Origin of the sequence: Acinetobacter sp. CIP 102637, from assembly GCF_000368425.1 — a bacterium.
In the GTDB taxonomy this organism is placed as follows: Bacteria; Pseudomonadota; Gammaproteobacteria; order Pseudomonadales; family Moraxellaceae; genus Acinetobacter; species Acinetobacter parvus.
Genome location: NZ_KB849435.1, coordinates 1,948,912 through 2,131,043, shown reverse-complemented (window position 1 = coordinate 2,131,043; position 182,132 = coordinate 1,948,912). Strand labels below are relative to the sequence as shown.

The window sequence follows — 182,132 nt, the reverse complement described above, 5'->3', positions numbered from 1 at the left end:
TCAAATGAATTGACGGGGGCCCGCACAAGCGGTGGAGCATGTGGTTTAATTCGATGCAACGCGAAGAACCTTACCTGGCCTTGACATAGTAGAAACTTTCCAGAGATGGATTGGTGCCTTCGGGAATCTACATACAGGTGCTGCATGGCTGTCGTCAGATCGTGTCGTGAGATGTTGGGTTAAGTCCCGCAACGAGCGCAACCCTTTTCCTTACTTGCCAGCATTTCGGATGGGAACTTTAAGGATACTGCCAGTGACAAACTGGAGGAAGGCGGGGACGACGTCAAGTCATCATGGCCCTTACGGCCAGGGCTACACACGTGCTACAATGGTCGGTACAAAGGGTTGCTACCTAGCGATAGGATGCTAATCTCAAAAAGCCGATCGTAGTCCGGATTGGAGTCTGCAACTCGACTCCATGAAGTCGGAATCGCTAGTAATCGCGGATCAGAATGCCGCGGTGAATACGTTCCCGGGCCTTGTACACACCGCCCGTCACACCATGGGAGTTTGTTGCACCAGAAGTAGGTAGTCTAACCTTAGGGAGGACGCTTACCACGGTGTGGCCGATGACTGGGGTGAAGTCGTAACAAGGTAGCCGTAGGGGAACCTGCGGCTGGATCACCTCCTTAACGAAAGATTGACGATCGGTAAGAATCCACAACAAGTTGTTCTTCGAGATATATCGAATGAAAGATAGAAAAAGTATTGTTTCTCTTTTTTAATTTTAGAGATAAGTCGTGCACTACGCGCTGCGCTTGTCTTGCGAAATAAAAGAAGAGATCAACGATCTCTTCTTTTATTTCTCAGGGTCTGTAGCTCAGTTGGTTAGAGCACACGCTTGATAAGCGTGGGGTCACAAGTTCAAGTCTTGTCAGACCCACCACTACTGACGAAGTGATGAATAATCACAAGCTACTAGATGAGAAGATATATCGTTCATTATGATTGTAAGCTGGGGACTTAGCTTAGTTGGTAGAGCGCCTGCTTTGCACGCAGGAGGTCAGGAGTTCGACTCTCCTAGTCTCCACCAGAGCTTCGATCAGCAAAGCAACGCTTTGCCGAAGCGCAAGACAAGCAGCTATGCTGCGCGTAGTATCTGATCTAATATGGTAGTGAAAGATATTTTTAAATTATAGAACTTAATAAATAAGGTGAATCAAGAGATTGATTTAGATTTATTAACTTCTGTGATTTATCACAGTTTACTGCAAGCTGACGAGGCTGTAGTTAATCATTAACAGATTAGAAAATTGAGTCTGAAATAAATTGTTCACTCATTCAATAACAAAGCAAGAAGAATTAATTCTTTAAGCTGAGTTGTTAGAAATGAGAACTAGCAAAAACACTGAATCAAGCGTTTTGGTATATGAATTTAGATTGAAGCTGTATGGTGATTAAATTCACAGACAACAAACCAGTAGCAATTAAGTTTGCAACGATAACACTCACTTGTATGTGTTAACGACTGTTTGGGGTTGTATAGTCAAGTAATTAAGTGCATGTGGTGGATGCCTTGGCAGTCAGAGGCGAAGAAAGACGTGATAGCCTGCGAAAAGCTCCGGGGAGGCGGCAAATATCCTGTGATCCGGAGATATCTGAATGGGGGAACCCACTTACCATAAGGTAGGTATTGCAACATGAATACATAGTGTTGCAAGGCGAACGAGGGGAAGTGAAACATCTCAGTACCCTTAGGAAAAGAAATCAATTGAGATTCCCTTAGTAGCGGCGAGCGAACGGGGAGTAGCCCATTAAGTTATGTGTGTTTTAGTGGAACGCTCTGGGAAGTGCGAACGTAGAGGGTGATATTCCCGTACACGAAAGGGCACACACAATGATGACGAGTAGGGCGAGGCACGTGAAACCTTGTCTGAATATGGGGGGACCATCCTCCAAGGCTAAATACTCCTGACTGACCGATAGTGAACCAGTACCGTGAGGGAAAGGCGAAAAGAACCCCTGTGAGGGGAGTGAAATAGATCCTGAAACCGCATGCATACAAGCAGTGGGAGCCGACATGTTCGGTGACTGCGTACCTTTTGTATAATGGGTCAGCGACTTATATTCAGTAGCGAGGTTAACCGAATAGGGGAGCCGTAGAGAAATCGAGTCTTAATAGGGCGTTTAGTTGCTGGGTATAGACCCGAAACCAGGCGATCTATCCATGAGCAGGTTGAAGGTTGGGTAACACTAACTGGAGGACCGAACCCACTGTCGTTGAAAAGCCAGGGGATGACTTGTGGATAGGGGTGAAAGGCTAATCAAACTCGGTGATAGCTGGTTCTCCCCGAAAGCTATTTAGGTAGCGCCTCGGACGAATACCATTGGGGGTAGAGCACTGTTTCGGCTAGGGGGTCATCCCGACTTACCAAACCGATGCAAACTCCGAATACCAATGAGTACTATCCGGGAGACAGACTGCGGGTGCTAACGTCCGTAGTCAAGAGGAAAACAATCCAGACCGCCAGCTAAGGCCCCAAAATCATAGTTAAGTGGGAAACGATGTGGGAAGGCATAGACAGCTAGGAGGTTGGCTTAGAAGCAGCCACCCTTTAAAGAAAGCGTAATAGCTCACTAGTCGAGTCGGCCTGCGCGGAAGATGTAACGGGGCTAAAACTATGTGCCGAAGCTGCGGATGTAACTTTTAAGTTACGTGGTAGGGGAGCGTTCTGTAAGCCGATGAAGGTGGATTGAGAAGTCTGCTGGAGGTATCAGAAGTGCGAATGCTGACGTGAGTAACGACAATGCGAGTGAAAAACTCGCACGCTGAAAGACCAAGGGTTCCAGTCCAACGTTAATCGGGGCTGGGTGAGTCGACCCCTAAGGCGAGGCCGAGAGGCGTAGTCGATGGGAAATTGGTTAATATTCCAATACTTCTGTGTAATGCGATGAGAGGACGGAGAAGGTTAAGTCAGCCTGGCGTTGGTTGTCCAGGTGGAAGGTTGTAGGCATGCATCTTAGGCAAATCCGGGGTGCTCTATGCTGAGAGTCGATAGCAAGCTGTACTTGTACAGTGAAGTGGCTGATACCATGCTTCCAGGAAAAGTCTCTAAGCTTCAGTTACACAGGAATCGTACCCGAAACCGACACAGGTGGTCAGGTCGAGTAGACCAAAGCGCTTGAGAGAACTCTGCTGAAGGAACTAGGCAAAATGGTACCGTAACTTCGGGAGAAGGTACGCTGCTGACGGTGATGGGACTTGCTCCCTGAGCGGTTGGCAGCCGCAGAAACCAGGCCGCTGCAACTGTTTATTAAAAACATAGCACTCTGCAAACACGAAAGTGGACGTATAGGGTGTGATGCCTGCCCGGTGCTGGAAGGTTAATTGATGGGGTTAGCGTAAGCGAAGCTCTTGATCGAAGCCCCAGTAAACGGCGGCCGTAACTATAACGGTCCTAAGGTAGCGAAATTCCTTGTCGGGTAAGTTCCGACCTGCACGAATGGCATAATGATGGCGGCGCTGTCTCCAGCAGAGGCTCAGTGAAATCGAATTCGCCGTGAAGATGCGGTGTACCCGCGGCTAGACGGAAAGACCCCGTGAACCTTTACTGCAGCTTGACATTGAACTTTGACCTTACTTGTGTAGGATAGGTGGGAGGCTTTGAAGTTGGAACGCTAGTTCCAATGGAGCCGTCCTTGAAATACCACCCTGGTAATGTTGAGGTTCTAACTCTGCCCCGTAATCCGGGGCGAGGACCATGTCTGGTGGGTAGTTTGACTGGGGCGGTCTCCTCCTAAAGAGTAACGGAGGAGTACGAAGGTGCGCTCAGCGTGGTCGGAAATCACGCGTAGAGTATAAAGGCAAAAGCGCGCTTAACTGCGAGACCCACAAGTCGAGCAGGTACGAAAGTAGGTCTTAGTGATCCGGTGGTTCTGTATGGAAGGGCCATCGCTCAACGGATAAAAGGTACTCTGGGGATAACAGGCTGATACCGCCCAAGAGTTCATATCGACGGCGGTGTTTGGCACCTCGATGTCGGCTCATCTCATCCTGGGGCTGAAGCAGGTCCCAAGGGTATGGCTGTTCGCCATTTAAAGAGGTACGCGAGCTGGGTTTAGAACGTCGTGAGACAGTTCGGTCCCTATCTACCGTGGGCGCTGGAAATTTGAGAGGATCTGCTCCTAGTACGAGAGGACCAGAGTGGACGAACCTCTGGTGTACCGGTTGTCACGCCAGTGGCATCGCCGGGTAGCTATGTTCGGAAGGGATAACCGCTGAAAGCATCTAAGCGGGAAGCCTACCTCAAGATAAGATTTCCCCGAGGCTTTATACCTCCTAAAGAGCCGTTCGAGACCAGGACGTTGATAGGTTGGGTGTGGAAGCACGGTGACGTGTGAAGCTGACCAATACTAATTGCTCGTGAGGCTTGACTATACAACACCCAAACAGTTGTTGTATTCAAGATAAATTCAATACACAACTTGATTTAGTGTGAAAACTAGTTAAAATGCTGAACACAAAGTTAGACTCAATATCTAATCCGTTAATAACTCTTTGGTTCGTAAGTAAGGCAGACATGAAGTGAAAACACAACATGATCAATAAGACCCCAAAACACCACAACAGTTTGCTGGCGACAATAGCAAGAGTGAACCACCTGATCCCTTCCCGAACTCAGAAGTGAAACCTCTTCGCGCTGATGGTAGTGTGGCGTTTGCCATGTGAGAGTAAGTCATCGCCAGCTTTTAAATACTAAACCTCCCAACCAATGTTGGGAGGTTTTTTATTGCTAAACAAAGAAGATTCCAACAAAATTTAATATCACTCGTACTCAATAAAATTTAGAATAGAAAAATTTCTAGTCAAGAGTATTATAGTCAAATCATTATAAAACTAATACAATGGTGCAATGAGTTATTCAGAACATTTTAGACGTAAAATTTTAGCTAAGCTTGAGGAAGGTTATTCTATTCGAGCGGTAGCTGCACAATTTGAAATTAATAAAAATACCATTGTTGAAAGGAAGAAACGTATAGAGATTAAAAAAACTCGTGTACGTAAACCTTCTAAAATTAACGATGATGCTTTACGTGAAGATGTTGAAAAGTATCCTGATGCTTATCAATATGAACGTGCTGCACGTTTTAATTGTGGTGTTTCATCTATTGGTGCTGCATTAAAGCGCTTAAATATTACAGTTAAAAAAAGACGTTAAGCCATCCTAAAGCAGATACAAGGCTTAGGGATAAATTTATTCAGCAAGTGAATGAATTAGAAAAAAACCACCCGATTATTTATCTGGATGAAAGTGGTTTTAAGTCACATGATTATAGACCTCATGGCTATTCACGAAAAGGAGTACCCTGTTTAGGGCAATATAATTGGCAATTAAAGAATCAGACCAATGCCATTGGAGCAATCCATAAAGGGGATTTATTTTCAGTCGGTTTATTTGATTGCAAAATCAATTCAGATGTTTTTCATTTTTGGATTGAGCAATTCCTGATACCAGCATTACCTGAAAATAGTGTAGTGGTTATGGATAATGCAGCATTTCATAAAAGAGCAGATATTCAGGAATTATTGGAACAACAAGGGCATAAAATTCTTTGGCTTCCTGCATACAGCCCTGATTTAAATCCTATAGAACAGATGTGGGCATGGGTTAAACGTAAGCGTAAACAATGGTTGATCGACTCAGTCGATGAGTTATTTCGAGTTTTTTTCGAATCCTGTATGAATAATAAAGTAGTTTGACTATATTCCTTATTTATTGCAGGAATCATTTGTAAAAATACCTAAATCTTTAGTGGATGAATTGAGCTTGATAGTGAATAAAATGAAAAAGAGACAAGAGTCTGTAAGGCAAAAGATTATCGAGGATTCCGCCCATCAAAATGTTTCTGCAACCTATGCTCTGGAATTGCTCGCTGCCCAGCGTTGGCTGGAGCATTTGGTTGTACATTCTGAACGGGTTGCAATTTTGCTGGGTGATACTGATCAGGGCATTGTCCATGAGGAATTGGCTTAATGCAGAGATGTGGTTAAAAGCCAGAACAGGCAATAATACAAAAAGAGTCGTGAAGCCTAGACTTGAAAGTTTTGTTATAAATCAGCATCACAAATCGTTAAATATCAATTTTTGATGATAAGGTTAAACTGCGTATAATCTTTTTAAAGACGATAAGATATAAAGGATCATTCATGACAACCGACCAACAATTTCCAACACCTGCCAACCTTGGTATTGCGGTATATGCAAATAATGCCGAAGCCATTGGTAATACACCTTTAGTTCGTATCAATCGCTTGATTAAATCAGATGCTACAGTATTGGCAAAAGTTGAAAGCCGTAATCCTGCATTTTCAATAAAATGCCGTATTGGTGCAGCCATGATTGCAGATGCGGAAAAACGTGGTGTACTTAAAACTGGTATGCATATTGTTGAACCGACTAGCGGTAATACAGGTATTGCTCTGGCATTTGTGGCGGCGGCAAAAGGTTATCCCATTACCCTGACTATGCCTGCAAGTATGAGTCTGGAACGTCGTAAGGTGCTGAAAGCCTTGGGTGCGAACCTTGTACTGACTGAACCAGCCAAAGGCATGAAAGGTGCGGTGGATGAGGCGGTACGCTTAGCCACTGAAAACCCTGAACAATATTTCTTACCACAACAATTTGAAAATCCAGCCAATCCACAGATTCATACAGATACTACAGGTCCTGAAATCTGGAATGCCACAGGGGGTAATGTTGACATTTTAGTGGCGGGTGTGGGAACTGGCGGCACCATTACAGGGATTTCACGTTATTTTGAGCAAGTGCAGAATAAGCCATTGTATTCAGTGGCAGTTGAACCAGCTGAATCACCAATTATTACCCAAACTAAAAATGGTGAGAGCATTACACCTGCACCGCATAAAATTCAGGGGATTGGTGCCAACTTTATTCCTAAAAACCTGGATTTGGACCTGGTTGATGAAGTCCTGCCAGTGAACAGTGCGGATGCGATTGACTGGGCAAGAAAGTGTGCAACGCAAGAAGGAATTTTAGTGGGTATTTCAAGTGGTGCGGCATTGGCGGCAGCGGCCCAGATTGCTGAACGTCCAGAAAATGCAGGGAAAACCATTGTGGTGATTTTACCTGACAGTGGTGAGCGTTATCTATCTTCAGTGTTATTTGAGGGCTTGTTTGACGAGGCTTAATCAGTCGTTGAATATAAAAAAACCATGCCTTTAGCGCATGGTTTTTTTATTGTCCAATTTAAAGTGCTTTCTTTAAAGCCTTTTCATGTCGCTTCACCGATCTTGCATATTTCTTGCCTTTGTGTCGTGTCCAGAAACTGCGTTGATAACCTGTTGGTCCAACATTGTAATAGGCAACGGCTTTTGACCAGCTTCCCGCAGATTTATAGTAGGTCGCAAGGACCTGGGTGCCACAGTTAATATTGACACTTTCATCATAAAGATTGCCAGGACAGGCCTGACGCCAATGACTTGGAATGATTTGGGTCAGTCCCACCGCGCCCGTCGGTGAGCGTGCGGCACTGTTGTAGTTGGATTCCTGTCGAATAATCGCCGCAATTAAAAGTGGCGAAACATCGTAACGCTCTGAGCTTTGAATGATGATTGGCGATACGCGATTGGCGGTACTAGGTGAAACAGAATAAGCGGTTTGTAATCCTGATGAGAGTTGATTGGAACGATTGGCAAATGATCCGCTTAGACTGCTGCATGCAGACAGGGTGATAGCGCTCAGAACCAGCCCGATTCTTAAAAGCAGCAAGATGGGTTTTTCAAGAATGTATTGTTGAGTTGTTAGGATTTGCAAAGCAAACAACCAGAAAAATAAAATGATGAGTCATGGTATTAAGCCAAATTGAGGGAGTCAATAGCGATTATTTTATCGTTCTATGTCTATGCGAATTAAACACCAGGTCAATAAAAAAGCCCCGACATCCTGTCGAGGCTTTCTCATATTTGGTTTCTTACCGCCAACTCCTGTCAACGACCACGTCCTGTGCTTCTTGTTGTTCTGAATGAGACTTCCTGTCTCTCTATGATTTGTATATTAGGGGATAAACCTGCTATCAGCTATTCGCCAATCACCGCAACCTGTGTACGCTTTAACCTACAAAATACAGGATTATGGCCAGATAGTTACATTTTATCAGTGGGGGTTGAGGCATGCAGCAGTATGTCGCGCAGAAAATCATATGCAATGCCCAACGTTTCAGGTTTTTTTAAAGGTGGTCATTACAGGGAGTCTAAAAAAGACTAAAATCAAATCAGACCTGTAGAAAAAGCTGATTTATGTCGGACATTGTCAAAACCCATATTGAATATGGTTCAAAATCATTTACCGCGATTTTATGGTCATTGTTCTTTGCAGGGTTTGCCTCTTTCTCATCCCTGTACTGTGTGCAGCCGATGATGCCGATTTTTGCAAAGTTCTTTCAGGTCAGCCCGACACATAGTAGTTTTCCATTATCCTTTTCCACCATTGCCCTGGCCATTGGCCTGCTGTTTACAGGCTTTATTTCTGATCGTTTCGGGCGCAAACCGATTATGGTGTTTGCCTTGTTCCTTGTTTCGGTTTTATTGCTGGTCAGTGCGTATTTTCCAATCTGGGAAATTTTCTTAACAACTCGTATTTTTATAGGCTTGGCGGTGAGTGGTGTTGCCGCAGTTGCCATGACCTATATTGGAGAGGAGATTGCACAGAAAGATATTGGTTTGGCGATGGGGCTGTATATCTCAGGCACAGCGATTGGAGGGATGGGTGGACGTTTGATTGCAGGGGTATTGGTTGATTTTATCTCATGGCAATCAGCAACTTATATTATTGGTTTTATCAATCTTATCATTGCCTGTCTGTTCTATTTACTCTTACCCAAGTCCCAGCATTTTCAACCCTATCCTTTTCGATTTTCCCGTTTTAAGGCAGCGTTTGAACAAAACTTAAAAGACCGTAAATTACGCATCCTGTTTGCCGAGGGTTTTATCCTGATGGGATGTCTGGTCACGGTGTTTAATTATATTAGTTATCACCTGCTGGAAGCACCATTTCAATTATCACAAAGCTGGATTGGTTTAATCTCGATTGCCTATTTGGCAGGAATTTACAGTTCATCAAAAGCAGCACAGTGGAGTTTTAAATATGGTCGGGCCAAAGTTTTACCCCTCATGTTATTGATGATGATGGCTGGATTGTTGATTACCCTGATTCCAGCGCTTTGGGCCATTCTGTTGGGACTGATTATTTTTGCCTTTGCCTTTTTTGCAGCACATTCCACCGCCAGCAGTTGGGTATCTGTGCAGGCAATTCAGTATCGGGCGGTGGCTGCATCGCTGTATTTATTCTGCTATTACATCGGTTCCAGTTTGCTGGGAAGTAGTGGTGGCCTGATCTGGGAAAACTTTGGCTGGATTGGGATCAATCTCAGTGTGGTGTTGGTATTGGCTTTTGGCCTGATTTTATCGATTCGTCTAAAGGCTTTATAATAAAAATAACATGATGAAATGTGCAGAGATGGCAAGAAATGCAATTCCTGAGCAATATCGATTATTAAGAATGATTCAGTTGGTAACGAATGGTTATTACAGGCCTCATTGAGTACTCACTTGAAAATTTATAGATTGCGAGTGAATTTTAGGCAGATTAATTCTTATCCCTTTGTTTCTGTATGTTTTATAAACAAGGAAAATGAATCAAATTCATGTTAAAATGATCGGCTTTCATCTTTAGATGTCTCTCCTCCATCTGCTAGCCGAGATTCGCAAGCCATGTCTACTGCCTACACCATGCAGACCGCGCCAAAAGCGCTGTTTGATTACGACAAATATTGGGCGTCGTGTTTTGAACCCGCACCATTTTTGCCGATGTCACGAGAAGAAATGGACCTGCTCGGCTGGGATGCATGTGACTTTATTTTGGTTTGTGGTGATGCCTATATTGACCACCCATCCTTTGTGTCGGGTGTGATTGGGCGTGTGCTTGAGGCACAGGGCTTCCGTGTCGGGATTATTGCGCAGCCAGATTGGACCAATGTGGAAAGCTTCCGTGTGCTGGGCAAGCCCACCATTGCGTGGGGGGTAACGGCTGGGAACATGGATTCAATGATCAACCGTTATACGGCAGATCGTAAAATCCGTTCGGATGATGCCTATTCTCCAAACAATGAAGCAAATAAACGCCCTGATCGTGCGGCAACCGTGTATTGCCAGCGTTGTCGTGAGGCATTTCCAGATGTGCCTGTATTGCTGGGAGGGATTGAGGGCAGTCTACGTCGTATCGCACACTATGATTATTGGTCAGACAAGGTTCGTCGTTCCATTTTGATGGATTCAAAGGCTGACCTGTTGATGTATGGTAATGGTGAGCGTGCCATTATCGAGGTGATGCATCGCTTGGCCAAAGGTGAAAAAGTGCATGACATTACCGATGTTCGTGGTACAGCATTTATTATTAATAAGCACAATAAAGCTTCCAAGGCAAAATTCGTTGAAATTGCCAGTAACGATGTCGATACCATTGGACGTGTCGATCCCATCATCAATCCCTATGTGATGACAGAAGACATTGATGGTTGCGAGGTTGAGAAAGAAAAAGGCAATTCCTTAGCCCAATATCAAAATTTCCAGAAAGAAATTGTGGCAAATCCAATTGTACGTGAGGGCGATCAGTTAGACCCTGATACCCAGATTGTGCAACTGAGAGCTGCACCATCCAAGGCAATTAAGCATAAACTGCCACCACGTGAACTGGCGGTGATTCGTTTGCCCTCATTTGAAGAGGTGGCGAATGACCATGTGCTGTATGCCCATGCCAACCGTATTTTGCATCTTGAAACCAATCCAGGCAATGCGCGTGCCCTTGTTCAACGCCACGGTGAACGTGATGTCTGGATTAATCCACCGCCTATTCCACTGACCACAGAGGAAATGGATTACGTGTTTGACTTGCCGTATGCACGTTTACCACACCCTGCCTATGGGGATGCACGTTTCCCTGCATTTGACATGATCAAGTTCTCTGTCAACATCATGCGTGGCTGTTTTGGTGGCTGTACATTCTGTTCGATTACGGAGCATGAGGGGCGGATTATCCAGAACCGTTCGGAAGACTCGATTTTACGTGAAATTGAAAAGATCCGTGATACTGCACCGAATTTTACAGGCATTATTTCAGACTTGGGTGGTCCAACCGCCAATATGTACCGTCTGCACTGCAATGATCCTGAAATTGAGAAGAACTGTCGTAAGCCATCCTGTGTCTACCCAGGCGTATGCCAGAACCTGCACACCGATCATGCACCACTGGTTCAGCTTTACCGTAAGGCACGTGAAATCAAGGGTGTGAAGAAGATTCTGATTGGTTCAGGCCTGCGTTATGACCTTGCGGTACTCAATCCTGAATATGTCAAGGAACTGGTACAGCACCATGTCGGTGGTTACCTGAAGATTGCGCCTGAGCATACCGAACAGGGGCCACTCTCCAAGATGATGAAACCTGGAATTGGTACCTATGACCGCTTTAAGCAAATGTTTGAGCGTTTTAGTAAGGAAGCGGGTAAGGAACAGTATTTAATCCCATACTTTATTGCTGCACATCCAGGTACAACCGACTACGACATGATGAATCTGGCGGTCTGGTTGAAGAAGAACGGTTTCCGTGCCGATCAGGTACAGACGTTCTATCCATCGCCGATGGCTACTGCCACCACCATGTATTATTCTGGCAAGAATCCACTGTCCAAGGTGGCACGTCATACTGAAAATGTGGATATTGTTAAGGGTGAGAAACGTCGCCGTTTGCATAAGGCATTCCTGCGTTACCATGATCCAAACAACTGGCCTCTATTGCGTGAAGCCTTAAAGGAAATGGGACGTTCGGATTTGATTGGAAATTCCAAACAGCACCTGATTCCGACCTACCAGCCACAGGGAACCGCTGAGGGGGAATATAAGTCTGCTCGCAAGAAGAACTCCACTTTGGCGGGAGATTCCGCAAAACGTACAGGACAGCCGCAATCAGGCCAGAAACGTCCACAAAAAGGGCAGATTCTGACCCAGCATACGGGCTTGCCGCCGCGTGAAACAGGTGAGAAACGACCTTTTTCGGCAAAACCAAAACCGAAGTCCAAGGCCCATCGTTAAGTTGAGTTTGGGAAAGCCTGAGTCTTTCATGCTTTCCTTTTGATACACAAATGAGAGGGTAGTCACAAATGATTGGTAAAACTACAATTTATAGAAACATATACTGACAATATCGAGTTGAATATTCCCCGCAGGATGATTATAAATAAAGGTGAAGGACACTTTTACGACTTTGGTCGGCTGTTCAAACACGATTAAAAAATTTAAGTTTGTACTGCGAAAATGACTTTACTATCGCTCGCTGTTGATTAAAAAGTATTGATTAAAAAAATTGGCATCAAAGCCAAAATGATTATAAAAAATCTAAAGGGATTGGTTAGAAATGTATTATTTCATAACAATAGTTGGACTACTGTTTATTACAGTATTTGCAGTTCGAAGTTTGCACCAAAATCGGCGTCAGGACAGCCCACTGAAACGACGTGGTATCCTGAATATTTCTGAACAGATTACCCTGATGCGTTTAAAGGCGGTTTTGCCACGGCATACCGTATTGGCGCATGTGTCTTTTGATGCCTTGCTCACCACAAAGTTTGCCCATACCCGCCGTAAGTATCAGGGGCTAGTTGCCGATTTTGTGGTGCTGGACCAGCAGCATCAGGTGCTTGCCATCATTGAGATCGCAGACCAGTCGTATGTCAATCGCCTGCAACAAAAACATTATCAGGACAGTCTGCTGGAACTGGCTGGATACCGTGTATTGCGTTACAGCGCGATTCCAACTGAACAGGAATTACGGAAAGACCTGATTCCTGACCTGTTCGCGCCTGCTACACCAAGAACCGCTACACCAGTGACCATGCCACAGGCGGCGGAGCGCGCGATAAAATACAACGTTCTGGCGGTGAAATCGTCCTAGTCTGGACGCACTGCCGTGACGGTCATTTCCACCAGAACATCAGGCGCATAGAGCTTGGATTCCACACAGGTACGTGCTGGGGGATGCCCCTCAGCAATCCACGCATCCCAAACGGCATTCATGGCCCCATAATCTTTTTCAATGTCTTTCAGGAAAATAAACACAGATAAAATATGGGTTTTGTCTGTGCCTGCCTCAGACAGTAAACGGTCAATGTTGTCTAAGGTTTGCTGGGTCTGTGCGCCAATATTCAGGCTGGTGTCATCTGCCAGTTGTCCAGCCAGATGAACCTGATTTCCTGAAATTGCAACTTCGCAATAGCGTGAGGTGACATGAAGTCGTTGCACAGACATAATGATGATCTAATTAAAAAAAACATAGGCTGATTGTACTGCATGCCCTCTAGCCACAGTGTAATTTTGTATAAATCAGCCAGCAAAGCTTTCCATGCGAACCAGCCTGCGTTGCTGGAAAAATAAAATGCAGTGTTGCTGCGGGCAAATGATCATATTGCCAAGATTCAGCAACTGAATTTTTGCCTCTCTTAGTCGAGTCAGGCAGAAGTCTCGCGCATTCAAGATATTCTAATTGTATGGATACAGTTTAGTTGAACACAGTAGGGAGAAAAGTGCAATCCTGAAAATTTTATGGGTGGGGAAATTGAGAAAGGACACCAGAAGTGCCCTGTAATATTCGGATTTGATCGTCACGCCAACCACAGGAGCAGATGCTAAAAGTGAGGATTTCTTTAGCATCAGCAAATCACATGGATAATGTGATTGCGCTGCCTAGAGTACTGAAAAGCGCATAAAAAGCAAACATAAATTTAAACAAAAACCATGCTTTTGAGTAAAAAAACGCCACTACCACAAGCAAAGCTGGGGTTCCTGCTGGGCGTGCTGTAATTGATACAAGCCCACGCCAACCAGCCGAAACTGTAAACTGGGTTCAATATGCATTTCATTCAGCAATTGCAACACCACCTGCCACAGGTCCTGCTGCGATTGCAGGGGCTGTTTAAAGCTTTTACTGTGCTGTAAAACCTGAAAATTCTTTAACTTCAACTTGACGTTGACACCACGGGCCGTCAACTGCTTCTTATTCAGGCTACGCCAGACCTGTTCTGTCAATGGCTGCCATGTATGGCTGCATTGATCAAGGGTGTAGTCAGCATCAAAGGTGATCTCTTTTGATATTTGTTGGCGTTCCCGTTCAGCCTTGACAGGGCGTTGGTCAATGCCTTGGGCATATAGATAGAGCTGTTTGCCATATTTGCCAAAATGGTGAATCAGCACCTTTTCCTCAATTTGTTGCAGTTGACCCAAGGTATGCAGATTGAGTTGATGCAGCTTGTGCTGGGTCACCTTGCCAACACCGTGAATTTTACTGACGGGCAAATCCTGAATGAAGCTGAGTACCTGTGAGGGCTTGATCACAAACAGGCCATTAGGCTTGTTCCAGTCGGATGCGATTTTTGCCAGAAACTTATTCGGGGCAACGCCTGCAGAAGCGGTCAGTCCAGTGACTGCCAGAATATCGGCACGGATTTGTGTTGCAACCTCAGTGGCACTGGGGATGTTTTTTAGGTTTTCGGTGACATCCAGATAGGCCTCATCCAGTGACAGCGGTTCAATCAGTGGGGTATATTGCTGAAAAATCTGGTGGATTTGTGCAGAGACCTCACGGTATTTCTCAAAGTTGGGTTCAAGTACAATCACCTGTGGGCAAAGTTTTCGCGCCTGTCCCATCGACATGGCGGAACGCAGGCCAAAGACACGGGCAGGGTAGGATGCGGCGGCGACCACGCCACGGGTATGATGAAAGGCCACCACCACAGGCAGGTCCTTGAGTTCGGGACGTTCCCTTAACTCAACTGAGGCATAGAAGGCATCCATGTCGATATGGATGATCTTGCGTAGCTCATTTGCCATCCTGAATGCCTTGCTCTTTTAAAAAGACTCGCCACTGTTTGGGAGAGTCGACATAAACATTTAAATCGACTGGTTTATCAATGCCATCAATTTTGCCATTCTGGGTATGTTGCCAAAACAGCCATTGCCGTCCATCTTTCAGCTTGGGCTGTTCCTGATAATCACGTACCCAAAGCGGCGTATGGACAAAGCTGCCCATCAGTACAATATGGTAAAAGCTCTTGGAGATATAAAAAATGGGCTGCTTGCCGTAGTGCTGCTGTAGCTGGTCATGCATGACCTGAATTTCCCTGAGTAACTGCTCCTTGGTAAAGGTGTTGATACAGTTGCTGTCATATTCAAGGTCAATCACAGGCGGCAGGGCATCCGCTTTGTTGGGTACGGTGGCGATAAAGTTTTCCGCCTGCACCTTGCCATCCCGACATAAACGATAGAAGTGGTAGGCACCAACATGCAGGCCCTGTTCGCGTGCCTTAAGCCAGTTTTCCTGAAAGTTTCGGTCCTTAAAATCACCACCCTCGGTGGCTTTTAGATAGACAAACTGGTACTGCACTGGAGAGATCTTTTTCCAGTTAATCTCACCCTGATGGTGCGAAACATCAAAGCCACGAATGGCGTAGTCCTGCGCAGAGGCTTTCTGCTGATGGAACAGGCCGAAATAGCTCACCACACCAAGCATGACAGCCAAGCCAACACTGGCATAGGTTGGATAATATCGGGAAAGTGGATGTTTCGCAGGTTTCTTTGCCATGTTGTCAGCTATATTTTTTTCACGCATTTAGTCTGCCATTTCTTTTGGAATTTGCCAAAATACCAGTGCGGTGACCAGGTTGATACAACCCAGTGTGATTAATGTGGCATGGAACGCAGTGGTGAGGGAAGCGGTTGAGAAATGCTGACCAAACACATTAATCAAGGTTCCTGCCAACGCCACCCCAATACTCATGGATAGCATCATGATCATGGAAAGGAAACTGTTGCCACTGCTGGCATCCTGTTGCGGCAGGTCTTTCAGGGTTAGGGTGTTCATCCCGACAAATTGCAGCGAATTTAGTGTACCAAAGATAAACAGGTGCAGCACTTTAAGCCATAGTGGGGTTGCTGCTGTCATTAGGGCGAAACTGGCGATACATAATCCAACCAGAACGGTATTGGTCAGTAGAAAACGGCGGTAGCCAACACGCTGGATCAAAGGGCGGATAATTGGCTTAGAAAATAATGAGCCCAATACCAGTGGAATCATCATTAAACCTGTGAAGAACGGTTCAAAACCAAAAGCCACCTGTAGCATCAGCGGTAAAATAAAGGGAATGGCGTTACTGCCCAGACGTGCAAAGAAGTTGCCTAAAACCCCAATCGAAAAGATTTTGTAGCGAAACAGGCGGCCATGAAACAACGCGTTTTGATGGCTATGCGCATGATAGGCATAGCCAATGGTGGCAATAGTTCCTATCACCAGCAGGCTAATGCTGACAAGGCGGGAATATTGGGGTGCCGCAATATTTTCAATACCCAACGACAGGCCGACCATCGCGATCATCAACAGAATGAAACCACTTAAATCAAAGGGTTTTACCGTGGGTTCGGTCTGGTTCGGCATGACTTTCAGGGTCATGATCATGCCAAGTACGCCCATCGGCAGGTTGATCAGGAAAATCCAGTGCCATGTCGCCACTTCAACTAGCCATCCTCCTAAAGTTGGACCCATCAATGGGCCAATCAACCCAGCCAGACTCATTAAACTCATGGCGGAAAGGAACTGCGAGCGTGGAATAATCTTCAGCAATGCCAAACGCCCCACGGGCATCAGCAATGCGCCACCAACGCCTTGTATTACCCGAAAAAACAGCAGTTGATTCAGGTTCTGCGATAACCCACAGCCCATTGAGGCAAGGCTAAAAATCATCATTGAGGCAAGGTAGACATTGCGAATCCCAAAGCGGTCGGCCAGCCAGCCACTCAATGGAATGCAGGCCGCCACAGACAGCACGTAGGCCACGATCACCCCATGCATCTGCAAGGGGTTTTCATTGAGCTGGGCCGCCATACCTGGAATTGCGGTGTTGACAATGGTGGTGTCCAGCGCCTGCATAAAGAAGCCAATGGAAACCAGTAACACCAGCAGTCGAAATTCAGGCTGTACCGCTTGATGGGTGGTTGTGGACATGCAATATCATGAATAAAGGTTTTAGCTTAGTTTAAGGCAACCCTGATGAAAATAAAGGCTTAAATTGTCAAGGAGCTGTCATGAAATTGACATGAGACTGTCATCCAGCTTGAATCTCAAGGCATTAGCTTAGCCGTACAAAAGAAATGTATGGGAGTTGATGATGAAATTTAAGATTTCAGTTTTATTGACGGCACTGTTGTCGATGGGGATGGTTGGCTGTGAAGATGATCAGGACATCTTGCCGAAAGAAGAAGTGCAGCCAAAACCAGAAGTGGTTGAGCCGAAGCCTGAACCTAAGCCAGAGGTTGAAGCAACGCCAGAGCGTATTCAACTCAGCTTGCTGGGGCGTTATGAGGCGGGTGCGTTTGGTGTCAGTGCTGCGGAAATTCCAGCCTATGATCCTGCAACGAAACGTGCGTTTATTGTCAATGCCAAAGCAGGCGCATTAGATGTCCTTGATTTATCCAATCCAGCTCAGCCTGTGTTGCTCAAATCGCTGACTGTAACGGATATTGCTGCGGGTGCAACCGTGAATAGTGTCAGTATTCGTCAGGGGATTATTGCGATTGCCATTGAAGCGGGCAAGAAAACCGATACAGGTTTTGTGGCTTTTTATCAGGCAAGTGATTTAAGCCGTTTAAGCTATGTGCCTGTGGGGGCATTGCCTGATATGTTGACCTTTAGCCCAGATGGTCAAACGGTATTGGTTGCCAATGAGGGTGAGCCGTCAGACGATTACCAAATTGACCCAGAGGGTTCAATCAGTGTGATTAATGTCAGTGACATTCATAAACCAAGCGTGAAAACGGCAGATTTTAAGGCATTTAATAGCCAAACAGCAGCATTGCTTGCCAAGGGTGTGCGTATTTATGGGCCGAACGCCAGCGTTGCCCAAGATTTAGAGCCTGAATATATTGCGGTTTCCAGTGATGGCAAAACCGCCTGGGCAAGCCTACAGGAAAATAATGCGATTGCGGTGATTGATATTGCCACAGCAACCGTGACTTCAATTGAGGCATTCGGACTGAAAGATCATGGTTTAACGGATAGCTCATTTAAATCCATGCTGGATAGCAGCAAAAATTCAAGTAATGCCTTGGATGTGAGCGATTTTGATGGCAAGAAAACCGTACAGGATATTCTGATCAAGGCATGGTCGGGCCTGAAAGGCATGTATCAGCCAGATAGTATTGCTGCATATACCGCAGCGGATAATAAAACCTATTTGATTTCTGCCAATGAGGGCGATTCACGTGCATGGGGTGAGACGACCGTAGAATATTTTGGCCTGACCAAACCAAAAGATTTTGAGAAAAATAAATTAAAACGTTGTGATAACGACAACAGCAAAGGCTTTGTTGAAGAATGGCGTGTGAAGCATCTTGTGCATAAAGATGGTTTTGACCGCCGTTGTGCCGATGATCTACCCGCGCATTTACGTGACCTCGCCGCAGGTGCGCATTTGAACCCAACAGTGTTTGGCTATTGTGGTGCGACCAAGGGCGATGCAGGCGATTGCCGTGATGATAAACAGTTGGGGCGTTTAAAAGTGACATGGACACAAGGTTATCAAACTGAAAATGGTAAACCTGTGTACTACTCCAAAGCAGGCGATAAAATCGGGGTCAATGGTAATCCACTCACTGACTATTTGATGTATGACGCGTTATATGTATTGGGTGGCCGTTCATTCTCGATTTGGGACACGCAGAATCAGGTTAAGATTGCCTATGATTCAGGCGACTTTATTGAACAGTACCTGAATAGTGATCAGTGTAAGTTGGGTAAGGCGCGTAATATTCCATGTAAAAACTGGTTTAACAGCAACCATGAAAAAGGCAATACACTGGGTGGGCGTAGCAGTAACAAAGGCCCAGAACCAGAAGGTCTGACCATTGGTAAAATTGGCAATAAACAATTCCTGTTCTTGGGTCTTGAGCGTATGGGTGGGGTGATGGTCTTTGATGTGAGCCAGCCAAAACAACCGATTTTTCAGGACTATTTAAACACCCGTGAAATCTGGGATGAAGCAGATCCATCAAAGAACTTGTCTGCACATGGCGATCTAGGCCCAGAGGGATTGATCTTTATTGCCGCCAAGGATTCACCAAATGGCAAACCAATGTTGATCGTTGGTAATGAAGTCAGTGGTTCAACCGCGATCTATCAGGTCAATACACAGTAAAAAATAAAGCGGATCAGATGATCCGCTTTTTTATGTTCTTTTTAAACCCTGATATGTTCAGGACTATTCAGATTTTTGATGACATTGGAAATCTGCTCAGGATTTTCACAAATAATCAGTTTGGCACGATGCTGGGGCGGTAAAAAGCCCTCATCAACGGCATGGTCAAGCTGGGCAATCAGCGCATCATAAAAACGGTTGACGTTATAGATAATCATGGGTTTTTGGTGCTGGTTGAGCTGTCCCCAGGTGGCGATTTCCAGAATCTCCTCGAACGTTCCCAATCCGCCTGGCAGGGCGATAAAGGCACTGGCACGTTCCGCCATCAGGGCTTTGCGTTCATGCATGCTTTTGACGATATGCAGTTCGGTCAACTGGCTGTGCGCAATTTCATAGTCCAGCATAAATTCGGGAATCACCCCCACCACTTCACCGCCATGCTCAAGCACGGTGTCGGCAACCTGACCCATCAGGCCAATGCTGGCCCCGCCATAGACGATTCCGAAACCCTGAGTGGCAATATGCTGGGCCAGTTCAATGGCTGTGTCACGGTAAATGGGTTTGTTGCCTGTACGGGAACCGCAATATAAGGCAATCAGGGATTGGGTAGTTTTGATGGGAGATGTTTCGTTGTTTTCAGTCATTTTTACAATACTATTCATTCAGTTTATTTTTACCTTATCATTTTCACTGTCGTTGTCTAGGTTAAATGACTTTTATGACAATTTGATGCACACTTTCCATACAAGCTTCTCTGTAAACTTTAGAAAAAAATTACCAAGATCATGCTTATAAAAATGATGAATTTCACCGCAATCTTGCCTATACTGAAAATCCTTTTATTAATCTATGTACCTCTATGAGTAGTGGTTGTTGTCGCTCCGCTTTGTTCTTTTTTCCTATAAAAAATGTTTTGGCTACCTGTGCCGACCTTTTAGATTTTAAATTTCATCATAACACTGCCAATTTTGCAGAGGAGTCAGCTCAATGATTCTGGAATGGATGTCCGACCCCTCTGCATGGGTTGGTCTGGCGACATTGGTTGTACTTGAAATTGTACTGGGTATTGATAACCTGGTGTTTATCGCCATTTTGGCAGAGAAACTACCACCTCACCAACGTAACGCCGCACGTAGAATTGGTTTAGTGCTCGCTTTGCTAATGCGTCTGGTGCTGCTCGCATCTATTGCATGGGTAGTGACCCTAACCGAACCACTATTTCATATATTTGACCATGCTTTCTCAGGTCGAGACCTCATCCTGTTGTTCGGTGGTGTGTTCCTGTTGTTCAAGGGAACCATGGAACTGCATGAACGGATTGAGGGCAAGCAGGCATTAAAAGAAGAAAACCCTGTCCATGCCGCGTTCTGGATGGTGGTGGTTCAGATCGTGGTGCTGGATGCCGTGTTCTCACTCGACAGCGTGATTACTGCCGTGGGGATGGTGAAAGAGCTTTCCATCATGATGATCGCAGTGACCATTGCGATTGGTATCATGCTGCTGGCGTCACGCCCGTTGATGGATTTCGTCAATAAGCATCCAACCGTGGTGATCCTGTGTCTTGGCTTCCTGATGATGATTGGTTTCTCGCTGGTGGTTGAGGGCTTTGGCTTCCATATTCCGAAAGGCTACCTCTATGCAGCGATTGGTTTTTCTGTACTGGTCGAAATGGTCAACCAAACCATGCGCCGCAATCAGGAGAAACTGGTCACCACCACAGATTTACGCTACCGCACCGCATCGGCTGTTTTGCGTATGCTGGGCAGTAAAGGCAATGGTGGTGAAGGGCAGAACAACGAGTCTGAAGATGTGTTGGCGACACAGGCCTACGCCAAGGAAGTGTTTGATGAGGACAATGGCGTGTATCACAGCGTACTGGTACAGGGCGTATTGGGGCTGTCTGAGCGTCCTGTAAAATCAGTGATGACACCACGTCCTGAGCTGGAATGGCTTGACCTTGCGGCTGACCCAGCCGAATTGAAAGAACGTTTGATGGCAATGACCCATTCACGCCTGATCATTGCACGGGGTGAGCTGGATAATATTGAGGGTGTGGTACTGACCCATAAAATTCTCAATGAATACATTGAAACAGGAACGATTGATTTCAGTAAACATCTGCGTGAACCTGTGATTGTGCATGAAAATGCGCAGGTGTTGATGGTGATGGAGCAACTGCGTCAGGCACCCTTGCAAATGGCAATCGTACTGAATGAATATGGTTCGATTGAGGGCATTGCCACACCAATTGACGTACTGGAAGCAATTGCGGGTGAATTTCCTGATGAGGACGAACTTGAAGCGGCGGCGGAAAGTCTTGAAGATGGTTCCATGATATTGGAGGGTTCAACTGATATTCGCCATGTTTCATTGCTGCTGGGTAAAGATCTGGTGGATGAAAGTGAGGAATACTCAACCCTGTCTGGTTATCTCCTGTTCCATTTGGGCCGTTTACCTGAAAATGGTGAGACGGTTGAAGCAGATGGCTACCGCTTTGAAGTGGTGACCATGGATGGGCACAAAATTGAAAAAGTGCGCATCAGCGCGGAAGAGAAACAAGCAGAGAATTAATTAAGTTCCATCTCAATAGCCTTTGAGTTTGATCTTGTTGTACAAGATTTTCTCAGGGCTATTTTTATTTGAGGGTTGAAAATGACCTCCTTAGAACACTGTCCATGTGGGCAGGGGCAATATGCGGTGTGCTGCCAGCCCTTGCATTTGAAACAGAAAACGGCCCAAACGGCTGAACAATTGATGCGTTCACGCTACAGCGCCTTTGCCTTGCAGCAGATTGACTACATTCTGGAAACCACGGCGTTGGGACAGCAGGATTTTTTAGACCGCGCCGCAATTGCGAATTGGAGCAAGGCGAATCAGTGGCTGAAACTGGAAGTGGTACAACACCAGCCTAAACTGGATAAAAGCCATGCCTTGGTAGAATTCAAGGCCCATTATCACGATGGAAAACAGCAACACATTCATCATGAAATTTCACATTTTGTGTTGCATCAGCAACACTGGTATTTTCTTGATCCAACGCTGGATATGCAGATCACCATGAAACAACCCTGTATCTGTGGCTCGGGGAAAAAATTTAAGCAATGCTGTGCGCAATTCCTCTAAGTTTGACTTAAAATAGCGCACACTTTTATGCCTGATTTAAGGATGTAGGCAGATGTTGCTCACCGTGATTTATATAATTGCCATCACTGCGGAAGCCATGACAGGTGCACTGTCGGCAGGGCGACGCAGTATGGACTGGTTCGGTGTGGTGCTGATTGCCTGTGTCACTGCACTGGGTGGTGGCTCCGTGCGTGATGTGTTGCTGGGACATTATCCTTTAACCTGGGTCAAGCATCCTGAATATCTGGTTTTGACCTGCTGCGCGGCATTTGTCACCATCATTATTGCCAAGTGGATGAAGCATTTACGTAGTGTATTCTTATTACTCGATGCCATGGGCTTAATTGGCTTCACCATCATTGGCTGTCAAATTGCCTTGTCGATGGGGCATGGTTTTGTGGTTTCCGCCGTGGCTGGGGTCTTAACAGGGGTATCGGGGGGTATTTTGCGCGATATCTTGTGTAATGATGTGCCACTAGTGTTCCGTCGTGAGCTGTATGCCAGTATTTCCTTTGTTGCCGTGATTTGTTATTGGGTCTGTCTAGAGGTTGGACTACCACATGACCTTACCGTAATTTTTACCTTGGTGTTTGGTTTCACCTTGCGCGTGATTGCAATTTATTTTGGTCTGGAAATGCCAAAATTTATTTATAAGGAAGATGATGCTGAGTCTGCATCTTCAACGGATGAGCATTGACAAGACACCACTTGACGCATAAACAACAACAAAGACTTGTCACAATGCTTTCTCCGCATATGAGCTGCGGTTATAGCAGCGCAAGGGCATTTACGATAACATTAAGTAAATTTTTTATATGACTTGCTGATATGACCAGCCTTGCACATCATGCAACAGAAAACCGCTCCGTAGCCGAATTCACAGAACAAGCTTACCTCAACTATGCCATGTACGTGATTATGGATCGTGCATTGCCCCATATCAGTGATGGCCTGAAACCCGTACAGCGCCGTATTGTCTATGCGATGAGTGAACTGGGTCTGAAATCAACAGGCAAGCCAAAGAAGTCCGCACGTACCGTAGGTGATGTACTGGGTAAATATCATCCACATGGTGACTCTGCCTGCTATGAGGCGATGGTATTGATGGCCCAGCCATTCAGCTATCGCTATCCGCTAATTGAGGGGCAGGGCAACTGGGGTTCACCTGATGATCCAAAATCCTTTGCGGCAATGCGTTATACCGAAGCCAAACTTTCTGCCTACAGTGAACTGTTGCTGAGCGAGTTGGGACAGGGCACTAGTGAATGGCAGGACAACTTTGATGGTTCGATGAAAGAACCAATCACTTTACCCGCCCGTATTCCAAATATTCTACTCAATGGTACGACGGGCATTGCGGTGGGTATGGCAACCGATATTCCACCACATAATTTGCGTGAAGTGGTCAAGGGAACGATTGCCCTGATTCGTAACCCTGAAACCACTGATGAAAAACTGGCGGAATATATTCCTGCACCAGATTTGCCGACCAAAGCTGAAATCATTACCCCGCCTGAAGAGTTGTTAAAGATTCAAACCACAGGGCGTGGTAGCTATCGTGCGCGTGCAGTGTATACGGTCGAAAAAAATGAAATCGTGATTACGGAGCTTCCATATCAGGTTTCAGGCTCTAAAGTTGTGACTCAAATTGCTGACCAGATGATTGCGAAGAAGTTACCTCTGGTCGCAGATATTCGTGATGAGTCGGATCATCGAAATCCAACGCGATTAGTCATTGTATTGCGTTCCAACCGTGTCGATGCTGAAACGGTGATGAGCCATTTATTTGCCACCACTGATCTGGAATCCAGCTATCGCGTCAACCTGAACATGATTGGGGCAGATGGCCGTCCGCAAGTCAAATCCATTCGCCGAATCTTGTTGGAATGGATTGAGATTCGTAAGCAAACTGTGACTCGCCGTTTGCAGTACCATTTAAATAAAATCGAAAAACGTTTGCATATCCTGGCAGGTCTTTTAATTGCCTATCTTGATATTGATACCGTGATTCGCATCATCCGTGAGGAAGACCAGCCCAAACCTGTGTTGATGCAGCATTTCGGTATTGACGATATTCAGGCCGAAGCCATTCTGGAACTCAAGCTTCGTCATTTGGCCAAGCTTGAAGAAATGGAAATCCGCCGTGAGCAGGAGGAGTTGGAAGCAAAAGCAGCCATTATCCGTGAACAACTGGCAAATCCAGAATCATTGAAAAGCCTGATTATCAATGAACTGAAAGAAGATGCGAAAAAATTTGGTGATGACCGACGTTCGCCAATCGTTGCGCGTGCGGATGCCGTCCAGATTAAGGAACAGGATTTAATGCCTGCCGAAACCGTGACGGTGGTGTTGTCCGAGGCTGGGTGGGTACGTGCCGCCAAAGGTGCGGAAGTTGATGCGGCCAACCTGAATTATCGTGCAGGTGACCAATACTTGAGCCATGCAGTCGGTAAAACCAATCAACGGGTGTATTTCCTCGATGAGACAGGGCGTAGCTATTCCTTGCCAATCAGCAGTTTGCCATCCGCACGTGGTTTGGGTGAGCCCTTAAGTTCCAAGCTTGCACCTGCAAGCGGCGTATCCTTTATTCAGGTCTTTATTGCAGATGATAACAGTGAGCTACTTGCCGTCAGTTCAAATGGCTATGGCTTTAAAACCCAGGCCGCACAACTGGATACCAATGCCAAGGCAGGTAAGGCGTTCTTGACGGTTGCAGACAAGGCAACGGCCTTGCCCCTACTTCCAGTTCAGCAGGCCACACATGCCGCCATCCTGAGTTCATCAGGCCGTTTACTCATCATTGACTTGGCCGAACTGCCTGTCCTGAACAAAGGAAAAGGTAACAAGTTGATACAACTTGAGGAAAAAGAGCAGATTTTATCCATGACAACCCTGACGTTAGATGAAATAATCCAAGTCGCTGCAGGACAACAGCACTTAAAACTGAAAGGGGATGATCTCCAAAAATATATAGGAAAAAGAGCAACAAAGGGGCAACTTTTACCACGAGGATATCAAAAAGCAAATAGACTCCTCATTCAGAGATAAGGCTAGTATTCTGTGATATAAATACGTTATATATGACAATGTATTCATATTGTTTGAATAGATTGACGCGGCAATTCACAAAGTTAAAAAAATGTTTTGTCATGGAAGTAACATTGTTACTATTTTTAAGGATTACCACTCGGAGATAATGGCATTATGGAAAAGATTTGGTTTGCTGAATACAAAAAGACAGGAATTCCAGAAACAGTTGCACTGCCTGCTGAAAACACCTCACTTGTTGATATTTTTGAACGCAATTTCCAAAAATTTGGTTCACGTGATGCCTTTATCTTTATGGATAAAGTTTTAACGTATAATGAATTAGAAGTCGCCAGCCGTAAATTTGCCACCTACCTGCAAAGTCTGGGCTTGAAAAAAGGATCGCGTGTTGCGGTGATGATGCCGAACGTATTCCAGTATCCAGTGGTGGCATTGGGTGTGTTCCGTGCAGGTCTGGTCCTTGTGAACGTGAACCCACTCTATACAGCGCGTGAGCTTGACCATCAGTTAAATGACTCAGGTGCTGAAGCACTGGTGATCATTGAAAACTTTGCCAGCGTATATCAAAGCATTATTGGCAAAACACCTGTGAAGCATGTGATTGTTGCCTCTGTGGGGGATATGTTGGGGACGCTTAAAGGCACCATCGTAAACTTCGTTTTACGCAAGGTCCGCAAGCAAATTCCAGCATGGAATATCCCTGGTCATGTGAAGTTCAACACTGCATTGAACAAAGTGAGCCCAAGCAACTACAAGCGTCCAAGCCTGACTTTAAGCGATACGGCTGTACTTCAATATACGGGCGGTACCACAGGTGTTTCTAAAGGTGCTGAGTTAACACACCGTAACTTGGTTTCTAACCTATTACAATGTGATGGTATTTTCTCAAGTAAATTTGGCACAGGTGACGGTTCTAAAGATGATCGTATTGTCTGTGCATTGCCGCTTTACCATATCTTTGCATTCATGGTGTGCGCGCTTTACGGTATGTATAAAGGTCAAGCCAATATCCTGATTCCAAACCCACGTGACCTACCAGCAGTCGTTGGCGAGTTGCGTAAATACCAGCCTTCATTCTTCCCAGCAGTGAACACATTGTTCAATGCCTTGGTGAATAACGAAGAATTCAAGCAGCTTGACCATAGCAAATTGAAGATGGCAATGGGTGGTGGTATGGCGGTATTGCCATCGACTGCTGAAGCGTGGAAAAAAGTGACGGGTACCATTATCATTGAAGGTTATGGCTTGTCTGAAACTTCACCAGTTGCGACAGCAAACCCACCAGCAACCACAGAGTTCAGTGGCACAATTGGTATTCCATTGCCGTTGACTGAAGTGGTATTGCTTGATGATGATGGTAATGAAGTTGCTCAGGGTGAACAGGGTGAAATTTCGATTCGTGGTCCTCAAGTCATGAAAGGCTACTGGAACCGTCCTGATGAAACTGAAAAAGTCATGACGAAAGATGGCTTCTTCCGTACTGGCGATATCGGTGTCATGGACACACGCGGTTACTTCAAGATCGTAGACCGTAAGAAAGACATGATCCTGGTATCTGGCTTCAACGTTTACCCAAGTGAAATTGAAGAAGTGATTGCAAAACATCCGAAAGTATTGGAAGTGGCTGCAATTGGTGTTCCAGATGAAAAATCAGGCGAAGTGCCGAAGTTGTTCATTGTGAAGAAAGATCCATCTTTAACCACTGAAGAAGTGCTTGCTTATGCAAAACAAAACCTAACTGGCTACAAGTGCCCGCGTTATGTTGAGTTTATGGAAGAACTACCTAAATCAAACGTTGGTAAAATCCTGCGTAAAGATTTACGTAAACCAGCTTAAGCTGTGCTGTAAAAAACGCCGCAATTGCGGCGTTTTTTTATTTATGATTAGATTTCATTAACCAGCGATCAATATAAGGACGGCCAATTCCCACAATTCCTACAAATACCAGCATGGTGGCAAGCTGAAAACGCAAGCGGCTCGGGTCGATTCCATTAAAGCTAAAATAATTGTCCGCAAAGACATACAGTACAATCACCACTAGCCAGTGCCAAAGAGTGAAACGCTGAATCCCCACCGCATAAAAGGCAATGGTCAGCACCACAAAAGTTCCCAATGTAGACTGCCAGTTTAAGTTGGCACAAATCACGCTCAGCAGAAACGCCATAATAGGCAGAACCACTTTCAGCACGCGATCAACCAAAAGCTGATGCTGCCGTTGTTTGGCAAGGACATCAAACATTTCTTTTTGATTTTGAGGTTGCATAACTTGACCTTAAAACAGTATGAAAAAACAGAACTTTTACACAAAGAAAATATTTAAAGGAAACACTTGGCGAACAAGCACAAATGAAAATTCAATAGATTATGAGTTATGATAGCATGATCAGCAGAACTTCAAATGATGGATGTGAGCATGCAAGGTATTAGCGGCATTATATTGATGATTATCATCGCATGTTTGTTGCCGTATGTTTTTACCCTGATTGCAAAAGCAAAAGGTGGCTTCCAAGCAAAGGATAATCAGAATCCGCGTGAATTTTTGGCGAAAACGACAGGTCTAGCCGCCAGAGCCAATGCAGTACAACAGAATAGTTTTGAAAGTCTACCGTTATTTATCGCTGCAATTTTAATGGCCGAATATATGGTTGTGCCTGAGAAATTTATTCTGAGCTTAGGCTGGGCATATATCGTATTTCGCATTATTTATGGCATCTGTTATTTAGCGAACCTAGCCACTTTACGTTCGATTATTTGGTTTTTTTCAATATTTTGTCCAATTTTATTGTTTGTGATTACGATTAAAGTGACCTAAATTGATGTTGAGTATAAAATTCTTTAACGCTCAGCATATCTAGCATCATTTTTATGGTATTCACGCTATAATCTGTCGGATTTACATCTAAGTTCACAAGATAAAAGAGTGTTGATATGAGTTATAGCAATATTCCTGCGGGTAAAGACGCACCAAATGACATCTATGTCATCATTGAAATTCCTGCAAACGCAGCGCCAATCAAATACGAAATCGATAAAGATTCTGATGCGTTGTTTGTAGACCGTTTCATGGGTACAGCAATGTTCTACCCAGCTAACTATGGTTATGTACCAAATACATTATCTGAAGATGGCGATCCATTAGACGTACTTGTTGTAACTCCACATCCTGTTGCTGCGGGTTCTGTGATTCGTTGCCGTCCAGTGGGCAAACTAAACATGGAAGATGATGGTGGTATCGATGCGAAACTCATCGCTGTGCCACATGAAAAATTATCTCCATTGTATAAAGATGTTCAGGAATATACCGATCTTCCTCCGCTGTTGATCAGCCAAGTTGAGCATTTCTTTGCTCACTATAAAGATTTAGAGCCAGGTAAATGGGTAAAAATCAGTGGTTGGGAAAATGCTGATGTTGCAAAAGCTGAAGTATTGAAAGCCATCGAAGCTGCTAAAAAATAATTTTAAAAGATAAAGTCTGATTTTATCACCCTAAAATCAGGCTCATAAAAAACCGCCATTCAATTGAATGGCGGTTTTTTTATGAGTTGATCTAAATTGAATTAGAACAGTTTCACAGGAATATCAAGGAACAGGCGCCATTCATTGGTTGAGCCAATGACATTGCTGACATATTGACCAGAAACATTATTATAGGTATCACTTGAACGTAAGTAAGAATAGCGAACACGTAGGCTTGCATCTTTCAATGCACCTGTTTGAACTGTATATTTGACTTGGTTAAACAACTCATGTTCTTCGGCTTGGTCTATGATTTTTGAGCGATCTGTTATTTTAGCGATATCAATATCCCAGCCATAAACAAATGCAGTTGTCCAGTTTAGACCAGGTAAACCGTGATTTTTAAAGTTATAGTTATATTGTAGCCCGACAGATTTTTCATCATTACCATTAAAGTCACCTAAATAGGAATTAGGCACATAGATACTTTGTAAACCATCAGCATTATAGCCATAGTCATACCCAGTATTACCTGTGTTATCTTGATAAGAAAGCATGACGTTATGTACATCTTTGCCATAGCCCACTGAAACAGCCCAAATCGAGTTTTTACGGTTTGCTAGATCATCTGTGGTATGTGAATCAGTGAGCGCATCTTTATCCCATTTTGTATGATAACCCATGGCATCAAGTGTTAAGGTACTCTTGTCTTTTAAGCTTTGGGTAAAGTTTACATTGGCATAATGACGTTCTAATTTATCTTGAACATCTAAGCCATAATACGATGAATTGAGTTGATCATTAAATTTATATTTAGCACCCCAAACTACTGCACGATCAAGCCCTTGACCTGTCACATCTTTATCGGTACTAATTTGGTTTGACATTTGGTTTTTTGTGAACTTACCTGCAACCACATTTAGATTTGGAATTTCATTACTTTCAACGAAAACACCTGTGTAATACTCAGGTACTAAACGGGCTTGATTACTTGCCATGACAGGAAGTGTTGATACCTGTGTACCATAAGTCACGGTTGTGTTGGAAAGACGTGCTTTCACATTGGCACCACCACGAGCCCAATGATCATAAGCAAATCCACGATCATCTACAGGAATCATTTGATTACCCGTATTATTATTCGGACCAAGCTTAAAAGATGCATCACCTACTACGCCAACACCAAAGCCAATAATACCCTTTGTAAAACCTGATTGAAGATCAAAAATGGCAGTTTGCGCTGTTGAGCTTGTATCATTTGTTAAACCGTCTTTTTTATCACGATTTAAAAAGCCTGTGCGGAACAATACTGAACCATTTGCATCCTCAACAAAACCTTTTGCTTCGCTTTGTTCGCTTGCGTATGTTGAGGAGATCAATGCGGCATTAATCAAAACCGCCAATATAAGTTTCTGTGCCTTTGGCATGCTAAGCCTCGTAAATAACAAATTTGGGGAGAGAAACTGAAATTTTGACCAATTGTATAAGTTATGCGTAAAAAAGATAGATTTTTATTAAAATAATTTAATTAATTTTAAATAAAATAGTTATAGAATATTGTGATTTATTTTTTATTAAAACTAATGATTTTTTGAATTTAATACCTTGATTTTTATTAACTTTAAATTTATTTGTTGACTGTTTTTTTGATGGATTTTTTCTGGCCTGTTTTTAATAAAACACGTGATTATTTTATGTATTTTTTCTTTTAATTTAATTATTTATTTACTACTTGGTTGAAAATAGCTCATTTGGCTAGTAAAAAATACCAGCCCGATGAATGGTATTGGTGCTTAACTCTATCTGGGTCGATTGCATCTGGCGCATTTTTGCATTTTTATTGAACATTTTATCTGGAGAGGGGCTGAAATATGAATTTCAATCATTCCAGCGGTTTTCATGGGTTAAAAAAAGCATTGTTTTTGTGCGAAAAATAGTATGGTTTTATTTATATGCCTTTAAATGGTTCAAATTTCAGCCGAAATCCTGCATCAAGCTTATAAATAGGGAAAGTGAAAATGCTTTTTAGTTCTTTAATAATAGAAATATATGATTTTATTGGCTTTTATTGAGTCGGCATAACCTTTGCAAGATACATTTTGATGCAATTTAAAACATAAATCAGTCAAATATCCATCATGGGGAGATCAAATGATGAAACTTGCATATAAAGCAGTGGCGTTAAGTGTTATGGCGATGGCTTCAACTTTGGCAATGGCTGAAGAATCGAATGCGCTGTCTCAGGCAGGTGTAAGCTTTGCAGGAACCGCTGCCTTAACTTCAGATTACCGTTATCGTGGTGTGACCCAAACTCAAAATGACCCTGCGGTGCAAGTTGGTTTTGCATTAACGCATGAATCAGGCCTTTATGCGGGTGTCTGGGGTTCCAATGTAAATTTTGGTGGTGCTGATCCACATCTTGAGCTAGACCCATATGTTGGTTATGCAACTGAACTGCCATTTGCAGGCAAACCCACTTTGGATGTTGGCCTATGGTATTACGGTTACCCAAGCGCATCAGATATCAACTGGCTTGAGCTTTACGCAAAACTTGGATTCAAGGATGTATTGACCTCTGGTGACAGCTTGTTGGGTGCAGTCAACTATACCAATGACTTTGCTGGTCTGGACGAAAATGGCTGGTATTTAAACGCCACTTATAATGTGCCGTTTGCCGCTGGCTTTGGTGGTGTGGCAAGCGTTGGCTATACCAAGGTGGATAACTACGACTTTAGCGACAGTGGCAGTGAAGATGACACCTATGTTGACTGGAAAGTGGGCCTCACCTATAACGTGAAGTCTGTTTCTGGCTTGACTGCTGAATTGGCTGCGATTGGCACCAATATTGATGCCAATGCCCAACCATACAAACGCGGTACAGAAACGGGTGCGGTGTTTACCTTAACCAAGGCATTCTAATGTGGCTAGGGATGTGTTGAACTTTCATTTATAAAGGTTTGCCAGATCCTCTAGCGAAGAAAACAGCCAGCACATATGCTGGCTGTTTTTTTATATCCGAAATTCGCCTAATGTGAGTGATCCATTCAGTATAGGGAAAAGCATCCCTGCACTTTTAGGGCGCACAGGAACGCTAAAAAAAGCGCCGTTTTCATGCGCCAACATTCTCCATGAGCGCACACTATTACCGCACCATATCGGTAAATTCTGAGTAAATATTAAAATTTATCAGGAAAGGTACTCATAATTAATTTTTATATCTAATTGTTATTTAAAATAAAAATATATTATTGTACAAAATTTTTTCTAAAAGCCCTGCATTCCATAAAAACTGGCACAGCATTTGCTGATTACACAGTGATGCAATTCAAAACATGAATCAGTTGAACATCTATAATATGGGGGAGATCAATATGATGAAATTTGCATGCAAGGCTATTGCTTTAAGTGTTATGGCTGTAACGTCAACTTTTGCTTTGGCTGAGGATAGTAAGCTTCCATTCTCAGGTGAAGTCACAGGTAATATTAGTGCTGTATCCAGCTATAATTTACGTGGCATTACCAATGCACCTGAAAATAGTGGTCCAGCTGTACAGGGTGGGCTGGACTATGGCTACAATGGCTTCTATCTAGGTTATTGGTTTTCAACCCTGGATTATTCATATGCCTGCCTAAACCCAGCAGGTTGTACTGCGACAGATGAGAGAAATTCATTTGAAAATGATTTTTATGCAGGCTATAAAGGAAAAATCACAGATGACCTGGGTTATCAGGTTGGTGGAACAATTTATTATTACTATCCTGGCTGGGAATCAACAGGATATGAAACTTTCCTGGGTCTAAGCTATAAAGAACTCACCGTAACGGCTCAAACGCTACTCAACAACGTGACTTTCGGTAATAAGGGTGACACCTATTTCCTTGCGACTTATGCACCTGCATTGCCTGCTGGTTTTACAGGTAAGGCACAGCTTGGTGCGTATTATTATGGTGATGATGACGAGTTCACTGCAAAAACAGAAAATACCTTTGCTTTCCGTCATGCAACGCTTGGTTTGTCTCATGCTTTAGGTACAACGGGCGCAAACTGGAGTCTGGATTACATTTTGGGTGGCTATGACCGTACTGAAATCAAACAAAAGAACAAGGTTGTGTTGGGACTGGCTTACGCTTTCTAATAACAATAAAAATCAAAGCGACCTCTAAGGTCGCTTTTTTTATGGCCTGATTTAGGCTGAATTACCCCGATAAGACAGTGCTTCAGTCAAGTGCGAGCTTGAGATGATTTCACTTTCTGCCAAATCCGCAATGGTTCGTGCCACACGTAACACCCGATGGTAGGCACGGGCTGAAAGATTTAGGCGCTGTTGGGCCATCTCAATGATTTTGCTTGAGCTGTCATCCAGACAGGCATATTGCTCCAGCAAAGTAGGTGAAAGTGCCTGATTTAAACATTGCTGCCGCTGAATTTGCTGTTGATAGGCTTTCATCACCCGCTGACGCACCGTTTCAGAGTTTTCACTCGGTGTCCGTTCCTGTAATTCATTTGCCTGCAAAGGCGGCACATCAATATGCAGGTCAATACGATCCAGCAATGGGCCAGAAATACGGTTTTGATAGCGCTGGATACTTTCAGGTGAACACTGGCAGCGACTGTCCTGATTAAATGCATAACCACAGGGACAGGGATTCATCGCGGCAATAAACTGGAAATTTGCTGGAAAGGTCATTTGCCTTGCAGCGCGAGAAATGACAATTTCTTTGGATTCAAGTGGCTGGCGTAAAACCTCAAGGACTTTTCGGTCAAACTCAGGCAGTTCATCCAAAAATAACACACCTAAATGGGCCAGGGTAATTTCACCTGGTTTGGGTTGTGAACCACCGCCTACCAATGCAATTGCCGAAGCAGTATGGTGTGGTGCGCGAAACGGCCTTTGCCCGAAAGTGTGCTGAGCATTTGCAACTGAGTAGATGCTGGCAACCTCTAAATTTTCCTGTGCATTTAATGGCGGTAAAATAGAGGGCAAACGCGAGGCGAGCAAGGTTTTACCTGTGCCTGGCGGCCCCTTAAATAATAATGAGTGTCCACCTGCCGCAGCAATTTCCAGCGCACGGCGGGGGCGTAACTGTCCTTTGACATCGGCGAGGTCAAATGGATAACGTGAGGATGCCGCCATTGATTTTTGTGGTGCAGCTTTTAGTAGCGAATTGCCCAGAAAATGTGCACACACCTGCTGTAAATGACTGGCTGCATACACTTCAAATTCAGGTAGTTGGCTGGCTTCATCGAGATTGGCTGTTGGCAGTAACAAGCGATGTTGTGCCTGCTGGCAAGCCATGGCAATGGTCAATGTTCCTGAAACAGGGCGTAAATGCCCATCCAGGGCAAGTTCACCAATAAACTCAAAACCATCGGTACAGTTTTCGGGTAACTGTCCAGAGGCGATCAGAATACCCAGTGCAATCGGCAAGTCTAAACGGGAACCATCCTTGGGCAGGTCTGCGGGTGCCAGATTAATGGTTAAACGCTTGGTTGGAAAAAGAAAACCACTGTTGATAATCGCAGAGCGCACACGATCCTTGCTTTCGCGGACTGCGGCTTCAGGCAACCCCACAATGGTTAGGGAGGGTAGGCCTGAGCTGATATGGACTTCCACTTCGATCTGGGGGGCATGTAGCCCCAGTAAGCCTCTCGTATAAATTTTGGCAAAAGACATTTTGTTATTGTTCCATCATGGTGCTTTATTTTTAGTCATTGTTCAGTATTGGTTGCACTGAGTTGGTGCTTATTTTTTGTTCTGCACCATTTCTTCAAGTGTTTTCATTTGCTGTTGTAACTCTCTCAGGCGCTGGTTGGCCAAATTCAGTGCTGTTCGCTGACGATCCAGCTCCTGTTTTGAAACCAGGTCCAGTTTTTCGATGCTTTCATTCAGGAGGGCGCGTAAATTTTTTTCTAAATCTTTTTTCGGCTGGTCAACTTGCTGCAAAATGGCTTGTAAAAGTGTCTCAATCATAAAGTGCTCAATCGGTTATGGGTATTTGTTGCCCAGTGTATCACTGCTCACCGCATTCCCATAGCCTTGTGCATCATAGCTGGATGATTGACTGATAAATTTAGCTAAATAGTCGCAATTGAAACTTATTTTCGATTGGGTATCTACATCTTCAAGGCTAAATAGGTTATAAAGAAAGCTTGTGTCCAGTATTTAAAAACCCCCAACCTTTAAATATTGGCATGAAAATTGAATATAAAACCTTACTGGTGAAAATAAGCCGAAGGAAAACAAACATGAAGCTTGTAACTGCAATTGTAAAACCATTCAAATTGGATGACGTGCGTGAAGCACTTTCTGATATTGGTGTTCAAGGGATTACCGTAACTGAAGTCAAAGGTTTCGGGCGTCAAAAAGGTCACACAGAACTGTACCGTGGTGCAGAGTATGTGGTTGATTTCCTACCAAAAGTAAAGATTGAAATTGCGATTAGCGATGAAATGGTTGATGCGGTGATCGAATCAATTACCCGTGTCGCAAGCACAGGAAAAATCGGTGACGGAAAAATCTTTGTCACCAATCTAGAACAAGTCATCCGTATTCGTACTGGTGAAACAGGGCCAGATGCTGTCTAAATTGGCATAAAGTTTGCTGAGTTAGAAATAAGAGAAATAGCTCACAAAATAAGGTTGGGGGACACGAATGAAAAAAATGCTTATGGCGCTCAGTCTATCTGGCGCACTCTTAGGTGGTTCGGCTGTTGTTTGGGCAGAAGAAGCTGCTTCAACACCAGCAACAGAACAAACTGTAGCAGTATCTGATACCGTCGCTGAAACAGTAACGACTGTTGTTGCTGAAACTACCGCTCCTGCAGAGGCTGCTCCAGCACCTGAAGAGACACCAACAGTGGATACAGGTGACACGGCTTGGATTCTGGTTTCAACAGCGTTGGTTCTGTTAATGACCATTCCAGGTCTGGCTTTGTTCTACGGTGGTATGGTACGTAAGAAAAACGTACTCAGTACCATGATGTTCAGCCTTTCTGCGGCAATTTTGGTCAGCTTGATTTGGGTGATTGCGGGTTACTCACTTGCGTTCTCTGGTACTGGCGCATACTTTGGCGACTTGTCGAAAGCCTTTCTGAATGGTGTTGCATTCGATGCCTTGAGTGGAACTATTCCTGAAAGCCTGTTTGTTATTTTCCAAATGACCTTTGCCATTATTACTGTTGCGATTATTAGCGGCTCAATTGCAGACCGTATGAAATATTCAGCATTCATGGCATTCATCGCAATCTGGGTCATCCTTGTCTACGCTCCAATTACTCACTGGGTTTGGGCTGCAGACGGCTGGTTATTCAAAGCAGGTGCTTTAGACTTTGCTGGTGGTACTGTTGTACATATCAACGCGGGTGTTGCTGGTCTAGTTGCTGCATACATGTTAGGTAAACGTACAGGTCTTGGTCGTGAATCTATGGCGCCACATAACCTTACTTTAACTGTAATTGGCGCGAGCTTGATTTGGGTAGGTTGGTTCGGTTTCAATGGTGGTAGCGCATTAGGTGCGGGTGCTCGTGCAAGTATGGCAATCTTGGTAACTCAAGTTGCTGCTGCCGCTGCTGCATTCTCTTGGTTACTTGTAGAACGTCTAATCCGTGGTAAAGCTTCTGTTCTTGGTGGTGCATCAGGTGCGGTTGCTGGTTTGGTTGTGATTACACCTGCTGCTGGTTTCGTCGGTGTCGGTGGTGCATTGATCATGGGTCTGATCGGTGGCGTAGTATGTTTCTGGGGTATTACTGCACTGAAACGCTTACTTAAAGCTGATGATGCTTTGGATGCATTCGGTTTACACGCTGTTGGTGGTATCGTGGGTGCAGTACTTACAGGTATCTTCTACAGTGACGAAATCATTAAAGCTGCTGGTGTTGTACTTGCTCCGACATTCGCTGGCCAACTTTGGGTTCAAATTGAAGGTGTATTAGCAACAATCGTATATAGTGGTGTTGTGACTTTCATTATCCTTAAAGTGATTGATCTGGTGATTGGTATCCGTGTCAGCGCTGATGACGAACGTATGGGTCTTGACCTTAGCCAACATGGCGAACGTATCGAATAATTGATCTTTCGAATATCGATAAAAAAACAGCCCATCAGGGCTGTTTTTTTTATGTCTTTGCCCTTGAACTTCCCTTTATGCAGTGATTAAAACCTTGCTCTGCTTTTGCCCAGGTTCAGCAATTGCCGAAACTTTGCTACACTTAAGCAAAGTGATAAATAACTGCGCCACTATGCATTGTCCATTTTGTAACGCTGCTGATAGTAAAGTGATTGACTCTCGTCTGGCCGCTGAAGGCTGCCAGATTCGCCGTCGCCGTGAGTGTGTTGTTTGCGGTGAGCGTTTTACCACCTTTGAGAGTTATGAAGTGGTGATGCCGCGTGTGATTAAATCAGATGGAAAAAGTGAACCCTTTGATGAGGAAAAACTCCGCCGCTCATTGATGCATGCGCTGCAAAAGCGTCCTGTGACCCAGGAACAAATTGAAACGGTGCTCAGTGATATTCAGTCGCAGATTCGTCGTCTCGGTGAACGTGATGTCAAATCTAGAACCATTGGCGAAATTGTCATGCAGGCTTTGTTTGCATTGGATCATGTGGCGTATGTTCGTTTCGCTTCTGTATATCAGGATTTCCAAGATGTAGAAGCATTTCGTCGTCAAATCGAGCAAATGCAACAACGTGAAAACGAAGCTTAAGTTAGGGAAATCATGTCGGAATTAAAGTCAGATCAATATTGGATGCAACGTGCCATTGAGTTGGCTCGGCTTGGACAATATTCAACAAAACCAAATCCGAATGTGGGCTGTGTCCTTGTCAAGAACGATCAACTGATTGGAGAGGGTTTCCATCCTAAGGCGGGGCAGCCGCATGCGGAAGTTTTTGCATTGCGTCAGGCAGGTGGCAATGCCAAAGACGCAACCGCTTATGTGACCCTGGAACCTTGTGCGCATTACGGCAGAACACCTCCCTGTGCCGAAACCTTGGTGAAAGCACAGGTCAGGAAAGTGGTGGTTGCCTGTTCAGACCCAAATCCACTGGTGGCAGGGAAAGGTGTGCAAATCCTGCGTGATGCGGGGATTGAGGTTGCAATAGGTGTTTGTGAAGCGCTTGCAAAAACACTCAACTCTGGTTTTTTAAAGGCTATGTCCACAGGCCTGCCTTATGTACGTTTAAAAATTGCATCCAGTCTGGATGGACGTACCGCGATGGCGTCGGGTGAATCGAAATGGATTACAGGCCCGGCCGCGCGGCAGGATGTACAGCATTGGCGTGCAGTTTCTGGTGCAGTGATTACGGGCATTCAAACAGTACTGGCAGATGACTGCGAACTTAATGTGCGTTCCTTGGACAATATTGATATTGAGACCGTGGTACAACCCAAACGTATCGTGTTAGACCGTCAGGGACAGTTGCCACTTGTTGCCAAGATATTACAAAATCCTGAAACAGTGATGGTGATGACTCCATTTCGTCAGGAACTTGCCGATTTAGGCGTGATACAATTGTCACCACAACCTTTAAATCAATTATTGCAGGCCTTGGCTCAACAATACCAAATTTATGATGTATTGGTTGAGGCTGGCGCAACGTTGTCCACCGCCTTTTTACAGCAGGGTTTGGTTGATGAAATGATCAGTTATGTTGCACCCACCTTACTTGGTCAATCTGCCCGTGCAATGTTCAATGCTGAATTTAGCCAGATGGCAGAGCAACTGCGGTTTGAGTTGGTCGATATCACCCAACTTGGGCAAGACATTCGCCTGAGATTGCTCCCTATCCAAGAGATGATATGAATCCAGAACCATCGGTTTATCACAAACGTCGGCACGCGGCACGTACCACTGACGAATATCTTTTTCATCAGCTCGTTCCCTATCTCGGTAATAAGCGTCGTCTATTGCACCTTATTTTGGAGGCGCTTGAGATTACGGGAACACTGAATAGCAAGAAAAAGAACCCACCGATTTTTGCTGATTTCTTTGCGGGGAGTGGTGTGGTCTCGCGTTTGGCGCGCCAGAATGGCTATCGTGTGATCGCCAATGACTGGGAACCCTATAGCCATGCCTTGAACCATGCCATTTTGGCCTGTGTTGATGCGCCTGCTTTTAAGGAACTGGGTGGCTATCAAAAGGCCATTGATTATCTCAACCGCTTGCCCGAGGTTAAGGGCTGGGTCACGCACAACCTCTGTCCGCGCAATGATGATATCTATGATCCAGCACGTGACCGTTTGTTCTTTAAACGCCGTAATGGCATGCGGATTGATGCGATTCGTCAGCAAATCGCAACCTGGCAGGCACAGGGTGCAATCAATGATGTGGAAATGAGTGCATTACTAGCACCATTGCTGTATTCGGCAAGCTTTGTCAGCAATACCAGTGGCGTATTCAAAAGCTTCCATCAGGGCTGGGGGGGTAAGACGCAAACAGCACTGGAACGGATTGAATCCTTACTGTGGCTGACCCCAAGCCGTTTCTGTGAGATTGGCGATACGAAGCGTCCTGCGGCTGAAATGTGGTGTGTGGATGCCCAACATCTGGCCAATCAAATGAGTGGCTTTGAAGTGGATGTAGCGTATCTCGACCCACCCTATAATCAGCACGCCTATAGCAGTAATTACCATGTGCTCAATGCACTGACTTTATGGGATCAGGTTGATCTGCCACCACCTGATACCAAAGGCTTTAAGAGTGGAATTGACCGTGCCTGGCGTAAACAGCGTCCGAGTCAATATAACTCATCCAAATATGCCAGAGAGGCGTATGAGAAGTTATTGGAAACCATTAATGCCCGCTATATTTTGACCAGTTATTCGACTGATGGAAATATTGAACCGAAAGACCTGCTGACCGCCAATTTAAAACGCGGCAAGGTCACATTGCTGACTCAGGATGTTCCTCGCTATCGGGTCAGTAAACAACGTCAGTCTGAACGGGCACGGGTACTTGAATTTATCGTGATTACCGATACCCATGCCAAGTCTGGTCCACCATTGCGACAGCTTTTAGGACAGTTGTATCACTTTGCTGAATTGGGTGGGGTGGATACTACAGGCAATAGTACCCAATTGGCCTTGTGGTAAAAGAGGCGTTAGGAGAGATTTTATGTTTACAGGCATTATTGAAAGTTTAGGTAAGGTTGAGAGCCTGCAAAGTGTAGGCGGTGATGTTCGTCTACGTATTCAAACTGATTTGGATATGTCTGATGTACATTTGGGGGACTCAATTGCCACCAATGGAATTTGCCTGACGGTCATTGATTGGGGCGAAAACTGGTATGCGGCGGATGTTTCGCGTGAGAGTTTAAACCGTACCACACTAGGCCAATGGAAAGTTGGCCAGGCGGTGAATGTTGAAAAGGCGATGCTGCCGACCACACGTTTTGGGGGGCATATTGTCAGTGGGCATGTCGATGGTTTGGGTGAAATTACTCTGGTACGTCAGGATGCACGTTCTTTGTATTTTGAGGTCACCGCGCCTACTGAGTTGGCAAAATACCTGGCAGAAAAAGGTTCTGTGACGGTAGATGGCATTAGCCTGACCATTAACCATTTACGTGGCAATATTCTGAGTTTGAATCTCATCCCTCATACTGCTGAGCGTACCAATATTGGCACATGGCAAGTTGGTACAAAAGTTAATTTAGAGGTTGATGTGCTGGCACGCTATATCGAGCGCTTATTGTTGGGTGATAAGGCCGCAGAGCAAAAAACCGAATCGAATATCAGTATGGCGTTTTTAGCGGAAAATGGTTTTCTAAAATAGAATGGCAAACATAAAAAAGCCTAGTTTGATGAACTGGGCTTTTTTATCATTTCTCGTCTGAGAACTGACTGTTTTTCAATATGTAGTCAATTTCGTCCTGAGCCAGTGCATGAAGCTTGGCACGGAATACAGTTACTGCCTGTTCAATCAAACTTTCCGCTTCCAGTTCCAGTCGAACACGGACACTTTCCAGCTCAGACAGAATTTGCTGATCTTCAATCACAACGCGCTGACCTTGGGCGTAATCAACGCTTGGCTGTTCAGGATTGACCTGATAACGTTCAGTGTGTTGTGCAATTTCCTGATTGATATGGCGACGCAACACAATCAGGCTTTCAGTTTGCTGTTCAAACTGCTGTTCTTCATCTGCCTGTAGCTGTGCTGCATAAGCCGCCTCGGCAGCACGTTTTTCCGCCAAAGCCTTTTCCAAAGCCTGCTGTTTGCGGATACGTGCCTGTTCGATCAATTCTGCCTTTAAGTCGGCATAGGCCTGATCGATGCGTTGTTGGGAACGCTGCTGCGCTTTCTCTTCGTGTTGCTTCCATGTTTGAATCAGGGTTTGCGGTAGCAATAGATCACAGATACGTGCCAAATCTTCCTGATAAGTCTGGCGGACTGTTTCAGGTGCATTTAACCAGCGTTTTTTAAAATCCTGACCTACATTTAATGCCACGCGACACTCCTCAAAATGATGCTTTTTGTTGCAGACTTATAATTTAAATGTTCGAGGTTCGATACCCAAACGACGATACATTTTAAACTTTTCCCGACCAGCCTGTTTCGCGGTTTCATTATTTTCAATAATTTCGATAATGTGGCGAAAATCCTGAGTTTGTTCAAGTGCATGATTGTTAAAATTAAACACGATCCAATCATTGGATGGTGGCAATTGTTCTGAAATGCAGACGGAACTATGCGGTTGATGAATACCATGCGGTATAAAACTCTGGGGATCAAAAGTCCAAAGCTGTTCATCTAGTTCGGTTTGTAATTCTGGATCAGCACAATACCACCAGATATGGGGATGCTGATTCAGGATTTTTCGACATAAACGGCAAGCACTTTCGACTTGCCGTTCGGTACTATTTTCAAACAGATAAAAACTGATTTGTGCCATGTGTTAGTTGTTCGTTGCAATACGATTGGCTAAAAATTGCATCAGTAGGGGGACTGGTCGGCCTGTTGCACCTTTGGCGGCACCTGACAACCATGCTGTACCCGCCACATCCAGATGTGCCCAGCGATAGTCACGGGTAAAACGTTCAAGGAAACAAGCCGCCGTAATGGCACCGCCATGAGGGCCACCAATATTGGCGATATCGGCAAAAGGAGAGTCCAGCAACTCCTGATATTCTTCCATCACTGGCATACGCCATACACGATCCAGTGACTGCTCGCCTGCCTGTTGTAAATCCTGGGCAAGTTCATCATCTGGTGTGAATAAACCACTGACCACTTTACCCAGCGCCACCACACATGCACCTGTCAGCGTCGCAATGTCAATCACAAGGGCAGGGTTGAAACGTTTGATATAGGTCAGTGTGTCACAAAGTACAAGGCGGCCTTCGGCATCAGTATTCAGAATTTCAACGGTTTGACCGCTCATGGTGGTCACGATGTCACCTGGACGGGTGGCATGCCCTGATGGCATGTTTTCAGCCGCAGCAACCGCACCGACCACATGAATTGGGAGTCGGGCTTCGCATAATGCGCGGATTGTACCCAGTACCGAGGCCGCACCACACATATCAAACTTCATTTCATCCATACCCAAGCCTGGTTTGAGTGAAATGCCGCCTGTATCAAAAGTCACGCCCTTACCGACCAGTACCACAGGTGCCTGATCTACCTGGGTATTGTATTCCAACGTGATCACGCGCCCTGGACGTTCTGAGCCTTTGCTGACGGCAAGGAAAGCATACATGCCCAGGTCAGCCATTTGCTGCTCATCCAGTACCGTGACTTTGAGTAGGTCTGGATATTGTGCGGCAAGGGCAAGGGCCTGATCAGCAAGATATTCTGGGAAGCAAAGATTCGGCGGGCAGTTGCCTAAATCACGCGCATAGTTTTGACCTGACTGAACTGCATGAATCAGGTTGAGTTGGGCATCATTCAGTGGGCTTTCGCTTGCAACCAGATCAATGCTTTCCAACACAAATTCATTCTTCTTGGATTTAAATGCATCATAGCCATAAGCTGCCTGTGTCAGGTTCAAGGCAAACAATCCATGTAAATCAGTTGGTAACGCCGAAATGTCTAGCGTGATGTGCTTAAATTTATTTTGTGATGATTTGATAATGGATTGTGCGAGTTTTGCTAATTTAATGGCTTTTAATTCTGCACTTTTCCCAAGACCCAGTAGCTGGGCGTTTGGCTGTACCGCGATATTGGCAATTAACGGCAGGCTTTCATTAAAACCCGCCTTAAACTGAGTGGCATTGAGAATGTCATCTAGCTGGTTGATTTGATAAGCATTTAAATTCTGTTGTAATTGTTCTGAATCAACCAATATCCACAAAGATTCACTTGATGTTTGTGCTGGAAATGCTGTTTGCAGTGTAAATTTCATTGTCTGTTTCGAACCTAATGGACAAAAAAGAAAGATAAGTCCATTAAACACTTTCGGATATGAGGTTGCAATCGGCAACAAGCGATAGGTTTTATATTTTTAACATTCGGGTAAACTACAGTTTCCCCTCGACTGACTCTATCTGGAAGCATTACCTTGATTATTCGGCGTTACCTCGTCAAACAAGTGGTGTCCACCTCGCTGGTGGTGACTGCCTTGCTCACCTTAATCATTATGGGCGGTCAGTTGATCAAGATTTTTGGACGTGCTGCACAGGGTCGTCTGGACGGTGATGTTCTGCTGAGCATCATTGCCTATCGCTTGCCTGAGTTTTTAACGTTGATCCTGCCATTGGGCTTTTTTATTGGCCTGATGCTGGTGTTTGGTCGTCTGTATGTCGATCATGAAATGGCGGTGTTGAATGGCAGTGGCGTGAGCCGCAACCAGTTGGCAAGACTCTTATTGCCAATGACCCTGGTATTTTTGATTGTTCAGTCTATCTTGATGTTTTGGGGCGCATCTTCGGGAATACGCGCCTATGAAAGCCTGATGCAGACTCAGGCTGTGCGTGCGGGCTTTGATCTGGTTCGACCAAAGGAGTTTATCTCTTCTGGGCCGTATACCATTTATGCAGGTTCGCTTTCGGAAGACCGTAAGAATTTAAAGGATATTTTTTATTACCAAAAGTCGGATCGGGAAGATAAGCCTGATGTGATGATTCTGGCGAAAGAAGCCACCCGTGTGGAAATGGCCAATGATACCGCCAATGTGGTTGATCTGGTTCAGGGTCGCCGTTACGAAATCTATCCAAATCAGCCTCGATATACTCAAGCCGAGTTTCAGTCCTATCGTTTACGTCTGGAAAATGATAAGGATGTCAAATTTGAAAGTGATGATGTGGAAGCATTGCCGATGAGCAAGCTATGGCAAAAGCGCGATGATTCCGTGGTGCGGAGTGAGCTGGGCTGGCGGATTTTTGGTCCATTGGTCATGGTGATTGCCCTGATGCTGACCGTGGCCTTGTCTGAAGTCAGTCCACGGCAGGGACGTTATTACCGTCTGATTCCCGCCATTTTCATCTTTGCCAGCCTGATTGTGTTGATGATCGCGATTAAAACGCGGATTAGTAAGGAACAGCTAGATATCTGGGCCTATCCAGTGGTGTTGTTGGTATATGCAGGTGCTGCGGCAATTTTTGCCCGTAAACAGAAGCTGGCACCCAAAATCAAGAAAAGTATGCAGCGAGTGGGGTTGTGATGTTAGCACGTCGAATAGTCGCCAGACATGTCACCAAAACCACGGTTCTCGCCATGCTAGGAACCACACTGGTACTGTCTTTTCTACAGGTGTTGTTTACCTATCTGGGTGAGCTGGGTTCACTTAAGCCCGATTACAACGCATGGCAGGCGTTCCTGTTTGTGATGTGGGGTGCGCCGCGCTATCTCTATGAAATCCTGCCTGTTGCGGCATTGATTGGTTCGGTTTTAGGGCTGGGGGCATTGGCATCCAATAGTGAGCTGATTGTGATGCGTTCAGTGGGCATCAGCCTATGGCGCATTGTGGGTTGGGTAATGCGTTCAGCTTTATTGCTGATCATCCTGTCGTTTGCCTTGAGTGAATGGGTGATCCCATATACCAATGAAAAGGCGCAGAGCATTAAAAAACAGCGTAGTGTCGCATCCTTGGGTGAGGTAAAGGGCTATTGGTCACGTGAGGGGCAGCGCTTTATCTATATTGACTATGCCAATGCCCAGGGACAACTTCGTGATATTAATGTCATTGATTTTGATCAAAACTATCGTTTGCAGTCTTTTGTCAGTGCCGAACAAGGGCAGTTTGTCAAAGATGGGCAGTGGACTTTAAAAGAGTCGCATCAGGTCGATTTACTGGCTCAGGGTAATGCGATCAAGACTGATCATGAGCAACAGCCACTGGGACTGGCATTACAACCTAAATATGTACATATGGTTACGCTGGACCCAGAGGATTTATCGCCAAGCCAACTGATCAGTTTTATGCGCTACCTGAAAGAATATAGTCAGGTGCCAAAAACCTATGAATTGGCATTCTGGCAAAAAGTTGCTTCACCCTTTGCCCTGATTACGCTGGTATTGATCGCCTGTTCCTTTATTTTTGGTCCATTGCGTCAGCAATCGATGGGTTTCCGTCTCGTAATTGCATTATTTACAGGACTGGGCTTTTTCTATTTACAGGATTTTTTGGGCTATGCCAGTCTGGTGTATGCGCCTTCCCCAGCGTGGTTTGTCTTGCTGCCAATCCTGTTGATGTTTGTGGCAGGAAGTTATTTGCTCTATCGCGCACGCTAGAAGTCTGAATGGTTTGAATTGATAATCATTATTGATTAAAGCGTCTGCAAGATCATGGAGAAATTCATCAAATTTCGGTAAACTATGCCGATCAAATGATAGACAAACAGAGAGTCCATTATGACGGATGCAAATGCTGGCAAAATTCCTCACGTTCTGGTCATTATGGATGGCGTGGGACATCGTGAAGCGCTTGAGGACAACGCTTATCTGGCGGCAAAAACGCCAAACCTCAGCGCCATGAAAGCCAGGCATCCCAATAGTTTAATTTCTGGCTCTGGTGAGGATGTGGGCTTGCCTGATGGACAGATGGGCAACTCAGAAGTGGGGCATATGAATCTGGGTGCAGGTCGTGTGCTGTATCAGGATTTTACCCGTATTACCAAGGACATTCGTACTGGTGATTTCTTTGAGCATGAAGTGCTGGTGGATGCGGTGGAAAAAGCCAAGGCAGCCCATGGTGCGGTGCATGTGATGGGGTTGTTGTCAGAGGGTGGTGTACACTCGCATGAAGACCATATCGTTGCCATGTGTGAGCTTGCGCTAAAACGTGGTGCAACAGTATATCTACATGCATTCCTCGATGGTCGTGATACACCACCACGCAGTGCCAAGCCATCGCTGCAAAAACTGGATGCCATGTTTGCCCAATACCCAAATCAGGGGCGTATTGTCTCAATGATTGGCCGCTATTTTGCAATGGACCGTGACAATCGCTGGAACCGTGTTGAAGAAGCCTATCGCTTGATGACCGAGGGTGAGGCAATCCGTGTTGCCACTTCTGCGCTTGATGGCTTGGAACAGGCCTATGCGGCGAATGAGAACGATGAATTTGTTCGAGCAACCCGTATTGGTGAAACCGTCAAGGTACAGGATGGTGACAGCATTGTATTTATGAATTTCCGTGCTGACCGTGCCCGTGAAATCACCCGTGCCTTTGTTGAAAAGGATTTCGCAGGCTTTGAACGTAAAGTTGTTCCGCATTTGTCAAAGTTTGTGATGCTGACCCGTTATCAGGCCAGCATTGATGCGCCTGTTGCCTATATGCCTGAAGAACTTAAAAATTCCATTGGTGAATACCTGTCTGGTTTAGGCAAAACCCAGTTGCGTATTGCTGAAACTGAAAAATATGCCCACGTCACGTTCTTCTTTAGTGGTGGTCGTGAAGATGAATATACAGGTGAAAAGCGTATCCTGATTCCATCACCAAACGTGGCAACCTATGACCTGAAACCTGAAATGAGTGCCATAGAAGTCACTGATGAACTGGTGAATGCCATTAATTCAGGTGAGTTTGACCTGTTGGTGGTGAACTATGCCAACGGTGACATGGTCGGGCATACGGGTGTGTTTGACGCTGCGGTAAAAGCGGTTGAGACAGTGGACACTTGTTTGGGACGTGTCTATGAGGCTGTCATGGCAAACAAAGGGCATATGTTAATTACCGCCGATCATGGTAATGTAGAGCAAATGCAGGACTACGACAGTGGACAGGTTCATACCCAGCACACTACTGAACTGGTTCCATTTATCTATGTTGGGCCAACGCAGGCAACCATTGCTGAGGGTGGGGTTTTGGCAGATGTCGCGCCAACACTGCTTCATTTGATGCAGATTCCTGTACCGCCAGAAATGCAGGGTAAAAATTTAATTACTTTAGAATAAATTTCCCTTAGCTCCTCTTTTTAAAAGAAGAGCTTGTTTAGAAAGGTGAACAAATGACCCAGCACAACAACATTTACAGGGCTTTATATGCAGGGTTGTTGATGTGTTGGGGGCATATCCTATATGCAGCACCAAGCCCACATCCATCGGGCTGGGTGGATGAGACTGCATCGCATAGCACCGCCGAAGTGCCAATTGAGTCAATTCAACAGTTTGTACAAATCTATGGCATTGTACGGGACAACTATGTTGACAAGAAATCTGATGATGCCCTGTTCCAGCAGGCCATTAAGGGATTGGTCAGTGGTCTGGATCGCTATTCCCGTTATCTGTCTGCTGAGGAATATCGCCAGCTGATTCAATATACCGAGGGTGATTTAGCTTCTGTTGATTTTAATTTAAATTATGACAGCTTTACCCGCTTATGGCAGATTCATGACCTAAAAACAGGGTCGGATTCCAATAAGCTGGGATTGCGTAATGGGCAAACCATCCTGAAAATTGACAATCAGGAATTAAAGAGCCTGAATCAAGATCAAGTGCAGGGTTTACTTTATGGATCGATTGGCAGCACCCTGCAAATACAACCTGAAAACAGCAATAGCACGATAATTCTGGTTCGGAATAAAAAAGTTGAAACCGATATTGAACCTGTTTTATTACATAATCAGGTACTGGTACTCAAAATTCGGGTATTCCAGCAAGATACGGCCAATGAAATCAAACGACTGATTGAGGAATACAGTTCAACCAAGTTAAAGGCGGTTGTGCTAGATTTACGCAATAATCCAGGTGGACTGCTTTCCGCTGCGGTTGAATCCGCAGACTTATTTTTGAATCAGGGACTCATTGTCACCACAAAAAGCCGTTCTGAGGGCGATCAGCAGTTTCAGGCATTGCCCTCCAATGAGTTTCAGAATATTAAACTGGGGATTTTGATCAACCGCCGTTCCGCATCGGCGGCTGAAGTGTTTACCGCAGCCCTGAAAGAACATAAACGGGCATGGGTGATTGGGGAGAACAGTTATGGTAAAGGTGTGGTACAAAAACTGTTTCCACTTCCAAGTGGCGCAGCCCTGCAAATGACGGTATCGCATTATTACACCCCAAATGGCCACATGATTGAGGGACAAGGGATTCAGCCAAACCAGACCTATCCCTTGCTGCCAGAAATGAAAGAGGACAGTTATTTAGACCATGTCACTGAACTGGTGCTGAAAAGTAAGCTTTAACATAATAAAGCCCCTTTTAAAGGGGCTTTATTTTTAGATTAGCGTATTACTCATCATCTTCAGTATCGAGTCCAAATTTTTTCAAACGATAGCGTAAAGAGCGGAACGTCATGCCCAGTTTCTTGGCCGCCAGAGTACGGTTCCAGTGCGTGAGATTGAGAGCATTGAGCAGGATTTCTTTCTCAATATTTTCTAGATAACGTTCCAGTCCTTCAGGCGGAAGTTTTTTAGAACTCATTGCAGGGCTAGCGCTTGGATGAGCCTGCTCATGCTCTTCCTGCGTTGCAAAGGGCATGGTGACAGGAGTCGCAATTGAGCCGCGTAATGGGGCTGTTTGCAAGTGTGCAAGATCGATATTTTCGTCATCACTGAGGGTGATGGCGCGTTCAATGATATTGCGTAACTCACGCACATTGCCTGGGAAATATTGTTGTAACAGGAATTGTTCTGCACGAGAGGACAGGGTTTTTGCAGGGAGTTCCCATTCCTGGCTAATTTTCTGGATAAAGTGATTCGCCAGCAGGAGAATGTCCTGGCCACGCTCACGCAAAGGTGGCAGCACGATATCCATGACGTGAATACGGAAAAATAAGTCCTGACGGAAGCGACCCTGTTGAACCAGAAGTTCAAGATCCTGATGGCTGGCACTGATCACACGGAAATCAACATCAATTTCCTGGTCTGAGCCGACAGGGCGGATCTTCTTCTCCTGCACGGCACGTAATAATTTGACCTGCATATTGAGTGGTAGCTCTGCGATCTCATCCAGAAACAGGCTGCCACCGTGTGCTGACAAAATTAAGCCCTGTTTGTCCTGTGCTGCACCTGTAAAACTGCCTTTCTTATGTCCGAACAGTTCACTTTCCATTAATTCGGTTGGAATGGCACCACAGTTAATTGCAATAAAAGGCCCTTCACTACGGTTACTTAGACGATGAACCAGATTGGCAACGACTTCCTTACCTGTTCCAGACTCGCCCGTGATAAATACAGGTGCCTGAGAACGGGCAATTTTCTTGAGTGCGATACGTAATTGTTGAATTGGTGCCGATCGCCCAATCAGTAATTTATTTTCTAAAGCTGTTTCAGCCGCTTCCTGTTCAGGTTGCGGGCGATTTAACGCTTTTTGAATCAACTGGTCTAAATGTGTTTGATTGACAGGCTTACTGACAAAATCAAATGCACCCGCTTTCAATGCCGCAATGGCAATATCCATATTGCCATAGGCAGTTAGTACCGCAATCGGTGTATTGGGATAGTTCTGTGTTACGTGTTTGACTAAATCGAGACCATTACCATCTGGAAGGTTCAAGTCTGTTAAACAAGCATCATACTGAAATTCAGTAAAAAACTTTTTTGCTTGCTCTACACGATAGGCGAGATGGGTTTTAATCCCCATTCGTGCAAGCGTCATTTGCATGAGGAGACATAAGTCTTCTTCATCGTCTACCAGCAAGACGAGTGGTTGTTTAGCTGCCATTTCCCCGAAAACCTAATCTAAATCAATGGATTTTTGAGCATTCAATCCTGAAACATGCTCCTTGTTGTCGCTCAACATAGGTGAGCTTTGCATGATTTGCCTCACAAAAGCTATGAGATAGGTACAATCCTAAACCAGTTCCTTTAATTTCGGTACTAAAAAATGGCTTGAATAGCTGAGATATATCGCGTTTTGCCACCCCTGTACCAAAATCAATGACATCAATGCAGATTCGCCCCTCTTTTAAATGCACCTGCACCTCAATATGTTCCGCATCTGCGGCATTATGTCTCAATGCATTGCGAATCAGGTTGATCATGACCTGCCTTAACTGTTTTTCATCAAACAGGATACTGGCTCGTTCAGGAAGATTGAGCTGAATCTGTTGTTTTACATCAGCCAAATCTTCATTGAGTAGGCTACCAAAAAAATCAGTCAGGTGAATGACCTGCGCCTCTGTGGGCTTGTTGCGTGCCATTTCCAGCGTATCCTGAATGATGCTGTCAATCCGCTTGGCCTGTTTGCCAATCATGCGTGAAAGCATGTCCTGTTGATGGGCATCACTTTCCTTGAGCAGTTCATTGGCCTGTACAATTGCAGCCAGAGGGTTGCGAATTTCGTGAGCGATACTGGCGGAGAGCTGTCCTAAGGCCGCCAGTTTCAATTGCTGGACTTGCTGGTTAAGTTTCTGTGCATCTTTTAAAATCAATAAAATCAGGAATTGTTCAGGAACGACGAGGTGCTTAACCTTTATATTGACGGTATAAGGGCTTTGTTGGGATTCAAAACTAAACTCCTCACCATCTTTCAGGTCACTGAGCCTGATCAGTTCGAATAGGTCGGGCTGCCATTTGATCAGTGGAGTCTTTTCAGCGGAAACTGGAAAGTGAACACCCAGTAGGGTATTGGCGGCGGGATTGCTGAGTACAATATGGCTGCTTTCATCCAGCACCAGATAACCATCCTCGATCTGTTCAAGAATATAGCGGTTAATGTTCTGGAGTTGATGGATCTCGATAGATTGGTGGAAAGTTAAGGTTTCCAGAATTTTAAAGCGTTGCACTGCAATACGGCCAATCGCATGCACCACAAAAAATAGAAAGGCAAGGAGAGCGCTATTGCCGAGATGATTTAAATTATTGTAGTCAAAAAAGTTGCCAAGAAAACGCTGGTAAACCACCATAATTACCGCGAACAGCGTGACGATTAAGGATAACTGGGCATTAAGCAGAATGGCGGATGAAAAAATAATAATAACGTAGAGCAGGCTAAGCTGGAGGTTTGGCCCACCTGCTGAAAATGTAATTAGGCTCAGGCAAATCACGTCAACAATAAAGACAAAGATCAGTTGCTTGGTGATTTGCAGTGGAATCAGTTTCAGTAAAAAGAGCTGAAAAATATTGACGCAGGTATAACACAGCAGTGTATAAAAATAGAGAAAGGGGTATTGATAGTTGTTGCCCAGTTGTTCTGCGGTAAGCACATAAATCAGGATCAGGCTGACTGAAATAATCAGGCGATAACCACTATACCAAATCCCTAGTCGATAGATAGTCTGTGATACAGAGGAGGCAATTTGTCCCAACATAGGCGATGACTAATGATTAAGGTTTAATGAGTCCATATCGAATCGCAAGGTGGGTGAGTTTGACATCGCTATCAATTCCCAGTTTTTCAAAAATACGATAACGATAGGTGTTTACGGTTTTTACACTAACGAATAATTTATCTGCAATTTCCTGGGCACTGATACAGTTGACCACCATCATTGCCACCTGCATTTCACGTTCAGAAAGAGCATCAAATGGAGATTGTTGGGTGTCGGAAAGATAGGAACTGGCGAGTTGTTCGGCTATGTCGGCACTGAAATATTTACCGCCCTGCATCACCTTGTTAATGGCACGCACCATTTCTGTAATCGGCGCACCTTTGGTGATATAACCCTTTGCCCCAGCCTTAAGTAACAGGGATGGATAAGGTTCTTCTGCAAGGCCACTCACCGCAATTACTTTGGTGTCAGGTGCGGTCTGTAATAGCCGACGTGTGGTTTCAACCCCACCAATCCCAGGCATGTTTACATCCAACAGCACCACCTGCGGATGTTTTTGCCGAACTAGGGCAATGGCTTCTTCTCCAGACTCAGCCTGCCCAACAACATCAACATCTGGATGGTCTTCCAGCATACGGCAAATGCCTGTGCGTACGAGCTCATGATCATCAACAACAAGAACAGTGATCAAGAAGACCTCCTTTTTTTCAGAAAAACTGGTTTTTTTGTTACATAAAGCAAAATTAGCTTGCATTGAAACGACAAAATTAGCAATCCTATTCTCCGTTTCTAGCGAATAGTTGTACACAATTGTGTCTATAAAAGCTTTACCCGATTTGTTCAAATGTAAGGCATAATGATAGTAAGCGCAAATGTGCAGCGTCCTGAGTTGAGTATTGTGTCGTGAAAAATTCTAAAAAATCTGTCATGCATGTGTTGGGCATGTCTATCTTGTTGGCGTGGAGTTCAACAAGCTTTGCCGAGCTGGTGGTCAATAACAGTCCAGTTGCTTCGGGTACAAATGGTTCTGCGTCGTTAAACTGGTCTGCGAATGATGCCAGCCAGTTAATGGAGGAAGATGAACCTTTAGAGATTAGTCCGCAAGGCTCGACCTCTGTGACGACAACTTTGCGCAGTGGTGGTTCTGCAACCATTACATCGTCGAGTAGCCCTAAAAATACTGTACAAATTCGCGACACTTTTAGCAACAGCATCAATTATAGTAGCCAGCCTTCAGTCAATGCCCGCGCTGCGCTGGTGATGGATGCGCAAACGGGTGAAGTGCTGTACAGCAAAAACAGCAACATGTCTGTGCCAATTGCGTCAATTACCAAACTGATGACAGCCGTTGTGACTGCTGACGCACGTTTAAATATGTCTGAAGAAATTACATTGCAATCCATTGATTTTGCGGGTGCAGGTGGCAAAAACTCCAGTTCAACCCTGCGTGTTGGCGACACAATGAACCGTGCAGAAGCATTGTTGTTTGCCTTGATGAAGTCTGAAAATCCTGCGGCAGCCGCTTTGGCTCGTACCTATCCAGGTGGCCGTCCTGCCTTTATTGCAGCCATGAATGCCAAAGCAAAGCAATTGGGTATGAGCTCTACCCGTTATGCTGAATCAACGGGTCTGGACCCTCATAATATTTCATCAGCACGTGATCTAGGCATTCTAGTCAGTGCAGCTTCACAATATGGCTTGATTCGTCAGTTCTCTACCACGCCAGCCTATGACTTCAATCTAGGCTATCGTGTGTTGAAGTCAAACAATACCAATGCCTTGGTGCGTAATGGTGGCTGGAACATTAACCTGTCAAAAACAGGTTATATCAATGAGGCAGGGCGTTGTGTGGTGATGCACACCACAGTAAATTCGCGTCCAGCGGTTGTGGTATTGCTTGGTGCATCCAGTTCACAGGCACGTACCAATGATGCAACCAATCTATTGAATTGGGTTGCGACACTGCCAAAACGTATTTAATACTGCGTAGATCAGTTTTTAAAATAAAAACTCTTCATCAAGAAGAGTTTTTTTATGCCAAAATGAAGCGACATAATTTGTCTTGTATCAACGCATGATACTGGTTTTTAAAATAAAAATCAGTTAATGTTAAATCATAACACTGGCTTTACAGTGCTTAAGTTTTACATCAGAAAAAACAAACAATTGAGTGATAAATAAATTAGGGGAACAACATGGGCAGCTATGTGATTCGTGAGAAATACTTTGGTTATAACGATGAAACTTTCTACGTAGCTGGCAATCGTATTGCTAATGTTTTTGATAATAAACAACAGGCTGAATTAGCTTATAAAAAACTTGAGATAGATGGAGCGCGTGATTTTGCATTATATGAAGTTGAATCCCTTTTTGATGCTGATGAAGCATTATTGCAGCAATTAGATGATTTCGTATATTCACGTTGTGGTGAACATATCTGCGAAGCAGGGGATATCTCTGACGATGTATTACCAGTAAGTTTAAGTGACGATGATACCTTTGAATTTATTCAGCTTGCTGGAATGCAAAAATTCCAATTGGTTGAATTCGAAAATCAAGTCAAATTTTATGGTTTATGGTCTGTAAAAAAACAACGATGGGTTGAGGAACATGATGAATGCTTTGCGGGTTTAATATATTCAGAAAATTTAGATGCTTTTAAATCTAAAGTTGAGCATATTTTTGCTGATTATGATTATTCAGCAATTGAACTAAAAGGTAGCTTAGAAGAACTTTCAGCGCAACCGATTTTATTGCAGGCAATGATTAGTGCACAATCTGGTTTAAGTTATGATGAAGCAAAACAAACTCTTGTCATTGATGCTTGGCAAGATGAAGCATTGTATGCTGTGAATTCGCTATTGAAGCAGCCTTTGTTTGAAATTAAAGAAATTGGCCTAGAAGAAATTCAAACGATTGAAAAAGAATTGGCCAAGCAGTATAGCTATGATGAAGATGACTGGGGAGACGAAGAAGAGGGTGAAGACTTTGATGCCGAAGCCCTTGTTGAAGAACTCATTCAAGAGTTGGCAGAAGAACTGGACTTAAGTGATGAGCAGCGGGCTGAACTGTTTAAGGAAATGAAAAAAGAATCTTAACGCCTGAAGATTAAAAAAAACCTGCCGTAGCAGGTTTTTTGATCTATCAATGATAGCTTACATATTTGAAAGAATTGAATCTTTCACTTGGGCCATGGTGGCATCGATGGACAACATGACTGCATCAGCACATTGCTTGATTGCAGTATCAGGATCTTTCAAACCGTTACCTGTCACAGTACATACGATCACAGAACCCTCAGCAATTTTACCCGCCTTGATGTCACGGATTGCGCCACCGATAGAGGCAGCAGAAGCAGGCTCCACAAACACACCTTCATACATTGAAAGCAGGCGTTGCGCTTCAAGAATTTCAGCATCCTGTAACTCATCAAACCAGCCTTTAGAATCACGTACCACCGCTTTGGCATGGTTCCAGCTTTGCGGATTACCAATACGAATCGCTGTTGCAACAGTTTCTGGATTCTCTACAGGCGCGCCACGTAAGAATGGCGCAGCACCAGCAGCTTGATAACCGACCATGGTCGGTAAACCTTCTGGTTTAGGGCCAGTAAATTGATCAGTTGATGCATCATAGATCACTTGTTCAAACTGGTCAGCAGGCTGGTTTGCAACTGCTTCTGTATAACCCATCCAGTGTGCAGTAATATTCCCTGCATTACCGACGGGCAAGCAGTGATAGTCAGGTGCACGACCTAAAGCTTCCACGATTTCATAGGCAATGGTTTTTTGACCTTGCAAACGATACGGGTTGATTGAATTTACAATGGTGACAGGTGCCTGATCAGCCACTTCTTTAACCAGACGCATACCATCATCGAAGTTACCACGAATTTGCATGGTGATCGCGCCATACATCATCGCCTGTGCCATTTTACCCATGGCAATCTTGCCTTCTGGAATGAGGACAAATGCCTTGATGCCTGCACGGGCCGCATAAGCTGCCGCCGCTGCTGAAGTATTACCTGTAGAGGCACAGATAATCGCTTTAGAGCCTTCCTCAACTGCCTTGGTCACCGCCATAGTCATACCACGGTCTTTAAATGAACCTGTTGGGTTCAGACCTTCGTATTTGACATAGATTTCAACATTTTTGCCAATAATACGTGGAATGTTCTCTAGTTTGATTAGTGGAGTATTACCTTCACCCAAAGAGATTGCACGTGTAGTTGCAGACACAGGTAAACGGTCACGATAACGGTCTACAAGACCAGTATAACGATTGGCATTCGACATGATGGTGTTCCAATATGAGGTAGAGCGGGGAGAGGGAAGTCATTTTCCCTCAACCTGATTAACTATCGAGCGATTCTAAACGAATTCTGATGATTTCGCCATGAATTGTAGGTAATGCCTGAATTTGTGCAAGCGCTTCATCCATCTTGGACTCAAGCACTGGATCAGTCAAAATCACAATTGGAATTAAATCCTTTAAGCGTGATTGCTGCATAATGGCATCAATACTGATCCCCGCACGGCTGAGAATGGTGGTGACATCGGCCAATACACCCGTCTGGTCTTCGGCATTGAGGCGAATGTAGTATCCAGTGGTCATTTCCTCACGGCTGAGGATTGGCACATTGGTGAGTGCTTCAAATGCCAGTTGAGGAATCGTTCCTGCCCCATCTTCGGTATAGGAAATATCACGCACAATATCAATCACATCGGCGACCACCGCAGAAGCGGTTGGACCTGCACCTGCGCCAGCACCGTAATACAACGTAGGACCAACTGCATGAGCTTGCACAAGAACGGCATTCTTAACACCATTGACATTGGCAATCAGTTCTTCGGATGGGATCAATGTTGGATGGACGCGTAACTCAATTCCATTGGCTGCACGGCGTGCAATACCCAAATGCTTGATGCGGAAACCAAGATCTTCTGCATATTTCACATCTTGTGCGGTAATCTTGCTGATGCCTTCGGTGTAGACTTTGTCAAACTGTAGCGGAATACCAAAAGCACAAGAGGCTAAAATGGTGAGTTTATGGGCCGCATCAATGCCTTCAACATCAAAGGTTGGGTCAGCTTCGGCATAGCCCAGTTCCTGAGCTTCTTTTAACACATCTTCAAAGGCACGGCCTTTTTCACGCATTTCTGTCAGGATAAAGTTGCCTGTACCATTGATGATCCCTGCCAGCCATTGAATATGGTTTGCTGCAAGGCCTTCACGGATCACCTTGATAATTGGAATACCGCCAGCAACCGCCGCTTCATAGGCGATCTGCACGGCATTGTCTTCTGCCGCCTTAAACAGTTCATTGCCATGTTCAGCAAGCAAAGCCTTGTTTGCGGTAACCACCTGCTTGCCATGTTTAATGGCTTCCATGATGACTTCATAGGCAGGATGAATGCCACCCATGACCTCAACCACGACATCTACATCAGGTTGACGTACGATGTGCATCAGGTCATCATTTTGTTGAATACCCTCAAGATTTAAGTCTGGACGTGGACGGCGTGTACCCACATGGGTAATTTGAATTTCTCGACCAGTACGGCGTTTAATTTCAGCAGCATTTTCTTGTAATAATTTAAGGGCTCCACCACCAACAGTACCAAGACCGAGTATCGCCAGACGAACTGGTTTCACGTCACACTCCATTTTATTCAATCGTTTTAATGAAGCTTGATCATAGCTAAAAAACTGCGTAGACACTAGGGCTAAGATCACTTTAATCTGTCGCCCAATTCGTTCTGGTGTATATGGAGGGGGAATGTTTTATTTTTCAAGTCGCTTGATGATCTCGTCAGGGGTCATATAACCACCCAGATATTCACCCTCAACATTGTAAATTGCTGGGGTGCCATTTACGCCCATGTTGAGACCCAGTTGATATTGGTCACGTACTGGGTTTTTACATTCTCCAGCGAGGACAGGTAAACCCTGAACGGCTTGATCAAAGGCGGCCTTACGGTCTTCACTACACCAGATCGCGGTCATGGTTGGCATAAACTGCTCACCACGAGGCCATGCGATGTAACGCACTTCAATGCCTTTAGCGGTAATTTCAGCCAGATGTTCATGCAGTTTGTGGCAGTAAGGACAGCTTGAATCGGTAAACACATAAATCACATGTTTGGCTTTACCGCCCTGCGCTGGATAAACAATCAGGTCTTCTGTTTTAAGGGCGGCCAAGTGTTTTTTATTCTCTGTTGACTGCAATGCCTCACTGACATTATGCAACTGTTTGTCGCCTAAACGAATTACATCACCCTGAATAATATACTGCCCGTCAGCCGTGGCATAAACTGAACCCATCCCTTCCAGACTCACCCAGTATAAGTTGGGCACTTCGGTTTTTTTCACCGCCAAAATTTTGGCATTGATATTGGCGGTTTTAAAATGCTTTTCCAGCGTTGAAACCAGACGCTGCTGGGTATTGCGTTCATTTAAGGTTGATGCTTCACCAGTTGCAGGCGCACTCGCTGTCAGGGCATCTTGTTTTTGTGCTGAGTTTTCTTTTGAGCAAGCACTTACCAATAATGTCGATGCTAATGTACATGCAAGTACAAGCTTGGAACGGTTAAACAACATAAGGAACCTTTTTTGTTCATATTCATATATTCAGGGGCTTAGCATAACAAAAAAATGCCATGACTTCGTTAAATCTTGCTGATGCATTGTGAACAAAATCAAGTTTTATCCCAATCTTGGACAAGTGGTGGTTTTATCCCCGTGGATGGTATTTACCATGCAACTCCTGCATACGGTGTTGAGCAACATGGGTATAAATCTGGGTGGTGGAGAGGTCACTATGCCCAAGCAGCATTTGCACCACACGTAGATCCGCGCCGTGATTGAGAAGATGGGTGGCAAAGGCATGGCGCAGGGTATGCGGTGATAACTCCGCCTGAATATTGGCCTGTAGCGCATAGCGTTTAATCGCGTACCAAAAGTTCTGGCGGCTCATGATGCCACCGTGCTGGGTGAGAAATAGATAATCGGTACTGCTCTTGTAGAGTTGAGGGCGTGATTCAAGCAGATATTTTTCAATCCAGTCACAGGCATATTGTCCGAGTGGAACAAGACGCTCTTTATTGCCCTTGCCTGTGATGCGTAAAAAGCCCTGCTTTAAATTGATCAGTTCCATGCGTAAATTGAGCAACTCAGAGACACGTAAGCCGCAGGCATACAGCACTTCCAGCATGGCACGGTCACGTAGGCCTAGGGCGGTGTTAGTGTCAGGCGCATTGATCAGCGACTCAACATCCTGTTCTGATAAATCCTTTGGCAATGCTCGACCAATTTTAGGGGATTGATGGGTGGCAACAGGGTTGTCATCCCTCAGTTTTTGTTCCCTTAAAAACTTATAGAACTGTCTCAGTGCCGATAGGCAACGCGCAATTGAACGGGGACTTTTACCAGACTTGGTCAGCGCAATCAGCACATCGGCAATGTCAGCACTCGACCATTGCGGTAATGAAACCGATGTGTGTAATTCGCTGCACTGAATCAGGTCGGAGAGATAGGCATTACGGGTATGGGGGCTAACGGTTTGCGCCACCAGATAATCACGAAAACCCTGTAAAAAACTCAAATGTTCAGGAATGGTGACCGCAGTGGGAATACGAGGTTTTTTATTTAACATAACAGCCAGTGTCCTTGATTCATCTGCACTGTAAAAGAAAAATTTTGTGTTGTCGATCTGTCAAAAAAGGAAATGCCATTGATATTGTTTTTGGTAATTATTCTCATTTGCCTGTATACTTGCAATAAAAGAGTCAAGGGTTAGAAGCGGTGCGATTGTCAGCATTAAAAGTCAAGCAAACGGCGATAATCACCAAGGTGAATCGCCTGGTCGATGAGACTGGACAGCCAGATCTTGTAGCAGTGCGTTTAGAGAGTTTGGGCTTTGTGCCAGGCACTCAGGTGCAGGTAATTACCAAAGGTGTGTTTGGTGGCGATCCGATTCTAATCCAGATTGGCTTTACTCGTTTCGCATTACGCAAAACTGAGGCTGAAAAAATTGAAATTCAACTTGAAGGAGCACCTGCATGAGTGATGCGTTACGTGTTGCCCTCGTGGGGAATCCAAACTGTGGTAAAACCTCTTTATTCAACCACCTGACAGGAACCCGCCAAAAGGTTGCCAATTATGCAGGGGTAACGGTAGAGCGTAAGGTCGGGCATTTCCAGTTGCCGTCAGGTCGGAGTGTTCGTGTCCTGGATTTGCCAGGAACCTATAGCTTAGAGGCCACCAGTCCAGATGAGGAAATCACCCGTGATGTCTGTCAGGGCAAGATCGCGGAAGAGGGGCAGCAGGATGCCTTTTTATGCGTGGTGGACGCAACCAACTTAAAATTGCATTTAGGCTTGGTGCTGGAAATCATTGAGCTGGGCCGCCCAATACTGGTGGTGTTGAACATGATGGATGAGGCACGTCGCCGTGGCATCCAGATCAATACCCAGAAACTGTCAGAACGTTTGGGCGTACCCGTGGTCGAGACTGTAGCAGTCCGTAACACAGGCATTGAAAACCTGTTGCACGCACTGGACCAGGAGAAATACACGGTTCCACAAACAGAGCTCAGTGGTTTGAAAGGTGGACACCATCAGAAAATTGAAACGATTTTCAGGGATGTGGTGAATTTCGTTGATCAGGAAGATAAGCGCACCGATTTTCTGGATAAGATTTTCCTGCATCCAGTGCTGGGCTTGATTAGTTTGGCTGTGATGATGTTTATTGTCTTTCAGGCGGTCTTTGCCTGGGCTGCACCATTCATGGATGGGATTGAAAGCCTGTTTGGCTGGCTTGGAGAAACCTTGGGACAACACATTTCCCAGCCATTGCTGCAAAGTCTGGTTGTGGATGGCATTATTGCAGGGGCTGGTGGTGTGGTGGTGTTCCTGCCACAAATCCTGATCTTGTTCTTCTTTATTCTGGTGCTGGAAGAATCAGGTTACTTGCCACGGGCAGCGTTCCTGTTAGATAAGTTGATGTTCAAGGCTGGTCTGAGTGGGCGCGCCTTTATTCCATTGCTTTCAAGTTTTGCCTGTGCCGTGCCTGGAATTATGGCAACCCGTAGTATCAGTGATCCACGTGATCGTTTTACCACGATTATGGTGGCGCCGCTGATGACCTGCTCAGCACGGTTACCTGTATATGCCTTGCTGATTGCGGCCTTTATTCCAGCGCAAACCGTGTGGGGCATTTTTAACCTGCAAGGTCTGGTGTTGTTTGGCCTGTATATGTCAGGGATTTTTAGCGCGCTTTGTGTTTCCATCGTGATGAAATTCCTGCAAAAGGACAAATCACAACATGCGTTGTTGCTTGAGTTGCCAAGTTACCGTATTCCAGACCTGAAAAGTGTCGGGATTGGACTGCTGGACCGCGCCAAAATTTTCTTAAAACGTGTCGGTGGCATTATCTTTGCGCTGTCGATTTTGCTTTGGTTCCTGTGTACTTTTCCGCAGGCACCAGAGGGTGCAACCCAACCTGCAATTGACTACAGCTTTGCAGGGATGCTGGGGCATGTGATCCAGCCTATTTTTGCCCCGATTGGCTTTAACTGGCAAATCTGTATCGCCTTGATCCCAGCGATGGCGGCCCGTGAAGTGGTGGTGGCTGCACTGGGTACCGTCTATGCACTGTCGGGTGCAGACGATGATGCGGTGGCACAAGGCTTGGCACACTTGATCAGTGCTGATGGTACAGGCTGGTCGCTGGCAACAGGTTTGTCTTTGCTGGTGTGGTTTATCTATGCGCCGCATTGTCTGGCAACACTGGCAACGGTACGTCGTGAAACGGGTTCATGGAAGCATGTGGCGGCGATGACTGCTTATTTGTTTGGATTGGCCTACTTAATGTCGTTTTTTACCTACCAGATTGCATCACGCATTTGGGGGTAGCAAATACCACCTGACCTCCTTTTAACAAAAGGAGGGAATCATTGGAGAGATGCTTATGTTTGAGTACTTGATTGTTGCTGTATTGGTGCTGTGGAGTGCTGTGGTGGTATTTAAGAAAGTATTTCCTCAAACAGCAAATGCAGCATTTCTGGCTTTATCCAACCTGTGCCAGCGTTTAGGCTGGCAGCGTTTGGCAACGTGGTTAAAACCTAAAATGGTGGTGGGTTGTGCTGGTGGCTGTGGCTGTTCCAGCGATGATAGTGCCACAGCTAAAAGTAAAGAACCCATCCAGACAGTAAAATGGCGTTAGCAATATAAGGGTTGCCCATATTTAAGGGTATGGGCGATTTTTTACTTTTACGCACTGACACAAAAAAGCCTGAATAAAACCAAAACTGAAAAAGCATTTAAAACAGTAAAGTGCTAACATTTTTGCCATTCTGTGAACTGCAAAAATGGAACGAAAATGTTAATACAACGTGGTGGATTAAAAGTCGTGGCGGGCCTGGGGGTTTCAGGTGTGTCGGCGGTTAACTTTTTACATGAACAAGGCTACCAGGTTGCAGTTACGGATTCTCGGAAAACTCCCCCTGGGCATGACCAGATTCCCGCTGGAGTGAAAACCAGCTTTGGCAAACTCGATTCAGAACTTTTACAACAAGCAGAAGAAATTATCCTAAGTCCAGGCCTTGCGCCACAGCTACCTGAAATCCAGCAGGCGATTGAGCAGGGTATTGCTGTTGTGGGCGATATCCAGCTGTTACGTCGCGCAACAGAAGTTCCAATTATTGCAATTACAGGCTCAAATGCAAAAAGCACCGTGACCACATTGGTTGGCTTGATGGCGCAGGATGCAGGCAAAAAAGTGGCTGTGGGTGGCAACCTTGGCCGTCCTGCACTGGATTTACTGAAAGATCAACCTGAGCTGATTGTGCTGGAACTGTCCAGCTTTCAGCTTGAAACAACTTCCCACCTGAATGCGGAAGTGGCTGTGGTGTTGAACATGAGTGAAGATCATTTGGATCGTCATGGCAATATGTTGGGATACCACAAGGCCAAGCACCGTATTTTTCAGGGCGTGAAAAAAGTAGTCTATAACCGTGATGACAACCTAAGCCGTCCACTGGTTCCAGATGTCACGCCGATGCAAAGTTTTGGTCTTAATGCGCCTGACCTGAATCAGTATGGCGTGTTGCGAGATGCAGATGGTACCATGTGGTTGGCGCGTGGACGTGAACGGTTACTTAAAACTTCTGAAATGTACATTCAGGGGATGCACAACGTTGCCAATGCACTGGCCTGCCTGGCATTGGGTGAGGCGGTTGGCTTGCCAATGCAATCCATGCTTGACACCCTAAAAACCTTTAAGGGGCTGGAACATCGCTGTGAATACGTCAAAACTGTTGATGGGGTACGCTACTATAACGATTCCAAGGGAACGAATGTTGGCGCAACACTGGCGGCAATTGATGGTTTAGGGGCTGCGATTGAGGTCAAGAAAGGCAAGCTGGCACTGATTCTCGGGGGGCAGGGCAAGGGACAGGACTTTAAGCCATTACGTGATGCCATCCACAAATATGTCAAGAGTGTGATTCTGATTGGTGAAGATGCGGCAGTGATTGAACAGGCCATTCAGGGAACCACCATCATCCAGCATGCCAATAGCCTAAAGCATGCGGTGGATTTGGCCCAACAGGCGACCCATGCAAAGGATGTGGTTTTACTCTCGCCAGCATGCGCCAGCTTTGATATGTTTAAGAGCTACAATGATCGTGGACATCAATTCGTGGCCTGTGTAAATGCCTTGAATGAAAATAAAAACTAGGGATTAGAGTTATGGCTGATTTAGCCCAAAACGCTATACAAAAGACTGTACAGAAGATTTCACAGCTGCTGAATCGTTTGCCCAAGTTTCCAGCAGAAATGACAGCACGCAATATCCTGATTTTCTCTGTGATTTCCCTGCTGTGCTTCGGTTCGGTGATGGTGGCGTCAGCCTCGATGCCGTATGCGGAATATATTCATGAAAACCCATTCTACTTCCTGATTCGTCATGGTATCTCGATTGTGGTTGCGGCGGTGGTGGCATTTTTAACCTATCGGGTCTCCCTCAATCTATGGTTTAAAAATGCATTCCCGTTATGGTTGATTACCATCGTCTTGCTGCTCGCCGTACTGGTTGTGGGTTCCGAAGTGAATGGGGCACACCGCTGGATTAAGGTGGGTGGCTTTACCTTGCAGCCTACAGAGATTGCCAAGATCGTGATGGCAATTTTTACCGCTGACTATGTGGTTCGCCGTGCCAAAGAGGTGCGAACGCACTGGAAAGGTTTGCTGCGCCTGAGTGGTGTCATGGCCCTAACCGTTGGCTTCATTGTGGCTGAGCCTGACTTGGGGGCCACCGTCGTGATTGTTTTGATGATGGTGGGTGTATTTTTTCTGGCAGGTGCGCCAGCAACACAGTTCCTGATTATGCTGGGGGCAATTGTTGCGGGTGTGACGGCCCTGATCCTGTTTGAGCCTTTCCGCTTTCAGCGCCTGATTTCATTTACCAATCCCTGGGCTGATCCATTGGGCGTTGGCTACCAGCTTTCCAATGCATTGATGGCATTTGGACGTGGTGAATGGTTTGGCACGGGATTGGGACACAGTGTCCAAAAGCTGTCCTATCTTCCAGAAGCACATACTGACTTTATGTTGGCAGTTCTAGGTGAGGAGTTTGGTTTTGTTGGCGTGACCATTGTGATGACGCTGTCATTTACCATGCTGGCATGCTGTATTCGTATTGGCCACCGTGCATTGCAACACAACTACCTGCGTGCAGGCTATTTGGCCTATGGCATCAGCATTATTTTCCTGCTACAGATTCTGGTGAATGCAGGCATGAATATGGGCTTGATGCCAACCAAGGGTTTAACACTGCCATTCATTAGTTATGGTGGTACATCGTTGATGATGTGTGCAGCCATGATCAGTTTGATTTTGAAAATTGATGCATCAACGCAAGAGTTAAATCCTGTGAAAGAAGAATCAAACTTCTAGTTAATCAAGCTTGAAAGTTTTAGAGAAGCCCTTTGCTATGCATAGGGCTTTTTTATTGCCTATAGGTATATTCCAGCCAAATGAATGCCTTTTGGAATTAAAGCAATATTCCATTGTTGCACCGCTTGTTTGAGCATAATTCGGGGCTGGTCAAGTTCAATATCAGGCTGACCTAGCGCTAAAATCGCCTGCTGTAGCAGTTCTGGAGCTTTAGAAGTGCCTAATGCCTGCGCCATATTCTGCTTTGACAGTTTTTGTCCCTGATCATTCATGGCAAGCGGGAGGTGCATATAACTCAAAGTCGGATAGTTTAGCAGCGAACCGAGCCAGATTTGGCGGGTGGTATTATCCAGTAAATCTGCACCACGAACCACATGGGTAATCCCCTGTAAATAATCATCGACCACGACAGCCAATTGGTAGCTGATAATGCCATCTCGGCGTTTTAGGACAAAATCGCCGAGATCATGTTGCAAGTTTGAGCATTGTTGGCCTTGTAAACGATCATCAAAACAAATGAGCTGATCAGCGACCTTAAGACGAATCGCCTGCTGGCTGAAATCAAGACGGAGGTCACGACAAGTACCTGTATAGATATGATTAGAGCCCAGCATTTTACGTGTGCATTGGCAGGCATAAACCGCCTGGAGTTGTTTAAGCTGTTCAAGCACCTGTTCATAAAGCTCTAAACGATCTTTTTGAAAAATGATTTCGGCATCAGGTTCAAACTGAAATGCATCAATACAGGAGAGAATGTGGGCTTCACTATGGGGATAAATGCGTGCAATGTCGGTATCTTCAATGCGAACCAGCCATTTGCCATGATTGGCTTTGGCATCACAATAGCTTGCGACTGCGGTAAGCAGGGACCCAAAGTGCAGTGGACCTGTCGGGGAGGGTGCAAAACGTCCGATGTAAGACATGGGGAAAGTCTCACGAATCTAAGTAAACATTGACTTCGTGAAGTCCCCCTCCCTTTAAGGGAGGGGCTAGGGGAGGGTTTATCCGTTGTTTTGCTTTTCTTTGATTTCTGCCAAAGTTTTGCAATCGATACAGAGCGTTGCCGTTGGACGTGCTTCCAGACGGCGTAGGCCAATCTCGATACCACAGGTTTCACAGAAACCATAATCTTCGTTCTGGATCGCCTCAATCGACTGTTCGATTTTACGAATCAGCTTACGCTCACGGTCACGGGTGCGTAACTCAATCGCAAACTCTTCTTCCTGTGTTGCTCGGTCATTGACATCAGGCAATGCAGTTGATTCATCCTGCATGGTGTTCAGGGTGCGGTCAACTTCAGACATTAACTCAGCTTTCCATGCATTCAAAATCTGGCGGAAATGCTCAAGCTGCCTTTCAGACATATATTCTTCGTTTTTCTTTGGCTGATAAGGTGCGATGCCAAACAGACTTGCGGTGGTTCCACCTTCCGCAGACTTGGGTTTGGTTTTACGCACACGTTTTACAGGCGCTTTTTGATCGTCAATCACTTCTGTCTGTTCGTCCAGGACTTGATTTTGGTTGTCATTCGCCATATAGGGCATTCCTCATCATACACGTACTATCTATACGCAAAAAATATGGTGATATGCAAGTGTTTTTATATAAACCGAAGATGGTTTTCCCCATCAGGGGTCGTCATCATATAGAGTTTTTAGACAAGATGGTAGTCATTCCTGTCTAGATTTCGTGAGAAATCGTGGATGTGATTTGTAATCAACAGTCGCTAATCATATCCCAAAACTTCTGAGCTGTTCATACGCTGGGAAGTCGGAAGCCGATAGACCTGTGTTTCCAGTTCTCCATTGGCCTTAAGGCAGATATAACGGTAACCAGGATGTTCCTCATCCAGGGCGAATTTATCACTTTTAGGCTTGAATTGAATACAGGTTGATGGGGTTGATAAAAATTGAATATCTTGCCATCCGTTAATAGAGTCTTGATGGACATGACCACAGATGATGGCTTTGATATTTGAAAAAGGTCGAATCGTTTCGAGTAAATCAGATGAGTTCTTTAGTTTATGTTGATCAATCCAAGCAGATTCCATCGCAAAAGGATGGTGATGGCAGGCAATAAGCACATAGCGGTCTTTTAACTGTTGTAATAGTCTGGTCAACTGTGCCAGCTGACCATCCGCGATTTTTCCATCAATACGCTGTGGCTGTGCACTGTTCAGTAAAATAATGCACCATTTGCCAAGTTCAACAACCGTTACCTGTGTCTGGTCGCTTTCATGGAAAGGAAAATGGACAACATCATCATGATTGCCTGGGGTATGGAAGAAAGGAATGCCCAGACTCTGCATATGTTGCAGATAGCGATTGTAGGTCACTGGTGTCGGGTTCTGAGCCAGATCACCTGTATGCACAATCAGGTCAATATGGGGGTGCTGTTGGCGCATCAAGTCGATTACTGCATGAAAGCTTTGCTCGGGATGCATCCCGACAAACTCCAGATGCGGATACTCCAGTAAATGGGTATCAGTAATCTGTATCATCACAAAATCTTTTTGCGATAACGCTGAGACCTGGAAAGTCACCGTCTGTAGTCCCCCAGATTCTTATCGTTGTTGTAAGTGTTGAGCCAGCCACTGCAATGCCATAATCACAGGTGCATTTCTCAAACGTCCATTCTTAAGTAAAGTGCCTAGTTCTGAATAGTCAAATAAATGAAGCTGGATGTTCTCCCCTTCATCTGGCATCCCAAAGATGCCCCCCATTTTTGGTAATTCTACTTCTGCCGCATACAAGTGAAAAAATTCCGAGCATGCCCCCGCAGAAGGGTAAAAACTAAATAAATGCTGGAGCTGTTGAACCTCACAACCCGATTCTTCCAGGCTTTCCCGACGGATACAGTCTTCTGGTGCTTCGTCTCCATCAAGCACACCAGCAATGACTTCAAGTTGCCATGCTGACTCGGAGTCATTTAATGCACCGACCCGAAACTGCTCAATGAGTGCAAAGCGTTGTTGTTGGTCATTATAAAGCAAGACACCAGCGGCTTCTGGGCGATGGATCAGCTCACGCTGAATCACGGGTGAGTAATCTGGCTGATTAAACAATCGGTGTCGAAAGCTCACTTTCTCAACTTGAATGAATCCTCGGAATAAAAACTCTCGAGATTCTATCGTAACGTCGGATGCTGAATAGCTGGCGTGGTCAAGAATATTCATCTTCAATCAGGATGAGATTGTACATATCTCATCCTAACCGAGAATGATTCATGGGCAAATCTTTTTTTAGGCGATTTACAGCTTGTGGTACAATTTTTGACCATGTTCCTGATAAGCGGTTTTCATGGCACTGAGACCTGCTTCAATATCTTTTTCCACATCATTTGACTGATTGGCATTGTGCTGGTTTTGAGCATAATCTCGCACATTCTGAGTAATCTTCATGGAGCAGAATTTTGGTCCGCACATGGAGCAGAAATGCGCTGATTTATGCGCTTCTTTTGGCAAGGTTTCGTCATGCATGCTGCGTGCCGTATCTGGGTCCAGACTCAGGTTAAACTGGTCATCCCAACGGAACTCAAAACGTGCCTTGGACAGTGCGTTGTCACGTACCTGTGCACCTGGATGGCCCTTTGCCAGGTCCGCTGCATGCGCCGCAATCTTGTAGGTGATAATCCCATCCTTGACATCTTTTTTATTCGGTAGACCTAAATGCTCTTTTGGTGTGACATAACAGAGCATGGCAGTACCATACCAGCCAATCATCGCGGCACCAATCGCCGAGGTGATATGGTCATAACCTGGAGCAATGTCAGTTGTTAATGGCCCCAGTGTATAGAATGGCGCTTCCTTACATACTTCCAGTTGCAGGTCCATATTCTCCTTGATCATATGCATTGGCACATGACCAGGTCCCTCAATCATCACCTGTACATCATGTTCCCAGGCGCGATGTGTCAGTTCACCTAAAGTTTTGAGTTCGCTGAACTGCGCTTCGTCATTGGCATCCTGCACACAGCCTGGACGTAGACCATCACCTAAGCTAAATGAAACGTCATAGGCTTTCATGATTTCACAGATTTCATCGAAATGCGTATACAAGAAGTTTTCTTGATGATGCGCAAGACACCATTGCGCCATAATTGAGCCACCACGCGACACGATGCCTGTCAGACGATTGGCGGTCATAGGCACGTAGCGTAATAACACACCTGCGTGAATGGTGAAATAATCGACACCTTGTTCAGCTTGCTCAATCAAAGTGTCTTTAAAGATTTCCCAAGTGAGATCTTCCGCGACACCATCTACTTTTTCTAAAGCTTGATAAATAGGCACGGTACCAATTGGTACAGGAGAGTTACGGATAATCCATTCTCTGGTTTCATGAATATTCTTACCCGTCGATAAGTCCATGATAGTGTCGGCGCCCCAACGTGTTGCCCATGTCATTTTAGCAACTTCTTCATCAATCGATGAACCGAGTGCCGAGTTCCCAATATTGGCATTAATTTTTACTAAAAAGTTGCGACCAATGATCATTGGTTCAATTTCAGGATGATTAATGTTGGCAGGAATAATCGCACGACCTGCGGCAACTTCTTGACGGACAAACTCAGGGGTGATTTCTCTTAAATTCTGAGCACCAAAGTTTTGTCCTGCATGCTGACGCATGTCTACGCCTTGTCCTTGGCGCTGATTCTCACGAATTGCAATATATTCCATTTCAGGTGTAATAATACCTTGTTTGGCATAGTGCATTTGGGTAACGTTTTTACCTGCCTTAGCTCGACGAGGATTTTGAATGTGAGCAAAACGAATGTCAGCAGTACGAATATCTTTTAAGCGAGCTTGACCAAAATCAGAACTTAAACTTGAGAGTACATCGGTGTCATCACGTTCTTCAATCCAAGTTTGGCGGACAGAAGGTAGACCTTGATTTAAATCAATTTTTACATCAGGATCGGTATAAACACCTGATGTGTCATAAACCATAATAGGTGGATTGTATTCACCACCTAGACCTGTCGGTGTTTCTGTCAAGCTAATTTCGCGAAATGGAACTTGGATATCTGGGCGAGAGCCTGTTACATAGACTTTTTTTGATGCGGGTAAAATACGGGTTAAATCTTTCGCATCTTGCTCATGTTGAGCGGAAATATCAGCAGAGGGAAGATTCGTTAATTGGTTCATGGCATGATCCTTATGTATTACATTAACGAATCAAGCACGAGCAAAAACGATAGCGAATTTATCTCTTTGATAAATAAAGGCGAGGCTTTTGTTGGGCTTGATTCCTACGCAGGTGTTAACCTGATCAGGTTCAACGGTACTTGTCTTTAAATCTTGTGATTAAGATAATCTCAGCAGTTAATTAACTGCGCTCCGTCAAGCTAGGTATTTAGACTAACAGATTTTTAGATTTTTGTTTTATCAATTCACACCAATCGACTTTTGACTCAGCTGTGTTATTGTCATAAAAGTTTCATCATTGCTGTGTTTTAATCACCCATCATTTTCCATGTGTCGAGTGGAGGCATACTGTGAGTCCAAGTAATCCTGTGTTAAATCACCATATTTCTTCACAATTTAATGAAGACTTACAAGCTGTGCATACCAAATTTATGACCATGGGTGGGCTGGTTGAACAACAGGTTGCCAATGCAATCCACGCCTTGCTGGATACCGATGCAAACTTGGCGATGGATGTTCAGTTTAAGGACAATGTCGTAAATCAATATGAACGCGATATTGATGAGGGTCTCACCCTGATTTTGGCGCGCCGTCATCCCGCAGCGATTGACCTGCGTATGGTGATTGCGATGAGCAAAGCAAATACAGATTTAGAGCGGATTGGTGATGAAGCTTCAAAAATTGCACGTATTGCCCAAAATTTGTGTGAAGAGGGCGAGTCGCCGCGTGGTTATATAGAAACCCGTCATATTGGTAACCAAGTGCGTGTGATGATTCATGATGCGCTGGATGCCTTTGCCCGTCTGGATGTGGATCAGGCCTTAAAGGTGGTGATGGCGGATGTGGATATTGATCGTGAATACCAGTCGGCAACGCGTACCCTGATGACCTATATGATTGAAGATCCGCGTCATATTTCCCGTGTCATCAATGTGATGTGGGTGCTGCGTTCATTAGAACGGATTGGTGACCACGCGCGCAACATTTCCGAGCAGGTGATTTATATGGCTAAGGGAATGGATGTGCGCCACACCAGCATTGAAGAAATTGAACAGAAAGTAAATCAAAAATAATTTCAGGAATTAATATTGACCACTGAATCTGAATGATCAGTGGTTTTTTATTGGAAAAAATCCAGATAAAAAAATCCCAGACTTCGGGGGAAAAGTCTGGGAGAGAAATATCATGCGTTCTGAGATATCAATATATCTCTTTATCTTTCTTAGACTCACTGTAATTATATTCCCCTCAAGTGTCATGTAGACAACTGTGTATACTATGTAAGGCTTTATTACTTATGTAAATGTCACGTAAAAAGAGAGCTATATTTAGCTCTCTTTTATTCAGTGGTGTTAGCTGAAATGATTTACTTTTGTTCCGTCCAACCTTCTGCTTTTTCAACACTTTCGTCATTGTTGAAGAACTTCTCCCGTTGCTCTTCAAGAAACTTCTTCGCATCGGGTTCGAATACATTGAGGCGTTTTTCGTTAATAAGCGTGGTTTGGTGTTTTAACCATTCTTGCCAAGCCTGTTTTGAAACCGTCTCAAAGAATTCTTGACCTTTTGCACCTGGGAATGGTGCAAAGTCTAAACCGTCAAGCTCTTGTTTATATTTGCGGCAAAATACTTGTCTAGTCATGATTTATCCTTAAGCGTACAACTGTTCTAGGCGAGTGTGTGCACGAGTAATAGCTGCTTCAACTTGTTTTGGTGATGTCCCCCCGATATGATCACGTGCATTCACAGAAGCTTCTAAAGTTAAGGCTTTATCAAACACATCTGCTTCGATCAAATCAGAGAATTGTTGTAGCTGTTCCAGTGTTAATTCAGATAAATCTTTTTCTTCAGCCACACCAAGCGCAACTGCTTTACCTACAATTTCGTGTGCATCACGGAAAGCCACACCTCTCTTCACAAGGTAATCAGCAAGGTCAGTTGCTGTAGAGAAACCACGAAGTGCTGCTTCACGCATAATTTCAATGTTTGGAACCAGTGCAGGCACCATGTCTGCAAAGGCCATTAAGCAACCACGAACCGTATCAATTGCATCAAACAAAGGCTCTTTATCTTCTTGGTTGTCTTTGTTATATGCCAAAGGTTGACCTTTCATTAAAGTCAATAAGCTGATTAAATCACCAAACACGCGACCTGATTTACCACGAACAAGTTCAGGTACATCTGGATTTTTCTTCTGCGGCATAATTGAAGAGCCTGTGCAGAAACGATCTGGGATGTTCACGAATTTAAATTGTGCCGAAGTCCATAAAATCAGTTCTTCAGACATACGTGATAAATGCATCATGATCAATGATGCAGCAGCGTTAAATTCAATGGCAAAGTCACGATCGGAAACAGCATCGAGCGAGTTTTCTGAAACTGCTTCAAAACCCAGTAGTTCGGCTGTGTATGCGCGATCAATTGGGTAGGTTGTTCCTGCCAAGGCTGCGGAACCGAGTGGCATGCGATTAACACGCTTGCGGCAATCTTGAAGGCGTTCAGTATCGCGAACCAACATCTCAAACCAAGCCAATAGGTGATGACCAAAAGTCACGGGCTGAGCTGTTTGTAAATGAGTAAAACCAGGCATAATCGTATGCGTATTTTGACTTGCTAAACTCAGTAGGCCTTTTTGTAAGCGTAGTAATAAACCTAAAATGTCATCAATTTCATCGCGCAAATATAAACGGATGTCAGTTGCAACCTGGTCATTACGGCTACGACCAGTATGTAATTTTTTACCTGTGATGCCGATACGTTGAGTCAAGCGAGACTCAATGTTCATGTGTACATCTTCTAAATCAATACGCCATTCGAAATTACCCGCTTCGATTTCAGCTTTGATTGTATTCAAACCTTGGATAATATCATCACGTTCAGCCTCAGTCAGTACACCAACTTTAGCAAGCATGGTTGCATGTGCAATCGAACCTGCAATATCTTGTTTATAAAAACGTTGGTCAAATTGAACAGATGCGGTAAATTCTGCAACAAATGCATCTGTTGCTTCAGAGAAGCGACCGCCCCACATTCCAGAGGTTTGATTAGGGCTTGCTGAAGAAGAGGATTGAGAAGATGTGGTCATGGCAGCTCAGTAAAATAAAAAAGAGTATAGCAAATCCAAACGCAGTTGCCGAAACTCGACGCAACAAGTTATCGCAAATGCGTCATGACAATGTACAGGATCAGACATCAGCTTCCTATTTTTTTACGAAAATTGGGCAATGGCAACACTTATTGGAATTAATTGTTGCTAGTAATGTGCTGGCGATGGTGTTGGCACTGGCAGAGGCACGTTCATGGCAGGCATTGGAAACCGCCCGTGTTTTGCAATATATGTGCTTTATTAACTGGGTGATTCTGTCCTTTTCTGCACTGGTTGATTATTTTCAGGAGTTTTTTGCCAAATTTAGTCAGAAAATGGCATTAATTTTAGGCTTTATTTTGCTTCAACTGGTTGTTTTGTTTACCACTTGTGCGGTAAATATAATCCAGTACTGGGCTTCACATTCAACAGACTTTTCAGAACAGGTTTTATTTCAGGGTGTGGGCCTGCATTTAAGCTACGGCATATTGCTGGGCGCGTTTTGCATGCGTTACCTATATATGCGTGAACAATGGCTCAAACAGCAATACAGTGAGTTGAATGCACGCATTCAGGCAATGCAGGCCCGTATTCATCCACACTTTTTATTTAACAGTTTAAACAGTGTAGTGAGCCTGATTGCGATAGACCCCGATCGCGCTGAAAATATGCTGATCAGTTTGTCCCGTTTGTTCAGGGCAAGCTTTCAGGAGCTTAAACTGGTGAGTCTGGGGGAAGAGATTGATCTGTGCCAGCAGTATTTAAGTATCGAAAAAATGCGTTTAGGAGAGCGTTTAAAGGTAGAATGGAATATACAGGCAACGTCTTTGGAATTAAAACGAGTCACGATTCCATTATTAACATTGCAACCTTTGCTAGAGAATAGTATTTTTCATGGGGTAGAAAAAGTTTTACAGCCCTCAACCATTAGTGTATTGGTTGAAATATTGCAAAATCAAGTCAGTATAGTCATTACTAACCCTTATTCTCACGATACAATAAAATCGAGAAAAGGGAATGGAATTGCGATAGAAAATGTAAAACAGCGCCTGAAAGCCTATTATGGACAAACGGTCAAGTTTCAGGTTTATGGGGGAGTATCGTTATATACCACGGTGGTAAGTTATCACTATCGAGTAAAATAATAAGTTAACCATAAAAACGACGGATGAAGTTAACGGTGACAAGGAGGAGAGGATGAAAGTTCTGATTGCTGATGATGAACCTCTCGCGGTAGAGCGTTTGTCACGTTTAGTGACCCAGATGGGGCATGAAGTGATTGCGACGGCGTATCATGGGCAGGATGTGTTAAACCATATTGAAAATGATTCGCCCGATGTTGTTCTATTAGATATTCAAATGCCTGGAATGAATGGATTGGAGTGTGCTGAACAGATCAGTCATCTTAGCCCTCGTCCAGCTATTATTTTTTGTACAGCATATGATCAACACGCATTGGAAGCGTTTAAGTTTCAAGCACAGGGATATTTGCTCAAGCCTATTGCACAACAAGATTTACAACAGGTGTTTAATAGTCTGACGCAACTTACACAAGCACAAATGACTGGTTTACAACAACAAGACGATATGTACGATACTAAAACTCAACGTCATCAAATTGCTGCGAAAACTTATCGCGGGGTCGAACTTATTCCAATAGAGAATATTTACTATTTTCTAGCAGATCAGAAATATGTCACAGTACGCCATAAAAATGGCAGTGTATTAATTGATGAAACTTTAAAAGAGCTAGAATCTGAGTTTTCAGATCGTTTCATTCGAATTCATCGTAATGCTTTAGTTTCTCTTGATTATTTAGAAGGTTTGGAACTGATTGCTGCTGGTCAGTATCAGGTTAGATTACGTGAGCTGGATGAACGCCTGTCGGTGAGTCGCCGTCATTTACCAAGCTTAAGAGAATGCATGCATCAATTATAAAATATTGAACTTAAGTCAGATGAAAAATCAGTTTTTGCTTGCAATTTTAGGTGAGCAAGTTAAGTTTGAAACAATTGTTTTGATCCATGCTTAACTTGAATTTATGAAAACCTTGAAAATTGCGACTCGACAAAGCCCTCTTGCACTTTGGCAGGCCGAGCATATTCGCTCCCGTTTAAATGCGCTTTATCCCGATTTAACGGTTGAGTTGGTTAAGTTTGTGACGCAGGGTGATAAAATTCTAGATACACCGTTGGCAAAAATTGGTGGTAAAGGATTATTCGTTAAAGAACTGGAAGCTGCATTGCTGGATGGGCGTGCTGATTTGGCGGTCCATTCAATGAAAGATGTGCCGATGCACTTACCAGAAGGTTTAACACTTGCTGTGACTTGTGAGCGAGAAGATCCACTTGATGCCTTTGTTTCGAATCATTACCAAAGTTTTGATGAGTTACCTCAAGGCGCCAAAGTAGGTACATCTAGTTTGCGTCGCAAATGCCAGATTTTACAAATACGCCCTGATTTAGAGATTATTGACTTACGTGGGAATGTGGGTACACGTTTATCAAAACTTGATGATGGTTTATATGATGCCATTATTTTAGCTAGTGCAGGTCTAAAGCGTTTAGGTTTAGCGGATCGAATTCGTCATTGTTTAGCGCCTGTTTTGAGTTTACCTGCTGTTGGTCAGGGTGCATTGGGCTTAGAGTGTCGTGCAGATGATGTGGAATTATTAAAAATCATTCAACCATTACAGCATGAAGAAACCTCAATTTGTGTGCGTGCAGAACGTGCGTTTAATGCCTATCTAGAAGGTGGCTGTCAAGTTCCAATCGCAGGGTATGCAACTTTAGCCAATGATCAGCTCAGCATAGAAGGTCGTGTGGGAAGTGTGGACGGTAAAACCTTGCTCAAACAACGGTTGATTGGAACTTCAGAAGATGCTGAACAATTAGGTGAACAACTTGCACAATGCTTATTGGAGCAAGGCGCAGGTGAGTTGTTAAAAGCGTTATATTGATGCTGTTCATTAATACCCGCCCTTCAGACCGTGCCTCCAGCCTCACCCAGGCATTGACTGAGGCAGGCTATCAGATTGAAAGCCTACCCTTGCTGGAATTGGTGGCGGAATCTTTTTCTGAAGCATTGCAGCAACTTTACCAACAGCTTGAACAGGTGCAGGTGATTGTTGTGGTTAGTCCAACCGCTGTTGAGATCGGGATGCGTTATCTGCAACAGGCAGGTATCACTTTGGAACGGTTGGCGCATATTCAGTGGATTGCGGTTGGAAAAACCACCGCACAGGCATTAGCAAAGTTTAATATTAAAAGTGATGCACCTGAGATTGAAAACTCTGAGGGCATGCTGCAACTGCCGATTTTAAGGCAGCATCCCCATTTAAGTCGGATTGCGTTTTGGCGTGGTCAAGGTGGGCGACAGTTTATGATGCAGCAACTGCAACAGCGGGGTATCAGTATTCTGAATTTTGTGCTGTATCATCGACAGTGTCCTGAAATAAGCTTGAAGCGTTTTCCCGATATCTTATCAAGAATTCAACGCGATCAACCGACGATGGTGTTGATCAGCAGCGAGGCAAGCTGGAATTACTGGCAACAGCTTTGCGGCCAGGACCTTATTCAAGCACAATGGGTTTATCTGGTATTGGGTGAGCGTTTGGTGAAGATAATGGAAAATGCAGCAACGCAGGCAGGTGGGGCATTTAACATTATTCCGCTTGAAAATTTGTCTGCATCAGGGATGATTCAACGCATAAATGACTGGCAAGGAAATCTATGAGAAAAATTGTATATTTAATATTAGCACTGGGTTTGGTGTGGTTGGCCAAGCTTAGTTATGATGTTGCACAATATTCTCAAACGATTCCCCAGCTTCAACAGCAGCTTGATCAAACACAACAGCGCTATGCACTGCTGAATGACCAGTTTGTTGCTGTACAGCGTCAGGCCCAGAATAACCGTGTTGTGGAACCTGCTGAAAACATGGTGACGATGCCAGCGACAATGACAGGCGTCGCGCCTATTATTCTGATTAAGCAACACTTGCAGTTGATTCAGTTTGCAGTGGAACAGCAGCAGTTTATCTATGCACTTGAGCATTTAAATCAGTTACAGCAACAGATCGTTCAATATGCGGTTGCTCCTGCATTGCAACAAAGTTTAATGAAAGCAATTGAACAGGATCGGCTAGCTATTCAGCAGTTTGTACTGGCACAAACACAACAACAGCAGCAACTGAATCATCTACTGCAACAACTGGATCAAAAAATACAGCAAGAAATCTCCAATCCCAACATTACGCTGCAAAAGACTGCAACTGGTTCATGGTGGCAATTGTTCAGGCTGGAAAGGGTTGAACAGCCCGCTACGGATTTAATGAACCGTCATGTGCTGCTCAAGGAGGCGCAGTTACGATTATTGCTGGCATCCCAGGCCTTAAATCAGGGGCAAACTTCTGAATACCGAAAGTCAGTTCAGGAAGTCATACAGTTACTGGTGAAACTACCTGACCAAAATAGCCAACAGATCAGGTCCCGACTGGAGAAAGTATTGAATTTACCTGCTGTGCCAACGCCAAAACTGACAACACTTGGTTTGTTGGGGTAGCGAATGATGAAACAGCTTGTATTGATTTATCTACTTGTCGGTCTATTAATCTTTGCCCTGCTTGCCGTATTGAACTATGGCTATGGCGCGGGTTATGTCTATATCTACTGGCGCGATTGGCAATTCCAGAGCAGCGTTTGGGGTCTTATTCTGCTGTTTATTTTGGTGAGTCTGTTTGCACAGTTATTATGGATATTTGCTCGGCGTTATTTAGCACGTGAGCAACGAAAAAAAGAAACAGTTTTACATTTTAGAGACCTGCATCCCTATGAACAACTCGGCATTGTTTGGTTGCTGGATGCTGCCAAGGACCAGCAGGTATTTATAGAACGTGTTTTTACACAATCAGGCTTGCTGAATAATATTGTGGATGCGCAGTTTGATTATCGAAATGGAGATTATGAAACTGCGTTGCAGCATCTGGAAAAATCGGCGCCTATGGCTTTTGAACTGGCTGAGTTACAGCGTATTGATATTTTTCTGGCGCAGCAGCAAACTGAAAAGGCGTTGACCCATTTGGAATTTCTTGCCCAGCACCAGCTTTCTCCCTGGTTAAGTGAAATTGAAACAGCATATCAGCAATGTATCACGATTTTATGGGGCAAGCTGGCATTACAAAAACCGTGGTTATTTTTACGTACCACGCAGCAGGGTTTACTTGATGCTGAACATCGTGATTTATGGTTGCAGCAGTTACTTATTCAGTTTGACCAGGCTTCAGTCGATGATTTAATTGCCTTGCAGCGACGTTATTTGGCACTGCAAAGCGAGATTCAGGCGCGACCATACAGTAGTAAAGTCCTGTGGCTGAAATTAATGGCACGACTGCCAGAAATGAGCCTGCAACACGAAGATTTAGCCTTACATTTATTGCAGGAACATTTTGACCCAGAGGTGTTTTATCTTTGGTTCCAGCAGCAGTTATTAAAGCAGATTCCAGATTATGCTTATGTGGAACAGCGTATAATCCAGCTTGAGCAGCGTTATACCAGTGTACCCATGTTGACGTTCGCCAAGTGGCATATTTATGTGGCGACACAGCGCCAGCAAGAGGCGGAACAGCTCTTAAGCCTATATCCAGATAACATTTTAATGAGCTACCTGCGCATTAAAACCGTGCTTGGCGATAATCCTGATTTAATCAGGCAGTTAAATTTAATTTTTGAAAATGATGTTAATTTTCTTAACTTTAAAATATGAGTGGAAATATGCAAGAACTGTCTATCTATCCTGTTGTTCACGAGCAAACTGTGGCTTGGGGAGATATGGATGCTTTTGGCCATGTCAATAATGTGCAGTATTACCGATATATTGAAAGTGCGCGAATTGCGTACTTAATGGTATTAAATATATTTGAAAATGATATATTGACTGTGGTGGCTTCCAGCCAGTGTAAATATTTAAGACCAGTATTCTATCCCGATGTATTGTATATTGGGGCACGTATTGAAGAACTGAGAAACAGTGCATTTCGTATGCATTATATGTTATGGAGTCAGGCACAAAACCAGGTTGTTGCAACGGGTGAAGCTGTGTTGGTATGTGTGGATAAACAAACTTCACAGAAAGTGAATATCCCAGAGTTGATTAGGAACAGGATCATTCAGCTTGAAGCCAGTGTAGGACACAATCTAGCTGCTGGTGAATAGTAAAGACAATTATGTCTATTTTACGGAATTAAAATAGACATTTATTGCATCAAATTCTTGCATATTTCTGATCATGACTTGTGTGAAGAGAGGCAGTATTTTATTTCTCAAATAAGAAAAAATGAGTCAAAATTAAGAAAAAATTAATATTCTTTTTGATAGATCTTACAGTCTGCTTATTTGGATTAATTTCATTTGATTGAGCAAAGCTGTCCATATTTTATTTAATTATAAATAAAAAGCTCATTTTATGGATTGATTTGATTAAGTAGACTATTCTGATATTGATTATTTAATCACTTATAAATTAATATAGTTTTGAATTTTAAAATTCATTTTTTATTTTTGAGTGATATATTTCCTTTTTTAGATTTGGAGCATTTCGAATGAAACCTGATATTAGTAAATTATCTGTTGAAGAATTAAAACGCTTACAAGTAGAAGCTGAGGCTTTAATTGTAAGTAAAAAAGATCAAGCAATTGAAGATGCTTATGATCAGATTGTTGCGATTGCGGATGGTCTGGGCTTTAGCATTGAAGAACTATTGGAACTTGGCGAGCAAAAACGTAAAAAAACAACGCGTAAAGCCGTAGAACCACGTTACCGTAATAAAAATAATCCTGAAGATACTTGGACTGGACGTGGTAAGCAGCCACGCTGGTTGGTTGCTGAGTTAGAGAAAGGTGCAAAACTTGAAGATTTCTTAATCTAATCGAGTTTTAAAAGTCATGATTTTGTCATACGATGACTTTACCCTGTTTCAAAAGCCAGGCTGAAAAAGCTTGGTTTTTTTATATCAGAGAATTGGCGATGTTGAAAAAGTATGCATAATGTCATTCGGAGAGCAAGTTTCTCAAAATGGACGGTCTGTTGCATGTTGGTAAGGATGGAATGAAGAAAAAAACCAAACAATGGAAATGGTGGATTTTCGCCATATTTGCATTTTTAATTTTTATTATTTTACAAATTCCAGCAACATGGTTAATTGCGAAATTTTCAAAAGATAATCAAATATTACATAATGTCAGCGGCAATATCTGGCAGGGACAGGCAGATTGGCAGCAAGGCCAGCTGCGCGGTTCCGTGCACTGGAAAACACGTCCTTTAGACCTGTTGCTCATGCGTTTGGGTGCCAACCTCGATATTCATAGTGGCAATACCCAGTTCAATGGTGTGTTTGGCTATGGTTTTGGCCAGAAAATCATGGTCAGGGACTTACAGGGAACAATTTCGCCTGAGACGCTGAAATATTTTGCAAATTGGCAATGGCCCCAAAATGCGATTCAGCTCAAGGATGTGCAGTTAAACTATCAGAAAGAAAAAGGTTTTGGTTCGGCAAAAGGCCAGTTGCATTGGGGTGGCGGTGAATTGAGCTATACCTTTGGCCAGCGTCAGGATCGTATGAATGTACCATCCCTGATCGCTGAATTAAAGGATGAAAACGGGCAACTACAGATAGATGTCCGTGACCAGCGCAGCCAGAAAATGGCAAATCTTAGCTTAGATCCGAGTTTCATGTTGGATGTACAGTTGACACAACGTATGCTGTTGAATATTCCATCATATCAAGGTAAGGCTGGACTGGACACCTATGTGATCAGTTCCCGTCAGCCATTGTTGCAGGGTGGTTTTTAATGAATGCATTGACGCAGAGAATGCGGCAACTACGCTGGCAAAAGCTGGATAAACTCAGTGCACTGGTTCTGGGATTGCTGATTTTATGGCTATGCTGGAAGCTGGCCTCATTGTTCTGGTGGGTGGTTGCGCCCCCACAGCCGATGCAGTTTGATCGGGTTGAGCTGGGTTCACAGCAGGCAAGGGTGCCAAACATCAGTTCATTTGCACTGTTTAATGAACCTGCTGCAACAACGGCACAGGACAATGTGAATTTGGAACTACAGGGTGTGTTGCTGGGGTACCCAAGTTATTTATCTTCCGCGGTGATCAAGCTGAATGATACCGCCGAGCGTTATCGTGTGGGGGAAACAATCGGTTCAACTTCATATCAACTGGCGGAAGTGTACTGGGATCATGTCATTTTAAGGCAGGGCAATGGTGCAACCCGTGAAGTCAAGTTCAAGGGGCTTGATAAGGGGCTTTATCAGCCAATTGCACCATTATCTACGAATAATAACAGCAACAGTGTGCCACCTCAGACACCACCAGCACAGAATACTGCACAATCTGCTCTAGGTCAGGCTATTCAGCAAATGCAGGATAACCGTGAGCAATATCTGAAAAATATGGGTGTCGCTGGCGGAGCGGATGGTTATGAAATATCGGATCGGACCCCCAGTGCCTTAAAAAACACCTTGGGTTTACGCTCGGGTGATCGTATCCTATCGGTCAACGGTCAGACCATTGGACCAGGACTCAGCGAAGTACAATTACTAGAGCAGGTACGTCGTGAGGGGCATGCCAAAATAGAAATAAAACGTGGTGATCAAGTGATGACCATACAACAGAGTTTTTAGAACCCCCTATAATTCCCCCTTGTCAAAGGGGAATACAAAAGGGTTTACAAGTTAGGAACAAGTGCAAGTTATGGCTTTCTTGAATCATCAACGTCCACTTTGGGCACTACTTGCTGCCGCGCCTTTGGTTGCGACCATCAGTACCAATGTGCAAGCACAAACATGGAAGATCAACCTACGTGATGCAGACTTAACTGCATTCATTAATGAAGTTGCTGATATTACAGGCAAGAATTTTGCAGTTGACCCTCGTGTGCGTGGCAATGTGACGGTTATCTCCAATAAGGCGCTCAATAAAGATGAGGTGTATGACCTGTTTTTGGGAGTGTTGAATGTCAATGGCGTGGTGGCGTTACCCTCTGGAAATACGGTAAAACTCGTTCCCGACAGTAATGCGAAAAACTCGGGTATTCCTTATGATGCACGTAACCGTGCAGGTGGCGACCAGATTGTCACCCGTGTCATCTGGCTGGAAAATACCAATCCGAATGACCTGATTCCTGCACTACGTCCACTGATGCCACAGTTTGCACATTTGGCAGCGGTTGCTGGCACCAATGCATTAATTGTTTCAGACCGCGCGACCAATATTTACCAACTGCAAAACATTATTCGCAATCTGGATGGTACAGGCCAGAATGATATTGAAGCCATTACACTGCAATCGAGCCAGGCCGAAGAAATTATTGGTTTGCTGGAAACCATGAGCGCCACTGGAGCATCCAAGGACTTTATTGGTTCGCGTGTACGGGTCATTGCTGATAATCGAACCAACCGAATCCTGATCAAGGGTGATCCTGATTCACGTAAGCGTTTGCGCCATACCATTGAAATGCTGGATGTGCCCTCGGCAGACCGTTTGGGTGGCTTAAAGGTATTCCGTTTAAAATATGCCAGTGCAAAAAATCTGGCTGAGATCCTGCAAGGATTGGTGACGGGACAGTCTGTTTCCTCATCATCTGGCTCAAATAATGCGAATAAATCCAGTTCGACAACTAACTTAACTTCTGGTAGTCAGGGTCAGAGTGGGAGTTCTCCTGCTGGTGTCAACTCATCCATTAGCCTGAACAGTGGTTTTAATAACAGCCAGAATAATGCTGGCATCACCAGTTTTAATGGCAATGGTGTCAGTATTATTGCCGATGGCACTCAAAATGCCCTGGTGGTGAAGGCTGACCCACAACTGATGCGTGAAATTGAAGCGGCAATTCAACAGTTGGATATTCGCCGTCAGCAAGTGTTGATTGAGGCCGCGATTATTGAGGTGTCAGGAAATGATGCAGATCAATTGGGGATTCAATGGGCACTGGGTGATTTAAGCAGTGGTGTTGGTCTGATGAGTTTTAGTAATGTCGGGGCAAGTCTCGCATCAATTGCCGCAGGTTATGCCAGTGCTGGGGCAAGTGGCGCAGCCGCAGCCATTGCTGGAGATGCCAGCAAAGGCAATGGCGCTACATTCGGGGTAGGTAATTTTGAGAATTCACGCAAAGCTTATGGTGCGTTGATACAAGCCTTGAAAACCAATACCAAATCTAATTTCTTGTCCACTCCTTCGATTGTGACGATGGACAATGAAGAAGCCTATATCGTTGTTGGTCAGAACGTTCCGTTTGTGACAGGTTCAGTATCGACAGGAACTTCGGGTACGGTAAACCCTTATACCACTGTTGAGCGCAAGGACGTTGGTGTCACCTTAAAGGTGGTTCCGCATATTGGTGAAAACGGTACAGTTCGCCTTGAGGTTGAACAGGAAGTTTCGGACGTTCAGAACAATAAGGGCCAGGCAACCGACCTTGTCACCAATAAACGTGCCATTAAAACGGCTGTGCTTGCTGAACATGGTCAAACTGTGGTGCTGGGTGGTTTGATTGCGGACAATACTGCATTGTCACGTCAAGGTGTTCCTGGACTGAGTGATATTCCTTATCTGGGGCGTTTATTCCAGGCCAACAGTAGAAGCAATGAAAAACGCAACCTGCTGGTGTTTATCCATCCAACCATTGTAGGCGATGCCGATGATGTACGCCGTTTATCGCAGCAACGCTATAACCAGCTTTACAGCCTACAGCTTGCAATGGACAACAATGGCAACTTTGCAAAATTGCCAGAAAATGTGGGGGATATTTACCAGCAACAAGCTGTGTTGAATAGCTCACCCTATCAAAAAGTTCCAACAGCGATACAAAGCAAGACAGTTGTGGTGACCACACCTGTTGCCGTTGATGCGCCACCTGTGCAGAGGCAAAGCATACAGCTTCCCGCTAAGGCGACTGAACGGAGCAGGAATACGGTGACAACAACGACTATTCGCCCTACGTATTCACAGTAGATGCACAGAAGCGCTTGTGTCAAAATGTTATTATTGCAAGAAAATATGATAAGGATAGGCATCTATGACTTGGAAACTGCAAGCCATTACAGGTGAATTTACGGGGCAGGAAATTAGTGTCGAACGTGACATGCTGGTGGGGCGGCATCAGGACGCTGAAATTTTGTTGCAGTCCACTGATATTTCACGAAAACATGCTGCATTACTGTTTAGAGATGACCATATTTGGGTAAAAGATTTAAAGTCTACAAATGGAACATTTGTGAATGGTGAGCGTGTTGAGCAGGAACAGGAGATAGAATTGCATGATGGGGATATGCTCCAGTTTGCCAGTTTTATGTTTATGATTCTTGCTCCTGAGCGTTATAAGGCTCATTTACCTGAAATTGACGTTGAGCCAGTAACGACAGTACCGCATGATCAGGGAATGCCAAGCATTGCCGAGCGTGCCGCTGAAACACGTATTACACGTGATGGCATGCCACAACAGGTTTCCATCCCAAAACCTGCACCAATACCAGAAAATGTGCAAGTTGAGGCGGTTGCTGAGCCAAAGCCTATGCCTATGCAAGAGCCACTCTCCCGTGTGGCTCAGGAAAAAGAGCAGCAGAAAAATGCTTCAGTTGGCCTGATTTCCATTATTATTTTAGTGATTTTGGCGGTGATTGCCTGGCTGTTCTTTAAATAATCAGTCTAAGCTTCTACAATCAAAGGCATGCTAGAAAGCATGCCTTTTTATTTCTGAGTAAATTCAATGTCTGTTGCACAGTTACAAAGTCGTCATCTTATTTTGTTTGATCTGGATGGAACACTGGTTGATTCCGCAGCCGATTTATATCGGGCCATGAACCTGAGTCTGGAAAAACTACAATTTCCTCTGGTGACAGAGGAACAAGTGCGTGCATGGGTGGGTAAGGGCGCGGCAAAACTATGTGAGACCGTACTTGAACATATATTTGGGCAGGTGAATACTGAGCAGCAAACGCAATTGCTGGATACGTTTGTGGACATTTATGCTCAGGAGTTGTGTGTCAATACTCAGGTCTACACAGGTATCTTGCCTTTTCTGGACTATTGCCAGAGCCATAACATGGTGATGGCATGTGTCACCAATAAACCTGAACATTTGGCAAAAGGGATATTACAGATTCTTAAACTTGATCATTACTTTAAATTGGTCATTGGCGGTGATACCTTGCCTGAGCGCAAACCCCATCCATTGCCATTACTGCATTGTATGCAGCTGTGTCAGGTATCCGCGGCGGAAACCCTGATGATTGGGGACTCAAGTAATGATGTGGAAGCTGCAAGACGTGCAGGTATAGATTGTATTGTGGTCAGCTATGGCTATAATCATGGAGAAAATATCCATGACTGCCAGCCACAACAGGTGGTGGACAGTCTGGAAGAGTTAGTTGAGGAAGATCTGGTGAGGAGAAAGGCATGAAAGCTGTTATGGTTTTTCGATGGCGGGCTTGAAGCAGCATTAAACGAAAACGCACAAAAATCGAAACTATAGAGAAAATTCATGACCACCCTCGTACAATTTGAGCAACTCAAGGCCGCTGGCTATAACACCATTCCCGTATACCGTCAGCGACTGGCAGATACAGAAACACCACTCTCAGTTTTCGCACGTTTTAAAGAGCAAAAGCAGGCCTACTTATTTGAATCAGTGGAAGGCGGGGAGAACTGGGCGCGTTATTCAATGATCGGCTTGGGCGAGTCAACTGTCTTTTCATGCAATGCGGGTATCCTTACGGTTCAGCAGGCGGATGGTTCCGTATCCCAGCAAGACTGTAGCGATCCATTCCAGTATATTCGCGACTTCCAAAGCCAGTTCAAGGTTCCCACCCAAAAAGAATTGCCTGATCTACCTAGCTTTACAGGTGGACTGGTTGGATATTTGGGCTATGACGCTGTTCGTTATATCGAACCAAAACTAAAAAATGTTCCAGCAGCTGACCCTGTCACCTTGCCTGACTTGTGGTTGATGCTGTCCCAAACCGTGATTGTGTTTGACAACCTGAAAGATACGCTGTTCCTGATTCATCATGCCGATGCAAACCAGGCAGATGCCTATGTACAGGCACAAGCCAGGCTGGACCAGCTGGAGCAACTGCTTGCAGTCCCTGTTAGCCTACAGGCCAAGCCGCATACACCACCGCATTTTGAATCCATCACAGGTAAGGCGAGGTTTCTTGAGACCATTGAAAAGGTCAAGGAATATATCCGCGCTGGTGATGTGATGCAGGTGGTGCCTGGACAGCGGATGGTGTCTGATTTTGATGGTGAGGCCTTGCAGGTTTACCGTGCATTGCGTCACCTCAACCCATCACCCTACCTGTTTTTGGTGCAAGGGCAAACCCTGACAGACCAGAAACCTTTTCATATTGTGGGTTCTTCGCCAGAGATTTTATCCCGTCTGGAAAATGGCATTGCAACTGTACGGCCTTTGGCGGGTACGCGACCACGGGGCAAGACCAAGGAGGAAGACCTGGCGTTGGAGCAGGACTTGCTGGCAGATGAAAAGGAGATTGCTGAGCATTTAATGCTGATTGATCTTGGGCGTAATGATGTGGGGCGTATCTCCAAAATTGGCAAGGTGCAGGTGACTGATCAAATGGTGATCGAACGCTATTCGCACGTCATGCATATTGTTTCCAATGTGCAGGGAGAAGTGCGTGATGATGTGGATGCATTGGATGTTTTTAAGGCAACTTTTCCAGCGGGCACACTTTCAGGCGCACCAAAAATCCGTGCAATGGAGATCATTGACGAAGTTGAGCCTGTAAAACGTGGCGTATTTGGTGGGGCAGTCGGTTATCTGGGCTGGCATGGGGAGATGGATATGTCGATTGCAATCCGTACCTGTGTCATCCGTGATCAAAAGGTCTATGTGCAGGCGGGGGCAGGACTGGTGGCGGACTCAAATCCTGAGTCTGAGTGGAATGAAACCCAGATAAAAGCTCGCGCAGTGATCAAGGCGGTTGAATTATCGTCAAACGGATTGATTTTATGAGTTTTTCGCAGTTTTTCTAAAAAAACTGCTTGCATCATGTGTGAGTTTTGCTAAACTGCACACCGTTCCGATATGAAACGTATCAAACGTTAAGATAAAGCCGGCATAGCTCAGTTGGTAGAGCAACTGACTTGTAATCAGTAGGTCCACAGTTCGAATCCGTGTGCCGGCACCATCTTAAAGTTGATAGGTTGAATAAAGGATGGCACTGCAAGTAAGTGCGATATGGTGGGATTCCCGAGCGGCCAAAGGGGGCAGACTGTAACTCTGCTACGAAAGTTTCGAAGGTTCGAATCCTTCTCCCACCACCATTCGACTTCGATATAAGTGGTCAGTACCAACATGCGGGAGTAACTCAGTTGGTAGAGTGGCAGCCTTCCAAGCTGCATGTCGCGAGTTCGATCCTCGTCTCCCGCTCCATCGAAGAGATCGCTCTTATAGCTCAGTGGTAGAGCACTCCCTTGGTAAGGGAGAGGTCTCGAGTTCAAATCTCGATAAGAGCTCCAGATATACAGCTTAGTAGAAAATATCTACAAAATTTAAAGAAGCAGGCTATTATAGTCTGCTTTTCAAGTATTAGGTGTCTAGTTTTTTAGGCGAATGTCGATAAAGAAAGTTTTTCAGGGTTGTTTTTCTCTAAACTGGTGTCGACGTAAACGAGGAAGATCATCATGGCTAAAGCCAAGTTTGAACGTAATAAACCACACGTAAACGTGGGTACAATTGGTCACGTTGACCATGGTAAAACAACTTTAACTGCTGCGATTGCAACTATCTGTGCAAAAACTTACGGCGGTGAAGCGAAAGATTACTCACAAATCGACTCAGCTCCTGAAGAAAAAGCACGTGGTATTACCATTAATACATCACACGTAGAATACGATTCTCCAATCCGTCACTACGCTCACGTAGACTGCCCAGGCCACGCCGATTATGTTAAAAACATGATCACTGGTGCTGCTCAGATGGACGGCGCGATCCTTGTATGTGCTGCGACTGATGGTCCAATGCCACAAACTCGTGAACACATCCTGCTTTCTCGTCAGGTAGGTGTACCTTACATCATCGTATTCTTAAACAAGTGTGACCTTGTTGATGATGAAGAATTACTTGAATTAGTAGAAATGGAAGTTCGTGAACTTCTTTCTACTTATGACTTCCCAGGTGATGACACTCCAATCATCCGTGGTTCAGCGCTTCAAGCATTGAACGGCAATGATGGCGAATATGGTGAGAAATCAGTTCTTGCACTTGTAGAAGCGCTTGACTCTTACATTCCAGAACCAGAGCGTGCAATCGATAAACCATTCTTGATGCCAATCGAAGACGTGTTCTCAATTTCTGGTCGTGGCACAGTGGTAACAGGTCGTGTTGAAGCTGGTATCGTTAAAGTTGGTGAATCTGTTGAAATCGTTGGTATCCGTGATACTCAAACGACTACAGTTACTGGCGTTGAAATGTTCCGTAAACTTCTTGACGAAGGTCGTGCGGGCGAGAACTGTGGTGTTCTTCTCCGTGGTACCAAGCGTGAAGACGTACAACGTGGTCAGGTACTTGCTAAGCCAGGTACAATCAAGCCGCACACTAAATTCGATGCAGAAGTATACGTACTTTCTAAAGAAGAAGGTGGTCGTCATACTCCATTCCTTAACGGTTACCGTCCACAGTTCTACTTCCGTACAACTGACGTAACTGGCGCGATCAAACTACAAGATGGCGTAGAAATGGTAATGCCTGGTGACAACGTAGAAATGTCAGTAGAGTTAATCCACCCGATCGCAATGGACCCAGGTCTACGTTTTGCAATCCGTGAAGGTGGTCGTACTGTAGGTGCTGGTGTTGTTGCTAAAGTAACTGCATAAGCTCCATACTGTGTTAGACTCAAATCGAAAGCTTCGGCTTTCGATTTGCTTAATAGGTCAGTAGTTCAATTGGTAGAGCGTCGGTCTCCAAAACCGAATGTTGGGGGTTCGAGTCCCTCCTGGCCTGCCACTTTTTTTAAATAAAAAAGCTTGATTCTGGCTAAGTTGTCATATAATAAGTCGCGAATTGAACGACGAGTAAAAAAATGTCGAATGATAAATCGCGTGACGCATTAAGCGACGCGCCAATCCCTCAAAGAAATAATGCAGAAGTTGTAAGTTCAGGTTCGCCATTGGATGCTGTGCTGTGGTTGGTTGCTATTGCTTTGCTAATCGGTTCTGCATTGGTAAATCAGCATTTACCTGCCTATTGGGCGCCTGCAAATGATATTTGGGTGCGCGTTGGGGTAATTTTGGCTTGTATCGTTGTCGCTTTAGGTTTATTATACGCCACCCATCAAGGTAAAGGCTTTGTGCGCTTGTTGCAAGATGCACGAATTGAACTGCGTCGAGTGACTTGGCCGACGAAACAAGAGACGATCACCACTTCGTGGCAGGTGCTCTTGGTAGTAATTATTGCATCTCTAGTGTTGTGGTGCTTTGATTATGGGTTAGGTTGGTTTATTAAGTTAATTATCGGGTAAGAGCGCCATGAAACGTTGGTATATTATTCATGCCTATTCAGGTTTTGAAAAACAAGTGATGCGTTCGCTTAATGAACGTATTCAACGTAGCACGGTAGCTGACAGCTTTGGTGAAGTCCTAGTTCCTACTGAAGAAGTAGTTGAAATGAAGGACGGTAAGAAACGTAAATCTGAACGTAAATTCTTTCCAGGCTATGTGTTAGTCGAAATGGAAATGAATGATGATACTTGGCACATTGTAAAAGAATGTCCAAAGGTTCTTGGTTTTATCGGCGGTACGCCAGAAAAACCAGCACCAATTTCTCAACGTGAAGCTGATGCGATTCTTGCTCGTGTACGTAATACTGGTGAAGCACCGCGTCCTAAGACGATGTTTGAACCAGGTGAAGAATTACTCGTTATTGATGGTCCGTTCACTGACTTTAAAGGAGTCGTGGAGGAAGTTCAGTACGAAAAGTCGCGTTTAACGTTGACGATTAATGTATTTAATCGACCAACTCAGGTTGAACTCGAGTTTCGACAAGTCGAAAAAACGATTTAATTTGAGTTGGTTGGTAAGCGCCCGATTTGATCGGGCATTGTTGTTCTAACACTTTGGTGTTGTTTAATTTTTTGGGGAGCCTGACGGCGTCTGTACCCAGAGGTAATTTTCAATGGCTAAGAAGATTGACGGCTATATCAAGCTGCAAGTTCCAGCTGGTAAAGCAAATCCATCTCCACCAATTGGTCCTGCTTTAGGTCAACGTGGTGTAAACATCATGGCATTCTGTAAAGAATTCAATGCTGCTACACAAAAACTTGAAGTTGGCTTGCCAATTCCTGTCGTGATCACTGTGTACAACGATAAATCGTTCACATTCATCATGAAAACTCCACCTGCATCTATTCTTCTTAAGAAAGCTGCTGGTATTCAAAAGGGTTCTTCTGTACCGAACAAAACTAAAGTTGGTAAGTTGACTCGTGCTCAATTGGAAGAAATTGCGACTACTAAAGAACCAGATTTAACTGGTGCTGATTTAGACGCTCGTGTGCGTACCATTGCTGGTTCTGCACGTTCTATGGGCTTGGAAGTGGAGCTATAAGACATGGCAAAGTTAACTAAACGTCAAAAAGCCATTGCTGCTGCTGTAGAGGCAAACAAAGTTTATACTTTGGAAGAAGCGGTACAAGTTCTTAACAGCCTTCCAGCTGCGAAGTTCAAAGAATCATTAGACATCTCTGTAAACCTTGGTGTTGATCCACGTAAATCTGATCAGGTTGTTCGTGGTGCGACGACTTTACCTGCAGGTACAGGTAAAACTGTACGTGTAGCAGTATTTGCTCAGGGTGCTGCTGCTGAAGCTGCAAAAGAAGCTGGTGCAGATGTTGTTGGATTTGATGACCTTGCTGAAAGCATTCAAGGTGGAAATCTTGATTTCGACGTAGTTATTGCTGCTCCTGATGCAATGCGCGTTGTTGGTAAGTTAGGTACAATTCTTGGTCCGCGTGGCTTAATGCCAAACCCTAAAGTGGGTACAGTGACTCCAGATGTTGCTAATGCAGTTAAAAATGCTAAATCTGGTCAGGCACGTTACCGTGTAGACAAGGGTGGTATCATCCACGCTGCAATCGGTCAACTTGGCTTTAGCGAAGAAGCTGTACGTCAAAACGTTGAAACTTTAATTGCAGATTTAAAACGTTTAAAACCTGCAACTTCTAAAGGTGTATACGTTAAGAAGATCACCTTGAGCTCGACTATGGGGCCAGGTCTTACTGTTGACGTAAACAACGTTTCTAAGTAATTAGACAGAATTTTAAAGCCTTAGATTTTTTCATCGGAAAAATCTAAGCAAACTTTGAATTGGTAAATGAATGTTTATCAGCGTCAAAGACCTCAGGCGAGGCAGGTTTTAGGATTTGCTTCTTAAAATACCAGTCTGAGTAGACGCGGTGGTGTGATTTGTTGCTCCTCCGCGTGTAAGTCGAAAGACTTACGAATTGGGAGTGTACCTGTGTAGGTACATAAATCACCGTTAGGAGGTTTTACAATGGCTCTTCTTATCGAAGACAAAAAACAGATCGTTGCTGAAGTAACTGAAGTTGCTTCTACAGCGTTCGCTGCCGTTGTTGCTGACTACCAGGGTTTAACGGTTGAGCAATTAACTGCTCTTCGTGTTGAAGCTCGTAAACTAGGTGTTGCTACACGTGTTGTACGTAATACTTTAGCTAAACGTGCTCTTCAAGATACGCAATTCTCTATCTTGAATGACAATCTGGTTGGTCCAACAATCTTAGCATTCTCAACTTCTGAAGACGATATGGGTGCAGCTGCACGCTTGTTCGAAGAATTTGCTAAAACTAACAAAGCATTTGAATTAAAAGCTGCTGCATTTGACGGCAAACTTTATCAAGGTGAAGAAGTTAGTATTATTGCAAACCTTCCGAACCACGAAAAAGCGCTTACTATGCTTGCCTCTGTTCTTCAAGCTCCTATTTCGAAATTGGGTCGTTTACTTACAGCGCTCCAAGAGAAAAACGAGTCAGAAGCTGCTTAAGCTTAAATCTACTTTCACACCATTCAATATCCATTTGGAGTTATTCTCATGGCTTTAACAAACGAACAAATCTTAGACGCAGTTGCTGAATTAAAAGTTATCGAACTTGTTGACTTAATCAAAGCATTTGAAGAGCGTTTTAACGTATCTGCTGCTGCTGTAGCTGTAGCTGCTGGTCCAGCAGCTGCTGCTGTTGAAGAGCAAACTGAATTCAACGTTGAGTTGACTTCTTTCGGTGCTAACAAAGTTGCTGTAATTAAAGCAGTTCGTGAAGCTACTGGCCTTGGTCTTAAAGAAGCTAAAGATCTTGTTGAAGGCGCTCCTGCAGTTCTTAAAGAAGGCGTTTCTAAAGAAGAAGGCGAAGAACTTAAGAAGAAGCTTGAAGAAGCTGGTGCTACAGTTACACTTAAGTAATGCTGTAGGGAGTCGATTTTTTCAAAATCGGCTCCAAAAAATGGCTGATGGCTCTTGGGTCATCAGCCTTTTTGCGTTACAATAATCGGCTCGTTTTTTGATAGTTTTACGTTCATTGTGCGTATTATTTAAACAAAATTTATGAAATCAAACGCTTACCAATATTTTTTTGCTTATAAAAATATTGTTAAGCGTTTTAATACCACTAAAATTGCAGCATTTGTAAACAGTGGTGGCCATATCGGCCTGCGTAATTCTTTCTAGACCCGTTCTGCAGGCGGGTTTAGTTTACTTTCCGAGGACTCCAGATGGCATACTCATATACCGAAAAGAAACGGATCCGTAAGAATTTTGGTAAATTGCCCCACGTAATGGAAGCACCGTACTTACTGTCGATTCAGGTCGATTCGTACCGTACATTCTTACAAGGCGGTAAAACTCCAAAAAATCGCGAAGATATCGGTCTCCAAGCCGCATTTCGTTCAGTTTTTCCTATTGAAAGTTATTCTGGCAATGCTGCTTTAGAATTTGTTGAGTATAGTCTTGGTAAGCCTGAGTTTGACGTACGTGAATGTATTTTACGTGGTTCAACTTATGCAGCACCAATGCGCGTAAAAATTCGTTTGATCATTAAAGATCGTGAAACGAAATCAATTAAAGACGTGCGTGAACAAGAAGTTTACATGGGTGAAATGCCACTCATGACCGATAACGGTACTTTCGTTATCAACGGTACTGAGCGTGTCATCGTATCTCAATTACACCGTTCACCAGGTGTATTCTTTGACCATGACAAGGGTAAAACCCACTCAAGTGGTAAAGTGTTGTATTCAGCACGTATTATTCCTTACCGTGGTTCATGGTTAGATTTTGAATTTGATGCTAAAGATTTAGTATTCGTACGTATTGACCGTCGTCGTAAGTTACTGGCAACGGTGATTCTACGTGCCTTGAATTACAGCAATGAACAAATCTTGAATTTGTTCTATGAAAAAGTACCTGTATATCTTGATATGGGTAGCTATCAAATTGATCTTGTTCCAGATCGCTTACGTGGTGAAATGGCACAATTTGATATCTTAGACAATGATGGTAAAGCGATCGTTGAACAAGGTAAACGTATTAACGCACGTCACGTACGTCAAATGGAAGCTGCGAACTTAGCCAAGCTTTCTGTACCTGATGAATATTTATATGAGCGTATTACAGCTGAAGATATCACACTGAAAAGTGGTGATGTGATTCCTGCGAATACCGTTCTTAGCCATGACATCATGGTGAAGATCGCTGAAAATGGTGTGAAGCAGTTTAACATCCTATTCACGAATGATATTGATCGTGGTTCGTTTGTTGCGGATACATTACGTGCAGATACAACAACAGGTCGTGAAGAAGCACTTGTTGAAATCTATAAAGTCATGCGTCCAGGCGAGCCGCCGACGAAAGAAGCTGCTGAAAACCTATTCAATAATTTGTTCTTCTCTTCTGAGCGTTATGACCTTTCTCCAGTGGGTCGTATGAAGTTCAACCGTCGTTTGGGTCGTCCTTACGAAGTGGGTACAGATCAGAAGTCACGTGAAGTTGAAGGTATTCTGTCACACGACGATATTATTGATGTATTACGTACATTAGTAGAAATCCGTAACGGTAAAGGTGAAGTCGACGATATCGATCACTTAGGTAACCGTCGTGTACGTTCTGTGGGTGAAATGACAGAAAACCAATTCCGTGTTGGTCTAGTCCGTGTTGAACGTGCTGTGAAAGAGCGTTTAAGCCAAGCAGAAACCGATAACTTGTCTCCGCAAGATTTAATTAACGCCAAACCAGTTGCTGCTGCGATCAAAGAATTCTTTGGTTCAAGCCAATTGTCTCAGTTCATGGACCAAAACAATCCATTGTCTGAGATTACGCACAAACGTCGTGTATCTGCGCTTGGTCCTGGTGGTTTGACACGTGAACGTGCAGGCTTTGAAGTACGTGACGTACATCAAACTCACTATGGTCGTGTTTGTCCAATTGAAACACCTGAAGGTCCAAACATTGGTTTGATCAACTCGCTTTCTGTCTATGCTAAAGCGAATGACTTCGGTTTCTTGGAAACACCATACCGTAAAGTTGTTGATGGTCGTGTGACTGATGAAGTTGAATACTTATCTGCAATTGAAGAAGTAGGCACTGTCATTGCACAAGCCGACTCAGCAGTGGATAAAGATGGCAACTTGACTGAAGAAATGGTTTCTGTCCGTCATCAAGGTGAATTTGTGCGTATGTCGCCTGAGCGCGTCACACATATGGATGTTTCTGCACAGCAGGTTGTTTCTGTTGCAGCATCATTGATTCCATTCCTTGAACACGATGATGCGAACCGTGCCTTGATGGGTTCGAACATGCAACGTCAGGCTGTTCCTACATTGCGTGCTGACAAGCCGCTTGTTGGTACAGGTATGGAAGCAAACGTCGCACGTGACTCAGGTGTGTGTGTAATCGCCAACCGCGGTGGTGCGATTGAATATGTTGATGCATCTCGTATCGTGATTCGTGTCAACGAAGATGAAATGATTGCGGGTGAAGCAGGTGTAGATATCTATAACCTGATCAAATATACACGATCAAACCAAAATACCTGTATTAACCAGAATGTCATCGTGAACCTGGGCGACAAAGTTGCTCGTGGTGATATTTTGGCTGACGGTCCATCGACTGACATGGGTGAACTTGCGCTGGGTCAAAACATGCGCGTCGCGTTCATGACATGGAACGGTTATAACTATGAAGACTCGATCTTACTTTCTGAGCGTGTGCTTCAAGAAGATCGTTTAACGTCGATTCACATTCAGGAATTGTCATGTGTCGCACGTGATACTAAGTTGGGCTCGGAAGAAATTACCGCTGATATTCCAAACGTTGGCGAAGCAGCTTTATCTAAGTTGGATGAGTCAGGTATTGTGTATATCGGTGCGGAAGTGACTGCGGGTGACATCCTTGTTGGTAAAGTCACGCCTAAAGGTGAAACTCAGTTAACACCTGAAGAAAAATTACTTCGTGCAATCTTTGGTGAAAAAGCGGCTGACGTAAAAGACTCGTCTTTACGTGTTCCATCGGGTACTAAAGGTACAGTGATTGACGTTCAAGTCTTCACACGTGATGGTTTGGAAAAAGATGAACGTGCGCAGGCAATTGAGAAAGCTCAGCTTGATGCATACCGTAAAGACTTGAAAGAAGAATACAAAATCTTCGAAGAAGCAGCACGTGAACGTATTGTTCGTTTGTTGAAAGGTCAAGAATCTAATGGTGGTGGTTCAACCAAACGCGGTGATAAACTTTCTGCAGAGGTATTGTCTGGTTTAGAGTTGGTTGATTTACTTGAAATCCAGCCAAATGATGAAGCAATTGCTGAGCGTTTAACTCAAATTCAAGTGTTCTTGAAAGAGAAGAGTTACGAGATTGACGAGAAGTTTGCTGAGAAGAAGCGTAAACTTTCTACAGGTGATGAATTAACAACTGGCGTATTGAAAGTTGTTAAGGTTTACCTGGCAGTTAAACGTCGTATCCAGCCTGGTGATAAGATGGCGGGTCGTCACGGTAACAAGGGTGTTGTATCAAACATCTTGCCAGTTGAAGACATGCCACATGATGCGAATGGTGTGCCAGTCGACATCGTATTGAACCCACTTGGTGTACCGTCACGTATGAACGTGGGTCAGATTCTTGAGACTCACTTGGGTATGGCGGCGAAAGGTCTTGGCGATAAGATCGAAAAAATGTTGAAAGAACAACGTACAGTGATTGAACTGCGTGAATTCTTAGACAAGATTTATAACAAGGTTGGTGGTGAGCAGGAAGAGCTTGATAGCTTGACTGACGCAGAAATCTTGGCGCTTTCAGGTAACTTACGTGCTGGTGTTCCATTAGCGACTCCTGTATTTGATGGTGCTGAAGAAAGCCAGATCAAAGACTTACTTGAATTGGCAGACATTTCTCGTACAGGTCAAACAGTATTGTTTGATGGTCGTACAGGTGAACAGTTTGACCGTCCTGTAACTGTAGGTTACATGTACATGCTGAAACTGAACCACTTGGTTGATGACAAGATGCATGCGCGTTCAACAGGTTCTTACTCACTTGTAACTCAACAACCGCTTGGTGGTAAAGCACAATTCGGTGGTCAGCGTTTCGGTGAGATGGAAGTATGGGCACTTGAAGCATACGGTGCAGCATATACGCTCCAAGAAATGCTTACTGTGAAGTCGGATGACGTCGAAGGCCGTACACGCATCTATAAGAATATTGTAGATGGGAACCATTATATGGATCCAGGTATGCCTGAATCGTTCAACGTATTGACCAAAGAGATCCGTTCTTTAGGTATCAACATTGAACTGAAAAATGGTGACTAAATCCCCCTCGTTCCCCCTTTAAAAAAAGGGGGGAAGTTCCCCTCTTTGAAAAGAGGGGCTAGGCGGAGATTCCATAATTTCAGTCAAAACAATATTTGTGACCCAGTCGGAAGAGCGTAGCTCCCCGACACACGGAGAAAAAAATTGAAAGACTTGCTCGATATCATGCGTAAGAAAACGGATTCAGAAGGTCATACACCTGTTGAATTTGACCGTATCCGTATTGGTCTTGCGTCACCAGAGATGATTAAGTCATGGTCTCACGGTGAAGTTAAAAAGCCTGAAACCATTAACTACCGTACTTTTAAACCTGAACGTGATGGTTTGTTCTGTGCCAAAATTTTTGGTCCAGTCAAAGATTATGAATGCTTGTGTGGTAAATACAAGCGTATGAAATATAAAGGCGTCATTTGTGAAAAATGTGGCGTTGAAGTAACGACTGCTAAAGTTCGTCGTGAGCGTATGGGTCATATTGACCTTGCTTCTCCAGTTGCACATATCTGGTTCTTGAAATCATTACCAAGCCGTATTGGTTTACTTCTTGATATGACATTACGCGATATCGAGCGCGTATTGTATTTCGAATCTTATGTTGTTACTGATCCAGGTATGACTCCGTTTGAAAAGTATCAACTTTTGACGGATGAAGAATACTACAATGCACTTGAAGAGCACGGTGATGAATTCACAGCGAAAATGGGTGCAGAAGCTATTCAAGATTTGTTGAAAGACATCGATCTTGAGGCTGAAATTGCTCGTTTACGTGAAGAGATTCCACAAACGACTTCAGAGACGAAACTTAAAAAAGCGTCTAAACGTTTGAAGTTGATGGAAGCATTCAAAGAGTCAAACAACAAGCCTGAATGGATGGTGATGAACGTACTTCCAGTACTTCCACCAGACTTACGTCCGCTTGTACCACTTGAAGGTGGTCGTTTTGCGACTTCAGACTTGAACGACCTTTACCGTCGTGTGATCAACCGTAATAACCGTTTGAAGCGTCTTCTTGACCTTGCAGCACCAGATATTATCGTACGTAATGAAAAACGTATGTTACAAGAGTCTGTTGATGCGTTGCTTGATAACGGTCGTCGTGGTCGTGCGATTACAGGTTCGAACAAACGTCCATTGAAATCTTTGGCTGATATGATCAAAGGTAAACAAGGTCGTTTCCGTCAAAACTTACTTGGTAAACGTGTTGACTATTCAGGCCGTTCGGTCATTACCGTAGGTCCTACTTTACGTCTGCACCAATGTGGTCTTCCGAAGAAGATGGCACTTGAACTGTTCAAGCCATTTATTTTCGCGAAACTACAAGCTTCTGGTCAAGCAACAACCATTAAAGCTGCGAAGAAAATGGTTGAGCGTGAAACTCCAGAAGTTTGGGATGTTCTGGCATCTGTAATTCGTCAACATCCAGTGATGTTGAACCGTGCGCCAACACTTCACCGTCTAGGTCTTCAAGCATTTGAACCTATTCTGATTGAAGGTAAGGCAATCCGTCTTCACCCACTCGTTTGTGCAGCGTTTAACGCCGACTTCGATGGTGACCAAATGGCGGTACACGTTCCATTGACATTGGAAGCGCAGCTTGAAGCTCGTGCATTGATGATGTCAACCAACAACATCCTGTCACCTGCAAATGGTGAGCCGATCATTGTACCTTCTCAGGACGTGGTCTTGGGTCTTTACTACATCACCCGTGATGCGGTAAATGCCAAGGGTGAGGGCATGGTGTTTGCCGATACTCACGAAGTTAACCGTGCATTAGCAACGGGTAAAGTTGCGATCCATGCACGTGTAAAAGTACGTGTACATCAAACCGTGATTGATGAAAATGGTCAGCGTGAACAGCAAACCATTATTGTTGATACCACACCGGGTCGTTGCTTATTGTGGGAAGTGGTTCCACAAGGTTTGAGTTTTGACATGATCAACCTTGAGATGACCAAGAAAAACATCTCAAAGCTCATCAACTCTTGCTACCGTAAATTGGGTTTGAAAGATACTGTTATCTTCGCTGACCAGTTGATGTATCTGGGCTTCCGTCAAGCGACGCGTTCAGGTGTGTCCGTCGGTATGGAAGACATGTTGATTCCACCAAACAAAGAAGCGATTATTGCTAAATCTGAAACTGAAGTTCGCGAAATTGAACAACAGTTTGAGCAAGGTTTCGTAACTGCGGGTGAGCGTTATAACAAAGTAGTCGATATTTGGGCACGTACCAACGACCAAGTTGCGAAAGCGATGATGGATAACTTGTCTTATACCCTTGTGAAAAACAAACAAGGTGAAGATGAGAAACAGAAATCATTCAACTCGATTTATATGATGTCTGACTCGGGTGCCCGTGGTAGTGCGGCGCAGATCCGTCAGCTTGCTGGTATGCGTGGTTTGATGGCGAAGCCAGATGGCTCGATCATTGAGACTCCGATTAAAGCGAACTTCCGTGAAGGTTTAACAGTACTCCAGTACTTTATTTCAACACACGGTGCACGTAAAGGTTTGGCCGATACTGCATTGAAAACTGCGAACTCGGGTTACCTGACCCGTCGTCTTGTAGACGTGGCACAAGATTTGGTTATTACTGAATCTGACTGTGGTACAGCTGGCGGCTTGGTGATGACACCATTCATTCAGGGTGGTGATGTCATCGAGCCATTACGTGACCGCGTATTGGGTCGTGTAACTGCTGAAGACGTACGTCGTGCATCTGATGATGAAGTTGTATTACCTCGTGGTACGTTAATTGACGAGAAAATCGCAGCTCAGCTTGAAGAAGCTGGTGTCGATGAAGTTAAAGTTCGTTCAGTTATTGCGTGTGAATCTACATTCGGCGTATGTGCGCGTTGTTATGGTCGTGACCTCGCACGTGGTCATTTGGTGAACCCAGGTGAATCTGTTGGTGTAATGGCTGCACAGTCAATTGGTGAGCCAGGTACACAGTTAACCATGCGTACGTTCCACGTGGGTGGTGCTGCGAGCCGAACTTCTGCTGCGAACAGTGTTCAAGTGCGTAACAAAGGTACTGTACGTTTCCACAACGTGAAAACTGTACAACATGCCAAAGGTCACTTGGTATCGGTTTCTCGTTCAGGTGAAATTGGTATTGCGGATGACTTGGGACGTGAGCGTGAGCGTTACAAACTTCCTTATGGTGCAAGCATCTTGTTGAAAGATGGTGAAGCTGTAGAAGCTGGCGGTATCGTAGCGACTTGGGATCCGCATACACATCCATTGGTAACAGAAGTTGCTGGTAAAGCACGTTTTAGCCAGATCGCTGATGGTGTAACTGCAACCTCTAAGACGGACGATGCAACAGGTATGACCACTGTTGAAATCTTGCCTGTAACAGCACGTCCTGCTTCTGGTAAAGATTTACGTCCTGCAATCGTGTTGGATACAACCGATGGCGGCGAACAGTTCTACTTCCTGCCACAAAATACAATTGTAACTGTCCGTGATGGCGAAACGATTGGTGTGGGTGACGTTATTGGTCGTGTACCACAGGAATCTTCTCGTACCCGTGATATTACAGGTGGTCTGCCACGCGTAGCTGACTTGTTCGAAGCACGTAAACCGAAAGAGCATGCGATTCTGGCAGAAGTGTCTGGTATCGTGAGCTTTGGTAAAGAGACCAAAGGTAAGAACCGTTTAGTGATTACACCAGATGATGGCTCGGAAATTTATGAAGAGCTGATTCCGAAATGGCGTACCATGAACGTGTTTGAAGGCGAGCATGTCAACCGTGGTGAAACGGTGTCTGATGGCCCACAAAACCCACATGACATCTTACGTTTGAAAGGTGAAGTGGCATTAACCAACTATATCGTGAACGAAGTTCAAGACGTTTACCGTCTGCAAGGTGTAAAAATCAACGATAAGCACATTGAAGTTGTTGTACGTCAAATGTTGCGTAAAGTTGATATCACTGATGGCGGTGATACAAGTTTCATTAAGGGCGAGCAAGTGGATTACATCCGCGTTGTTCAAGAGAACCAAGCTGTCTTGGCTCAGAACAAGTTCCCTGCGAAGTTTGAACGTCAATTGATGGGTATCACCAAAGCATCGCTTTCTACTGACTCATTCATTTCTGCTGCATCGTTCCAGGAAACAACACGCGTGTTAACTGAAGCTGCTGTAACAGGTAAAGAAGATGATTTACGTGGCTTGAAAGAAAACGTTGTTGTGGGTCGCTTGATCCCAGCGGGTACGGGTCTTGCGTACCACTTAGAGCGTCGTCGTCAAGAGGCTGAAGCTGCGGAGTTTGAACTTCATAACGATTTCAGTGAAGTTGACCAGGCATTTAGTCAAGCGCTGAACTCAGACCAGTTCTAAGTTCCAGCAAATCAAAAAAGGCACCTTACGGTGCCTTTTTTGTGGAAAAACAAGCAAATGTTACAAAAACACATTACAGCATCAGCACTTGATTACTTAATCAAGGTAAATGCTTCATGAAAGCAGTCTATGCTACGTTAAATTGAGAGAGGAGAAATTCTAATGAAAAAAATGATGATGATTGTGAGTGTTGGCCTAATGTCAACCACATTGTTTGTGGGTTGCCAAAATGTAAGTCCAGAAAATAAGCGTATTGGTTCGGCTGCCATTGGGGGTGGTGCAGGTGGTGCTGTCGGAAAAGGTTTAGGCGGTAATATTGGTGCGGGACTGGGCGCTGCGATTGGTGCGGGTGTTGCTGCCAATGCAAAAGGTGCGAATAGTAAAAACACCAGAAACAGTGCGATTGGTGCTGGTGTGGGTGCGGCTCTGGGTGGTGCGGTCCTGGGTGGAGAAGCTGGTGCTGCGGTAGGTGGAGCACTGGGCGGTAGTGCTGGCGCAGCTTATGGTGAGAAAAAAGGCAAATACTAAATACTAGAATTTAGAAGTACGCCAAGTATTGTTTAAAAATTAGGAAGAAGCCCTTGTCTAGGATAAGGGCTTCTTTTCGTCATTTAAAGCGTCAATTTAGTGATATAAAAATGGAAAGTCTTTACAAAACATTAATCGATTCGGACATTCTAATAAGGCGGATTCAAGCGGCAAGTGCAACAGTATAAAAACCAGCCATAACTTCACTCGGTGTATACCAACCTAGGGTTTTTCTAGGACGATGGTTGAGTGCAAATTCTATCTGCTCTATTTGTTCCTTTGACACGTCATCAAACGATGATGATTTTGGCAGATATTGACGGATTAAACCATTCGTATTTTCATTTCTAGCTCGCTGAATAGACTTGTAAGGATCAGCAAAATACGTCTCTATGCCAGCATCAGTAATTCTTTTGTGTTCGGAAAATTCTTTGCCATTATCAAATGTCACACTATAAGCATGGCTCATTTGTAAACGATCTAGTGCACAAGTAATCGTTTGAGAGGATGCTCTCGTTGGCCCTAAATGAACAATATGTACATACAGGCTCTTTCGATCAACGAGAGTCAATAAAGCACCTTTATGATGTTTACCAATCACCGTGTCACCTTCGAAATCTCCTAAACGTTGTCGTTGATCAATGACCTGGTCTCGGCAGTGAATACTTGTTTTATCAATGATTTGACCCCTACGATCCGTGTTTTTGTAACCGCGTTTTCGATATTTCTTCTGATGCCTTAAGTGTAGATGAAGTTTACCACCTTTTGATTTATCTTGATAAATGTACTGGTAAATCCACTCATGTGAAGGTACATCCAGCCAACCGCGTTGTGTTAAAGCACCTGAAATTTGTTCGGGTGACCAGTCCAAACCAATCAAATAATCAATATAAGCGAAGGCAAATGCTGTCATTGATGATGAAGGACGGTACCGTCTTTGACTTGCAAATTTAGCTGCCTGTTGAGCTCTATATCCACGTTGCCCAGTATTTCTTTTTAATTCACGGTAGATGGTTGATCGTGAACGTCCTAACTCCCGAGCAAGGGTAGCGATTGAACTTTTACTTTTCAAAGTAGCATAAATTTCGTATCTTTCATCTTGAGAAAGTTGGGTGTATTTCTTCATTGTGTGCTTTCCAATTGCGAGTTGAAAAAGTCTAATGATTCTATGAATACACCTAACTTTTTCAACTAATTACAAATGTGTTGCACTTGGGATTTGAATCTGCGTAACACAATCAGATCAAATTCCCCATAAAAGAAGATTATGCTTTTTATTAGAACCAACAGGAGTGAGTATCGTCATGAAAAAAACAATGGGTTTAGTTTCTACTTTGATGTTATCGGCGGTGATGTTTACAGGCTGCCAGAATATGAGTGCGTCTGACCAGCGTATTGGTGCGGCGGCACTGGGTGGTGCTGTTGGTGGTGGTGTAGGTAACCATGTCGGTGGTAGTCTTGGTGCAGGTGTCGGTGCGGCAGCGGGCGCAGGTGTCGGTGCAAACGCCAAGGGTGGCAGCAGCAACTCAACCACAAGTAGTGCAATTGGCGCAGGTATTGGTTCTGTGATTGGTAAATCAATCTTTGGTGGTGATTCTGGGGCTGCGATTGGTGGCGCAATCGGTGGTGGTGCTGGTGCAGCCATTCAGGAGAAGAAAAGATAATTTCTCAGATTCAAAAATGCCTGCAAAACCTTGCAGGCATTTTTATATGCGTAAAATTAAGCACTGGCTTTGGGCTTTTTCAGACGGATATACAGAACCTTTTCAACCTCTGCAATTCGTGTTCCTGCATCATCCACAATATTCAATGTATAGTTTCGAAACACAGGTTTATGATTTTCAGCCAGTTGCTTAATTTCCGCAATTTCAGTGGCACTGAGCTGTATATCGGCATAGACGGTGCTGCGACCTGGTGACAGGAAATTAATCGAGGCACTTTTATCCCACACAATGTATTTATGGCCTAAATGGTGCATCAGGATCAGCATATAAAATGGGTCAACCATTGAGTATAAACTTCCACCAAAATGTGTCCCAACAATGTTACGGTTTTTTCGGGTGAGCGGCATTTTGACACGGATGTGGTAATTGTCCATATCAATGGTTTCAATTGTGATTCCTGCACCACGGTAAGGGGAGTAGTGGTTGATCATAAATTTAGAAACCACAGGAATGGTTCGAATTTTTTTGAAAATGTCTTTCATGGTCAATTTTTTTTCTTGCAACTCTATTCATACTCCATAAGTATCATTTTTATCGTATCGGTGGCAATGGCTTTTCTATGACCATGCCGACTGAAAAAAAATGGGAAAGAATTATGCAAGTACAAGTAAAAACCGTCACCACTTCTGATCAGCAAACACTTTGTGTCAAGACATGGGGTGATGAGAAAAAGACACCATTGGTGCTGGTACATGGCTATCCAGACAATCAGGAAGTATGGGAACCGATTATTGAGAAGTTGGTAAATGACTATTTTGTCGTGACCTACGATGTTCGTGGTGCGGGGTTGTCTTCCATTCCTAAACGTATCAAGCATTATCGTTTACCACGTTTGTCACTGGATTTGCAGGAAGTGGTTGGTCAGGTTCTGCCAAACCGTAATTTTCATATGGCAGCGCATGACTGGGGTTCTATACAGTCGTGGGAATCGGCAACTGAGCCAAAACTAAAGGGTCGCTTATTGTCCTATACTACCATTTCGGGACCTTGCCTGGATCACGCCTCTCTGTATCTACGTGAGAAATTTAAGTCCGCTCCAAGCAATGTCTTGAAGATGCTGACTAAATCATGGTACATCGGCGCATTCCATTTACCATTGCTTGCGCCAACAGTTTGGACATTCTTTAGTCCAGAGAAATGGGGCAAGATTTTAAGTGGTCTGGAGAAAAAACAGGATCTACCATTGAATGCCAATATTGTGGCGGATGGTAAATATGGAATCAATCTGTACCGTGCCAACTTTATTCCATCCTTGACCCAGCCACGCCAGCGTTATGCACAGTGTCCTGTGCAGGCAATTGTATTGAAGCGGGATGCTTTCGTAAGCCCTGAATACATTACGGAATCCATGCCAAAATGGGTTGAGGAATTTGAATATGTTGAGCTGGATGCGAATCACTGGGCGGTACTGAGCCAGCCAGAAAAAATTGCCGATTATATTCGCCAATTTATCGTGAAAAATGCATAAATAAAAATCAACTGACGGCAATCGCGGAATTTAAACTCTGGTAGAATGGCGCCCTCGTTTCATTTAGTTCAAAGTTATGTTCGCGATTATTGCAGCGGTTGCTGTTATGTTCGGCCTTTCCCTGGGGCGGGTTCCAGTTGTTTTTGCACTTGTAATTGGAGCTTTAACGGGAGGTTTGTTGGCAGGTTTGGGGGTGCAGGGTACGTTAGATGCATTTAATAATGGTCTAGGCGGCGGTGCCCAGATTGCACTTGCTTATGGGGTGCTCGGTGCTTTCGCTTTGGCGCTTGCCCGTTCTGGCTTACCTGATTTACTTGCCTATAAATTGGTTAAAAGTCTAAAAAATGATGCAGATATTGGTACCCAGAAGAAAGTGAAATTTCTCATTTTTCTTACAGTTGGTGCGGCTGCGGTGGCATCGCAAAATGTCATTCCAGTACACATTGCGTTCATTCCTGTCCTGATACCACCATTATTGATTGTTTTCAACCATCTACGCCTGGATCGTAGAGCGATTGCGTGTGTGCTGACGTTCGGTTTGGTCGCAACGTACATGTTTTTGCCAATGGGGTTTGGTGCGATCTTCCTGAATGATATTTTGGCGCACAACATTAACCATTTTGGTCAAAGCTACGGCTTTCATATCAGCAATGATCAAATTCCGCGAGCAATGCTGATCCCTGTATCAGGAATGTTCCTGGGGATGTTAACAGCGGTTTTTATCAGCTACCGTAAGCCGCGAGATTATGAGGACAAGGCCTTGCATAATGTTGCACGTAGTATCGTGGGTGAAATGACCCAGGAGCAGCAAGCACCCCAGATTGCAAAGTTCACGTTATTCATGGCTGCATTTGCCATTCTTGCAACGATTGTCGTACAGCTCTATTCAGATTCAATGATTGTCGCGGGCTTGGTCGGTGTGGCAATCCTGAGTTGTGCTGGAATCTTTAAATGGAAAGAAGCCGATGATGTGATTGTGACAGGTATGCGTATGATGGCACTGGTTGGTTTTACCATGATTGCTGCACAAGGTTTTGCTGCGGTCATTGAAGCAACCAATCAGGTTCCTGAGCTTGTGAAAGCAACAGCAGGCTGGATTGGGGATAGTAAGGCCCTGGCTGCCTTTGTCATGCTCTTGGTTGGTCTTTTGATCACACTTGGTATCGGTTCTTCATTTTCTACCGTACCGATCCTGGCCATCATGTATGTGCCATTATGTTTGCAGTTTGGTTTTAGTCCGATGGCAACGATCGCAATTATTGGGACTGCCGCCGCACTGGGTGATGCGGGTTCTCCAGCCTCGGATTCAACACTTGGACCAACATCAGGCCTGAATATCGATGGTCAGCATGATCATATGTGGGATAGTGTTGTACCGACTTTCCTACATTTCAATATCCCACTGCTTATCTTTGGCTGGATTGCTGCAATGGTTTTATAAAAAATTAAAAACAATGTTTAGGCTCTATTTATAGAGCCTTTTTTATTGATGGAGGCCAAATTAAAAGCTGAACAGCAAATCTGCCAGAATATTGGACTGAATGATGTTGATGTAAAACTGGCAACCATCTATCAGATTATCCTGCTGCATTGCCAATGGGCGGGCGGGATGCAGAAAAGGACAAGCAGTTCCAGTGGTTAAAGCAGCGTAACTCCTATGGGGCCAATACACCATGCCTGAAACGTGCCTATGCACAGCAACAGTTGCAGCTTGACCAGTTGTTGCAGGATCGCGTAGTTGAGTCATGGGCCATTTTAATGGCGTGCGCGTATAAAAAATTTAGTCATAAGCATTGAAAAATCATAGAAATACTCCATTCATAAATCATTCTAAATTTAAGCCTCACAAATAAGGAGTGATTTATGAGTGAACAAGCCTCAAAAAATTATAGTTTCCAAGCTGAAGTTGCTCAGTTATTACATTTGGTGACGCATTCCCTCTATTCCAATCCTGAAATTTTCCTGCGTGAATTGATTTCCAATGCATCGGATGCCTGCGATAAGCTGCGTTTTGAGGGGATCAACCATCCTGAATATTATGAAAATGATCCAGACCTGCATGTTCGTGTCATTCTGGATAAAGACAACAAGACCTTGACCATTTCAGATAATGGTATTGGTTTAAGCCAGCAGGAAGCGATTGACAACCTTGGTACCATTGCAAAATCAGGCACCAAGGACTTTATGTCCAAACTGACAGGTGACCAGAAAGCCGATGCACAACTGATTGGCCAGTTTGGTGTGGGTTTCTATTCAGGCTTTATTGTTGCCGATAAAATCACGGTGGAGTCCCGTCGTGCGGGGCTGGATGCGGCCGAGGGTGTGCGCTGGATCAGTGGCGGTACAGGTGAGTTCGAAGTTCAACAAATTGATAAGGCGAGCCGTGGTACAGACATCATTCTGCATTTACGTGATGATGCGCTGGAATATCTTGAGTCGTGGAAAGTCAAACAGATCATCAATAAGTATTCAGATCACATCAGCTTGCCAATCGAAATGCAAAAAGAAATCTGGCAAGAAGAGGAAGTCGCTGAAGGTGAAGAGCCTAAAGGCGGTCAGATGGTGAAGACGGATGAATGGGAAGCGATTAACTCTGCTAGCGCATTATGGACACGTAATAAGAGTGAAATCACTGATGAGCAATACATTGAGTTTTATAAAAACCTGAGCCACGATTTCGCAGAGCCTTTAGCATGGGCGCATAACCGTGTCGAAGGTAGCACTGAATATACTCAGTTGCTGTATATCCCAAGTCAGGCGAAGCAGGACTTGTTCACGCGTGAGGCGAAAGCGGGCATCAAGCTTTATGTTAAACGTGTGTTTATCATGGATGAGGCGGACAACCTGATTCCAAACTATTTACGTTTCGTTCAGGGCGTGGTGGACAGTGCCGATTTACCGCTGAATGTCAGCCGTGAATTGTTACAAGAAAGCCGTGATGTCAAAACCATTCGTGAGGGCAATGCTCGCCGTGTTCTAACCTTATTGGATAGCTTGGCAAAATCGGAAGATGAGAAAGATCAGGAAAAATTCAAGACCTTCTACACTGAATTTGGTTCAGTGTTAAAAGAAGGTTTGGGTGAAGATATGGCTAACCGTGAGCGTATCTTAAAGCTGTTACGTTATGCGACATCTAGCAATGATGAAATCTCAACCTCTTTGGCTGACTATAAAGCCCGCATGAAAGAAGGGCAGAAAGCGATTTACTATGTGACTGCTGATAACCTTACAGCCGCGAAAAACTCACCACAACTTGAAGTATTCAAGAAGAAAGGCATTGAAGTATTGCTCATGGCAGATCGTGTTGATGAGTGGGCAATGAATTTTGTCTTTGAGTTCGATGGTACGCCATTGCAGAACGTGTCTAAAGGTGCTGTTGATCTTGGTGACTTACAGGATGCCGAAGAGAAAAAGGCGCTTGAGCAAGCGGCTGAACAATTTAAACCTGTGGTGGAGCGTTTAAGCAGCTCATTGAAAGACAAAACCAAAGAAGTGCGAGTAACGACACGTTTGGTGGATTCACCAGCATGTTTGGTCACCAGTGAGGGCGAGCTTTCTCCGCAATTGATTCGCATGTTGAAACAGGCAGGTCAGGCTGTTCCTGAAAGCAAGCCAACACTGGAAATTAACCCTGAACATCCATTGGTAAGAAAACTAGAAAACTCAGCACAGTTTGATGACCTTGCCAACGTGATTTTTGATCAGGCGGTGATTGCCGAGGGCGGCTTGCCAGAAGACCCTGCGGCTTATGTCAAACGCATCAATAGCCTGTTGTTGAAGTAGCCCCTTAAATAATAAAAACCTCTGATCCGTCAGAGGTTTTTTGTCTCTATGGATAACATTGAAGTTATCCACAATTATGCTGGTGTTTTCATCAGAACAATGTTTCAAAGCGAATAAAAGTACTGACATAATGGCTACGGTCTTCGCGGTGGTCATTGAAGTAGTTCAGGCCGCCCTGTACATAGAACCATTCACGCCATAGCGGTTGACGCCATGAAACAAAAGGCCCCCAGCTATTGAGGCGCAGGTTGTTGTCATTGTAATAACCCCCAGTATAAATGCCATAGTTGAAATTATTGTGGGCAAAAAATTGATGCTGGCGGAATGTCCTGTTTTCCCAGGTCAGGTCATCATCCTGTTCATCGGCATAGATCAGGCTAAACTGGTTGGATAAAAAAGGCTGGTTAGGACGTGCATGGACCAGCTCCAGATTGGTGCGCAGGTAGTTTTCACTGTCACTGCCATAACGATAAATCTGTTCGGCGTTGAAATGGAAGTCATTGCGTAGAGTCCAGTTTTTCTCAGCTCTTAAACGTAGATAGACATCATCGCCTGAACGGATACCAATATCGGCATCGGTCTCAAAAGGCAGTCGCTTGGAGAAATTTGAAAAACGTAGCGCAATAGAGCCGTTGTTATCTCGTGCCTGTTTGGAATCTAGCCTTTTGCTGGTGTCCTGATTCGGTTGATTGTTGATATTGGCAATATTGTTGTCAAACTCATCGTCCAGCGTATCATCACCGAAGACCAGACTCAGGCGTTTCTCCAGAGTTGGGAGCTTGATCTTCCCTCGAATACGGGGTTTCACCTCGTAATTGTCATATTCATTCCAGTAATTATCGAGCATAAAGCGGATGGTGGCGGAAGCAGGCTTTTCTGGATCTATCTCCCCAAACCAGTCATCAATCTTAACTGAGGTGCGGTCAGTCCATTCGCGGATAGTGCGCTGTTTGCGATCAATCCATGTTCTGTCTTCCGTTTCCACCGTTGGCGGCACAATCGGCTGATTGGACTGTTCAGGAAAAACAGTTGGGGTCGCATCCACCCATTTTGGAATATAGTCCAGAAAATTTTCAGATGTCGCTACTTCTGTCTGGGAAGACTGAGTTTGAGGCTGCGGTGGATTCTGTGGCTCAGTGTTTGAAGCCGCATAGACCATGCTGGCTGAACCTAAAGAGCACGCCATAAAGCTATAAAATAGAGGTCGTGACACTGTTTTTGGGAAAATCATCATAATGCAGGGTTATATATTGTTCTTACCCCCATTCTTGATGATTTACTGAATAAAATCAAGTGATAGACACAAAAAGTAGTCATATCAACAAAGCTTGTTGACACTTGGTTGGAGGATATTTCAGAGGTAGATAGTGAACAGGTCAATCAGTGGAAAATAAGGGCTTGCAATAAAAGTCCATCATCTCCAGCCACAACTGGAATGTTGTAGGAAAAAATGATGGACTAAGGGGTAAAATTTAGGATGGTTTTAAGATGATTCTGAGGCCGCACTGCTTTCCAGTGCCTGATAAAGGTCATGTACAGAAATGGGTTGTGGCAGGCGGCTAATCACCTGACGGATCAGTTGCCAGGTATATCCCTCGGCACGGTCCAGCAATAGGTATGGATAGGCCTGGTCTTCACTGGATAGCCTAACGCGTTCCGAACCGTGAATGATGCGGATTTTCTGGCGTTCCCTTAACAGGATAACAGGGGTTAGGAACGTTGCCGCAGTTTCCTCGAATGGAATGAATTTCTGAGTATTGATAAATGATACAGGGATATAAGGATATACCCGCTGGTCGCGCTGCCAGACCAGAGTACCATTCATGACACATTCATTAAACAGGGTTTCATGCTGGTGGTAATGCTGCTTGAAATTTGTCCAGCTGGTCTGGTGGATGGAGCTGGTTGTGGTGTGACGCTGGTCGGTATAGGCCTGTAGGATGGTGGTCGCATATTCAATGTTGTGTGTACCCACGAGCACCACATAATGCGAGAACTGGCCTTGTGCATACAACTGCTCTGCAATAAAAACCTGTGCAGATTCCCAGATCGGCTGTACATCATTTTCTGCCTTGAGATAGAGCCAGTCGATTTTAATGTTCTGGTCAATGTCATTGTGCAGATCAACACGGTAAAGCGAAGGGAATGTACGTGCGTCTACACGTTCCAGACGACAGAGCAAACCATCCAGATTAAAGTCTTTCAGTGCAATTGGCTTGGCCTTGTTCAGGTTTGCTGCGGGGCGTACATTCTGTTTAAAACCAGATTTGGCGCGTGTGGCGGTCGCCGTGGATGCAACAGGTTGTATTTTTTCCTGAATAAGTGCTTCCAGTTGAATCTGAAAGTTCGCTGTTTCCTCTCTCATTATAGATAGCGCATCCTTATGAGCTGCCTGACCTGAAAGGCCATCTGCCGAATTCTGTTGCATGGGTTCCAGAACAGGGATGAGGTGGTCAAGCTCATCATCTGTTTTTACATAGTCGCTGGCATGGCGCTGTAGCCATTTTAACGCATCCTGAGATGAGTTCATCCACGGGCTTTTAAGGAAAGACAGGGCAGGGCGAATCACCCACACTTGCCAGTACTGTGCCTGACGTAAGGCGGCCCAGCCCATGTCCCCAGAAGCAAACAGGGCATTTTCAACGCGCCCCATAAAGTTAAAGGTGCCACGATAGGTCATGGTGTAGCCATAATCTGCGAGTTCTTCTGCGGAAAAATCTTCATTCTGGATAAATTGTTTAAACGGGATCAACTGGTTCTGAAAGGCAGGGTCATCACAAGATGCACAAATGTCTTTAATACGTTGTTTTGATTTTGCAATTTCAAAAAGCGAAGTTTTATTGTCATTGAGCCTATCAATGAGAGTTTTGAGCTCATCAACCAAAAGAGCTTTCTCTAATACGTCCATCAATAGTTTCCTTAGAGATAGGCTTGAGCCTGTTTTAAATAGTGAAGCAGTACAATATTGACAGCAATCCCTAACAGTCTGTATTCAGTTGTAGTCGTTGAAGTATGCTGTTTCGCCCACGTTACAAGCTGTTCAATGCATATTTGTTCTGGTGGGGTCCGACCTTTAATGAGGGCTTGTAACGCTTGCATTTCCATAACAAAAGAATGTCACTTTATGACGATTATAGAAGAAAACAATGCAAAATCCATAGCCTATGAGTTAGTAAAAAATCTCATTTAGCTATTCCAAATAGAGAAATTGTTCATGGTTTAGCTTTGAAAATAAAAACATTTTAAAAATATGCATCGGTTAATTAGATCATAAAACTAAATTTTATCTGTAAATTTATGGCTGAGTTGTGACTAGCCGCACATATCTGCTGGTGAAAAGCCGAGCAAACAGGACCGCTGAAAAAATGACTGAATGATGACCCTGGATAAAAGGTGGTTTTCGATGATAAAAGTTTGATATAAAAAGGAATTATACAGGTCTGTATATGAGTGGGTAAGCTTCGGACTGATGTTGAAGCTTACCCAATGACCAGCATTATTGAGGCTTGATTTCGCAACTTTCATCATTACATTGCGCAGCAGCATCCTGCTCAATTTCTGTTATTGCTGACTGGGCCTGTTGCAGCGCCTGCAAGAAAATCTCACGTGGCTGTGCACCAGAAAGTGTGAGTTTCTGGTCAAACACGAAAAACGGTACCCCTGTGATATTGAGCTGTTCGCGGGCAATTTTTTCATCGTGACGAACGAAATCGGTCAGTTCATCTGAATCAAGCACATACTCGACTTCGGCATTGTCCAAACCAATCCGTGAGGCAATTTCCTCAACCACCTCACGCTCACCAATCGCCAGGCCCTCAGTCATGTAGGCATGGAAAAAGGCCTCTTCCGCCTCATTGCCCAGACCCTTGCTCTGTGCCAGATGGATGATGCGGTGGGCATTGAAGCTGTTGCCTGAGTTGGCTTTCTGCCATTGAAAATCAATGCCTTCAGTAGCCGCCATTGCAGCTACATGACGTTGCATCTCCTCCATTTCGGCATGGCTTCGACCATATTTCCTGGCTAGGCGCTCAGTATTGGAGCCCTCATGTTTTGCAGGCGCGTTTAGGTCAAGTTCATAACTGTGCCAATGCACCTCCAGTTCAATACCTGCCTCTGCCGCCATATGCTCAAGACGTTTTTTACCGATATAACAAAAAGGGCAGACCACATCTGACCAAATATCTACGCGCATAGCATATCTCTACAATTTCAGTTGATTTGATAATAGGGGCGTAAGTACGAAATTTAAAGCGATGAAAATGTAATGCTCCGTTACGAGAAATGAAATAAAAATCAATTAACAGTCTATGTTTGATTGATTAAACTTAAATTCATAACATAAAAAATATAAATATACTTGGAGGCTGTATGCGCCGTTTTTTATTATTTTTAACTGTAGTCGTGATTTGTTTGGGTACATTCTTTTTCTATCAGTATCGCGTAAAGCAAAATGCAGCCAATACCGAACAAATGTTTGAAATTGTTATGGCTGAAAAAATGCGCGAACTCTATGATCAAGCGCAGGATTGGAGCAAGCCTATACAACTCAACGTGCATGATGATCGTTTATCTGGTGATTATAAGTTGATGTCCGAATTTCTACTTAGTTATTGGATGCAAAATGTTGAGGCAAGAAACGCTTATTTAAGGCAACTTAAAGCAGCAAATTGGGATACTTTTTTAGATGTCGAACGTTTAGATCAAGACCGTCAAAAAGGTTATCGTGAGACTGAAAAAATGCTTCATGATGTTCGAAAAATCTCGACTGAATACGGAATAAACAGACAGAAAATACAGGCAGATTCACTTGAACAAGCAAAAAATCTTGCCATTCATAATGAAATGAGAAAATCCTTACAAGAAAAATTGCAAAATAACCTGAAAACAGACAAGGAGCATGACATTTTTCCGATTGAACAACAAGTTATTGAGAAAGCACAAGCGATGTTTGATATGTTAAAAACTTACCCTTGGCAAAGAGAAGATAACAAGATTCTTTTTAAGGAAACAGCACAAGTCAAAAAATTTAATGCACTTTATCAAGATGTGCTCAGCTTAAATCAGAAGATGGATAAAATTAAGCAAAACAATGTTGAAGTATTAGATCAAGAATTATAATTTCGTGATGCAATGGTGCCTTGTATACATCATTGCATGACTGAGTGCGAGCTTAAGCTTAATCAAAGATCTTTTCTGCGGCTTGGAAAGGTAGACTCACCACATCAATCGCCACTGCAAATGGCAGCAGAACCAGTTTTTCGAAAGGATTCATGCCAGGTTTGGATGTGTAGCTTTGCTCTTTCTGGGTATAAATAGTGACCTGATAAGGCTTGCTCAAGGCTTTTAATGAGGTCAGGTTATTGGCAGCAGGATAGACCACACCTGCCAGCTTAATATCGAAGCAAAAGCGTTGTGCTCTCATTCGTTCGTCACTGGAGGAAGAACATTCCTTGGCGCCATTTTCAATAAAAAACTCCAGATCTTTTTTGCTTAAATCCTCTTTAAGCTTTACATAGGAAAGTGGCAAGGTGCCCGAAAAATTTCCATCGTTCTTTTCAGAATAGAAAGTTAGGTCGCGTGTGATCTGAATATTTTTAGGGTCAAGCTTGCCAATCAAGCTCACAAACTGGGAGCCACCCTGTGTGAGGATATAGCTATTCTTTTGTCCTGCAATGACGATGCTGTCTCTGGGTAAATTTGCGGCTGCCTGTGCAGGCTGTCCGAAAGCAACCACATTGTCTTCAACCAAAGTGACTCTGGTGGTTCGATTATAGGTTTTACCATCTTTGGTGATGAGGGTTTTGGTAGCACAGCCAGTTAAAAATGTGGCAATGATTGCTGTACCAAGTGTTGCCTTGACCAGGGGTGAAAACATCCATTTACTCCTAATATTTTGAATTCTAAATTAAAATAATGATTGATATTGATATAATCCTGAAAGAACGATAATAAAAAATCTTTGTATAAGCGAGGGTTTTATCAACCAAATATGACCATATTTACAAAGATTAAACATAATCAGTCTCAAACATGGATTTTATCTTTGGTTCAAATTTTGAATCATGGTGACCGTTTATCTGAGCCATACTGAATCGAACAGCACTTTGTTGTAGCCTATTCATAGATGCTTTTATTTAACTCACTGTTTTCTTATGGATGAGAGATATTTGGAGCAAGCGATGAACTTTCTAAAACGATCTGTCTTTCTTTCCCTATTTGCTTTTATGGCATTACCAACCGTGCAGGCAGAAGAGGTGACTACATTGCCAACGATTCGCGTGATGGCTGAATCTGAGTTGCGTGAAGAAGTGGGACCTGTTCCATTTCAGGAAGATATGAAAGTGCGTCAGGCTTTGCAACACCGCATATATAAGACCCATAGTGATATGCAGAATGAACCAATAAAAGAAAGCACAGTTACAGTCGATTATCAGCCGAAAGTAGACGATCCTGATCCATCGCAGATTCCATTGACATTGCAACCCTATAATATTTTTGCTGTGGCGGCGGGTTTTCAGTCATCAGACCCAACCAATGGGCTTTTTAAAATGTTGCAACCTTTTAATATTACTCGTGATAATGTCGATGGCATTCGTGATGGAACAATAAAAATTAATTTTGATGAGGTTCTGAGATTACAGCAGCAGATTCGGGATGAGTTAAAAAGTCAAAATCAATTTTTTATGCGCTAAAGATTTTGAATTGTTGTTGGGAAAACCCCCACATATATAATGCGGGGGTAGCCTTTTATTGTTTTAGATAACGTTCAAAAATCCTAGAGAAATCATAATTTTCTATTTGTTTTCTGCGCTCTGTAAACTTGTTTTCAACCTGGATTGTGGTTTGTGAAATAATATCTGGCAAGTTTAGCAAAACCTGTTCTGATAATTCACGTAAGGAAAACATATTATTTACAGCTTGCTGAGTGATGACTAGCGAATTCATTTGGCGTTCAATTTCTTTGCATGCTTCGCTGATACTGAACAAGGCTTTATATAGATCGCGTACTTTATCAATTTGTGATTTTTCAATATCAATTGAATAACTTGTGCCGCCTAAATTAAACTTGAGTTCCACATCCCGATCCACAGTTCCCGCAGTTTCCAGCAGTACTCGACTGATTTGATTGTGTTTATAGGGATAACGATAAAGGGTACGTTTTTTACTGACAGCACTGGTTCCATCTAAATGTATAAAGGCAGTATTGGTAAAGCAATACTCATCCGTTTTTGCTTTGATCAAGAAGAAAATCTTTTCATTGTCTTCATGGAAAATATAGTCATCAATATCGGTCTTATCATAATCTTTAGGTTCAATAATTTTACCGATATCGCTTGTTCCCATGAGATCGGCTGCCATATTTTTAAACATTGTTAGAACCTTATCGTTTATTAGAATTAGGATCATAATTGGCGAAGTATTGTTCTGTCTAGAGTGAACATTTGTGTTTTAAGAATTCAATACAGCCTTGAAATGAGTTTCTAGTATAAAAAATCCCCGCTTAGCACGGGGATTTTCTTTTTATCTCAGTGTTGATTACACACGTTCGATAATAGTCGCGATACCTTGACCAAGACCGATACACATCGTCGCAAGACCGATTTGAGTATCTTGTTGTTCCATCACGTTTAACAATGTTGTTGTGATACGTGCACCTGAACAGCCCAATGGGTGACCCAATGCAATCGCACCACCATTCAAGTTGATGATGTCTTGTTTGTCATAGACGCCTAAGCCTTTCATGACTGATAAGCCTTGAGCAGCAAATGCTTCGTTTAATTCGATAGTTTGGATATCCGCCATCGTTAAACCAGCACGTTTAAGCGCTTTTTGAGTTGCTGGTACTGGACCGTAACCCATGATCGCAGCATCACATCCTGCAATAGCCATAGAACGAATCACAGCACGTGGTTTTAAACCAAGTGACTGCGCACGTTCAGCAGACATCAACAACATTGCAGATGCGCCGTCAGAAAGCGCAGAAGAAGTCGCAGCGGTTACTGTACCTGCTTTACTTGGGTCGAACACTGGACGCAATGCCGCAAATGCTTCAAGGTTGGCATCTGGACGAATGACTTCGTCGACATCACATAAGATTTTGAAGCCATTTTGATCGTGACCTTCAACACCCACGATTTCGTTTTTGAAACGACCTTCTTGTGTTGCAGCCCATGCACGACGGTGAGATTCAACACCGAACGCATCTTGTTCTTCACGAGAGATACCGTTCATACGACCCAACATTTCAGCAGTTAAGCCCATCATGTTAGATGCTTTCGCATAGTGTTTAGATGCTTCAGGGTTCAGGTCGATGCCGTGCATCATACCGACGTGACCCATATGCTCTACACCACCGATGATGAAGATGTCACCTTGATTGGTTGCAATCTGTGCAGCAGCCGTGTGGATTGCTTGCATAGAAGAACCACACAAACGGTTAACCGTTTGACCGCCAGCAGTCTTTGGAATATCAGCCAATAAACCAATATTACGAGCAATGTTCATACCTTGCTCTAAAGTTTGGTTTACACAACCCCAAATGATGTCTTCAACTTCGTTGGTATCAAATTGGTTACGAGCAACAAGTGCACGTACGAGTTCAGCAGATAAACTGTCGGCACGTACATTGCGGAACATGCCGTTACGTGATTTGCCCATGGCAGAACGAACGCCATCGACAATCACAACGTCACGTGGATTTAAAGTAGCCATTCACGTCGCTCCTTAACCGTAGAATTTTTTGTTGTTAGCAGCCATGTCACGCAACATTTGTGGCGCTTCATAAGCCTTACCTAAGTGTGCATATTTGTCGCAAAGGGCAACGTATTCAGCAACACCTGTTTGGTCGATATAACGGCATGGACCACCACGGAATGGAGGGAAACCTACACCCATGATCATCGCCATATCTGCTTCAGAAGCAGTTGCAACAATGTTGTCTTCTAAGCAACGAACCGTTTCGTTACAGAAAGCAAGCATCATACGGTCAATGATTTCTTGTGGATCAAATTCACGCTTTTCGCCAGTCACGAAAGGCGCAATGATTTCGTAAGCTGTTGGATCAACAGTTTTCGCTTTCTTACCTTTCTTATCTAACACGTATTTGTAGAAACCAATGTCATTCTTCTGACCAAGACGTTTTGCTTCATACATCGCTTGGATCGAACCTTTGTAGTCAGGCTTCATACGGTCTGGGAAACCTTCCGCCATGACTTCTGCACCATGAACACCTGTATCGATACCGACAACGTCGATCAAGTATGCAGGACCCATAGGCCAGCCAAACTTCGCCATTACATTATCCACTTGCTGGAAGTCAGCACCGTCTTTTACAAGAAGGTCGAATGCACCAAAGTAAGGGAACAATACACGGTTAACCAAGAAACCTGGGCAGTCGTTCACTACGATTGGTGTTTTACCCATTTTCTGAGCAAGAACAACAGTTGTTGCGATGGCTTCATCAGAAGTTTTTTCACCACGAATAACTTCAACCAATGGCATCATGTGTACTGGGTTGAAGAAGTGCATACCAACGAAGTTTTCAGGACGTTGTAATGCTTTCGCAAGGCGTGTAATCGAGATTGTAGATGTGTTAGATGCAATGATCGTGTTTTCACGAACATGTTTTTCTGTATCTGCAAGTACGATTTCTTTAACTTTAGGGTTTTCAGTTACCGCTTCAATCACGATGTCCACTTCTTTAAACTCATCGTAACTTAAAGTAGGACGGATGCGAGCAAGGGTTTCGCCCATTTGTGCAGGTTTCATTTTGTTGCGTTCAACTTGCTTTGTTAGCAAGCCATTCGCTTCTTTCATACCTAATGCAAGTTGTGGGTTCCCAATATCTTTCATGATGATTGGAGTGCCTTTGCTTGCCGCTTGGTAAGCAATACCACCACCCATGATACCCGCACCTAATACAGCTGCTTGGTTGACAGGATGAGCACCTTTTTCATATTTTTTCGCAGTTTTCTTTACCACTTGGTCATTGATGAATAGACCAATCAGTGCGCCTGCTTGAGGTGTTACCGCAGCTTTGGCAAAGCCTTCAGCTTCAGCTTTTAAAGCACCATCACGGCCTAGGCTTGCGCCTGCTTGTAATGAATCAAGTAATAGTTTTGGCGCAGGATATTGTGCAGGATTTGCTTTTGCAAGAACCGCACCCTTCGCGCTATTGAATGCCATCATTTGTTCTAAGGCATTCAACTTTACTGGGTCTAATTTTTCTTGGCGTTTCGCTTTCCAGTTTAAACGACCTGAAATGGCTTGTTTTACCAAGTCAATTGCTGCTTCTTGTAGTTTGTCAGCAGCAACAACTGCATCGACCGCACCATCTTTCAGTGCAGCAGCTGGTTTTTTCGGGTTCGCCATTGCCATCCACTCAACAGCATTGTCGATACCAATTAAACGGCTTAAACGTACACTACCACCAAAACCAGGATAGATACCGAGTTTGATTTCTGGTAAGCCAACCTGTGCCTGCTCTGACATGACACGATAGTCACATACCAGACACATTTCAAAACCGCCACCCAATGCTGTGCCGTTGATTGCAGCAACTTTAGGGATGTCTAAATCTTCAAAGCTGTTGAAGATTTCATGGACAGGCATAAGCCAATCAACAATTGCTTGTTCACCAGCAGCGAAGTTGTCGCCAAATTCAGTGATGTCTGCACCCACGATAAATGTTGATTTACCAGAGGTAACAACTAAGCCTTTAATGTCGTTATTGGCTTTAACTGCAGCAATCGCTGCCTGGAAGTCTTCGATGGTTGCACGGTTAAATTTATTAACCGACTCACCTTGTAGGTCAAAGCGGAATTCTGCAATTCCGTCCGCAAGCATTTGGACGGTAATGGCATTGCCAGCGTGGATCATGCCTGATCTCCTTGTTGTGGAGGATTCTAAGTTGATGTCATAAAGCTTATGCGCCTGAAAGGGCGCAAAAATGCTTCGCTAATCTTGCGATAACTATATCCAAAAAGAACATAACAAGTTGTATCAAGCCGTGACGCGAGGGTCATCAATTTGTTGTAACTCATCGATTGTGTGAATCAGCTAGGCCATAAAAATGGGATAACAGTGTATTCCACTTTCTTCAAAGATGGGTTTGGATAGAGGATAAATATCGTTTTTGTTCGATTTAAGTAAGGAAAATTGGTGTTTAAGTACTTAAATTTGGTAAAATAGTCGGCTTATTTTTTATGTGCGATTTGGAAAGTTTGCGATCAAATTGGCATTGGGTTTTCATTTGGGCAGGTAGAGTAAGTTATGATTAAGTGGATCATATTAGCGATATTTATCATTTCTGCGCTTTATATTCAGCGCCGTGGTAAAGTGAAACATTCGTTTTATCGTCAGTTTTTTGACCATTCAACCATTCTCGCACCCATTAATTTTTTAATGTACCTCTTGTGCAGAGTGCCAAACCAGCCGTATATCGATACCCAGTATTTTAAGGATTTAAAGATTCTTGATGAACACTGGGAAATGATTCGTGATGAGGCCAAGGCTTTATATGACAAAGGTGGGATTAAAGCTTCAAGTAGTTATGATGACTTGGGTTTTAATTCTTTCTTTAAAACAGGCTGGAAACGTTTTTACCTGAAATGGTATGACTCGGCACATCCATCTGCTGCTGAACTCTGCCCGAAAACAACCGCTTTATTAAAGACATTACCTAGCATTAAGGCGGCAATGTTTACTGAGTTGGCACCAGATAGCCGTTTAGTTCGCCATCGTGATCCTTATGCGGGTTCATTGCGTTACCATTTAGGTTTGATTACACCAAATGATGATCGCTGTTTTATTGATGTTGATGGGGAGCGTTATTCATGGCGTGATGGTGAAAGTGTGGTGTTCGATGAAACCTATATTCACTATGCGGAAAATACCACTGACCAGAATCGTATTATCTTTTTCGCTGATGTGGAACGTCCATTAAAAACCCGTTTTATGCAAAAGTTTAACCACTGGTTTGGAAAAAGTGTCATGACCGCAGCCAGCTCACCAAATGAAGCAGGTGATCAAACAGGTAGCTTAAACAAGGCCTTTGGCTATATTTATCAAATCCGTATCAAGGCCAAAGCGTTAAAGGCTAAAAACCGACAGCTTTATTATTTCCTGAAATGGTTCATCATGTTGGCACTGTTTTTCCTGATCTTTATTCGACCTTATGTGTTTTAATCCAGAATAAGATAAACGCCCGAAAGGGCATTTTTTATAACAATGATATTTATGGAAAGATTGACCCAAAGAAAGCTTTGTTGCACCAACCCATCTCTAAGGCTTATTCCACAATATAATTTTCAAATGAATAAGCCTACACCTAAAATTTATCGTACAACAAATGAACTAGCCTGCGATTTCTTTAATGGGTCTGCATTTAAGAGTGTGGATAAGCTGCTGAATAAGGCTTTCTAATTGGATACTTGCCAGCGGTGTTGGAAAGATGGATTTCAGTTGACCAGACTTGAAATTCATCTACTCAGGCTACATCATCAAAACATTACTAATGATGAAGTCTGCTGTGAATCCAAACGCGCGTGAACACATTGAAAAAATCCTGACTCATATGACTCAATTACCTGGTGTTTATAAAATGCTCGGCAAAGATGGAGAGTTACTGTATGTCGGGAAAGCAAAAAACTTAAAGAATCGTGTATCCAGCTATTTTGTTAAAACCATTGAACATCCCAAAACACAGGCATTGGTTGCCCGTATCTATGATATTGAGACATTGGTTGTCCGTTCTGAAACTGAAGCGCTACTGCTTGAACAAAATCTGATTAAATTACATCGTCCGCCATACAATATTATGCTGCGCGATGATAAATCCTATGTCTATATCTTCGTCTCGGCAGACAAGCCCTATCCCCGCATTGCCAGTGGGCGTGGCAAGGGCAAGCATCAGGTCGGCAAGTTTTTTGGGCCTTATCCCAGTGCTTATAGCGCTAGAGATACGCTACTTGTATTACAAAAATTATTTAATGTGCGCCAATGTGAAAATAGTTATTTTTCACAACGTAAACGTCCTTGTTTACAGTATCAGATTAAACGTTGTACAGCGCCTTGTGTCGGTCTGATTAGCCCTCAGGACTATAAGGAAGATGTGGATAATTCGATCCGTTTTCTACAGGGTGATACCAGGGAGCTGAATCAGGAACTGATTGGGAAAATGGAACAGGCCGCCGAAGCATTGGAATTTGAAAAAGCGGTGTTCTATCGGGACCGTTTGGCCTTGCTACGTGAGGTTCAGGCACAGCAGGCGGTATTTAAGATCAAGGGTGAGGCCGATATTTTGGCGATTGCCCATCAGGCAGGCGTAACCTGCGTCCAGATCATGTATGTGCGGAATGGGCGTATGCTGGGCGGAAAAAGTTATTTTCCTGATATGTTGGGAGATGACCTGGGCCAGATGCTTACTGATTTTATGGCCAACTTCTATTTTCAGGTGGCGGATGAGGTGCCAACTGAGTTGATTGTGAATGTCGATGTACCTGACCGAATACAGCTTGAAGAGGCCTTGCAGCAAACCTTTAATAAAAAGGTGCAGATTAAGTATAAAGTGCGTAAAACGCGGGCAGAATGGCAAGAGCTGGCACAAATGAATGTGCAGCATGCGATTAAAGGCAAGCTGAGTAATCATTTGGAATTGAACGAGCGTTTTCATCAACTTGAACAAGTGGTTGGTCGTCCCATTGACCGAATTGAATGCTTTGATATCAGTCATACTATGGGTGAAGCACCGATTGCTTCTTGTGTGGTGTTTGATCAGGGCGGTGCGAGAAAGCGCGATTATCGCCAGTTTGCGATTCAGGATATTACGGGCGGGGATGATTATGCGGCGATGCGTCAGGCACTGATCCGTCGCTATAAAAAGAATATGTTGCCTGATCTGCTCCTGATTGATGGCGGTAAGGGGCAACTGCATATGGCCATGGAGGTGATGCTGGAACTCCAGCTCGATGCCTTTATGATCGGCGTGTCCAAGGGTGAGGGGCGTAAACCGGGATTAGAAACGCTGCATTTTACCGATGGCACCAAGATTCAGCTAGCAGAAGACCATAAGGCACTTCACCTGATCCAGCAGGTTCGAGATGAAGCGCATCGTTTCGCCATTACCAAACATCGAGCTAAGCGTGATAAACGCCGTAGTAGTTCAGTTTTGGAAGCTATTCCTGGGCTAGGGCCAAAACGCCGTCGTGATCTACTCACTCATTTTGGTGGTATACAAGGTGTTTTAAAAGCCTCGGAAAAAGAGTTGATGCTGGTGCCAGGCCTGGGTGAAGTCATGGCGAGAACGATTTATAAAATCTTGCATGAATAACTTGACCGATTGGCTCAAACTTTCAATGACTGATGGGTCAATGATCATTCACAAACAGGTAAAAACATTTAAAGATAGGATGGTTTGACGATTAAGGAAAGATAATGTCATTGCTTCCGCTGTATCAACAGGTTGAACATCAAGAGTGGATTGACATTCCCTCAGGATGGTTACAAGGTCGCACCGTATTTGGCGGTTTAGTTGCAGGATTATTAATCCAAAAGGCACAGAGTGTGGTTCATGATACAACAAAGCAGTTATTGAGTTGTAATGTGACCTTTGTTGGTCCTGTGCAAGAAGGGCAGGCTAAACTCACGGCGGAAGTGTTGCGAGAGGGTAAATCGGTTACAACCTTAGAAGTGCGGTTATGGCAAGCAGATAATGTACAAAGTATATTAATAGCAAGTTTTGGTTCGCAGCGTGAATCTCGGATTCATGTGCAAAATCTACCGCAAGTTCCTGATTATCCACTGCCAGCACAGTTGGAAAAAACAGCTTATATTGAAGGCTTAATGCCACAATGTTTTCAACAGTTTGAACTATGTTGGGCTGAAGGGTATTATCCAATGGCTGGCAGCAAAGTGCCTGACTTTGGTGGATGGTGTCGTTTTATTCCTCAGTTGCATCCAAATCGCGAAATGAAACTAGCCGATCTATTTGGATTGATGGATGTGTGGCCACCGGGTGTGTTGCCCATGTTTAAAACCCCTGCACCTGCAAGCTCATTAACTTGGCAAATTACCTATTTGCAGCCGATTGCTCATCAAGTACAGGATTGGTTCAAATACAAAGTAGTGACTGAATATGCTGAACATGGTTATTCAACCGAGTATGCTTATCTTTGGGATGATGAAAATCGACTGATTGCGATACTTCGACAAACAGTTGCCGTTTTTGCCTAGTCGACACTGCCGTGCATTTCGTATAAAGTTGCTTACACATGGATACAATCTCGGCACATCCTTTGTGCGACATGCATATTTGATGCGAACAACATGGCGGTGTTTATGAGCACAGGGCGAATCCTGAACATTCCTAATATTTTAACTTTGGCGCGTATCGCCCTCATTCCTGTATTTTTGGCAATTGCCTATTGGCCGCCTGCCATTGGAATTGCTGAGCATCATGGGGGAATGATGCGACATCTGATATTGACCGCAATCTTTGTTCTTGCGGCAGTGACAGATTGGTTCGATGGGTATTTAGCTCGAACTTTGAATCAGACTTCTGCTTTCGGGCGTTTCCTAGATCCTGTTGCTGATAAGCTGATGGTTGCGGCGGCATTGATTGTACTGGTGCAATGGCAACCGACCATTTCAATGGCTTTTGCGGCGATTGTGATTATTTCCCGTGAAATTACTGTTTCAGCATTGCGTGAATGGATGGCTGAATTGGGTGCACGTACTAGCGTTGCAGTTTCTACGGTAGGAAAGTACAAAACAGCATTTCAAATGATTGCGATCAGTGTGTTTCTGCTCAACTGGAAACCACTGGAAATGTGGGCCTATGCCTTGCTTTATGCGGCGGTGATTTTGACGTTGTGGTCGATGTTTATTTATATGAAAGCAGCATGGCCCTATCTGAAACAACCGTAACTATTTTTCTGTATTGCCATATAAATTATAGTCAAACTACTTTATTATTCATACAGGATTCGAAAAAAACTCGAAATAATTCATAGACTGAGTTGTATTGTTTTTATAATGATTTGACTATAGCTCTAATTTATTGGCGAATGTGAATCCAACCTTTAGCTGGGTACGTTTGGCCCAGCGTGTGCCTGTTAAAATTATGCTGGATGAGCAACCACAGAATCCGTTGGCCTTTGTTTCAGGGCGAACAGCAACGGTTAGAATTATTGAGAAATGATCAAGGCGTAATCCCAGCAGGATCACGATACCAGCTTTGAATTAGCAGCGCAGCGGCAAAACTATCTGCTGACAAACGTTTAGCCTGCCCCTTGTTCTGGTAAAACTCAAGTTCTTCCCTTGCCTCGCGGGTGGTCAGGCGTTCATCTACCATCCATGTTTCAATATTGGTCTGATGGCGTAAACGCCGTGCAAACTTACGCGCACGTGCTGACAGTTCAGATTCACTATCATCCATATTCAATGGTAAGCCAACCAGAAACAGGTTGGGTTGCCATTCCCTGACCAGTTTTAACAACTGATTCCAGTCAGGAATACCATCTTTCATGGCAAATAATGGCAGGGGAGTGGCACTTTCAATGGTGGATTGACCAATTGCCATCCCCATTTTCTGGGTGCCAAAATCAAAAGCCATGATGGATTGGGACGCTTGCATATCAGGCATGACCAATTTCAGACGCAAACCAGGTACGGTCTACCCCAATTTTTTTATAGGCAGCATCCCAGCGATCGTTATAAGGCAGGTTGAAAATCAGGTCCATGTCAGATTCACAGATCAGCCAGTCACCCCGTGCAATTTCTTCCTCAAGCTGGTGTTTGCCCCAGCTCGCATAGCCTAATGCAATCTGGTAACGCCCCACACCCTCGTTATGCGCAATCGCGTCCAGAATATCTTTGCTGGTGGTGATACAGACATTCTCGCCGACCGCAATTGACGAGTGCCAGGTTGGTTGGCCCGTATGCAGCACAAAACCAGCTTCAGGACGTAAAGGGCCGCCCTGCAAAACCGCATGTGGCTGTACGTTGTCTGCATCGATCTCCAAATCGTTGAGGAGTTCCCTGATCTGTAGGTTTGATGGGCGATTAATCACGATGCCCTGAGCACCATCCTCATCATGACGAGCAACATAAATGACTGTGTTTGCAAAGAAGTCATCTGCCATGTCTGGTGGAGCGATAAGACAACGGTGAGTTAAATATTGTTTCGTCACCTAGGCGGTTCTCCATCAAAACAAGTCCCACTTTAAAAAGGGGGATTTAGGGGGATTAAATAATAGGTTGTTTTTATCAACATACAAGAGTTGATCGGATTTCGCCAATCATTTTCTGATATTTTGTAGTAGAACCTAGGCTGACTGGAATTTGAGCTGGCGTAACTGTCTGGCGTGCTGCAAGGTGGTTTCGCTAATTTCAACACCACCAGACATGCGGGCAAGCTCCAGAATACGCTGTTCTTCATCCAGTTCAATGATGGTGCTGCTGGCTGGATCAGTTTGTTGTTTCTTCACCAGTAAATGCTGGTCGGACTGTGCCGCAACCTGAGCCTGATGGGTGATACAAAGTAATTGTACATGCTGCGCCAAGTCAGCCAACAAACGCCCCACCACTTCAGCTGTGCCGCCACTGATCCCCACATCGATTTCGTCAAATACCAACACCTCAGATTCGGTTTTTTCAGCATTCATGACCTGCATCACCAGCGCGATACGTGACAGTTCACCGCCTGATGCAACACGGGCCAGCGGTTGTGGTGGAATACCCTTGTTGGCCGTGAATAAGAGTTGAATAAAGCTTAGACCCTCGGCATTGGCTGCTTCCAGGGGTTCAAACTTAAACTCAAAATATGCTTCTGGTAATGCCAGTGGTTTGACTTGCTCAGTCAACTGTTTTGCCAATGGAATGGCAGCTTTACGACGGATTTCATCCAGATGCTGTGCCTGTTGCATAAACTCCTGATAGGAAACTTCAACCTGTTCCGCCAGAGTTTCAGGATCTTCCAGTTGATGCAGTTGCTCTAGCTCTTGTTGCCAGATTTCATATTCCTGTTTCAGCAGTTCAGGCTGGGTACGGTATTTACGTGCAAGGCGGTGAAAAACTTCCAGTGTTGCATTGAGCTGTTCCATGCGCTCAGGATCAAAGCTTTGACGGTCAATAAACTGACGTAGGCTGGAGGTGGCGTCATCAATCTCACTTTGTGCATTTAACAGTGAATTGTAGATACTGGAAAGCTGTTCACTGCGACCCGCATGCGACTCTAAACGACGAATAATGGAAGCGATTTCCTGCGTGATGTTTTGCTCAGCTTCATCCAGCACATTCAGGCTATAAGCACAGTCCTGCATAATGTGTTCATGGTGACTAAGACGGTCAAATTCCTGTTCAATCTCTCGATAATCGGTTTGAATCACATCTTCCAGTTCTTCTATTTGTGATTCCAGAGTTTGTATTCTTTGAATTCGGGTGGTCTGTGCATCTAAGGCGGCTTGATGTTGTCGGATATTTGTTTGCCATGTCGCATAGGCTTCACGTACTGCATCAGCAGGAGTGGCAAAGTTGCTATAACGGTCGAGCCAGTGTTTTGGATAGGGCGGTTCAAGTAACTGCTGCTGGCTATGCTGGCTATAGAGCTGGACCAACAAACGCCCAATTTCTTTCAGTTCAGCCAAGCTACCTGGACGACCATTAATCCACGCCTTGCTGCGTCCAGTGGCAAAAATCACACGTCTTAAATGAATTTCACCTGAATCATCATCCAGTTCATGCTCAGCCAGCCATTTAGCCTCTACACTATCGGGTTTATAGCTAAAGACAGCGGTCACATCGGCCTTATCCGCCCCATAGCGTACATAATTGGTGTCGGTACGTTCCCCCAGACATGCGGAGAGTGCATCTAACAATAATGATTTGCCGGCGCCAGTTTCACCAGTCAGCACATTGAAACCCTGTTCAATGTCCAGCGCCAGATGGTCGGCAAGTGCAAAATTAATTAAAGTTAAATGGGTGAGCATAAATGCATCCAATGCACAGAATATTTTGCTTAAAGATAAAGAAGTTTTATCCTAGCGACAAGAGTGAATTACGCTTGGCAATATTAAAAAAATAAAATCAACAGGGACTAAATATGGGAATAAAAATTGCTAGTTTTGCATAAGGAAATGGATTGATTAGTTGCGATGGCACAATTAAACTACGTCCAGCATAATCTAATATAAATGCGGCATTATTTGGAGAGTACGCATGAGTTCAGTGCAGTTTGATCATGTAACGGTCATCAAAAAATCGAATGTGTATTTTGGTGGGGCATGTATCAGTCATACAGTACAGTTTGAAGACGGTACAAAAAAGACTTTAGGTGTGATTCTACCCACTGAGCAGCCTTTAACCTTTGCGACCCATGTGCCAGAGCGTATGGAGATCATTTCGGGTGAATGTCGGGTTAAAATCGCCGACAGCACTGAAAGTGAGTTGTTCCGTGCGGGGCAGTCTTTCTATGTGCCAGGCAATAGCAAGTTTGACATTGAGACGGATGAAGTCCTTGATTACGTTTGCCATTTAGAAGGCTAACCTATTCGCGTCTAAATCGGGTACACTAGATTTAATGGAAATCCTGTAAAAGTCATTTTGCAGGATTTTTATTTTTATGAAATCTCCTTTTATATTCCGCTTTCTTAAAGAGGTCGTTCATGGCAAAACCTGAATATTATTATGGCGTTCATTCAGTGGAGTCATTGCTGGAGCTGGAGCCTGAACGAGTTTTGACCTTATTCACCCTGAAAGGGCGTGATGATCAGCGTCTACAAAAGATTTTGCAGTTGGCTGAACCTTTTGGGATTAGTGTACAGAAAGCCAGCCGAGACAGTCTCGAAAAACTGGCAGGTCTGCCATTTCACCAAGGTGTAGTTGCTGCAGTTCGACCACATCCAACTTTAAATGAAAAAGATTTGGATCAGTTAATGCAGCAATCACCTGATGCTTTATTGTTGGCATTGGATCAAGTCACTGATCCGCATAATCTAGGGGCTTGTATTCGTACTGCTGCTGCAATGGGGGTGCAAGCCGTGATTGTACCGCGTGACCGTTCAGCAAGCTTAACCCCGACAGCACGTAAGGTTGCCGCAGGTGGGGCGGAAAAAGTTAAGTTTATTCAAGTGACTAACTTAGCTCGAACATTGGCGCATCTCAAAGAAACAACACATATGCGTGTTATTGGCACAATGCTAGATGAAAAAGCATTGCCAATTCAGCAATGTGATTTTAACGGTCCAGTGGTGATTGTGATGGGGGCGGAAGATACAGGATTAAGGCCTATAACCCAGTCGCAATGTGACCAAACCGTTTATATCCCGATGTCTGGTGATTTACAAAGTTTAAACGTCAGTGTGGCGACAGGGATGGCACTTTATGAGGCATGCCGACAGCGTAATGCTGTATAATTCACACAATTATCGTCAATGTAATTAAAAATGACTGCTCGCACGCAAGGCTATCTGTTCGTTTGTATCACCATGTGCATCTGGGGCGGTTTTACCATTCTCTCCCGTTTAAATCTGCACTGGCATGTCAGTGCCTGGGACTTGGTGGCAATGCGTTTTGCGATTGCTTTTATCATTCTCATGCCTGTGCTGGTGTATAAAAAAGATTTAGCTTTCTTATGGCATCCACGTCCAGTCATTTTAGCCTTAACTGGCGGGCTGGCCTACTGTCTAACGGTTTATACTGCTTTTTTACATGCACCAGCAGCGCATGCCGCAATTTTTCTCAATGGTTGTATTCCACTGTGTACTGCCGTAGCTGCTTATTTATTGTTTAAACAGCCTTTTGATAAACATACCTGGCTCAGTCTCAGCATTATGTTGAGTGCTCTGGCATTGATGAGCTACCTGATGTTGCATGAGCAGGCTTCTGCTTTTGGCCTTGGCGATATTCTCTTTTTTCTGAGTGCGGTTTGGTGGGGCATCTTCACTGTATTGTTAAAACAATGGAAATTATCAGCCTGGCATTCGATGGCAAGTGTGGCCATTTGGTCAGCACTGATTTATTTACCGATCTATATCCTGTTTATTCCTAAACATTTTCAGGAAGCAGAGCCTGTCCATTTGCTGGTACAGGGTGTATTTCATGGTGTTTTGGTGGTGATTATTGCAACCCTGACCTATGTTGCCGCAATTGAACGTTTGGGTGCATTTAAAACGGGAAGCATTGTGACCTTGGCGCCATTTATTGCTGCTATCATTGCTGTACCTCTGTTAAATGAACCTTTGAGTCCAGCGATTATGTGTGGATTAGTGGGTATGGGTATTGGCGCTTTACAACCATGGCGCTGGTTCCGTAAAGATGCATTAACGGCCCAGTTGTCTCAACAGAAACAGGATTAGCCGATCTGCTCAGCCCGCTGTAAATAATTTAGGTGCAATGGTTTGAGTTGTTTGTGCAGATGTTCAAGTAGTCCATCGTTGAGTACAACATCATTGGCGAGCTGTTGTTTTTGAGTACGGGGCATTTGAGCTGCAATAATCTTTCGTATTTGTTCTTCAGTTTGCCCATCACGCTGGCTGGCACGTTGTAACTGGGTTTGTTCATCTGCATCAATCAACAGAGTGTGTTGAACCAGTTCATGCTGGTTGGTTTCAAAGAGCAGGGGTGAAACCAGAATCACGTAAGGGCTTTCTGTCTGCTGTAACTGCTGGATAATGGATTGGCGAATAGCAGGGTGGGTGATTTGTTCTAAACTGTGACGAGCCTCTGGGAACTGAAAAATATGTTCACGTAATGCGCGGCGGTCTAGATGACCATCTTCCAGTAACACCCAGTCGCCAAATAGCTGTTGAATTTTCTGTAACGTTGGCTGGCCTGGTTCAACAATTTCCCTCGCAACAACATCAGCATCAATGACGCGAATACCTTGGGATTCAAACCATTGCGTGGCGGCTGACTTACCACTGCCAATCCCGCCTGTAATGCCCAAGATAAAGCGCATATTAACCACCTAAATAGACTTTCATAATTTGATCACCCCATAAAAATGCGATCCAGCCTGCAATGGCGATATAGGGACCAAAGGCAAAGGGCTGATTTTCACCACGTATTTTCATGAGAATAATACCAATAATGGCACCCACGACTGAGGAAAGCAGCACAACAAGCGGAAGCATCATAGGCCCCATCCAGGCACCCAGGGCAGCAAGCAACTTAAAGTCACCATATCCCATACCTTCTTTACCAGTCACCAATTTAAAAAGATAGTAAACGACCCATAGACAGAGGAAACCAATCAAATAACCCCAAATCGCTGACGTGGCAGTTGTATAAATTGCAAAACTGTTAATTCCCAAACCTAGTGCTGCCAAAGGAAGCGTAAAACGGTCTGGTAACAATTGCGTATCGAAATCAATAAAAGTGAGTGTGATCAATGCCCATGTGAGGACTAAACCAAAGAGCATCTGAATGGTTGCACCAAATACTGCTACAACGATTAATGAACAAACCATGGTGAGAAGTTCAATTAATGGATAGCGAATACTAATTGGATTCTGGCAAGAACCACATTTGCCACGAAGAATGATCCAACTGATGATCGGTATATTCTGATACCAGCGAATAGGGGATTTACATTGAGGACAGGTTGAGGCAGGTTGGCTTAATGTTAACTTACTTTGATCAATAAGTGGTTGCTCTGGATGAAGCAGCATTTGGCATTCCTGATGCCATTCTTGCTCCATCATTTTTGGCGTACGAAAAATGACAACGTTGAGAAAACTACCAATACATAGACTCAAAAGCCCAACTGCTAGGTACAGTGCAGTTGGGTTCTCGATAAAATAAGAGAGTGATTGTTGCATTAGACCACAGAACCCATTTGGAAGATTGGCAGATACATGGCAATGACAAGACCACCAACAAGTACGCCTAAAATAGCCATAATCAATGGTTCCATCATTGAGGTTAAGCCATCGACCGCATTATCCACTTCATTTTCATAGTGGGTCGCCACTTTGTCTAGCATACTATCCAAGGCCCCTGACTCTTCACCAATCGCGACCATTTGAATCGCCATAGATGGGAAGCGATTGGACACCCGCATCGCAAATTGTAATTGCTGGCCTGTGGCGACATCTTCACGGATTTTCATCACTGCTTCTTCATAGATCACATTATTGGTTGCACCAGCAGTTGATTCAAGTGCATCTATAAGAGGGACACCAGCCGCAAATGTGGTTGCCAAAGTTCGACTATAGCGGGCAATAATGGCTTTATATACTAAATCACCAAAAATAGGTGCCTTGAGTGCCATTTTATCTAAAAGGTCACGAAACTTCTTGCTACGTTTCTTTGCCTCAAGAAAAGCGGTAATAATTGCGCCAATCACGATGATAAGAATAAACCAGTATTCCTGCATCCACTTGGACATATTCACGACCATTTGGGTAAAAGCAGGCAGGTCTGCACCAAAGGAACTAAACAGATCCTGGAAAACAGGAACCACTTTGACCATTAGAATAATGGTTACGACCACTGCAACCACAATGACTGTGGCTGGATATTTCATGGCTTTTTTAATTTTTTGTTTAAGCAGTTCACTTTTTTCTTTATATATCGCTACACGATCCAGCATGGTTTCAAGGGCACCTGATTGTTCACCAGATTCAACTAAGGAACAAAAGAGGTTGTCAAAATACTGAGGATATTTTTTCAGGGCGCCTGCAAAAGTATTCCCCCCTTCTACTTCACCCTTAATCCCCAACACTACTTCGCGCATGGCAGGATTTTCCAGGCCTTCGGCAACGATTTCAAAACCTTGCACTAATGGCACACCAGCTTTCATCATAGTCGCTAATTGGCGGGTAAAGATGGTGATATCTAGTGTGGTGACTTTCTTTTTCATTAATCCTTCGAGAATGTTTTTACGTTTTTCCCGAATATTCTTGATGGTCACGCCTTGTTTTCGTAAAGTGACTTTAGCTAAAGCCATGTTACGAGCTGGTAATTCCCCTTTAATTTTTGCCCCTTTACGGTCTACTCCGTCATAAGCAAAAGTAGGCATCATTTGCGCTTTTTTAGCTGCCATGATTGTAATCCTTTTTATTGATTTTATTCACTGGTGACTCGGTTGACTTCCTGTAGGGATGTAATCCCCTGTATCACTTTTTTCAAACCCGAACGTCGTAAATTGTTGAATCCCGCTTTTTCCGAGGCCGCCGCAATTTCTAGGGCATTACCATCTTCCATAATGATTCTGGATATTTCTGGCGTTACTTTCATGACTTCATAAATACCGACACGGCCCTTGTAGCCTTCCCTGCATTCACTACAGCCTACAGGTTGAAATATCTGTAAATCTGGATTGGCCAAGTCTTGTTCAGTAAAACCTAGCTCTAAAAGACTTTGTTTAGGTACATCTACGGGTGCTTTACATTGTGAACATAAGCGACGTGCCAAGCGTTGCGCGATAACAAGATTAACTGATGTTGCGATATTAAACGAAGGTACACCCATGTTGCGTAAACGGGTTAAAGTTTCTGGCGCACTGTTGGTATGCAGTGTTGACATCACCATGTGGCCTGTTTGCGCTGCTTTAATTGCGATTTCGGCTGTTTCTAAATCACGAATCTCACCGACCATAATTACATCAGGGTCTTGACGTAAGAAAGCCTTTAATGCAGCAGAGAAAGTCAATCCTGTCTTTGGATTCACGTTGACCTGATTAATGCCTTCCAAGTTAATTTCCACAGGGTCTTCTGCTGTTGAAATATTGGTATCTTCAGTGTTTAGAATATTTAGACCAGTATATAGCGATACAGTTTTACCAGAACCTGTTGGACCTGTAATCAGTAGCATTCCTTGAGGCTTTTCAAGTGCTTCCATGAATAATGCTTTCTGGTTATCTTCATAGCCTAATGCTTCAATGCCGAGCATAGCACTTGATGGATCCAAAATACGAAGTACTAATTTTTCCCCAAATAGCGTGGGTAAAGAGTTGACACGGAAATCAATCGCTTTGGTTTTTGACAATTTAAGTTTAATACGACCATCTTGAGGCATTCTTTTTTCAGAGATATCCATTTGGGACATCACTTTTAAACGAGAAGCCAAGCGCGTTGCCATTTGTAAAGGTGGGGTAGCAATCTGGCGTAATACACCATCCACGCGGTATCGTACTCGATACATTTTTTCATACGGTTCAAAATGTAAGTCTGATGCACCCATCCGAATCGCATCAATCAATAATTTATTGATATATTTTACAATCGGAGACTCCTCTCCTTGGGCAGGTTCATCATCATCTTTAGGTGTGTCTGTCACGACATCCACATCTAGGTCAAAATCTTCACTATCACCGAAATCAAAGCTACCACTGTCACCAAACTGTTGTTCAATCAGTTTCTCAAGCTTGTTATGTTCAACAATAATCGGTTCAATATTAAGTTTGGTGTTAAAGCGAATGGCATCTAATGAATCAATATTGGTTGGATTGCTCGTAGCAACATACAAAATTTGTCCACGTTGTATTAACGGAACAACACGATGTTTTTGTATCAGCTTGTTGTCTGTTAAATCTTTGGGTAATAAGGCTGTATCATATACAGCAAGGTCAAAAAGAGGCTCATCGAATTCATGAGAAATACTTTCTGCAATGGTAAGTGGAGAAAGACGATGTTGTTCGATCAAATGAGCCACAATATCCTGTTGGGCCTTTTTTGCCGCATCAATGGCATTCTGCATGTTTGATGCAGACAAATGCCCCTCTTCGACTAAACGCCGAATGAACCCTGAAAATTTTGGAGACGTATGTAATCCTGACATCTGTCCGCCTTGTGACAATAAATGTTTATAATAGCTATCTTACAAAATTATACTTTTGTTGCGTAAAAATACTACTGGAGAAAGTGTCGTTTTTGACTTGATTCATATCTAAAACGTTGAACTGATCGAATTTTTTACAAATTAATTTTCTAAAACCAAGATAATTACCTAAAAATGGAAATAATAAAATCCGTCAGGAAATGACCTACTTTCAAATAAATAGAATGCTATTCCCTTATAACATTAATTTTTACAAACAACTGTACAGTGGTTATCAGGTTAAACCAGATAAAAAAACTGAATTTTATAAAAATCCGTGTAAAATATGCAGCATTTTTTACAAATTAGCAGTAGACCAAAGTATGTCGAGTCCGACCATTACCCCTTGGGTTGTTGGCAATTGGAAAATGAATCCAATGCATGCTGACGCTCTTCAATTAATAGAAGAATTTAAACGGCTATTACAACAGGACAATATTTTGCCTGAGCAATGCCATATTGGTATGGCACCGATTGCAATTGCGCTTACAAGTATTCAGGCACAGCTCAAGGATGCGGTTCGGACAATTTACACGGTGGCTCAGGATGTATCGCGTGTAGCGGGAACGGGTGCGTATACAGGTGAAGTGAGTGCAGAATTGCTCAAGGATAGCCAAATTGATTTTGTTTTGGTTGGCCATTCCGAGCGTCGTGAATTATTTGGTGATGGTGTCGAAACACTTCAGTCAAAATTGTATAATGCGTTGAATGCTGGTCTCAATGTGATTTACTGTGTGGGTGAAAGCCTTGAGCAGCGTGAGCAGGGACTGGCTGAGCAAGTGGTATTGCAACAAATCTGTGATATCGCCTCAGTGGTGAAGCCTGAACAGTGGCAAAATATTGTGGTTGCTTATGAGCCGATCTGGGCGATTGGTACGGGAAAAACTGCGTCACCAGCAGATGCCCAAACCATGCATGCAAAAATCCGTGAGGGGCTAAAGCAAATTACACCTGTAGGTGCGCAAATGGCGATCTTGTATGGTGGCAGTGTTAAGCCTGAAAATGCGGCTGAATTGGCGGCATGTCCAGATATTAATGGTGCCTTGGTGGGTGGTGCATCACTCAACGCACAATCTTTTTACCAAATTGCAAAAGCATTTGCACAAAATAAGTAACGGGGAATAGAAATGTATAGTTTTATACTCGTTGTACATATCATTTTAGCAATCTTGATTATTGCATTGGTTTTGGTACAACAAGGTAAGGGTGCGGAAGCAGGCGCGTCATTCGGTGGCGGTGGTGCGGCAACAGTATTTGGTGCATCTGGGGCGGGAAATTTCCTGACCCGTTTAACTGCGATCTTTACTGCATTGTTTTTCGTCACTAGTTTAACCCTGGCGGTTTTTGCGAAAAAACAGACCATAGATGCTTATAGTTTAAAAACTGTGCAAAGTTCAACGTCTGTTCCTACAACATCGCCTGAAACTTCATCAAATGCACCGAAAACGACAGAATAAGTCGAATTAATCCTTTCCTTTTGGGATTTAAAGGAATAGAATGCGTCCCAGAAAGCTGCGGTGGTGGTGGAATTGGTAGACACGCTACCTTGAGGTGGTAGTGCTTTCGGGCGTGGGGGTTCAAGTCCCCCCTTCCGCACCAAGCTTAATAACCAGTAAGTTTGGTGTTGCAGTGATTGTTGATGCGGGATGGAGCAGTCTGGTAGCTCGTCGGGCTCATAACCCGAAGGTCGTTGGTTCAAATCCAGCTCCCGCTACCATTTGATTAAGGTGCAACTTAATCAGGCAAATGTAAAGAAAACTTCAATTGACTTTTTTTTATATTTGTATATACTTTTTGCACGTTGATGCGGGATGGAGCAGTCTGGTAGCTCGTCGGGCTCATAACCCGAAGGTCGTTGGTTCAAATCCAGCTCCCGCTACCAAGTTTCTTAAAGGAGGCTCACAGTAAGGTGGGCCTTTTTGCACAGTGGGCAATGCTTTTCTGTGTAAAATAGGGGCGATTTACGCCCTTTTTTATTGGTTGTTTGGCTGTCGTGTAGTGTCGATATGAGTCGTATGGCGTGATCAAGAACATCATGCTTCACTATACGGGATTGATTGGCTCGCATGAGAGCAACGAGAGTAAATGAAATTATCAAATAAATCTCAAGCATTATATGATCTTATCGCACCAGCTGTGGCTGCCTGTGGTGTAGATTTATGGGGGATTGAGTTCCTGCCACAAGGTAAACGTTCTTTATTACGCATTTTTATTGATAAACCGATTGATGAGAGTGCTGAACCTGTCCTGAATGAAGAGGGTGAGGTTGAACAAGGGCGTGGCATTGGTGTTGAAGACTGTGTTCGCGTGACGCAACAGGTTGGTGCAATGCTTGATGTTCATGATCCAATTTCAGGTGAGTATGCCCTGGAAGTATCCTCACCAGGTTGGGACCGTCCATTCTTTCAGTTGTCACAAATGTCTGGGTATATTGGGCACCAGGTCGCTTTACGACTCATTGCTGCCGTTGAGAACCGTCGTAAATTTCAGGCAAAACTGCTTTCCGTTGATCTGGAAAATGAAATGATCCAGGTTGAAGTGGATGCTAGGCATATGCTTGAAATCGATAGTAATAATATTGATAAAGCAAACTTAATCTATCAAGACTAATATTAACTTAATTGTATAAGAAATCGGTAGGTGACTTATGGGCCGTGAAATTCTTACCGTTGTAGAAACGGTTAGTAATGAAAAAGGTGTTAGTCGTGAAGCAATCTTCCAAGCCCTAGAGCAAGCGCTGGTTGCGGCAACGAAGAAAAAGTTTTACGACGGCACACATTCGGAAGAAGCTCAGCTTCGAGTTGAGATTGATCGTAAAACAGGCGATTACCGCACGTTCCGTCAATGGACTGTCGTTGCGGATGAAGATCATGAAATGCCTGCATGTCAGGATGCCATCTCTGATGTAGACCCATCGAAGTGGTCAATTGGCGATGTGCGTGAGCTGGAAGTTGAATCGATTGAATTCGGTCGTATTGCAGCGCAAATTGCCAAGCAGGTGATTGTGCAAAAGATTCGTGAGGCAGAGCGTGCATTGGTTGCAGATGCTTATGAGTCGAAAGTGGGCGAGCTGATTTATGGTGAAGTGAAAAAGCAAACCAAAGATGGCTTTATCATTGACCTTGGTGACAATGCTGAAGCGTATTTGGCACGTGAAGAAACCATTCATAAAGAGATTTTACGTCCTAAACAACGTATTAATGCCATTTTGTATAGCGTCAACCGTGAAGGTCGTGGTGCGCAATTATTATTGTCACGTGCACGTCCTGAAATGCTGATTGCCCTGATGAAGAAAGAAATTCCAGAAATTTCTGAAGAAATCATTGAAATTAAGGCGGCAGCGCGTCAGCCAGGTGTTCGTGCTAAAATTGCAGTGAAAACCAATGACCATCGTATTGACCCTGTGGGTGCTTGTATTGGGATGCGTGGTACACGTATCCAGGCGGTACAGCAGGAGTTGAATGGTGAGCGTATTGATGTTGTGGTGTGGTCTGATGACCCAGCGCAATATATCGCAAGCGCATTGGAACCAGCTGATGTATCTGGAATCGTCCTTGATGAAGATGCACACAGTGCGGATATCATTTTCGCCACCAATGACCAGTTGGCGCGTGCCATTGGTTCGCAGGGGCAAAATGTTCGTTTGGCATCGGAATTAACGGGTTATAAACTCGACATGATGCTGGAAGAAGAGTATCGTGCTCGTCAGCAAAATGAGGCACAGCAATATCTGGATATGTTTATGTCCCGTCTCGATATTGAAGAAGATTTGGCTATGGCTTTGGTCGAAATGGGCTTCACTGCTCTGGAAGAAATTGCCTATGTGCCAGCTGAGACATTTGATGAAATCGAGCTTGAGGCTGATTTGGTCGAATTGCTGCAAAGCCGTGCAAAAGAGGCTGCTTTAACCGATGCGTTAAAACAGCAGGAAAATATTCAAGAGCCAAGTGCGGAACTTCTCGGTATGGATGGTATGACCACCGAGATTGCCTATGCATTGGCGGCGCGTGGTGTGGTTACGATTGATGACTTGGCGGACCAAGCGACTGATGATATTTCAGATATCGAAGGCTTGGGCCATGACAAAGCAGGTCAATTAATCATGAAAGCACGTGAATCATGGTTTAACTAGGAGATAATAGATGACGGACAAGTCGATTCAAGAGTTAGCGCTCAGCGTAGAACGTCCTGTAGAGAAACTCCTGGAACAGGTTCGCGATGCAGGTCTACCACAGCGTAAAGCAGATGACATTATTACCACTGAACAGCAGGATACTTTGGTTAATCACCTGAAAAAAGTACATGGTCAGGGCGGTGGTAACACAGGAAAAATTGCGTTGAAACGTACAACAACCCATACAGCCAAAGTCACCAGTACTTCGGGTAAAGCAAAAAGTATCAATGTTGAGGTGCGTAAAAAGCAGGTTTTTGCCAAGCCAAATCCAGAGCAGATCGCTGCGGAAGCCAAAGCACGTGCTGAAGCTGAGGCGAAAGCCCGTGCTGAGCAAAAAGGGCGTGAAGAAGCAGATAGCAAAGCTCGTATTCATGGTGAACAAAAAACCAATGCGACTTTGGAAGCCATGCGTGCAGCACATACTTCTGAAAGTGCTTCACAAGCTCCTGCAAAAACCGCAGTTGTGGTGAAAAAACGGGGTAGTGACAAGGTGATTAAAGCACCTGTTGTTAAGCCAACAGAAACACCTGAACAGAAAAAAGCCCGTGAAGCAGAAGCAGCCAAGTTAAAGGCGACTGAGGAAGCTGTACGTCGTAAAGCTGCGGAAGAGGCGCAGAAGCGTACGCTGGAGCAAATGCGCCAGATGGCTTCGAAATATTCAAATGATGATGCAACCACAACCATTCGTGTGATTGATGATTCACCTTTAGCCGCTGGACTTGTTGGTCAGGCGTATGAAGATTCTTTCAATAAGGAAGACCGTGAAATCAAGCGTGGCGGTGCAACTGCAAATCCACGTGCAAGCAAGAAAGGTGGCCGTGGTGGTGATGCCCAGGCAGAGCAGAGCTTTAGCAAGAGCCATCATAAGCGTGGCTTGAAAACCAGCCAGTCAAACAAACATGGTTTTGAAAAGCCTGTTAAGAAACAGATTTATGATGTAGAGATTGGTGAGAAGATCATCGTTGCCGATCTTGCACAAAAAATGGCGGTTAAGGTTCGTGAAGTCATCAAGACCCTGATGAAGATGGGTGAGCTTGTGACTCAGAACCAGGCCATTGAACAGGATACAGCAGTTCTTGTGGTTGAGGAACTAGGGCATAACCCTGTTCTTGTTTCTGATACGCAGGCAGAAGATAACTTGCTGGTTGCGGCTGAAGAGGCGCGTGGTGAGCAAACTACTCGTCCACCAGTGGTAACGATCATGGGTCACGTTGACCATGGTAAAACATCGTTACTGGACCGTATCCGTCGCTCTAAGGTGGCAGCGGGTGAAGCGGGTGGTATTACCCAGCATATCGGTGCATATCACGTTGAAACTGAGAAAGGCATTATTACTTTCCTCGACACACCAGGACACGCGGCGTTTACATCAATGCGTGCACGTGGTGCAAAAGCGACTGATATCGTGGTTCTCGTGGTTGCGGCTGATGATGGTGTGATGCCACAAACTGCTGAAGCAATTGACCATGCGCGTGCAGCAGGTACACCGATTATTGTTGCCATCAACAAGATGGATAAAGAATCAGCGGATCCAGATCGTGTATTAAATGAATTGACCACTAAAGGTATTGTGCCTGAGGAGTGGGGCGGTGATGTTCCGATTGCAAAAGTTTCGGCACACTCTGGTGCGGGAATTGATGAACTACTTGACTTGATCTTGATTCAGTCTGAACTGATGGAGCTTAAAGCTTCAGCAGAAGGTGCAGCACAAGGTGTGGTGATTGAAGCGCGTGTTGACAAAGGTCGCGGTGCAGTAACGTCAATTCTTGTACAAAATGGTACCTTGAATATTGGTGATCTGGTTCTTGCTGGTTCCTCTTATGGTCGTGTACGTGCGATGGTTGATGAAAACGGTAAGCGTATTACGTCAGCAGGCCCTTCGATTCCAGTTGAAATCTTAGGTTTACCTGATGCACCAATGGCGGGCGATGAAGTACTTGTCGTGAATGACGAGAAGAAAGCGCGTGAAGTTGCTGATGCTCGTTCAGACCGTGAACGTCATAAGCGTTTAGAGCGTGCAAGTGCAATGCGTCTTGAAAACATCATGGCGTCTATGGGTAAAAAAGATGTTCCTTATGTGAATGTTGTACTCAAAACTGATGTGCGCGGTACTTTAGAAGCATTACATGTTGCACTTGATGAACTTTCTACTGATGAAGTGAAAGTCCGTATCATTGGTTCAGGTGTTGGTGCAATCACTGAGTCAGATGTAACGCTAGCTGAATCTTCAGAAGCAGTGTTGTTAGGTTTCAACGTGCGTGCAGACAATACGGCCCGTCAAAAATCTGATCAGGATGGCATCGATATTCGTTATTACAGCGTGATCTATCATTTAATTGATGATGTAAAAGCTGCAATGAGTGGTAAGCTTGCACCTGAACACCGTGAAACAATTCTGGGTGTTGCAGAAGTACGTGAAGTGTTCCATTCAAGTAAGTTTGGTGCAGCAGCTGGCTGTATGGTGCTTGAAGGTGTATTGCACCGTAATAAACCGATTCGCGTATTACGTGATGACGTGGTGGTATTCCAAGGTGAACTTGAATCTCTTCGTCGTTATAAAGAAGTGGTTGAAGAAGTTCGTGCTGGTATGGAATGTGGACTTGCAGTCAAAGGCTATAAAGACATCAAAGTTAAAGACAAGATCGAAGTCTATGATGTTCAATTGATTAAACGGAGTCTTTAATGGCGGGTAGCCAACGCTTAAAGCGCATGGCGGATTCAGTACAACGTGAGTTGTCTGAGCTGATCCGTCAAGAGCTTAAAGATCCTCGCTTAGGTGGTCTAGTGACCATCTCTGCGGTGAAAGTCAGTGCAGACATGGGTTATGCTGAAGTTTATGTCACTGTGATGGGACGTGAACTTGGTGATGAGCAAAGTGAAGTCGCAAATAAAGAAACTTTAGATGTATTGAATAAGGCTTCTGGTTTTTTGCGTCATGAGTTGAGCCGTCGTATCAAGACACGTATTACGCCAAGATTGCGTTTCCATTACGATAAAACCAATGCCTATGGTAACTATATGTTTGGTCTGATTGCTGAAGCTGTGAAAGATCTGCCTCAACAAGGGCAAGACGATAAAGAATAAGTTCTAAAAGAAAGCCACCTTCGGGTGGCTTTCTTTATGGATGAATAATGTTATTAAAAAAGACCAACTATAGTTGGTCTTTCTTTTCTGTATTACGATGGTAACGTTGCCATGGTAGCGGACGATTTAAAGCTTCTGGAACATCACCACTGGTTGAACGCAAACGTAAATGAATTGCGGCTTGTGCCATTAAATTTGCAGATACTGGAGCAGTAATAAAGGCAAATAAAGTAATCAATAATTCAGCAAAACCGAAACGACCTTGAGTCGCTCCAAATATCATAGCTGCAATTAAAAAACTTCCTAAGCCTAGCGTACTTGATTTAGTCGGTGCATGCAGACGCATAAATAAGTCGGGTAAGCGAATCATTCCGATGGAACCTACGAGCATGAAAAATGCACCAAAGATCAAAAAGAACGAAATGATAATCTCAAAAATTATTTGCATAACCACTCTCCTTAATCAATCACATGTCCAGTGGTGAAGTAACGGGCAAGTGCGGCTGTGGATACAAAGCCAAGCATTGCAACCAATAGGGCACCCTCAAACATATTGTTGCTGACCCAGTAAATACCCAGCACCACAACCAAACAGGTGGCATTGAGGAACAGTGTATCCAATGCGAGCAGACGGTCAATCACAGACGGGCCAATAATCAGGCGGATGAGGCAAAGGAACATGGAGAGGGTAATGGCAATTAGACCAATACCCAGCGCATACGGTAAAATCGTCATTTACTTGCTCCCTTGTTCAGCTTTACATCAAAGATTTCAATCAAAGGCATTTCATAGCGCTTTTTAATATCCTGAATATCCAGCTCGGTATCATCTGTGCTGAGTGCGTGAACGAGGATATCCCCCCGTTCCTGATCAATCCCTGCTGAAACAGTTCCAGGAGTAGTGGTAATGATCATCGCCAGCAAGGTGTTGATCTGTTCATGTTCCGTTTCCAGTGGCACGCGATACCATTTGGGATGCAACTGATCCAGTGGACCCAGCACCAGTTTGGCAACACGAAAATTTGAAACAATGATATCCCACAGTACCACAAACACCAGCCTGATCGCAGGTAGCCAGTGAATGTGAGGGGTTCTGGCAATAAAGGGACGTACCAGACGGGGAATCACAATCGCCAGTAACAGCGCCATTAAAATGTCAGTCGCGTTCACACTGTGCGATAGCATCAGCCAGCTCAGAAACACCAGAAATGACACAAAGGGATGGGGGAACCAACGGTCGAGCAAGCTTATTTTTTGCATGTCAGTGTTCCTCCATTGGCTTTAACTGGGTTGAATTTGGAATTGTCGGCATATCCAGTGTTTGTTCAGCAATCTGGCGCTGCTTGTATTCCGAGATATGCTCACCCTGTAGGGTTGCTTTGGAAATAACATCGGGAATCAGCACGGCATTGTGGTCTTCAACTTCGCCGCCATATTTAGTTTCAGGCAGATAGGCTGGATCATAAGGCTGTACGCTGATCACACGACCCTGTGCATCTGTTTTTAAAATGGCCTGATTGTAGAGCGCATGGTTCTGGATTTGCTGTGCGGTGGATACTGTATAGTTGTAGATCGGAGCCGCAAACACAACGTAGCCCATCAGTCCCGCCAGAATGATATAGATGGCTTTATCATTACGATTTGGAGCAGATTCGGGCAAAGCCTGATATGCCGTGTAGGCAGCCTCATTCGGGTTCATCTCGGGAGGGCTAGCACGCCAGAACAGAATAAACCCCACCCGAGTGAATGCCAAAATACTGAGTAGGCTAACGATCAGGATAATAGCAATAATCCAACCCTGATAGGCAGTTTCAGCGGTGGCCTGTAAAATAAAGACCTTCCCCAGAAAGCCGCTAAATGGCGGTAAACCTGCCATCATCATCGCAATCAGGAAATAGGTCAGTGCCGCCGCCTTCTCATTCTTGATTTTGGGTGCAACTTTCAGGTGATCCTTGAACGTGCCCCGTTGAGCGGTGATCCAGCCACAGAACAAATAAAATGCCGCTGCAATCAACGTGCTATGCACCAGGTAATACAAGGCTGCTGACCATGCCTGCGTGTTGAACATGGCAATCGCGATCAGCAATGTACCCACAGATGACAGTACCATAAAGCCCACAAAACGACGTAGCCGTTCTGCAGCAATTGCACCAATCACCCCATAAATGGAAGTGATTAAGCCAATCAGCAATAGGGTATTCTTAAAAATGCTTTGTGCCATAGCATCGTCAAACACGGTACCATTAACACGTAAAATCGCATAAATCCCAACCTTGGTCATAATGGTAAATAGGGCGGCAACAGGTGTGCTGGCAACCGCATAGGTCTTTGGCAGCCAGAATCCGACAGGCAGCATTGCGGCCTTGATGCCAAACACTACAAACAGCAGTAAGCCACCTGCAATTGCCAGCTTGTGCTGGTCATCGTCCAGTGTAGGCAGGATACGACCCACATCTGCCATATTTAGGCTGCCAACACTGCCATAAATCATGCCCAGACCAATCAGGAACAGGGCGGATGCCAGTAGGTTGATGGTGACGTAATGGATACCCAACTGGAATCTTTGACGACCCTGACCATGTAGTAACAGTACATAGGAGGCCATTAACAGGATTTCAAAGAATACAAACAGGTTAAACAGGTCACCTGTCAGGAATGCGCCACAGACTCCCATGAGCAGGAAGTGGAACATGGTATGGAAATAGCGTCCGCGGGTGTCCCAGTTGTCGCTGGCATACCAGATTACGGGAATGGCCAGTGCATAGGTCAGCACCAGCATAAAGGCCGATAAGCGATCCAGTACCAGTACAATACCAAACGGGGCAGACCATTCGCTGAGCTGGTAAACACTAATCTGTCCTGTACTGGCAATCATCAGGTAACTGATGGCGGTCAGCAGACCGAGAATTGCTGAAATCAGGCTGATGCTACGCCGCCAGGGTTGTCGCCAGTCCTGTTTTAATGAACCTGCCCCAGGGTTACCCAGTAGCAACAGCATAAAGCTGGTCAATGCTGGAATCAGGATACTGATGATTGGAGTGTGAGTCTGCCAGAAAGTATTCAAATCAAACATTATGGCTCATCCTCACGTGGGTCATAGGTCAGGGTCGGCTCTTCCTTGGAGTCGACATGATCATTTCCCGATTCATAACGGCTGCGCAGTGCCAGTTGCACAACAAAGGCGGTGGTGGCAAATCCAATCACGATTGCAGTCAAAACCAGTGCCTGTGGCAATGGGTCGGTGACCTTGGTGGTTTCCGTCAAAATGGCGGGAGCATTGACCTGTAAACGTCCCATCGCAAATAGGAACAGGTTCACGGCATAGCCGATCATGGCAAGGCCAAGCACCACGGGAAAGGTTCTGGCACGCAGGATGAGGTAAATCCCTGTGGCGGTGAGTAGACCAATTGCCGAAGCCAATAAAAATTCAAGGCTGATCATTTATTCGTCTCCATTGGGAATAGGGCCAGACATGCTGGAGTGACGTGAGTCTCCCAGTACCGAGATCAATAACATGGTCGCCCCGACGACTGTGATATATACCCCCAGATCAAAGGATGCGGCGGAGGCAAGATGCATTTTGCCCAGTAAGGGGGGTTCCACATAAATGTGCGCGCTGGTCAGGAATGGACGTGACCAGAACCATGCCGCAATACCTGTCAATCCTGCAATGGTCAATCCTGAACCAATCCAGATTTCATAGAGACGACCAGACCGAGCTCCAATCATACGTTCAGCCTGTTCCTGACCCAACACAATATATTGAATGATCAGTGCCATCGCGGTAATCAGTCCCGCGATAAAACCACCACCTGGATAGTTGTGTCCACGCATGAAAATATAGGTGCTGACCACCAGCGCAAGTGGCAGTACCCATGATGCGGTGATACGTAACATCAATGGGGATGGATTGAAGCGGTAGGTCAGGCCCTGGGTCATGGTGGTGCCATGCGCACGCATACCATCCATCAAACAGAGTGCACCAATGGCAGCAATGCCTAAAACGATAATTTCACCGAAAGTATCGAAACCACGGAAATCCACAAGGATGACGTTGACCACATTCGAGCCGCCACCCAGAGGAATCGACTGTTGCATAAAGAACCATGAAATTGAATTATGGTCACGGGTCAGGATCATCCATGTAATCCAGCCAATTCCCAAACCACCTGCAATGGCCAGACTGGCATCGCGCCAGCGCCGTGAACGACTGGATTCATAAGGGGTGAGCTGTGGCAACAGTGACAAACTCATCAGCAATAAAACCGTGGTGACCACATCAACCGTGATTTGGGTCAGGGCAAGGTCTGGCGCTGACAGGGTAATGAATACCATGGTGACCACCAGACCCACTGCCCCACTAATCAACACGGCCTTGATGCGTTCATGGTGAAACCAGAGCATCATCCAGCAGCCAGAGAACAGAGTGAGCCACAGTACAATTGCCACCCACGGTGCATGGGTCAGTTCGCGTGTACCTGTGGTTAAGCCTTGGTTGAACAGTGGCAAGCCAACCATGAAAATGCTAAACAGCACAATCCAGAGCAGGTAGCTTTGCAAGGAGCCATTTTCAGTCGCCTGCTTAATCTTGCGGCTGTTGAGCAACAAATGTTTGAGGAATAAATCAAATAAAATTCGGCCCTGAAAGCGTCCAAACGAGGGATCAAGGTCGATTTTACGCAGTCGCCCCTGTTTGGCTAGGGCAAAATAGAACAGCGTTCCACCAACCAGTGCAATCAGGCTCATGACTAAAGGAGCATTAAAACCATGCCAGATGGCAAGATGGACACCTTCAAAATTTGGCTGCATCAGGCTGGCTCTGGTGACACTGTTGACCAGCGTGCCCGCAAGCAGGGCAGGGAAAATACCCACCAGAATACATAAAGTCGCAAGGATAATTGCAGGCAGTCGCATACCAAGTGCTGGTTCATGGGCATTCTTGTTTGGAACGTTTTTACCTACCACACCATCAAAAAACACGCCATGTACCAAACGAATCGAATAGCTGACCGCAAAGATTCCCGCCAAGGTTGCCACAATGGCCGAGATCACCATCACTGGGCCTGACAGGTTTGCCAGCAATTCGGTAAAGAACATCTCCTTGGAAATAAAGCCATTGGTCAGTGGCACGCCCGCCATGGAGGCGGCGGTGATCATGGTCAAGGTTCCCGTAAATGGAAGCAGTGCCCAAATCCCACTAAGCTTGCGTAAATCCCGTGTACCTGTTTCGTGGTCGATAATCCCTGCAATCATAAAGAGTGCCGCCTTAAAGGTGGCATGGTTGATGATGTGGAAAATGGCCGCCGCAACCGCAAGCGGGGAGCCAATCCCAAGCAGACACACAATCAGGCCCAAATGGCTGATGGTGGAGTAAGCCAATAAGCCTTTTAAATCTTCTTTAAAAATGGCAAAACCTGCTGCCATACACAGCGTAAACAGACCAACAAAGGTGACAATGTTGTGGTACATCGCGGCACCAATAAAAATTGGGGCTAAACGTGCCAGCAGGAAAATTCCCGCTTTTACCATCGTTGCAGAGTGCAGATAGGCTGAAACTGGGGTGGGTGCAGCCATTGCATTGGGTAGCCAAAAGTGGAATGGGAATTGCGCACTTTTGGTAAATGCACCCAGCAAAATCAGTAATAGAGTGGGTACAAACAGTTGATGCTGTTGGATGGTATCTTTCATCAGCACCAGTTGATCAATTTCATACGTTCCCGTAATCTGGCCAAGCAGCACAAAGCCCCCCAGCATGGCAAGGCCGCCCATACCTGTAAGGGTCAGGGCCATGCGCGCACCACGCTGTGCGGCATCGTACTGGCTCCAATAACCGACCAACAGGAAAGAGGAGATACTGGTCAGCTCCCAAAACACCAATAGAATGATCAGGTTGTTCGAAAGCGAGATGCCCAGCATGGCTGCCATAAACAGCATCAGCAACAAATACAGTTTACTCAGTGAGTTTTTGGGACTGAGGTAGAAATAGGCATAAATATAAATGAGCGTACCGATACCGCTAATCAGCAGGCCGAACAATAAACCGAGCGCATCCAGACGAAAACTCAGGTTGATGCCCAGTTGTGGCAGCCAATCCCAGCTTTGCAGCAGAGTATTGCCCTGAAGAACCGTTTCTGCCTGGATCAGAAGTAAAATAAAACAACTCAGGCTGATGCCAATTGCCCCAAGTGCCGTCACGCCCCGTGAAATACGTTGCAGTTGTGAGACAAGGGTGGTGCCGAGTATGAGCGGTAATAAGATAATAATCGGTAGCACACTGGTATCCATATTGATGATTTAGGTCGGGAGACCTAAGGATGAACTTTCTTTCAGGATTCACAGGCACTCAAGGAGAATACCAAAACTTCAAATCCAGAAACCCAATCAAGTGAACAGGGGCAGTCACAAGTTGTATTGCACAACTTGAAAATAAAAAATGAGATTTATTTTACTATAAAATATCAATAAAAATCTGATGTTATTACATGAAGTTACATATCATGTTGATGGATTATTTTCAATACTGCATTGAACCGTATTTCAAAGTGGGCTTTGTTGTGGTGTGTCATCAATCTTGAGCAAATTCAATAAATCAGACTTTTCCTGTGGATTCAGTGCCTGTATCTGGTGGAATAATGCATCCATTTTGGTTAATGTCGGTTCAGAGGGCAGGAGTGGTAGGGTTTGGGTCTCACTCTCTGGTTCAGGCTGCACCAAATCCTGATATAAGGCGGAAAGCTGCTGTTGTGATGCCTCCAGCTGAATTGGGTAAATACCGTGCTGATCCAGTTTTAGGCACTGATAATGCAGCGCATGTTCAAGCAACTCATCACGGTTGCCTGTCACAATGATTTGCAGGCGGGGAAATGCCTCATGCAAGCGCTCAAGAATTTCGGCACATGCATTTTGGTCCAACTGCATATCCACGTGGTCAATCAGCAGGATGCCCTCGCCCTCCAGACATGGATTAAAGCTATGTTGATTGAGCAGGCATAATCGGCGGCTAATATCACCCACCAGCGCAATCCAGGTTTTTTCTGATGCAGACAGTTGCTGAAATGGCATCACCCGATCTTCATAACGCACCATCAGTTGCAGCTTGGGAACATACTGAATGTAAAGGTCTTGCAGCTTGGGAAAAACGGTATTCAGGCTGGTTTTCAGGGCATGCAGGTTGGGTGCCGAGAGCTGTTTGGGGTGCTTGACCAGTTCCAGTTGCAATTCTTGTAATATTTCGGACTGATTCTGCTGGTTAAAATCGTTACCCATCAGGCGTCTGACAATATGGGCCGAGTGCGCATTCTCGACATCGCTGATTTCCCGCAACCATTCAAAAAAACGTGCAAAGGTGGTGTAGGGAATGGGTGTTAAATCATAGGCTGAAATGTCCTGCAAGGTGCCTGGCACATTTTTACTCTGTAGATTCACTTCGTGTACAAAACGTTCCGCAGGATAGTAGGCAATCATTGGCAAACCCAGCAAGGGGTCCTGTTGATTCATCTTTTGGTATAGGGTCACCATCTGGTCAAGCTGCTGGCTTTCAACCTGGCTAATTCCCACCCCCTGACTATTAAAGGTTTTGTAGAGTTTCCAGCTACAGCGTTGTGTGTCGGCTGCCTGTGCAGCGCTACTTTCAGTCAAGCCATGATTGAGTTCCTCACTCATGTGTACCTGAATCTGGATTTTGGCCTGTAGCCGAGTCAGCATAATGTCCTGATCCGCAATCACAACACCCGCAGTACGAATATCCTTATAGCGTGCCGAAAACCAGGTCAGAGCCTGATAGATATTTTTTAGAATGGTGGTTTTACCTGTGGACTGGTCACCCAGAATCAGGGTAATCGGATATTGTTCAGGTTGAAACTCAATGTTTAAGTCCCGAAACCTGCCAACATGCTTAAATAGAACCGATTCAAGTTGCATAAGTTCACCTCAGTCACGAGCGCTTTAACCTACGGACTGGCGAAGACTTGAGGGAGCGCTTTGTTTTAGCTTTAATTGTTGTATCAGGTCATAAAGATGATGGATATTTAAACTTACTTTAGCACGCGTACAGGCGACGTAAAGTAGTCTTAATTCCTCATCTGTAATTTTATGTTCCAGTCCGTTAATCTTGAACTGGTAATCATCTTCAATATGCACCCGATTCCATTCCAGCCCCTTGGCCTTATGCGCGGTTGAGATCACATAGTCTGCCTGTTCAATCGGGGTAATTTTCGCCAATGCCTTTTTCAATGGTTCAGTACCATGTTCATCCACCAGCTTGACCAAAGGCTTGATGTCACTGCCATCATTGGTTTCACAATACTCATGCACATCATGCCATGAATTAAACCACGCCAGTTCAGGCACATCGGTAATTCGTTTGCCCTGTTTCAGTAAACTGGCGGCATCGACAAAGCGACTGAGTTTTTGATGGTCGGCTTGCAGGCTGACCTTATCACCATGCAGCAAGCCTGAAAGCAGTAATTCCATTGCACGCGCATTGGTACGACACAAAATTGCATCACGCATTTTGGTATGGGGTTTATTCACCACACTCGATTTAACATTTGGATTGCCCAATAACGGAACAGTTTCGTTTAATGCACCAAGCAGACTATTGGCAACATCAGCAATCGCATCACCAAAACGGAATGAAGTCGTTAAGCGACTTTCATGCAATGGCATTTGCTGCATAGCATTGACCGCGCCACGCCAAGCATAGATTTGCTGATGTGCATCACCGACATAAATCACTTGTGTGCTTTTTTGACGTAGTAAAATACCCAACATGAGTGGATCAGCATCTTGTGCTTCATCAAACAAAACATAATCTGTTGGAATATTAGGTTCTGATAATGCCCAAAGTTTGAGGTAAATATCGTGACCAATCCCTGCCTGATGGTTTTGATCAATTGACTCTAACCAACGGCGTTCAACTGCTGGATATAAGTGCTGTTGTAACGATTCAATATCATCTTGATGCAACCAGCTTGGTGCTTGAATATGGCGAGGGGCAGGGTATTGTGAGCTAGTCGAGCAGAAATAGCTGACCGCATTGGCAACCAAACTCGCCAAGCGGCTTGGCATCAACACATATTTTTCATAACGTCCACCCATTAAACGCCTTAGGGTAATCGGTTCCAGCCGATATTCTTTCGCGATAAAGCTTGGGCTGAGACGGGGCAGGCGTAATTTATCAGTCACGCCACGCGGTACGCTGCGGAAAGCAAGCGAGTGAAAGGTACGGCAGTTCACATTGCCATGAAACTTGTTTTGCGCTTCAGATGCGATGGCCTTGTTAAATGCCAAATACATACCACGCCGTTCGGGCATGGCGTCACTGATCATTTGCAACGTCGTGGTTTTACCTGTGCCAGCATAGGCAATCACTTTAAAGGACTGCCCTAAACGGGCATTGTCTATGGCAACTGCCTGCTCATAGGTGGCTTTGGGTTTTTCGATACTCGACACAGGAATGGGTTACGCCTCTTTGCTGCGGTTGGCTTTTTCAACCAAACCAGAAAGACCTTGGCGACGCGCGAGTTCATCAAGGACTTCTTGTGGATCAAGGTCAAAGTAACCAAGCATGACGATACTGTGGAACCATAAATCTGCAACTTCATAAATCAGATCATGCTTATTTTCTAAAGAGGCATGTGCTGCATAATCTTTGGCTGCAATAATGCTTTCGATGCTTTCTTCGCCGACTTTTTCTAAAATTTTATTGATGCCTTTTTTGTATAGGCTGGCAACATAAGAACTATCTGCTTCAGCTTTTTTGCGTTCTTGCATCAAACGACCTAAGTGACTGAGTACGTCGACTTGTTCAGCCTGACCATGATCGTGTGCTTCGACTTTCGCAGATGCGCCGTAAATTGCAGTCGGATCTTTCAGTTGAGCATCAACAATTTCCCAACCTTGAGGGGTGAGTTTGCGATAGAAGCAAGACTCACGACCTGTATGGCAAGCAATACCACCATGCTGTTCAATTTGCAGAATAATTACATCAGCATCGCAATCCAAACGAATTTCATGCACTGTTTGGAAATGCCCTGATTCTTCGCCTTTGTGCCACAATTTTTGACGTGAACGTGAGTAATACACGACTTGATTTTTTTCAGCCGTCAGTTGTAATGCTTCACGATTCATCCATGCAACCATTAACACTCGACCAGTTTGATGATGTTGTGCAATGGCAGGAACAAGACCATTGGAATCAAATTTAACTTCATCTAACCAGTTTGACATGCGTGAAATCCGTTGTGGGCAAAGCAGCTAGTTTAGCGTTTGTGGCTAGGGTTGGCTATGCTTGTTGGGTAAAAAATGCTTTAGGGGCTGGATTGGATATAAGTACTCATGAGTTTTTTTGTTTTCTATTTCGAGAAAGGGTATTGCAGTGCCTTTCGGTTTTTCACCAAAGCTGATGACCTCAAAATTCAATGCGGAGTGATAAAATTGGCAGGTGGTTTTAATATCAGCAACTGTCAGAACTAAGTGATCTAAATGGCTAATTTTCATAATTCAGCTCTTTTTGAGGTTATTCATATTCAGGCAAAGACTCACTTTTTCTACTGAACGTATTATCGCGTTCAGTATATTGTGCGACTTGTTGATAGCTCATTTGTTCGAACATACCCGTTTTTAAGCCTGAAATGGTCATCGCCATTTCTTTACGGAAATAGGGAATTTGATACATCCACGGAAAAGTAAGATCACGTATGCTACCCGCCCACCAATGATCGGATTGATATAGAGGTGTCAGTAAACGACTGAGGAATTGATAGAACTGGGTCGAAGAACGACGCTGTTGGTGATAGTTTTGCCACAACACTGCCCAGTCAATCTGCTGATTTTTCCTGGCACGCTGCAAGGACTGTGAAAAGGCCCATGCATCCAACAAAGCCATATTGGCCCCTTGCCCGAGTTGAGGGCTCATGGCATGGGCAGCATCACCGATCACCCCAATTCGCGCTTGTCCAAACTGGGACATCACCACATCACGGTATTGGGCTGACAACCACTGAGATTGATTTTGTTGATCAGCCAAAAGCTGTTTCAACCATTCAGCCACATCAGGCCAGCGATCTGAAACCTGCTTTAACCATTGCCGCTTTGCCGATTCATCCTTTAAAAATGATTGCAGTTGTGCGGTGGGCAAACTCCAGAAGATGCTGGAAAGTCGCTGTTGTGGTGCAGAGGGGATTGTACCTGTCGGTAAAATCCCCATCATGATCTTGGAACGATCATAAAATTGATGCAGGATTTCAGAGTCCAATACAGGACATTCAGGCACAATACTCCATGCAGCACCCCATGGATAAGCCTGATCAACCTTAACCCAGTCTTTGGGGCGAAGTTGGCTTCGTGCGCCATTGGCAATCAGGACAGCATCAAAACAGGCATCAAATTTCTGTTGTTGATAAGACCCGATGAGTCGAACCTCATGGGTACTTTCCTGAATCTGATCAACGCCATGTCCCATTTTCCAGTTGATCTGGCTGGAATATTCAGCCAACTTTTGCATCAGCACATGACATAAGGTGGCGCGATGTATGCCTAAACCGTAAAGATGATTTCCAGCCTGATGGTAATGGCTATTGACCAACAGACGCTGATCGGCAAGTTTTCCCTCCAGCCCTGTAACTTTTGCTCCAAGTTTTAAGGCTGCATCAAGTACACCAAGATGTTCAAAGACTGCCAGGCCAGCAGGTTGTAATAATAAGCCTGCACCCACAGGCGCGAGCTCATCCACCTGTTCAAAAATGGTGACCAGATGACCCTGACGGGCCAGTAAAATGGCAGTGGCGAGTCCTGCTGTACCCGCCCCAATAATCGCAAAATGGGGTGTTTTCATTGTTTGTTCTTATGCAGTCGTTATTGGGTTGTTTTTAAAGAGAATGCGACTTAATCCTATACCACTTCCCAACGTTTGATAATAGCTGGCAAATCAATTTCGAGGTGGAAGAACAATAACTAGTTTGACCAATAAAGATTAAAGTCGGGATGCGTTAAGAATTTTACCTATTTAAATCTAAAAGATAACAGTTGGATTCAAGTAAAGTAATCCGAAAATTTCTTTGTACACGACAAAAAAAGATAACTCATTGAAATAATGGCATAATACTTGTTTTCTGACGACGAATATGATGACACATTTCAATGAGTTACATCTCATCTTAAACAAATATCTAAAGTGGAACAAGTCACATGTAAAATGTTTTACACTGATTATGATTGCATTAATTGTAAAACAGACATGTAATCTTTCTTCTGCATCTAAAGCCTTACCCATCAAGTGCTTACCACAATCATTTTATCGACGTATACAACGCTTCTTTGCAGGTCAGTATTTCGATTATCGTCAAATTTCTCAGTTAATTTTCAATATATTTTTATTCGATAAAGTCCAATTAACTTTGGATAGAACCAACTGGAAATGGGGGAAACGAGATATCAATATCTTGATGTTAGCCATCGTCTATCGTGGAATAGCCATACCTATAGTTTGGACATTGCTCAATAAACGGGGAAATTCAGATACAAAAGAGCGTATTGCTTTGATTCAACGCTTTATCTCCATTTTTGGTAAAGACCGTATTGTGAATGTGTTCGCAGACAGAGAATTTATCGGTGAGAAATGGTTTACATGGTTAATTGAAAATGACATTAACTTTTGTATACGTGTTAAAAAAACTTCATTGTGACCAATCACTTAGCCAAGAATCATAAAATTAGTGATTTATTTCGTCATCTTCAAGTTGGTCAAACTGAATGTCGTAAACGACGTATTTGGGTTGGTCGAGTGAAACTGTATATTAGTGCGCTACGATTAGAAGATGGAGAACTTTTACTTGTTGTTTCTCCTATGTTTAATGCTTCTGCTATTCGTGATTATGCATTACGCTGGGAAATCGAAACGTTATTTAGTTGTCTCAAAGGACGTGGATTCAATCTTGAAAATACTCGTTTAACAGACCCTAGACGAGTCAAGAAATTGATAGCAGTGCTAGCTATCGGTTTCTGTTGGTGCTATTTAACAGGTGAATGGCAACATGATCGAAAAAAAGCGATAAAAATAAAGAAGCATGGACGACTTTCAGTAAGTTTATTTCGCTACGGTTTGGACTATGTTCAAATGGCTATTCTACGTTTGATTGGTTTTGGAAAAAAAGAAGAATTTAAGAAAGTGCTAGCAATTTTAAGAAAGAAAAAGCCTGATAGGACAAGGATCCTATGAAATTTGTCGTGTACAGAGCGAAAATTTATAAGATTTTAATTTGTTAAATCAGAAAGGATGCCTTGCTAAAATTCTATGTGCCGCCTAATTACAATGAGTTTGAAAACATCGTTGCAACGTAGGTGGATCGTGGTTGAGTGAATAAATAAAAAGGGCAAATGTCATATACATTCGCCCTTTTCAAAAAGAATGACATGGATGTCGTGATTAGAAGAATCCAGCTGGTTTGGTTGAGTAGCTCACTAAAAGATTCTTGGTTTGTTGATAATGGTCTAACATCATGCGATGGTTTTCACGACCAATGCCTGACTTCTTATAGCCACCGAATGCCGCATGTGCAGGATAAATATGATAGCAGTTGGTCCATACACGGCCTGCTTCCACCGCACGGCCCGCACGATATGAGGTATGTGCGGAACGAGCCCATACGCCCGCACCCAGGCCATAGATGGTGTCGTTTGCGATTTTAATGGCTTCATCAAAGTCTTTAAATGTCGTTACTGAAAGCACAGGACCAAAAATTTCCTCCTGGAAAATTTGCATGCTGTTATGACCTTTAAACACCGTTGGTTCGATATAGAAACCTTCACCAACCTCTTGTCTGGCGCTACCACCTGTAAGAAGTTCAGCACCTTCTTCACGACCTGTACTGATGCAGCGTAAAATTTTCTCTTGCTGTTCTAGAGAAGCTTGAGCACCAATCATGGTTTCAGTATCTAAAGGATGGCCAACCTTGATTCGCTTGACACGCTCAATGGCTTTTTCTAGAAATGCGTCTGCGATGCTTTCCTGAACCAAGGCACGAGAGGGACAAGTACAAATCTCGCCTTGATTGAGTGCGAACATTGCAAAGCCTTCAAGTGCTTTATCAAGAAAATCATCTTCTTTATCCATAATATCTTCAAAGAAAATATTCGGAGATTTACCACCCAGTTCGAGTGTCACTGGAATAATGTTTTCTGTCGCATATTGCATAATCAACTGTCCAACCTGGGTTGAACCTGTAAATGCAATTTTAGCGATACGTGGATTGGTTGCCAGTGGCCGACCCACTTCAGCACCATAGCCATTCACAACGTTTAACACACCAGCAGGTAGAATATCTTGGATTAACTCTAAAACGAGTAGAATGCTTGCAGGTGTTTGTTCTGCTGGTTTTAATACGACACAGTTTCCTGCCGCAAGCGCAGGAGCAAGTTTCCATGCCGCCATCAAAATTGGGAAATTCCACGGAATGATCTGACCCACGACACCCAATGGTTCATGGAAGTGATAGGCAATGGTGTCGTCATCAATTTCTGAAATGCCGCCTTCCTGTGCACGGATACAACCTGCAAAATAACGGAAATGATCAATTGCCAGTGGAATGTCAGCTGCCAATGTTTCACGAACTGGCTTGCCATTATCCCAAGTTTCCGCAACCGCAAGCATTTCAAGGTTTGCTTCCATGCGATCAGCAATTTTGAGCAAGATATTTGAACGCACTGTTGGAGAACTTTTATTCCATTCAGCCTTTGCTTTATGGGCTGCATCAAGTGCAAGTTCAATGTCTTCAACCGAGGAACGCGGTATTTTTGTAAATACTTTGCCATCGACAGGTGAAACGTTGTCGAAGTATTCTCCTCTTACAGGAGCTACCCATTGGCCACCAATAAAGTTTTCATACTGTGCTTTAAACTGGACTTTGGAATCTGGTTGATTCGGATCGATGTAACGCATATATATATTCCTTTGCTTATAATTGATCTTAAGCGTCTACAGCTTTGGTATAAGGTACTTTTGTACGCTATTTGACTAGCATATAAGGGTGAAGGTTGGAGAAAGGTTGGAAAGCATGCTCAAGTGTGAGGGATACACAAATGTTTACAAAACAAGAGCTGATACGGCAAAGACAGTCTATTGATCAGTTAAAGCATCAAAATAGCCTGTCTCCCCAAAGCGCTGAGAAGTTAGAGCAGAGTATTGCGAGTTCTTGGCAGCGATCAGTGCTGTCTTCAATTCCAAAGGAGCGTTTGGCAGCACCTTTGCTCAACCACAATAAAAAACATAAAACCAGTCTGGATAAGGCCTTAAATGCCTGTTCCAGTGAACTGGGCCATATTGCCGCACAATCCTCGATGGTGATCGCTGTCGGTGATGTGGGAAGTACCATTATATGGACTGCTTCAAGTGCACAAATGCAAAGTGCCGCTGAAAAGGTACATTTCATTGCAGGTGGGCAGTGGGCAGAGGAGGTGGTTGGAACCAATGCTTTGGCCCTGTCATTAAAAACCCAACAATCCAGCTGTGTATTTTCCAATGAACACTATATGGAGTCCATCCATGACTGGGTTTGTTATGCAGCCCCAATTATCGACCCTTATTCCAAACAGGTACTGGGTGTGGTCGATTTATCAACCACCTGGAAAAAACACAATAGTCTAGGGGTTCTGGCAGCAGAGCGTTGTGCCTCCATCATTCAAACCGCACTTATTGATCAGCAAAGGCAACATTTGTATATTCGGGCTTTTTCAACCCCGCAAATCTTCTTTAATGGTAAATCGTTGGTTCTTACACCACGTCAAATTGAAATTTTAGCAATTTTGGTGCTGTGTCCAAATGGTTTAAATCTAGAAAAATTACACCAGGCCCTATATGGTGAGCGTAAGGTCAGCATTGGCACATTGAAAGCTGAAATGTCACAACTCAGGGATATTCTGGGAGGGATGCTGGGTTCAAGGCCCTATCGTTTATTGGCGGATGTGGAGGCTGATTTTCTTTTGGCGGAACAGGCGCTTGATTCTGGTTATGTAGCTTCTGCGCTACAGTTATACAAGGGGGTGTTTTTGGCCAAGACAGAAAGCCCTTTTTTATGTGCATGGCGGGATTGCCTGGAATCGCGTTTAAGTGACGCGATTTTTAAGACCACAGAAACGGATCTTTTACTGAAGCATGTTGCTCATTTCCCAGAGGCAATAGATGCGGTTGAACGCCTGATGGAGTTATTGCCCTCAGAGCATTCGGCGCATTTATCACTGCATAAGTTTAGAGATGTGTACTAGAGCTTGCGTGTGGCATTTCATAAAAAGCTGCTGTTGACGTGCAAAGTGAGGCCATATTTTATTTTTGGTTTAATGATTAAAGAAATCAAATGTATATCAGGATATTAGTTCAGTGCTTATGAACTGAGATCAAGAATTTATAATAAAAAAAGTGGGAATATCACCAGTTGGCTATTCCCACAAAAAAGTAAGCTGGTTCTCGGAGGCTTTGACTTACTTTTAACAGAAAGGTCAGAGTGCTGCCTTGAAGATCTCCACAACCTGGGCGTGAGTCGCCTTACGCGGATTGGTCAGCATGCATGCATCCTTTTGGGCATTTTCAGCCATGATTGCAAGATCCTCAGTTTTTACGCCAAGTTCATTCAGGCCAGATGGGATTCCAATTGAGGATGATAATTCCCGAATGGCATCAATGGCCGCGAATGCAGCTTCAGTTTCAGTAAAGCCGTCAGTATTTACACCCATCAATTCTGCAATTTTTGCATAACGATCCTGACAGGCAATTAAGTTGAATTCACAGACATGAGGTAGCAGTACCGCATTGCATACACCATGCGGCAGGTTATAGAACCCACCTAATTGATGCGCCATCGCATGGACATAACCAAGAGATGCGTTGTTAAACGCCATACCCGCCAAATACTGTGCATAACTCATCGCGTCACGTGCCTCAATATTTTCGCCATTGGCGACAGCGGGGCGTAACCACTGGCTAATCATGGTAATGGCCTTTTCTGCACATGCATCGGTAATTGGATTTGCTGCTGTGGAAACATAGGCTTCTACCGCATGCGTTAAAGCGTCCATGCCAGTTGCGGCGGTCAAGCCAGCAGGTTTGGCCACCATGAGTTTAGGATCGTCAATTGCAATCAGTGGGGTACAGCGCCAATCGACGATTGCCATTTTTACATGGGTGTCGGTGTTGGTAATGATACAGAAACGGGTCATTTCAGATGCTGTTCCCGCCGTTGTATTGATTGCAATCAACGGTGTCATGGGAACAGTGCTTTTATCAATGCCTTCATAATCACGGATATGTCCACCGCCAGCTGTTACCAGGCCGATTCCTTTGGCGCAGTCATGGGAGGAACCACCGCCTAAAGAAACGATGAAATCGCAGCCATTGTCATTATAGGCCTGTACGCCATGATGTACATTGATATCTGTTGGATTGGGTTCTGCCCCAGCAAAGATATGACTGTCTACGCCAGCATCTTTTAAATATTCTGCAATGGTATTGGCTACACCAAATTTAAATAAGCCTTCGTCCGTTACAATCAAGGCTTTTTTAGCGCCGAGATTTTGAGCTTTCGTTCCAATTTCTTTGGCACAGCCAGGGCCAAAAAGTGACACGCAAGGGATGTAAAAACCGTTTGTTTGATCTGCAATATTCTTAAAAGCCATGGAGTGATTCCTTCTTCCATAATCCATTGTTTGTTATTCAGTGATCTCATCACTGTAGGTCTAGTATGGGAGGGTTAAATTTTTTTCCCACCTACCAAAAACCTACCAATAAATAAATGGGGTAGCATTGGAAACAGGAGAAGTGGTTCTGATATCCAACACAACAGGGGGGAGGGTTTTCTTGGAAATAGTTTAAAACCACAGTTGATGGCATAATATTTTAATTAAATCAAATTCTTAATTTGGTTTTTACGAGCTGGATGGAAGAGTTAAAATGAGGCGTTCAGCAGGAAATGGTTTTACTCAATTGAAAGGGTTTGGAATATTAATCATTTATACGAAGATTTAAAACGGAAGTATATAAGTCCTTTCACTTGAATCTTTATATTTATTAACTGGCCGTGATGAGGAGCCAGTCGCACCCCATCATACTTGAAGCTAAAAAGTCCCTTGTTTATAGGCGGGTGTGGCTTATTTCATAATACGCCACAGCGCCAACAAGCTACTCAATACAATTAAGACAATTGAGACAAACCACGGCGTAATAATGGCAATGGTCAGCAAAATCAGCATGGTGCTGCCAAACATCCAGCTACGACGTTGCTGCTGCTGCATTTGCAAACGCATCTGCTGAATTTCTTTCAGCTGTTTATCATGCCAGGCTGACTGGTTTTTCAAGCCATTGAGGCTGTCAATCAACAGGCTAGGCAAGTCCTGTGCGCCCAATAATAAATCAGGAATTTGCTGACCAATTTCCTTGAAATTTTTCACTGGATTCATATTGGCCTTGACCCATTCAGTGAGAATCGGTTTTGCCAGTTTCCAGATGTCCAGTTGTGGGTAAAGGTCAGTGCCCAGACCTTCAACATGGACCAGCGTTTTTAAAAGCAACATGAGTTGTGGTGGAATTTCCAGATGGAAACGCCGTGCAATATCCATCACCTGAATCAGGATGCCTGCAAAATCCAGTTGATCCATCGGCTTGGACACCATAGGGCCAACGGTACGACGCATTTCACGTGCCAGTGCATCCTGATCGGTTCCTGGTGGAATCCAGCCAGCCTGATGCACAATCTGAATCAACTGCATAAAGTTGCTATTCATCACCGCCAGCAGCATCCGAGCAACCGTCATCTGGTCAGACTTGGACAGCTCACCCATAATGGCACAGTCCAGTGCAATAAAGCGTGGATTGCTTGGGTTAATGGTTTCAACAAAGACATTGCCAGGGTGCATGTCCGCATGGAAAAAGTTGTCTCGAAATACCTGGGTAAAGAAGATGGTTAAACCTTTTTCAGCCAGGTCTGCACGATCCATACCCAAACGATCAAAGGTCGCGATATCTGAAATAGGCACACCCGTGATGCGTTCAGCCACCATCACGTCTTTACTGTCCATATAGACTTCAGGTACATACATCATGCTGGAGCCTGTAAAGTAATGACGCATTCGGCGAGTATTGTCCGCTTCTAGACTCAGGTCAAGCTCATTTAAAATGATCTGACGGTAGTCCTGAATAATCTCGGACAGGTGCAGGGCACGGGCAGCTTCCAGACGGTTTTCCAGCCAATTCCCCAGCCATGCCAGAATTTCAAAGTCCCGAAGAATCTGGTTGTGAATATCAGGACGGGTGACTTTCACCACCACCTCACGGCCATCATGCAATGCGGCGGTATGCACTTGCGCAATCGAGGCGGCGGCAAGTGGCTGTTCATCAAAACGGGCAAACAATGTGCCAACATCGGCCTTGAGAGATTCCTGAATCCGCTGTTTGGCCAACTGGGTGTCATAGGGCTTTACACGGTCTTGTAACAGCACCAGTTGCGATAAGAGTTCTGGTGGAATCAGGTCGCGACGGGTAGAGAGGAGTTGACCCAGCTTAATTGCCAAAGGCCCCATCTCTTCCAGTGCTTCCTTGAGTTTAAGCGGATTCTTTTTTTCACGGCGTGACCAAGCCGCAGGATGCATTTTAATCACACCCAAGGCATGTTGGGCTTTTACAGGTAATTCTTCCGCAGGAAATAAAGTGTCAAGGCGATAATGTGCTGCAATACGCCAGAGTTCGAGTAACCGTCTAACATGCGGAATCATATAAAATCTTACCTAGTTTTGTGTGGGGTTCAATAATTCCTCCCCTTTTTGAGGGGAGGTTAGGAGGGGTTTCAATTGGGCCTGTAATTGCTGAAATCTGGCTTCCAGACGGTCTACTTCCTGATTGAGCTGGCGGGTCTCCCGATTCAGGTCATCCATTTGCCAGCGTGGGGCAAATAAGCCGCTATCTTCTTTTAGGGCATCTTCAACAAAGAACAGATGGCTTTGCAATGAGCGTTTGAGCTGCTTCGGTGCAAGCTGAATCTTACCCAGTTCATGCGCCAGCTGAGGACCAATCCACGGAGAGAGATGTGCGGCAAGGTCAGGTTCTGCCTGCTGTATGATACGCTGGATATCCTGCAATAAATGATAGTCACCTTGCAGTGGAATATTGCCAATCTGGTCCATATCACTGAGCAGGAGTTTGACTAATTCGACCACATTGGCGACATGCAGGGTGGCTGTGGCATCTGTAATTTTATTTTGGACATCGTAGGGACGCTGTTCAAATATTGATGGGGTTGGACTGTGTCCAGTCACGGTAGGTTCCAGACGAACTTTATTTTCATCAAAAAAAACATCAACTGAGAGTTGTGGGCTATCAATCACAATACGTAATAATTGCCCTTGCAGTTGATTGAGTTGAATACGTGTTATCGCATCCAAATCAATCACATGATGAATGATACGTTCGACTGCACCGAGTGCTAAAATCGACCACATATCTTAAGCCTTAAAGTTTGAATCCGCGGTGAACTGCAACAATACCACCAGTGAGGTTATGGTAGTCACAGCTTTGGAAGCCTGCATTTTCCATCATACCTTTGAGGGTACGTTGGTCTGGATGCATACGAATAGATTCTGCAAGATATTTATAACTTTCAGAATCATTTGCAACCAGTTTACCCATGATTGGCAGGGCCGTGAATGAGTAAAGATCGTAGAGCTTTGAAAATGGCTCAAACACAGGTTTGGAAAATTCGAGGATCAGTAAGCGGCCACCTGGCTTAAGTACACGGTACATGGCTGCAAGTGCTGCATCCTTATCGGTCACGTTACGTAAACCAAAACTGATGGTGACGAGGTCAAAACTATTGTCTGCAAATGGCTCTAGCGTTTCTGCATTGGCAAGCACAAAATCAACGTTAGTACAGCCTGCATCAAGCAGACGATCACGACCTACATTTAACATAGATTCGTTAATATCTGACAGTACGACATGACCTTGTGGACCGACTTCACGGCTAAATACTTTTGCTAAGTCACCTGTACCACCAGCAATATCCAGTACATGCTGTCCACGACGCACGCCTGACATGTTAATGGCAAAACGTTTCCAAATACGATGGATACCGAATGACATCAGGTCATTCATGATGTCGTATTTGCTGGCGACGGAATGGAACACTTCCGCCACTTTCTGTGCTTTTTCATCGCTGCTGACAGTTTGATAGCCAAAATGGGTGGTTGCGCCAACATTACCTGTATTGGCACCACGCGGCAGGTTGTATTTCGGTACGGAACCTGTTGGTGCTGAGGTCAAATCCTGTTGTAAAGATTGCTGTTGACCTTGTGGCGCTCCCTGCGGAAGCGGTGTGCTGAGGAAAGGACTGACTTTGTCTGAACCTGGGTTTTGCTCAACTTCTGGGGTGGGCTGTTGGTTTTCGTTAGACATTGTTTTCTCCTAAACTTTCGCTCTAGCGGCACGAATCAGCATGCATCATGACAGATTTTGTATTTTTTTACAGGGTCTAGCATATCATTGTTATGAATAATATACAGAAAGTCACTTTCCAAAAAGTGTTTTAATTTTTTATGTGAAGATGAAAAAAATCCCTCTTGGTAGAGGGATTGGAATAGTCCAGCATTTAACTGCGGAAAGGATCTGGATGCCCTGAATGGACTTTCTCAATGATCTCGCGTTCTTTTGCGGTAAATGTTTTGATAAACGTTGCAGCAGACTTCATAGGCTTCATTGCAGCAAAACCTTCTTGGATAAAATCGTACATAGGTTCAAATTGATATTTGGTTGCAATGCCTTTACACATTTTAAAAGCCGCATACATCATCGTAGAGCGCATATACTTATCTAATGTGAGACCAAGCTCGTCAAGTAATTGTAATTGTTCATAACGTACATCGCCTTGATCGAGTTTGACTAAGGTCTGGCGCATGATTTCATCAGTTAGTGGTGTTTCCAAAGGATAATCTTTGAGTAGTTGTTCTGCGACTTGTTCATCGAGTTGAGTGGCAAGTACAGCAAGACTGACCGATTTTGTTCCTGTTTTAATTGCATTTTCAGGGAGTAAGCTCTCTGCTTTATGTGCATATTTCAACAGGCGTTCGATTTGCTGTGCAATTGCCTCAAAATCAGGACCGCCATACAAACGATTGAGAAAATACTGTGCCATCAGTTGATTTTCAGGCAGAGCAAAAAATTCTTTATGGGTTTCTGCGATGCGTGCTTTCATCCACGCTTGTACTTCATGCAGACGTTGCTTAAGTGCTGTATTTTGGTGGTAATTCAGAGTTTGGTATTGTAATAAAAGATGATCAAATGCAGCGAGTTTTGACATATTCGAACTCAAATAAAATAAAACCAGAAAATCATAGGGCGCATCATAACTGAGAACCATGACAGCATAAACCCTAAATGTCCAACAATCGGTCACTATGTTGATACACGGATTGAGTTCTACAGAAACTGTACAAGGGTTTTGCATGCAGTGAAATAGATTTCATTATACTTATTCTTAATAATGAGCCATTTAGAGCCGAATATGAGTATACAACAACCAAAATTTGAATTACGTGATGAAGATGCGTTGTCTTTAGATTTGATTGAAGCACAATATGCCTTAAAAGATAGCCAAGATAAAAAAAATGCAAAAAGTGTTCTGATTTTAGTAAGTGGGATTGAATTAGCAGGGAAAGGTGAGGCGGTCAAGCAGTTACGTGAGTGGCTTGATCCACGTTACCTGAAAGTCAAGGCGGATGCCCCAAAGCTATTGACAAATAACCAGACATTTTGGCAATCCTATACACGCTTCATTCCTGCCGAAGGTCAGATCGTGGTGATGTTTGGCAACTGGTACAGTGACTTGCTGGCAACGGCAATGCATGTGTCCAAGCCATTAAATGAGGCGTTGTTTGATGGCTATGTTGAGCAAATGCGTGCGTTTGAACATGATTTGCAACATAACCATGTGCATGTGGTTAAGGTCTGGTTCGACCTGTCATGGAAGTCTTTACAAAAACGCTTAGACCAAATTGATGCGTCCGAACAACATTGGCATAAATTACATGGTTTAGATTGGCGCAATAAAAAACAATACGATACCTTGCAGAACCTCAGCCACAGGTTCACCGATGACTGGTTTATCATTAATGGCGAGGATGAAAAGTACCGCGACCAGTGCTTTGCACAATATGTTTTGCAAACGCTTCAGGAACTTCCTGACCATCAAACTAAAGTCACGGAAAAATGGCAACAAGCACAGATTCCCACAGCACTATTAGAACCTTCAAAACAAAGCTTAGATAAAGATGACTACAAAGAAAAATTGAACAAATTAACCAAAAAAGTAGCTGATGCATTACGTTACAACGAACGAAAAGTGATTGTTGCTTTTGAAGGTATGGATGCTGCAGGTAAAGGGGGAGCGATAAAAAGAATTGTTAAAAAATTAGATCCACGTGAATATGAAATCCATAGTATTGCTGCACCTGAACGTTATGAATTACGTCGCCCTTATTTATGGAGGTTTTGGACACGATTGAATGATGGCGGCAAGATCACGATTTTTGATCGGACCTGGTATGGGCGTGTGCTGGTGGAACGTGTTGAGGGTTTTGCCTCAGTGGTTGAATGGCAACGTGCCTATGATGAGATTAACCGTTTTGAACAGAACCTTGTGGATAGCCAGACGGTGATTGTCAAAATCTGGCTGGCGATTAGCAAGGACGAACAGGCCGTCCGTTTCAAGGAGCGTGAACAAACCCCACATAAGCGCTTTAAGATTACCGAGGAGGATTGGCGTAACCGTGATAAATGGGATGACTACCTTGAAGCCGCTGCGGATATGTTTGAGCGTACCTCCACCGACTATGCGCCATGGCATGTGATTGCGACGGATGATAAAAATACGGCACGGATTGAGGTGTTAAAAGCCATATTGAAACAATTAAAAGCGGATGAATAAGATGCTGCTGATGGGTAGGCAATGATGTGGAAGAGCCTGTTTAAGATATTTTTCATTTTAATACTTGCTTTGTTATTGAGCTTTATATTCTTTATCGGCTTTTATCTGTATATGATTTATGGTGTTCATCCCTCTGATGAGGGCAAGACAAGTATTTCATGTATATGGGAAAATGGAGAATTAACAGCAGAAAGAATAACCATTATTCAAGGCAAAAGAGTGATGACACAAGCTCAGGCTGAAGATTGTGCCGATTTAACACACTCGATGAAATGACTGAATCACTGATAGTCGGCTGATCAGTCATGTTCATGTTTTAAGCTACAATCGTACTACGGCTTTTTTGCTGAATCCGTTTTGCAAGTGTGTAGCAGTCCTGAATATGTGCCTCGGTGATTTTACGCATCATAAAATAGCCAAGGCTGGCGGCCACCAGTTGCCCACCCAGAGGAATGAATTTAGTCACCTGTTTGGTGGCAATCTTGGTGAAAAAACCATTAAATGTTTTTTTCATTGCGGTACGTGCCACCACAAAACCTGACAACTCGAAGCCACGTTTACGCAGTTCATCCCAGTGAACTTTCTTGGTCTCTGGGTCATAAACGCTAATATGTTCAGGTGCTAGGCCAAAACGTGCATTAATATCAGGAATGATCTGCGTGAGCATGCCTAAATCAACCACCACATCGAAAAATGGAATGGGGACAATGGCCGCGCCAGCAGAGCAGTAGGCGGTCTTCTTGGTACGCGCCAGACATTCATCACGGATTTGTTCCAGATTTAAGCCTGGGTCAATTGAATCAGGAATTTTTTCAATTTTCATAAAGTTATACCTAAAGTCTATCTCTTGGTCGTATATTCAAGCGCATTAAATGGTGAATTTCAAAAATTTTTTATTTCATGCTGTGTTTAACGTGACATAGTTCCACAAGCTTGTATAGTGATGATTATCTACTTATTTTTATGTATCAAAATAGTCGTTTATTGATGAGGTTGTATTAACGGATGGGTATTCATGTTATTCAGAGTCAACGCCTTGATGTGTTATTGCAAGGTGTGATGGCATCCATTACCCAACCCAGTGCCTCCCCGTTTCAGGTGTTTAAAACCCAGCATTTTATTGTGCCGAGTCCTGCCCAGGAGCAGTGGCTGACCCAGAAAATTGCTGAACAGCAGGGTATGACGGCCAACTATCAATTCCATCAAAGAATTCGTGGTTTCCAGTGGTATGCCTATCAACAAGTGTTGGAGAATAAAGAACAAGTCCGTAAGGCCAATATTCCGCGTTTGATTTTAAAGTGGCGTATTCATCAAGCTTTACAGCCTTTTATTCAACCCGAACAGAATACTGTTGTGAATGAGCACCCTTTATATTCAATTGTGCAACGGATTTACGACAGCGCCGATCAACTGCAACAAGGCACTGAAAAACAACTAAAAAAACAAAGTATGCTGTATTGGGTGGCGGAGCAAGTTTCGCAGCTGTTTAATAACTACATGATTTATCGCGGTCATTGTCAACGGGGATGTACGGGCGTTTGCCGCTGTGCAAGCAACTGGCTGGCGGCATGGGGGCAAGATCATCCGCTGGATATTGAACGGCTAATCTCGCAAACTGACCAGCAGGTGTCTGCATTTAGCCTCAACCAAACCCAGCAACTAGAAGCTTGGCAGCGCTGGCTATGGCAAAACTATTTTCATGCCGACTTTGTGGAGATGCAAAGTATTGATGCCGATTTCTGGCAGGTTCTGGACAATCCACAGACCCGCCAGCGTGCATTGTCACAGCTTCCAAATCAGGTGATTGTGTTTACCCTGCTGGACTTGCCACCCAGCCAACTGCAATTTTTACGCCGTCTGGGGCAGTATTTGGATGTGTTGATCCTGCACTACAACCCCTCGCAGGAATATTGGGCGGACAGTGTCGATCCACTGTGGAAACAGCGTTATGATTTGGGTGTTAAGGAGCGTTTTATTGCCAAAAATCCTAATGCGACTGATGCGGAAATCCAGAACTTTTTTGAGCAATTTAATTTAGAATTTAATGCCTTAAGTCGTGAATCACGACATCCTTTATTAACTCGTTTAGGCAAACAGGCACGTGATCATTTCTCTTTATTGTCACAACTTGCAGGAGGGGAAGAAGGAATTTGGGAAGATCTCTTTGTTAATTATTTTCCAGAAACCTTACTGGGTAAAGTCCAGTCCGATATTTTTTATCTGGCAGAACCTCAGGCAGGGCAATATGAGCTTGCATCGAATGATGAGTCGATTCAGTTGCATGTCTGCCATTCCAGTTTGCGTCAGCTTGAGGTACTCAAGGAGCAGTTGACCCATTGGTTATCGCAGCCAGATTCCGTTGCTCGCCGTCCTAGTGATGTGCTGGTGCTTGCACCCAATCTGGCTGAGCTTGAGCCTTTGATTCGTAGTGTATTCCCTGCTGTTCCCAATGAGCATGAAGTGTTTCTGCCCGTCAAGATTGCAGGCGTGGCTTCACTGGATGCCCTGAATGCATGGCGTGCGGTGCTGGGGCGTTTGCAGCTTACACAGGGACGCTTTGCCCATGATGATTTTGCCGACTGGCTCAATCTGTCTGCAACACAGCAGCGTTATGGTCTGGACTATACTCAGGCGCAACGGATGCTGGCCTTGTTAAGTGACGCAGGCTTTAAGCGTGGTCTGGATGCTGAACATTTAAAACAGAGCCTGAGTGCCGATGATCAGGATTATCGCTATAGCTTTAAATTTGCGCTGGATCGTCTGGCACTGGGAATTGCCGTGCCAGCGCATGTGCTGGTACAGGATATACTGAGCTATGCACAGGTGCAGCCAGATGATTTTGAACTGGTCGGGATATTGATCCAGATTTATCAGGATTTATCTATCCGCCGTAACTGGCTAACTGCCCATGAACTGGGGCAGCAGTCACCTGTTGAGGACTGGCTGAAAAAGCTCAAGGATGATATTCAGGAGTTTGAGCAAGCCGATATTGTTGCCCTAAAGGCCGTGCGTGAGATTGTGCAAAAGCAGGAGCGTATGCTGACTTTGGCGAGTTATTATGATGATGCTGAAACCCATTTGCGCCAGATTACACTGCCATTGCCGTATATCATTGAGGAAATTCAACGGACGCTGGAAAGCCAGTCGGCACAGGTTGAGCCAACAGGGCAAATCACCTTTAGCCAGATTGGACAGATTCGCCCGATTCCTTATCGTCTGATTGTGCTGCTTAATCTGGATACAGGCAAGTTTCCCAATCGGGATGCCCATATTCCCTTTGACTTAATGGATGCATTACGTCAGCAATTGGGAGATCGTTCTCGTCTGGAAGATGATCAGGGGGCCTTTCTGGATGCGGTGCTTTTGGCTGAGGAGCAATTGTGGCTGTTTTATAATGGTTTTGATGTCAATGATGGGGAAGTGCGTGAACCCTCCAGTATTTTGCAGGCCTTTCGCGATCATTTGGCGTTGATTGTAAAACCGACTAGCAGTGAAGATAGGCCTCCTTTATCAGAAGCGGATTTAGCTGGATTGGAGGCATTACAAATCCCACCACAGCTTTATCCGCTGTATCATTTACATCGACTACAGCCATTTGATCCACTCGGCTTTGTTTCGGATCGACCTGTGCGCTTCCAAGATCAATGGTTTAAGGTCGCTTCACAGATTCAGCAGGTCAAAGGGGAGCGGCAGGCATGGGTGAATACCCTTTATCCTGTTGAACATGATGAGATGCTGATTCTAAATAGCCAGCAATGGATTCAGGATGTGGCGTTCCCAGCACGTTTGTATTTAAAAACCCTAGGCGTGGAAAATTTAACGGCAACCGAACTGGTGGATCAAACTGAACCGTTATTGCTGGATGGTTTGGGGAAATATGCTATTCGCCATTTTCTACAGCAGCAGGATGAGCAGACCTCGGCTGGCATCTTGCAGGATCAACTCCCTGTTGGAAAGGTACAGCACAGTGCATGGCAGCAAAGCCGCTTAGAGCAACAGCGCTTGCTTGAACGTTTACAGCAGTATGCGGCAGCCCCGACACTCACCACACAACGGGTCTGGCGTATCTCAAAACAACTACAAATGGTCTGTTTCACGCCAAAACTGAACGTTCAGGACTGGGTTAGTCTGGAAGCGTCAAGTGCGCGCGCCAAACGTTTTGTTAAGGTCTGGCTGGAATATTTGTTGTGGTTGGCTGTGCTGAACGATGACTCCGCTACAGAAAAACGCCGTATCGTAGTGTTTAGTGACCAGACCGTGATTTGTGAAGGATTGGGTTCCGAGCAGGCAAAACATTATTTAAAGCATTGGTTGCAACTATGGCAAGAGGCGCAGCAACAGCCTGTGGTGTTACCCGCAGCCTTGATCTTAAAGCCAATCGAGAAAGGCAAGTCCCACCAATGGGTTGAGCAGGAGTCTCGATGGGTTCTGGGTGAAGACAGTCAAAAACAGGTTTTAAAAGATTGGAATGATACAGGTGATTTTTCTGGTTTTGATATGACTCAAAATGAAGCGTGTAAATTGCATCGTGACTGGCAGTTCCTTTTGCAGGAACAGGATGCAACCGCATTGTTACAATATGCCTGTGATCATTATTCCCATGCCTTATACCAGCCTATTTTTGAATTTTTACGTGTGGAGTAAGACATGAACTCAAAATATCCAGTGTCTTATCAACCCATTCGGGATATTCAGTTTGAAGGTTTACATTTAATTGAAGCCTCGGCTGGAACAGGCAAAACCTATACCTTATCCAGTTTGATGGTGCGGATTTTTCTGGAAAAATACCTACCGAATCAGGTCATTGCCACCACGTTTACCCGTGCTGCCGCCGCCGAGCTAAAAAGCCGTATCCGTTTGCGTCTGGTGGAGATTCAGCAGTATCTGGAACCGTTACGCAGCGTACTGGAAACTGATATTCACATGCAGGCGGAGCAGGAAACTGATCCACTGAAACAGCATGTGTTAAAAACCTTTGCTCCACGTATCGCCTATGCCTGTGAACGGCTAAAACTTGTAATTGACCAACTGGACGAGCTGTTTGTCGGGACACTGGACAGCTTTAGCCAGAAGCTGTTGCGCGAGTTTGCCTTTGAAAGTGGCAAGATTGAACGTGCCCAAATCACTGAGGATGCCAAGAGCTATACCCGCCAACTGATTCATGATGTGTTACGGGAATGGATTCAGTCGCAGCCACAACAGGTGATTGATTTTTTATATATGAGTCAGCAACTAAAGAGTGTAGATCAGTATATTAAAGTGGTTGAAGAAAGTTTGAATTTTAGTTCAGCACATTTGAAACAAGTAGATTTGCCTGTGTTTAGCACCGTTGAGTTTGAATCATGCTTGCATCAGTTCGCAGCAACTTCATCACAATACTTACAAGAGTTACAGGATTATTATCTACTCGAGGGTGCATATTATAAGTTTATTAATAAAAATGCTTTTGCAAAAGATCGTTTTCATTTCATTTTTCAAACAGGCTTAGTTCGGCTGGCTCAGCAAATTCAAGAGCAGGGCATAGATATCTATTTTGATCAAAACGCGTTCAAAGACGTCGATGTTTTATTTTTAGATTCTAAAGGACGAGCTCGAAGCAGTATTTTTAATAAATGTGATCAAAGTATTCAGGACTGTTTTTACCAGCATCCTTTGATTCAGTTATTAAAAGATATTTGGGAGATGAAACTTAAAATTCAAAATGATTTAGATCAATTCAATACCTATTTACAGTTTCATCTTTGTCACCAAGTCAAAAAGCGTTTGCCTCAAGTGTTGCAGCAAAAAGGTGAAACCACCTTTGCCCAGCAGATCAAAACCCTGTCAGATGCCCTAAAGGGCGAGCAGGGACAACATTTTGCGGTATTTGTACAGTCACGCTATCCATTGATTCTGGTGGATGAGTTTCAGGACACCAACCAAGATCAGGATGATATGCTGGCCAGTATCTGGCGGCATCCACAGCGCTACCAAAAGGGCTGCATGATTATGGTCGGTGACCGTAAACAGGCGATTTATGGCTTTCGTGGCGGCGACATGCTGACATTCCTGAATGCCTATCAGGATATTATAGCGAAGCAGGGGCGTGAATATAAACTGATCCACAACCACCGTTCGGTGAAAGAACTGGTTGAAGTGGTGGATGTATTGTTTCAACGGCAAATGGATTTTGGCGAGCAGGTGATCTATGACCCGATTCAGGCTGGTTCGCGTCCACATCCTGCCCTGATTGACAATGAACAGGCCAATCCCGCGCCGTTGCGCTGGTTGCAACTGCAAGAGGGCAATGAGCAAGCTACTCAAGTCGCATGGAAAATTCAAAGCTTATTGAATCAGGCACATTTACAGCAGCTATGCCTGGATGGTGAGGTACGCCAAGCCATTTGTGAAGATGATATTGCCGTGCTTTCGCGTAGCCACCGACAACTGGACGAGGTGCAGTATGCACTGGAACACTTGGGAATCCGTGTCAATCGGCCCTCAAAGCGCAGTGTGTTTGATTCAAAGATTGCTCAGGATATAGGTGCTTTACTCACGGCCTTGCTGCATCCCTATGATGAGGCCAAGTTAAAGCGTGCCTTGCTGAGTCGACTGTTTGGATTTGATTTAAGTCGCTTATTGGCACTGGAACAAAGTCCAGAGGGCTTGAGCCATTATATTCAGCAATTCGATGACATCCGTGAAATGTGGCTGAATCAGGGATTTCTGGTGGCATGGCAACGTTGTCTGAATCAGTTTGGTATCTGGCAGCAACTGGTTGCAACGCAAAGTAAAGACAATGAACGGGCAGTGGTCAATCTGCGCCATCTCACTGATATTCTGAGTCAGCATAGTGAGCATGTGCAGGGGGCACAAAACCTCTATCACTGGTATTTAAAGCAACTCAATTCTCCAAGTGACCGTGAATGGGAACTGGAACATAAGCTTTCCAGTGAAGCTGGGGTGCAGTTGATGACCATCCACCAGTCAAAAGGTCTGGAATTTAAAATCGTCTTTTTGCTTGGAGCAAATAAAGCAGCACCAGACTCAAAAAAAGAGGCTTTAAATTTCTCAACCACAGAAATCCAGCTGCCAGAAACAGGACAAACTAGAACACAGCGTGTGGTGGCGATTGCGGATAAAAACTTTCTACAACAGAATGAGCTGGATCAGCACCAGCAACGGGCGCAGGCTGAGCAGAACCGTTTGTGGTATGTGGCGTTGACTCGTGCCAGTCATCGGGTCTATGCGGTGTTTGAACCTGAAAAGGGTGATAAGAACAAACTGTCAGGATTGGCATTCTGGAAGAATCAGGGTGAAGCATTCCAGCATCCACATTGTCTGGATGAAGCACTGGTTCTGGAGCGGCCGCAAGCATTGCACCGCCAGCAGCAGACCCAACAAACAATTCCACTTTCCGCACAGCCTTTACCTATGCAGCGTTTTTATGCACGGGGTAAAACCAGCTTCAGTTATCTGGCACAGCATTTAAGACACAAGGCCAGTCATGCGGATCGTCTGGCCAATATTGAGCAGAACTTCGATCAGGCTGAAGATGAGCTAAATATTATGCTGACAGCATCTGTGCCTGCCTCCGAACCCATTGCGTGGATTAAACAACACTTTCCGAGAGGAACGCTGGCTGGAAATTTCCTGCATGAGATTTTTGAACAGATTGATTTTCAGCGACCTGAAACATGGGTGGAGGAAATCCGCCGCCGTTTTAAAAATAGCTATCAAGGCTTATGGTTTGACTTGCTGGATCAATACCAGAATCATTTTCCAGCACAGGAAAACTCAGAGCAGCAACTATACCAATGGATTGCGACATGGCTGGGTGAGGTGTTGGCCACGCCACTGAACGACGGCTTCCAGTTAAAACAATTGCTGGCAGGACAATATCTATCGGAATGTCCATTTTATCTGGCCTTGTCGGATCGTGTGCTGGCCATGCAACGCGTACAGCAATTGTTTACAGAGTATGGTATTAGCATGCCTGAATTGCTGGAGGCGAAATCTGCCCGCTACCTGAATGGTTCAATTGACTTGGTCTATTTCGATGGTCAGCGTTACCATATCGCCGATTATAAAAGTAACTATCTGGGTGTTGAACAGGCAGATTACCAGCCCAGCCAGATTGCGGACAGCATGTCGCTGTCGAGCTATTGGTTACAGGCGGCCTTGTATCTGGTGGCACTGCACCGCTACCTAAGCGTGAAACTGCAACATTACCAGATTGAGCAGCATCTGGGTGGGGCATCCTATCTGTATTTGCGTGGCCTAAATGGACAGGCGCAGCAGGGCTATCTGTACTGGAAACCTGATGATGAATTTATCTTGCGTCTGGATGCCATCCTCGGGTATTTCTCTGAGGATAAAATGGGCAAACCAATGTAGATAAAAGTGATGAATTTAGATTAAACAACAGTTTATCATGTGGATAAATATGTTTATAACCTTGTGGATAAGCGTGTGGGTAAGTTTGAGGATAACTCTGTGGACAAACAAGTAAATGATCCGTCAGCAACGGCAGGCTGGCTTGAGATGTGGAGTAACTACCTCACACAGGCACCATTTTCCCAATCGGCTCAGGCAGATGGTGCAGCGCAAATCTTACAGCGACTGATTGAGGCCAGTTTGCGTGGCGACAGTTGTATTGAGGCAAATCCTGCACAACTTGAAGCACTGGGCGATCTGGTGGTTTGCAGCGAGGTTGCAGCCACTCAGGTTGCCCCATGCGTTCACGATCAGCAGGGCTTGGCATTATACCGATATTGGCAACTGGAACAACGCCTGGCTGATCAGATTTGTCGATTAAAGCGACAAACGATTCAGTTGGTCGATACTGTACCTTATCAGCACTTGCTCAGCGATGAACATCAGCAGGCCGCCCTTAAAATGGTGATGCAGCAATGGCTGAGTATCATTACAGGGGGGCCAGGAACAGGCAAAACCTATACGCTGGCGCGTATTATTGCAGCCCTCAACCAGACCATTCCAGATATTCGTATTGCTATGGCAGCACCTACGGGCAAAGCCGCTCAACGCATGCAGGAAGCATTGCAGAACTCTTTTAATGATCCAAAATTATTGGAATCAGGTTTAATTACAGATGAGTTGCGTAATCAAACCACGCAAACCTTGCACCGTTTACTGGGTATGGGCAATCGGCAGATCCCACGTTTTCACCAAAAGCAGCCTTTGCCCTATGATGTGATTGTGGTGGATGAAGCCTCCATGCTGGACTTGAATCTGGCAACCCTGTTATTCGAGGCGGTCCCTGAAAACTGCCGCATTATTTTACTGGGTGATGCCAATCAGCTGGCTTCGGTGGATGTGGGTTCTGTACTGGCCGACTTGCAGCAGGTCCAGGGCTTGGTTGAAAACCGTGTCCAGTTGCAAAAAAGCCGCCGTTTTGCAGGTGAGGCAAAAATTGGACAGTTGGCAAGATTTATTCAGGCCCAGCAGCAGCCAACACAATATCCTCAGGTACTGACCAGACTGGAACAGGAGATTGCTGCACCTACCAGCTTGCAACCCATTGTATTATCCAAAGAGATGTCAGATTTTATTCAACTGGAATATTTGCCCAAGTATGGTGAGTTCGAAATTGAACCCTATCAACAAAAGCTGATGTATGGGTTTCAGGGCTATGTTGAGGCACTGCAACACTATGTGCAGGCGGATGAACCAGAACCGCATATCCAGCAGGTGATACAGGCATTTGATGATTACCGAATCTTAACCGCCGTTCGACATGGTCAACTGGGATTGCAGCAACTGAACCGTTATGCTGAACAATGGCTCAACCAGCAGCTTAAACAGATTGCAGTGGGCGACTGGTATGTGGGCCGCCCCGTGATGATGACCTACAACGACTATCAGCTTGGAATTTCCAATGGAGACATTGGCATTTGTTTTAAACATAGAAGCCAATCTCAGCAATTTGAGGTGTATTTTCCAAGTCTGGATAAATGGATTGCTGCACATCGCCTGCCTCGGAACATGCAAACCGCATTTGCGCTCACCATTCACAAGTCACAGGGCTCTGAATTTACCCATACTGCGATTGTTCTGGATGCTCCCGCAGAGAAGTTACTGAGTCAGGAACTGATTTATACCGCAGTGACGCGCGCCAAAAAAGTGGTCAGTATTCTGGCCGATTCAGGCACCTTGCAACAGGCGCTTACAATTCGAACAGTTCGCCGTAGTGGTTTAGTGCAAAAGATCAATTTAGAAGGATTGTGAAATTATTCTTTAAAATTCACTGTTCTGTAAGTAAAAGCTTACAAAGATTCGAGATATTGTCGCTAGAGCAAGCCGAATGTTTTTGAGATTATGGAAACACAACGAATCTGGCACGGAAAGCTAGATAAATCGCAAAACGATAATAAGAAAGTCTGAAAGACAGCGAACTTACAGTGAGGTAAGTGATAAAAGAGGAAACTTACAGCCGCTAAGCCTTGTAGTTTTGGGAGAGACTACAGGGCTTTTTTATTTTTATCTATATTGAATGAATAAAATCATGATAAATCTTGGTTTTATTTTAACCAATGTTGTTTAAACCCTACTTGTTCAATCATTGCGTCAGATCGGTTGCACGTCTTGTATATCGTCATTTATTAGTGAAAAATAACGGCAACATCTAAGAGCTAAGATATTGTTGTTTGACAATTTTTCTGGAATATTCAGTTAAATGTTATACAGAACCGTACGTTTTTACTTACAAAGAGATGAGAAAAATCCTATTTTTCTCCATCATTTCTTTTGGCAGAATAGTAAGTATAGAGGGAAGTTGATGTAACCAAGTGGAAACAAAAAAAGCATAATATTGTGGAGAACGTTCAGAGGGTCTGAATGAAAAATAACAAGCAATAAAAATAAATCAAAACCAGAATAATAAAAACTACGCGCAAAGGCTCAGGTGAAAATCTGGGCTTTTTTGTGCGTAGCTGTTCTTCAACTGATTAAACCAGATCATTTTCACTACGGTCAGTGGCAAATAATGAGCGGCGCTGGTTTTTCGGGATTTTTGGACAGTTAGTTGAGATTTGGTACAACATTTTTGTCAGCGCAGGCAAGTGGGTACCGACTACAGATTTTCCTGTGGTGAGTAATGACACACTGATATCACGCTCTGGATCGGCCCAGCATAAAATATTCGAGAAGCCAATATGTCCAAAAGCCTGTCCTGTCATTGGCCCAAACAGACCGACAGGGTTGCTGCCCAGCATTGGGCCAAGTGCATAACGCATTGGCGCAAGTAAACTACGGTCGATACTGACGCCCGAGGTCGGCAAGGTCGAACGGAAAACGGTTTTGGCACTCATGATCTGTTTGCCCTGATATTCACCACCACTGAGCAACATTTCAAAAAAACGTCCTGACTGCTCTGCACTGGTGTAGATGTTGCCAGCAGGGCAGATGGTATCCATGAAACGTGTGTCATTGGTAATGTCCACAGCGGTTTGTAGCCCAGCACCCAGCACATGCTTTAAATAACGATCCGTACCTAAACCTGGATGCATGCCAGTGGCGTAGTTCATTGCCACATCTGCGCGGTACTCTGGTTTTAGGCCATAGTTGAAATAATCCAGACCCATTGGCTTTTCAATATGTTCAGCCAGATATTCACGCACGCTTTGTCCTGTGACACGCTTGATCACCTCACCCAGAATATAGCCTGCGGTCACGGCATGATAGGCAAGATGCGTACCTGATGGTGAAACTGGCTTGGCCGCGCACAGGCGTTTTAGAATCTCTTTCTCATCAAACAGCAATTCAGGGGTGATCTCACCGTCGATCCGTGGAATTCCACCGCGATGTGATAACATATGGAACAGGGTCGCACGCCGTTTGCCATTGACCCCATATTCAGGAATGTAATAGCTGATTGGATCCAGCAGGTTCAAGTCACCACGCTCATCCAGCATGTGTACCAGCATGGCCGTGACCATTTTAGAGGCTGAGAACAGGCAAACGGGAGTGTCTGGTGTGCCGATCTTGGCATCAGCACCCAGACCATCGGGAGTGTTGCCCTGAGCGTAGCCAATGCTACGGTTCAGCAGGATTTGTCCCTGACGGCGTAGACATAGGGTAATTAAAGGATAGTTCCCCGTTTTATAAAGACATTCAATGCTATCCCAAATTTTTTGAATCTGCTTTTCTGTCATGCCACCCAATTCAGCCGCAACTTCATCTTTGGATCGAATGACTTGATTGAGGTCATCTGGCACATAACAGGTATTGGTGGATAAGATTTTCACGATTCCCTCGCTAATTTTTCGTTTTCTTTCATTTCTGTTATAAACTGAAAACAGAATTGATAAATAGTTTGCCTGTTTTTCTGACAATTGTCATTGTCCCAATGATGAAATAAAAACATTTTTGCAATATAGCCATAGATCACTTAAAATAGGCGAATTGCTGTAGTGATGCACGGCAATCAGTTGCTTGCAACTGATCATTATCATTTTATTTTTTAAGCATCTCGGAGAAATCGAATGGCTTTAACTAACGCAGATCGCGCAGAGATCATCGCTAAATTTGCTCGTGCTGAAAACGACACAGGTTCACCAGAAGTACAGGTTGCTTTGTTGACTGCTCAAATCAATGATTTGCAAGGTCACTTTAAAGAGCACAAACATGACCACCACAGCCGTCGTGGTTTGATTCGTATGGTAAACCAGCGTCGTAAACTACTTGACTATTTAAATGGTAAAGATCACGGTCGTTATGTTGCTTTGATCGGCGCATTAGGTTTACGTCGTTAATTCGATTTGGCTTTATTTTCGGTATTTCGCATGTTGCAATGCCTTAACGCTGAAAACAAAGTTTCGCCTGATTTAAGTTAGGCGATTTTTAGAAGGGGCGCATGTTCGCTCCTTCTTTGTGTTTAAATTTATTTAAAAATTTTGATCTGGTGCGATGGCTTCTAAGCTTTGTCATTTATCCACACGCCAGTTGTGGTCTGAATGCCAAACCTTAGGGGTCTCACTAGAATAACTTTTTAAAAGACATCAGGAAAATATAATACATGTCAATGTTTAATATCGTTCGTAAAGAATTCCAATTTGGTCAACACCAAGTTGTTTTAGAAACGGGTCGTGTTGCACGTCAAGCAAATTCAGTTTTAATCACAATGGGTGGTGTCACTGTGCTTGTTGCGGTGGTTGCACAGCCAAAAGCAAAAGCGGGTCAAGACTTTTTCCCGTTAACTGTGAATTATCAAGAAAAACAATATGCGGCGGGTCGTATCCCTGGTGGTTATGGCAAGCGTGAAGGCCGTGCTTCTGAAGCAGAGACTCTAATTTCTCGTTTGATTGACCGTCCAATTCGTCCATTGTTCCCAGAAGGTTATTTCAACGAAATCCAAGTCACAGCAACAGTTGTGTCTTCTGACAAAACCATGGATGCTGATATTGCTGCAATGTTGGGTACATCTGCTGCATTGTCGATTGCAGGCACACCTTTCCGTGGTCCAATTGGTGGCGCACGTGTTGGTTTGATCAATGGTGAATATGTTCTTAACCCAACGTTAGAACAACTTGCACAATCTGATCTTGATCTTGTGGTTGCAGGTACAGAGTCAGCAGTGTTAATGGTTGAATCTGAAGCGAAAGAACTTTCAGAAGACCAAATGTTAGGCGCAGTACTTTTCGGTCATGACGAAATGCAAATTGCTGTACAAGCAATCAAAGAATTTGCTGCAGCTGTTGGTGCGAAAGAATCAGAGTGGGTTGCTCCAACTAAAAATGAAGCGCTTCTTGAGCAATTAAAAGCAGCTTTCGAAGCGAAAATCTCTGAAGCATATACCATTGCGGTTAAACAAGATCGTTATGCAGCACTTGATGCACTATATGCAGAAGCTGTAGCTCAGTTCGTTCCAGAAAATGACGAAACTGGTATTGCTGATGAAGTCAACGAATTATTTGAAGACCTTAAATACCGTACAGTACGTGACAACATCTTGTCTGGCAAGCCACGTATTGATGGTCGTGATACAAAAACTGTTCGTGCTATCGACGTTCAGGTTGGCGTGCTGGGCCGTGCCCATGGTTCAGCATTGTTTACCCGTGGCGAAACTCAGGCACTTGTGACTGCAACTCTGGGTAACACACGTGATGCGTTGATGGTTGATACCTTGGCTGGTACCAAAACTGACAACTTCATGTTGCATTATAACTTTCCTGCATACTCTGTAGGTGAAACAGGTCGTGAATCTGGTCCTAAACGCCGTGAAATCGGTCATGGCCGTTTGGCGCGTCGTGGTGTACAGGCGGTACTTCCTCCAGTTGACCGTTTCCCGTATGTGTTACGTGTGGTTTCAGACATTACTGAATCAAATGGTTCATCTTCTATGGCGTCTGTATGTGGTGCTTCGCTTGCACTGATGGATGCGGGTGTTCCGCTTAAAGCACCAGTTGCGGGTATCGCAATGGGCTTAGTGAAAGAAGGTGAGCGTTTTGCAGTACTTTCAGACATCTTAGGTGACGAAGACCATCTGGGTGATATGGACTTTAAAGTAGCAGGTTCTGCAAACGGTATTACTGCGCTTCAAATGGACATCAAGATCGAAGGTATTACTGAAGAGATCATGGAAGTTGCATTAAACCAAGCTTTTGCTGGTCGTATGCATATCCTGAATGAAATGAATAAAGTCATTTCACGTGCTCGCGCAGAAATCAGTGCGAATGCACCGACTTTCGAGGTGATTAACATCAATCCAGACAAGATTCGTGATGTCATTGGTAAAGGTGGTGCTACCATTCGTGCCATTACAGAAGAGACTAAAGCTGCGATTGATATCGAAGACAATGGTACAGTTCGTGTATTTGGTGAAACGAAAGCTGCTGCTCGTGCTGCGATTGCAAAAATTCAGGCACTGACTGCTGAAGTTGAGCCAGGTACAATCTATACAGGTAAAGTGATTCGTATCGTTGAATTTGGTGCATTCGTGAATATCTTGCCAGGTACGGACGGTTTGCTTCACATTTCGCAAATTTCAAATGAACGTATTGCCAACGTGACTGACGTGTTAAAAGAAGGTCAGGAACTTAAGGTTCAGGTTGCCGATGTTGATAACCGTGGTCGTATCAAGTTGACCATGAAAGACATCGAACAAGCGTAATCGCTGCAATCGACTGACAAAAAGCTCGCCTTGTGTGGGCTTTTTTATGGCATGATATTCTTGGGATTTAGATGAATATCATGGTTATGCAGCTTTATTATTTTTATCGTCATAACAGTGAAAATACGATTTTTATTAGCGTGGACCAACAAACAGAACATACGCTTGAGTTTTTATGGGTTGATAGTTTGAGACAGGATTTGGTCAACCATACAGAATCCTGGCAGAAGAATGTCTATGAACACACAGGACTGGTTCTGAATGAGTTTCATCTGCGCGACCTACTCAATATTGAACATCCGTGTGCTTTCGACAGTGTTGAGGAATATGACCTGCTGGTGTTCCGCAAACTGATTAGCCCAGACGACCAGATTTATGAAAGTGACAGTCCACTGGAATCCCATGAAAGTGTTTTTGGCCTGGCCACCACACCAGTGAGTTTTATCCTCACGCCGAATGTCCTGGTCAGTTTAAGGGAGCAGGGCAATAAGGCGATGGAAAGCTATATTCAACGTATCCAGACCATTATGGGGCGGGCGATTGAGGAACAAAATAAACCCCGTAAATTACCAAGTACACCTGCTGATTTATCACTTCGTTTATTAAACAGTATGATTGATGGCTACCTCAATCTGCGCACCCCATTAACACGACGTGTTGAATACTGGCAGCAACAGTTATTGCAAGGAAATCGTCGATTTAAACAATGGCATCAGTTGTTTCATGAAGATATGGCATTTCAGCAGATTGAAAACCTGTGTGAGGAACAGATTGAAACCTTGCAAGAGTTTCGGGATGAGCTTGTAGATAATTATCATCATGTGGTCAGTGAACATAAACACAAAACCCAGGACATTCTTCTGGTTCGGCTGAATGACTTGATGAGCCATGTGGAGCGTGTGCAAAAGCATACCTTACGCTTGAGAAACGCCATTCAATCAGCCATTGATTTACACTTTTCGGCTATTGCGAATCAGACCAATGAAAATATGCGGATTTTGGCGATCATCACCGCCGTATTCGCACCCCTGACCTTGCTGACGGGAATTTATGGAATGAACTTTGAGTTTATTCCAGGATTAAAGTCCCCTGTCGGGTTCTGGATCATGCTGGCGGTGATGTTATTAAGCACAGTGCTGTTGCTGTATTATTTCTATCAGCAGCATCTGGTGGGGCGGGGTGAGCGTAGTGTGATTGACCTGCTGGCGCAGCAGCATAAACAACGCAACTTGAACCTGCTCTGGTTTCTGGACTATGAACCGATTAAACAAACCCTCAAAGAGGTTGAGAAAATGACTAAACTAAAATAAAGCGTTTAGTCATATATAAAGATGTTGCCTTAATGAAAATGTTTTAACTGCTTGCGGAGTTGCTGCACTTCATCAATCAGGTCCAGCATCACCGCAACCGCAGATAGACTGGCATCAAAGTCACGCTGTAAACGGTAGGCACGACGGGCGCGGGCAACATCTTCACCAATGAACTGGTGGCTTTGTGGATCAACTTGAATCTGCAAAATATCGTAGTCGATCAGCTTGAGTACCCAGTCGGTGCTTTGACCACAGACTTCGGCAAAGTGTTCGAGATCAAGTGCCAATTGTTCATCAAT

Annotated in this window: 151 protein-coding genes, 10 tRNA genes, 3 rRNA genes, 4 pseudogenes and 1 riboswitch (1 of these 169 running past the window's edge); of the genes and pseudogenes, 104 read left to right on the top strand and 64 right to left on the bottom strand. The window is 44.3% G+C overall.

Annotated features, from left to right (window positions below; translation table 11 throughout):
* The 9 genes from F967_RS13235 to cysK form a co-directional block, all read left to right on the top strand.
* Positions 1–632: ribosomal RNA gene (locus F967_RS13235) — 16S ribosomal RNA — on the top strand; the annotation flags it as partial.
* A gap of 177 nt (positions 633–809) precedes the next feature.
* A tRNA-Ile gene (locus tag F967_RS13230) sits at positions 810–886 on the top strand.
* 71 nt (positions 887–957) lie between these two features.
* Positions 958–1,033: transfer RNA gene (locus F967_RS13225), tRNA-Ala, on the top strand.
* A 451-nt stretch (positions 1,034–1,484) separates the two neighbouring features.
* Positions 1,485–4,378 (top strand): 23S ribosomal RNA (locus F967_RS13220).
* Positions 4,379–4,573: 195 nt separating this feature from the next.
* Positions 4,574–4,688, top strand: a 5S ribosomal RNA gene (gene rrf, locus F967_RS13215).
* 165 nt (positions 4,689–4,853) lie between these two features.
* Positions 4,854–5,159, top strand: coding sequence for an IS630 transposase-related protein (locus F967_RS13210; protein WP_004777610.1), 306 nt, complete (start codon positions 4,854–4,856; stop codon positions 5,157–5,159).
* A 47-nt stretch (positions 5,160–5,206) separates the two neighbouring features.
* Positions 5,207–5,701 (top strand): IS630 family transposase, encoded by a 495-nt coding sequence (locus F967_RS13205; RefSeq protein ID WP_004777742.1) that lies wholly within the window; start codon positions 5,207–5,209, stop codon positions 5,699–5,701.
* An 82-nt stretch (positions 5,702–5,783) separates the two neighbouring features.
* Positions 5,784–5,975 carry a hypothetical protein gene (locus tag F967_RS13200; protein WP_004777744.1) on the top strand — a complete coding sequence of 64 codons (192 nt, stop codon included), beginning with the start codon at positions 5,784–5,786 and terminating at the stop codon, positions 5,973–5,975.
* Between the two features lie 173 nt (positions 5,976–6,148).
* A complete protein-coding gene (gene cysK, locus F967_RS13195) occupies positions 6,149–7,150 on the top strand; it encodes a cysteine synthase A (RefSeq protein WP_004762428.1) in 1,002 nt (333 codons plus the stop codon).
* Between the two features lie 58 nt (positions 7,151–7,208).
* Here cysK and F967_RS13190 read toward each other — a convergent pair whose 3' ends face one another.
* The gene (locus tag F967_RS13190; protein WP_004762427.1) at positions 7,209–7,775 is read right to left on the bottom strand and encodes a lytic transglycosylase domain-containing protein; all 567 of its coding nucleotides are present in this window, start codon (positions 7,773–7,775) and stop codon (positions 7,209–7,211) included.
* Positions 7,776–8,104: 329 nt separating this feature from the next.
* Here F967_RS13190 and F967_RS14000 point away from each other — a divergent pair.
* The 4 genes and pseudogenes from F967_RS14000 to F967_RS13175 form a co-directional block, all read left to right on the top strand.
* Positions 8,105–8,244, top strand: a pseudogene (locus tag F967_RS14000) (MerR family transcriptional regulator); the annotation flags it as partial.
* Between the two features lie 13 nt (positions 8,245–8,257).
* A complete protein-coding gene (locus tag F967_RS13185; protein WP_004800409.1) occupies positions 8,258–9,448 on the top strand; it encodes an MFS transporter in 1,191 nt (396 codons plus the stop codon).
* Positions 9,449–9,730: 282 nt separating this feature from the next.
* Positions 9,731–12,103 (top strand): YgiQ family radical SAM protein, encoded by a 2,373-nt coding sequence (locus tag F967_RS13180; RefSeq protein WP_004800407.1) that lies wholly within the window; start codon positions 9,731–9,733, stop codon positions 12,101–12,103.
* Between the two features lie 322 nt (positions 12,104–12,425).
* A complete protein-coding gene (locus F967_RS13175) occupies positions 12,426–12,962 on the top strand; it encodes a DUF2726 domain-containing protein (RefSeq protein WP_004800405.1) in 537 nt (178 codons plus the stop codon).
* Here the strand turns inward: F967_RS13175 and F967_RS13170 are convergent.
* From F967_RS13170 to mdtD, 4 genes are all read right to left on the bottom strand, one after another.
* Positions 12,959–13,315: a RidA family protein gene (locus tag F967_RS13170; RefSeq protein WP_004800403.1), complete on the bottom strand. Its 357-nt coding sequence runs from the start codon at positions 13,313–13,315 to the stop codon at positions 12,959–12,961. The genes F967_RS13175 and F967_RS13170 overlap by 4 nt on opposite strands.
* A 510-nt stretch (positions 13,316–13,825) precedes the next feature.
* Entirely contained in the window at positions 13,826–14,893 is a 1,068-nt protein-coding gene (gene dinB, locus F967_RS13165) for a DNA polymerase IV (protein ID WP_004800401.1), read from the bottom strand.
* Positions 14,883–15,644 (bottom strand): glycoside hydrolase family 25 protein, encoded by a 762-nt coding sequence (locus F967_RS13160; protein WP_034431292.1) that lies wholly within the window; start codon positions 15,642–15,644, stop codon positions 14,883–14,885. Before F967_RS13160 ends, dinB begins: the two co-directional genes overlap by 11 nt.
* 27 nt (positions 15,645–15,671) lie before the next feature.
* Positions 15,672–17,060 carry a multidrug transporter subunit MdtD gene (gene mdtD, locus F967_RS13155; RefSeq protein WP_004800397.1) on the bottom strand — a complete coding sequence of 463 codons (1,389 nt, stop codon included), beginning with the start codon at positions 17,058–17,060 and terminating at the stop codon, positions 15,672–15,674.
* A 163-nt stretch (positions 17,061–17,223) separates the two neighbouring features.
* Here mdtD and F967_RS13150 point away from each other — a divergent pair, with 163 nt between their 5' ends.
* Positions 17,224–19,248, top strand: a complete 2,025-nt coding sequence (locus F967_RS13150) for a choice-of-anchor I family protein (protein WP_004800395.1) — start codon at positions 17,224–17,226, stop codon at positions 19,246–19,248.
* 41 nt (positions 19,249–19,289) lie between these two features.
* On the opposite strand, the gene F967_RS13145 is transcribed toward F967_RS13150, so the two are convergent.
* Entirely contained in the window at positions 19,290–19,910 is a 621-nt protein-coding gene (locus F967_RS13145; RefSeq protein ID WP_004674232.1) for an LOG family protein, read from the bottom strand.
* A gap of 325 nt (positions 19,911–20,235) precedes the next feature.
* On the opposite strand from F967_RS13145, the gene F967_RS13140 reads away from it, so the two are divergent.
* The 5 genes from F967_RS13140 to F967_RS13120 all read left to right on the top strand — a co-directional run bounded on the left by F967_RS13140 (position 20,236) and on the right by F967_RS13120 (position 27,255).
* On the top strand, positions 20,236–21,819 hold the full coding sequence (locus F967_RS13140) for a TerC family protein (protein ID WP_004800393.1): 1,584 nt from the start codon (positions 20,236–20,238) through the stop codon (positions 21,817–21,819).
* 81 nt (positions 21,820–21,900) lie between these two features.
* Positions 21,901–22,371, top strand: a complete 471-nt coding sequence (locus tag F967_RS13135) for a YchJ family protein (protein WP_004800391.1) — start codon at positions 21,901–21,903, stop codon at positions 22,369–22,371.
* Between the two features lie 52 nt (positions 22,372–22,423).
* A complete protein-coding gene (locus F967_RS13130) occupies positions 22,424–23,068 on the top strand; it encodes a trimeric intracellular cation channel family protein (RefSeq protein WP_004680789.1) in 645 nt (214 codons plus the stop codon).
* Positions 23,069–23,199: 131 nt separating this feature from the next.
* The gene (gene parC / locus F967_RS13125) at positions 23,200–25,419 is read left to right on the top strand and encodes a DNA topoisomerase IV subunit A (RefSeq protein WP_004800389.1); all 2,220 of its coding nucleotides are present in this window, start codon (positions 23,200–23,202) and stop codon (positions 25,417–25,419) included.
* 156 nt (positions 25,420–25,575) lie between these two features.
* Positions 25,576–27,255, top strand: a complete 1,680-nt coding sequence (locus F967_RS13120; protein ID WP_004800387.1) for a long-chain-fatty-acid--CoA ligase — start codon at positions 25,576–25,578, stop codon at positions 27,253–27,255.
* A gap of 37 nt (positions 27,256–27,292) precedes the next feature.
* Here F967_RS13120 and F967_RS13115 read toward each other — a convergent pair whose 3' ends face one another.
* Positions 27,293–27,682 carry a hypothetical protein gene (locus tag F967_RS13115; protein ID WP_004800383.1) on the bottom strand — a complete coding sequence of 130 codons (390 nt, stop codon included), beginning with the start codon at positions 27,680–27,682 and terminating at the stop codon, positions 27,293–27,295.
* A 150-nt stretch (positions 27,683–27,832) separates the two neighbouring features.
* Between F967_RS13115 and F967_RS13110 the strand changes: the two genes are divergently transcribed.
* Both F967_RS13110 and ppa read left to right on the top strand, forming a co-directional pair.
* Positions 27,833–28,231 carry an MAPEG family protein gene (locus tag F967_RS13110; RefSeq protein WP_004763672.1) on the top strand — a complete coding sequence of 133 codons (399 nt, stop codon included), beginning with the start codon at positions 27,833–27,835 and terminating at the stop codon, positions 28,229–28,231.
* Between the two features lie 116 nt (positions 28,232–28,347).
* Complete coding sequence (ppa, locus tag F967_RS13105) at positions 28,348–28,875, top strand: inorganic diphosphatase (protein WP_004800381.1); 528 nt, start codon at positions 28,348–28,350, stop codon at positions 28,873–28,875.
* A gap of 101 nt (positions 28,876–28,976) precedes the next feature.
* Here the strand turns inward: ppa and F967_RS13100 are convergent, their stop codons facing one another.
* Positions 28,977–30,302, bottom strand: a complete 1,326-nt coding sequence (locus tag F967_RS13100) for an OprD family outer membrane porin (protein WP_004763673.1) — start codon at positions 30,300–30,302, stop codon at positions 28,977–28,979.
* Positions 30,303–31,026: 724 nt separating this feature from the next.
* On the opposite strand from F967_RS13100, the gene F967_RS13090 reads away from it, so the two are divergent.
* Both F967_RS13090 and F967_RS13085 read left to right on the top strand, forming a co-directional pair.
* Entirely contained in the window at positions 31,027–31,794 is a 768-nt protein-coding gene (locus tag F967_RS13090) for a TorF family putative porin (RefSeq protein ID WP_004800379.1), read from the top strand.
* Positions 31,795–32,246: 452 nt separating this feature from the next.
* Positions 32,247–33,011, top strand: a complete 765-nt coding sequence (locus F967_RS13085) for a TorF family putative porin (RefSeq protein WP_004800377.1) — start codon at positions 32,247–32,249, stop codon at positions 33,009–33,011.
* A 51-nt stretch (positions 33,012–33,062) separates the two neighbouring features.
* Here F967_RS13085 and F967_RS13080 read toward each other — a convergent pair whose 3' ends face one another.
* Positions 33,063–34,550 (bottom strand): YifB family Mg chelatase-like AAA ATPase, encoded by a 1,488-nt coding sequence (locus F967_RS13080; protein ID WP_004800374.1) that lies wholly within the window; start codon positions 34,548–34,550, stop codon positions 33,063–33,065.
* Between the two features lie 69 nt (positions 34,551–34,619).
* On the bottom strand, positions 34,620–34,847 hold the full coding sequence (locus F967_RS13075; RefSeq protein WP_004762393.1) for an accessory factor UbiK family protein: 228 nt from the start codon (positions 34,845–34,847) through the stop codon (positions 34,620–34,622).
* A 275-nt stretch (positions 34,848–35,122) separates the two neighbouring features.
* On the opposite strand from F967_RS13075, the gene glnK reads away from it, so the two are divergent.
* The 6 genes from glnK to F967_RS13045 all read left to right on the top strand — a co-directional run bounded on the left by glnK (position 35,123) and on the right by F967_RS13045 (position 40,647).
* Entirely contained in the window at positions 35,123–35,461 is a 339-nt protein-coding gene (glnK, locus tag F967_RS13070; protein ID WP_000780326.1) for a P-II family nitrogen regulator, read from the top strand.
* 67 nt (positions 35,462–35,528) lie between these two features.
* A complete protein-coding gene (locus tag F967_RS13065; protein WP_004800372.1) occupies positions 35,529–36,941 on the top strand; it encodes an ammonium transporter in 1,413 nt (470 codons plus the stop codon).
* 172 nt (positions 36,942–37,113) lie between these two features.
* Entirely contained in the window at positions 37,114–37,578 is a 465-nt protein-coding gene (nrdR, locus tag F967_RS13060) for a transcriptional regulator NrdR (RefSeq protein ID WP_004674250.1), read from the top strand.
* A gap of 12 nt (positions 37,579–37,590) precedes the next feature.
* Entirely contained in the window at positions 37,591–38,676 is a 1,086-nt protein-coding gene (ribD, locus tag F967_RS13055; protein ID WP_004674252.1) for a bifunctional diaminohydroxyphosphoribosylaminopyrimidine deaminase/5-amino-6-(5-phosphoribosylamino)uracil reductase RibD, read from the top strand.
* On the top strand, positions 38,673–39,965 hold the full coding sequence (locus F967_RS13050; protein WP_004800370.1) for a DNA adenine methylase: 1,293 nt from the start codon (positions 38,673–38,675) through the stop codon (positions 39,963–39,965). Before ribD ends, F967_RS13050 begins: the two co-directional genes overlap by 4 nt.
* Positions 39,966–39,987: 22 nt before the next feature.
* A complete protein-coding gene (locus tag F967_RS13045; protein ID WP_004674256.1) occupies positions 39,988–40,647 on the top strand; it encodes a riboflavin synthase in 660 nt (219 codons plus the stop codon).
* Between the two features lie 46 nt (positions 40,648–40,693).
* Here the strand turns inward: F967_RS13045 and F967_RS13040 are convergent, their stop codons facing one another.
* Genes F967_RS13040 through F967_RS13030 form a run of 3 tightly spaced genes read right to left on the bottom strand, consistent with a single transcriptional unit; the run spans position 40,694 to position 43,216 of the window.
* Positions 40,694–41,320: a cell division protein BlhA gene (locus F967_RS13040; RefSeq protein ID WP_004800368.1), complete on the bottom strand. Its 627-nt coding sequence runs from the start codon at positions 41,318–41,320 to the stop codon at positions 40,694–40,696.
* A 36-nt stretch (positions 41,321–41,356) separates the two neighbouring features.
* Entirely contained in the window at positions 41,357–41,764 is a 408-nt protein-coding gene (locus F967_RS13035; protein ID WP_004674261.1) for a DNA polymerase III subunit chi, read from the bottom strand.
* Positions 41,765–41,767: 3 nt separating this feature from the next.
* Positions 41,768–43,216 carry a leucyl aminopeptidase gene (locus F967_RS13030; RefSeq protein ID WP_004800366.1) on the bottom strand — a complete coding sequence of 483 codons (1,449 nt, stop codon included), beginning with the start codon at positions 43,214–43,216 and terminating at the stop codon, positions 41,768–41,770.
* 156 nt (positions 43,217–43,372) lie between these two features.
* Here F967_RS13030 and lptF point away from each other — a divergent pair, with 156 nt between their 5' ends.
* The 4 genes from lptF (at position 43,373) to F967_RS13010 (ending at position 48,440) form a co-directional block, all read left to right on the top strand.
* Positions 43,373–44,473 (top strand): LPS export ABC transporter permease LptF, encoded by a 1,101-nt coding sequence (gene lptF / locus F967_RS13025; protein WP_004800364.1) that lies wholly within the window; start codon positions 43,373–43,375, stop codon positions 44,471–44,473.
* Positions 44,473–45,543, top strand: a complete 1,071-nt coding sequence (lptG, locus tag F967_RS13020) for an LPS export ABC transporter permease LptG (RefSeq protein ID WP_004800362.1) — start codon at positions 44,473–44,475, stop codon at positions 45,541–45,543. The genes lptF and lptG overlap by 1 nt, the downstream gene beginning before the upstream one ends.
* 120 nt (positions 45,544–45,663) lie before the next feature.
* Positions 45,664–47,208: a 2,3-bisphosphoglycerate-independent phosphoglycerate mutase gene (gene gpmI, locus F967_RS13015; RefSeq protein WP_004800360.1), complete on the top strand. Its 1,545-nt coding sequence runs from the start codon at positions 45,664–45,666 to the stop codon at positions 47,206–47,208.
* Positions 47,209–47,261: 53 nt separating this feature from the next.
* Entirely contained in the window at positions 47,262–48,440 is a 1,179-nt protein-coding gene (locus F967_RS13010) for a S41 family peptidase (protein ID WP_004800358.1), read from the top strand.
* A 46-nt stretch (positions 48,441–48,486) separates the two neighbouring features.
* On the opposite strand, the gene F967_RS13005 is transcribed toward F967_RS13010, so the two are convergent.
* The 3 genes from F967_RS13005 to F967_RS12995 are packed head-to-tail and all read right to left on the bottom strand — an operon-like array spanning position 48,487 to position 52,160.
* Entirely contained in the window at positions 48,487–49,920 is a 1,434-nt protein-coding gene (locus tag F967_RS13005) for a sigma-54-dependent transcriptional regulator (RefSeq protein ID WP_004800356.1), read from the bottom strand.
* 22 nt (positions 49,921–49,942) lie between these two features.
* On the bottom strand, positions 49,943–51,508 hold the full coding sequence (locus F967_RS13000) for a sensor histidine kinase (RefSeq protein WP_004800354.1): 1,566 nt from the start codon (positions 51,506–51,508) through the stop codon (positions 49,943–49,945).
* Between the two features lie 16 nt (positions 51,509–51,524).
* Positions 51,525–52,160, bottom strand: coding sequence for a response regulator transcription factor GacA (locus F967_RS12995; protein WP_034431290.1), 636 nt, complete (start codon positions 52,158–52,160; stop codon positions 51,525–51,527).
* A gap of 212 nt (positions 52,161–52,372) precedes the next feature.
* Between F967_RS12995 and pbpG the strand changes: the two genes are divergently transcribed.
* Positions 52,373–53,449: a D-alanyl-D-alanine endopeptidase PBP7/8 gene (gene pbpG, locus F967_RS12990; RefSeq protein WP_155756414.1), complete on the top strand. Its 1,077-nt coding sequence runs from the start codon at positions 52,373–52,375 to the stop codon at positions 53,447–53,449.
* Positions 53,450–53,664: 215 nt separating this feature from the next.
* Positions 53,665–54,567, top strand: a complete 903-nt coding sequence (locus F967_RS12985; RefSeq protein ID WP_004800350.1) for a hypothetical protein — start codon at positions 53,665–53,667, stop codon at positions 54,565–54,567.
* Positions 54,568–54,624: 57 nt separating this feature from the next.
* Here the strand turns inward: F967_RS12985 and thrC are convergent, their stop codons facing one another.
* The 4 genes from thrC to xerD form a co-directional block, all read right to left on the bottom strand.
* Positions 54,625–55,764: a threonine synthase gene (thrC, locus tag F967_RS12980; protein ID WP_004674289.1), complete on the bottom strand. Its 1,140-nt coding sequence runs from the start codon at positions 55,762–55,764 to the stop codon at positions 54,625–54,627.
* Between the two features lie 58 nt (positions 55,765–55,822).
* Positions 55,823–57,124: a homoserine dehydrogenase gene (locus F967_RS12975; protein ID WP_004762367.1), complete on the bottom strand. Its 1,302-nt coding sequence runs from the start codon at positions 57,122–57,124 to the stop codon at positions 55,823–55,825.
* Between the two features lie 129 nt (positions 57,125–57,253).
* A complete protein-coding gene (locus tag F967_RS12970) occupies positions 57,254–58,069 on the bottom strand; it encodes a DsbC family protein (RefSeq protein ID WP_004680763.1) in 816 nt (271 codons plus the stop codon).
* A 133-nt stretch (positions 58,070–58,202) separates the two neighbouring features.
* Positions 58,203–59,123 carry a site-specific tyrosine recombinase XerD gene (gene xerD, locus F967_RS12965; RefSeq protein ID WP_004800347.1) on the bottom strand — a complete coding sequence of 307 codons (921 nt, stop codon included), beginning with the start codon at positions 59,121–59,123 and terminating at the stop codon, positions 58,203–58,205.
* 149 nt (positions 59,124–59,272) lie between these two features.
* On the opposite strand from xerD, the gene F967_RS12960 reads away from it, so the two are divergent.
* From F967_RS12960 to ftsW, 5 genes are all read left to right on the top strand, one after another.
* Positions 59,273–59,533, top strand: a complete 261-nt coding sequence (locus F967_RS12960) for a FeoA family protein (RefSeq protein WP_004674296.1) — start codon at positions 59,273–59,275, stop codon at positions 59,531–59,533.
* Positions 59,530–61,383, top strand: coding sequence for a ferrous iron transporter B (gene feoB / locus F967_RS12955; protein WP_004800344.1), 1,854 nt, complete (start codon positions 59,530–59,532; stop codon positions 61,381–61,383). Before F967_RS12960 ends, feoB begins: the two co-directional genes overlap by 4 nt.
* A 55-nt stretch (positions 61,384–61,438) precedes the next feature.
* Positions 61,439–61,693 carry a DUF6587 family protein gene (locus F967_RS12950; protein WP_004800341.1) on the top strand — a complete coding sequence of 85 codons (255 nt, stop codon included), beginning with the start codon at positions 61,439–61,441 and terminating at the stop codon, positions 61,691–61,693.
* Between the two features lie 156 nt (positions 61,694–61,849).
* Entirely contained in the window at positions 61,850–63,208 is a 1,359-nt protein-coding gene (murD, locus tag F967_RS12945) for a UDP-N-acetylmuramoyl-L-alanine--D-glutamate ligase (RefSeq protein ID WP_004800339.1), read from the top strand.
* 11 nt (positions 63,209–63,219) lie between these two features.
* Positions 63,220–64,425, top strand: a complete 1,206-nt coding sequence (ftsW, locus tag F967_RS12940; protein WP_004800337.1) for a putative lipid II flippase FtsW — start codon at positions 63,220–63,222, stop codon at positions 64,423–64,425.
* Between the two features lie 59 nt (positions 64,426–64,484).
* Here the strand turns inward: ftsW and gluQRS are convergent, their stop codons facing one another.
* From gluQRS to thiC, 5 genes are all read right to left on the bottom strand, one after another.
* Positions 64,485–65,348, bottom strand: coding sequence for a tRNA glutamyl-Q(34) synthetase GluQRS (gene gluQRS / locus F967_RS12935; RefSeq protein ID WP_004800336.1), 864 nt, complete (start codon positions 65,346–65,348; stop codon positions 64,485–64,487).
* 78 nt (positions 65,349–65,426) lie between these two features.
* Positions 65,427–65,960: an RNA polymerase-binding protein DksA gene (gene dksA / locus F967_RS12930; RefSeq protein ID WP_004680758.1), complete on the bottom strand. Its 534-nt coding sequence runs from the start codon at positions 65,958–65,960 to the stop codon at positions 65,427–65,429.
* 191 nt (positions 65,961–66,151) lie between these two features.
* Positions 66,152–66,967, bottom strand: a complete 816-nt coding sequence (gene cpdA, locus F967_RS12925; protein ID WP_004680757.1) for a 3',5'-cyclic-AMP phosphodiesterase — start codon at positions 66,965–66,967, stop codon at positions 66,152–66,154.
* 21 nt (positions 66,968–66,988) lie between these two features.
* Positions 66,989–67,600, bottom strand: coding sequence for an NUDIX domain-containing protein (locus F967_RS12920; protein WP_004680756.1), 612 nt, complete (start codon positions 67,598–67,600; stop codon positions 66,989–66,991).
* A 75-nt stretch (positions 67,601–67,675) separates the two neighbouring features.
* Entirely contained in the window at positions 67,676–69,571 is a 1,896-nt protein-coding gene (thiC, locus tag F967_RS12915; protein ID WP_004800331.1) for a phosphomethylpyrimidine synthase ThiC, read from the bottom strand.
* Between the two features lie 84 nt (positions 69,572–69,655).
* A riboswitch (TPP riboswitch) is annotated at positions 69,656–69,776 on the bottom strand.
* Between the two features lie 145 nt (positions 69,777–69,921).
* On the opposite strand from thiC, the gene phoU reads away from it, so the two are divergent.
* The gene (gene phoU / locus F967_RS12910; RefSeq protein WP_004800329.1) at positions 69,922–70,644 is read left to right on the top strand and encodes a phosphate signaling complex protein PhoU; all 723 of its coding nucleotides are present in this window, start codon (positions 69,922–69,924) and stop codon (positions 70,642–70,644) included.
* Between the two features lie 293 nt (positions 70,645–70,937).
* Here the strand turns inward: phoU and F967_RS12905 are convergent, their stop codons facing one another.
* Together F967_RS12905 and argH are read right to left on the bottom strand one after the other, a co-directional pair.
* On the bottom strand, positions 70,938–71,210 hold the full coding sequence (locus tag F967_RS12905; protein ID WP_004659388.1) for an oxidative damage protection protein: 273 nt from the start codon (positions 71,208–71,210) through the stop codon (positions 70,938–70,940).
* Positions 71,211–71,219: 9 nt separating this feature from the next.
* A complete protein-coding gene (gene argH, locus F967_RS12900) occupies positions 71,220–72,653 on the bottom strand; it encodes an argininosuccinate lyase (protein ID WP_034431167.1) in 1,434 nt (477 codons plus the stop codon).
* Here argH and F967_RS12895 point away from each other — a divergent pair.
* The 29 genes from F967_RS12895 (at position 72,644) to F967_RS12755 (ending at position 101,407) form a co-directional block, all read left to right on the top strand.
* Positions 72,644–73,798, top strand: a complete 1,155-nt coding sequence (locus tag F967_RS12895; protein ID WP_004762343.1) for a sensor histidine kinase — start codon at positions 72,644–72,646, stop codon at positions 73,796–73,798. The two genes, argH and F967_RS12895, sit on opposite strands and share 10 nt — an antisense overlap.
* Before the next feature lie 52 nt (positions 73,799–73,850).
* Positions 73,851–74,591 carry a LytR/AlgR family response regulator transcription factor gene (locus tag F967_RS12890; RefSeq protein ID WP_004800323.1) on the top strand — a complete coding sequence of 247 codons (741 nt, stop codon included), beginning with the start codon at positions 73,851–73,853 and terminating at the stop codon, positions 74,589–74,591.
* A gap of 103 nt (positions 74,592–74,694) precedes the next feature.
* On the top strand, positions 74,695–75,612 hold the full coding sequence (gene hemC, locus F967_RS12885; protein WP_004800321.1) for a hydroxymethylbilane synthase: 918 nt from the start codon (positions 74,695–74,697) through the stop codon (positions 75,610–75,612).
* Complete coding sequence (locus tag F967_RS12880) at positions 75,612–76,388, top strand: uroporphyrinogen-III synthase (RefSeq protein WP_004800319.1); 777 nt, start codon at positions 75,612–75,614, stop codon at positions 76,386–76,388. Before hemC ends, F967_RS12880 begins: the two co-directional genes overlap by 1 nt.
* On the top strand, positions 76,385–77,215 hold the full coding sequence (locus F967_RS12875; RefSeq protein WP_004800317.1) for a hypothetical protein: 831 nt from the start codon (positions 76,385–76,387) through the stop codon (positions 77,213–77,215). Before F967_RS12880 ends, F967_RS12875 begins: the two co-directional genes overlap by 4 nt.
* A 6-nt stretch (positions 77,216–77,221) precedes the next feature.
* On the top strand, positions 77,222–78,415 hold the full coding sequence (locus tag F967_RS12870; RefSeq protein WP_010589460.1) for a membrane protein: 1,194 nt from the start codon (positions 77,222–77,224) through the stop codon (positions 78,413–78,415).
* A gap of 8 nt (positions 78,416–78,423) precedes the next feature.
* Positions 78,424–78,864 (top strand): acyl-CoA thioesterase, encoded by a 441-nt coding sequence (locus F967_RS12865; protein WP_004762331.1) that lies wholly within the window; start codon positions 78,424–78,426, stop codon positions 78,862–78,864.
* A 386-nt stretch (positions 78,865–79,250) separates the two neighbouring features.
* Positions 79,251–79,577, top strand: coding sequence for an H-NS histone family protein (locus F967_RS12860; RefSeq protein WP_004680745.1), 327 nt, complete (start codon positions 79,251–79,253; stop codon positions 79,575–79,577).
* A 179-nt stretch (positions 79,578–79,756) separates the two neighbouring features.
* Positions 79,757–80,500, top strand: a complete 744-nt coding sequence (gene gspN / locus F967_RS12855; protein WP_034431288.1) for a type II secretion system protein N — start codon at positions 79,757–79,759, stop codon at positions 80,498–80,500.
* Entirely contained in the window at positions 80,500–81,339 is an 840-nt protein-coding gene (locus F967_RS12850) for a type II secretion system protein N (RefSeq protein ID WP_004800314.1), read from the top strand. The genes gspN and F967_RS12850 overlap by 1 nt, the downstream gene beginning before the upstream one ends.
* A gap of 70 nt (positions 81,340–81,409) precedes the next feature.
* A complete protein-coding gene (gspD, locus tag F967_RS12845) occupies positions 81,410–83,668 on the top strand; it encodes a type II secretion system secretin GspD (RefSeq protein WP_004800312.1) in 2,259 nt (752 codons plus the stop codon).
* 64 nt (positions 83,669–83,732) lie between these two features.
* Entirely contained in the window at positions 83,733–84,356 is a 624-nt protein-coding gene (locus tag F967_RS12840; protein ID WP_004800310.1) for an FHA domain-containing protein, read from the top strand.
* Positions 84,357–84,422: 66 nt separating this feature from the next.
* The gene (locus tag F967_RS12835; protein ID WP_004680741.1) at positions 84,423–85,115 is read left to right on the top strand and encodes a phosphoglycolate phosphatase; all 693 of its coding nucleotides are present in this window, start codon (positions 84,423–84,425) and stop codon (positions 85,113–85,115) included.
* Positions 85,116–85,196: 81 nt separating this feature from the next.
* Positions 85,197–86,690 carry an anthranilate synthase component I gene (gene trpE, locus F967_RS12830; protein ID WP_004800308.1) on the top strand — a complete coding sequence of 498 codons (1,494 nt, stop codon included), beginning with the start codon at positions 85,197–85,199 and terminating at the stop codon, positions 86,688–86,690.
* 99 nt (positions 86,691–86,789) lie between these two features.
* Positions 86,790–86,865: transfer RNA gene (locus F967_RS12825), tRNA-Thr, on the top strand.
* Positions 86,866–86,917: 52 nt separating this feature from the next.
* Positions 86,918–87,001: transfer RNA gene (locus F967_RS12820), tRNA-Tyr, on the top strand.
* A 33-nt stretch (positions 87,002–87,034) separates the two neighbouring features.
* A tRNA-Gly gene (locus F967_RS12815) sits at positions 87,035–87,110 on the top strand.
* Between the two features lie 11 nt (positions 87,111–87,121).
* Positions 87,122–87,196: transfer RNA gene (locus F967_RS12810), tRNA-Thr, on the top strand.
* A 165-nt stretch (positions 87,197–87,361) separates the two neighbouring features.
* On the top strand, positions 87,362–88,552 hold the full coding sequence (gene tuf / locus F967_RS12805) for an elongation factor Tu (RefSeq protein WP_004762323.1): 1,191 nt from the start codon (positions 87,362–87,364) through the stop codon (positions 88,550–88,552).
* A 54-nt stretch (positions 88,553–88,606) separates the two neighbouring features.
* Positions 88,607–88,682 (top strand) — tRNA-Trp (locus F967_RS12800).
* Between the two features lie 76 nt (positions 88,683–88,758).
* Positions 88,759–89,196 carry a preprotein translocase subunit SecE gene (gene secE, locus F967_RS12795; RefSeq protein ID WP_004674339.1) on the top strand — a complete coding sequence of 146 codons (438 nt, stop codon included), beginning with the start codon at positions 88,759–88,761 and terminating at the stop codon, positions 89,194–89,196.
* 7 nt (positions 89,197–89,203) lie between these two features.
* Positions 89,204–89,737, top strand: coding sequence for a transcription termination/antitermination protein NusG (gene nusG / locus F967_RS12790; RefSeq protein ID WP_004680737.1), 534 nt, complete (start codon positions 89,204–89,206; stop codon positions 89,735–89,737).
* 112 nt (positions 89,738–89,849) lie between these two features.
* Positions 89,850–90,278, top strand: a complete 429-nt coding sequence (rplK, locus tag F967_RS12785; RefSeq protein WP_004637639.1) for a 50S ribosomal protein L11 — start codon at positions 89,850–89,852, stop codon at positions 90,276–90,278.
* A 3-nt stretch (positions 90,279–90,281) separates the two neighbouring features.
* Positions 90,282–90,977: a 50S ribosomal protein L1 gene (gene rplA / locus F967_RS12780; RefSeq protein WP_004674343.1), complete on the top strand. Its 696-nt coding sequence runs from the start codon at positions 90,282–90,284 to the stop codon at positions 90,975–90,977.
* Between the two features lie 246 nt (positions 90,978–91,223).
* Entirely contained in the window at positions 91,224–91,730 is a 507-nt protein-coding gene (gene rplJ / locus F967_RS12775; RefSeq protein WP_004659354.1) for a 50S ribosomal protein L10, read from the top strand.
* 48 nt (positions 91,731–91,778) lie between these two features.
* On the top strand, positions 91,779–92,144 hold the full coding sequence (gene rplL, locus F967_RS12770) for a 50S ribosomal protein L7/L12 (RefSeq protein ID WP_004659350.1): 366 nt from the start codon (positions 91,779–91,781) through the stop codon (positions 92,142–92,144).
* A gap of 308 nt (positions 92,145–92,452) precedes the next feature.
* Positions 92,453–96,541, top strand: a complete 4,089-nt coding sequence (gene rpoB, locus F967_RS12765) for a DNA-directed RNA polymerase subunit beta (RefSeq protein ID WP_004680736.1) — start codon at positions 92,453–92,455, stop codon at positions 96,539–96,541.
* 144 nt (positions 96,542–96,685) lie between these two features.
* Complete coding sequence (gene rpoC / locus F967_RS12760; RefSeq protein WP_004800305.1) at positions 96,686–100,879, top strand: DNA-directed RNA polymerase subunit beta'; 4,194 nt, start codon at positions 96,686–96,688, stop codon at positions 100,877–100,879.
* Positions 100,880–101,041: 162 nt separating this feature from the next.
* Positions 101,042–101,407 (top strand): hypothetical protein, encoded by a 366-nt coding sequence (locus F967_RS12755; protein WP_004680734.1) that lies wholly within the window; start codon positions 101,042–101,044, stop codon positions 101,405–101,407.
* A 163-nt stretch (positions 101,408–101,570) separates the two neighbouring features.
* On the opposite strand, the gene F967_RS12750 is transcribed toward F967_RS12755, so the two are convergent.
* Positions 101,571–102,533, bottom strand: a complete 963-nt coding sequence (locus tag F967_RS12750) for an IS30 family transposase (RefSeq protein ID WP_004682288.1) — start codon at positions 102,531–102,533, stop codon at positions 101,571–101,573.
* A gap of 178 nt (positions 102,534–102,711) precedes the next feature.
* Between F967_RS12750 and F967_RS12745 the strand changes: the two genes are divergently transcribed.
* Complete coding sequence (locus tag F967_RS12745) at positions 102,712–103,071, top strand: YMGG-like glycine zipper-containing protein (RefSeq protein ID WP_004680733.1); 360 nt, start codon at positions 102,712–102,714, stop codon at positions 103,069–103,071.
* Positions 103,072–103,127: 56 nt separating this feature from the next.
* Here the strand turns inward: F967_RS12745 and F967_RS12740 are convergent, their stop codons facing one another.
* A complete protein-coding gene (locus F967_RS12740) occupies positions 103,128–103,634 on the bottom strand; it encodes a DUF4442 domain-containing protein (protein ID WP_034431164.1) in 507 nt (168 codons plus the stop codon).
* A 92-nt stretch (positions 103,635–103,726) separates the two neighbouring features.
* On the opposite strand from F967_RS12740, the gene F967_RS12735 reads away from it, so the two are divergent.
* The 4 genes and pseudogenes from F967_RS12735 to htpG all read left to right on the top strand — a co-directional run bounded on the left by F967_RS12735 (position 103,727) and on the right by htpG (position 108,382).
* Positions 103,727–104,599: an alpha/beta fold hydrolase gene (locus tag F967_RS12735; RefSeq protein WP_004762318.1), complete on the top strand. Its 873-nt coding sequence runs from the start codon at positions 103,727–103,729 to the stop codon at positions 104,597–104,599.
* A 76-nt stretch (positions 104,600–104,675) separates the two neighbouring features.
* Complete coding sequence (locus F967_RS12730) at positions 104,676–106,040, top strand: Na+/H+ antiporter family protein (RefSeq protein ID WP_004800299.1); 1,365 nt, start codon at positions 104,676–104,678, stop codon at positions 106,038–106,040.
* Positions 106,041–106,070: 30 nt separating this feature from the next.
* Positions 106,071–106,358: pseudogene (locus F967_RS12725) on the top strand (lysozyme inhibitor LprI family protein).
* Positions 106,359–106,462: 104 nt separating this feature from the next.
* Complete coding sequence (htpG, locus tag F967_RS12720; protein ID WP_004800297.1) at positions 106,463–108,382, top strand: molecular chaperone HtpG; 1,920 nt, start codon at positions 106,463–106,465, stop codon at positions 108,380–108,382.
* A 91-nt stretch (positions 108,383–108,473) separates the two neighbouring features.
* Here the strand turns inward: htpG and F967_RS12715 are convergent, their stop codons facing one another.
* From F967_RS12715 to F967_RS12700, 4 genes are all read right to left on the bottom strand, one after another.
* Entirely contained in the window at positions 108,474–109,541 is a 1,068-nt protein-coding gene (locus F967_RS12715) for a hypothetical protein (RefSeq protein WP_004756321.1), read from the bottom strand.
* A gap of 324 nt (positions 109,542–109,865) precedes the next feature.
* Positions 109,866–111,290, bottom strand: coding sequence for a hypothetical protein (locus F967_RS12710; protein WP_004800295.1), 1,425 nt, complete (start codon positions 111,288–111,290; stop codon positions 109,866–109,868).
* 11 nt (positions 111,291–111,301) lie between these two features.
* Positions 111,302–111,487 carry a hypothetical protein gene (locus F967_RS12705; RefSeq protein WP_004680726.1) on the bottom strand — a complete coding sequence of 62 codons (186 nt, stop codon included), beginning with the start codon at positions 111,485–111,487 and terminating at the stop codon, positions 111,302–111,304.
* A gap of 391 nt (positions 111,488–111,878) precedes the next feature.
* Positions 111,879–112,574, bottom strand: a complete 696-nt coding sequence (locus F967_RS12700; RefSeq protein WP_004800292.1) for a DsbA family oxidoreductase — start codon at positions 112,572–112,574, stop codon at positions 111,879–111,881.
* A 176-nt stretch (positions 112,575–112,750) separates the two neighbouring features.
* Between F967_RS12700 and F967_RS12695 the strand changes: the two genes are divergently transcribed.
* On the top strand, positions 112,751–113,500 hold the full coding sequence (locus F967_RS12695; RefSeq protein WP_004777813.1) for a hypothetical protein: 750 nt from the start codon (positions 112,751–112,753) through the stop codon (positions 113,498–113,500).
* A gap of 58 nt (positions 113,501–113,558) precedes the next feature.
* On the opposite strand, the gene F967_RS12690 is transcribed toward F967_RS12695, so the two are convergent.
* Complete coding sequence (locus tag F967_RS12690) at positions 113,559–114,257, bottom strand: YidX family protein (RefSeq protein WP_004756317.1); 699 nt, start codon at positions 114,255–114,257, stop codon at positions 113,559–113,561.
* A 304-nt stretch (positions 114,258–114,561) separates the two neighbouring features.
* On the opposite strand from F967_RS12690, the gene F967_RS12685 reads away from it, so the two are divergent.
* Positions 114,562–115,074: a hypothetical protein gene (locus tag F967_RS12685; RefSeq protein ID WP_004800290.1), complete on the top strand. Its 513-nt coding sequence runs from the start codon at positions 114,562–114,564 to the stop codon at positions 115,072–115,074.
* A 55-nt stretch (positions 115,075–115,129) separates the two neighbouring features.
* On the opposite strand, the gene F967_RS12680 is transcribed toward F967_RS12685, so the two are convergent.
* From F967_RS12680 to fadB, 3 genes are all read right to left on the bottom strand, one after another.
* Positions 115,130–115,753 (bottom strand): PH domain-containing protein, encoded by a 624-nt coding sequence (locus F967_RS12680; RefSeq protein ID WP_004800288.1) that lies wholly within the window; start codon positions 115,751–115,753, stop codon positions 115,130–115,132.
* 165 nt (positions 115,754–115,918) lie between these two features.
* Positions 115,919–117,094, bottom strand: coding sequence for an acetyl-CoA C-acyltransferase FadA (gene fadA / locus F967_RS12675; protein ID WP_004800286.1), 1,176 nt, complete (start codon positions 117,092–117,094; stop codon positions 115,919–115,921).
* Positions 117,095–117,106: 12 nt separating this feature from the next.
* Entirely contained in the window at positions 117,107–119,260 is a 2,154-nt protein-coding gene (gene fadB / locus F967_RS12670) for a fatty acid oxidation complex subunit alpha FadB (protein WP_004800285.1), read from the bottom strand.
* 393 nt (positions 119,261–119,653) lie between these two features.
* Between fadB and lpxO the strand changes: the two genes are divergently transcribed.
* The 5 genes and pseudogenes from lpxO to F967_RS13990 all read left to right on the top strand — a co-directional run.
* Positions 119,654–120,568: a lipid A hydroxylase LpxO gene (gene lpxO / locus F967_RS12665; protein ID WP_004800284.1), complete on the top strand. Its 915-nt coding sequence runs from the start codon at positions 119,654–119,656 to the stop codon at positions 120,566–120,568.
* A gap of 343 nt (positions 120,569–120,911) precedes the next feature.
* Complete coding sequence (uvrC, locus tag F967_RS12660) at positions 120,912–122,711, top strand: excinuclease ABC subunit UvrC (RefSeq protein ID WP_034431286.1); 1,800 nt, start codon at positions 120,912–120,914, stop codon at positions 122,709–122,711.
* A 104-nt stretch (positions 122,712–122,815) separates the two neighbouring features.
* Positions 122,816–123,613 carry a thioesterase family protein gene (locus tag F967_RS12655; RefSeq protein ID WP_004800280.1) on the top strand — a complete coding sequence of 266 codons (798 nt, stop codon included), beginning with the start codon at positions 122,816–122,818 and terminating at the stop codon, positions 123,611–123,613.
* A gap of 105 nt (positions 123,614–123,718) precedes the next feature.
* Complete coding sequence (pgsA, locus tag F967_RS12650; RefSeq protein WP_004674390.1) at positions 123,719–124,306, top strand: CDP-diacylglycerol--glycerol-3-phosphate 3-phosphatidyltransferase; 588 nt, start codon at positions 123,719–123,721, stop codon at positions 124,304–124,306.
* Between the two features lie 121 nt (positions 124,307–124,427).
* A pseudogene (locus F967_RS13990) lies at positions 124,428–124,580 on the top strand (fusaric acid resistance protein); the annotation flags it as partial.
* Here the strand turns inward: F967_RS13990 and ruvX are convergent.
* The 3 genes from ruvX to recN form a co-directional block, all read right to left on the bottom strand.
* Positions 124,581–125,024, bottom strand: a complete 444-nt coding sequence (gene ruvX / locus F967_RS12645) for a Holliday junction resolvase RuvX (RefSeq protein ID WP_004674392.1) — start codon at positions 125,022–125,024, stop codon at positions 124,581–124,583.
* Positions 125,017–125,571, bottom strand: coding sequence for a YqgE/AlgH family protein (locus F967_RS12640; RefSeq protein WP_004674393.1), 555 nt, complete (start codon positions 125,569–125,571; stop codon positions 125,017–125,019). Before F967_RS12640 ends, ruvX begins: the two co-directional genes overlap by 8 nt.
* Before the next feature lie 135 nt (positions 125,572–125,706).
* A complete protein-coding gene (gene recN, locus F967_RS12635; protein ID WP_004674394.1) occupies positions 125,707–127,368 on the bottom strand; it encodes a DNA repair protein RecN in 1,662 nt (553 codons plus the stop codon).
* A 229-nt stretch (positions 127,369–127,597) separates the two neighbouring features.
* On the opposite strand from recN, the gene F967_RS12630 reads away from it, so the two are divergent.
* The 3 genes from F967_RS12630 (at position 127,598) to F967_RS12620 (ending at position 129,735) form a co-directional block, all read left to right on the top strand.
* Complete coding sequence (locus tag F967_RS12630; protein ID WP_004680708.1) at positions 127,598–127,924, top strand: pyrimidine/purine nucleoside phosphorylase; 327 nt, start codon at positions 127,598–127,600, stop codon at positions 127,922–127,924.
* Positions 127,925–128,043: 119 nt separating this feature from the next.
* Positions 128,044–128,793 carry a 23S rRNA (guanosine(2251)-2'-O)-methyltransferase RlmB gene (gene rlmB / locus F967_RS12625; protein WP_004674395.1) on the top strand — a complete coding sequence of 250 codons (750 nt, stop codon included), beginning with the start codon at positions 128,044–128,046 and terminating at the stop codon, positions 128,791–128,793.
* Between the two features lie 30 nt (positions 128,794–128,823).
* Positions 128,824–129,735 carry a DMT family transporter gene (locus tag F967_RS12620; RefSeq protein WP_004762287.1) on the top strand — a complete coding sequence of 304 codons (912 nt, stop codon included), beginning with the start codon at positions 128,824–128,826 and terminating at the stop codon, positions 129,733–129,735.
* On the opposite strand, the gene coaE is transcribed toward F967_RS12620, so the two are convergent.
* Genes coaE through pilB form a run of 4 tightly spaced genes read right to left on the bottom strand, consistent with a single transcriptional unit; the run spans position 129,732 to position 134,161 of the window.
* Entirely contained in the window at positions 129,732–130,337 is a 606-nt protein-coding gene (gene coaE / locus F967_RS12615) for a dephospho-CoA kinase (RefSeq protein ID WP_004762286.1), read from the bottom strand. The two genes, F967_RS12620 and coaE, sit on opposite strands and share 4 nt — an antisense overlap.
* Position 130,338: 1 nt before the next feature.
* Positions 130,339–131,199 carry a prepilin peptidase gene (locus F967_RS14650; RefSeq protein ID WP_004762285.1) on the bottom strand — a complete coding sequence of 287 codons (861 nt, stop codon included), beginning with the start codon at positions 131,197–131,199 and terminating at the stop codon, positions 130,339–130,341.
* Positions 131,199–132,425 (bottom strand): type II secretion system F family protein, encoded by a 1,227-nt coding sequence (locus tag F967_RS12605; protein ID WP_004762284.1) that lies wholly within the window; start codon positions 132,423–132,425, stop codon positions 131,199–131,201. Before F967_RS12605 ends, F967_RS14650 begins: the two co-directional genes overlap by 1 nt.
* Before the next feature lie 23 nt (positions 132,426–132,448).
* A complete protein-coding gene (gene pilB / locus F967_RS12600; RefSeq protein WP_004800277.1) occupies positions 132,449–134,161 on the bottom strand; it encodes a type IV-A pilus assembly ATPase PilB in 1,713 nt (570 codons plus the stop codon).
* A gap of 362 nt (positions 134,162–134,523) precedes the next feature.
* On the opposite strand from pilB, the gene tpiA reads away from it, so the two are divergent.
* The 9 genes from tpiA (at position 134,524) to F967_RS12555 (ending at position 141,458) form a co-directional block, all read left to right on the top strand.
* Positions 134,524–135,315 (top strand): triose-phosphate isomerase, encoded by a 792-nt coding sequence (gene tpiA, locus F967_RS12595; RefSeq protein WP_004756291.1) that lies wholly within the window; start codon positions 134,524–134,526, stop codon positions 135,313–135,315.
* A 12-nt stretch (positions 135,316–135,327) separates the two neighbouring features.
* Positions 135,328–135,657 carry a preprotein translocase subunit SecG gene (secG, locus tag F967_RS12590; RefSeq protein ID WP_004674407.1) on the top strand — a complete coding sequence of 110 codons (330 nt, stop codon included), beginning with the start codon at positions 135,328–135,330 and terminating at the stop codon, positions 135,655–135,657.
* 57 nt (positions 135,658–135,714) lie between these two features.
* Positions 135,715–135,799, top strand: a tRNA-Leu gene (locus tag F967_RS12585).
* 41 nt (positions 135,800–135,840) lie between these two features.
* Positions 135,841–135,917, top strand: a tRNA-Met gene (locus F967_RS12580).
* A gap of 88 nt (positions 135,918–136,005) precedes the next feature.
* Positions 136,006–136,082 (top strand) — tRNA-Met (locus tag F967_RS12575).
* A gap of 203 nt (positions 136,083–136,285) precedes the next feature.
* Positions 136,286–136,810, top strand: coding sequence for a ribosome maturation factor RimP (gene rimP, locus F967_RS12570; protein WP_004756290.1), 525 nt, complete (start codon positions 136,286–136,288; stop codon positions 136,808–136,810).
* Positions 136,811–136,847: 37 nt separating this feature from the next.
* Positions 136,848–138,332: a transcription termination factor NusA gene (nusA, locus tag F967_RS12565; protein ID WP_004674409.1), complete on the top strand. Its 1,485-nt coding sequence runs from the start codon at positions 136,848–136,850 to the stop codon at positions 138,330–138,332.
* Between the two features lie 10 nt (positions 138,333–138,342).
* Entirely contained in the window at positions 138,343–141,057 is a 2,715-nt protein-coding gene (gene infB, locus F967_RS12560; RefSeq protein ID WP_004762280.1) for a translation initiation factor IF-2, read from the top strand.
* Positions 141,057–141,458: a ribosome-binding factor A gene (locus F967_RS12555; RefSeq protein WP_004680697.1), complete on the top strand. Its 402-nt coding sequence runs from the start codon at positions 141,057–141,059 to the stop codon at positions 141,456–141,458. The genes infB and F967_RS12555 overlap by 1 nt, the downstream gene beginning before the upstream one ends.
* A 67-nt stretch (positions 141,459–141,525) precedes the next feature.
* Here F967_RS12555 and F967_RS12550 read toward each other — a convergent pair whose 3' ends face one another.
* The 11 genes and pseudogenes from F967_RS12550 to F967_RS12500 all read right to left on the bottom strand — a co-directional run bounded on the left by F967_RS12550 (position 141,526) and on the right by F967_RS12500 (position 153,293).
* Positions 141,526–141,906, bottom strand: a complete 381-nt coding sequence (locus F967_RS12550; RefSeq protein ID WP_004762278.1) for a Na+/H+ antiporter subunit G — start codon at positions 141,904–141,906, stop codon at positions 141,526–141,528.
* 11 nt (positions 141,907–141,917) lie between these two features.
* Complete coding sequence (locus tag F967_RS12545) at positions 141,918–142,193, bottom strand: monovalent cation/H+ antiporter subunit F (RefSeq protein ID WP_004680695.1); 276 nt, start codon at positions 142,191–142,193, stop codon at positions 141,918–141,920.
* Entirely contained in the window at positions 142,190–142,717 is a 528-nt protein-coding gene (locus tag F967_RS12540; protein WP_004800273.1) for a Na+/H+ antiporter subunit E, read from the bottom strand. The genes F967_RS12545 and F967_RS12540 overlap by 4 nt, the downstream gene beginning before the upstream one ends.
* Position 142,718: 1 nt before the next feature.
* Positions 142,719–144,530, bottom strand: a complete 1,812-nt coding sequence (locus F967_RS12535) for a monovalent cation/H+ antiporter subunit D (protein ID WP_004800270.1) — start codon at positions 144,528–144,530, stop codon at positions 142,719–142,721.
* On the bottom strand, positions 144,530–144,898 hold the full coding sequence (locus F967_RS12530) for a Na+/H+ antiporter subunit C (RefSeq protein ID WP_004674421.1): 369 nt from the start codon (positions 144,896–144,898) through the stop codon (positions 144,530–144,532). Before F967_RS12530 ends, F967_RS12535 begins: the two co-directional genes overlap by 1 nt.
* Positions 144,899–147,742, bottom strand: a complete 2,844-nt coding sequence (locus F967_RS12525) for a monovalent cation/H+ antiporter subunit A (protein WP_004800268.1) — start codon at positions 147,740–147,742, stop codon at positions 144,899–144,901.
* A gap of 252 nt (positions 147,743–147,994) precedes the next feature.
* Positions 147,995–149,377: an AAA family ATPase gene (locus F967_RS12520; RefSeq protein WP_004800267.1), complete on the bottom strand. Its 1,383-nt coding sequence runs from the start codon at positions 149,375–149,377 to the stop codon at positions 147,995–147,997.
* Between the two features lie 24 nt (positions 149,378–149,401).
* Positions 149,402–150,910 carry a UvrD-helicase domain-containing protein gene (locus F967_RS12515; RefSeq protein ID WP_004674426.1) on the bottom strand — a complete coding sequence of 503 codons (1,509 nt, stop codon included), beginning with the start codon at positions 150,908–150,910 and terminating at the stop codon, positions 149,402–149,404.
* Positions 150,911–150,919: 9 nt separating this feature from the next.
* Complete coding sequence (gene hisIE, locus F967_RS12510; RefSeq protein ID WP_004800264.1) at positions 150,920–151,687, bottom strand: bifunctional phosphoribosyl-AMP cyclohydrolase/phosphoribosyl-ATP diphosphatase HisIE; 768 nt, start codon at positions 151,685–151,687, stop codon at positions 150,920–150,922.
* A 140-nt stretch (positions 151,688–151,827) separates the two neighbouring features.
* Positions 151,828–151,957: pseudogene (locus F967_RS14580) on the bottom strand (VOC family protein); the annotation flags it as partial.
* 19 nt (positions 151,958–151,976) lie between these two features.
* Positions 151,977–153,293: an FAD-dependent oxidoreductase gene (locus tag F967_RS12500; RefSeq protein ID WP_004800261.1), complete on the bottom strand. Its 1,317-nt coding sequence runs from the start codon at positions 153,291–153,293 to the stop codon at positions 151,977–151,979.
* Positions 153,294–153,585: 292 nt separating this feature from the next.
* Here F967_RS12500 and F967_RS14240 point away from each other — a divergent pair.
* Positions 153,586–154,676 (top strand): IS4-like element ISAba33 family transposase gene (locus F967_RS14240; RefSeq protein ID WP_155756416.1). Its coding sequence is split into 2 segments (ribosomal slippage): positions 153,586–154,126 and positions 154,126–154,676, totalling 1,092 coding nucleotides; the frame shifts between segments, so codons are not numbered across the junction.
* 207 nt (positions 154,677–154,883) lie between these two features.
* On the opposite strand, the gene F967_RS12485 is transcribed toward F967_RS14240, so the two are convergent.
* The gene (locus F967_RS12485; protein ID WP_004800258.1) at positions 154,884–156,395 is read right to left on the bottom strand and encodes an acetaldehyde dehydrogenase ExaC; all 1,512 of its coding nucleotides are present in this window, start codon (positions 156,393–156,395) and stop codon (positions 154,884–154,886) included.
* Positions 156,396–156,535: 140 nt separating this feature from the next.
* Here F967_RS12485 and F967_RS12480 point away from each other — a divergent pair, with 140 nt between their 5' ends.
* Entirely contained in the window at positions 156,536–157,717 is a 1,182-nt protein-coding gene (locus F967_RS12480; protein WP_004800255.1) for a helix-turn-helix domain-containing protein, read from the top strand.
* A gap of 231 nt (positions 157,718–157,948) precedes the next feature.
* Here the strand turns inward: F967_RS12480 and mdh are convergent, their stop codons facing one another.
* The 5 genes from mdh to F967_RS12455 form a co-directional block, all read right to left on the bottom strand.
* Complete coding sequence (gene mdh / locus F967_RS12475; protein WP_004674434.1) at positions 157,949–159,121, bottom strand: iron-dependent methanol dehydrogenase; 1,173 nt, start codon at positions 159,119–159,121, stop codon at positions 157,949–157,951.
* Between the two features lie 471 nt (positions 159,122–159,592).
* Positions 159,593–161,212: an ABC1 kinase family protein gene (locus F967_RS12470; protein ID WP_004800253.1), complete on the bottom strand. Its 1,620-nt coding sequence runs from the start codon at positions 161,210–161,212 to the stop codon at positions 159,593–159,595.
* Between the two features lie 12 nt (positions 161,213–161,224).
* Positions 161,225–161,935, bottom strand: coding sequence for a ubiquinone biosynthesis accessory factor UbiJ (locus F967_RS12465; protein ID WP_004800251.1), 711 nt, complete (start codon positions 161,933–161,935; stop codon positions 161,225–161,227).
* 10 nt (positions 161,936–161,945) lie between these two features.
* The gene (ubiE, locus tag F967_RS12460) at positions 161,946–162,887 is read right to left on the bottom strand and encodes a bifunctional demethylmenaquinone methyltransferase/2-methoxy-6-polyprenyl-1,4-benzoquinol methylase UbiE (RefSeq protein ID WP_004800249.1); all 942 of its coding nucleotides are present in this window, start codon (positions 162,885–162,887) and stop codon (positions 161,946–161,948) included.
* 193 nt (positions 162,888–163,080) lie between these two features.
* The gene (locus tag F967_RS12455; RefSeq protein ID WP_010589489.1) at positions 163,081–163,788 is read right to left on the bottom strand and encodes a DUF8198 family protein; all 708 of its coding nucleotides are present in this window, start codon (positions 163,786–163,788) and stop codon (positions 163,081–163,083) included.
* Positions 163,789–163,992: 204 nt separating this feature from the next.
* Here F967_RS12455 and F967_RS12450 point away from each other — a divergent pair, with 204 nt between their 5' ends.
* On the top strand, positions 163,993–165,414 hold the full coding sequence (locus F967_RS12450) for a polyphosphate:AMP phosphotransferase (protein WP_004800247.1): 1,422 nt from the start codon (positions 163,993–163,995) through the stop codon (positions 165,412–165,414).
* A gap of 21 nt (positions 165,415–165,435) precedes the next feature.
* Positions 165,436–165,690 (top strand): hypothetical protein, encoded by a 255-nt coding sequence (locus F967_RS12445; protein ID WP_228127117.1) that lies wholly within the window; start codon positions 165,436–165,438, stop codon positions 165,688–165,690.
* 40 nt (positions 165,691–165,730) lie between these two features.
* Here the strand turns inward: F967_RS12445 and F967_RS12440 are convergent, their stop codons facing one another.
* Positions 165,731–166,237 (bottom strand): hypothetical protein, encoded by a 507-nt coding sequence (locus tag F967_RS12440; protein ID WP_004680678.1) that lies wholly within the window; start codon positions 166,235–166,237, stop codon positions 165,731–165,733.
* Positions 166,238–166,419: 182 nt separating this feature from the next.
* Here F967_RS12440 and F967_RS12435 point away from each other — a divergent pair, with 182 nt between their 5' ends.
* The 3 genes from F967_RS12435 (at position 166,420) to recD (ending at position 175,641) form a co-directional block, all read left to right on the top strand.
* Positions 166,420–170,058 (top strand): exodeoxyribonuclease V subunit gamma, encoded by a 3,639-nt coding sequence (locus F967_RS12435; RefSeq protein ID WP_004800244.1) that lies wholly within the window; start codon positions 166,420–166,422, stop codon positions 170,056–170,058.
* A gap of 3 nt (positions 170,059–170,061) precedes the next feature.
* A complete protein-coding gene (locus F967_RS12430; protein ID WP_004800242.1) occupies positions 170,062–173,790 on the top strand; it encodes a UvrD-helicase domain-containing protein in 3,729 nt (1,242 codons plus the stop codon).
* A 147-nt stretch (positions 173,791–173,937) separates the two neighbouring features.
* Positions 173,938–175,641 carry an exodeoxyribonuclease V subunit alpha gene (gene recD, locus F967_RS12425; RefSeq protein ID WP_212749259.1) on the top strand — a complete coding sequence of 568 codons (1,704 nt, stop codon included), beginning with the start codon at positions 173,938–173,940 and terminating at the stop codon, positions 175,639–175,641.
* A 719-nt stretch (positions 175,642–176,360) separates the two neighbouring features.
* Here the strand turns inward: recD and F967_RS12420 are convergent.
* Positions 176,361–177,659: a serine hydrolase domain-containing protein gene (locus tag F967_RS12420; RefSeq protein ID WP_004800238.1), complete on the bottom strand. Its 1,299-nt coding sequence runs from the start codon at positions 177,657–177,659 to the stop codon at positions 176,361–176,363.
* A gap of 237 nt (positions 177,660–177,896) precedes the next feature.
* On the opposite strand from F967_RS12420, the gene rpsO reads away from it, so the two are divergent.
* From rpsO to F967_RS12405, 3 genes are all read left to right on the top strand, one after another.
* Entirely contained in the window at positions 177,897–178,166 is a 270-nt protein-coding gene (gene rpsO, locus F967_RS12415; protein WP_004637724.1) for a 30S ribosomal protein S15, read from the top strand.
* Positions 178,167–178,435: 269 nt separating this feature from the next.
* Positions 178,436–180,523: a polyribonucleotide nucleotidyltransferase gene (pnp, locus tag F967_RS12410; RefSeq protein WP_171062016.1), complete on the top strand. Its 2,088-nt coding sequence runs from the start codon at positions 178,436–178,438 to the stop codon at positions 180,521–180,523.
* Positions 180,524–180,609: 86 nt separating this feature from the next.
* The gene (locus F967_RS12405) at positions 180,610–181,833 is read left to right on the top strand and encodes a magnesium transporter CorA family protein (RefSeq protein WP_034431284.1); all 1,224 of its coding nucleotides are present in this window, start codon (positions 180,610–180,612) and stop codon (positions 181,831–181,833) included.
* Positions 181,834–181,862: 29 nt separating this feature from the next.
* On the opposite strand, the gene F967_RS12400 is transcribed toward F967_RS12405, so the two are convergent.
* A protein-coding gene (locus tag F967_RS12400) for a chaperone modulator CbpM (RefSeq protein WP_004762240.1) crosses the window boundary here: on the bottom strand, positions 181,863–182,132 show its 3' portion. The gene runs 57 nt beyond the window's last position; the window shows 270 of its 327 coding nt (coding positions 58–327); its start codon lies off the right edge, out of view; it ends in the stop codon at positions 181,863–181,865.

Excerpts from the sequence above, each read along its gene's own strand:
- F967_RS13085 (WP_004800377.1), top strand. The coding sequence starts at position 32,247 with ATGATGAAATTTGCATGCAAGGCTATTGCTTTAAGTGTTATGGCTGTA.
- F967_RS12905 (WP_004659388.1), bottom strand. The coding sequence starts at position 71,210 with ATGACTAGACAAGTATTTTGCCGCAAATATAAACAAGAGCTTGACGGT.
- F967_RS13150 (WP_004800395.1), top strand. The coding sequence starts at position 17,224 with ATGAAATTTAAGATTTCAGTTTTATTGACGGCACTGTTGTCGATGGGG.
- F967_RS13030 (WP_004800366.1), bottom strand. The coding sequence starts at position 43,216 with ATGAAATTTACACTGCAAACAGCATTTCCAGCACAAACATCAAGTGAA.
- secE (WP_004674339.1), top strand. The coding sequence starts at position 88,759 with ATGTCGAATGATAAATCGCGTGACGCATTAAGCGACGCGCCAATCCCT.
- gpmI (WP_004800360.1), top strand. The coding sequence starts at position 45,664 with ATGACGGATGCAAATGCTGGCAAAATTCCTCACGTTCTGGTCATTATG.
- F967_RS12920 (WP_004680756.1), bottom strand. The coding sequence starts at position 67,600 with ATGAATATTCTTGACCACGCCAGCTATTCAGCATCCGACGTTACGATA.
- F967_RS12435 (WP_004800244.1), top strand. The coding sequence starts at position 166,420 with ATGGGTATTCATGTTATTCAGAGTCAACGCCTTGATGTGTTATTGCAA.
- rplA (WP_004674343.1), top strand. The coding sequence starts at position 90,282 with ATGGCAAAGTTAACTAAACGTCAAAAAGCCATTGCTGCTGCTGTAGAG.
- F967_RS12430 (WP_004800242.1), top strand. The coding sequence starts at position 170,062 with ATGAACTCAAAATATCCAGTGTCTTATCAACCCATTCGGGATATTCAG.
- tuf (WP_004762323.1), top strand. The coding sequence starts at position 87,362 with ATGGCTAAAGCCAAGTTTGAACGTAATAAACCACACGTAAACGTGGGT.
- F967_RS13035 (WP_004674261.1), bottom strand. The coding sequence starts at position 41,764 with ATGGCACAAATCAGTTTTTATCTGTTTGAAAATAGTACCGAACGGCAA.
- F967_RS12500 (WP_004800261.1), bottom strand. The coding sequence starts at position 153,293 with ATGAAAACACCCCATTTTGCGATTATTGGGGCGGGTACAGCAGGACTC.
- F967_RS12545 (WP_004680695.1), bottom strand. The coding sequence starts at position 142,193 with ATGACGATTTTACCGTATGCGCTGGGTATTGGTCTAATTGCCATTACC.
- rplJ (WP_004659354.1), top strand. The coding sequence starts at position 91,224 with ATGGCTCTTCTTATCGAAGACAAAAAACAGATCGTTGCTGAAGTAACT.
- fadA (WP_004800286.1), bottom strand. The coding sequence starts at position 117,094 with ATGGCTACTTTAAATCCACGTGACGTTGTGATTGTCGATGGCGTTCGT.
- F967_RS12710 (WP_004800295.1), bottom strand. The coding sequence starts at position 111,290 with ATGGACGTATTAGAGAAAGCTCTTTTGGTTGATGAGCTCAAAACTCTC.
- F967_RS12950 (WP_004800341.1), top strand. The coding sequence starts at position 61,439 with ATGTTTGAGTACTTGATTGTTGCTGTATTGGTGCTGTGGAGTGCTGTG.
- htpG (WP_004800297.1), top strand. The coding sequence starts at position 106,463 with ATGAGTGAACAAGCCTCAAAAAATTATAGTTTCCAAGCTGAAGTTGCT.
- pgsA (WP_004674390.1), top strand. The coding sequence starts at position 123,719 with ATGAGCACAGGGCGAATCCTGAACATTCCTAATATTTTAACTTTGGCG.
- F967_RS12485 (WP_004800258.1), bottom strand. The coding sequence starts at position 156,395 with ATGCGTTACATCGATCCGAATCAACCAGATTCCAAAGTCCAGTTTAAA.
- mdh (WP_004674434.1), bottom strand. The coding sequence starts at position 159,121 with ATGGCTTTTAAGAATATTGCAGATCAAACAAACGGTTTTTACATCCCT.
- F967_RS13050 (WP_004800370.1), top strand. The coding sequence starts at position 38,673 with ATGAATCCAGAACCATCGGTTTATCACAAACGTCGGCACGCGGCACGT.
- murD (WP_004800339.1), top strand. The coding sequence starts at position 61,850 with ATGTTAATACAACGTGGTGGATTAAAAGTCGTGGCGGGCCTGGGGGTT.
- F967_RS12520 (WP_004800267.1), bottom strand. The coding sequence starts at position 149,377 with ATGCAACTTGAATCGGTTCTATTTAAGCATGTTGGCAGGTTTCGGGAC.
- F967_RS12890 (WP_004800323.1), top strand. The coding sequence starts at position 73,851 with ATGAAAGTTCTGATTGCTGATGATGAACCTCTCGCGGTAGAGCGTTTG.
- F967_RS12745 (WP_004680733.1), top strand. The coding sequence starts at position 102,712 with ATGAAAAAAACAATGGGTTTAGTTTCTACTTTGATGTTATCGGCGGTG.
- F967_RS12690 (WP_004756317.1), bottom strand. The coding sequence starts at position 114,257 with ATGTTTTCACCCCTGGTCAAGGCAACACTTGGTACAGCAATCATTGCC.
- F967_RS12840 (WP_004800310.1), top strand. The coding sequence starts at position 83,733 with ATGACTTGGAAACTGCAAGCCATTACAGGTGAATTTACGGGGCAGGAA.
- F967_RS13010 (WP_004800358.1), top strand. The coding sequence starts at position 47,262 with ATGACCCAGCACAACAACATTTACAGGGCTTTATATGCAGGGTTGTTG.
- F967_RS13080 (WP_004800374.1), bottom strand. The coding sequence starts at position 34,550 with ATGTCTTTTGCCAAAATTTATACGAGAGGCTTACTGGGGCTACATGCC.
- F967_RS13115 (WP_004800383.1), bottom strand. The coding sequence starts at position 27,682 with ATGCAACCTCAAAATCAAAAAGAAATGTTTGATGTCCTTGCCAAACAA.
- glnK (WP_000780326.1), top strand. The coding sequence starts at position 35,123 with ATGAAGCTTGTAACTGCAATTGTAAAACCATTCAAATTGGATGACGTG.
- F967_RS13140 (WP_004800393.1), top strand. The coding sequence starts at position 20,236 with ATGATTCTGGAATGGATGTCCGACCCCTCTGCATGGGTTGGTCTGGCG.
- nusA (WP_004674409.1), top strand. The coding sequence starts at position 136,848 with ATGGGCCGTGAAATTCTTACCGTTGTAGAAACGGTTAGTAATGAAAAA.
- F967_RS14650 (WP_004762285.1), bottom strand. The coding sequence starts at position 131,199 with ATGCAACAATCACTCTCTTATTTTATCGAGAACCCAACTGCACTGTAC.
- F967_RS12550 (WP_004762278.1), bottom strand. The coding sequence starts at position 141,906 with ATGCAAATAATTTTTGAGATTATCATTTCGTTCTTTTTGATCTTTGGT.
- F967_RS13075 (WP_004762393.1), bottom strand. The coding sequence starts at position 34,847 with ATGATTGAGACACTTTTACAAGCCATTTTGCAGCAAGTTGACCAGCCG.
- F967_RS12620 (WP_004762287.1), top strand. The coding sequence starts at position 128,824 with ATGACTGCTCGCACGCAAGGCTATCTGTTCGTTTGTATCACCATGTGC.
- hisIE (WP_004800264.1), bottom strand. The coding sequence starts at position 151,687 with ATGTCAAACTGGTTAGATGAAGTTAAATTTGATTCCAATGGTCTTGTT.
- nusG (WP_004680737.1), top strand. The coding sequence starts at position 89,204 with ATGAAACGTTGGTATATTATTCATGCCTATTCAGGTTTTGAAAAACAA.
- recN (WP_004674394.1), bottom strand. The coding sequence starts at position 127,368 with ATGCTCACCCATTTAACTTTAATTAATTTTGCACTTGCCGACCATCTG.
- F967_RS13200 (WP_004777744.1), top strand. The coding sequence starts at position 5,784 with ATGAAAAAGAGACAAGAGTCTGTAAGGCAAAAGATTATCGAGGATTCC.
- gspD (WP_004800312.1), top strand. The coding sequence starts at position 81,410 with ATGGCTTTCTTGAATCATCAACGTCCACTTTGGGCACTACTTGCTGCC.
- F967_RS12530 (WP_004674421.1), bottom strand. The coding sequence starts at position 144,898 with ATGATCAGCCTTGAATTTTTATTGGCTTCGGCAATTGGTCTACTCACC.
- F967_RS12865 (WP_004762331.1), top strand. The coding sequence starts at position 78,424 with ATGCAAGAACTGTCTATCTATCCTGTTGTTCACGAGCAAACTGTGGCT.
- parC (WP_004800389.1), top strand. The coding sequence starts at position 23,200 with ATGACCAGCCTTGCACATCATGCAACAGAAAACCGCTCCGTAGCCGAA.
- F967_RS12470 (WP_004800253.1), bottom strand. The coding sequence starts at position 161,212 with ATGATTCCGCATGTTAGACGGTTACTCGAACTCTGGCGTATTGCAGCA.
- F967_RS13100 (WP_004763673.1), bottom strand. The coding sequence starts at position 30,302 with ATGCCAAAGGCACAGAAACTTATATTGGCGGTTTTGATTAATGCCGCA.
- F967_RS13135 (WP_004800391.1), top strand. The coding sequence starts at position 21,901 with ATGACCTCCTTAGAACACTGTCCATGTGGGCAGGGGCAATATGCGGTG.
- feoB (WP_004800344.1), top strand. The coding sequence starts at position 59,530 with ATGAGTGATGCGTTACGTGTTGCCCTCGTGGGGAATCCAAACTGTGGT.
- rpsO (WP_004637724.1), top strand. The coding sequence starts at position 177,897 with ATGGCTTTAACTAACGCAGATCGCGCAGAGATCATCGCTAAATTTGCT.
- mdtD (WP_004800397.1), bottom strand. The coding sequence starts at position 17,060 with ATGTCCACAACCACCCATCAAGCGGTACAGCCTGAATTTCGACTGCTG.
- lptG (WP_004800362.1), top strand. The coding sequence starts at position 44,473 with ATGTTAGCACGTCGAATAGTCGCCAGACATGTCACCAAAACCACGGTT.
- F967_RS12630 (WP_004680708.1), top strand. The coding sequence starts at position 127,598 with ATGAGTTCAGTGCAGTTTGATCATGTAACGGTCATCAAAAAATCGAAT.
- thiC (WP_004800331.1), bottom strand. The coding sequence starts at position 69,571 with ATGAACCAATTAACGAATCTTCCCTCTGCTGATATTTCCGCTCAACAT.
- F967_RS12445 (WP_228127117.1), top strand. The coding sequence starts at position 165,436 with ATGATGTGGAAGAGCCTGTTTAAGATATTTTTCATTTTAATACTTGCT.
- F967_RS13130 (WP_004680789.1), top strand. The coding sequence starts at position 22,424 with ATGTTGCTCACCGTGATTTATATAATTGCCATCACTGCGGAAGCCATG.
- F967_RS13000 (WP_004800354.1), bottom strand. The coding sequence starts at position 51,508 with ATGTTGGGACAAATTGCCTCCTCTGTATCACAGACTATCTATCGACTA.
- F967_RS12680 (WP_004800288.1), bottom strand. The coding sequence starts at position 115,753 with ATGTTTAAAAATATGGCAGCCGATCTCATGGGAACAAGCGATATCGGT.
- F967_RS12755 (WP_004680734.1), top strand. The coding sequence starts at position 101,042 with ATGAAAAAAATGATGATGATTGTGAGTGTTGGCCTAATGTCAACCACA.
- rpoB (WP_004680736.1), top strand. The coding sequence starts at position 92,453 with ATGGCATACTCATATACCGAAAAGAAACGGATCCGTAAGAATTTTGGT.
- F967_RS12875 (WP_004800317.1), top strand. The coding sequence starts at position 76,385 with ATGAGAAAAATTGTATATTTAATATTAGCACTGGGTTTGGTGTGGTTG.
- dksA (WP_004680758.1), bottom strand. The coding sequence starts at position 65,960 with ATGGCGAATGACAACCAAAATCAAGTCCTGGACGAACAGACAGAAGTG.
- F967_RS12700 (WP_004800292.1), bottom strand. The coding sequence starts at position 112,574 with ATGCGCGTAGATATTTGGTCAGATGTGGTCTGCCCTTTTTGTTATATC.
- thrC (WP_004674289.1), bottom strand. The coding sequence starts at position 55,764 with ATGTCGAATGCCAATCGTTATACTGGTCTTGTAGACCGTTATCGTGAC.
- recD (WP_212749259.1), top strand. The coding sequence starts at position 173,938 with ATGTGGAGTAACTACCTCACACAGGCACCATTTTCCCAATCGGCTCAG.
- argH (WP_034431167.1), bottom strand. The coding sequence starts at position 72,653 with ATGACCACATCTTCTCAATCCTCTTCTTCAGCAAGCCCTAATCAAACC.
- coaE (WP_004762286.1), bottom strand. The coding sequence starts at position 130,337 with ATGCGCTTTATCTTGGGCATTACAGGCGGGATTGGCAGTGGTAAGTCA.
- F967_RS12405 (WP_034431284.1), top strand. The coding sequence starts at position 180,610 with ATGCAGCTTTATTATTTTTATCGTCATAACAGTGAAAATACGATTTTT.
- F967_RS13180 (WP_004800407.1), top strand. The coding sequence starts at position 9,731 with ATGTCTACTGCCTACACCATGCAGACCGCGCCAAAAGCGCTGTTTGAT.
- gluQRS (WP_004800336.1), bottom strand. The coding sequence starts at position 65,348 with ATGTCTTACATCGGACGTTTTGCACCCTCCCCGACAGGTCCACTGCAC.
- F967_RS12455 (WP_010589489.1), bottom strand. The coding sequence starts at position 163,788 with ATGTCAAAACTCGCTGCATTTGATCATCTTTTATTACAATACCAAACT.
- F967_RS12895 (WP_004762343.1), top strand. The coding sequence starts at position 72,644 with ATGTGGTCATGGCAGCTCAGTAAAATAAAAAAGAGTATAGCAAATCCA.
- ubiE (WP_004800249.1), bottom strand. The coding sequence starts at position 162,887 with ATGTCTAACGAAAACCAACAGCCCACCCCAGAAGTTGAGCAAAACCCA.
- rplL (WP_004659350.1), top strand. The coding sequence starts at position 91,779 with ATGGCTTTAACAAACGAACAAATCTTAGACGCAGTTGCTGAATTAAAA.
- F967_RS13045 (WP_004674256.1), top strand. The coding sequence starts at position 39,988 with ATGTTTACAGGCATTATTGAAAGTTTAGGTAAGGTTGAGAGCCTGCAA.
- dinB (WP_004800401.1), bottom strand. The coding sequence starts at position 14,893 with ATGGCAAATGAGCTACGCAAGATCATCCATATCGACATGGATGCCTTC.
- F967_RS13005 (WP_004800356.1), bottom strand. The coding sequence starts at position 49,920 with ATGGCAGCTAAACAACCACTCGTCTTGCTGGTAGACGATGAAGAAGAC.
- F967_RS12440 (WP_004680678.1), bottom strand. The coding sequence starts at position 166,237 with ATGAAAATTGAAAAAATTCCTGATTCAATTGACCCAGGCTTAAATCTG.
- F967_RS13160 (WP_034431292.1), bottom strand. The coding sequence starts at position 15,644 with ATGGCAAAGAAACCTGCGAAACATCCACTTTCCCGATATTATCCAACC.
- F967_RS12750 (WP_004682288.1), bottom strand. The coding sequence starts at position 102,533 with ATGAAGAAATACACCCAACTTTCTCAAGATGAAAGATACGAAATTTAT.
- rimP (WP_004756290.1), top strand. The coding sequence starts at position 136,286 with ATGAAATTATCAAATAAATCTCAAGCATTATATGATCTTATCGCACCA.
- F967_RS12525 (WP_004800268.1), bottom strand. The coding sequence starts at position 147,742 with ATGGATACCAGTGTGCTACCGATTATTATCTTATTACCGCTCATACTC.
- F967_RS13185 (WP_004800409.1), top strand. The coding sequence starts at position 8,258 with ATGTCGGACATTGTCAAAACCCATATTGAATATGGTTCAAAATCATTT.
- F967_RS13120 (WP_004800387.1), top strand. The coding sequence starts at position 25,576 with ATGGAAAAGATTTGGTTTGCTGAATACAAAAAGACAGGAATTCCAGAA.
- F967_RS13090 (WP_004800379.1), top strand. The coding sequence starts at position 31,027 with ATGATGAAACTTGCATATAAAGCAGTGGCGTTAAGTGTTATGGCGATG.
- F967_RS13110 (WP_004763672.1), top strand. The coding sequence starts at position 27,833 with ATGCAAGGTATTAGCGGCATTATATTGATGATTATCATCGCATGTTTG.
- cysK (WP_004762428.1), top strand. The coding sequence starts at position 6,149 with ATGACAACCGACCAACAATTTCCAACACCTGCCAACCTTGGTATTGCG.
- F967_RS12880 (WP_004800319.1), top strand. The coding sequence starts at position 75,612 with ATGCTGTTCATTAATACCCGCCCTTCAGACCGTGCCTCCAGCCTCACC.
- F967_RS12655 (WP_004800280.1), top strand. The coding sequence starts at position 122,816 with ATGTCATTGCTTCCGCTGTATCAACAGGTTGAACATCAAGAGTGGATT.
- pilB (WP_004800277.1), bottom strand. The coding sequence starts at position 134,161 with ATGTCAGGATTACATACGTCTCCAAAATTTTCAGGGTTCATTCGGCGT.
- F967_RS12735 (WP_004762318.1), top strand. The coding sequence starts at position 103,727 with ATGCAAGTACAAGTAAAAACCGTCACCACTTCTGATCAGCAAACACTT.
- tpiA (WP_004756291.1), top strand. The coding sequence starts at position 134,524 with ATGTCGAGTCCGACCATTACCCCTTGGGTTGTTGGCAATTGGAAAATG.
- F967_RS12985 (WP_004800350.1), top strand. The coding sequence starts at position 53,665 with ATGGGCAGCTATGTGATTCGTGAGAAATACTTTGGTTATAACGATGAA.
- F967_RS12970 (WP_004680763.1), bottom strand. The coding sequence starts at position 58,069 with ATGTTGTTTAACCGTTCCAAGCTTGTACTTGCATGTACATTAGCATCG.
- F967_RS12705 (WP_004680726.1), bottom strand. The coding sequence starts at position 111,487 with ATGGAAATGCAAGCGTTACAAGCCCTCATTAAAGGTCGGACCCCACCA.
- rlmB (WP_004674395.1), top strand. The coding sequence starts at position 128,044 with ATGGCAAAACCTGAATATTATTATGGCGTTCATTCAGTGGAGTCATTG.
- F967_RS12860 (WP_004680745.1), top strand. The coding sequence starts at position 79,251 with ATGAAACCTGATATTAGTAAATTATCTGTTGAAGAATTAAAACGCTTA.
- F967_RS12480 (WP_004800255.1), top strand. The coding sequence starts at position 156,536 with ATGTTTACAAAACAAGAGCTGATACGGCAAAGACAGTCTATTGATCAG.
- F967_RS12850 (WP_004800314.1), top strand. The coding sequence starts at position 80,500 with ATGAATGCATTGACGCAGAGAATGCGGCAACTACGCTGGCAAAAGCTG.
- F967_RS12535 (WP_004800270.1), bottom strand. The coding sequence starts at position 144,530 with ATGTTTGATTTGAATACTTTCTGGCAGACTCACACTCCAATCATCAGT.
- hemC (WP_004800321.1), top strand. The coding sequence starts at position 74,695 with ATGAAAACCTTGAAAATTGCGACTCGACAAAGCCCTCTTGCACTTTGG.
- gspN (WP_034431288.1), top strand. The coding sequence starts at position 79,757 with ATGAAGAAAAAAACCAAACAATGGAAATGGTGGATTTTCGCCATATTT.
- F967_RS13170 (WP_004800403.1), bottom strand. The coding sequence starts at position 13,315 with ATGTCTGTGCAACGACTTCATGTCACCTCACGCTATTGCGAAGTTGCA.
- F967_RS12835 (WP_004680741.1), top strand. The coding sequence starts at position 84,423 with ATGTCTGTTGCACAGTTACAAAGTCGTCATCTTATTTTGTTTGATCTG.
- F967_RS13175 (WP_004800405.1), top strand. The coding sequence starts at position 12,426 with ATGTATTATTTCATAACAATAGTTGGACTACTGTTTATTACAGTATTT.
- secG (WP_004674407.1), top strand. The coding sequence starts at position 135,328 with ATGTATAGTTTTATACTCGTTGTACATATCATTTTAGCAATCTTGATT.
- trpE (WP_004800308.1), top strand. The coding sequence starts at position 85,197 with ATGACCACCCTCGTACAATTTGAGCAACTCAAGGCCGCTGGCTATAAC.
- F967_RS12730 (WP_004800299.1), top strand. The coding sequence starts at position 104,676 with ATGTTCGCGATTATTGCAGCGGTTGCTGTTATGTTCGGCCTTTCCCTG.
- ppa (WP_004800381.1), top strand. The coding sequence starts at position 28,348 with ATGAGTTATAGCAATATTCCTGCGGGTAAAGACGCACCAAATGACATC.
- F967_RS12685 (WP_004800290.1), top strand. The coding sequence starts at position 114,562 with ATGAACTTTCTAAAACGATCTGTCTTTCTTTCCCTATTTGCTTTTATG.
- F967_RS13065 (WP_004800372.1), top strand. The coding sequence starts at position 35,529 with ATGAAAAAAATGCTTATGGCGCTCAGTCTATCTGGCGCACTCTTAGGT.
- F967_RS12695 (WP_004777813.1), top strand. The coding sequence starts at position 112,751 with ATGCGCCGTTTTTTATTATTTTTAACTGTAGTCGTGATTTGTTTGGGT.
- F967_RS12450 (WP_004800247.1), top strand. The coding sequence starts at position 163,993 with ATGAGTATACAACAACCAAAATTTGAATTACGTGATGAAGATGCGTTG.
- F967_RS12605 (WP_004762284.1), bottom strand. The coding sequence starts at position 132,425 with ATGGCAGCTAAAAAAGCGCAAATGATGCCTACTTTTGCTTATGACGGA.
- ribD (WP_004674252.1), top strand. The coding sequence starts at position 37,591 with ATGTCGGAATTAAAGTCAGATCAATATTGGATGCAACGTGCCATTGAG.
- F967_RS12555 (WP_004680697.1), top strand. The coding sequence starts at position 141,057 with ATGGCGGGTAGCCAACGCTTAAAGCGCATGGCGGATTCAGTACAACGT.
- xerD (WP_004800347.1), bottom strand. The coding sequence starts at position 59,123 with ATGTTAAATAAAAAACCTCGTATTCCCACTGCGGTCACCATTCCTGAA.
- nrdR (WP_004674250.1), top strand. The coding sequence starts at position 37,114 with ATGCATTGTCCATTTTGTAACGCTGCTGATAGTAAAGTGATTGACTCT.
- ruvX (WP_004674392.1), bottom strand. The coding sequence starts at position 125,024 with ATGCCTGATATGCAAGCGTCCCAATCCATCATGGCTTTTGATTTTGGC.
- F967_RS13145 (WP_004674232.1), bottom strand. The coding sequence starts at position 19,910 with ATGAATAGTATTGTAAAAATGACTGAAAACAACGAAACATCTCCCATC.
- F967_RS12715 (WP_004756321.1), bottom strand. The coding sequence starts at position 109,541 with ATGGTCTATGCGGCTTCAAACACTGAGCCACAGAATCCACCGCAGCCT.
- pnp (WP_171062016.1), top strand. The coding sequence starts at position 178,436 with ATGTTTAATATCGTTCGTAAAGAATTCCAATTTGGTCAACACCAAGTT.
- F967_RS12465 (WP_004800251.1), bottom strand. The coding sequence starts at position 161,935 with ATGTGGTCGATTTTAGCACTCGGTGCAGTCGAACGTATCATTCATCAT.
- ftsW (WP_004800337.1), top strand. The coding sequence starts at position 63,220 with ATGGCTGATTTAGCCCAAAACGCTATACAAAAGACTGTACAGAAGATT.
- F967_RS12870 (WP_010589460.1), top strand. The coding sequence starts at position 77,222 with ATGAAACAGCTTGTATTGATTTATCTACTTGTCGGTCTATTAATCTTT.
- infB (WP_004762280.1), top strand. The coding sequence starts at position 138,343 with ATGACGGACAAGTCGATTCAAGAGTTAGCGCTCAGCGTAGAACGTCCT.
- lpxO (WP_004800284.1), top strand. The coding sequence starts at position 119,654 with ATGATTAAGTGGATCATATTAGCGATATTTATCATTTCTGCGCTTTAT.
- F967_RS12540 (WP_004800273.1), bottom strand. The coding sequence starts at position 142,717 with ATGCAAAAAATAAGCTTGCTCGACCGTTGGTTCCCCCATCCCTTTGTG.
- F967_RS13210 (WP_004777610.1), top strand. The coding sequence starts at position 4,854 with ATGAGTTATTCAGAACATTTTAGACGTAAAATTTTAGCTAAGCTTGAG.
- fadB (WP_004800285.1), bottom strand. The coding sequence starts at position 119,260 with ATGATCCACGCTGGCAATGCCATTACCGTCCAAATGCTTGCGGACGGA.
- rplK (WP_004637639.1), top strand. The coding sequence starts at position 89,850 with ATGGCTAAGAAGATTGACGGCTATATCAAGCTGCAAGTTCCAGCTGGT.